Below are 230,686 nucleotides of genomic sequence, written 5' to 3' on the forward strand. Positions count from 1 at the left end.
CGGGCTTTCACTCAGGAAAATGTCTCCGAATGGGGTATGCCCACTGTCGCTTGGTCTGGACAACATCACATAGTTATCCTTGATTTTGCGCGGGAACAATACGCCATTACGGTTGAACGGCAGCATTGGATTTTCGAGGCGGACAAATGTTTTGAAGTCGTCCGTCTTCGCTAGGCCCAGTGCTGCGCCGTAAAAATCGGTACACCAGATGATGTAATACGTGTCTTCGACTTTGACCAGACGCGGGTCATACGCATAGTTCGGCATGAACGGATCGCCATTTTCATCTACAAATGCAATGCGTTCCTCTTCAATTGTCCACTCCAGACCATCTTCGCTTGCACCCATGTGCAGATGCGGACGGCCATTAACGGTTTCGGCGCGGAACACCCCAATGAACTTTCCTTCATAGGGAATGACGGCACTGTTGAAAATACGGGCAACGCCTTTGACCGGGTTACGCGGAACCACGGGGTTCGCCGAGTGTCTCCATACCGGGCCTTCTACTCCCTCCGGTTTGGCTTCCCACGGCATATTCGGCAAAGCGTCCCCAACAATGTGTACGTTTTTCGTTTCAGCAACTGACATTTTTCATTTCTCCCTTCGGTTAGGCTTTATGAAATGAACATTTAAACTTACACTAGGCCACTTTGATGACAGAACAACCTTCCGATCGCCGTTATTCCCTGATTTTTTTGATCCCCTTATGAAAGGGAAAAATCCGGTTATAAATGCGAGCACTCCGTTTCTCCAGCTTTTTTCTGTCCTCTTCGTTCTCGTGCATTCTCATTGCATTTCATAAAACCTTTCGTTGTTTCATTCATTTAACTGAGCCTTGCGCGAAGCCATTGTAGATGTATTTCTGTAACAACAGAAAGATGATCATGGTTGGAATAATGGCGATCATGATGCCGGCGCTGATGACCTCCCACTGGGATCCAAACGGTCCCTTGAATTTGAACAAGGCGGTGGATATGACCTGTAGATCGGTCTTTGGCATGTACAGGAACGGTGTGTAGAAGTCGTTATAGATGTTCACACCCTTCACGATAATGACCGTTACAATGGCCGGTTTCAGCAGTGGCAGAATGATTTTCCAGTAGATCGTGAAGTACGAAGCGCCATCCAGCATGGCGGATTCATCCAGCGCACTTGAGATGGAGCCAAGGAACTGCAGGAAGATATAAACCGCGATGATATCTGTACCCAGGTACATCACGATGGCCGCCCAGCGTGTGTTGAACAGGTCGAGCGCGTTGATAATCTGGAATGTGGCGACCTGCGTCGTAACACTTGGAATCAGGGTAGCGAGCAGGAATGCCGCGACCATGATTTTCTTGCCTTTGAATTTGAACCGATCCAGCACATACGCAATCATGGAACCGGTTAAGGTCGCCCCTATAATGGAGATGACCAGGATAATAATTGTATTTTTGAAACCGACCAGCATGTTTCCATCCACAAAGGCCTTTGCATAGTTGGCAAAGTTCAGCCAGTTGGCTGGTGGGGCAAGCGGGCTGCTGGTGGCGTATTCCGCATTCGTTTTGAGAGATGCAAACAGGATGACCACGATCGGTAACAGTGCGATAAACGCTGCAAGAATAAGGGAAGCATATTTAACCACACTCGCAAGGGTATATTTGAGTTGTGTCACGTTTATTCCTCCCCTTTCATGGTGACGCGCTGCACGAGCGTAACGAGAATAACGATCATGAGCAGCACCACAGCCATGGCAGATGCCAGTCCCAGCTTGCCATATTTAAACGCCAAGTGAACCGTTTGGATTACAAATGTCATACTGCCGTTGGAACCATCGGTCATGATATATGGAATATCGAACGCACTAATTGCGCCGCTAATCGCCAAGATCAGGTTAAGCTGCAGGATACGCGTTATACTCGGCAGGATGATATGGCGGAATTGCTGCCAGCGGTTGGCCCCGTCAATATCCGATGCTTCATATACATCCTTCGGAATGGAGGAGATCGCACCCAGGAAAATGATAAAGTTGAAGCCCATGTATCTCCATACCGATGCACCTGCAAGAGACACATTGATAATATTCGGATTACCGAGCCAGAGCTGCGTGTATTGTCCTAGTCCTACAGCATGCATGAGCATATCGAGTGTACCGTCCGGTTTGAAGAAAAAGAGGAAGATAAAACCGATGGCTACACCATTCAGCAAATAAGGGAAGAACAATATGCCTTTGAAGAAGTTTTTGCCTCGGACTTTGAAACTCAGAATCGTGGCAAAGTAGAGCGCCAAGCCCATCTGTACGAACGTAGCCACAAAGTAGTACAAGCTGACAATGAATACTTTGAAGTATTCGGGATCACTAAAGATGCGCGTATAGTTCTCAAACCCAACATAATCGAACCTTTTGCTGTATCCATTCCAATCGGTGAAACTGTATTTGAACATGTTGATGACCGGTAAGTATGCAAACGTGAACAGCAACGCCAGCGGAATAATTGAGAAGGCACAGATGATAAATATGCGTTGCGCTGAATAACCCCAATTCGAAACCTTTAAGTACTTCATGCTCTCCACACCTCCAAGCGGTTCACCCGCCTATATATCGAAAGACTCCCGTCCAATGGAATTCCTGCGGAATAACTGCCAGGGGAAGAGCATGGGCATCCCGCTTTCAAATCCCACATGCTCCATACTCCACTCATAAATGGATTCCTATTCCCCGCAGTCCATTCATCGCCTGATCCACTCACGTTATTCTCATTATTTCGTGAGTTCTGCCCGTGCTTTGACCCACTTGTCGTTCAGGTCCTTCATGATGTCGTCATACGATTCCTTGCGGTTACCGATACCTGCTTCGATAATGCGTTTCTTGAAGTCAGGCTGCCAGAGGCCGATTTCACCTTCGTTATCGATCTTATCAACGAGACCTTCCTGGCCTTCTTTGGCAGGTGTAAGTGTGGAGAATTTCACATCTTTATATTGATCCAAAATGGGTGGCAATTCAGCATTCTTGTCTGCATCCATACCGCCGCCTTGTTCAACTGCGTAGTTCGACTTCGCCAGGAACCAGTCAATCCAGGCTTTCGCAGCAGGTTTGTTCTCGCTGTTCACGTTCATGCCGATGTTATAGTCCGCGGAGAGCGGAACCACAACTTCACTTGCATTCGTAGGGAAAGGAAGGAATCCGATGTCGTCCGGTGTATCCGTCATCCCTTGGATCTGTGTGATGGCCCAAGAGCCAAGTGCCATCGTGGCAATTTTGCCTTTGGCAAGATCAGCCTTGGAGCTTTCCCAGTCGGTTGTCGTTGGATCTTTCTCAATCAGACCGTTCTTGGCTGCATCATAGAGCACTTTGTACAGTTCATAGTGCGGCTGACCAGGCACAAAGTTTTCATCCGTATTCGGTTGGTCCACATTAACGTAATCTACGCTACCTGCAACTGTTGGCAGGTCCGATTCCCATTGGGTAAGAGCCCAGCCGGATGCATAGTTGGTGTAGAGCGGAACTGCGTCAGTATTGTCTTTGACCAATTGAAGCGCAGCCTGGAATTGCTCCGGTGTTTTTGGCAATTCGGTAACGCCTGCGTCTTTGAAGACTTGTTTGTTATAAATAATGCCGGAGAACGTGATGACCGTAGGGATACCGTATACCTGACCATCCACCATACGTTCTTCAATGGCGGTGTATTTGTCTTTCAATTCATCGTACGTGCCAAGCGGCTCGAAAAAATCCGGGATATCCGCGATCGGAACGCTGGTCGGGATCATCAGGACATCACCGTAATCCTTGGTGCTCATACGGATTTTCACTTGGCCTTCATAGTCGGCCAGTGCCTGAAAGTTTACTTTGACATCCGGGTATTCCTTATTGAACTCAGCAGCGTAATCTTTGAATACGGTATCAACAATATCTGTACGTTGTGTAAGGACGGTAATTTCACCCTTGATATCTGCCGGATCTGTACTGATCTCCTCCCCTGCCTGCGAAGATCCACCTCCGGATGAACATGCAGCAAGTAGTGAAGTGATGAGTAGCATCGTCAGCAACATCATCCAACCTTTGTTTTTTCTCAATTGTTTCGACCCCTCTCTTAAGTTAATTAAGTTATCGTTAAGGTTACAAAATGAATTCTATTATGGTAACGCTTACCTGTCAATTAAATTATTTATAACTTAACAAGAAAAATTGCGATGCATTTCGTTGACATCTGTTTTTCAGAGCACTAATATTGTTTAGTAAAGTTACCGTTAACTTAATGAAATGTGATTGATGTAACATTCTGAAGGAGTGCTCACTTATGAATACAAAAACAACCGAACGTCAATCTGAGATTAAGACGCAGTGGGAGAAGCAGATTTTACCCTTCTGGTCCAACCTTAAAGATACAACCCACGGTGGATTCTACGGCTGGGTTGGCAATGATCTTCAGGTGAATCCACAGGCCCCCAAAGGCGGGATCGCCACGGCACGGCAATTATGGTCTTTTGCAGCAGCCTATCGGGTTACCGGAAACGAAAGATGGCGCGATCACGCGGAGCACGCCTATCGTTTTCTCGCTGACCATGTGATGGATACCGAATATGGCGGCATGTACTGGATGGTAGATTACACAGGGGAAGCACTGGATACGAGCAAACATGTGTATACACAATCATTCGGCGTGTATTCACTCAGTGAGTACTACCGTGCTACCGGGGATGCTTCTGCATTGGAACTTGCGAAAACGCTTTTTGCTCTAATCGAGGACAAAGGTCTGGATGCCAAACTACCTGCGTACAAGGAACAATTTGATCGCACATGGAACGAACAGCCCAATGAAATGCTGAGCGAAAACGGGGTAATTGCGGATTACACAATGAATACGCATATCCATGTGTTAGAGGCCTACACCACGCTCTATCGCGTGTGGCCGGATCAACAAGTGAAGGCGGCACTGGAACGCCTGCTCGGAATTCTATATGAACGGGTGTATGACCAAGACACCAAGTTTCTCGGGGTATTTTTCAACAAACAGTGGGAGTCCATCATTGATCTGCGCTCGTTCGGACATGACATTGAAGCCAGCTGGCTGATCGACGAAACACTGAAAGTGCTGGGACTGGAACAACATCCGGAGTATGCGGCGATGGTAACGGATATTGCCTATAACATCTCCAACGTGGCCGTAAATGCGGATGGTTCACTGTTAAATGAACAAGAAGGTGAACATATCGATGAGAAGCGCATTTGGTGGGTTCAGGCGGAGGCGATGGTTGGCTTCTATAATGCGTATCAGCGTACAGGTGATCCACTGTTTCTGGAGAGAGTGGAACGCTTGTGGACCTATATCCAAGAAAACATCATTGATCAGCGCGCTGGTGGGGAATGGTACTGGTCGGTTGATGGGAACGGAACACCGGACCAGAGCGAAATTGCCGGACCGTGGAAATGCCCTTATCACAATAGCAGATTCTGTATTGAACTAATCGAGAGGATGGGATCAGAATGATACACCCGAAATACAAGGAGTTATTGGAGAAACAGGAGCAGCTGCTTACTCGCCCTAATGAGATCAATTCTTCCTTCTACAACGGCATATATGATCGGTACCAATATCCGGTTATCACTCGCCATCATGTACCGCTGCATTGGAGATTCGATCTGGATGAGGCGACGAACCCGCATTTTATGGAACGCCTGGGCATTAACGCAACGCTGAATCCGGGAGCCATCTATTTCAATGGCAAATACATCATGGTCATCCGTACGGAAGGATTGGATCGTAAATCAATCTTTGCGCTCGCCGAGAGCGACAATGGAATTGATGGGTTCCGTTTCACGGGTAAACCATTGGTCTGGGATGATATCGATGCAGATGAAACCAATCAGTATGATATGCGCCTCGTTCAACATGAAGATGGCTGGATCTATGGCATCTATTGCTCGGAACGCAAAGACCCAGAGGCTCCTGCATTTGATACATCCAGCGCAGTGGCACAGGCAGGACTGGTTCGTACACGCGATCTCATAAGCTGGGAACGGTTGCCCAACATCACAACGAATTCCCCTCAACAGCGCAATGTCGTTTTGCACCCGGAATTCGTGGATGGAAAATACGCCTTCTATACCCGTCCACAAGACGGATTCATCTCAACAGGCAGTGGCGGCGGAATCGCCTTTGGTCTGTGTGAGGATATCTTGAACCCTGTCATTCATGAAGAGACAATTATCGACGAACGGAAATATCATACGGTCTATGAGGTGAAAAACGGTCAGGGCCCTGCTCCGCTCAAGACGGATCGTGGCTGGATTCACATTGCTCACGGAGTTCGGAACACTGCGGCAGGCCTGCGTTACGTGTTATACACATTCGCAACGGATCTGAATGATCCGGCACGTATTATTGCCAAGCCGGGCGGCCATTTCATTGCCCCTTATGACGACGAGCGCGTAGGCGATGTATCCAATGTTATTTTCTGCAACGGTGCTGTGGTCAATGAAAAAGAAGAAGTCTTTATCTATTACGCATCCAGCGATACCCGCTGTCATGTAGCAACAACGACTCTGGAGAAACTGGTCGATTATACGTTCAATACACCGGCTGATCCATATCGTTCCTTGGACTGTGCCAGCCAGCGGGGTCAGCTGATTGAACAGAACGAGAAGCTTTTACAGAAACAATTAACGTAACATCGGTAAAACGTCCTCTCAGGGAAACCTGCAATGTGCTGAAAATTAGCGAAACAACAGCTAGAATGGCTTTATTCCAAGTGGGTAACGATGTATACTGATATGGATTGTTATTATGTTGGAAGAAAGTGTTCATCATAGTGACAGCACATTGTGCCTATACCGGCTTGAAGGAGGCGACCATACTGAAGAACAATATCACCATGCGGGATATCGCCGACAGGCTCGGGGTCAGCAGTGTGACCGTCTCGAAAGCATTGAATGATAAAGATGGCGTGAGTGGCGAATTAAAGGAAAAAATTAAAGTGCTTGCTGTTGAAATGGGTTATCGGTATAATGCCGCTGCCCGTTCCATGAAGGAAGGCTTAACCCATAATATTGGCGTTATTATCCCGGAGCGTTTTACCGGGCCTACACAGTCGTTCTATGTACGCGTGTTCCAGCGCATTACCAAACATCTGGAGGAACAGGGCTACTACGGCATTCTGCATATTCTGAATGTGGAGGATGAGGAAGAATTAACACTGCCCAAGCTGTACAGCGACAACAAGGTGGATGGTTTCATCGTGCTCGGACAGATCAGCAAAGAGTATATTGAACTGGTACGATCGATGGAAGTTCCCAAAATGTTTCTCGACTTCTACGATGAACATTCGGATATCGATTCCGTCGTCACCGATAACTTCTACGCTGCCTATGAGCTGACGAACTATTTGGTTCAGCAGGGCCATCGTAACATTGCTTATGTGGGGAACCTGTATTCCACGAGCAGCATCCAGGATCGATTCCTCGGGTACTACAAATCCTTGCTGGAACATCGCTTGCCGATGAATCCGGAACTGGTTCTGAATGATCGGGATGAACGGGGTACGTTTATTGAGATTGATCTGCCGGAACAGCTGCCAACGGCTTTTGTATGCAACTGTGATCAGGTCGCTCATCTGCTCGTTCAAAAACTGACTTCCATGGATATTCAGGTCCCTGGCCAATGCTCTGTTGTTGGTTTTGATAATGATATCTATGCCATGCTCTCTGATCCCAAGCTGACAACCGTTGAAGTGGATGTGGAACAGATGGCGCGTACGGCAGTTCAGTCCATGCTCAAAAAGATCGACAACCCGAACCGCAGTTTCGGCCGTGTACACGTGAAAGGTAATATCATTTATCGTGAATCAGTGAGTTCTACGTCTGCCTCATCAGACTCTTTGGATGTCTGAACTATAGAATTAAATAAACGAACACAGATGACTGGCCTCTATCTTACTGGCCAGTCTTTTCTTGATGCATTGGGACTTAAGGACGGCGACGATCTGTTGAATCCATCAAAAATGTAGTCGTTCTCCAAATCGAGAGGATGAGGATCAGCTCATACACATTGGTTAAAGTCCCGGTTTCCACTGGCAGGGAAATTAACTGTCCTACAAACAACAATGCAGTTCCAACAAACAGCCAAACCCATTTATGTTTGAAAAGAACGATCAGGCTAACCACTAAGAGTACAATCCCAACGATGATCACCATCATCGGCGGACCTCCATGACCTTCTGCCATATATCTCAGTACTCCATGCTCTTCTATAACCTTAAGATTTTTAACCTCCGATAAAGTAAAGCCTACAATCTGGTAGATAACCAGACCTAATGTGATCAGCCATGCTGCCACACTCGATATCCTTCTATTTGCAAACTTGGCACCTGAGCTACGCAAAATATGATAGCTAACAAGAACAAGGGTAGGGGTAGCGAAGGCATGTAGCCAAAATCGAAGGTTACTAAGAACGATTAACAATTCCCCTTCCCCTATCAAATTACCTAGAGCAATAATTCCATTATCATATGCCAAGCTGAACGCTACGAATAGCTGAAAACTGGAATACGCGAGCCATTGCTTCCTCTGGGTCAAATCGACGGCCATCCGAACAACAAGTATCAAATAAACAAGAGTAAGTACGGAGTATATCCATACATCCAAGCTGCTTCACCATCCTTATTGGTCAATTCTAGTAATTATATTTACCGGTAAGTAAAATTACAAGAGTAACTCGTTTAAATGGATAATTTGTCATAAATTAGTCACATAGGTAATGAAGATGAATAAAGATTTACACGTTCACCCGGAATACCAAAACATGCTGTAGATGAGACGCCCTTACAAGGAATCATTCTTCAAACGGCCGCCAAACTGTATCTGGAGCTAAATTATATAAAAAGAGCACCCCCGGCTATCGTAGCTGCAGGAGTACTCTTTTCCTTGTATAAAGAAAGTAAAAGCAATAGGTTACTCTGATGTCTACTCGATTTGTTCAGACTTAAATCACATCATCGTCTAATAACTTGTCTTCAACCAATTGTCCTTGGACCAAGTCAGTTTACCTGAGCCGGCGCCATTGGAAGCCGTGAGGCGTGCATTCAGCGTGGATGGATCATCCGTAGTGTAGCTGTATGGGAGTGTCGAGAAGCCGTTCCAGGAGAATGACTTTACCACAGCCGGGATTGGCGCCAACGGGCTGCCAGACGTATCACTGCTTCCACGGAATGAGCTGCCATCCAAAGAATACATAGTATCGGTCACTCTGATTTTACCAGTATACGTTGGATCTGACGGATCGGTCTGGTTGTTGCGAACAGGGTACAGCACGTCCTTAATGACTGATTTTTCAACCAAGACGGCCCCACTCTCCGTAGAGATTGCCCCATTACCAATAATATCGAACTTATAGCCTTTGGATGCAATCGCTGTTGCCATCGCCGTTGTAATTTTGGCTTTAGCCGCACGTGCACCTGTCGAATCCATCACGATGTTATACGCATGTGCGTTGCCTCCACGAAGGCGTGGCATCCGGTCCTGAATATCTTTGTACAAGTTATGGTGCAGCGTCATGGACAGGTTGGCATTAGCCGACTCCAAGCTGGTCGAACCAACCAGATGTCCTTTCTTTTGCGGTCCAGAGATCGCGATAATATCGGCTTTGCTGAGACCTACAGCACTGCTACGCAGGTAGTTGTACATGGGATAGGAAGCCTTATTTGCTTCCAATTCGTTAATCTGCTGGGTAACCCAGCTGTTCGAGCTGCCGTCATCCCCTTTGAAGAGGGACCAGGAGATGGTCACGCCGCTGGTTCCTTTTTTCGAATCGACGAGTCCATCATAGGCTTTATTAAATGTGCAGTGATCAATCCATACGTTGCTGTTCTCCTCAAGGGTAATGTAATCCCAATCGTTCTTGTCGTAATCACCTTTGGTGGATTCATCCCATTCCCATAACTCATCAAATTCCAGGTTACGGATGATGACATTCGAGCTTCGTTTCACACTGATCGCAGCGTGTTTGATTTTGGAGCCATTGGCGGAGAAAATCGTGAGTCCATTGAAACCGTCAATCGTGAGCTTGCTGACACCTGTCTGCTTCAATACGGGATGCGTCAACGCATCATTATGCTTGGCAAAAGGAGAAGTCTGCGCTGCGCTCGGAATTTCATTCCATCCCAGATTCAGATCGTTCATGATCTCAACGACTTTGACACCGGAGTTCTTTTTCAGAGCCAGTGCCAGATCAGTCGCATTATACACTTTCTTATACGTGGCTGTGTTCGATTCGCTGATGATACCGCCGCCCGTGTTCCCTTGGGAGAAGCCTGTAAGATTGTAGTCTGCGTTACCCGCTGCCTGCACACTTGCCGGTCCGGACAATAATGTTAGCCCCAATGTTAGAGCCAAGGCTGCGCTGCACCAGCTTCGAAATGTAGTTTTCATAGAATTCATTCCTCCCGAAATATGATGATTACATTCGTCCATCGCTGCCATGCCATGTTACGAAGGACATGATCTCAATGTAAATGTTGTAAGCGATTACAACAATGATCCCTATCTCACATTCAGGCAGGAAATGCCGATGTAGTAAGGATTTGTACTGTAACCAACCTTGAATCGTACGGAGTTAACTTGGGAAGTAAGGTTTTAGAGATATATCGCGGCAGCAAGAAGATGTCGGATAAAATGAAACCAAAAAAGCAGGACTGCATCTGCTGCAGACCTGCTCGATTTTACTTTTTGATGGAACGTGTCCAGAAGCCGCCATGGAACTGTTTGGGCTCTACGGTAATGACAAATGCTTTGGGGTCCAGATCGAGAATCGTCTGATAGAGCAATTTCTGGTTTTTACGTTTCGCCAGAATCTCCATCACAAGCCGATCTCCATCACGTCCGCTGCCCACCCATGCTGTGACGCCGTACCCTTTATCCCGGAGGGCATTCGCGACGTTGCCACCCATCTGGTTACAGATTACTTTAACGGTAACGTAACCGAGTGCAATCTTTTCTTCAATCCAGGCTCCGAGCAACACACCAAGTCCGTAACCCACCGCGTAGACGATTAAGGCAGAAGGCTGAGTCAGATACTTGAGTACCAGATTCAGACCGAGCACATAGATCACAATCTCACCCATGCTGATGAGTGCCGCGATATATTTCTGTCCTTTGAGTGTCAGAATCATCCGGAGTGTATAAGCCGATACGTATACAATCTGGATCAAAAAGATAAATACCAATATTTTAAACAATCGTAATCCCTCTTTCCTGGCCTTCACATCGAAATTGGCCCTTTGCTGCATATACTCGACGATTTCGTTTCATCTATACTTCCTGTACGTTCGCTCTATCTCCATCATTGGACGTTATACCCTCATTCTAAACGGTTGGATGTCAATTCGTAGCATTTTCTGCTCTTCGGCATACCGGAACTGCCATTATAGAACCGTTTGTACCGATTATCAACCCGGCGGAGGTCCCAGGGTCGAAAACAGGGGTCTGTGAATATGCTGTATCATCATTAAGCCGAGCACGATCGCCACAGGATAACGGGTCAGAACCAGGATGGATGGGTCAAAACAAAAAGGGGGTACCGTCATGCAGCTATGGCAGGAGATGGAGCGGGAAGGCATGGAGGAACTCATTTTTTGCCATGATGCAGATAGCGGATTGAGGGCAGTCATTGCCATTCACAGCACGGCTCTTGGACCTGCGCTGGGCGGATGTCGCTACTGGACGTATGCGTCCGAGGAAGCGGCTGTTCGGGATGCCGTGAAGCTTGCCAAAGGCATGACGTACAAAAATGTAATCTCCGGACTGCCGTATGGCGGCGGAAAAGTGGTCATATGGAATGTGCCTTTTGTGAAAGATGCGGCACCGGATGATGGTAGTTGCGGGTCTGTTAGTGGTGAGCAGGTCGCTGGAAATCTAGGGGTAGAGCAACTAAAAGGCGCCGCCACGGAAAGGGAAGTCGTCGCCGATCAGGGTGCTGATCGTATAGATATAAGCCTGGATACGGACGTATCCAAGCGGGCGCAGCGCTTTCGCGCACTGGGTCGTTGTCTGGAGCGGCTGAACGGCCGGTACGTGACCGGTCTTGATCTGGGTACCACGGCGACAGACATGGACCAGATCCGATTGGAGACCGCACATGTGACGGACACCACAGGTTCGCTTGGGGCGCAGGATGACTTCACCGCCGAGATGACCGCCTACGGCGTACACATCGGCATTGTGACCTCGCTGCGCCAGCAAGGCATTGCATCTTTGCAGGGCATTCCCGTTGCCGTCCAGGGACTGGGCAAGGTCGGGTATGCCCTGTGCCGTTACCTGCATGCAGCCGGGGCACGGCTCATTGTGGCAGACGTTGTACCGGATCGTGTACAACGTGCCCTTGTGCAGTTCAGCGGCGCCATCTCGGCCGATCCGGCCCATATTCACGCCGCTGACTGCAAGGTGTTCGCCCCCTGTGCCCTAGGGGGCGTACTGACCCCGGCAACGGTGGAGGAGCTGCGCTGCTCCATTGTTGCCGGGGCGGCCAACAACCAGCTGAGTGAACGACAGCTGGTTGCAGGCCGCATGCAGGCGCGCGGCATCCTGTACGCGCCTGATTATGTGCTCAACGCAGGCGGAATCATCTCCACCGCCTACGAGCTGGAAGGCGCCGGGCCTGACCTGATCCGCCAAAAGGTGGCGGGGATTGCAGGCACGCTGAGTAAGGTATACGCAGAAGCTGCGCAATCTGCGATCTCCACAGCCGATGCAGCCGATCGACTGGCGGAATCCCTCCTCCGATCAGGCCATAAAAAATAGGTCGCCCCACTCTGCCACCTAAGTATCTTCATACCGCCAATACCTCCTCCGCCACGCTATTGGTTCAAAGTTATAATATAACCGGAACTCATCATGGGCTTCACTGCATTCCAACGGATTCCGAAGTATCGAAAGAGAACCCCCACTGCTTTGCTCCATGCTAATGAACCTGATACACGTTATTTGCCCCTTTTAGCATGGATCTAAAATCTAACGAATCTCAGACACGTTATTGTGCCTGGATTAGTCCTTTTTCGGGCTAAATAGCTACTTTTTCGAAGGATAGCGTTCCTGAGGTTCGTTAGAATTTATATTTCAGATTTTGACGCTGAATAGGTTGTCTCAGGTTCGTTAGCGCTGCGGCGAAGATTCTATGGGATAGTATCTATGGGGTAGGATTACTTATCAAAAGAGCTAACCTCGACATCAGCGTCTAAGTTAGCTCTTTTACCCTCTCTTATCGTTTAGCGCTCTTACTCTACTACTCTATTCTCAAACGGCAACCGACCTCTTACCCGGTGCCTTCTTCTCCGGATACAGCAGCGTCCATAGCAACACATTCGCTACAATCAGTAGCGCACCATATATCCATACGCCCCCCGACACGGAACGGAAAAAGACATGGACTCCCCATAGCATGGCAAGCACAGGGAGGGCGGCAAATACATACCAGCCATCACTTTGCTGCGCTACACTGAAGGATTGAGAAAACGGCGGCTTACGCAGCAATAACTTGCCTGCCAGTGGGACAAGCGCGGTCGCCGTCAACAAAATTATCGCAATATCCGGCAGTATTCGTAATCCAAATGTCCAGGTAAACAGAATGGCATTTGCCAGAAATACAGGCAGGAACATGTTGCACAAGAACGCCTTCAGAGCGCCTTTGTATAACGCGCTATCGTTCGCCATCGGTGCAGCGCGAAAGGTCCAGAACGCCTTATATTGTCCCGAAAATTTCAGCATGACTACTACCGTTACAACCAGCATCAGTACGATGTAAAAGGTGTATACGAATGAACTTTGCCTAAATTCCGCCCAGGTAGAAGATTGCAATTCGGTAAACCAAAATACATAAGGTAAGACAAATGATAAACCAAGCGATGGATACACCTTCAGCTTGAATTCCCGTTCATTTCGCATCATGCTGGCTGACAGACGGAAGCAAGCCTGCTCCTCTCTGGAACGACTGACCACCTTCGAGATCAACCGATCCCATCTTCCGCGTCTGCGTCCAGAGGACTGACCCGAATGTGCCATTTTTTCCAAATACAATTCAAAGGAAGGCATAAGCTTCACATAGACGATCATACTCACCACCGGAACCAAGACTGCAAGGGCTGTGAACGTGTAGATCCACACATTACCGCCCCCTGCAAATAACCATTCATAGGCGGCCGCATACCATAAAGGAGGCAACAGCAACTGCCACCATGCCGGAGTAAATACCATACCAAAATCAATAATGCTGAACGAACGGATGACCAGCTGATAACCGATTGCAATCCCCACGGAAAGCAGAATCTGTACCATGTTAATCATATCCTTCAGCTTCTCACCATCCAGAAACTTCATCATGAACAGATAGATCAGAGACGTTGTCACCAGAATCAGCATATTGATCAGAATCAGTTCTACAAGGAAAATCAGAAAGAATCCGATCCCATGCGTCACCAACGCGGCAATTAGCGGTATACCGGTTAATGAACCCGTCAGCAATAGCAGATAAACGCCCGCATGTATGGCTCGGGCCATACCTACCGTTCGTCCATTAACGGGCTTGGTCATAATAATATTACGGTCCCGAATGTCCAGCAGCACGGAGGAAAAATCCGAGATCATGGACGTCATGATCATAAACATTAATATGCCGAACACAAGTCCCATCTGAAGCATGAAATGCCCCGTATCCCAGACAATGAAGGGAACCATCATCAGTCCCATTAATCCATACAACCATAGGGAACGAAGAAACTGATTACCTTCCTTGCGCTCTTTTTTCCCTGAATTGTTGGACAAAATGGTAGGTACTCTGCGTTGATCCATCTGGAATTTCACCCGCAAAATCAGGCGAAGCACATCATAATCCGCTCCTGTTCTGGCGATGATCGGACGAAAGCGATCCAGAATCTTGAGCGTGCGGAAGTCGGAGGACTCCTCCATATCAGTACACCTCCTGCACAATCGATACAAAACGCTCCGCAATGGCTTTGTGCTCATTGAAGCCTGTCAATTGATTGAATACTTCCTCCAGCGTCCCTTCCATGGACTGCTGTTGGAGCTGCTTGAACGTACCGTCTGCCACCACGCGTCCTTCAGCGATCAGTACAATTCGACTGCTGATCTTCTCCACCACATCCATGATGTGGGACGAATAGAAGATCGTTGTGCCTTTGGCTGATAACTGTGACAAAATCTCTTTGACCACCATCACACTATTGGCATCCAATCCGCTAAGCGGTTCATCCAGAAACAGCAGATCCGGGTCATGCAGCAGCGCAGAGATTAGTAGCACTTTCTGACGCATGCCTTTGGAGAAGGAGGCAATGCGGGAATGATATGATTTTTCGAGTCCAAAACAATCCATCAGCAGCTTGGCTTTATAATCCGCATCTTCATAGGACATCCCGTACAACTCTCCCGTAAAGGTCAGATACTCCGCAGGCGTTAATTGTTCGTACAATTCCGCCACCTCCGGAACATAGCCGATTCTACGTTTATACTCTACATCACCATTTGCGATATCCTCTCCAAAGATTCGCACCGTACCTGTATATCCTTCAACCAGCCCGAGTAAAATCTTGACCGTCGTACTTTTGCCAGCCCCATTCGGACCAATATATCCAATCATCTCACCACGATTCACTTCCAGATCGATGCCGTTCAGCACATAACGTCCGTTGTATCTCATACGCAAGCTTTCAATTGATAGCACTTGTTGTTCACTCACTTCGTTATCCAGCTCCTGTCTCTATCTTTTTCTACAATTCTACTAGTTTACCACAGATTGGGATGGTAATGATCGGAAATAGGTCACGATATGAGCCATCAGCTGGATATCCCCATTCGAGTAAGTGCATCACGTAACAAGCGTGAACACATCACAAAGCCCCTGTCCTACCTTATGGTAAGAGACAAGGGCTTCCACTTTATGATGAACCTTATTTTATAATATTTAAATTGTCTTATTGCACCTTAACAATCTGAAAATGCTGATTCGTGCCGCCATTATCCGTCCACTGGATGGCCGCAGCCCCATCTGCTAGGGATTGACTGGAGATGTCCAAGACCTTACCTGTACTGCGGTTCTTCAATTTATAATAACCACCACCTACACTGACGAGCTGCCACTGCTGGCTGGCCCAGCCACCATCATTCCACTGTTCAATGACAGCCCCATCGGTCGTGGCACCATTCTCTACACCGATTAACTTAGCGCTGGAACGGTTGATGATTTTGACATAGCCGCCACCCGCATCGGTAATCTGCCACTGTTGACTTGTCATCCCCCCATCTGCTCGCTGCTCCAGATCTGCACCGTTGGCGGAAGAACCCCCGATGACATTTAGCAACTTGTTACTTTTACGGCTAATCAGTTGATATGAAGCATTCGGGTCCCATACATCTGGTGTACTTACTCCAGTTACGGTCCCTGTTGCTGTATCAATCGTAATACTGCTTGCCCAATTCATTGCCAGACTGGTTGCACTTGGGAACGAAAGTGGCAACCAGACATACTTGGAATCCTGCACCGGTCCGCTCCATGCACCAGCCCAGCGATCACCCATGTAGAGATAGGATGTGGTCTGTGAACCTTCTACTGGAACAACATAGGTGGATTGAGAACCATACGTTGTGCTGTCTCCAAAGTTGCTGAGGCCGCTCCATGTGCCTGTAATGCTGGTGGCTGTGGCATATTTGGCCTGATTCGGATTCCAGCCGGTCGCACCTGAGGTAATCAGGAAGTAGACGCCGTCTTTTTTGAATAGAGCAGGCGCTTCACGATATTGTCCAGGCCACAGCGTTGTGACTAGGGATTCCACACCCAAGAAATCCGGGGTCAGCTTATATATATTCAGATCAGCATTCACTCGGGTCGCAGAGATCAGATAAGCCGTTCCGTTATCGTTGTACACCGTCATATCTCTGGAATCATACCCAAGTGGACGATAACTGCCCACATACGTGTAATTACCATCAACCGTATTCGAAGTAGCTACGGCCACTCGGGCCTCGCCATAATCCAGACCATTCTCTTTATGCATCCACAGCACATATTTGCCAGTCGAACTGTTATAGATGACTTTGGGGCGTTCAATGTTGGAGATATTGAGCTCGGTAGCCGAGCTGCTGGTCAGCACATCATTGCGATACTCCCAGTTCTTCAGATCCGATGAACGATACACGGATACCGCCTTGAATGTTCCATTCGGATTGCGGTTCTCCCCAAACCAGTAATAATATCCATTCGCCTTGATCATCCCGCCCCCATGAGCATGGACGACATTGCCATTGGTATCCTTGAACTGTATCCCGTTCGTTACACTGAGCGGAGCAGCTGAAGCATTCGGTCCGGGTGCGAGCAGCAGACCTATTGATTGCAGCGCCAAAACCAAAGCAAGCAGATAACTTAAGCGGCGGGTAAAGCGACGTGAGTGTGTATTCTTTTTCAACCATCCATCGTTCATAGCCATATCGTAATGCACCTCCATGTTTTTTGTGAAGCGCTTACATAAAATAAAATCGATATGTCTTATCTGCCTCCGATCGATGATGCATTTCAGCATTAGAATTCCGGGCAATACTGGCTGGGCGTTCACCTCCCTGATTCCGATTGTATCCGCCACGTTCCTGCTCGCATAGTGAACAATCCGGCGGAAGATGTACAATTTTATACTCCGCTCTCTCGATCAACAGCAAAAAGACGCTTCCCCCGAAGCGTCCTCTGCTATACCTGCCCTGCCCCTCCATGATGTAACGATCTCTAGCTGTGTGCGGCTGTTCATAGGCAGGTTTTTATATGATGTTTTATCGGCGTATACTCGCCCTTATTGCTTAATCTTGGTCGTCAAAATCCTGGTCGAACGATAACACTTTACCTGTGTTGGCATCGATATCTACATCTGCTTCACCTTGAGCGGTTCTCAGCTCGATCTCATACACATAGCGACCATCATCATGATCCAGCTCGACTTTGGTTACTTTACCACCCGTAACTTGTTTCAATGCAATATTGGAAGCTTGGGATGCCGTCAATTTGACCTGCTTGGAAGCAGAGTTATTAGACGTATTGCCTGTTACAGTACCTTTATAATCATCGTCATCATCGTAGTCTTCATCATTCACGACTGCCAGGATTTTGCCTGTGTAGGCATCCAGACGAACAACAACATCATTGGTTCCTTTTCTGTCGATCTCAATTTCATAGAACGTTTGGCCGTTTCTGCGCTCCAGATCCACGTCATCCACTTTACCATCGGCTGCTTTCAACGCTAGCGCTTTCGCTTGGGATGCATTCAGCATTTTGCCTGTGCTGTTCTGATTCTGTGTTGCAGATTGTGTTGTTGACGTTGGTGTAGTTTGCACCGCTTGTCCGTTCACATTCCCGCTAGCCGCTACGGCTGATCCACCAAGTAATACCGCTGCTGACAAGCTACCAATCCAAAGTTTATGTTTGTTCATCATCATCATTCATCTCCTCGTTGTTGTTGTTGTTTTCGTTCTCGTCTACATTTATAGAATAACCTGCAGGAATGAGAGATCAGCGAGAGTTAGATTAGAATTTGATGAGAAAATGAAGAGAAGGCTCATTTAATGAGTGTTCATTATGTATGTAATCTAAAAGAAATGAAAAAGATGACCCCTACATTAGGAATCATCTATCCAACAAGGTGTAACTCTATATTCAATGGATTCCTGTACAAATGTTAATCATCGTCCTCATCCCAAGTCACGGAACGAATCGCTCCCGAGATGGCATTTACCTGCACAATGGCCTCCCGGCCATCTTCCAGATCAATTTCAACCAGATAATACGGATTCCCGCTGTTGGTTCCACGCAGTTCGATGTCGTCCACTTCCCCAGGGACCTCTGCAAGTGCCTTCTGCTTCGCTTGTTTCTCGCTTAGAAACTGAGGCTTGGGATCTTCCTTTGTCGGCTCAGTTGTCGGCACTGCTATTGTTTTGGAAGATATCGTCTCTCCGGTATATGGATCAATCGTGAGTTCTTCACGGCTGTTATCTTTAGCCTTTACTACCGCGGTGTATACCGGACTTCCTTGCTGCTCCACAAGTTCTAGCGAGACCAGTTGGTCATCCGTTTGTTGTTTTAACAACGCCGTCTTGATCTGCTCGCGGCTCCATAACGTCTTCTCTTCCGCTTGCGGGTTGGACTCCAGCCGTTTGATGGAATTCACAGTAGCCGTAACGGCATCCACTTGCACGTCATATAGGCCGGTCTCCGAACGGAGCTGCATGATATACGTCCCGTCCTTCAACGTGGAGTTCACAATCTCACCTGGATATTGATCAAGCACCGATTGTGCTGCCGCATCTGCCGTAAGTTCCACACCAGTCGATTGCCACGGCTTCCACCAAGCAACAGCTGCCACAATCAGCACAACGAGAAGCCCTGAACCCCACCAAAGTGATCTTCGCGATTTCGCCCATCCACTGTTCACCTGTTCATGCCGTTTCATCTCCGGTGGTCGCTGCTCATGCTCTGTCATCACGTTTCCCCCTTATAGCTCTCCCCATAGCCCGAGTTCATGTGTTATATATTCGGTCTGAGTTTAGTTCCGATGGTTACTACATAAATTGAACTAATCTTTTACACAGTAACGGAGAGGACAGAAAAAACCTGAAAAAGCGAAGCATTCGCCTTTATCCCCGGATTTTCCCCTTGAGAAAATGGAATCGAAAAATCTGGGGATAACAGCGATTGGAAGGTTGTTCTGTCATCGTAGTGTCAGTGTGAACAATCTTTAGTTCAGTTTATATAGTATATAAGAGAAGAATGAGAATTTCATGAGAGCGGCCCGTTCTGAACCGATAAAGGCAAAATAATCGAAGCCTCGGTGCCTTCACCCTCGGTGCTGGTCAGTTCGATCCGTGCTCCAACTGCTCCTGCAAGCTCTTTGGCGAGTGACAACCCCAGACCTGAACCGCTTGCGCCTAGGCTACGTGTTCTGGCCGGATCAACCCGGTAGAATCGGTCAAATACCTTCTCCAGCTCGTCCTCCCGCATACCAATCCCGGTATCCACAATCCGAATACGACACTCTTGCCCCTTGGCTTCCAGCCTGACTTCAATGGCATCCTCACTATACTTCCGGGCATTATCCAGCAAAATAAACAAAAGCTGCTTCAGCTTGCTCTCATCGCTTATTGCCCAGATTGGACCTGGATCTTCACACCGGACTTCACGGTGATAGGCTTCGCGAAACGCACGTGTGGAGTCTGTAGCCAGTCTCGTGATATCCACACGCGCCAACTGCACATTCCACTGCTCTGGCTGCTTCGCAAGCAGTAACAGTTGCTCGGTCATCTCTCGCATGCGAACCGATTCGGACAGAATCGCCTCCACCGCTTCATCGAATACCTCGGGCCGTTCTTTTCCTCGCCGCTGTAGCAGACTGGCATAGCTTTCAATAATGGTCAGCGGTGTTTTGAGCTCATGAGATGCATCGGATACGAACCGTTCCTGTCGTTCAAAGTTGGATTCGAGCAGATCCATCATCCGGTTGAACGTCTGCCCCATCGTTTTCAGTTCATCCTTCGATCCTTCCTCCAGTGGAAGTCGCTTGAATTGGCCGCTGGACTGAATGTCACTCATCGTGCGTGTCATCTGCTGGATGGGCTTGGTCATCCGATTCGCCAGAATTCGGCTGGAGATAATGGCTGGAATGAGAGCAATAATCGTGACCGCCACAAGCACGGTACGAAGTACAGACAGACGATTCTCCGTCTCTGCAATGCTCTCGGTGACCTGCACATTCACTACCTCGCCATCAGGCCAGATGACCGGGACCGAAACCCATACATAACCAATCTGTTCGACTTGGGTATACTCTGACTTCTTCTCACTTTCGTACTTATAGGGCAGCTTGCTCAGCTGCTCGGAAGCTGCTGTTGTTGTCACCGGGGAACTGGTGCCGTCTTCATTGACGATCCGAAGCATGCCGTTCACAGGCGCATAGGCCCGCAATAAGTCGTCCGGTGGAATGGAGCCGGCAGACTGACGTACTCCTTTGACAATAGACTCGGCCTCTGCTTCCACCCGATTAACCTCGTTATCAATCGACATCCGCTCAAACACGATATAGACCGACAGATTCACCGCGATTAACAGCACAGCAAATAATACAGACGAATATCCGTAGATTTTACTACGCAAGCTCATGACTGTTCCTTCAGGACGTATCCTACGCCCCGTACAGTATGTATTAAGGGTGGTGTGAATCCGTTATCCACCTTTTTGCGCACATAACGAATATACACATCCACCACATTGGTATCTCCATAATAATCGTATCCCCACACGGCCTGCACAATCTGATCACGACTGAGCACCTGACGTTGATTCTGAAGCAAATACACGAGCAGGTCGAACTCACGTGGAGTAAGCTCAATGGCCACACCATCTCGGGATACCTCTCGCGTTCCTTCATTCAGTCTCAACCCCGCAGCCGTCAACCAGCCCGCCTCAGCTTCAGCCTGATGCCCAGAAGAGTCATTCCCCATATCAGCAGGTGTAGACGAAGAAGCGGAAGAAACAACAGACGCCACTGCACTAAGCCGTAAAGCCGCCCGAACTCGGGCAAGTAGCTCTTCAATCTGGAACGGCTTGGTGATGTAATCATTAGCTCCGAGGTCCAGGCCGGATACTTTGTCTTCCACGGAATCTTTGGCGGTGAGCATAATGATCGGAACCGTAGCATCTTTGGCCCGAACTCGCCGTAACACTTCAATTCCACTCAGACCAGGCAACATCACATCAAGCAAAATCAGATCCCATTGTCCTTCTGCATACTTCTCCAATCCTTCTGTTCCACTACCAGCCTTGCCCACCTGATATCCCTCATACTGTAATTCCAGTTCAAGCAGACGTGCTATTTTGGGCTCATCCTCTATGACCAGCACGGCTTCGTTCATGCAGCGCTCCCCCTCATCCCCATCAATTCATTCTCCCGTTATCTTACAATAACATCTATAGTTTGCCCAAGGCATCTTCAACCGGTTGCTCCCCGGCAATCAGATCAAAGGCCATCCGGTACGTCTTCTCCTCCTGCAAGGAAGCCACAATGACACGGGCCACATCTTCACGCGGAATGCTTCCCGGCTTCAGATCTGTTCCAACTGCAATCTTGCCCGTACCCGGTTCATTCTTCAGACCACCTGGGCGAATAATCGTGTAATTCAGATCACTTGCAAACAGTGCACGATCCGCGTAATGCTTCGCCACGTAATAAGGCTTGATGGACTCTGACCATTTCTCCCGTTGATCTGCGCCATACGCACTGACCAGAATATATCTGGAGATACCTTGCTGCTCTGCGGCTTCCATCGTCTTCACTGCACCGTCGAGATCAATAAGCAGTGTTTTGTCCTGACCGGTAGATCCGCCAGAACCCGCCGTAAACACAATCGCATTATGGTCCTTCATTGCCTCAGCCAAGTCCTCCACACTGCCCTCCAGATCACCGATTACCACATTGGCACCGAGTTCCTTAAGCGTGTCCACCTGCTCCGGTTTGCGGATCATAGCCGTTACTTTATGTTTGCCTTCCTGTACCAGCTGCTCCACCACAAACTTACCGATTTGCCCATTTGCTCCTATAACTAATACGTTCATACGTCATTTCTCCTCTCAGTTGAACGGATGGCTTGATGCTGCTAACCGTTCCTTTTATTTAGAGATGCTCATCCTATAATTTAAACGAAAGCCGGCGCTTCTAAGCGCCGGCTTCCAGGTTCATGTCCATTCAGTACATCTATGAAATGTGAAATATTCCGTTACCCCATTAATATACCATATACCTTATGTGGTTTATACGCGGCCTCGCATAGAACACTTAAACGGACCCTTATCACATTAAAATATCTGTAATTCTTTAAAGGTCACAACAAAAAAGGACGCCCAAAAGGGCGCCCTTGAATGGCATTAAGGAGGATTAGTGAGCCAGTGCAAACAAACCGTGAATGTGAGCCAGGTAACGGATGTTACTTGCTTCTTTCATCATGGTTGCAGGCAGACCTTTCAGACGAGTCTGGTTGCCACCGATCATGCCGACAGCATCTTTACGACCCAGACTTCCCAGCGTACCGGAGAATACTGGTGTGAAGGATTCCATTGCGCCACCTTTGAACATTACGCCCAAGTTGTGACCAATGGTTTCACCCATTTGCCAAGCCAGTTGTGCTGTTGGAGGGTATGGACGAGCGCCTTCGCTAGGGAAGACCACTGCGCTGTCACCAGCAACAAACACATCTTTGTGAGAAGTGGATTGCAGAACTTCCGTCACTTTCGCACGGCCACGATCCACTTCAATTCCGCTGTTAGCAACAACCGCGTTGCCTTGTACGCCACCTGTCCATACGAGTGTGCTCGTAGGGATGGAGCTGCCGTCTTTCAGCAGAACTTCGTTTTCTTTCATCTCAGTAATCGCTACGCCAACGATGAAGTTAACGCCACGTTTCTCAAGACTCGATTTAGCACGTTCAACCAGTTCTGGCGGGAATCCAGCCAGGATGGAAGGACCTGCTTCAACAGTGTACAGGGAGATATCGTTGAAATCGATACCTTTCTCTTTACATGCAGCTGGAAGAAGATCAACGAATTCGCCGACAAGTTCAATACCTGTCAAGCCGCCGCCACCAATAACAAACGTTGCATCTGCTTTGTTGCCGGACTGTTTGTAAGCATCCAGACGTGCATCAACGTGTGCACGAATGCGGTTTGCATCACTAACCGATTTGAGCGTGAAGCTGTACTCTTGCAATCCCGGAATTCCGAAGTAAGCTGTTTCGCTACCCAGGGCAACAACGAGTGCATCGTAAGAGTATGTGGAGCCGCTGGTCATCAGAACTTTCTTCTCGTCCGGCTTGATTGTATCCACCGTATCGATTTTCAAGTTCACGTTTTTGCCACGCAGCAATTTTTCGAGTGGAAGAGCAACTGCTTGTTCAGCAATGCTTCCCGCTGCAAGACGGTGCAGTTCCGTGATAATTTGGTGTGTAGGGTAACGGTTCACGACAGTAATTGTCGCTTCTTCAGGGGACAAGTATTGACGCGCAGTCAGCGCAGTCAACAGACCGCCGTATCCTCCACCCAAGATCAAAATTTGCTTCGACATATCCATCCTCCGTTCTTCTAAGTCTTAACGTTTCGGTTGTTGACGCTCGTTCAGAATGCTCAGGAAAGATTGAGCAAAACGAAGCGATTGTTGTACGTTTGGATCTTTAAGCATTTTCAGCATAGCGAACAAGCCAACTGAAGTTTGCTCTGTTTGTGCACGATCATTGGCTTCGATGGCAGCCGAAGCTACACCTTTAGCTTTGTCTACAACAGGCTTAGCGAACTCGCCCATTGCGCTCATTGTGTCGCTGATCAGAACTTTGTCTGTTGCTACACTTTGTGCGAAGTCATAAGCTTTCGTCATAGCAGTAACCATTTCAGCCAGTTTAGGCAAGTTCTCCACCAGAACGGTTAAAGACTCCTGTACCTCAGGCTTCATCAGTTGATCCAGTACATCCAAGGACTGGCGTTGAGAAACGTCGGCACCTTCTGTAACCGGCACCTCTTGTTGAGTAGGCGATTGTGACATAAGAGAAAGTCCTCCTTTACTTTGGGATAGAAGTCCGCGACTTTCATGATGCCTGTCAAGCAGAGCCGAACCACAAAATACATTGAATACAACTAAATGTACCAAATTTCACACAATAGGGTGAGCGTAGCTCAGGGCCACTCCCACATCATGCATTGTATCTTGGATCTATTGCGGACAACATGTGTTGACGCACAAAACGACAAGCAGGCCGAAACCGAACTCTATACCCTTATATTACACCTCTTACACATGAACATGAAAAAGAAATTTTTTACACTTGTGAAGATATTGTGAACATTGTAACAAAATCGATTTTTTTGTCAACCCATGAAGGCAGGCTAATGCCGCCGATCCTCCTGTCCAAGATCCGTATTCCTACCACATGTGGTATTAAGACAAGATCACATATGACCAGATGTGCGATATGTACACAAGGAAGGATTCGTTTATCCAACTGTTCAGGAATTGTTTTCCAATATCACGATAATCATGCAACGAAATTGGTCACTGTCGTTATTATGCAGCGTTGGGCTCAGCCTTATTCCATCATTGAGACATCTTTTCTGTTTTCAAGTATGAACCTCTTGCGTCACGATTGCAAAAAAGACAGAAAGAAGGCCTGACGGATCGTCCTGCCTCCTGATATATGTTTTCACGGTTTGCCCGATCTAATCGTTACAATTAGGTCACACCATAACTATTTCCGGGGAATACCGATCCATTTCTTCAAGCAACTCTTTTATTGCAACGATGGCAGCTCGCTCCAATTCCTCCACCTGCAAAAGTATCGAGATAGCCTGATCGGCATGAAGCTTCTCATTAGGCAGTCCTCCATCTGGAAAAGGAAATAATTCCGAGAGTGTATTTAACTTTTGAGACATGTGTCGATATAACTCTTCCGCCCGAAGACAGAATGGAATCAAGCTGGAATAGCAGGTAGTCGAAGCCCACTTTAGAGAAAGTTCTTTGAAAAACTCACTTGCATAACGTCTTGCATCCCACAAAACCGCAATGTTATAGGCGTGACCGTTCGCTTCTACCCGTCTATATTCTATGGCTTCTCTCCAGACGGCATAGGCAGCCACACCACTGACTGTGTTCGGCAAGGTATACGGGTCCTCCCCACGATAATGAGCCAAAACAGCTGTCAGTGCCGCGTGCAAGTTCATTTCTCGTATCATGCCATCTGATTCCGCTGCCAGTACAAATACTTCCTGATTCACACCCCGGCCTACATGATCATAGGGAATTGTTCCTGATTTAATGAAATCGGTACCGTATAAGGTCCGGGCTGCATCATCATAGCCATAGATCAACCCGAATTCGGGAATATTCAGGTCCCACACGACGGCCGGAATTCCCCGATGAATGGAGTAACGTATCAGGGAGAGGGCCTGAACAAGCCTTGGATTAAGCAACCTTTTCCCCTTCGCTTTCTCCTCTAGCATCGAAGGATCGACCAGATTGGCATTGAGTCCTGCTTCGCTCGCCAAAGCCTCAACCGCATGGGAACGATAACCCATATGTTGCAATCCTCTGGTAAGCACCTCTTTGAAGTTATAGGCGGTAGGTCCAGCGATATGTATGTCCAGAGGCAGGATGGTCAGACGAAAAGAAAGTCCACTCATCCCCATAACCATGGGGAGGGACGGAGATGGACCGATATAGCCTAACATGTCGTGAATGGATGCTGCTGCAGAGTTCCAGGTTTGGGGAGCCCGAAACGAAAGGGGTTCCTCCAGAGTCACTCGATTTTGCCCGAGTGAATTCCACTCTGCCAGCATTTCATCTACAGATAAATGAATATGAAGCTGAGACACTTTTTTACGTGAACGGGACAGAATTTGATACACATTGGCACTTGTCAGATTGAATTTGTTGGCCATTTCTTGAGGTGATAGCTGCTCCATCCAATATGATGTGAAAACCTGTTGTTCTCTTTCATTCAGACAACCCAACAGCCTGTGAAGATTGTTCCTCATTTCCTGCTGAGCAACAGCTTGATACGGATCATAGCCTGTCTCCTGTGATCTCCGATCGGTGTCATTCAAAAGATGATTCAGCGTCATGTCGAGCGAGTCTTGTTCACTCCATGAGGCATCATCGGCTCCAAATGCAAGGAACGAAGAAAAATGTTGTTCCCGCTGCTGCTCTTGGCGTTGCATATGTGAATACGCCTGATTACGCACAATGCGCTGCATCCAGGCCATAAAACGGTCAGCATTCTGAAGCTGTCTCATATGAATGAATGCACGAATAAGCCCATCCTGTAAAATGTCTTCTGCGAGATAAGAATCATGTGTAAGTGCTCGCACATAACGGAACAATTGCCCGCGGTAACGGTGAATCAGCTCACCAAAAGCCTCTGTATCCCCGGTTTGGGCTTGCATGATAAGCGCAATGTCCGACTCCTGTTGCCGATTCTCGAATGTCTCATCTTCCCCTGGTCTGATATGGCGATTGTCAGCTAATTCATCCATGTGTATCCCCCTTCTCATAACCTCGCTTCACTTCCATTGCTCCAGCTTCAAAATAGCAGCTTCGATCATAGCTTCCGTCTCCGCGAGTGCCACCATGATTGTGGCAGCAGCCTCCCAGCTCCGGGAGACAAGGCGGGACTGGCATTCTCCGAATTGGCGGGATTGTGCGTATTTCAAAGCGGAAAGGTCAGGATGGATTGTTTTAAAAAACAAACCATAATCATGGGCACGACGCGCGCCTACTGGCAGAGCAAAATACACATAATGAGCCCACTCATTACCATCGATTGCTCCAGCACGAACCTGTTCCGCCTTATGCAGAATGGCTGAAGCTCCGGTTCGTCCTTCCTGTGCAGCAATATCATGGGTCTGTTCTGTAAGGGCTGATTTGAACCAAGTAAAAGTCCGGCGGTTAATCTCCTCCAGATCAGGATGTTCAATGCGTTCAGGACTCCACCATCGTCGATACACACCGCTACTCCATGGGAATTCAGACTTCCATGCTTCCTCAAGTTTATCGAGTGTCAGGAAGACATTCGGAAAGCCAGCCGGGTCATGCAGGCATATTTCATCGCCCCTCATATTGAGCGCCACTACATAATGATCGCAACCATCCAGATTGGGAGAGTTGGGATTGTAGACGAGTTTGCCCATATCCAGCGGCCCCATCATCACAGGGCCCTGCTTCAAAGCCTCTTTTAGCTCATCTACAGGCATCTCTGTACCCGGTGCTTGCACACTTTCATGTACAATAAATCCCAGAATGCTCATCGCCTTGCTGATGGCCAGATCAGGACTGGAGGTACAGTTATCAAAAAAAAGTAAATCTTCCTGCGTTCGAAAGGCCCCTAGTGAAAAGCCACCGATGGTTTCAAGCAGACCGGGATCTATCTTTTCTCCAATGGACGACAGCAGCATTGAAGCTGAATTGGCGTAGCAATACGCACCATTTCCAATATAATTGCTCATATCATAACATCCTCTCATTCCTTTATTGGAGCACGCGATTAAGCAATGCCTATACTTATACTGACTCTTCATACAGATCATTTCTGACAGAATATCCTGAATAAATTTCTGGCCGCCATGAAATAGTGAACGTTTAGAATTCGAACATCCCGGTTAATAAGGACTACACCAGACAACGAAGGAGATGTTCGATATGAGTAATTCAACTAGCGATAAGATCAAAGCAGGCGTAAACAAGGCCAAAGGCGAAGTGAAGGATCAGATCGGTAATGCAACCAACAACAGATCCCTTCAGGCTGAGGGTAAGAAAGACAAAGCCAAAGGTGCTGTACAGGATAAAATTGCCGACATCAAAAAAGATCACTAGATCCTCTTGATGGAAGGTCAACAGCACGATCATTTCGTGCAATAGATCGTTATAAACTAGCCTAACCGTCCATGTTCGGAGGAAAACTGAACATGAGACGGAGGCGCAAAAAAGCCAAGGAAGGTGTTACTCAATACACCCTTCCCTGGTTTTTTTTGCGTATATTAAATTACTGGAACCAGACATCTTGCCATATCGATAATTTGCGTTTATCGTGTTTTAGGTTTAGATATACCTAGCATGACCTTGAGATGGTACATGTTTTATCATTTTACATATTTTTGTTCAACCTTGTGTTTCGCGGGTAATTTTTAGAAGAGGTGATGTGAGATGAATGAACGGACAAAGAACATAGAGACGTTATTTCTTCAGGATAACGGTGTAATTCCCAATCATCCGACCCTGCCTGTGCTCTTGTATAAGAACGTATGGACAGAAGAGGCCCTTCATGCAGAATCGCTGTTGAACCGTAATGGATGGGGAAATAGCTGGTTGAATGGTGTGTTCAATTATCATCATTATCACAGCAATGCTCATGAGGCTCTTGCTGTGGTGAGTGGATTCGTGAAACTGATTTTAGGCGGAGAACATGGTCAGAAAGTTTACCTTCAAACCGGCGACATTGTCGTGCTTCCCGCTGGAACAGGGCATAAACGTCTGGAGTCCAGCGCTGACTTTCGTATTGCCGGTGCCTATCCGGGCGGCATGAGTTACAACACACGCACAGGTGAAGAGGACGGTCGTACCAAGGCTCTTCAGGAAATCCGAAAGGTTCCGATCCCGGATACCGATCCGGTCTATGGGCAGCACGGACCGCTAATGGAAATCTGGAATGGGAAGAAATCATAACAGATATGAAGATAGTAAAAAAGCATGTTATTGAACTATGCTCAAATGAAGTCGGTCCAGTACTTAACGAGAAACAAATAGACTGTTCCCCGTACAAGTAGGAGTTACTCATCGGGAACAGTCTATTTAAGTGTTAAATCTGAACAGCTGGTAACAGAGACACTTCGTGATCATATTCCTGTCTGTGCAAGGAACTGCTCAAATCTTCCGTCTTAGTTCAAACTTTGCGATCTCGTCGCTTGTTTTTCTATCTGTGCGTTTCAGCCTTAGTCCCTTTCAGCGCTCGGCAAGCCGAATACTGTAATACCTCATTGCAAGTGGCTTTCCATCCATCTCAAGTTGGCCTTGCAGCACCAGTTGTCGTAGACGGTACTCCACGAACGCATCACTTATATGCTGGCTACTTGTACCAATCACTTCACCCACAATACGAGCTGATCGGATAAACTTGCCTGGCTCCCAGTTCGGTGTCAGTTCCCTCACCTTCTGCATAATGTACTCGTCCAAAGCATCTTCAGTTAAGCTCCGAATCACGCCATTCCCCATCATACGTAATAGCCCAGGCTGTACCGAAAGTTCCAGCCAATCCTGTTCCAGCTGGAGGCGTTCTTGCTTGGACAATGGCTCTTGCTCAGAGCAAACGTGCCACATCGCCAGAAGCTTTTCCGGAAGAATCTCGCCTGTGTGGAGCACATCGTATTGAACGTCAGGTCTATCAAATAATTGCTGATATAAGCCACTCGTCTCGATAAGATATATGGGACTCTCGCTGTTCCGCAATAAATACATGGCGTAGAGCAGTCCCGTCTTCTCCCGTGCATTATTCGCATACCAGATAATGATCGACGTCTTGGAATCAAAGGACTGAATTGTGGCGTTGAGCTCAAATAAGGATTCCAGTTCAAGCATGGCATATGCCTCACGGTCATTGAGACACACCCGTTCGGTCAGCCAGAGATGCCTGCGTTGCAAGTCTGCACGCCGGGTCAGATCACCTAACGGCCCTACCGCATAATTATCATCTATAGAGAAAAAACTCCGCTTTTCCTGATCCGGCAATGTACTCATTCCCATTTTCAGACTACTTAGAGGTGATTCTCCAAACGTAATATGAATTTCATTTGGCTTGTCGACCTCGGCAAGAGCTTGTTGTTCCAGACGCCTCAGATCAAAAGGGGTATCCATATTCCGAAACAGTGACTGTACCGCTTCCGCAAAATCCACCTTTTGGCCTTGCTCTTCCTGCCGCTTGACCACGTGTGCTGATTTCATATAGAGCACACGCAGTACTGAACGAAGTTCATCTTCACTCATACGATTTATCGTTCGGCTGAATGCATAGATATTATCATTCATGTTGGGTCCTCCTTCCATCTAACGGAATTACTGACATCCTATATCTGCGTACTGATCATTTTTTATGAGGAAATCGATTTTCCAGCGGGTTGATTCAGATCATTCAGCTCTTCGCCATCTGACGATGATCGGGTAAAATGTCGCTCCAGTTTGCGGCTTGCCCACAGGGATACCGCAATAAACAGCAATACGCCTACCCAACGTACAGGGTGCTCCAGAAATTGTTCCACATTGGAACCGATATACGTAACAGAGAAGATCATAATTGCTTTACCACAGCCCACCGCAAGCAGGAAGGATAACAAGCGCATTCGCGCGATACCTGCTGCCACATTAATAATGACAAACGGACCTACCGGGAAGATACTCAGCAGGAAAACATAACCGAACGCGTTCCTCCGAATCCATACCATACTACGCTGCACACGGGGTTTGCGTGCCCATCGTTCCACAAAAGCGGATTTCCCGATCTCCCGTACGATCAGAAATGTAACGGTGCAACCAAGGACCATGCCGATCCATGAATATAAAAACCCTGCCCACAGACCGTATACCGCACCGTTCACACCCACTATTAATAGCGTTGGAAGTGGCGGCACAAATGATTTCATAAACGTAAGCAAAATTCCCGGTAACGGGCCCAGGGAGCGAAACTTCTCCAGCCAGAAACGAATATTTTCTTCCGTAATATAGGACATAATGTCCAATGCTGCCGGGGTCATCTGCATCCATCCAATCTATACAGTCTACGTTCTCAGGTTTGATGTTCACTATACATTTCATCATTCATATGGATGATGAAGCTTCTTTAGCAACTCCCTCCCAGTATAACGTACATCTTCGATGAACACCGTTGTCAATTTGAAGAAATTATTGCACACGAACTGACTTCCACTCCAATCAAAATTAAATCAAAAAAGCACACCTCGACCTCTTATGGTCTTGGTGTGCTCTTCATATCGAAACCCCGATCCTTCTTTGGGGGTATTTATCCTTCTTCCAGCTGCGCTTCTTCCTGCATTGCCAGTTCAATCAGTTCTGCCTGATGGGCAGCATTCCACTCAGGAATACCTGAGTTCATGAACTCTTCGGCATCCATAGCTGCTTTGGACTGGTTGCACAGATTACAGGCGCAGACACAGTTAAGCGGGGTGGTATGTCCACCTTTGGCACGCGGTAGCAGATGGTCAATCGTATCTCCATACGATCCACAGAAGTAACAGGTGTAGTGATCCCGGGTCAGAATATACCGCTTGAAATCCTTGTTGCTGAACAATCGGCGAATTGTGTACCGATTGACCACCACAGCTGCTTTTTCCTTGACCAGCGTAACCGCAAGCTCCATGTCCACTTCCTGATGCCAACGACGCCCCTTGTCCGTCTTGCCGCGCATCCGCACCATGCCTTGCCGGTTGGTCCGGAGCGAAGCCGGATCTTCCGGGTCAATGGCTACCGGGGCCGCCGGCGTCTGACGGCGAGGACGGCCGTCCATGCCAGCTGCGTGACTGCGGCTGGCATGCGCGGGTCGCTGCCCGGATGTACCGCGGGCAGCGTCTTCGCCGTTCGCCTTGGGCGCACGCTCCTTGCGCGCCTGGCGCGGCTTGGACCCTGGCGAGCCAGGCTGGCGCACGGGCGCAGGAGGCCCTGCCTCCGCAGCAGCCCCCGGCGCTTGCCCAGGCTCGCGCCTGGTGGCGGCAGGCTGTGCCTCCGCCGCCGAAGGTGCAGCGACCGTGGTGGCATCGCCACGGTCGCTCAGGGCCGGCGCATGGGCCTCAGCAGCTATGCTGCGGGCCTGCCCTGCGCCGGGCGCGAGCGCGGCAGCACGCTTGCGGCGCCGCTTGCGCTTGCGTTTGGCTGCGGTCGGTTGATCCGCAGCCATGGGCTCTGCTGCCGGGCCTTGCGGCGCAGCTGGCAGCAGAGCTTGGGCCGCCGCAGTCTGCTCGGCGGCCTGCACTGCAGCGGCTGCTCGTGCGCCAGCCCGCTGCGCAGTGCCCTTTTTATTCGCAGAAGCATGGGCCTGCGAATGCTCTTCCCCACGCCAGCGCTCGCCTGGCTGTGGCTCAGCTGGTTCAATCAATACCTCATCTGCCGAGCCCTCATGCTCTAAGCTCGGTTTCGCTTGCTCATTGCCTGTCAGTCCATCTGAACGCTTACTCTTCCTCCGTCTTCTCCGCTTCTTCCGCTTACCCGAAGAAGAGACTAAGGTAGTCACCAAGTCAGCATGTTCATCGTCATTCGCAGACGTCGAGCCTACTGACGATTGAGACACCAGATGTCTGTCTGAAGACGACTCGGTAGCAGATCCCTGCTCTACGCCATGAGAGTTCCGACCGCCTTCATTTTCCACAGAGGCAAACGGTCCCACAGTAACATCATGCGTCTCCAAGCCATTCCGCTGACGTTCGATCTGTTCATTCGTTTGACGGTTCACGCTTGAACTGATTTCATGATCAGCCTGTCCACCAAGCTGTCGACAGCTACGGCAGGCTCCCCGTCTGGCTCCGGGACCTGCCCGCTTTCCGGTTCTGCGCCGGAATTCGGACATAGGTCGCTGTTGTCCGCAATACATACATGTCTTGGTCAGTCGCGCTTCTTGTTCCGTCTTTCCTTGCCGGAAAGGGGCTGGACCCGTCTCCATGTTGTCACCTCGGTTCCGTATGAATCCGGTTTCTTTCTATTGTATCACATCTGCTCGCGAACACCCTCATGGCCAAAGGCCTGATAATCTTTCGAATTGTACTCCTGATTCTGTTCATTGCATTCGTGAAGAATGTGTTCCACATATTCCAATATATCTTGCATCGGTCTCCCGCATTTTTCGCATGTTGTCATTATTTTCACCTTAATCCTGTCATTCATAATGTATTATCGTTCCGCCTTATGATTACCCCTCGTACATATAAAAGAAACACTCGTTCCCCACTTCTCGCATATCTGCATACATAAAAAAACCGCTTCCTGCTCTCCCCTAAGGTCGACCAAGAAACGGTTTATTATTCCTATATTGGGAATACATCTTAACGAACATCCAATTGCCCCGAGTTCTGTTGTGGTGCCAGACGTGGTTTCGGTTTTGGCAGATTGCCGAAGATCACCCATGCATATGGAACGAACCTTGCCGTCAATCCAACGACGATCCACGAAGCGATCAGAGCTACACCAAATCCTCCGGCATACCACAGATGCACTAACCAAGACACTCCTGTTTGCGGCGGATAATTCCGATACACCAGCAGGAAGAATGGATGAATCAGATAGATACCAAAGGACAGTGCCCCAAGCCGATTCAGCGGCTTAACGATCAGAGACGGCCCTTTGCGGTAGAGCAGATAGGCAATCTGGATGAGTACGAGCGCACAAGCAAAGGTATGCACATTCCAGAAGAATTCATACCACAGCGTGTTATACGTTGCGATCTTCAGACGCAGCTGATAATAGATGTACACATGACCCAGTCCAGCAATGATCCACACCGCCCAGAGCAGAATCCATGAAGCTATGCGCCCTTTAGTGGCATTGGCCCGACTGATGACGAACCATTGCTTGATTTTAGGGAAATACACCCCGATGAATGCCCCCAGCATGAAATAGGAAAAGTAAGAGAACGCCCAGCTTCCCTTATTAGGGACCTGGAATCCATATTTATTACTTACGATAAATGTCCATTGAATCAATAATCCAATCGGTACAGACCATTTGACCACGGAAGGATACTTTTTGAGCAGCCATAACACCAAGGGGAATAACAGATAGAATTGCATGTTAATAAACACAAAGTACAGATGCGTATATGCCTTACCCGTAAACAATTTCGTAATGAAACTTACAGCCGATTCGCCAAACGGTCGGCCCTGGTAATGCGTGAAATGCAGAATAACAAAATACATCAATGAGAACAGGAAATACGGAAGCAAAATATACACAAATCTTTTTTTGTAAAAATTACTTACGAGTTTCTTGTCCAGTGGACGAGAATAATAGTTATAGAACAGCACGAAACTGCTCATAAAAATAAAGGTTGGCGTACCATATTTCATAAAGATATTAATAAAATTGTACAGCCAGTAATAGCCCGAACCGGTCATGTCCACCGTCGCGTAAGAAGTGGAATGCACGCATAGTACGCCGATAATCGCCATGGCACGTACCAGATTCAGCTCCGGAATTCGCTCTCTTTTCAGTGTTTCACTCATGTTCACGTTTCTCCTTCATGTGTTCGTCAATATGTCAGATATGACTTAATACAATAAAAGCTCTCTATCTATTAAAAGCCATAATGCTTAAGATGGGTAGTCCATTTTCTTAACAATTCCTAAATTTTCATCATATTTCACACTATTTTCATGTCTATATATGTAAAAAAGACCGCGAGTACGCGGTCTTTGGGAACATCCTGATTTCAACCAAATGATTGTTGGTTCAACCGGATGAGATTGGTATATTTGGGTGTGGACACGAACCAGCCCCTGACGGATTCTACTTCTGGCGACTTGCCAGAATCTGTTTATACACCTCAATCGCCGCCTGTCTCGATGCCTTCAGATCGACAATGGCATCCTTGCGCGGCTGATGGATGTCCTTGCTATGCAGATCCTTCAGCTCAGGCAACCACTTCCGAATATAATCGCCCTGCGGATCATATTTCTCGGATTGAGTCACTGGATTGTTCACGCGAAAATACGGAGCTGCATTCTCGCCGAGCGAAGCACACCATAGCCAATTACCACGATTCTGAATGTTATCATAGTCACGCAACTTGCGCCTGAAATAGGCTTCACCCAAGGTGAACGGGCATTGCAGGTTTTTGGTGAGAAACATCGCCGTGAGAATCCGCAGCCGGTTCGGCATATGTCCGGTTTCGTTCAGTTCCGTCATCGCTGCATCAATAATCGGAATACCTGTCTCCGCCTTGCACCAACGTTCGAAATGACCATCATGCAGAGCCGAGAGATCGTACACCTTTTCATATGTAAAATAGTGACTCTCATAGACCGCTCGATACAGGTAGAAGTCGCGGAAGCACAACTGTCTGATCCATTCCCCAGCCTCGGCTGTGCGATTCGCTGCATCATACATTTTGCGGATAGACACTGCTCCCACCGCAACATATGAGCTAAGATGACTCGGCTCGTAAGCCTCATATTCGTCCCGATGCTCACCATATTCAGCAATTCGATCCGATAAGAATTGATCCAGCAGCAGATGCGGGTCCTCTTCATCCGAGCCACTGGACTCCAGCATCTCCGGAGGTACCTGCATCGCATCCGGCCATTCAATCTGTCGATCACTCACCTTCAACTCTGCAACCGTTGTTGCCGAGGGAGGGTTAGGATGTTCATTCATGAATTCCACCCACCGCCGGTGGAAAGCTGCAAATACTTTATAAGGCTCCGACTTGCCTGTAAAATTAGCAAATCCATTCAGATCCATCAGCAAATGATCCGTCAGTTGCGTGAACGAAACCTCATGCGCCTCCGTGACTTTGCGTATGCCCCTATCCCGCTCGATTGCATATGGTGTCATGTCCCGGTGGACCACAATCTCGTCAATCTCGCCTTTGAATTCGTTCAGGATGAAATCAACCACTTCAGCTGGTTTGCCGTAAGCAACATGTAGTTTTCGTTTGGCTTCAAGATACTGCCTGCCTAGCCCCGCTGCATGCTTCCTAAAATTCACACCACTGTGTTCCTTCTCTCGGCCTTGCCGCAGGAGAAATGCATCATAGATGAGAACATGCACACTCTCTTCTTCGTGTTCCCGCAAATAATCGAATGCAGCCAGATCATCGGTACGCAGATCTTTGCGGTGTATGAATAACTTCATGCCTCACCTTCCTATCTGAAATTAAGGTTATTTGTCCGTCAGGTTCTGATATAACCTGCTTGTTTCGGGCTCCGGCTCATGTCCCAGATCTTCGTCCAGGGTTAATGTAAATGAATGATATAAACGAAGTATGCCTTGTTGATCATCTATGGATGCATACACTTCCATCATGAGTCGACAGATTTCTTCCGAATAAGGTTCCCGTTCCTGCAATATCGTTAATTGCTCAATCGCTTCCCTACCCCGACCATGCATCATGTCCCATCTCGCAATATCCATAACCAGCCCTGTATACTTGCGTCTGAGTTCCCTTGCTTTGGCCTGCGCCCAATGATAATCATGCTCTTCCAGATAATCGGCACGATAGAGTGGGATCATATGTCTCAGGTCATCAACATTGTCTGATGTAATGACGTTGTAGACCATGGCTTTTTCGAATTGTTCCACATCACTCACCAGATTGCCTGATAACAGACGATAGCGGTTCATATTGTACTCCAGCTTGCCTGTCATGTTCCATTCCTTAAGCAGCTTTCGAATCTGGTACACGGAAGTATGTAGATGGGTTAGTCCCTTCTCCTGGGAAACATCACCCCACAGCTTATCCAGCAGAATCTCTTTGCTTACCCACTCTTCCCTGTGATGAAACAAAAAAGCAAACAATTCCTGCGATTTGGTTGTACGCCACTTATGCTTCTTAGCACCCTGATCCAGAGTTCTATAGATATCCAGATGTTTGAACGTAAGCAGCCCCGGCACTTCGGTGTCCAACTCCACAGATACAGATTCCGATTCCTGCACCTCGGCGGTGGCTGCAACTTGGGAATGATGCGACATGATGCCCGCAATCCGATCAATGGTTTTGGCTAATCGTGTGGAGCTTACCGGTTTCAGTACATAATCCAGTGCATGCAGCTCGAATGCCTCTACCGCATGATCGGCGTAAGCTGTCACAAAGATAATACGAATACTCTGATCCAATTGCTGTATATATTCAGCCGCTTCCAGGCCATTCATCTCCGGCATTCCGATGTCCAAAAATACAACATCCACACGTTCGTTTGCCAGAAAATGAAGACCATCGCGCGCTGTTGAAAAACATTGCACGGGTGTAATTCGTCCGTCCGTTTGAAGAAGGCGCTCCAGATGAAGCTGCGCCGGCTTCTCGTCATCAATCACAATGGCTCTCACCGTTCATTTAGCCTCCTGCCATGAAAGATTCAATAGGAATACCGTTTTTATCGGCATCCGCTTATTAGTCTGTTAACCATAATTGCTCAACTCGGCACATTATTTGGAATAATTCACCTTTTGCACAGGGATACGGAATCGGATCTGCGTACCTTGACCCACATGGCTATGAATCTCCAGTCCCTGACCATAGAGAGACATCAGGCGACGGTTTATATTTTGCAACCCGACACCTCCCGGACCTTCAGTTCGTCCAGACTTCACCTGAGCCATACGCTCAGGGGGGATACCGACGCCATCATCCTGAACCTGGACGACCACATGCTCGCTCTCTTTGAAAACTCTAAGATGAACTGTCCCGCCTGCTGCCCGCTCCATTACGCCATGGCGAATGGCATTCTCCACAAGCGGTTGGATGCTGAGAGGCGGCAGATACAGATGCACATCCGGTTCCACCTCATACTCGACCACCAGTCTTTCCTCAAATCTGGCCTGTTCCAGATGCACATAAGACTCCACCAATTCCAGTTCTTTGGTCAAAGGAACAAGCTGTTCCCTGTTCTGGAAGTCAAAGCTTCCACGCAGGTAATGACTCAATTCAATCAGCAGATCGGTTGCTTTGTCCGGATTCACTGCACAGGTCGCGATAATGACATTGAGTGCATTGTATAGAAAGTGCGGCTTGATCTGTGCCTGTAAAAAGGCCATCTCGGTCCGAATAGCCTCCTGCACAGAACTCCGCATCTCAATTAACGTCCGAACCCGGGCACGCAATTCACCGGCATCCACCGGTTTGCTCAGGAAGTCATTGGCCCCCGCCTGGAACCCATGCTTGATATCCTCAGGCAACCCACGGGCGGTCAGCATCAAAATCGGCAGCTCTGACAAGGAACTGTGCTCGCGCAGCTTGCGACATAACTCAAGCCCAGACATTTTGGGCATCATCCAGTCCGTAATGACAAGATCGATCGACGGGAATTGTTCACGGAGTTTTAATGCAGTGAGTCCGCTGTCCGCTGCGATTACACGGTAACGTTCCGTGGACAACAGATTCAACAATACCTGTCGATTCACGGGGTCATCGTCTACAATCAGAATTGTATGTTCTCCTTCCGAAAGATCATCCGGCTCATCCGATTCTCTTGTCACAAGCTCTTTAGCTCCTGTCCCCTGTGCGGCCACATAACGGGCGGCAACTGGTTTCGAATGAGCTTGCAGCAGCGGCAATTTGATAACGGGCAGGGTGAAATGAAAGGTAGAACCTTGCCCCGGCTCCGATTCTACCCAGATCTCGCCTCCGCCAAGCTCGACGAGTTTCCGAGTAATACTCAGACCGAGCCCGGTTCCATCATTCACTCGCTCCATTGTCCCGTTACTCTGCTCATAGGCTTGGAAGATATCCTCTTGTTTGTCCAAGGCGATGCCTACCCCCGTATCTGCGACCGATACCCTCACCCGATCCCCATCGACACTGGCGTACAGCCGAATCTCACCCTGCTCAGTGTACTTATAGGCGTTACCCAACAGGTTATACAGAATCTGCCTGAGGCGATCTTCGTCAGCCTCTACGAGCGGCAATGACTGGGGCCATTGCTGAATCAGTAAAACTGGCTTGTCCTCGAACGTGAAACCCGAGACTTCAACTACAGTACGGGCAACCGATTCCAGATCGACAGCTACCCGTTTCAACTCGATCTCACTATTTTTCAGTTTGGAAAAATCCAAAATGTCGTTAACCAACAGCGACAGCCGCTTACCGGTTGCTGTAATCATGGACAGATTCTTGGCTTGCTTGGGTGTGACCGCTCCGGCCGCACCTTCCAGCATGGATTGAGCAATATTAATGATGCCGTGCAGGGGGGTTCGCAGCTCATGAGACGTATTCGCCATGAACTCGTCCTTGAGACTGTCAATGGCGAGCAAACGCTCCGATAGAGCTTCCACGTCACGGAATGATTGTGCGAAGCGGATTGCGGTCACAATCATCTGGGCTAATACAAATAATAAAAGTTCAATCAGCGCAAAGAACGCTGTATCTACGGCAGTGAACGCACCGAGCGTGTGCAATACAACAACCATGAGTATGCTCATCATGCTCACCAGTGCAAAGTGACTATCATTCGGTCGTCCTTTTAACCAATAGAACATCGCTCGCAGCGTATAGAACATGACAACAAGCGAGATCAGTAACATGGGAAGCTCAAAAGACGAGAATAGGGTCGGAGGGAGCGTTAGGCCCACAATGGTCTGGGCAATGATTAGCACTACAGCAAGACGAACAAACCACTGATGAACCGCCCCTGGTACACGAGCATCCATATATCGAAGCAAAAAGTAATAAGCAAAGGCTGAACTAAGAAGCTGAATCCGAAGCATCTCATTGTTAGTCAGGAACGGTACAAACGTTCCCAGTAACTTCTCCCCATGGGTCAAAGCGTAAAGTGCACCGGAAAGACTGAATAATCCAAGATAATGCAGTTCCTTCTCACTACGCCGCAACCGAAACAGTAGCAGGAAGAAGGCGGCGGGCAAGATAAAGCCGAACAAAGTCATCAGATCCTTGAGCCAATCCTGTTGCTGGCTTTTCAGAATACTATGCTCGTCTCCAAACAAAATGGGCGCCACAATGCCCCCAGACGAATAACTATAATTCGATACTTGAATGATAATGTCAGCCGTATTGCTCTCAATGGACGTGAATCCCGTAAAGGGCAGATTTAATTGCACATCCGTATCCGGGGTCATTCCCGGCAGTCCTTTGCCGCCAATCTCTTTACCATCGATAAATACCCGGTGGGCCATACGTATATTCTGCGTGCGGATGCCGTAATCGTTTTTCATCGTTCGGGCTGTAAGCTGGACTTGCAGATGGTAGGTTCCGTACCCATGTGCTTGCCCCAAAGATTTGTTCCATCGGGCCGGAACTTGAGTGCCTGACGAAGGCGGCAATGGCTTGCGACCGGATACACTTGCTTCAATATCTGCCGGACTGAGCAACTGCCCAGGGTAGAAATCCCAGACACCCTTTAGAGACGCTGGACCCTTGCGATCAAAGTCCCACTGGGTCAGGTCAATTCTTCCATCCGCAGCCTGGGGGTTACTCCGCTCACTAATTAACGTCTTGGCAATCCAGCCCAGTGGAACAATGACAATGCATATGAAACTTATGGTCAGCATAATCCAGTGTTTTCTCATCTATGTATTCCTTCCATCCACAATGGCGGGAGACGTCTAATTTTGTCGATTTATCACTATAATTCATGTTACACGTTTCTGGTGCTCACGGAAATAGTTTCCGTATCATAATCGGTCAACTTCGTTATAATTTGAAGGATTTCTATCTGTTTCCGCTAGATCTTGGTACACCAAGGAACCCCAGGCCGAATTTCACCGGAATGAACGGGCGAAATGGCCTGAGGTTGATTGAATGAAGATTTATTTAACAGCTTGGGCAAGCTTCTGGACGATTCCGGCCCATCCCTGTTCCATACGTTCGCGTACGATGGCGTGAGCCTGTCCAAATTCAGTCAGTTTATCCGCATCCCAACCGCTAGCGGAAGAACTTCCGTCACCTGACAAGGTGATTGACCGAATGGGCCTGCTTCCAATATAAAGTCGTGACCCTCCACGGGTTCCAGATTGCCTGGCATGAACCAGTTTTTCAGTCCTTGCTCCGTTGAGACCATCTCCCACACCTTCTCTACAGGTGCATGAAGCAATAGTTCCTCACGGATATCCGGCAATGCACTTGATGAACTTGATGATGAATCCATTCGTATCACCTCCTTACACATTTCATTTCGTATAACTATCCGAATAGAAGTTGACCTCCGCTTTATCCCCACCCTATAATTGGAACATATTACATAAAAGGTGCGTGATTCCTATGATAGTCTGCTCTGAAAAATCCAATTCCAACCGTTGCCGGAAGGGATAATCCTGCTCACTTCCCTTCCACGTTTTCATTTTAATACTTTTACATGTGGGGGATACCTATACCATGTCATTCAGTTATTACGGTCCATTATGCACCGCCGTTTATGATCTAACGAAACCCGTGGGACACTCCTTGGGAGGAGACATTGAATTCTATCGCCGTTATCTTCAGGGCTGCAAAGGACGCATCCTTGAAGCCATGTCGGGATCAGGCCGAGTGCTCATTCCTTTGCTTGAAGCAGGCTTGAAGGTGGATGGACTTGATTATTCAACGGATATGATTGACTCTTGCCGTTCTCGTTGTATGGATCGAGCATTACCCATGCCTGAGCTGTTCGTTGCCGATCTGGAGAAGCTTGACCTTCCATATCGATACGAGGCAATTATCATTCCCGGAGGTTCTTTGCTCCTCATTCAAGATAGAGAGGCATCCATTAACGCATTGCGTAATCTATTTCAACATTTGGAACCTGGAGGCAGGCTCGTATTTGATCTGTTTCTGCCCGATGTGACACAGCCCTCTTCGGTAGAAACATCAACCGTTTCATTACCTGACGGCGATACGATCACAGTAGAAGCAAAAACCATTGAAGTGAACCTTCTACACCAATACAAAGTGAGTCTGATCCGCTATGAACAATGGCATCAGGGCGCTCTTGTCGCTACAGAGATGCAACAACTCACCTTGCGTTGGTACGGCGTAGAAGAGCTACGTCTAATTCTCGAACACATTGGGTTCTCCGACATCAAAGTATATGCAGACTTTAACCCGGATCAACCACCTACACAGTCGAATCAAAAATTCGTCTATGAAGCGACTCGAAGAACGTAGTCATCGATAATTTAGTCTACATGCTTCTCATCAAAGATAAGGCCACAGCATGAGGTTTAACCATGCTGTGGCCTTTTTTACTATATAAAATTTGCACTAACATTAACACAAGAACGAAGAGGACAGAAATAACTTGAAGAAGCGACGCTACAAGCTTTCTGCAAGAAAGCTACATCGAAAGCATACACTTCGCCTGTATCCTCAGATCGGAAGGTTATTCTGTCATCGGAGTGGTAAGTGTAACTGTTAGTCCAAATTAGTATCCACGAGAATATTGCTCCGCAATGGCGGCTTTATCCTTGCTGACGCCCAGTTCCAGAGCCGCATGATTCGCCCAGTACGGATCACGTAACATGCCTCTGCCAACCGCAACCAGATCCGCATCGCCGTTGCCAATAACTGCTTGAGCCAGTGCTGCATCCTCCAGCATACCCACTGCGATTACAGGAACGTTCAATTCTTCACGGAAACGACGGGCAAATGGCACCTGGTAACCCGGATAGTTCCCCGGTTTCCGTTGTCCGGAAGGTCCTTCGCCGCCTGAGCTGATATGGAACATGTCCACGCCTGCGTTTTGGTAGGCACGTGAGATAGTAATCGTATGCTCAATGTCGTATCCACCATCTGCGTATTCTACAGCCGAAATTCGCAGAATCAGCGGCATATCTGCTGGCATTTCTTTTTTCACTGCACGAATAACTTCAACGCCGAAACGGGACAGATCCTGCCCATACACATCCTCGCGATGGTTCATCAGCGGAGAGTGGAACTGGTGAATGAGGTATCCATGTGCGCCGTGCAACTCAATGGCATCCACGCCAGCTTGTACCGCGCGGCGAACGCCGTCTGCGAACTTCTGCACCATAGCTTCTACCTCTTCTGTACTTAACGCACGAGGCTCCTTGTACTTTTCTCCTGGGAATGTAACCACCGATGGGGCAACAGGCTGCGGAGCATCCTCTGCTTTTCGTCCCGCATGTGCGATCTGAATAGCTACTTTGGAGCCGTAAGCATGAATTCCATCGACAAGTTTGGTGAAGGCAGGTACATGCTCGTCTGACCATATCCCCAAGTCGTTATCGGTAATGCGTCCATCCGGATCGACATCCGTCATCTCGATTACAATCAACCCAGTTCCTCCAACCGCACGGCTCACATAGTGAACCTGATGCCAATCGTTCGGAATGCCGTCCTTCGCGGTCACGGAATATTGGCACATCGGCGCCATCACGACACGGTTATTTAATTGCAAACTTTTGAATTGATAGGGTGAAAATAATTGCTCCGTCATTTATACTGCATCTCCTGTTCCTTGATCATGATATATATGAAGCCTTAATTATTGTCCAAATCCGAAAACAGTTTCCCATTCTTGCCGTAGTTGTCCTTCTCCAGATCCTCAATGAAAATAAAGACCTTGCTCGGATCAACATCCAATGTCTCACAAGCTACCTGGGTCATACGTTCAACCAACTGACGTTTCTGCTCAGTCGTCTTGCCTTCCAGTACCTTAACGGTGATAAATGGCATGTCTTGAACACATCCTTTCTTCATCATTTATTATGAACCTGACGTATGGAAACACAAGTACGTACATTTTTGTGCCTTGGTACCCTTTTTGATACCTAGTCATCCTTATATTTCGGTTCTGCCCCATTCTGGAAATGACTGCAAAACATGATATGATAACCATAGAGATGTACAATAATTACTATAACCAATTTACATAAGTTGTGACTAACGGTTACACGATAACGGAGAGGGCAGAAATAACCTGTAGAAGCGGAGCTAAAAGCTTTCTGCAAGAAAGCTACTTCGAAAGCATACACTTCGCCTAAAAGTTTTCTGAAAGAAAGCTGCATCGAAAGCATACGCTATCCTCAGATTTTCACCTTTGTAAAAGTGGATCAAAAAATCTGGGGATAACAGCGATCAGAAGGTTATTCTGGCCTCGTAGTGGATCAGTGTAAAACAAGTAGCTCAACTTATATACTACTCAAGCTAGGGAGAGATTATAGATGAAAGATATATTAATTCAAAGACTGAGTACTTATGTTCAGATGGATACCCAATCCGATGAAAATAGCGAGACCTGCCCTTCCACACCCGGCCAACTGGCCTTGGGCAAACTGCTCGTTGAAGAATGTAACTCCATTGGTCTGCAAGATGTGACTATGGATGATAACGGTTATGTCATGGCTACACTGCCATCCAATACCGACAAAGATGTTCCCGTGATCGGTTTCCTGGCTCACCTCGATACAGCGACCGACTTTACAGGCAAAAATGTTAAACCGCAGGTTATCGATAACTATGACGGTGCTGACATTGTGCTGAACTCGGAACTGGATGTTGTGCTGTCCAACAAAGATTTCCCGGAACTGCACGAGTATAAAGGCCATACACTGATCACAACCGATGGTACAACCTTACTTGGTGCAGACAATAAGGCAGGCATTGCCGAGATCATGACGGCGATGGCCTATCTGATTGAGCACCCGGAAGTGAAACACGGTAAGATTCGGGTTGCTTTTACCCCGGATGAAGAGATTGGCCGTGGACCACACAAATTCGACGTAGCTGCTTTTGGAGCCAAATATGCGTACACCGTCGACGGTGGACCGCTTGGTGAGCTGGAATACGAGAGCTTTAACGCAGCTGCCGCTAAAATTACCGTACGAGGCACCAATGTGCATCCCGGAACAGCGAAGGATAAAATGGTGAACTCTCTGAAAATTGCGATGGAATTGAACCGACGCCTGCCTGTGGAGGAAGCTCCTGAATTCACGGACGGTTATGATGGTTTCTATCATCTGTTGTCTCTGGAGGGTGACGTTGAGTTAACGAAGATGAGCTACATCATTCGTGATTTCGACCGGGAGAAGTTTGAAGAGCGCAAAACGAATCTGCTCCATATCGTGAATGAACTGAAGACTAAATACGGAGAAAAAAGCATTACCGTTGAATTGAATGACCAGTACTATAACATGCGTGAGAAAATCGAACCGGTACGCCAGATCGTCGACATTGCCCATGAAGCCATGACCCGTCTGGACATCGAACCGGTTATTCGCCCCATCCGAGGAGGAACCGACGGTTCACAGCTATCCTATATGGGCATGCCGACGCCGAACATCTTCACTGGTGGTGAGAACTACCATGGCAAATTTGAGTATGTATCGGTAGACAATATGGTGAAGGCAACCCGTGTCATTGTAGAGATCGCTCAATTGTTTGAGCAGCACGGAGATATTTAATCTGCTTGACGCGCGGTGTAAAAGAGCACCCTCTGGTATTTTCCCGAGGGTGCTCTTTGTGGTCTTTACTTTTAAAAGATATCACTCATAGATATTGCCTCCCGCGATGGAACGCAACTGTTCCAGATCACAGATCACGAGCTTTCGCTGCACTTTGCGAATAATATTTCGATCACACAGATCGTGAACGACCCTGTTCAGATGTCTGTAACTGGTCCCCAACATATCCGCCAGCTCGGTCAGCTTGGAGGTCTGAATCTCTTCGGAAGAGGACTCATCCTGATCCATGGTGGACAACAGGTAGCTGGCAAATCGGCTCTCTACCGGATATAACATATTCAGACTCGACAGGTTGGAGAAGGTGTACAATTTGTGCGTAACTTGGCTGAGCATGAAGTGGAGGAATTTAGGGTTCTCTGCATACGTATTCTGGAGAGCGCGATAGCTGATACCAAGCAGCAGGCTTTTGCTCACAGATTCTACCGTATTCTTGGCCTCCTTGCCATTAACCAGCTCCAGATCACCCACGAGCGCTAGTGGTGTACTGAAACGAAGCAAAAGAGACTTACCGTTAGGCAGGGTGATATAGATCTTAAGCTTACCCTGTACGAGAAAATACAATCGCTCAGGCTGCTCGCCTTTGGCACATATCAACTCACCCTTGGCAGCTTCCAGCAGCCGTAACTCAGCGAGTGCAGACTCGTCCAGCACCAGATCTAGCCCATTCTCACGTACGAGTTGACGCATTCGCCCAAAGTCCATGATTTCTTTCATTCCGACTTCCCCTCCGTTGCCATATATAACGTACACAAAAGGACATATGTCCCATTATTGATATAGATCCGTACAAATATCTTGATATAAAAATAGTTACAACTAGCACTTATATCCAATAAATCATTTCACATGGAAAATATTTAAAAATTTAATCATAAAATGTTCATTCTTTCATGCAAAACACCGTTCACGAAAAGCCATTTCCATCCGATGAAAGATAGAGCATTCCATAGATCGTAAAAATAATTTATTCAGATATTGAAAGGATGAGCATATTCAATGAACGTTGTAGATGCACTGCTTAAAGTACTGCCTTATATCAGTCAGATTCTTAGAGAACCGGCCAGTTTGACTGTTTATGATCATGAAAAAGTATTAGATGTCATTATGACAGATAAATTTGATCTTGGTTTTGAAAAGGGAATGCCTCTCTTGGATTCGTTCCAAAACTTTGCCGTTTTGAAAAACGGAAGAGAAGCTACCCTCTCCACTCTCTCCAAAGAGGTTTTTGGTATTGAGCTGGATACGCTGAACATTCCGATCTTTGATGATCAGCAAAAAGTCGTTGCCGTTTTCTGTGTGTCTTATGACCAATCTAATCAGAATCAACTTGAAGATATTATACAAGAAAACCAAGCCATCAATGGTAATCTGGTTGATATGGTGCAACACGTTGCTGCTCATGCCGAAGAATTGCAGGCGACCAGTGAGCAGATCCTGCAAAACACACGACTCGCTGTTCAGAACTCTTCTCAAATCAACAAGGTAGCCGGGTTCATTCGCGAAATTTCCGAACAAACCAACTTGCTTGGCCTTAACGCCGCTATTGAAGCTGCGCGCGTTGGTGAAGCTGGTGCCGGATTCGGTGTGGTTGCATCTGAAGTACGCAAGCTCTCTGTGGATGCCAAACAAGCTACAAGTGATATCGATACCAGTCTGAGAGATGTACAACAGGTGATCAAACAGATGGAAGTTGAGGTTTCCCAGATTGCAGCCTCTTCGCAAGAACAAGCGACGCTTGTATCTTCCTTCACAGATGTCATCGAGAAGCTCAATGACACGGGCGAGCGTATGAAAGCTTTGTCTGAACAACTGATCAGCTATTCGATCAAAAGCTAAAACTTAACGTGTGTCCAGATCGCCGATTCATATCGGTGGTTATTCCGGTGACACATCTAATATGTATTAAACAGGACTTGGGTTGCCCATAATGGACAATCCAAGTCCTGTTTATGATGTCCGTTTGGTTATCATTAACCAAATTCGCCTATAAACTTAATTTGCTACATGTACTGATTTGTCCCCAATCACTTCTTCTTCCGACTCCCAGCACTCCACTTCACCCGGAATATGAATGCGGTCCCGCGTAAAGATCGGGTCACGTCCTTCGGCTTTCTGTTTCTTGTAGTCTTTCAGTGCTTCAAACGTCACCTTGGACAGCATCAGAATCGCAATCAGGTTCACCACCACCATGAGCCCCATGAACAGGTCCGCCAAATCCCATACCAGCTGTACTTTAGCTACCGCACCGAACACCACCATCGCGATAACGCAAATACGGTATACCCACAGCCAAACTTTATTGGATTTGATAAACTCAATATTGGTTTCCCCATAGTAATAATTTCCGATTAGCGTACTGAAGGCAAACAGGAACACCATGACCGCCAGGAATCCCGATGCCCATGGACCAATATGTACACTTAAAGCAGCCTGAGTCAATTCAATGCCACCCAGATTGGAACCTTTGTACACCCCGGATAGCAAAATAATCATGGCTGTGCTTGTACATATAACTAACGTATCTGTCAGCACACCAAACGCCTGAATAAGTCCCTGTTTCACCGGATGTGTTGTGTCCGCTGTAGCAGCGGCATTCGGGGCACTACCCATGCCCGCCTCATTGGAGAACAATCCTCGTTTCACACCGTTCATCAGCGCAGCACCCAACGTTCCGCCTGCCACCTGCTCGATGCCGAAGGCATTTTTGACGATTAACGCAATCATGGCCGGAAGCTGGGTAATGTTAGCCAGCACCACAAAAGCCGCTACCCCAATGTACAATACGGCAAGCACCACGACGATGTACTCCGATGCTTTTGCAATCCGTTTGACACCGCCCATAATAATTCCTGCAAATACCACGGCCATAATGATACCCACCGTTAACCGATCCGTACCGAATGAGTTTTCGAATGCGACGGTAATGGTGTTGGACTGCACCGCATTAAATACCAAACCGAATGAAAGCGTAATGAGAATGGCAAATAAAATCCCCATCCAGCGTTTCCCCAGCCCACGCTCCATATAATACGCCGGACCCCCACGGAATCCGCCCTTATCCTTCACTTTATAGATCTGAGCCAGCGTGCTCTCCACAAAACTGGAGGCAGAACCAATAATCGCAATAACCCACATCCAGAATACAGCCCCAGGTCCCCCCAGTGCGATAGCTAGTGCAATACCGGTAATATTGCCTGTGCCTACGCGGGCTGCCATACTGATACAGAATGCCTGAAATGGTGAGATTTTGCCTGGTTCCTTACTTTTCGGCTCTCGAAGCACCTTCACCATATCTCCAATCATGCGGAATTGCATGAATCGGGTCTTGGTGGTGAAGTATATACCACATACTACCAATAGTATAATTAACACTTTGGACCATAGAAAATCATTGAAAATGACGACAATATCTTGTATTGTTTGCTCCATCGGTATGCCCCTTTTATATGGTGTATTTCAAGTACAGAGATGGGTCACATGAAAAGTTTGTACCATTCTGCACAACACTAGCCCCAGACTTTGGGATGTTACTTATACTACAAGCGCATCTACGAAAATCGACAAATACCTACATGCAATCTCTACAATTATTTTAAAAATGGGCGTTGATCGCCCAATCATTGTCATTTAACCTAACATGTCAGGTTCTATGCAAGAGGGAAAGGAGATGACTGATTTGCGTTATTTTATCGTGGATGATGATCCTGGCGTTCGTTCCATGTTGATGGATATTATTGAGGATGAAGGACTTGGCGATATTGCCGGGGAAGCTGAGGACGGAGCACACATTCACGCAGAACTGTTGGAATTGCATAAGGTGGATGTACTGCTGATTGATCTGCTGATGCCACAACGGGACGGGATTCAGACTGTGCGGGCACTTGAAGGAAGGTTCGAGGGCAAGATCGTCATGATCTCCCAGATCGAGTCGAAAAATATGATCGGCGAAGCCTATTCACTAGGCATTGAATATTACATTACGAAGCCGATTAATCGGTTGGAAATTCTGTCTGTTCTGCGGCTGGTGGGCGAGAGGTTACGGATGCAGCAATCCATCGCAGATATTCAGCGGACATTGCAGGGGTTGTCCGGTTTGCATCCTAACGAGCGCACTGCGGCTCCGGTTCCGGACAAAACGATTACTACAGCAGGACATTTCCTGCTGTCCGAGATGGGCATGATCGGCGAAGCCGGAAGCAGAGATCTGCTGGACATGCTCGAATATCTAGAGCAGGTAGAGACAGATGAGCATAAGCTGTCGCCCTATACGTTCCCATCCCTCAAAGACATCTTTCAGAACGTAGCGGTACGCAAGCTGGGAGAGAACGCCTCTCTGGCAGAGGTTAACAAGGAGATCAAGGCATCGGAACAACGTGTCCGCAGAGCCATTTTCCAGACACTCAGCCATGTGGTTTCACTGGGGTTAACGGATTATACACATCCCAAGTTCGAGAACTATGCATCCAAATTTTTCGACTTTACCGAAATTCGCAAGAAAATGCTGGAGCTGCAAAACAACGTGGAGCCTTCCTTGTCCCAGACACGCATTAATACGAAAAAGTTCGTACAGGTGTTATATTTGGAAGCCAAACGATTGCTGCATTAAGCGAGATGCATGATGGAGACGTCGCAAAAACAAACAGGCATGAATATTACGCCGGATGGCACTTCCTTCTTAACTGAGGCTGTCCATTTCGGCGATATTCATGCCCGTCTGTATGATCAAACGCTACGATCTATTTCTTCGTTCCGTATATAAAATTAATATCCATTCGGGCTCAGGACCGTGAATGGTTTCGGCTAATTCGGTTATACTCATTAATTAATTCGTCCAATGCCATAGACTGCCGAATCACATCGGGATGTCCAAGACCACCCTTGTTATGCTCTACCAGCATATGAAGGTTATGTCTGGCCTTTTCTATTTTATTTTTCAAATCCAAACTCATAACCATGACCCCTGATACCTCCTTATTCTGTGAACCATTTTAGTTTTTTCTGTCAATCTATAGGTGGATTAACATATGGCATAGGGGACAAGGATGTTTTGTATTCTTCTCCAAATTTTGATAAAGATTATTCTATCACACAAGAGCTCATCCGAAAATGACTGATTTAACGCTATTTTAGTGGGTAACCAAGGGGTGGATTCTCTCGTTGGAGCTCATCAATCACAGCCAGAACGGATTGTGTCGTTATTGTGTATATTGAAAACGCAAAAAGTCTATTGACTCAAAAGGTAATAAAATCCCTTTCCATAACGGGACCATTCAGGTACAATAGGGCGATGTGTGTGTCCGGACCCGGCGGATACAAATGATGTAATTTAGAGGACGGCCAACGACGGCCATGGATCCTGATTTGATATTATTGGAGGCTTATCATCACCATGCAGACCGATTCACAGACTAAAGTCAAAATTGTTAATGCCGATCCCAGCGCAATGGGATTATTTGGGTTGGCGATTGTAACCCTGGTTGCTTCATCCCAGAAGCTTGGCATTACAGAAGGACTTAGCTACGCTATTCCTTGGGCGATCTTCCTTGGCGCATTTGCCCAGTTATTCGCATGCATTCAAGATTCCAAACGCAACAATACCTTTGGTACAACAGCTTTCGGTGCGTACGCATTCTTCTGGTTCGCTATGGCTGCCAACTGGATGATCAAAATGGGCGTATTCGGTTCCACGCTTGCTGAACAGGCCGATGGCAAGCAGCTCGGATTTGCTTTTGCCGGATACCTGGTATTTACCCTGTTCATGACAATCGGTGCTATTGAAGCGAATAAAGTATTGCTTATCATCTTCATTCTGATCGACTTCCTGTTCCTTGGTTTGACCTTTGACGCTTTCGGCGTAGCTCCTCACATTTTCCACACCATTGCAGCATATGCTGAACTGGCAATCGGAATTGTGTCCCTGTATGGTACAGGCGCTTCGGTACTGAACGCTCACTTCGGTTATGCGTTCTTGCCGATCGGCAAACCGTCCGGCATCTTCAAACCCAAGGCTTAATATACAGCAGTAAACCGCCCGCGCGCCGGTCCGCGCCTGGCGGTTTTTTTGCACTCTGACTTCATTTGAATATGTATCTGACCGACACCTATACTAGGGATAATAGATCATAAATAGACCCTGCAACACGTTAAATGTCACAGCAGCCATACTGTAAGGAGGAAAAAGCATGAGAGAGATACCGAAACCTACGGAGATGGATCAGGTGGAGAAAAAGTACGTACGCGAAACGCGTTGTTTCAAGACGGCACGGGTGTTCCCAACCGATGTCAATAATCATAATACCCTGTTCGGCGGCAAACTGATGTCCTACATCGATGATATTGCATCCATCGCCGCCTCCAAGTTATGCCGGGTCAATACCGTAACGGCTTCAACCGACTCGGTCGACTTCTTGTACCCTATTAACCCGACGGATTCGGTTACACTTGAATCGTTCGCGTCCTGGACAGGACGAAGTTCCATGGAGATTTTTGTGAAGGTGATTCGCGAGGATCTGAAGACCGGAGAGAAGAAAATTGCGGCGACCGCATTTCTGACCTTTGTGGCTCTGGATGAAAATAATCGCAAACTGATCGTACCCCGCATTATCCCGGAGACGGAAGAAGAGAAGAAACTATACGAGACCGCTCCGGATCGGGCGGCCATGCGGAAACAACGGCGGGAAGAGAGCAAGAAATTTGCTGACTTCCTAACCGTTACTTATCCTTGGGAATAAGAACACGCTAAAATAATCACAATGTTGTATAAAAGGTTATCTGGACGATGCCGGATAGATGGATACTGCTCTGCTATCCGGCAGTTCGCCACCCATGGAGACACACCATTGCTGATAGATGCGATACGCTGAACCACTCTCCAGCAACCCCTGACAAGTGTATATGCCCTCTTCGATGGAATTAACACGCCCCGCTGCGTACAAGCGGAACCCCCCATTTAACAATACCTGATTCACAAAAGCAATATGACCATCGCCGCTTAACACACTTTCCGCCACTTCAAGCTGCTTCGCAGCCGTCCAGACCAGTTCCGGCACAGGCATATCCAACTCATAGGCTGCAGGATCAACCAGCTCCAACTTCATATCGCCATCTTCCACGGCGTATACGCGGGTTGGCCGATCAATATACAGATCCTCAGACCCTTCCATTCCCTGTACCACATAAGCACGGCGATAGTTAAACCGGGTGAGCAGCTTCGCGATCCGATCCAGAAAAGTATTATGAAACACACCGAACACCAGATACGGTGAATGATTATAATCAATGAGTTTCTCTGCCGTATTAAATACCGTGCGGAAACCCAGCTCTTCCCGTAACGGACGAAGCTTGCGAAGAGGCTCGCACCATTCTTCGGAGGATACATACATGACACCGGAACGCACTGCAGCACCCCGGGCATCTTCCCGATCCATTTTACGTGTATCAATTCCCGCTTCCTTTAACAGAACCGGCAGCGTAACTCCCCACTTGGGTGGTAAAGGATCACTCCCGTGTAAAGTCACCGGCAACCCGGCCGCCGCGAGTACAAATGCAACCGGAAACGTAGCCATGAACGACTTTGTACGTCCGTCATAGGGACCAGCGCAGTCCAATCCGTCCTGAAATACCGAGAAACGTTCCGCACTGTTACGGCAAGCATGAACAAAGGCTTCCAGTTCCTCGACGTTTTCCATTTTCATTCGTTCAGCCATTAGAAACGCAGCTGTCTGGGCAGGGGAAACCTCCTGTTTCAGGATTTTCTCTGCTACGGTCAGTGCTTCTGTATAATTCAGATCACGCGAGCCTCGTTTCCCACGTCCGACCTCTCGGAGTATCTGAGACATATCCATGGAGAATCCTCCTTCCGATTAAGACTGGAGCAGTTGATGGGCCTTCACAATCGCTGTGGCTACATCGACCATCCGTTTGCGTTCATCCATCGCTTTCTTGCGTAATAGGTCATAGGCCTCGGCCTCGGAGATCTGCTTCAGATCACTAAGGATAGCTTTCGCCATATCAATCCACTTCCGATCCTCCAGCCTGGATTGCAACTGCTTCCGTTCCTGCTCCCACTGTTTGCGTTCCATATAGCGCCTGGCTGCAAAGTGAAGAGTCCAGTGGATCTCGGGCCCGGTCATGGATGGGGTAAGTATTCCATCAAGTGAGGTTTCGACCTCGCAGGATTCTGCGGAGGAAGAGGCTGTATCTGGCGCGCACCACCAGAGCAGCGGGGTATCCGATTTCCCCTTTCCCAGGCAGTTCCCCCAGTATTCCACATCAGTCAGGGATAGGTGCAGAATGGATGCTTCCGCCTCACGAGCCAACTTCAGCGCTTCCGTTTCACTACCTGCCACCTGCACATGGTACCCGTTTGCTCCCAGCAGCCTCTCCGGTGTCAGAGGGATTGCATCGGATGAGGTAGCTATAATTGGTTGTACTCGGATGACCAATAAAGATCGCATGATGGATCAATCCCTCCCTATTACGTATAGTCAGAGTCCATAACATTTAAGGCGTTAATACATGAAAGCAATAAATGTGTTATATTACCTAACAAAAAGAAGATTGTAACGATTTCGCGTCTTGATTTTAAATTTCAAATCATCTTTTCATGTCTCATCATCCTGCAATAAAGAAGGACAAAGCACCATACGTGGCACCTTTTCTACAGTGTTTATCGTATCTGGTATGCCAACTTCATCTAAATCCTTCATTCATATGAAGATATACTCGTAAAACTTCGTCGTCCATTCGATATTCCAATAAACTCATGTAAACATAATTAACTTTAAATTTCAAATACTTTTTTATGTTAACTATATTGACATGAGTGGATGGATCTTTTATAGTTAAGCCATAACAACTCCATATTTGAATCGATCACAGTTACAACGGCGTAGCTGGTTGAAACGGCAATGAAGCCTGTTTTGCAATCTCGGAGCAAGGGATGCGTATGTATATGCGCAGTCCTCCGAGGCATAACAGGCTTTTTCGATTTTAGAGACAAGGTTTTGAGGCAGTTTGCAGAATGGACCTAAGGGGGCTAATCATAATGAGTACAACGAAAAAACTGGTGCTGGTCGGTAATGGCATGGCGGGAATCCGCACAATTGAACATATCCTTAAGCTTGCTCCGCATGCTTATGAAATTACAGTCTTTGGCGCAGAGCCGCATCCCAACTACAACCGGATCATGCTATCCTCTGTACTGGCTGGCGGAACATCCATCGAAGATATCGTAATCAATGAGTGGAGCTGGTACGAAGATAACGGCATTCGGGTGTATCCGGGTGACCCGGTCGTTCAGATCGATGCCGAGCGCAAGGAAGTTGTATCTCAGAATGGTGTACGTGCATCCTATGATGAGCTGATTATGGCAACGGGTTCACAGGCGTTCATCCTCCCACTTCCCGGTGCGAATAAGGAAGGCGTTATCGGCTTCCGTGATATTAAAGACTGCGAGACCATGATGCAAGCATCGCAAAAGTATCGCAAAGCTGCCGTCATTGGGGGCGGATTGCTTGGACTGGAAGCAGCGCGGGGGCTGCTCAATCTGGGCATGGACGTCACTGTCATTCATATTAACGGACATCTGATGGACCGGAATCTGGATCTCCCGGCAGGCCTGATGCTCCAGCGGGAGCTTGAAGAGCAGGGCATGAAGTTCCTTTTGAACAAACATACCGAAGAAATCACAGGGAAACAGCGGGTGAAAGCCATTCGTTTTACCGATCAAACGGTACTTGAAGCAGATCTGGTTGTCATGGCTGTCGGGATTCGTCCTCAGATTGAACTGGCTCGTAATACCGGCCTCGATGTGAATCGAGGTGTCATTGTAGATGATTATATGCATACCAGTATTCCTGGTATCTCTGCTGTCGGTGAATGTGCAGAACACCGCGGTATTGCCTACGGACTGGTTGCTCCATTATATGAACAAGGTATGGTGCTCGCGAAAAGTCTCGCTGGAGCTGCAACCGAGGGATATGAAGGTTCAGTCACTTCTACCAAGCTAAAAGTATCTGGTGTGGACGTATTCTCTGCCGGACAATTCAAAGACGCTGCGGACACTCGCAGCATTCGTATTCAGGATGATGTTGATGGTGTTTACAAAAAGATGGTGATCAAAGACGGACAGCTGATTGGAGCTGTATTGTTCGGAGATACCACAGACGGCGCTTCTCTATTTTCCCTCATTAAGAGTGGTGAGAACATCAGCGGTCGTGAGAAAGAAATTTTGCTCGGTGTGCCTTCCGGTGGTTCAGGCTCAGGTCCATCTGTCGCAGAGCGCATGGCAAGTATGCCAGATGACGAGATCGTCTGCGGTTGTAACGGTGTTACCAAATCTTCCATTGGAGATGCTGTACTGAACAAAGGCTGTAATACGCTCGGTGCAATCAAGTCCTGTACCAAAGCTTCCGCTTCTTGCGGTGGATGCAAACCGATTATCGAAAACCTGCTCACGTATTACGCAGGTGATAATGTAGGCGAACAGACCAAAGAAGGCATCTGTGGCTGCACATCCTATGATCGGGATGAAATCGTTGCACAGATCAAGGAAATGGGACTTAAAAACGTTAAAGAAGTTATGAATGTTCTTGGGTGGAATGAACCGGAAGGCTGCTCCAAGTGTCGTCCTTCCCTCAATTATTATCTCGGCATGATCTGGCCGGCTGAATACACAGACGAGCGTGTATCCAAATTCACCAATGAACGTTATCACGCCAACATCCAGAAGGACGGTACCTATTCCGTTATTCCACGGATCTATGGTGGTGTCACTTCCCCGGCGGAATTGATCAAGATTGCGACTGTCGCGGAGAAATACGATGTGCCATTAGTGAAATTCACGGGTGGACAACGACTCGATCTGCTTGGTGTACAGAAGGAGAACCTGCCGAAGATCTGGGAGGAACTCGATATGCCTTCCGGTTTCGGTTATGGCAAGGCGCTTCGTACGGTGAAGACTTGTGTAGGTAATACGTTCTGCCGATTCGGCACACAAGATTCCATTGAGATGGGTATTCGTCTGGAGAAAAAACTCGACAAGATGGTGGCTCCGGCCAAAGTGAAACTCGCTGTCTCTGGATGTCCGCGGAACTGTGCTGAAGCGACTATCAAGGATCTGGGTGTTGTCGCAATCGATGGTGCTTGGGAGATTCATGTTGGCGGTAACGCCGGAGTCAAGGTCCGTGCAGCCGAGCTACTCTGTACGGTGAAGACCGATGCCGAAGTGGAAGAGTGGACTTATTCTTACCTGCAATATTATAGAGAGAACGCAAAATGGAATGAGAGAACAGCGGCATGGATTGAACGGGTAGGTCTGGATCATGTTAAGGAAGCATTGGCCGATCGGGATGTACGTCTCGCTCTGGTTGAACGTCTGGAAGTTACACTGGGTCATACGGTTGATCCTTGGAAAGAAATCATTGAAGATGAGAAATTGCGCAAAAACTTCACCCCACTGTCCGGTGCCGAGCCGGTAACCCACTAGAAGAGGAGGAACAGCGATGAACAAATTCCGGATTGGACACCTAGCGGATATTGATGAAAAGGGAGCACGGACCTTCCTGGTACAGGATACCGAAATTGCAGTCTTCAAGCTGAGCGACGGAAGTCTGCACGCCGTCGAGAATCGCTGCCCTCACAAGGGCGGCAAGCTGTCGGAAGGTATGGTATGCGGGACAGCGGTTCATTGTCCTTTGCATGATTGGAAGATTGATCTGCGTAACGGTAGGGTACACGAGCCAGATGAAGGCTGCTTGAATACCTACAAAACCGAAGTGGACGGCAGTAGCGGAGAAATCTACATCACAATTGCGGGTTAAAGGCTAGAGATACCCTGACATCAAGGAGGCGTGCGCTATGGATTTTGTTAAACCTGCAGAAGTGCTGCAATCGATGGTCGAAGCTGGTGAGAGCAAAGCCAGAATGAACCGGGTACAGATGTTGATCCGCAGTTTTCTGGCAGGGGCTATTCTCGCCTTTGCAACTACACTGGCATATACCGCTGTATCTCAAACTTCCGTTGGTTTGGCAGGTGCACTGATATTCCCGGCGGGATTCGTCATTATTATTCTGCTGGGTCTTGAATTGGTGACAGGAAGCTTTGCGATGCTTCCACTCGCAGTGATGAAACGCAGAATCACATGGATGGATATGCTTCGAAATTATTTCTGGGTGATCATCGGTCATCTGCTCGGATGTGCATTCTATGCTCTCTTATACGGCCTGATCATCACGAAGATGGGTACGGATATGAGCAACCCTCTAATTCAAACGCTGATCCAGACCAGTGAAGCCAAAACATTGGGGTATCAGCATCTGGGCGGAGCAGGTATTGTTCTGGTCATTATCAAGGCCATTTTATGTAACTGGATGGTCACACTCGGGGCAGTGATGGCGATGACCTCCACTTCTACACTGGGTAAAATCGTAGCGATGTGGTTGCCCATTACGATATTCTTCGCCCAAGGTTTTGAACATGCTGTGGTGAACATGTTCGTCATCCCGGCAGGTATGATGCTCGGTGCACAGGTTAGTATCGCTGACTGGTGGCTGTGGAATCAGATTCCGGTGTTGGTAGGTAACCTCATTGGCGGAGCTGTATTTACAGGCTTCGGTCTGTATGCTGCCCACCACTGGGGAAACCCAGTGAAGCTCTCGTCCAAACTGGCAACGATTCCGGGTGGCCGTTCAGGATTGGCAAGTTCCGATGTTGCACCCAAGTTGGGGACACGATCATGAGCCGGGGCCTGGTTAGTATTGTTGGCGCTGGCCCTGGAGATCCGGATCTGATTACGGTAAAAGCTCTGAAACGCATTCAGTCCGCAGATGTCATTATGTATGATCGGCTTGTGAATGATCAATTGCTCGCTGAGACTCATGAAGGAGCACTCCGCATCTACTGCGGAAAGGCACCAGGCCTTCACTCCATGAGTCAGGAGATGATTGGACGGATGCTTGCTGCGCATGCAGCAGAAGGCAAACAAGTCGTAAGACTCAAGGGTGGCGATCCGTTCATCTTTGGCCGTGGTGGTGAAGAAGCGCTTGTGCTGGCGGAAGCAGGGATTGCATTTGAAATCATTCCCGGCATCACTTCGGCTGTAGGGACATCCGCTTCCTCCCTTATTCCGTTAACTCATCGCGGGATTGCTTCTTCCTTCGCATGTGTCACGGGAACCGGCAGCGACGGAAGTGTATCTTCGGTCCGCTGGGACTTGCTCGCCCATAGTGTAGATACGCTGGTCATCTACATGGGTATTAGCCAACTGCCCCAGATTCAACATGAATTGCTTCACCATGGCAAAAGTGGAAGTACACCCGCAGCTTTAATCGAACGGGGAACCACTTCGGAGGAACGTATTATTACCGGCACATTAGCCGAACTCCACTCCCTCGCCAAGTCGCATCAAGTGAATAATCCCGCTTTAATTATGGTCGGAGAGTCGGTCCTGATCCGCGAACAGTTGCTTCAGATGCAACAGGCCGCGAACGCCTCCATGACCGGATAATCCGGTACACTAATCCAACAGCATACGTTCATGAATAGTCCGACCCTTCTGCCCTGGTTCAATCAGCAGACGGGTCGGTTTGATGTTAATAAGCGCTGTAAGCTGTTCTCCCATATAATGCGCAGAATACTTGAATCCAATCTCCGCCCAATGCATAATCACTCCCACCGTAGCAGATACCAGATAACTTAACATGATGTCGTAATTAATGGTTTGCTCACTATCTTCGGTCACCAATACAAAATCCTCGGTTAAGTACGTTCTAAACATATTGCATAGTCGGGAACCCATATCGGAATGCATCGTCATTAATGCACGGAAAATATCCTGATGGGCCTCAATATATTCAAATACAGGCATCGTGGATGGCAGCAATGCAGTCATATCCACTTCTTTGAGCTGTGCATACGGTTCTGCGTAAGCTTGCCCCACTCCCTGCATGAAATCATCCAGAATGAACTGCAACAACTCCGGTTTGCCGGGAAAATGTAAATAGAAGGTTCCGCGGTTGTAATCCGCCCGCTCCGTAATATCCCGAATGGTTAAAGCGTCTGCACCCTTCTCCAATATCAAAGAAACCGCCGCAGCGATGATGGCATCCTGCGTTCTTCGTGCTCTCCGGTCCTGAGGATGTTCAATGATCAACATTTTCGCCTCCTTTGTTCATTATTGTAAACTAAATGAACACCGCTTACATCACTGTCCGATAGCTGACATATGCGCTGTCAATGATTATTGTCACATAGCTATGTATATCTTAACATTGAGACAGGAAAGATAGACGACAGGTTAAAACTTTTTTTAAGAAATACCTGCCAATAATGAATAAGGAGCGAGTATATCATGAGTACATCGTATACACATACAGCCGTTATTACAGGAGCAGCCGGAGGCATTGGTAAAGAATTGGCACGCCGCCTCGCCGAGCGTAAAATCAATCTGGTACTGGTCGACTTGAATGAAGAAGCCATCCAGCAGACGATCACGGATCTGAACCTCGACAAAGAGCACGTAATTGCCGTAAAAGCGAACGTATCTCAGGAAGCAGACGTGAAAAACTATGTGCAAAAAGCACTGGATGCATTTGGCCGAATCGATTATTTTGCCAACAACGCCGGGATTGAAGGTCCAACAGGACTGATCGAAGACCTGAGTGTTGAAGCACTGGATACGGTCTATAACGTCAACATTCGCGGGGTATTCCTGGGTCTGCAAAATGTCATTCCAGTGATGAAAAAACAAAAATCCGGTGCGATTCTAAACACCTCTTCCCTTGCGGGTCTGATGGGCGCACCTGCCGTATCTCCATATATTATGTCCAAACATGCCGTGGTTGGTCTCACACGTACCGCTGCGAATGAACTGGCACCTTACAATATCCGGGTTAACGCTGTATTGCCAGGCACAATTAATACCCGTATGATGCGTCAGATCGAAGCAAACTCCGGTAACGTGGAAGATTACCAGTCTGCTACGGTATCTGCCATTCCAATGGGCCGTTACGGTGAACCAGAAGAAGTCGCTGCCGTGATGAACTTCCTGTTGTCCGAAGAAGCATCCTATGTAACAGCTTCCCTCTACACCGTAGATGGCGGTATGATGGGTCAATAAGAAGCTGTAAACTGTAGGATTGATAGGGATGACCTAAATATCTTACCTTACAGCGATGCCCAATAGGGATGAAATGTAGGGCAAACAGATGAGTGATGCGATGAGGTTGTCCGATAGGTCGGCACTCTTAGAGCCGTACCCATAGCGCGAACCGACAAAGTGATCCAATATAGTGGCCCAGTACGATAGAACTCAATTTCTATCCTTAGATAAGTTATACCGACAGGTGTTCCCAAAGGGATGCATGATCGCTACAATCTAAAAAAGGCCTCAACACCACAGTATTGTGGAGTTGAGGTCTTTTTTACAGTACAACACTTGCCATGTATTAGGCTGCATCTATGAGATTTCACTTTTGTAACAGCCATTTAACGTCTCGTTGCACCTTGTGGTTACTCTAACGAACCTAGGGCACCTTATATCGGCTAATAGAGCTTATTTCCCTAACTAACGAATCTCAGACACGCTAATTCCGCAGAAATGTTGCAATTGCACCGAAAAGTCCTAATATTCAGAGAATAACGCTTCTCAGATTCGTTAAATTCTCAACCGAGCGAGAAATACCCGAATAGCGCGTATCAAGTTCGTTAGATTTTGCCCGGACCACAGAAATGCTTGGTCGCAGGACTGAACATCATCCCACACCGATAACCATGCAACTCAGCCGCCGATCATCGATACGAAGCTCATTAAACCTCACGCCACAGTCCATGCTCCAGGTCCACGCCGAACTTAATCTACGTACCCTGCGTGACCCTTGTCCATCAAGTAGTCCATCTCAGCATCCAGGATGCTTTCCACGGTCAACTCATCCAGCTTCACATCTTTGCGACTAAGGATGTAGTCCGCCAGATCATCGCCATCAATATCAACATCGTTGCCTTTGGCATTCTCATGCGCCTTGTTGATGTACGCTTGCTCATGCTTCAGCACAAGAGCGATATTCGCCTGGCTTGCCTTCGTTTTATCTGCAATATATTGCATCATTTCTTGTTCATTAATTGCGTTTGCTTCTGCCACGTTCAGTTCATCTCCTTGATTCATACATACTGTTGCCATTGTAGCATAGGTTAACCCATTACAGGCAGAACTTATGCCTGACGAGCGATTATAGAGCGGTAGCGAAGGTTAGTGTTGAGCCAGCGTATCACTCCACCCCTAAGACAACCGCACGTAAAATGTAGCGCCCTCTCCGACCACGCTTCGAGCATACACCTCTCCTTTGTGCTGATCCACGATGGAACGAGCAATCGCGAGGCCCAGACCATGCCCACCATGTTTGCGGGCTCTTGAAGAATCGGTACGATAGAATCGATCGAAGATCCGATCCAGATGTTCCGGCGCAATGCCGTCACCTGTATTGGACACCGCCAGCATAACATCATTATTCTGTCTTTGGAGCGTAACGTTTACGGACCCTTTGGGACCGGAATACTTCACAGCATTATCCAGCAGAATCAGAATGACCTGTTTGATCTGTTCACTGTTCCCATGAACCGTAAGATTCGGCTCAATGTTGTAATCGAGGGAGATGTTTTTCTCAAATATAACGGCCTCCATCGGCAAAATAATACTCTCTACCGCATCACTCATATTAAACTTCGCATGAATCATCGTAGAGCGTGAGTCGTCCATCTGTGTCAGATAGAGCAGATCATTCGTAAGTCCCGTCATGCGCTCGGTTTCCGACTTGATATAGTGAAGCCACTTCGCCTGGTTCGCTATCGTATCCTCCTGATTGGCCAGAAGTACGTCGGCATTCGTATTAATGATCGCCAGAGGTGTCTTCAGCTCATGAGAAGCATCTCCGATGAATTGTTTTTGCTTCTCAAACGCTTCTCTGACTGGCGCAATGGAGCGATTGGCAAAATAACGGCTCAAGAAGTAGATCACAATCAGCATAACTAATCCGACAACTGCAAAGGTATAGATCAAATTCGTAAGAATACCTTGTTGCGCCGTCACATCAATGAATACGATCATATGCCCATCACCGCTCGGGTCAACCACATAGGCCCAGTCCGTTCCATCTAGCGCAAATTGCCCCGTCTGCCGTTCTGAATCACCAACTTTATTCTGGTCAACCTTTTGCAACGCCTCGGTGTAGAACGTATCTTCCATATCGAATCGGGAATGCGTATCCGTAATCTTCCACTGGTCATCCGTCTTGATCATAAACGAAACGGAACGTGCCGGTGGTGAGTTGGGATCCCCTCCCGGTCCTCCATTATTACCACCCATGGCATCGGAGGGCAGCGACTCTGAACCTGTACTTGAACTTGAACCTGAACCAGAGCCTGTCCCCATCCCCCCATCTTCCCCACGCGGCATCTTGGATGAATTATAAGGACTGTGGTAGAAATCAGAAACCTTGTACAGCTCCATGCTGGTCTCACGTTGCACATTCTGGTACGTAATCGTATAGATCGTCGCAAATGCCACCAACATCATAATGGAGATGGACACCAGATTCACGATCAGGAACCGATTTCGAAGTTTCTTGAACATCAGGACGTCACCTCAAGTACATATCCCACACCCCGAATTGTGTTAATGCGGACGGCAGAGTTCAGGAAGGTTAATTTTTTGCGCAAAAACGAGATGTACACTTCCACATTGTTATACTCCACTTCCGAATCAAATCCCCATAACTTCTCAATAATCTGCTCTTTGGAGGTAATCGCCTGTTTGCGGGCAATCAACAGCTCCAGCAGTTCATTCTCCTTCAGATTTAGCTTGATCTCCTTACCTTGAACGCTTAGCTTCAACTGGGTTGTATTCAGCTCAATGTCGCCAAATTTCAGTCCATCCTCGGGAACCACTTCTCCCTTCCGTCGTAAGGCTGCTCGAATCCGTGCCAGCAATTCCTCCGTGGCGAAGGGCTTGGCGATATAATCATCGGCGCCATAATCGAGGCCTGTGACTTTGTCCGATAGTTCACCTTTCGCAGTAAGCAGAATGACAGGCGTATGATTGCCTTCACTGCGAAGTTTCTTCAGGACGGTGATCCCGTCCATCTCCGGCATCATGATGTCGAGTAGTAACAGGTCGTAGATGCCGCTCTGCGCATAATCCAATCCTGATCTGCCGTCGTGGACCATATCCACGGAGTAGTTGTTTTTTTTCAAAATCTGCGATACAGCCTCTGCCAAATGAACCTCATCTTCCGCAATTAATATTCTCATGCTCTATTCATTCCTCTGCTTGAATTATTCGTCTTCATTAAACTCTTTATGATATCACCTATTCTACCAATTAAACCTTGAATCAATCTTAATTCATTTTGTGCGTGCGAACTATTATAGGAAGTAAAAAAATGTTAACGCAATGTAAAACCATTTAAGATTCATTCAAGGTTGGGGCTCTAAGATACAGACATGGAAGCAATACACGATGCAACAAAACATACAACCCATCAACGAAAGGACTGAGTCCCACATGGCTATTGAAGTATTCAACCGATATGAGAGCAAGTACCTTCTGACGGATGAGCAGTACGCACACTTCTATAATGATCTGCTGAAATACATGGAGCTGGATGCCTACAACAAGAAACATGAGTATTACTCCATCAGCAACCTGTACTTCGACACTCCGCAGGATTCACTGATTCGCGCCAGTCTCTCCAAACCGAAATACAAGGAGAAGCTGAGACTGCGGGCTTATGGAATACCTGAAGAGAATGCCAAAGTGTATCTGGAGATCAAAAAGAAAGTATTCGGCCTGGTGAACAAGCGCAGAACCGCCTTGAAGCTGGATGAAGCCTACGAATTCGTTCGTTCGGGACAGGCGCCGGAGCTGGCGGATTACATGAATAAACAAGTTGTCGAAGAGATCAAATATTTCCTTAGATTATACGATCTTGAACCAAAAGTGTATCTGGCGTATGAACGCAAGGCGCTCTTCGACAAGAACAGCCGGGATCTCCGCATTACCTTTGACACCAACATTCGCAGCCGCAGATACGATCTAAAGCTGGAACAGGGAGATTACGGTGAACCGCTGGTGAAGGATGGTCGATGGCTGATGGAAGTGAAAGCCGAGAAAACCGTTCCGCTGTGGCTGTCGCAACTGCTCTGTGAGCATGGTCTCTACCGTACCGGATTCTCCAAATACGGCAATGAGTACAGACATCTCGCGAGAACAACGAACCTGAATTACCAGACGGAACGCATTCTTGTGCCAGGTACCGATTTCAACCCATCCATAGAACAAGATAAAACGATTATAGAAAGAGAGAGTGTCCTATATGCTTGATTCACTGTTCAGCTCAGCCCTAACCGATACCAACCTGACGTTTAACAACGCAGTCATCACCATTGGTCTTGCCATCATTCTGGGATTGGTCATCAGCCTTACCTACATGAAGACTAACCAAAGCACATACTCCCAAAGCTTCACGTTAACGATGGTCGTCCTGCCCGTCATAGTTGCCATCATCATCCTGCTCATCGGCAGCAACATCGCACGAGCTTTCAGCTTGGCAGGTGCCTTCTCGATCATCCGATTCCGCAGTGCCCCTGGTGATCCAAAAGACATTGCTTACGTATTGTTCACGATGGCTTCCGGTCTTGCCTGCGGTGTAGGTGCTTTTGGATACGCGGTGCTGTTCACCATTATCCTGTGTGTACTGATGTTTGTTCTGAGTCGCTTCAACTTCGGCGGCAAGAAAAGTCAGCTGAAAACGCTGAAAGTCACCATCCCTGAAAACTTGAGCTATGAAGAAGCCCTTAATGAAGTGTTCCATAAATTCAACGTACCTTTTGATCTGAAAAAAATCAGAACCACCGAACTCGGCAGCCTGTATGAGCTGGTCTACAGTGTAACCATTCACGAAAGTGTTAGCCAAAAGGAATTCCTCGATGCGATCCGCACACGGAACGGCAACCTGGATATCTCGTTAACCATGAGTCCAACAACGGAATATTAATTTTTAATTCGAAGGGAACGATCTAATATGAAGAAGAACATGATAACAGGTAGCAAACTTTGGTCCATCGCCATGATTACCAGCCTACTCGCAGCATGCAGTTCGCCAGCAACCACAAGCACAACGGCCAATGCCGCAACCTCAACGACAGGAACAACCAAAACGGTATCTGTCAGCGAGCAAACTTCTGTAAAATACGCAGATCTGGTCTCTCTGGATGCTGACGATACCAATATTAGCTGGAGTGAAGCAGATTCCACAACGATTAAACTGAACGGAACAACTGCAACGGTGACCGGTTCGGGCGCCAAAGCAGCCAACGGCTCAGTAACCATCTCCGAAGCAGGCACTTATGTACTTAGCGGAGAGCTAACGGATGGCCAGATCGTGGTTAACGTTGCCGATAAGGGTACTGTGCATCTCGTATTAAACGGAGCAACCATTCATGATAACGACAGTGCAGCGATCTACATTCAGAAGGCTGGTAAAGCGGTGATTACACTCGAAAAAGGAACCAAGAATACCGTATCCGATGGTAAAACATATGTGTACGCCGACGCTACGACAGACGAGCCGGATGCTGCGATCTTCAGCAAAGCGGATCTTACGTTCAACGGTGCAGGTCAGTTGACCGTCACAGGTAACTATAATGAAGGTATTACGAGCAAGGATGATCTGAAAATCATTAGTGGTAGCATCAGCGTCAAAGCAGCCGATGACGGGATCAAAGGTAAAGATATGGTCGCCATTCAAGCGGGCACCATTACCATTGAAGCCAAAGGTGACGGTATTAAATCAACTAATGACACAGATACCACCAAAGGTTACGTTGCTATCGCAGGAGGTACCTTCGATATCCAAAGTGGCAATGATGGTATTCAGGCTGAAACTGCACTCGTTACGGATGGCGGCACATACAACATTGTAACGGGCGGCGGTAGCGCCAATGCACCAGCTAAAGTAGAAGAAGGTCCGTTTGGCGGCGGTGGCGGTGGATGGGGTGGCGGCACACCACCAACCGATATGGGAACACCACCGGATGGCGAACCTCCTGCAGACATGCCAGAGATGCCTACTAACAGCGGTACGAATGCAGGGGCTAATACGAACGGCGCAGCGGCATCCAACTCTGCCAACACAACAACAACAACAACGGATAACAATGCCGATGCGGACACAGCAACAACAGCAACCGAGTCCACAAGTGCCAAAGCACTCAAGGCAGGTACAGATCTTACGGTTAATGGTGGTACGTATACCATTGATTCCATGGATGATTCCTTGCACAGCAACAATAACGTGACAGTCAATGACGGAACATTCAACATTGAATCCGGTGATGATGGCATTCATGCCGATCAGGCCCTGACGATTAACGGCGGAACCATCAAGATTGCGAAGAGCTATGAAGGACTTGAAGGTGCAATCATCACCCTGAACGATGGGGATGTAGATGTAACGGCATCCGATGATGGCGTAAATGCTGCAGGTGGCGAGACGGAAACAGCTGCGAATATAGCGGCAAGTACAGATAGCGCTACTACAGCAACCGATGCAACTACGACATCTAACATCTCTGTAACCGAAACGACAGGTAAAACATCAACTACCGATCAGGCATCCCAGGGTACAACTGCTACTCAGCAAGGACGTGGGCCGGGCGGTATGGGAGCAGCAGCGAGCAATAACGAGTTCCACATTAACGGCGGTACACTCACCGTGAACGCAGGTGGTGACGGACTGGATTCCAATGGTTCCATCAACATGACTGGCGGAACGGTTATTGTGAACGGACCGACGGATAACGGTAACGGAGCATTGGATTATGACGGTACATTTGAAATCAGCGGTGGATACCTCGTGGCTGCCGGAAGCTCTGGTATGGCACAAGGAACATCCGATGCGTCTACGCAAAATACCATTGTGATGACATTCCCTGCAACGCAAAAAGCTGGAACACTTGTACATGTACAAGACAGCGAAGGTAATAACATTCTGACATTCGCTCCGGCAAAAGAGTATCAAACCGTAGTTGTCAGCTCCCCGGATCTGAAAAAAGATGGCTCCTATGTGATCTACTCCGGTGGTACGTCTACAGGTAAAACAGTGGATGGACTCTACACAGACGGTACCTACAGTGGCGGAACTCAAGTGGTTGCATTCCAATCGACCAGTAATGTGACTTGGGTGAATGAATCGGGTGTAACCACAGCCAATACAGGTATGGGCGGTCCTGGTGGCGGTGGACAAGGCGGATTCGGAGGCGGCAGAAACAGATCGCAATCCGGTACAACATCCGGCAGCACAGGCACTACCGATTCTGCAAAATAATCATGATTTGTAGTTAAGTGTATAATTAGAAGCACTAGATCCCGAAATCACGATAACAGTGAATTCGGGACCTAGTGCTTTCATTTTTCAGGAAGAACAGGAGTAACTGTTCATGCGTTCCTTTTATTTGTAAGATACAAACTAGGAATTAGAATAATTACGAGAATAACGCTGGATAATAGAAATCCGGCATGGTACCCCTTCAACTCATTTATGACCGTTGGTTGCAACCCTTGTATGACCGTTGCAACCACCGTCGCGATAATAGCTGAGCCAAAGCTTGAACCAAGATTCTCAATCATATTAATGCCCACACTCGCTTCAGGGAGCTGTGTGCTATCAAGCCCAGTGTATGCTTCACTTGTTAACGGCAGACTAATCCCTCCAATACTCGCACCACGAATGAACAATATAACGGAAATCCAGATCATACTTGTTTTATCAGAGATGAAAATAAGCGGAATTGAACCAATGAGAGAAAGAAATAAACTGACGATCACTACATATTTGGGTCCAATTTTATCAATCATTTTTCCAAGTAAAGGCCGAGTAACAAGCATCCCAACCCCTTGGGGGATAAGAGCAACTGCTGTTTCAATCGCCGTAAAATGGCGAAAGTTTTGAAAGAATAGCGGGAGGATTAACATCGGGCCCATAAGAGCAATATTTGCCATAAACAAGCCGGCACTTGAAGCAGCAAAACTTTTATAAGTAAACAAACTCATGGGCAGGACCGTTTGATTCTTGCGAATGAGATTATAAGCCATATATATGACAGCCAAACCCACACCAATACCCACCCATAAGATCGTTTCATTATTGTTAAACGTAGCATGTTCCGCAGCTCTCGTTATCCCGTAGATTAAAGCCCCGCTCATGGAAGACAAATTAATAATGCCAAACAGATCAAGCTTATTCTCTTTGTTGAAAGGTTCAAAGTCAGGAATTGTTTTCATCATTACTGGCGCAGCGATCAACACGATGAACACGTTAATGAAGAAAATCCATTGCCAGGATGCCCCCTGAACGATGAATCCTCCAAGGACTGGACCCAGAATAGGGCCGAAGATCATAGGCGTACTTACGATGGCCATCACTTTTCCCAAGTGATCTTTCCCTGCCGTTTTCACCAAGAGGGTAAACATGAGGGTCGTAATCACCCCTGCGCTGAACCCTTGAAGTAAACGAAAGAAGATAAAACTCGAAATGTTCCAGCTAACACCTACTAAAATAGAAATCACTCCAAATAGGATAACAGCACCAATGAAAATCTTCTTGCTATTAAACTTGTTCATAAGCCAACCGGAGATGGGAACTGCCATGGCAAGAGCCAGAACATATCCTGTAATGGCCCATTGAATAATATTTAAGGTTGTATTGAAATCATGTGTTAATTGATCTATGGCAATATTCACCATGGTAGAGTCAAGCATAGGTGCAATGGCTCCAAGAGCTATAGCCCAGGCTGCAATGAGCACCTCTTTGGGTAATTCAGTGGTTTTGACGTTTTCTTTAGTCATATGTGTCTCCTCTTTGTATTATTGTTTCCTTTTCAACAAAAAATGTAACTCTTTTTTGTTTCCTTGTCAATAATAATTATTCAAATAAAAAAGCAACCTACCCTCGATTAGAGTAGGTTGCTTTTTGTATTCCCCTTCCATTACACACATCTATCTAAATGTCCAAACCCTGTTTCTTTATCTCTGCGTCCAAATGTTTGCTGTATTTCTCCATAAACCTGAGCATTCCATCTAATTGCGCTTCGGTTACCTGCTCAAACACAGCCTGATCCCGCTTTTGAAATTCTTGGTGAAGTTCCTCGTGAATACCGAATACAACAGTCCCTTTCTCGGCCAGTCTGAAATAGACTTCTTTCTTGTTCTCCGGCTTCTGGTAGACTTCGATCAATTTTTTTTCGATAAGTTTCTTCGTCAATTTACTTATGGCACCCTTGGTCATATACAGCGACTCTGCAAGCTTTGTCACATTGGGATCGATATTCTTTCCAATATATTCAATGCAATGAACTTCGGAAGACTTATAACCACGAAGACTGGCTTCCATCTTCGACTTGTTAATCCAGACCAGTTTATTAAATAATTCTCTGAAATGATCAGTCACTTGTTCTTGTTTATTCATAGCTATATACACCCCACGTGAGTTATAACATGCATTGAACGAAAGCAGAAACATGAGGGTCTCATTCCTCCGGTTTCTCCTGTCTCCAATCATAAGCTTCTTCATCAAAAAGCATACACATACACCTTGGTACGCAGGGCATCCCGGCATGTTATTGTGCGTAGCGGTTCCTTGCCCGGCAGGGCAAAACAGACGCTAATCACCCTGGCACCCGGCGGAAGCTCCCGACTGAACTTGTCCAGAAGTCGGGTCATCGCTCCCGGAAACAGATAACAGATCACACAATCCGCATGTTCATAGGAACTGATGTAGATATCCCCGCGCATGAAGCGCAGTCTGCCCTTGAGAGAGTGCTGTTTCCCCTTGGCTCGACGTAAGCGAACACTGAGATAAGCAATTATCTGGGAAGACCATAAGGGGATTCTCGAATTCTCAATCCCGGTCAGCCGTTTACCAGGACAATGCCTTACAATATCCAGTCCCAGCGTGCCCCACCCGGAACCCGCTTCAAGCACATCGCCGTACCCCGGAATACGGTTTACCTCTTGAATGACCACCTGCCTGACGCGGCCGGATGTAGGCATCGGGGAAATCCCGTTTTTCCAACTGACAAGTACGATGGATATGACACATATCAATGTCACCACAGCAATCAGCCATGGAATTAGATGAACGATGAACATAGCATCATCCCTTTGTCATCACGCATTCATTCGGGCACATGAGACTTCATGTATACCCCTTTTTTGTACACAGACTTAATCGTAAAATGTACACCCAGCTTGCGATTCGTCCGGTAGATAAGCGAGTTAATCTCGTCGATCCCTACCGCTTCACTCTCCAGCATACTACGCTCTGGCCACACCTGAGCCACAATTTGTTCCCTTGTCACAAAGTGGTCCAGTTGACTATACAGCAGCTTGAACAGCTGATACTCCTTCTTGGACAGCGGAATCTCCACTTCACCGATCTGTACGGTTTGCAGGTGATCCTGTAAACGCACACCCTCACCCAACAGATCCGACAGACGATATTCCCTTGTCTCTCCAAGGTCACCTTCCGTGCGAAGCTGGATCAGGCCATTGACCAACGTCAGGCTGTCTCCCTCGCCAAACGGATATTTCTCATAAGGAACGAGGCGCTGCCCGTTCAGTTCGGTTCCATTTTTGCTATCTAGATCCTCGATCCATAGCTGTTGCTGTACATCATAATGAATGCGGCAATGCCGCTTCGATATCATCTGATTATAAACAGACAAGTCCAATTCACTTCCGCCTGTGTAACGTCCCACCGTAATGGAGCGACCTTGGCTTACATAAGCGAACGAGCCGTCACTTTCCTGTCCTGGCGTACGAATGACGATTTTTGCCGTCTCCCGCATATTATTCTCCCACCTTCAACGATCACTCGATCTCTATAAGAGGTTGTTCAAAAAGCCCATCTTCTCGGTACTGAAAACCGGTCTTTTTGAACACGTACTATACACATTTCGTTAATAATAATGATAAATTCATCAGATTTGCTCCATTGTTTGCCCCGCTATAGTTCAATATAGTGGTATACAGGAACGATTTATGTTTGGTTCTACTCACTCTACTATACCAGACGTTGTGCTTTTTTTCTCATGACGACCGGATGTCTACTTTAGTCCATTCAACAAGAGAGGTACCTTCCAATGAACAAAAAAAACATTTTCATATACGTGCTGCTCGCCTTCGCCTTGTCCATGACATTAACCGTGCTCTCCCGTATGAACGATGATGGCGGAGAATCACTGAAAGGCACATCGGCTACCGAAATTTCATGGTTACAAATGAAGATCCAGCCCTAGTCTACTCTATTATAACGTGATCTCCGCACAAAACGTTTCACGAATGTCATATTAGGCTGAGCCATAGACTCACATCAATAAGGCCCCAGATTGCTGTTCACAGCAGCCCGGAGCCTCATTTTAATCCAAAGAATCTATATTACACGATAGATCGTCTATGCGTTTGAACAACACAGATAACGACTTATTTGCCTAATCGAAGCGAAGTCGACAGTGGACACCCCCACAAACACTCAGGTCAACGCCGCTTCTTTCTCACGTCGAATTTCCTCCACACATACACGATAAGAGCTACAGGGCCAGCAAGCCATAACAGTTGCCAAAGCATGATTTTCAGGTCAAATCCCACTTCGAATCCCTCCCCATATAATCGCAAATGCTACTTCTATCGTTCGTATCCAAGTTAGTCTTGTTCTTCCTCAGGCACATTAGGTTCATCGCCAAGCTTCGCTGTCTCTCTGGACTGTATTTCCTCCATCCGGCTGGACACCTTCTGATACAGGTAAGAGATCCCAAGCAAAAGTACGCCGAAGCTGAAATAGGCAAAGATTTTGCTGCCCGAGGTAAGCATTCCCACATCATAGAACACCATCTTCCCCGTGGCAAACAACGTTAGGCCAAGGCCCAAACGCCGAATCATCACATATTTTCTACGGAATCCATAGGCAATATAGAGAATCGCCAGCAGCAGATAGATCAGGCTGAACATCAGCCCCACATCACCCCAATGGAACTGGATCGTCAGGAAGACGGTGATGACCCCTAGCAGATATACTCCTGCGATAACCGGGTACCATTCAATGCTCTTGAACTGCCCACGGATGCCTGCAATCAGCAGATCCCTTCCTGCAAAGAATACCCCTACATTAAAGATTATTAGCACCAGCAAACCAACAATTTCTGCCGCCGTATGCTGCTGAACTTCCGGCTGAAGCGCCGGCATGGTTAAGGTGACAGCCAGTGCAATACAGCAACCAATGGCATGCAGGAAGGTGGTATACCCCTGTACGTATCGATCATGCAGCAGCTTCACCTTGCTCAGTCCATAGGCCAATGCAATTGTGAGCGCTGCAAACATGAGCAACTTGTAGAACATGTATAACAGGAACGTCCCATCGGCAGCTCTGGTATACAATTCATTCGACTCATACAGCACGTATAACCACAGATTCGCAAGTGTCACATACTTGAATCCGTTCAGGAAACCCAGCTCCAGTGCGCTGTAATTGAATCTCTCCCTGGAAGATGAGTTGCTGTGAACTGCCCAAGCATAATACAGTGTAATAAGCACAGTTCCCAGCGTGATGCTGGAGTATTTTAACATAAAATAAGAACGTTCCCCGATGAAGAATAACGCCAGCAGGTCATAGTACACGAAAGTGAATAGACATAGGAGCACAATGCCCCATCCGGCACGTTCCACCGATTTGAGCCGTTTCAGATGTCCAAGCGTAACCAGCAGAACACCCTCGATCAACCAGCCCATTGATAACCACTTGGCCCCGAACTGGAACGGAATAATCAGAATGGCGAACGTCAGGGAAGTGACATAAAAGAGTAATATCGTCTGTTTCTCCTGAGCCATATTGCGCTGGACGAATCGTGCGAGGCCCAGATACACCACGCAGAAGATCAACGCCAGCAAGCCCTGAGCATCATTCCACTCCGCCACATCAAATAACACGTATAACATCAGACAGCTAATGCTCGTATTCATAGCGAGTAGAGCGAAATCCCACCAGGTTAACTTCATCCGGTGTTTGAATGGATATGCCAGCGTAATGCCCAGATATAATGCAAACGTCACTATGGAATACAACATGCCAATCTTCTCACTTGGCGACAGCCATAAGAGGATGAGCATAGACGGTGTATTAAATAGGAAACTGATATAGTGCACCACCGGCCACCGTTTGCCAAACGAAATGAAAACAATAATGCCGTTTAAGAGCAGCAGATAGATCATAGCTACATAGACAGCAGGGCCTTCAAGCCCGAACGAGAACATGTAGGAGAATAACGGAAGATACCCGCCCACCAAACCTAGTGAACAGATGGTCTTCGACTGGTATCTCAAGGACAACAATACGGAGATTGCCGATACCAATACAGACAAGCCAAGTCCCGTATATAACCCGATGATATGCAGTAAGAAGTAACTATAGAAGATGGAGCCGAACAACACGGAGATCCCACCGCCGAGCAGCCCCATTGCAAACGTCTGCCTTTTGCGGCGGAATAGCCACTCTCCTCCAGCAAGCATTAGCGCACCTAGCAGGAAAAAGGCTCCGCTCTTCATCTCGTCATTAAACCAGGTCGAGTACGAGTATTGGAACGCTGCTCCAACCCCCAGAATGAGGAGCAGGATGGCAACCTTGTTGATCCAGCTAAGTCCAATCTTCATCTCCATGCGATTCTGCTTGATCCGGCGCTGAATGGTCTCTTCGCTCAAGCCCTCCTCCGCCATCTGCTCATATCCACGTTCCATGTGCCCACGCAGAGCCTCTTCTCTCTCCCGGACGGCTCGTCTGTGCGATTCAATGCGCTCATTTACCTCTGCCGCAAGGTAAGCAATCCTCTCCTTCACCTCGTGAGAATCCTCTTGCAACTCCTGTGCGGCCTGGTTGTACAGCGCGTTTAGATTGGACTTGGTTCGATGTTCATGGAATGCAATTCGATCATTATGTACCGCTGTTTTCCCTTGAAAATACGTCTCCATCTTCTCCCGGGATACCCGGATCAGATTCAGCTTCTCGTCCAGCATCTGTTCGGATAACGCCATGCGAAGACGTGCATTCTCTTCTTCCATCTTGCGCGAGCGAAGTTCAAGCTGTTGCAGCTTGAGCTTGTGGGCTTCGTACTGTTCCTGCAATTGTTCATTCTTAACGATCAGGTCATCGGACTCGTATTCCTGGAGCAGGGCGTTATACTCCTTCGCCAGTTGCTTCTGCTGCTCCTGAACCTGCCCAAGCCGTTCCTTAAACTCCTTCATGAGTTTCCTCCGTTGGTTGATGTTTAATCTTTTCCCTATATTTTACTATATGTATGCCATAAAAAGAGGTTTAAACATTAGATATATCTGTACAATATTCCATCTGTAGGATTTCAAACGCAAAAAAGCCGGGAAGCAACTACTTCTCCCGACTTATATTCATATGAGCTTTGCACAAGAATCGATGCTTATGCTGCATCAGGTGTATCTGCCTGGTCCGCTGACTCCGGTTCAATAATCTCGGTCGCATCAGGGTTCAGCCAACTGGCGATCATGCCACGCACATATTGCAGATCGTCCTCCGACAGATCGTAGAACCATACGCCACTGCGCGTCGCACCTTCCCCCTTCAGCATGTAGTTGCTGATTGTTGGTGCACTGTCTTTCATATATAAGGACTCGGCAAACTTCACGATGAAGTCCGAAGTCATGTTGGTTGTAAAATTCGATCCGGCAATCTGAATCACATCCGGGATCTTGGTCAGATTTTTGACCTCCAGCGCACGATTCATGAAGGCACTTAAGAAAATCCGGTGACGCATCGTCCGATTAAAATCGGAATCTTCCCGGTAACGCACATAACCAAGCGCTTCTTCGCCGCTATAGATCGGTTTGTTCGCTTCAACGAACAGCTTCTCATGCGCTTTTGATTTGTTCTCAATGTTCTTTTTGATCGGCAGTTCAACACCGCCCACCGCATCAACAATATCCTTGAGCCCGTTAAAATTAATCGCAGCATAGAAATCCACTTTGTTCCCCAGCAAATTCTCCACCGTATCCATCGCCATCTTGGCTTCACCGTGGGCATAAGCTGAATTGATCTTCGACTTCACATCCCGGCCGACGATTTCGGTATAGGAATCACGTGGAATGGACAGCAGCAGCACTTTATTGTCTTCTGGACGCACGACGGAATAGATGATGGTATCCGAACGGCTTGGTTCGTTATCGCGTTGGTCAATACCAAGCAACAACAGTGAGAATGGGTCCGTATGTTCTACAACAGGGGCATCCTTATTGCCAGCTGGTTTAAAGGAGTCATCCAAGGCTTCCTTCACCGTACCTGAGGCGAACATGTTAAAGGCAAACACGACGAGTTGCTTTTGATAGATAAATCCGAGTCCTCCCAACACAAGCAGCACACTTAGGGTGATGATCAATGGCTTCATCCATTTCTTCTTCGGTTTCTTCGGCTTCCGTCTTGTTAAATGTGCGGCACTGTTTTCCATCATATCTCCTTTAATAACGGGTTCTTAGAATCATTTAACTATATTAATAACACGTTTTCAATAGATTACGTTATAATCTGCATTACATAAATGTACATAAAGGGAGCGATGAATGATGGAATATCGACGTTTGGGCAATAGTGGTCTGCGTGTGTCGGCACTGGGGCTCGGTACCAATGCGTTTGGCAAACGCGCGGATGAAGCAACTTCTACCCGCATTATTCATGCAGCGATGGATCAGGGTATTAACTTTATCGATACCGCCAATATCTACGCAGGTACGGAATCGGAACGTATCATTGGACAGGCTCTCACAGGTCGACGGGAAAACGCGGTGCTTGCTACCAAAGCCGGCTTGCCCCGGCATGATGGTCCTCATGGGCGGGGTTCCTCCCGCTACCATTTGCAACAAGAGCTGGAACATAGCCTGCGGCGTCTGCAAACGGATTATGTGGATCTGTACCAGATCCATACCTTTGATCCGCATACACCGCTGGATGAGACACTACGCACACTGGACGATATGGTCACTTCCGGCAAAGTTCGTTACATCGGAGCCTCCAACTACGCAGCCTGGGAGCTGATGAAAGCTCTGGGGATCAGTGAACAGAAAGGTTATGTGCGCTACATCTCTACCCAAACCAGCTACTCTCTGGCAGACCGTACACCTGAGCTCGAACTGGTTCCGATGTGTCTCGATCAGGGGGTAGGCATTATCCCCTATTTCCCACTAGCAGGCGGTATTCTGACAGGTAAATATAACGGACAGACCCGTGTGCCTTCTGGTTCCAGAGCAGACACCGATCCGTCCTTCAACCGTTTCCTGCTGGAGCATAATATCCAACTAAGTGAACAAGTGAGCGCTAAAGCTGCCTCTTATGGCTGCTCCCCAAGTGTGCTGTCGCTCGCATGGCTACTGACACGTCCAGCTGTATCCACAGTGATTGTGGGCGCTACACGCACCGAACAGCTGGAACATAATATGGCTAGTCTGGACATGTCACTGCCCGATGAGCTGTTGGCCGATCTGGATCAGATCAGTGACTCTTTCCGTCGCCGCGAGCCGTTTGCATCCTATCGAATCGATTAAAACAACTGAAATAAACCTCCTGACGGATAAAGTCAGGAGGTCTATTTGTATTTTGTAGCAACGCTATAATTATTAGTAATTAGAAAAACTTCCAGTTCCACTACATTATGTAGTTTAATAAAATAAAAAAATTATATTATGGATTAGCCCTCTGTTTTTTGGCGAAGAAACTCCTGCATGATCTCCAAATACTCTCCCTTACGATCATCCAAAGTTTCGAAGAATGCCTTGTCCGATTCCTCAACAAGATGAATTCCCTCCACAGCCAATCGGGTTCCTTCTTCCGTTGTTGTGATAATATTGGCACGCGTATCCGTCTGATGACGAGCGCGGGTAATTAATCCTCTCTTTTCAAGCGCACGCAGAACCTGAGAAGTCACGTTAACATCCACCTTGGCAAACTGAGCAATCTGAACCTGAGTTACTCCTTTGCCTTCCTCATCGTGTTCATTGAGCCATAAACAGGCGTGCAACAATACAAATTGGGGCTGTGTTAGTTCGAGTGGCTCCAACACCCGACGTACTTCCTTTTGCCACATCGCTGTAACCTGCCATAGCAGGTATCCCGGGCTTTCTTGTGCGTTTTTATACTGTGAGCTTGTCATTTCATACCTCCATGATGTGCGACCTTGTGCAACAGAATATGTATCCATCAGACATTACAGTAAGTCCGTTATTCATATAACGATGATGGAAACACATCCGTTGCAACTCTGTGTGTTCTTCTGCAAAAATATTTAGCGCGTAGGAATGAACTGCTTCACCCATTGTCCGAATCCTTGCGGATTGCGGCTCTGTATAAGAATGGTTCCTTCTCCCCGGAACCGACATACCAATCCTTCTCCACTTGTAACACTGGATAACCAGCCCTGTGAAGCTTTCTCAATGCGGTAATCTACATAATGAGGCCATGCCACCAAATGGGCGTTATCCACGATCATTTCTTCACCTGCGGCCAGATTGATCGCATGGATTGCACCATAGGAAGACAAAAATACGGTTCCACGCCCACTAATCTCAATAATAAAGAAACCCTCTCCCGAAAAGAGACCTTTCTTCAGGTTTTGCATTTTGGTATTCACCTGAATGCCTTCAGTTCCTGCCAGAAATCCGTCTTTCTGCACATAGAGTGAATAGGAACCGTCCAATTCAACGGCTTCCACATCCCCCATGCTTGAAGGCGAGAGTAGAATCTCTGCTGATCCACCAGCAGCCGTCAGTTCCTGAAAGAAGAACTTCTCCCCGCTCAGCATCCGACCGAACCCGGCAAACATCCCACCTTCTGCTGAACCCTTCAGTTCAACCGTCGGAGTCATGGATACCATCGCACCACTCTCGGCCTTGAACCGCTCTCCCCGCTGCAAATGTACTTTAAGCATCGCAAAAGCACCATCATATAGAATCTCATAGTTCACGGTTGCACCAGCTCCCTATTGTCTGAGTTAAAATCATTGAGCCCATTGTCCTCCAGCACTGCTGATTTATCTCCGTATTCCTTTACAATATGCTGATCTCCCCAATTACAGAGCGCATTGAGAATTGGTTCCAAACTGCGGCCATAATCACTCAATTCGTACTCCACTTTGGGAGGGACCTGATTATATACAATCCGGTTCACGATCCCGTCGTTCTCAAGCTCCCTCAGTTGCTGTGTTAACATTTTCTGTGTAATTGCGGGCATAATACGCTTGAGATCACTGGTTCGCTTTTTCCCATGTGTCAGGTGACAGAGAATGACGCATTTCCATTTGCCACCGATCACCTCAAGGGTAGCTTCAACCGAGATGTTATATTTTTTTCGAACCATAACTTGCTTCCTCCCTGATGAATTGGATTACTTCCGTCGCATGCTGTATAGGCACCAAAAAGTACGTAGGGTACTAAAAAGTACGTACTATTCAATCTATACCGAATAACTCATAATAGCATTTGCCGGTACGTAAATCTACATTCTGGGGAGTTGAGCAAGAAATGTTACAAGATTCAAAACGCAGCACGTGGGCACTGCTAGCGTTGGCCATTAGTGCGTTCGCGATCGGTACCACAGAGTTTATCAGCGTCGGGCTACTGCCCCTCATTGCGGATGATCTCGGCATTTCCGTAACTACAGCGGGACTGACCGTTACTTTATATGCCTTAGGTGTTACCTTTGGGGCTCCTGTTCTGACCTCACTGACGTCTACCGTATCACGCAAAACACTACTGCTTGCCATCATGGTTGTTTTCATTGCGGGTAACACGATGGCTGCACTATCGACGGGAATCACCATGTTGCTCATTGCACGAGTGGTATCCGCTCTGGCTCACGGCGTATTCATGTCCATCGGTTCGACTATTGCAGCCGATCTGGTACCTGCCAATCGCAGGGCGAGTGCCATTGCCATCATGTTCTCCGGTCTAACCATTGCCACAGTAACCGGTGTACCTCTCGGTACACTCATCGGTCAACATTGGGGTTGGCGCGCTGCCTTTATCCTGATTGTTGTGGTTGGCCTCGTTGCGATGATCGGGAACCTGATACTTGTGCCATCCACGTTGAAGCGAGGAGCACGAACGGCATTTCGGGATCAGCTAAAGCTGGTTACAGGTGGGCGCTTACTGCTTGCTTTTGCCATTACTGCTGTTGGGTACGGAGGAACATTTGTTGTCTTTACGTATCTGTCCCCGTTGTTGCATGATATCAGCGGCTATTCCGAGAAAACGGTAGCGTTCATTCTATTGTTGTACGGAATCGCCATTGCAGTCGGTAATATCATCGGCGGCAGAGCAGCCAATCGCAACCCGCTCAAGGCGCTCTTCTACATGTTCATCATTCAGACCATCATTCTGGGCATCATGTACTTTACGGTCCCATTCAAGTTGGCAGCATTGCTCACCATTATGGGCATGGGATTGCTGGCCTTCATGAATGTGCCTGGTCTTCAGATGTATGTTGTAACCTTGGCTGAACGATATGCACCACAGGCCAAGGATGTAGCCTCAGCCTTCAACATCGCAGCATTTAATGCAGGCATTGCCATAGGTGCCTATCTGGGTGGCGTGATCAATGACTCCATCGGGTTGATTCACACGACATGGGTCGGCGCTTTGATGGTTCTCATAGCCGTCATCCTGACTGCATGGGCTAAAATGCTGGAAAGCAAGGCTCAACAAGTACCAGCCGCCTAAATGGTGGAGAAAACTTCGTTCTAAGTTTCATTCCGACCAGGGGCGTAGCCTTTTGTATATCGGTTCCGGTCAATGAAGGGAACCGGTTTCAAATCGTATTTTACTATACTATATACGTTGAGCCCTATTTGATCTAGTATGATTTGATTTTGTATGATGAAATAACGGCAATTCAGCTTGAAATGACTGATTTTTACACATTTGAAGGAGGAACTCTCATGACAACAGCTCAAACCGCACAACATTTACAATCTACAGTCACTTTGCATAACGGTGTTCATATGCCTTGGTTTGGACTTGGCGTATTTAAGGTAGAAGAAGGGTCTGAATTGATTGAAGCCGTGAAAAATGCGATTAAACATGGCTACCGCAGCATCGACACTGCCGCAATATACGGCAATGAAGCTGGCGTGGGACAAGCCATTGCCGAAGCTTTGAAAGAAAACAACCTGAAACGTGAAGAACTGTTCGTGACATCGAAAGTATGGAATGCAGACCTCGGATATGAGGAGACACTTGCCGCATTTGATACCACATTGAACAAACTGGGACTGGAATACCTCGATCTGTATCTAATTCACTGGCCTAAGGCAGGCAAATACACCGCAGCTTGGAAAGCGATCGAGGAGCTGTATGCAGCCGGCCGCATTAAGGCTATTGGCGTGAGCAACTTCCAGATTCATCATCTCGAAGACCTGATGCAGGATGCCAAAGTGAAGCCGATGATCAATCAGGTGGAATACCACCCTCGCCTGACTCAGCTTGAGCTTAAGGCCTTCTGTGAAAAGCACGGTATTCAGCTTGAAGCTTGGTCACCTCTAATGCAGGGTCAGTTACTGGACAATCCAGTGCTTACGAAGATTGCTTCAGCCAAAGGCAAATCGGTTGCACAAGTAATCCTGCGTTGGGATCTGCAAAATGGAGTCATTACCATTCCGAAGTCGACCAAAGAACCGCGGATTATCGAGAACTCTTCCATCTTCGACTTTGAACTTTCAAATGAAGAGATGGATCAGATCAACGCTCTGAACGAAAATGTACGCGTTGGACCTGATCCAGATAATTTCGATTTCTAATAGATAGCCTTTTTGGAGGCTGCTTTGTTTGTCATTGACATAGCATAGCGAAAACCACCGGTCCAGAAGCCGGTGGTTTTTTGTTATATTCTCTTCACTGTAGCCAAGACCCGTTAACACTGCAGGCTTCAATTTAAATTGTTGTAATTCATATTTTAACTATTGGACCTGCCACAATGAAGGAACATTGGATGGTTCCCACCCAGACAAGGATGTGTGGGATTGCAAGCATTTATACGTCTTGCCGCTATACGTCACCAGCTGTCCAACAGTATAGGCTGTATTGGCCTGCCAGGCGGAAACGCCCGGATTCGTCGTTCCTGCGGTTGTTTTCACGGTCACCGCATTGCTCGCAGCAGAACCATTCCCCGCCGCATCCTTTGCTTTTACCGTAAATGTATACGAGGTATCCGCTGCAAGTCCGCTGATCGTTGCGGTTGTTCCGGTCACGGATGTCGCCAGAGCTGTTCCATTGTACACGTCATAACCCGTTACACCCACGTTATCCGTGGATGCCGCCCAGCTCAGCGTTATGCTGGATGCCGTTTGCGCTGTCGATGCCAGGTTCGTCGGTGCAGTTGGCGCCTGCGTATCTCCACCCGGCTGAGCTGTCGTGCTTACAGTTACAGCATTACTGGCTGCAGACAGATTACCTGCCGCATCCTTTGCTTTAATCGTGAAGGTATAAGAAGTACCCGCGGACAGTCCGCTGATTGTTGCAGTCGTTCCGTTGACGGAGGTTGTAAGACTGGCACCATTGTACACGTTATAACCGGTAACACCCACATTATCTGTTGAAGCATTCCAAGCCAGCGTCACGGAGGTAGCTGTCACACCTGTCGAACGGGCATTACCGGGTACGCTTGGCGCCGTCGTATCTGCTGGAGGCACTGTACCTCCGGTAGGCAGATCGGCTTTCAGTTTATTTTGAAGTGTTTTGTTCCGGTCACCGCTAAGCTCCCAGAACATCGCGCCGCCGAGTCCCTTGCTCTTGATATAAGCGGTTTTATATCCAACAGACTCCGCATCATCATAGCTAATAAATCGCTTGTTGGTCGCATTATAGAGATATGGCACCTTGGCCGTGTCATTCCAGTAACGCGTGTACCCGTTTTTGTTAATGTAATTGGCCTCCAGATCGTAGAAATCAAAGGAGCCTGCTTCCCATGTTCCCACGGAAGAACCACCCGTGCATGTCTGATACTGGCCGCTATTTGCCTGTGCGCATCCATCCCAGCCACGTCCATAGAACGGCACACCAAGCACAAGTTTAGCGGCTGGTACGCCTGCATTCAGATGCCCTTGCGCTCCCGCAGCTACATTAAATGTATTGGCATCTGGCACACCAGCAGCTGAAGCGGCAGGATCGTAGTTCAACGGCGCGTTATGCGCGCTGACTTTTTGCCAAGCCCCGTTAAAATCGTAAGTCATAATGTTAATCCAATCGACGATGGCTGCTATATTGGCAAGCTCCGTATTGGCCGCATAGGTCGCAGATGCACCGCTTGCAATCGTAAGCAGATACTTCTTGCCGTCCACAGCTCCTGCTGCATCCAGCTTTTCACGGATTTTGCTCAGGAGAAGAGTATAGTTCTGCTTATCTTCAGGGCGTTTGCTGTTACCGTCGAGACCGCCTGATACCGGGTACTCCCAGTCCAGATCGACCCCGTCAAAATTGTATTTTCGCAGGAAGTCCACGGCAGAGTTCGCAAAGACCTCTCGCGTTGCAGCCGTCGCGGCTACATCGGAGAAGCGATTGGACCACGTCCATCCTCCCACGGAGATGATTGTCTTCAGATTAGGATTGATTTGTTTTAGCTTGTTCAGCTGATTGATGTTGCCTGCGATGGGCTGATCCCACGTATCCCCTGCAAATGTCTTACCTGTGTCGATCCAAGGATCGCCAAGCACGATCGTTCCGTTGGGTACATTAATCGTCTGGCTTTTTTCATTCTGACAGGTCCATGTCACAGGATTTGGCCCCGAAGGGTCCGGATTTCCATGAATGCCGTTCCAGCAAATATCTGCAAAAGCATAGTTGATATGCGTCACTTTGTTCGGATCGATATCGGTTACATTGTAATTTCTCCCGTACGCGGCCCAGGACGGGTAATAACCAACAATTTTATACGCATCTGCTGCTTCTGCCGTAGCAGGTTGGAGTGTAAATGAAGGGACAATAACCGATAAGAGCAGGGACAGACCCAGGAAAAACGTTGCGGTTTTCTTCAAAATAGTGTGTTTATTTACATTTGGCATTTAGTACACAACCTCCTTTGTTGTTTGCGTGCTAAAACCATTCAGGAATGAACGATGTGCATTTGAGAACTGGTTGTTTGTATATGCATCCCAGTTGATGGACCAGGTCATAATCCCCTTAAGGCCCACATAACCTGCAGGTTGGCGAAGGGTATAGGAACCGCCGTATGATACGCCTTTGATCAAATAATTCAATGCCTTTTGCAGCTCGGCTGGTGTCGTATAACCACCTCCGGCAGCCTGCTGGGAAGCCGGTACACCGATTGCAATCTGGTCCGGTCGCAAGGGACTGAAGAATGGCCCCGTGCTTCCGCCTACATGAAAGCCTTGAAGCAGCATTTCAGCCATGGCAACATGGAAATCAGCTGTCCCTTGGGCGTAGGAGCGCCCATCCAGCCCCACCATAGAGCCCGTGTTATAGTGCTGTACATGAAGCAGGCTCAGGTCATTACGCAAGGCATGGATGACTGGCAGGTATGCTCCCCAAGGGCCGCCATAGCTCAGATATCCGCCCTGTACATAGGCCGTCTCCGGTGCTGCCGTCAGAATGAAGTTAGTACCAAAATGAGATTTAACTGCTTTTACGCCATTGATGAGATTAACGATCTTCGGTGTCGTCGGGCTACGGAAATCGGTATCTCCTGCATTCAGAGACAGGGAGCTTCCTTCCAGATCGATATCAAGACCATTGAAACCATAGGTGGAAATAATCGATTTTAACGATTCTTCAAACTGTTGTCTCTTGGTCGCATCGATGAGCTCAATGGTGCCATTGGCTCCCCCCATGGAAAGCAGCACTTTTTTTCCTTGGCTTTGAAGGTAGGCAATATCGGATTTGAAATCGGCTACCGTCGCATTATACGGAGTAAAAGCAAGCGTTCCACTACCATGTGAAATCGGTTCGGCAAAGGAGACATTAATGACGTCATAGGCTGTTGATACGTTACGAAGTCTGATATTGGTAGAGCCATTGTCAAAGTTGTGCCAGTAGCCGATCAGCCATTTGCTGCCGGTTGGCCCGGGATTAGAAGATCCGTTGGAAGTCGTTACATTGAGGGAGGTGCTCGCAGCGGATGTATTGCCTGCGGCATCTTTTGCTTTTACCGTAAAAGCATAAGTCGTGCCAGCTGTCAGTCCCGTGACTACAGCCGTTGTTGCTGAGGTGCTTGTCACGAGAACACCGTTTCGATACACCTCATATCCCGCTACGCCCACGTTATCCGTGGATGCATTCCAGGAAAGACTCACGGAGGTGTCCGTGATGGAGGATGAAGTCAGACCCGCAGGAACAGAAGGTGGTGCCGTATCTGGCGTTGGCGTTTCCCCTCCCGAACCATCCCCGACGTATTTCCACAACGCGGGCACAACAGAGGGCTCCCATCCGGTAAACGCCGTGTGGGCCTGAATACACTCATAATCTTTATTTTGATATGTTACTAGATCTCCTTTCTTGTATGCGGTGCCTGCCTGCCACAGGGCAGCGGCATCAGCTCTTGGTGCAAACCACGAAATAATCAGAAGAAATGCCAAAGCGAATGTAATGACCGGGCGGAATTGAACAGCTTTATTCAAGCAAAATCCCTCCTGTACTAGGTTATTTTCACCTTGCAAACAATGCTTCACTGGTATACTTACATGTCATCCGCGATCGATTCGAGTCTTATTAAACCGTCTACGTTAAGTCCCTCTTCACTCCCTTCCCTTTCCAGAATGGACCTTCCCTCTCGTTCTCTTTTTTAATAAATACCATCCAAATTTTACAGGGAATTTACAGATCCTCACCCTGTATTTAATCAGTAAAATGCAAATCAGATAAGGGATAAATTATTTCTATAGGGGGCGAAAAATGTAAGATACCGCACAAAAAAGGCTCTCTACCAAGTCTTTAAGAGACTTGAAAGAGAGCCTTTCATCTTTGATTTTGCACAGTAGAAAACATGACTTCCCGCCGTTTAGCCCTTCTCCTCACCGAAAGGTTGCCACCCGTCTACACCGGACAGAATAAGAGGTATCGCGTATTCGGCCGCTTCCTGATCACTTAGTGTTTTTGCCCAGGGAACCCGTACCATCGCATTTCCGGCCCCAGGTCCGGCACTGTTATATTCGGCGTACTGAACGGTCTGCTCCGCATCTGCCTTGTTCCAATTATGCCAGCCCTCCTGTTTCACATGAGCACCGATCCAACAATTCAAGAAACAGACTTTGGCATGATTACGCCATGGCCTGCCGAGGTATACCGACTGGGGAGGTGCATTGCTGGTGAGATCACAATCGATAAATACATACCCATAACGTACATCCTCGGGTGTAGATGCTGCGGTAATCCAGCCGTTCACTTCGCCATTCGCAATCGCCGTATCGGACAAACGGTTCTTGGCAAAGATCTCACAACCCTTGAACACTGCCGTAGCCGAGCCAAAAATAAAATCGATGTCGCCCTCAATGTAGCAGTGCTCATAATATTGACGCAGCTTACGCCGCTCCGCCCCATCTCGCGGCCCGCCAAAGTAGCTGCGATCCAGCGGCTGCTCAGGCAGTGGTCCCGTAAAGATCGTATCCTGATGGCCGATAAAGCGACAACTGCGGAACGCTGCCCGATCTCCATCCACGTACACAGCCAAAGCCTGACCTACTACCTTGCCCGGCCCGGCTGAGTTAACGAAGGATATTTGCTCCGCTGTAAAATCGTCTGCTCCGATGAAAGCTGTGTAGGAATGAAAGGTATGATATTGCGACCCATCCGGGAACTTCTTGAGCGCATAATCATCATATGTAATGATCGTATGCTCCGCCCCCTCACCGATCAGATGAATCATAGGTTTCTCAATATCCAGCTTCTCGTAATATATGCCTGCCTTAATTCGGATCGTGAAGCTTTCGGTTCCGTGGTCCGGAGCGGCATCGATTGCTGCCTGTATGGTAGCATAATCACCCGTCCCATCCGGAGAAACGGTATAATATCGCGTCATTTTATCCAGATCTATATTCGGTGATACCTGCTTGCTCATGGCAATCGCTCCATTTCCAACGCAGCCAGCAATAGCGGAGCCATGCCCATAAAGGAATCGCTTACAATTGCTTCGCTCACATAGTAGCTGTAAGATCCGTCCCGGTCCAGACTCAGTCCTGCCCCATGGCAGATTCCATTCAGTTTCAATCCGTCAGTGGTTTCTTCCACCAATCTGGAAGTGAGTCCGTTCCAGCCTTTTTCTGCTGCCTCTCTGAAATGTGGCTCCAGATAGCGCAACCGCACACCCTTCGCGAGTGCATACACGAACATACTAGAGCCGGAAGCTTCCAGATAATTTCCTTTGCGGAAACCCTGATCGAGTACCTGGAACCATAACCCGCTCTCCTGCTCCTGCACGCGTACCAAAGCGTGGCACATCCGTTCGAAGATACCAATGATGGTTCCGCGCTTTGGATGATTCACGGGGAAATGCTCCACGCTGTCTACAATTGCCATGGCATACCAGCCCATCGCACGACTCCAGAAATGTGCGGAGCATCCGGTCAACGCATCGGCCCAGACCTGTTCTTTGGATTCATCCCAGCCATGATAAAGCAGTCCGGTCCGCGGATCACGGGTCTGGCGTTCGATCAGCAAGATCTGATGAGCTACCTCATCCCATAATTCCGGACGATTGAACTGCTTCGCATACTGAGCCAGAAAAGGGGATGACATATACAATCCGTCCAGCCACATCTGGAAAGGATAGATCTTTTTGTGCCAAAAGCCGCCTTCGGATGTTCTGGGCTGTCCTGCAAGTTGCGCCGCCAGTAGATGTGCGGCTTCCGCGTAACGCTGGTCTTCGGTAGTATCCATCAATCCAAACAGGTTTTTGCCCTGATTGATCTGATCCAGGTTGTATTCTTCAAGTGAATACGTCGCAATGGAACCATCTTGCTGCACATACATATCCATATGTCTCTTCATAAAAGCGATATACTCGTCCTTACCGTACTGTTTCCCCGTTTGCGCCATTGCCATTAGTGTCATACCCTGAACATAAGCCCATCGTTCAGAAGGAAACGCATGATACCCGTCCCCATCACATTGCTGGATAATCGTCTCTGCTATTCGCTCAGACCAGGATAATTGCGTCTGTACTTGCATAACGGACACCTCCTTGAATGTTGTACCATCCTTAACGTGCACATGTGCGTCTAATCATTCTTGTTTTTCGTTACTGACACTTTGCCGTTGAATTGCGATGATTCAGCTTCGGCTGAATGACTACCGGATAGTCCACCTGTTCATCACGGATCAAAGATACAATCAGCTCTGCGGCCTGCGCAGCCAGTTCATCCAGCGGTGGTCCGATCGTTGTCAGTGCGACCTCAGCGTATTGCATATCTGGCAGATCATCGTAACCGATTAATGAGATGTCCCCGGGGACGCTGTAACCTGCTTCAAGCAAAGCCCGCAGCGCTCCCCGGGTCACCAAGTTGTTCAATCCGATAAAAGCCGTGGGCGACTCCGGGCCAAATGTATGATGACGTATGGCAAAATATCCATCCTCCCAAGAGGAGTGTGCTGGCAGTACATGGTCTTCGTTGAACATCAGGCCTGTGCGCTGCATAGCCTCCCTGTATCCTTCCAGTTTGATATTTTGCGAGTTGCCAATAAAACCGATTCGGGTATGACCCAGTGATTGCAGGTGCTCAACTGCTTTGAATATGCCCTCTTTGCGATCAATCTTAATGTATGGAGAGTTCGGCGTCTCATCTGTACCCAGCACGAAACATGGCATGTTGAGCGTGGCAAACTTTTTCCAAAATACATCCCGATTGTCCAAGGCATAGTCCCACAGGATACAACCGTCCACGCGAAGCTGGCTGAAGACATCCACCCCGTCATCGGCGACGACCAGAATCATCTGGTATCCCCGTTTCTTCAGTTCTGCGTGCAGACTGCCGGATATGTTCGAGAACAACGGATTACTCAGCTCATCCAGCACAAAACCGATGATATTGCTTCTGCCTGTGGAGAGCTGACGAGCCAACATGTTTTTCCGATACTGGTGTTTCTCCGCAACGGCGAGCACCTTCTGTTTCGTCGCCGGTTTGATCCGCGGATCATCGTTAAGGGCCTTGGATACCGTGCTATAGCTCACCCCCGCCAATTTGGCAATGTCTTTAATGGTTATCAAAATCAATCAACACCCTTCATACCATGGGAAACTTATTGCTGTGCAGCTTTATATCGATCATACTGCGCCTGTCTGCCTGCAATAACCTGCTCAATATTCATCTTTTTCAATGTTTCAATATAACCGTCGAACTGATCCAGACTGGCATCTCCACTAATAAACTTGAAGTTCATCTCTTCCACATAGGTCGTGATGTCAGGCATCGCCATACTCTCTACACTCGCCTCATCCGGAAGCGCGTAGACAAACGGGAATGGTTCACGGATGTAAGGCTCCAGTTCCTTGTCGAGCTTGGCATGCCATTCGGCTACGACAGAATCAGCAGAGTCGGTGGATTGAATATTAGGCAGATTAACCGGTCCGATGCCGAGCTTCTGAATGTATTCATTGTCTTTGCCTTTGTCCGTGAAGGTCTTCACGCCGTTCTCTTCCGTATACGTATCATCCTTGATACCCCATGTATAATACGTCTGTGCTTCCTCACTTACGGCATAGTCCAGGAAACGGAAAGCAAGCTCCGGATTTTTGCTGTCACGTGTAATGCCAAAGATACCACTTACCGGTGTACGTCCTACATAGAACTGATCGCCATGCGGTCCTTTTAGTGGCAAGATGCCTTTGAAGATGGGCTCTGCCGGATCATAATCCTTGAAGAGCGGGCTGTAGACCATCGACATGTACCAGCTAAAATTAAACGTCGCTCCCGTCACATCCTGAGAGATGCGCGAGGTCACCTGATCACTTGTCGTACTGGCATAATCCACACCAAGCAGGCCTTCTTTGTACAGTCCGTTTAAATAGGTGAGATATTCCTTATAGGCAGGCTCATAATAGCTGAAATGTACCTTGCCCTGATCGTCTGCATAGAATTGATTGGACAGATCAAGTCCAAACGCCGGGCCAAAGGCCATCGACACAAATTTCGATTCCATGGACAGCGGAATTTCATCAGCCTGCCCGTTGCCATTCGGGTCATCCGTCTTGAATTTGCGCAGCATCGCCGTGAACTCATCCAGTGTAGTCGGTTCGTTCAATCCCAGCTGCTTCAGCCAGCGCTGATTGATCATAAACACTGGCATATAGTTTCGGGTGAGCGTCTGCTGCGGGATATAATACATTTTACCATCTGGCGTCGTTAAACTGGCTTTAACCGAAGGGGACTTTTCATATATTTTTTTGAGATTCACACCGTACTTATCCACCAGTTCGTTAATCGGTATAAATAGACCACTATTGATGTATTTCATGAGCTGATCCTGATCCGGCAGATACACGATATCTGGCAATCCCGAACCCGCAGCCAGCCTCGGATTCACAGCATCCGCGTAGTTCTGCGGCGGAATGAGATCCCAATCGACCTCAACACCAGCATTGCTCTCGATTTTCTTCACAATGGCAGCGGTAGATAGATCCACATTGGTCGTCCATGCGTTGGTTCCGAGAACAGACAACTTGGCATTCGGCTGATCGGTTACAGGACCTGCACCAGTGTAATTAAATGCTGGTTCCGAGCTAGTTGGGGTACTTCCCGCATCAGTCCCCGCCCCTGTTCCACCGCTACAACCCGCAAGGCTTATTGCCAGTATCGCTGCCATTACACTTTTTCTTCCTGCCCCTTTAAATCTCATCCATCATTCCTCCTTAGGTATGAACAATCCTGAACAACCTTGGTCAATCCTGATGCTCGGGTAAAAAAGGCTATCCTTTCACGGCTCCGAGGGTGATTCCCTTAACGAAGTACCGTTGGATAAACGGGTAGATCGTAACAATCGGCAGAATGCTGACCACAATGGATACATAACGAACCTGAAGGGAGGAGACCGCCAGTGCACCCGAAGTCATCGTGCCTCCCATCTTCTGCATCACTTCCGGCGAAGCCATGATCAGTACTCTTCGCAGGAACATCTGTAGGGGCTGCATATCCTGTTTGCCCAGATATAGTAGGGCCGAGAAGAAATTGTTCCAGTGGAATACCGCATAGTACAGGGTAAGTACAGCCAGTGTTGGCTTAATGATCGGAATCGCCAGACGGTACAGCATCGTCAGCTCGTTGGCCCCGTCTATACTGGCACTCTCGAAGATCTCATTGGGAATGCCTTCAAAAGCCGAACGGCAGATCATGACGTTAAACGTAATGACCAGCACAGGCAGCACCATCACCCAGCGGGTATTGTATAGCCCCAGTGAGGTAATGAGCATATAGACCGGAATGAGTCCCCCCGAGAAATACATCGTGAAGGCGATAAAAAAATTCAGTTTTCTACGCAGAAAAAATTGCTGTCTTGATAACGGAAAGGCGGCGAGGCATGTTGCCACGATGTTCAACAGTGTGCCAACCACGGTGTACCAGACGGTGTTGTAGAAAGATACCCACAACTCCTTGTATTGCAGGACCATTTGATAACCTGACAGGGTGAACCCGACAGGCCACAGCACGACTTTTTGTTTGTCGATGGCATCCACTGAGCTGAATGAAATACTGATCACGTACAGGAAGGGATACAACGTAATCACGACCGCCAGTATGGTCAGCAGGTAGACACATCCGTAGAACAACCGATCACTACTCGATTTTTGCATACAGGTTCTCCTTTGGGTTCGATTATGGTGTTACCAGAGTGACATCTTGGTCAGGCGTCGGGTCATGGAATTGGCTGCAAAGACAAGCACAAATGTGATAATGGAGTTGAACAAACCCACTGCTGTGGCGAAGCCGTAGTTCTGTCCCTCAATCCCCATCCGGTAGACGTAGGTCGACAATACATCGGCAGTTTCGTAAGTAGCTCCGTTGTAGAGCAAATATACTTTCTCAAAGCCTACGCTCATAATGCCGCCAAGCGACAGGAGCAGGAGGATGACGATCGTTGGTTTGATGCTGGGAAGGGTCAGGTGCCAGAGCTCCTGAAACTTGTTGACCCCGTCAATTTTGCCGGAATCGTACATTTCGGGATCAATGCCCATAATGGCTGCAATGTAGATGATGGAGCTGAAGCCGAAGCTCTGCCAGATGTCGGAACTGGTGAAGATGGTCCGAAACCAGCCAGCCTCCATCATGAAGTTCACTTTGTCCATGCCGAGCTTGGCGATCAGCGTGTTCACAATGCCGTCTGTTGGTGACAGGAAATTGATAATCATGCCGGCTACAACGACGGTGGAAATGAAGTGGGGAAGATACGTAACGGTCTGGGCAAATCGCTTGAATGTCCGGTTCTTGATCTCCACGATGCAGACAGCGAATAAAATCGGAATGGAGAAACCGAACAAGAGCGGTAGAAATGCGAGCAAAAATGTGTTGCGTAGCAGTCGCCAGAAGTAAATGGAATTCACGAACTGCTCAAACCATCGAAGACCCACCCATTCCCCGCTGAACATGCCCTGCCCCGGCAGAAAATTGCGAAATGCTAACAGCACACCAGGCATCGGGAGGTACATGAAAATGAGGTAATACAGAAAGATAGGCGAAAACATCAGCAACAGATACTTATCCCGTCTGATCAGGCTGAACAGCGTGGACATGCGTTTCTTCACCTTGAGCCACTCCCCTTCGCTTTATAATTACAACGTTTGAATTTTTAGACGAGCATATCCTACATAATTGGTATATGGATTATAATTGTCCTTATATCAATTCTATTAACATTGATAAAATGCTATTTTCCTATCATTCTCGCTAGAACTGATGCACTTCTTCCGATGGTTAAAGTATAATTACAACGTTGTAATTTTAACCTAAATGTATACGCTTACATAAACTTTTTCCCATCTTAGCAAAGTCTACTTCGTTTGGCAACAACAAAAATCAGTGTCATGCTGTAACGTTCTGAATACAGTCCCGCATACGCGAGACTGCCCATTGAAATCTACACCTGATTCCGATATTCCATCGGTGTCATCACATACACTCGCTGAAAGGCTCTGTAAAACTGACTGACGCTGGAAAATCCCAGCTCATAACTGATTGTGGTTACTGAATCAGTCGTAAGGCGGAGCCTCCTGGACGCTTCTTCTACGCGCAAATTCAGCAGATATTGATACGGTGTTGATCCCGTAAGAGCCTTGAAAGAGCGCATAAAATGGTATCGACTCTGATGCGCAACCATCGCCATCGAATCAATATCCATGGGGCCTGTGTAGGCACTGTGAATGTACTCCAGCACTCTGCGGAGATGAGGATCAATGAATGTACCGGTATCTACAGTTCCTATTCCTTTTTCCTGCCCCGTCAACATCCGTCTTAGATACGTCTCGATCGCCAATTCTGTTTCTTGTACTCGCAGCAAGTCGGGCACGTCATCTAACAAAATGGAATTCCAGCTTCGAAATAGACTGCTAATCTCAGCAGGATCGAAAGTCTGGGTAGGCCGAAACTCAGCTCGTCCCCCACTGAACTCCGCGCCTTCGTAGCTGCCTAATGGCGGTTTACGGAACTTGATCACAATGACCGCCGAATCCGAACCTATTTCAAAATAATGCTCCATCTGAGGATGGGCAATAATCCCCATGCCTGCTTTCAAAGGGTATGCGTGCTGTTCCTGTACCAGATGACATTGTCCTCTGACCGGCAGCGTTAGCTGATACCAGTCATCATGTACATGTGGCTCATTCGCGAATCCTCCGGTAGCTTTCCATAATTCCAACCCATTTAGCGTCATGTTTAATTCCATCGTTTGCTCACCTGCTGACATTATAGCAAATCGTGCTCACTTTCCAAGCACTTTTCACAAAGACATGATCTGCCCCCATCTTTTATCATAGAAAAAAATAATTCGAGGTGATCTCCCATGACTCAGGCCACTTTAAGCAAAATGCAAATCAACTCCTCCGCCAATTGGGCACTCGCCGGAGTCAGCTTCGCCCATCTGCTGAATGATGCGATGCAGACAGTTGTTCCGTCTGCATTCCCGCTATTCCAGCAGACCATGCAACTCAGTTTCGCCCAGATGGGCTGGATTGCCTTCACCCTGAATATTACCGCATCCGTCCTTCAGCCACTGGTCGGTTATATGTCAGATCGCAGGCCAATGCCGATCCTGCTTCCCGGTGGTATGTTATTCTCCCTGATCGGTGTTCTCGGTTTAGCCTTGTCATCCGAGTTATGGATGCTGCTTGTTTCGGCAGCATTGATTGGCATAGGCTCATCCATCCTCCACCCCGAATCCTCACGTGTGGCCCATATGGCAGCCGGACGTGGACGCGGAATGGCGCAGTCAATCTTCCAGGTGGGAGGCAACACAGGGCAGGCCATTGCTCCATTGCTGGTCGCCTTCATCCTGCTGCCACATGGGCAGCGTAGTTTTCTATGGCTGATGGGCTTTGCCCTGATCGGCATCTTTATTCAGTCTTTTGTCAGTCGTTGGTACAGAGACAAGCTTGCCGAGAATCGCATTCGTCAGCAGCAGCCTCTAAAATCAAGCGGCGCAGAACCAGTGACACAGCCTGTGAGCAGGGGATTCATCGCTTTTACAATGGGAATTCTCATCCTGCTGTTATTCTCCAAATTCGTATATATTGCTGGCATGACCGGGTATTACGCTTTCTATTACGCCGATGCATATCAACTGCCTCTCTCTCAGGCACAGATCTGTCTATTTGTTCTGCAATTTGCAGGCATGGTCGGAACTTTGCTCGGTGGTCCGCTCGCTGACCGCTATGGACGTAAACCAATGATCTGGTTCTCCATTGCAGGCACTGCACCATTTTCACTGTTGCTACCTTATGCAGGACCCACCCTGTCCATGGTGTTGTGCGGAATGATTGGACTAATCCTGATGTCCGGCTTCAGCGTCATCATTGTCTATGCACAGGAATTGCTTCCTCGTCATATTGGAACGGTATCCGGATTGTTTTTTGGCCTGTCGTTTGGCATGGCTGGACTGGGCTCGGTTGTGTTAGGTTCCTTAATTGACGTGACCAACATTGCGTTTGTTATCAAGTTATGTTCGTTTTTGCCACTGCTTGGTGTATGTGCTGTATTTCTGCGCAAGGACCAACCAAGAACAGCGTGATGACCGTTGAAACCTCTTTCGTTTTGTGGCTACAATACACCTAGGACAATTGAGGATAACAGAAGGAAGGAATAACGCATGATTATTGATGTACAGCATGTCACGTGGAAAAGGGGACCTCTTACCCTGCTGAACGATGTCAACTGGCAGGTTAACGACGGCGAACACTGGGCGTTGCTTGGCCTGAATGGCTCCGGCAAAACAACACTCCTGAACATGATCACCGGGTATCTGTGGCCGACCGAAGGCAAAATTTCCGTGCTAGGCCATGAATATGGCGATGTGGATCTGAGAGAGCTTCGCAAATCCATTGGCTGGGTCAGTTCATCTCTGCAAGAGAAATTGTACGGCACAGATCGCACACAGTATGTGGTGATCAGCGGTAAACATGCCACCATTGGCTTATATGACAAGCTATCGGATGCTGATCTGGATCAGGCACAGGAATTGATGCAAACGCTGGGCTGTCAGCACCTGTGGGACCGGGAATATCGCACCTGTTCTCAAGGCGAGAAACAGAAGCTTCTCATTGCCCGAGCACTCATGGCCAATCCGCGCGTACTCATTCTGGACGAGCCTTGTAATGGACTGGATCTGTTCTCAAGAGAGCGGCTGCTGGACAGCATCCGTGAATTATCACAGCGTCCAGATACTCCATCACTCATCTATGTCACTCATCATACCGAGGAAATATTGCCTGTGTTTAGTCACAGCCTCCTGCTTCGCCGAGGTGAAATAGTCAATAGTGGATTAACTAGCGAGCTGATGAACACCGAAGCGCTGAGTAACTTCTTCGAGGCACCCGTGGAAGTTGATCGGCACGGAGAACGTGTCTATGTTAGAGCTGCGGTGGATTCATAATCGCGGGGTTATGCACAGCAAACGTAAAATAGGTGCAGAAACATAACAGTAAAAGCCCAATATCTTATCCACATGTGGATAGATTTTGGGCTTTTTACTGCTATATCTAGTGTTATCCACCGTTTTCTGTGTAGAACTTTCTACTTTTTGAGTATAACTTAGCATTATCTATCTATATTCTTTTCAACGATCTATTTCCGGGCAGCCAAGAACAGAAACAATGGAATACGCTGCCTGCGCAGATAGGTTTCCTCGTTTACAAAATGAGCACGTTGTGGTGCTGACTCACGTAAATGTTCAACACGGAACCCCGCCCGTTGCAATGCCATATAGTATGATTCAATGGAACGATGCATCTTTTTCACAGAACCGCCAAGCCACTGCTGCTCACGGAATCCTTCCACAAAATACTGATCAACCACCCAATTCGTTCGAGTCCCAGAGGGTTGCAGCGTGGACGTGATCACAGGGTGTTCTACCGAGAATACAAATGTCCCGTTTTCTTTCAACGTATCGTATATGTTGCGGAACAGGCTCTCCACATCTTCAATATAGTGAACAGCCAGTCTAGATATCACCAGATCATACACTCCGGTCGGGTAGGTCCACTCTTCCATGAACGCTTGCTCAATCCGGGCATTCAATCCTTTTACTGATTGGTTAGCTGCCTGAATCATATTCACAGAACCCTCAATCCCCGTATACGTCGCACCTTCGTGCTCCCCACTCAGCAATTCTGCGGCGAACCTTGCATCTCCACAACCGAGATCCAGTATATTCTTGCCAGCAACGTCACCAATCAACTCCAGCATCACCGGCTTCTCCAATGTATCATTGGCGTTCTCCTGCCACTTGCGACGTTCCATATACTTCTCGAAATTCGCTTCATTATCGTAAAAGTCCGATCCTCTGCCCTTCATTGCATAACCCCCATTTCTGTTAAGCATGCTCCTACTTACAGCCTGTAAGAGTATACAGAATATGGATGTGCCTGGCTATAACAAAAAGGCTGTTGCTTGAAATTATCCAGCAAACAGCCTCTCTGCCTTACTCTTATACGCTTATCGTTGCTTAGCCAAAACGTTGCGTCTTGTACCACTTGCTCTCGCGTTTCCGAATCTTGTCCATCAACAGCGAGTAGAATGCCTTGATCGAGATCAGAATGAACAGCTGTGCATACGTGAAGTAGGACACGCAGGCGTAGATAAAATTACGGGTATTGCTCTGTCCAATATCTGCGGCAAGTGCCAGATTGATCTGTAACACGTAAATAAAGTACATGAGTGCCCAACCAATGACCAGGAACACATAAGCATCGCCAGCAAACTGGAACGGTGAACTTACCTCCGGTTTAAATATAGCAATGACTCGATAAACCAGATTCACGAGGAATATAATGTCCGATACAATGATCGCGAGCATGAACCAGAAATAACTGACGGCATAATAGATGACCAGCAACTTATTACGCCAACTGGAGCGGTTAAACAGATTATGGATGTTATCCAGTACGACCTGGTAGTTCCCCTTGGCCCAGCGTTCACGCTGTTTCATGTATACACTCAGCTGTTCCGGCTCCTGCTGATAGGCTTCTGCTTGCGGCGCAAGCGCCACAAACTGTCCTCGATTCAAAATCTCGAACGACAACGCGGTATCTTCTGTAATGGCTTTAACATCCCAGCCACCAATTTCGCGGATCAGCTCGGTTTTGATAATGTAATTGGTTCCTGGAATAGAACCAAGCTGGAACAATTCCCACAGACCTGTGTGATACACCCGTTGGGAAGTAATGATTTCCAGATTGATGCATTTGGAGAGAAAATTCTGACCTCTGTTGCGTGCTTTGTTTCTACCAAAAACAACGCCATATTGTTCAGGGTTTTCAAGCGATTTTTGCGCCAAAAACATTAGTGAATTCCGCTCAGGTGCGGCATCTGCATCGAAGATACAGATCCAATCGCCCGTTGCTAGCTCCAGTCCGTCATTTAATGCTCCAGACTTGCCGCCTGTTCCCTTCCGCTCCATTACTGTCACATTACGATGCACATAACTGGTCTGACTAAGGAATGATCTCAGTTTCACTGCTGTATCATCTGTGCAGTTATCCGCGATAACGATGACCTGAACCTTATCCTCCGGATAATTCAGTCGCAGGATGTGCTCTACCGTCGCTACAATGACCAGACCCTCGTTGTGTGCAGGAACCATGACAGTGACTGTCGGATAATGATCCATATTGTCAGGGATCTGAATCCCTTTTTTGTCCTGTTTATTAATAAAACGAATCGCACCCGCCATAATAACTATCGACTCAAATACGGCAATCCAGATGCTGAAGATCGATAATATTAAAATAAAATCAGCCACTTACCTTCCTCCGATCATACTTGCGAATAACTTTCGATCGAAAACGAAGGGTTGCAATCGTTAACCAAATCGTAAATACCGCGAATAAACAACTGACGGCGATACAGATCGGGATGAACCAGGACATATAGTCCACAGCGTCTCTCTCCTTCCCGTTATATATATTCACCGATGAGATCAGTCTCTGTGTTTCGTTCAAGGGCAGCAATAACTGCGTCTATGTCCTCATACTTGCTGAATTGCTCTTTCTGGAATACCAGAGCACCGGATCTGATCACCGTCTGCAGCTCATTTCCCTTTTTATCAATCATGTGAAGATCCATTATCGCTTTTTTGATCCGCTCTGTAAGAACGGGAAGATATTCCACATTCGCCATCGGACATAGGATGACAAAACGCCCACGATCCACGAAAAATTTATAATCCTCATATCGAATCTGCTTCTGAATCGTATTCGAAATTTCAAGCAGGAACTGTGCATACCGGACAGAGCCAAGAGATTCCATCACCAGTGGCAAAAATTCAATCTTGAACATGGCAATGCTGAATCCATACTTTTCGGAGTACCGACGAGCAAGGTTACTGTGTTTAATTAACGTATCTGCCAGAGCATCTTTATTACCAAGTGTGGTATCCAGATCGATTTCGGGGTTAAGATCCTGCATATCCTGAAGACGTTCCACTACACGTGCACTGCGCAGCAGGCTTGCCTTGATGAACGCGGCCACAGCAACGTTGGCCGGGATGAGTAACCACCAGGAGAACACGAGCACATTCGCATCAGCGTATGTAACAAGCCACACAAAATAGGAGACCAGGTATACAAAGCCCGCCACGACGGATACGCCAACAGGCAGCAAAAGACCAAATACCAATACACCCAGCGACACGATACTAAAAATCACATCCCCTGTAGTGTAGCTCTGATCCATGTACACTTTAAGATAAATTAATAGTTGCTGCATTACGGCTAGTCCAATTAAAAGGGCATATCCCCATACCATACGGCGGGTAGGTACTTTATTTCTCATAGTTCCTTCTCTCCGTTGAATTTTTAGAACGCTTGTTCAAACTCACTTCTCATAATTTACAACAATTTACGACATGATTAGACAAAACTATGCTAACACATCGAACAGTTCATAAAATGACAAAATCATCACTTTTTAATATTTTTCTGTAAATTAATTTCTCCCAATAAAGGAAATAGATTATCAAACAGATGTGTGTTGCCGTCAAATACATACCCACCTGGATAACGAGAGTCCTGACCTCGCAACGTACTCATATGGTTATACAGCTGTTTTGCCCATTTTGGATCACCTGAACGAACAGCGAGCAAGATGGCGAGGCCATATACCGATGAAGATTCATAAGATACCGCAGGTGTGCGCGATTCTCGCTTATACTGTCCGGGTAGCTGGTACCGAAAGTTGAATTCTTTTTTCAAAAAAGCAATAAGCTTGTCCGGTTTGCGGTCGGTCACCGTTAGATGATTTGCCAAGATCAACTGGTCGATCAGATTTACCGTATCATCATACGTATATTCTTTACGAACCACATTGAAGGTCTTCGGGTAGAACAGGCCATCATCAGGCATCTTCTTCAGCAACGCTTCGTACCTCGCATAGGTTCCCGGTTCCACCATTTGATGTTTTTCCATCGCTTGCAGTGCAGGCAGATCAACATAGACCAGGCTTAGTGTGTCCGTTGAATGTCCACCTGCAAAATCGTAGAAATCCACCAAATATCCTTGCTGCTGAGTCGACTGTGTTAAAGCGCGAGAAATGGCTGCTGCCGTAGCCAACTTTGCCTCTCTCCCTTGCTCCCACTGATCTGCTGCCTCCAATAAGGCACCTATAATACGAAGATCATCGCCAAGTGCATTGGTCGTCACATGGGATTCACCCTTGGCATCCAGCTTCCAGGCGATATACGGGTCTGGGGGCGTGAGAAAATAAGTCGTCAGTTGCTCGTAGCTCTGCTCAAACATAGCCTGATCATCACTCGCTACGGCATACTGCATCCACAGACCGAGTGACTCCGACAGTGCCTCTCTACCCGCAACGATATCTGCTTCCTCCGAAGCTGCATCCTGTAAGTAGGTAGCCAGTGTCCCGTTAGGGTTGGTCATATTCTTTTCGATAAAAGAAACCGTTGGGGATACTTCGCTCATCAGGAAACGCTCCCTTAACAACATCACGCTGGCTGCGGTAATAATGATCAGCATTAGGACCAGCCACGTTCGTTTTTTTCGAAATATGATCTTCACGCCATTCCTCCTGCACGTATACGACTGTGAACCCCTAACTCCTCTGCTCAAGGACTGAGACATATCTAAAGTTCGCATTTATTCGAGGTTATCCATATAGGGCCGTCGTCCACCCTTTTTGACAAATTTCCAGTCCACTTCAATGTTATGGCGCATCCGTCTGAGAAGATGAATAGCGGTCTCGATCTCTTCCTCCGTCAGACCATCCAGCGTCACCTGATCTGAATGCACGCCTTCTTTACGAATAAATTCCCATGCTTCAAGCCCAGCTTCGGTGGGATACAACACTTTATTCTTCTTATTACCCATTGCTGGCTGTTTGATAATGAACCCATCCGATTCGAGTTTGCTAATGGCTCTGGCCGCAGTCGTGCGATCTACTTTGATCAGTTCAGCGAGCTGATTCGGAATAATGCCCGGATTCTCACAGATTCGATACAGATATAGATATTGTCCACGGGACAGGTTCAAATGCTGAAACTCAACATTACTGATTGAATCCAAACAGCGGGCAATCATGCCAATCTCACGCAACACTTCTTTTTTCTCAGTCAACACATTCACGCCCCTATTAAATTGTTGCATTCGCAACATAATTGATGGTATAACTACAGATGAATTGGTTTTAATTTTAAACATATAGCTCAAACCGTATACATGGAACGAAAATCGTTCCACCTTCCTGTTATGTACCAGTTTATCACGTCAGGATAACATTACGATCACCCAAAGGAGAAACATTCATGAATACAACCATTGTTGAAGTTAATAACCAGGAATTGCTTGATGCCTGCTTCGCAATTCGCACAGCTATTTTCGTTGAGGAACAAGGCGTACCCGCTGCGGATGAATTTGATGCGTATGATACATTAGACGCTGAAGCACGCCACATTTTACTCTACGTGGACGGTGTACCTGCCGCTTCCTCCAGGCTGCGTGTGGTGGAACAGGTCGCCAAATTGGAACGAATCTGTGTCATGCTCGATTACCGCAAACACGGCCTGGGCCGTGTGCTGATCGACAAGCTGGAGCAGATGGCTCTCGCTCAGGGACTTGAGAAGGCCAAGCTACACGCACAGGTACAAGCTTCCGGCTTCTACGAACGCCTCGGATATGAACCCGCGTCGGAAGTATTTATGGAAGACGGCATTCCCCATCTGCTGATGATCAAAAAGCTAAAATAATGACACCCCAAAAACGCCTCTGTCATCACTTCTCAGTGATATACAGAGGCGTTTTGTATTCAGCAACGCATTTGTGATCCAACAACGGTAAATGGCATGTACAGAGTACAGGCACTGATTATAGCAACCACGCATCCTACTTATCTGCCAGCCCCGCGTTGTGTCTTATCCCAGTGCCAGACGGTCTGGCTCGGATTCGACAGCGTTGTTCTTCATTTGTTTACTGCGCAACTGTCCGCAGGCGGCGTCGATATCGGTACCATGCTCCATACGTACAGTGGAGTTGATGTTGTTCTTTTTGAGCGTATCATAGAAGCCCAGAATCGATTCTTCTGTACTCCGTTGATACTGACTATGTTCATCCACCGGGTTGTATGGGATCAGATTCACACTGACCATACTTCTGCGACTGGACAACAGTTCAGCCAGCTCCGCGGCATGCTCACGCTGATCGTTAACATCACGTAGCAGGATGTATTCAAACATGATGCGTTTGTTCGTCGTAGCCAGATAATAATCCACGGCATCCATCAATTGCTCAATCGGGAAAGCCCGGTTGATCTTCATGATGTGTGTACGCAGTTCATTATTAGGTGCATGCAGAGAGATCGCCAGATTAACCTGCAAACTGCTGTCTGCAAATTCCTTGATCTTGTCCGGAAGGCCACTTGTGGATACGGTAATCCGTTTCGCTGCAAGTGCCAGTCCTTTGCGATCCTTAATGACTTCAATAAAATTACTCATGTGCTGGAAGTTATCAAACGGTTCACCAATACCCATCACAACCACGTTCGTTACCCGCTCTTCTTGACCTGCTGCATCCAGATGGCGCTGTACGTGCATAATCTGTTCCACAATCTCTCCAGCGGTCAGGTCACGGCTCTTCTTGATCAGACCGCTCGCACAGAAGCTACAACCAATATTACAGCCGACTTGTGTGGTCACACATACGGTAAGTCCGTATTTTTGCCGCATCAATACTGTTTCAATCAGGTTGCCGTCCTGCATCCGAAGCAGAAATTTCACGGTACCATCTGCCGATTCCTGCTTCACATGTTCGCTCAGCGAGTTCATGGTGAAATGCTCGGAGAGAACGTCCAGACATTCCTGACGGACATCGGACATCGCAGGAAAATCGTGTACACGCTCTTGATATAACCATTCCCAGATCCGGGATGCACGGGATTTCTTCTGCCCATGCTCCGGCAGCCAGGAACGTAATTGCTCTAATGTTAATCCATATATGGATGATTTGTTCATTGTATAATCCTCTTTTCGCAAAAAAGCATATGGCTTATCGGTCCTACCCAAAAAACCTCTACTCCGTATTGTCCCAAAATTGGCGAGGGAAAACAAGGGCTTTTGCATTTCTTCCAAGAGGTTTTATCCATGGTAAATCTGCACAACAGACAACATTTATGCCTATTTGGTCTTCACTTCTAGAAGTGAATGATACCGGATGTGTGCAGTAGAACCAGCAGAACCAGGATTGGTGCCACGTAACGCAGCATGAACAACCACACCCGGAACCATCCGGAACGCAGGCCGGAAGCTTCCGCAGCCGTTTTCCAGAAGTATCCAGCAAAAATCGTCACAAGCAGTCCACCGACAGGCAGCAAGATGTTGGACGCCATAAAGTCCATCCAGTCGAATACACTCTTCGACCCAATCGTCCATTCAGGCAGCAACCCGAGCGATAATACGGAAGGAAGTCCCACGATGAACACCGCGAGTGAAATCACCCATACCGAACGATTGCGGCTCCATGACAAACGTTCCATGAAATATTTCACCGGTACTTCCAGCAAGGATACTGCCGACGTCAATGCCGCGATAGCCAGCAGGATAAAGAACAATCCCGCAAACAGGAATCCAAGCGGCATGGCCGAGAAAGCAGCCGGAAGTGCGATGAAAATCAATGATGGCCCCTGGTCAGGTGCAATACCGAACGAGAAGGTCGTTGGGAAGATAATCAGACCCGCAATGAGCGCATAGATCAGGTCACCCGCACCGACGGCAACAGTTGCCGCACCGAGGGATTGATTTTTATCCACATACGAACCGTAGGTTACAAGAATACCCATCCCGAGTGACAGGGAGAAGAAGGCATGTCCGAGCGCTACCAATGCGGATTCGGTTGTCAGCTGCGAGAAGTCTGGGTTCAGGAAAAAGGATACACCCGCTCCCGCACCTGGCAAGGTAACTGCACGAATCATCAGGATAATGAGCAGTACCAACATCGCTGGAATCAGTACCTTGTTGAACTTCTCGATTCCGTTAGATACGCCTTTGGCAACAATCCAGCCTGTGATCAGAACCGAAACCAGCTGCCACACGATTGGCATATAGCCACCTACGAAGGAATTGAACTGTCCGGCATAGTCCGGATTGTTAAACAATGTTCCACTGAAGGAAGTCACTGCATATTGCAATGTCCAACCCGCAATAATGACATAAAAGGACAGGATGATAAACGGCGTCAATACTTGCAGCAATCCGGCTGCGAGCCAACCTTTATGTCCACCAGCTTTGATAAAAGCTGTAGCTGCACTGCCTCTGCCACTGCGACCAATCGCAAGTTCAGCGAGAAGAACTGGCAGACCAATCAGCAGTAAACACACAATGAAGAGCAGGAAAAACGCCGCTCCTCCGTTCTCACCCGTAATGTACGGGAATTTCCACATGTTGCCCAGACCAACGGAACTACCAATGGCGGCAAGAATGAAGCCTGCTTGGGAGAACCGTTCCCCTTTGCCAGCGTTGTCTTGATCCAGATTAGGCTTACTAAAATTCATCGTATCTACTCCATCACTTTAAAGTTTTCCCGTAATTATATACTACTCCACGTGTCAGGTCATTCGAAAATCGAAATTTGTCGAAATGTTATTTATTTACATAAATATACACACGAAAAACTTCACCCCATAAGTTTCCCTAGAAACAGTATGTGATAAAGTCCAGATGTCCAACCGTATGAAGTTAAAATGAAGTAAACCATCCGTAAATTCAAGCTCAATACAATAAAAAAGAGGTGTCCCCTTAGCCACTTTCATGACTACGGAGCACCCCGTCTTTTATTAAACTTTGATTTGAAGCAACTCATATTTGATAACGCCCATCGGAGCATTGACATGAATGACGCTGCCCACTTCTTTGCCCATCAATTCCTTGCCTAGCGGGCTCTCGTACGAAATTTTATTATCCGCAACATCGGCCTCGGCAGGGCCAACCACTTTATATTCAATCTTCTCGGCGAACTCAATGTCATTAAGCAACACCGTCGATCCAATGCTCACTTTGTTGGAGTCTATATTATCTGAAGAGATGACTCTTGCTTTTGTCAGCATCTTCTCCAAGATCAAAATTCGAGTCTCCATAAAGGCCTGATCATCTTTGGCTGAATGATACTCACTATTTTCCTTCAGGTCACCGTAACTGATCGCGAGTTTCAGACGCTCAGCCAGTTCCTTACGCTTCACCGTCTTTAATTCCCTCAGTTCGTCCTCCAGCTTTTCCAAGCCTTCCTGTGTCAAAATCACTTCATCATTAGCCATTTTTCCATCTCCTAATCCTGCTATCTATCTATATTCTAACCTATATCCACTCCAAAGGGTTAGCATACCCCAGAAAAAGAAATAGCTCATCCATATATTGTATTTCAATGACATCAAAAGAATGTTTATCTCTTGAGATGATTTTCAAGGCTACGCTCCATAATTGTACCGTTACAATCTGCTCAACTGATGATGTCGTTTTCGCCCGTTCACTTTTACAATGAACTCAGGGCAGCAGAAGTTTATATCCATTACCTGCGGCCCACTATATGACGTGAGGTGATCTGGATGAGTGAGCTATTAAATACAGCTGAAATACAGGCCTATCTAAAACGGATCGGCATTGTTGCTATAAAGAAACCCACACTGGAATTCTTATTTGAACTCCAGCGAGCACATGTGCAATATCTATCGTGGCAAACGGTCGATATTTTTGCAGGTCGTCCTGCGGGAATCGGTCTTCAAGAGTCGATCCAACTTATATTACAGGGCCGTAGCGGCTACTGCTTTCATCTAAATGGTGCATTTAGTGTTCTTCTCCGCTCGCTGGGTTATACGGTTGATTGGCATCGTGGCGGGGTACAGCCCCATGGAGAACAACCACGAGTGAACTCGTTCCACCTCGGTCTATCTGTCCTTTTACCGGATGCTGACCCGACAGTTGAGCGCTGGATTGTAGATGTAGGCTTGGGCGGAATGCCCTTCGAACCTCTGCCACTTCGTTATGGAACCTATGGTTCAGCACCATTCACGTATCAATTGATGCCTTCATCTGTTGCTGCTGGGGGATGGCGGCTTGAATACGAGCCAAATGGGCCAAGTAAGGGTGTGGACTATGCTCCTGAAGCAGTCACTAGCCTGGAAGAATTCATTCCCAAACATGAATTCTACAGTAGAGCTGCCGAATCACCTTGGCATAACGTATTTTTGCTTCGTCAGCGGGATGAGAAACGCAGTAATGGACTACGTGGATGTATCCTTCAGACGCATGATATCGAAGGAATCCAGAAAACTCAGATCCAGACGTATGCCGAGTGGCGAGACGTGTTAACTGGAATATTCCATGAACCGTTGGTGAATTACAGTGAACTGGAATGCCAAGACATGTGGGATCGAATACAGGCTGCTCATACAGAATGGAAACGAGCACAAGAAGCATGATGATGAAGAGGCATAACCTAGAACCCTAACATTAAAAGCGAGACAACTGGCTTGCTTATCAGGGGCATCCGTATAGTGATGATTTGGGAGGAAGTTGAGGGGTGCGTTCCATATAAAGGAAAGTTATTGATGCTCGCCGAATATGTCCTCAGGTGATAAATGATGATAACTATTCGTGTGCTTCAAGTTCCAGAAGTATTGCCCGAGGCGTACTGGAACCAATTTCTATCGCAAGTTTCTGCCGAGCGACGTGCTCAGGCTTCGCGCTTTGTGCGTCAGGCTGACGCGTATCGTTCCGTGCTGGGAGAGATATTGACTCGTGTGACTCTAAGCAAGTTAACCGGCCTGAGGCCTGCTGATCTTTCTTTTAACCGTAATTCCTACGGCAAACCTGCACTCAGCCATCATTCCAGTGTGCAATTCAACGTCTCCCATTCTGGCGATTGGATTGCTCTGATCTCTGGGGGTACAGATGAACTCGGCGTGGATGTGGAGAAAATAGCACCGATTGACATGCAGATTGCAGAGCGTTTCTTCTCTCCAACTGAAAGCCAGTTCCTGGCTGCAAAGCCCGCCGAGATGCAGCGGGAAACCTTCTACCGCCTATGGACGCTGAAGGAAAGCTATATCAAGGCTGTCGGCATGGGCCTCTCCATGCCACTGGATTCCTTCGCCATCCTTCCCGATGAGGGAGGGGTTTGGCATTGTGAGCAGGCTGGGGACTATCGCTTTCACAGTCAGCGACTGGATGATCAGCATATACTGGCAGCCTGTTCGGCTGGGGGAGAGCTTCCGAGCAAGCCGGAAATCATAACCTTGGAGGATCTGTACACGGAGTTGGTCTAGTTTGCGGCTGGTTGGGGCTTAATTGGGGTTATCGTGGATTGGGGTTTGGGGGTAGGGTTGTGGTTGAGTTCGAGCTCGGCTCTAACGAATCTGATACACCTTATTAGCTAAAATTGCACGACTTTCGTACTCTAAGGAATCCTACACACGTTATTTCCTCCAATATGCTCTATTTCGCGTTGTTATTACTGAATTCTGCACCACTAAGGTGTCTGAGGTTCGTTAGGTTTCCCTGCACACTAAAAATCCTCTAATAAGAGGTTTGAGATTCGTTAGAGCTGTGAATATGATGAAGGAGAGGTCATTAACCCTCCTTCATTTTTTACTTTTTATCAAAAAGAGAATATATCTCATAGGAAACCATAATTTTCAAAAAAAAAGATTAACATCCTGTCCAGTTAATGGTACTATAGGACCAAAAGGAAGAAGAATAGGTAATAATGATCAGGTATTTATGACTAGATTCACACTACATACTTGTTAATACTCGATTCTCTCTCCGATTCATTATTTTAGAAGGAAGTGGACAGATGCATATCTTTTTGCAAAACAGTGCAGGTGTAACCAAGAACGTAAAAGTAGGTTTCAGCTGGACAACATTATTTTTCGGCTTTTTCCCTGCGTTGTTCCGTGGTGATTTGAAATGGGCTGCCATCATGTTCTTGATCTCCGTAGCCGTTGGTATTTTCACTGCTGGAGTAGGAGCTTGGATTAGTGGAATCGTATTCTCTTTCGTTTACAACAAAATCTACATTAAAGAGTTACTCGAAAAAGGATATCGTCCTTCCAATGCTGAAGCTCAAGCGGTTCTGGAGAGTAATCAGATTATTGCTCGAGCAGCATAAAATCATAACCATAAAAATGAACGAACATAGCAATTATATGATTTTAGATTTCCCTTGTAGATTTACCAACTAGCAATCATGTTGAATAAACAGCAAAAATCCCTGGCGAATCCGTCAGGGATTTTTGCTGTTTATTCAGATAATAAGCTTATCTTTTCGATTGCACAGTCGATTTCTGCACCAAAGATGGAGACTTTTTGAGTCTTCGAAAGAGACCCTGACCACTAGATTTCCGTATCGTGGCTGCCGCATCGGCATCACGAATTTTCAGAGCAAACCATAGCCCGATGAGTAGAAATGCAGCTGCCCCCAGCAAAGCCAAGCGATACGCCAGCATATTCGGCTCCATCGTGCCTGTCGCAGTCACCGTTGTTGTACCCACACCTGCCAGAACAGCAGAGAGTAAAGCCATGCCGATGGCTGATCCCAGACGATTCTGCACCGTGAACCAGGTGGAAGCTCGTCCCATGGATGCAGGCGGAATCTGGGCGAAGGCAGCAATCTGCACTGCTCCTACCGTCTGTCCCAAGAAAATTCCTACGCCGAATAATAATGAACGGATGAACCATGGATTCGTATCCACTGTGATCTGACTAAGGGTAATGAATATGACTGCCGTACAGATCAAACCCATCGAGATCAGCTTCCGCGGGCCCAGCCGTGGATAAGTCCACGGGACAAGCTGAGAAGCAATCATCAGTCCTATCGCTTCCGGGAATGTCGTTAGCCCGGTTTCCAGCGCAGAGGCCTGTAGTACATTTTGGTACATTAACGGAAACACATACAGCATACCCAGCAGCCCGGCGGCTCCACATACGGATACCAAGCCTGTATAGCGGAACAGTCGGTGCTTTAGCAAACGTAGATCAAGCAACGGCTGCTTTGCGCGCAGCTCCACCACGACGAGCAACGTCAGCAGCAGAATGCCTGCGAAGCCCGCTCCCATAATAAGCGGTGACGTCCATCCTCGCAGCGGTCCCTGACTGAGCGCATACATCGTCAGTGCGAGTCCCGGCGCAGATAATAACCAACCCGGCAGATCCAGTCGACCAGCTCCCTGTTCTCTGTGTTCCTTCAGATACAGCATGCCGAAGATCACGGCTGGAATGCCGACGGGCAGATTCACATAGAAAATCCAGCGCCACGACAGCTGATCCACAATCAATCCGCTCACAATCGGCCCGAGAGCTGGCGCGAGTGCAATCGGCAGTACTAACATGCGAGATACCTTGGCACGTTCCTGTGGAGGAAAGGTTCGAAACAGCATCGCCATCCCTACAGGTGTAAGCAGACCACCCCCTGCCCCCTGCAAAATACGGAAAAATGTCAATGTGCCTAGATGATCAGCCGTTGCACAAAGTGCAGAGGACACTGTAAACAGTGTCAGCGCCGACAGGAAAACCCGTTTCGTGCCCCATCGATCACCAAGCCATCCGGCGACAGGCAGAAATACAGCCAAACTCACCAAATACCCCACATTCAAGGTACCCGCAGCAGCCGGGGGAACCCCCAGTTCTTCACTAATGGTTCGTAGCGCTACGTTCAATACTGTTGCATCCATGGCAACCATGAACATCGCCAGAACATACACAATGCTCACAATTGCCTTTGGATTCAGACGAAACCTCATCTGCCAACCTCATGAATCATGCCCGGCATCCCCGTTTCATCACAGAGACTCAGTGGCTTCAGGTCAGTCCATTGCTCCGCAATGTAATCCAGGCATACACGTCGTTTGGCCTTCCCCAGCATCTGGGTCCAACCTGCCGGTACCGGAATGGATGCAGGCCACAGCGAATACTGTCCTTCATCATTCATTAACACCAGATAATTGCTGTCTTCATATTCAAAAGGGTTGCTCATCAGCTTATCCTCCTATTTGTGTTGAATGTTGCGCTTCTTGTTCAGCATCTCCAGCCGGACGGACAGGGTACGACAGATTTCCTCCAATGGACCCGGCTGACAGAGGTCTTTGTGACGACAAGCAATATCATGACGTTCCAATTGCCCTCCAATGTATGCATTCCACATCTCCGGTTCGATCGGATCGAACCAGTCAGGAATTATGGTTGATCGGAAGAAAATCAGGTCACCTTCGAATCGGGATGGCGTGTACGCCCCCAAGATCCGGACAGAATTTTCATAGGTTTTCCGCAGCTTCATGATCGTCTCTTCATCCAAACTGGCCAACGCACTGCCTTCACTACGAAGGATACGCATCGCTGTTGCCATATCCAGCGGCCCATCCCCAATACTGTCCGGATCATATCCACCGAGTGCAAGCAATGCCGTTAACGCCTCTTCCTCATCCGGTTCGCCGCGAATAGGCAAATAATGACTCGGATATGCATCCAGCATAGCGAGAAACTCTACTTCTTCTCCTTCGGACTGAAGCTGCACGGCCATCGCCTGAGCCACGTTGCCGCCCAGTGACCAGCCGAGCAAACGATACGGGCCTTCGGGCTGCACAGACCGGATGTGACGGATGTAATCTGCCGTCATATCCTCCAGTGTCGAAGGAAGCACCTCGTACTCTGCGATACCCCTTGCCTGCAAACCGTATAGCGGATACTCCATACCCAGATGTTTCATCAATCCGGCATAACACCAACTAAGTCCTCCGGCCGGATGCACACAGAATACGGGCAGATGCTGACCATGCGTCCGGAGCGGTAGCAACACTTGCAGTGAGCTTTTCCCGGAATCTGCATCCATCTCCAATCGCTCGGCCAGTCCAGCCACTGTGGCGGTTTCGAACAAAATGCCGATGCCTGGCTCCTTGCCCATCGCTTCACGAATTCGACTCATCAGGCGGACCGCAAGCAGCGAATGACCGCCCAGTTCGAAGAAGCTGTCATCAATACTCACACTTCGCAATCCCAATACTTCGGCAAACAGATCACAGAGAATCTGCTCCTGTGGATTGCGCGGTGCTCGGCCATCAGCCGATAATTGCATCTCTGGTGCAGGCAATGCCTTGCGATCCAGCTTGCCATTCGGCGTAAGTGGCAGGATCTCCATCACAACAACCGCAGATGGAACCATATAATCCGGCAAGCTCGCTCCCGCATGTCGGCGTAACGAAGCCGTTTCCAGTTCTGCTTCACTGTCCGGTACAGGAACAATATAAGCGACAAGACGCTTATCCCCTGGCTGGTCTTCACGAACAATAACAGCAGCCTGAGCCACACCCGAATGTTTTGCCAATACAGCCTCAATCTCGCCAAGCTCAATACGGAACCCGCGGATTTTCACCTGCTGGTCGGCTCGTCCAAGATAATCAAGCGAACCATCGTGCAGGCGCTTTGCCAAGTCTCCCGTACGGTACATTCGTGTACCCGGTGCACCATATGGATCGGCGACGAATCGCTCTGCCGTGAGATCTGGCCTTCCCCAATAGCCACGAGCCAGACCCGCTCCCGCCACATACATCTCTCCGGTTACACCTGTTGGCACGGGCTTCAGATGATCATCCAGCACATAGACACGCAGGTCTGGAATAGCGCATCCAATCCAACTGCTTGCGCCTTCTGCTGCGCTGCCTGTGTGAAGCTCTTTGTAGCTGACATGGACCGTTGTTTCCGTAATACCATACATATTGATGAGTCTTGGGGCGTCATCCGCATGGCGTTCATACCAGTCATCCAACCGTCCCAGCTCCAATGCCTCGCCTCCAAAGACCACATAGCGGAGCGCAAGCTGCTGTCCCCAGACCGGATTTTCCCTATCGGCCTGCATCAGTTGGTAGAACGCAGATGGCGTCTGGTTCAGTACGGTTACTTTTTGCTCGGCGAGCAGCTGCAGGAACGCTCCAGGTGATCGGCTAATCTCATGGGGAACAACAACCAAGCTGCCTCCATACAACAGAGGGCCCCAGATTTCCCACACAGAGAAGTCAAATGCATAGGAATGGAACAACGTCCACACATCGCTCTCGTCAAAATGGAACCAGTGCTGCGTTGCATCCAATAACCGGATGACATTCGCATGTGGAATCACGACACCTTTGGGTTTCCCTGTTGAACCCGAGGTATAGATCATATAAGCCGGACTCAGCGGAGTTACCCGTCCGTTCCGTTCATGGTCTGTCGGGTTTCGCTCATCCATGGATTCCAATTGCCGCAAAGTATGCAGATCGTCCAAGTTAATACATTTAATGTTTTCAACTTGCGGTAGCAGGGCATACACCTCTGTACTTGTAATCATCACTTTCGGCGCTGCGTCCGTCAGCATATGCGTTAAACGGTCTGCCGGATAGTGCGGGTCCAGTGGCAGATAGGCAGCACCCGTTTTGAGTACAGCAAGAATGGCTACGACCATCTCTACCGAACGAGGTAAGGCTAATGCCACCATCTGTTCCGGCCCGGCACCTTCTGCGATCAATAGTCTCGCCAGTCGATTAGCCCGTGCATTTATCTCCCTGTAAGTCACACGAACATCCTCACAATGGAGAGCTACCGAACCTGCGTAAGCGGCTGCCTGCACTTCAAAACGCTCGGCTATGGTCAGCTGCGGACCTTCGTCCGGTGTAGATGTCCACTCCTTTTCAAGCTGGGCATGCTCTGACGGTGTAACCAGGTCAAATCTGCTGATACGTTCATCCATCTGCTGTACAGCATCCTCAAGCACCTGCATCAACCGAACCACCAATTCTGCGGCAGTCGATTCACGGTAGAGATCTGCACTATACTCCAATACACCTTCAATTCCAGCCGGAAGTCCGTTCTGCTCCCGTTTCTCCGTCAGTTCAAGCGTAAGGTCGAATTTGGATGAACCTACACTGTGGATGCGAGTCTCTGCTTCAACACCTGGCAGGTCAAGACGAACATCTGGTGTATTTTGCAGCACCAGCATCACCTGAAAGAGCGGATGTTTGGAACGGGATCGGGGCGGATTCAGCACTTCGACCAGCCGTTCAAACGGTAAATCCTGATGTTCATAGGCAGCAAGATCTGCCTCCCGCACGCGGGCCAACAGCTCTCGGAAGGTCGGATCGCCCGAAGTGTCCGTACGCAGGACAAGCGTATTGATGAACATCCCCACGACATCATCGAGCGCATCGTCACTCCGTCCGGCAATCGGTGTGCCTATCGCAATGTCTGTCCCTGCACCCATTCGGGTGAGCAACACAGATAACGCTGAATGCAGGAGCATGAATAGACTGACTTTATGCTCACGGGCAACTGTCGCAAGCTGTTCATGCAGACGTTGACTGATCGCAAATGGCACCGTCCCGCCTCGGTAACTGGATACCACTGGACGGGCATAGTCGGCCGGGAACGTGACTTGTTCTGGCAAGCCTGCGAGCCGATCAGTCCAGAATGCTAACTGCCTCGCGATCAGACTGTCCTGCCGCTTCTCATCCCCAAGCAGGCTCTCCTGCCACACCGCATAATCTGCATACTGAATGCGTAGCGGCTCCCAAGCCGGAGCAGACCCACGCAGACGAGCAGTATAAGCCTCCGACAAATCCCGGATAAGCCGTGATAAGGACCAACCATCCCCTGCAATGTGGTGAATCAGCACCAGCAATGTATGTTCGTCCGCATCCGTATGGAACAATTCCGCACGGATGCCCGGTTCAGTACTAAGCTCGAAGCTGTAACGCGACGCTTCTGCCAGCAGCTCGGGCAGCTTCTCAGCCGAAGCCCGGGTGAGCTTCATATTCACTGTTACATCTGCTGCACGGAGGATATGCTGGCTCGCCGAACCCAGATCTGGCGGATACAATGTGCGAAGTGTCTCGTGACGGGCAACAATATCCTGCAGAGCGTTTCGGAGAGCGTCCACATCCAGCTTCCCGGTCAAACGGGCAACCAACGGAATATTGTAGGTGGGATTAGCACCCTCTAAGCAATAGAGGAACCATAACCGTCGCTGGGCAAAGGAAAGCGGAATCTCACCCGCACGCGGAACAGGCTGAATAACGGGTCTGACGGACTTCGCCTGATCCAGCTTCCGGGCAAGCCCTGCTGCTGTCGGTGATTCAAACACACTGCCGATGTTCAGTTCGGCCCCGAATACATCACGTACTCTGGCTGTAATTCGCCCGGCCAGCAGGGAATGTCCACCCAGTTCGAAGAAATCATCATCAATGCCTACCCGAGCCACACCCAGAATCTCGACAAACAGGCTGCAAAGAATCTCCTCCTGCGGTGTACGTGCCTCCCTCCCGTTTGCATTAGATGCCAAAGCAGGCACAGGAAGCCGTTTGCGGTCGATTTTTTTGTTCGGTGTCAGCGGCATCTCTGGAAGTAGCATAAAGGCAGAGGGCACCATATAATCCGGTAACGCATCAGCTACGTGTGCTCTGATATCAGCCAGACCCATGTCAGCTTGATGATCTTCCGCATCAGCCACGATATATGCCGCTAACCGCTGGTTCCCAGGTTGGTCTTCGCGTGCCATGACCGTAACCTGTGTTACACCCGGATATCTGGAGATAACTGACTCAATCTCCCCCAGTTCAATGCGGAAGCCCCTAATTTTGATCTGATGATCTGCCCGTCCCAAATAATCGATGGAACCGTCCGGCAACCATTTGGCCAAGTCTCCTGTCCGGTACATTCGACTGCCCGGTTGTCCAAAGGGACTCGGGACAAAACGTTCTGCGGTCAGATCAGGTCTGCCCAAATATCCCCGTGCAAGTCCCTCTCCCGCGATATACAATTCCCCTGCTACGCCCGGGGGGACAGGCTGCATACTCTGATCCAGAACATAGAGCTGTGTGTTACGAACCGGACCACCAATGGATGGTTTGCCTGTATGTTCATTCCCCAGCGATGCAGCTGTAGAATAGATGGTTGTCTCCGTTGGCCCGTATTGATTATTGACCTGACAGCCCAACGCCTCCAGCGAAAGCTTCAGTTCTTCGGATAAGGCCTCTCCTCCGGTAATCACCGTTAGCCCGTCAAACCTTCCCGGACGGCTCGTCACCAGAGACTGCCATAACGTTGGCGTAGCCTGCATGATTGTTGTCTCTTGCTCTCTCATCTTCCCGGCCAGTGCTACCGGATCAAGAATCGTTTCCTTTTGCGCGATATCCAGTCTTGCTCCAGTCGTCAGTGGCAGGAAGATTTCCAGTACGGAGATGTCAAAAGCAATCGTGGTCACCGACAGCCAGCGATCCTGCGGACCGATCTGCAGTCTTGTCTTCATATCTTCAAGCAGGTTGGCTAATCCCAAATGAGTTACAGCTACACCCTTCGGCTTACCGGTAGAACCGGAAGTATAGATCAGATATGCAGGGTTGAGCAGAGAAGCCGTGCCTGGCAGATCATCACCTTCGGGATTGCTTCCAGACTGACTGTTCACTGCCTGTATCCTATCCGGTTCATCCATGACCAGAATCGGTACACTGGACGTCTGCGGAATATGAGAGAAGTTGTTCATAACTGTCACCACACAAGCAGGCTTGGTATCCTCCAGCATGTAGATCAGGCGCTCTTCGGGATAATCAGGGTCAAGCGGCAGATAGGCTGCTCCTGTTTTGTGAGCAGCTACAATCGCAATGACCACGTCCAGTGAACGAGGCATCGCAATGCCAACCACCTGCTCCGGTCCTGCTCCGTAAGTCTGTATCAGTTCATGTGCCAGTTGATTCGCACGTTCGTTCAGCTCTGCGTAGGTCAGCGATGTCCCTTCGAATGTCACTGCGGTTGCAAGAGGTGTACGCCGAACCTGATGTTCAAATAGCGCTGCCGAATTCCACTCAGCGATGGCATGATGCGTCTGATTCCATCCTTCCAGCACTTGTTCGCGTTCGGCAGGAAGCAGGATGTCTATCTGTCCAACCGATATGTCTTCTGTCCCTTCTGACATCAGGCATTGCAGGATTTGCACATAGCGAAGCTGATGATCACGCAATTCCGAGTCCACATAGATCGAAGGGTTCGCATCAAAAGCAATACTCAGTCCATGACCATGTCCCTGGTCCACAATATGAATCGACAGATCATCCACCGCACCCGTGGACAGATTATGGATCATGCCGCATGCGCCCGCAAAATTCAACTCATGATGGAAGGGCATCACATTGATCATCGGTCCAAACAGACGCCGATTCTCTCCCAAGAGCTTGAGATCACGCCTTAGATCCTGGTGCCGATATCGCTGGTGTTTGCGTACAGCCCGAATCTCCTTCACGATCTGTCCCATCAAATCAGACAGATTCATCTGCGAATCCAGATACAGGCGGAGCGGAAGCACATTCATGACCATGCCTGGAACACGTAGCGATGCTGAGCCTAATCGGCACATCACCGGCAAGGCCAGAACAACATCGGCTGCCCCTGTCATCCGGTGCACATAGATCGCTGTTGCCGCTACACACAGATCCGGCCAAGTCGCACCGAATCTACCCGCTGCTGCTTGCAATTGCTCCCGTTGTGAAGGCGTGAGCACCGTACTCTGCCGCAGAAACTCGGTTGATGTACGTGGAGCACGTTCACCCAGACTGACCACATCCGGTGCGTCCGCGAATCGGTCGATCCAGAACTGCTGATCCTGCTCTCGGTTGGTGGAGGATGAGTAAGCTTCATCTTCTTCGAGAACGGAAGTCAGTGATCCAAATGTTGCCGTAACCTGTGCCTGTGCTGCGCCCTCTCCCTGAATGCTTGCAGAGTACAAGCTGGCAACCCTGCGTGTGATCAGGGATACGCCGTACCCATCAATCGCAATATGGTGAATGCGTTGGTACCAGTAATAGCGATCCTCACTCACCCGGAACAGAGCTTCTGTGAAGAGTGGACCCATTGCCAGATCAACAGGCCGTGCCAGATCTTGCTTCATCCAGTCGAGCGCAGCCGTATGAGGATCCGCCTGATCACGCACATCCATGACATGGAATGTCCAATCATTCATATTGGTGCGCAGAGACTGCCACGGGCCTTGCTCATTTTCGCCATATACCATATTCAGCGATTCGGCCTCCATCACGGTCTGGCGTACACTTTCTTCGAATCGCCCCGCATGGATCTGACCGTCAATAACCACGTACTCGGCCGTGTTGTACATCGGGTTGTCCGGATTCAACTGTTGGGCATACCAGATGCCAGACTGTGCAGAAGATAAAGGCCAAGCTGTGTTCCGACGATGCGACATCTGCACCGCCCCGCTCAAAAGTAGTCTCCGTTCGGCAGTACTTTCGGTTGGGCATTATCCAGGAGCCCAGCCCAAGCTGCCAATGTAGGCTGCTCCGCCAGATCAACAAAGGTAACTTCTGCGCCTTCCGCGCGAAAACGTTCAGCCAGACTCATCATGCGAATGGAATCCATTCCCCAGTTCTGAATCAGATCATCATGCTCCCCAATTGAATCGGGCTGCTCCTGTAGCAGATCGGCAATCTGAGCCCGTAATGCTGCCAGCCTTGCCTGATCAACGCCTTCTCTTGCTTCCACGACATGCCCAGTCTCCACGGTGGATGCTGATTTCTGCTGTGCCTCCGATGTAGCTGTACCTCCAGTTCTGGTTGCGGCTGACGCATTCAGTAGCGTAATCGAACGTTCGGTCGTTAGTGTTACCGCACATCGTTCTGACGCGTACGTCAGTGCCATGCGATGTTTCTCCGCCGAAAAATCTGCAACCGCATCGGCAACGAGAAACGCCTGAATGTCTCGCATAAATGCCTCACTTGACGTCATCAGACATCCGATATGCGCATATATGCCGCAGACAATCAATTGATCCCGGCCCTGCCGCTCCATCAGTTCAAGCAGTTCCGTCTTTTGGAAGGCGCTGTAGCGCCATTTGGTCATGAAGGTGTCCTGTGGAGCGGGTGCGAGCGATTCAACAATTTCTTTTTGAACAGGCCCGCCATCGATCCCCGCTCCCCAGAAATCCAACTGTAATCCGCGCTGCTCCGGTGTCTGTCCGCCCGGTTGTGCCGAGTAGACCACGGGAATCCCAAGCTCATGACACGTTGAACGAAGTTGTGCAATATGATCAATTAGTTCGACCACCGGGGATGCTCCCGCCGTAAATGCATTCATAAAATAGTTCTGCATATCGTGGATCAAGAGTACTGCACGCTTCGCATCCGGTGTCCAGGCTACCTTGTTGACCGGAAGCTCCGACGCTACAGGCATTGCATATGGTTGAATCACTGGAAGTGCCATGAATATCCCTCTTTTCAGCTATATTTATCAGATCATGTTCAGCCATATCAGTTGAACTAAAGAATGTTTACACTTGCCACTCCGATGACAGAATAACCTTCCGATCGCTGTTATCCCCAGATTTTTTGATTCAATTTTACAAAGGTGAAAATCCGGTGATAAAGGCGCACGCTTCGCTTCTTCAGGATATTTCTGCCCTCTACGTTCTTGTGTAAATGGTTAGTTCAACTGATAAAATGTAACGTTATCTGTTAGTAATTCTTATTTAGATACAGGTTGCTCGATGGTCAACATTTCCCGTAGTGCTTTTTTGCTGACCTTGCCCACTTGTGTCTTCGGAAAAGCATCTACCAGCTCAATCCGATCCGGGATTTTATAACTGGCCAGGCCCCGATTGCGTAGAAAAGATTTGATTTCCGCCACCGCCAGAGCTTCGCCGCTTGGCACGATAAAGGCACAAGAGCGTTCGCCCAGATACTCATCCGGCATGGAGACCAAAGCTGCATCATGCACACCGGGATGGGCCAGCAGATGATTTTCCACTTCCTCGGCAGCCACCTTATCCCCACCACGATTAATCTGATCCTTCGCCCGTCCTTCGACAACGAGATATCCGTCAGCCGTCAGACTCGCAATATCGCCTGTGCGATAGAAACCTTCCGTAGTAAACGATCTGGCGTTATGTTCCTCGGCTTTGTAATAACCACGAATGGTATAGGGCCCGCGTGTCAGCAGGTGTCCGGCTTGTCCCTGCTCCACTTCAACATCTTCGTCATCCACAATCCGCACCTCGTCATAGGGAGACATCGGTTTCCCTTGTGTGTGGGTAATGACATGCTCCGAATCGTCGAGGCGTGTGTAGTTAACCAGTCCTTCGGCCATGCCAAACACCTGTTGTAATGTACAGCCAAGGACCGGTTTGACGCGTGACGCCACCTCTACACTGAATTTGGCTCCCCCCACTTGAAGCACCTGGAGCGACGGAAGTTTAGTTCCACGGGCAGCCGCTGCATTGAGCCAGACGAGAGCCAGTGGCGGCACCAGAGCGGTGATCGTTACCTGATGGCGCATAATCAGTGGAAAGGCTTCATCCGGGCTCGATCCCCGTGACAACACAATCGTGCCACCTGCGTACAACGTGCCCAGAATGCCAGGTGAGCTCATTGGATAGTTATGTGCTACAGGTAGTGCAGCCAGATAGACGCTTTCGGGACTGAGACCACACACCTCGACACTTCTTCGTAAGCTGTAAATGTAGTCATCATGGGTACGTGGGATCATCTTGGACAACCCGGTGCTTCCGCCCGACAACTGTAGAAAAGTAACATCCGAAGACGTCGGTTCATCCGGCAGTGTGACAGGTTCTGTATAAACATCTTCCAATGCTGTAAACGGACCGGCCTCTCCCGCCACGAAAATATGCCGAAGTCCCGGAACCTCTGCCTGTACCTCCTCTGCCAACGTGCGATAATCAAATCCTCCATCCTGATCCGGAATCAGATAGGCTACGGCCTCGGAGAAACGAGCGAAATATGTGATTTCACTCTTTCGGTGCAAAGGAAGAGCGAATACAGGCAGCGCACCGATGCGGAATAAAGCAAAACATGCTTCAACAAACGCCGTAATATTGGGCAGCTGAATAATAACCCGGTCATACTGCCGTATGCCTTTGGCATATAAACCGGAAGCCAATCGATCCACCCGTTCATCCAGTTCTGAATAAGTGAATTGGTCTTCACCGCTAATAATGGCTACCCGATTGCCATATAGATCTGCACGCTGCCGAAGCATCTCTCCAAACGTAATCCCTTCCCAGCAACCCTCCTGCCGATAACGCTCTGCAACCTCCTCAGGCCAAGCCTGATATCCTGACAGCATTGCTCATTCCTCCTTCTGACTGGACACAGTCGAATCCAAACCCATCGCGAGCAGCATCGTTCTGAACTTGGCAGCCGTCTCTGCCAGCTCAGCTTCTGCCGTAGAACCTGCTACAATGCCCGCTCCAGCGAACAATTTCACAGCTGTGCCTTCCACTTCAGCACATCGGATCGTTACGGCCCACTCGCCGTCGCCCTCACTGTCGCACCAGCCCACCATTCCCGTAAATAATCCCCGGTCGAACGGCTCCTGTTGCTTAATCGCTGCCCGCGCAGCCTGTACAGGCGTTCCACAGATGGCGGGTGTGGGATGAAGAGCCAAAGCCAGCTCCAGTGACGTTGTGGCCGCGTCCGCCAGCTCTCCGTGGATTTCAGTGGATAAATGCCACATTGTGCGCGTCTGAATCAGCGAAGGTTCTGCTGGAACGGATAGTTGTCGGCATAATGGGCGCAGCGCCTCCGCAACTGCCTCAATGACCACGGCATGTTCATGCCGATCCTTGGCTGAAGCCAGCAGTGCCTCTGCACGGCGGCGATCTTCCGCTGGATCATCACTCCGGGCAGCAGAGCCTGCCATTGGGTTGGCGCGTACTTTTGACCCTTTGCGGGTAACTAATAGTTCCGGGCTTGCTCCGATGAAGGTGCGACTCGTTTTATTATCAAATTGTTCATCTATTTTTGAATGTTGTTTATTCGTTGTTATAGTACTTTTCAACTGAGTTATACCCCTCATGGGTACAGCAAATGTATATCCATGTGTGTTGTCCCTGAACAGATTACGCAGTAATTGATGTGTGTCCACGATCGTCTGTGAAGTCACCTCAAGCGTACGGGATAACACGACTTTATGGAGATCCCCATGGTTCAGGTGAACCAATACGTTGTCTACACTTTGCTCATACACTGTGCCCGCAGGTTCCTCAACGACCTCACAACCTACGGCTGCTGGCTGCTTCTGAATTAATGCTCGTGTTTCCGAGGGTAGCGGTTCAGCCCACTGCACCGTCTCTGGTACATATAGCTCAGCAGAATCGTCTAGCGGATCAAACGGGATGGCGCCAACCACCATCGGGTTCGATTGACCAGCTTGCTCGGCCTTGTCCATAAGCTGTTGAATACCATCTATATAAAGATGTTTCTCTTCCTTATGTTTATGTTCAATTACATCAGCAGAATCGCTGGGATCTAATTGAATTGCGTGCTCCGCATGTAGCGGAGACCAACGAATCCGTTCTCCTTGCGCGAGCAAGGTATGTTGCGGTGAAGACCAGAAAAAGGACGTCCCCTCCCGATATTGCTCCAGAAGGTGTATGGCGGAAGTGGCAGTAACCGTACCCGCTTTTGACATGATTCATCATCTCCTTATCTCTTGATTCAGGCACCGAGCGTGGCGCCTCCATCCACACACAGATCATGCATCGTAACATGTCTGGCTTGATCCGATACCAGGTAGACCACCGCGTCCGCGATATCCTCTGGCAATGCCATCCTGTTGAGCGGAATGCCCAAACGGAAGGTATGCGGTGAGCCTGCAATGACTGCCTCTGCGCCTTGCTCATCCTGCCACATAGCTCGCTGCATTGGCGTGTCCGTTGAGCCTGGAGAGACAATGTTGCAGCGAATATGCCGATCCGCGTATTCCAGAGCCAGACATTTGGTGAAGATGGTCGAGGCTGCTTTGGAAGCCGCATAGGCAGACATGTGCATTCGCGGAACACCCGCAGCATTCGAACCAACGGTAACCACCGCACCCGTCTGGCGTTCAGCCATATTTCTCACAACCGCACGCGACATGTAAAATACACCATGTGTGTTCACATCAAATGTCTTCGTCCATTCTTCATCTGTCAGCTCACTGACTGCCCCTGTGTGCAGTACACCCGCAGCATTCACCAAAATGCCAATGGGACCTACGGTCTCTTCGATCTGTTGAACGGTATCCTCAACCGCTTGACGATGCGATATATCAGCAATGCAGGCTGTTGCCTGTTGGCCCTGATTGCGCAGATTGGTAACCAGCTGATTCAGCGCATCTTCCTGTCGATCCACCAGAGCAACGATAGCGCCATGCTGTGCAAGCAATCTCGCCACCGCTTCACCGATCCCTTGCGCAGCACCGGTGACCACGGCCACTTTTCCAGCTATTCCTGTGTAGCTCACCTCGTGTACCTCCCTTACTGCCTTATAGCTATGTTCTCCCCTGTTGGAGCGATGTGTTAGCCTGGTTCTATCCAGTTGAGTGTGATCATCCGTAAATCCGAAACATGGCTGTCCCTTTGGCTCCTGCCGCATACTGATCCCTGAGTCACATGATTATCGTCTGAAAAAAACATCCCTCATTCCAACCTTCTATGACTCCGGACTACAGGCAAAACGCATCGTGCGACTAATCAAAAAAGGCAATACGGAGACATGGTTCTCTTCTTCGAACTCGGTGTAGGCGATATCCAGTCCTGGCTGATTTAATGCAGATAAACGTTCCGTAAGACTTGATGCCTTATCATTGTTACGGGCCGGGTGTGTCTTCTCCTGTTCTCCCATACCAATCCACACCTTGACGTTCACCGGATGCTGTTCCAGCCTTGCGACGAATTCCTGTTCCTCCGCCTGCATGACCTTCTGATTCCAGTGCAGCGAGGGACTTCCCGCAATGTAATATCGAAAAGCCTCTGGCTTCGTGAACAACGCATGGATCACGAACAACCCACCAAGCGAATGACCAAATATAGCCTGTCTATCTCGATCAATCCGAAACTGCTTCTCCATATCCGGCTTCAGTTCTTCTTCAATAAACCGCAAGAACTCATCCGCCCCTCCTTGTTCCGGAAGAGGTGTACCATCGGATTTTTGGGTATATTCCGTTGTGGCCTTTGGAGTAAAGTCATAGTATCGGTGAGGGGAAAAGGGGCCCGCGATCGGGTACCCAATGCCTACGACAATGGCCGGGACTGCTCCTGTCTTCTCCGGTCTGCGTCCCTGCACACGAACAGCTTCCACCATCGTGCCGAATACGGAATTGGCATCCAGCAGGTAGATTACCGGGTAACCGGACGGGGGCGGAGGTTCAGCAGGCTTGAATACCATGATCTGATAGGCATGGTGGCCTGAGCGTGATTTCATGGTCCATTGTTCGGCATGTGGAATCTGAACGGTACTGCGTGCGATATGCTCAAGGTTGCCTGGAGCGGTTGGGTTGGGCTGAAACGTCATTACGGATGGGTCCTCCTCGTTGTTCTGCTTATATAAGTTGAATACTGAACTACATTCTGTATATGAGATTGATTCTCATTACCAATTATAAAAGAGTCAATCCGGCTGTCCCATGGACGATATCCAGAAATCATTTTGATTATCTCCATATTTCCATATTTTTGTAATATAATGTTCACCTTCTATTCTTAAAAAAAGCTCCCTCACGGTGCACCGGAAACGCTGGACTAACATCCGGTTCCCGGCACTCCAAAGGGAGCTGCACTATTCCAATTATTGTGTTAACGCTTTGAGCGTATCATCGATGACATGACCGTATGCGATCAGTCCACCACCCAGCCACGGAGCTGGCTCGACAGCGTACACATGACCTGCTTTTACCGCCGGCATACTGTTCCATACGTTGGTTTCGGTCATTTCCTTCATGCTGCCTGGACCTTGTTCCACGGTGAAAATAAAGTCGGCATCAATCTCAGGTAAAACCTCGGTGGATACAATGGCGCTGTTTTCCGACTCGACCAATTTAGGCTTACCTAGTCCCAGTTGTTCATATACGACATAACCACTGAAATAGTTACCACCCATCATACTTATGCCACGTGGGGCGAAACGGATAATGGCTGCTTTTTTGCCTTCGGCTACTTTCGCCAATTCCGCTTTGGCTGACTCAACCTTGGCATGGTAGGTTTCAATGGCTTTTTCGGCTTCAGCCGTTTTGCCCAACAGATCACCAATGATCTGCAAAGACTTCTCTACATCACCCGAAGCATTCGTAAATACGTAGGTCGGTGCGATTTTGGAATAACTCTCGTATACCCCATTCTCAGCATATTGGGCCGTATGCAAGATAATAAAATCAGGATTATACGACATCAGTGCTTCTGGCGAAGGCAATCCACTGGAGAAATCAAGGGTAGGCACATCACTGAGCTGATCCTGGAGATAGACATGCCCTTTCGTACCACTCGCCCACTGGGCTACCGGCTTAACACCAAGGGTTAACAGGGAATCTTCCAGATATGGTGCAAATACCCGCTCTGTACTGGCTGGAACATTTACATCATGTCCCAAGTCATCTTTTACGGTGCGTTCACCCGTCGTTTCTTCCGCTTGCTCTTCTTGCACAACCGTCTCGGTTAAAGCCGGGGTTGAAGTTTCCGTTGCGGGCTGCTCCTCTTGGGCTGCTCCTGTATTCTCGGATGCTGCACCACAGGCAGACAACAGCCCTGTAACTAACATCAGCAAGATCAGGGCTGAGAGCCGGGCACTGCGGAATTGGCTACCAACGGAACGTTGTCCGATGTTTTTGATATGGTGAAACATGTGTGATATCCCCCTTGATAAACATTCTCATTTAGATACAAGGATTATATGTCACGTCGCCTGGGAATCACCATGGACGTTATCCAGATATATGTTTGGACAATATCCCGTGAAGATCAGTAGAGCTTCATCCAGCATACGCATCACGCCTACAGCCGAATAATCAAACCAAGGATCACCTGTGATCAGATGGACCTGGTACTGACGAATGGCCTTGAGCTGCCGCCATGTAACTGAATGCTGCAAGCTGAGCCAATACGCGCGTGAAGCAGCTTCGGGACACACCATAACGAGAATGCGATCAGGGTTCATTGCAGCGAGCTGCTCCAGCGTTAACGGATTATTGGCACTGAGATCCGAGTAAGTGTCCAGTTGCAGCGCTCCATACAACACTTCTTCAATACCCGGATTGCTATAAAGGTAGAGATTCTGACCGTAGATCCGTACAACGATTACTTTCTCCCGACCCACTTCCCGCTGTACCGATTCCCGCGCCTTCTCTGCTCGCTGGTTGTACATGTGTATCCATTGCTCCGCCTGTTCCTCCCGCTCCAGAAATAATCCAATCATGCGTAGCTGTGTTCGCCAATCCGAATGATGTTTAGGGACAAAACAACAAGGTGCAATCTCGGCCAGTTTGGCCTGATCCTGTTCACTAATCTGATCTGTGCCCACGATGGCATCAGGGCGAATATGAACCAACCGTTCCACATTGGCCTCAAACCGCCAACTCGTGTACGGGTCCGTTAATTTCAGATGGGACTGGATCTCTGAACGATGTGCATTATAATAATACGCGGTCCATTTGGGATCGATAGGTGCAGCTACGGGAATGACATTGAGCGCCAGAAGCTGTCCAATCACACTGGAGGAGCAGGTGGCAATCCGTTTTCTGGCGTTTTTCGCATAATCCGAAGGAGATACGCCGACTTCCTTTTTAAATTTACGGCTAAAGTAGTACTCATCACTATATCCCACTCTCAGGGCAATATCGCGAAGTTTGTTTGTGGATTCCTTCAAGTATCGCTTGGCGCGGTTAATGCGCAGATCCGTAAGATATTCCATTGCACTCTGTCCATACGTTTTCTTGAACAGATCCACGAAATATTTTGGACTGATCCCCGCTTCCGAAGCGAGATCTGCAATCGATAGAGGTTGGTCGTAATGTTTGTCCATGTATATTTTAACGTTGGCAAGATCCGTCTTGGGACTGCGGCCGGGAACAGGCTGGTGCGCAGCAATCTGCGAATCATTTTCCAGTAACATGAGGCCACTCCTTTCGATCTGCTTGATCGGTATGATATGTAGCTAAAGGTAGAGAGAACTATCGGGCAACTTGTGCAATATTTAAACGAAAATGATAATCATTATCAATAAAATACCATAACCATTTCCAGACCGTCAATCCAAATATGGTAAAATGTACACACCAAAATCCATACTTTCCCCTCTACTACTGTTCGCGAAGTTGCTTATAAACTACCTCCAAATATACCAAAAAAGCCAACGACGTGAGTATCACGCGTTAGCTTTAATGAAGTTCATACTCTGATGATGACGTTAAAAGCAGGACTAGTCCCGGCTCCGCAATTTGCCAAGCAGACGGATAATTTCAATGTACAACCATACCAGCGTCACCATCAATCCAAAGGCACCGTACCACTCCATGTACTTGGGCGCACCACGTTCAGCACCACCCTCGATGAAGTCGAAATCCAAGACCAGATTGAGCGCAGCAACAATAACGATAACGACCGAAATACCGATGCCGATCAAGCTATTATCATGCAGATAAGGAATCGAAATGCCGAAGAAACCCAGTACAAAGCTCAACAGATACATGATCATGATACCGCCAGTTGCAGCAACAACGCCCAACTTGAAGTTCTCCGTAGCTTTGATCACTCTGGTTTTGTATGCCATCAGCAGGGCGATGAATACAGCCATGGTCAACAGGGCCGCCTGCAAGGTAATTCCGTTATACAGGGACTCATAGGTTGCGGAGAGCGCTCCAAGGAACAGGCCTTCTGCCACGGCATAGACGGGTACTAGATACGGTGCCGCTACTGGTTTGAACGAAATCACAAGTGCCAGAATGAAACCAACGATCAATCCACCATAAGCGAGCGGCATCACTTGTTGTCCGTTAAAGAACATCATCCATGTTGCAAACGCACTGCCCAGCAGGATCACCAGCGTAATAAACGCTTTGTTCACCGTGCCGTTGATCGTCATGTAATTCTGATATCGATCTTCTCCGTATCCTTTGTTTTCAAACGTGCTGTCTTTAAGTGTAGGGTTACCGCTACGACCGATCAACACAATCACCTCTTCATATGTATTTGATATATCTGTAATGCTACGTTCTGTGATACTTAGCTGAAACTCTGGCATTTCTACATTTCCAATTCTACAGACTACTCCATGGTGTTCGTATTCAAAAAGATCGGGATGGTGCCAAGCGAAGTGGGATGCAATCCTGCGATCACATCCTTCTCCACAGGCATAGTACTTAGGACATATGTCCCGAAAATTCATGTTCATTGTGTTTTATATGCAATTTATTTGTACAAGACTTTATCTAAATTGTATTTCGCACGCATCGTGTTAATGATATAGGTCTCGTAAATTTCACGATCTACCGGATCTTCAACCAGGCATACTTCAATCTTCGTTACTTCCTCGCGGTGATTCTTGATTGGTGATACGGTATCTTCAAAATGCTTTTTGATACGGGGTCTTAATTTTCGTGCTTTCCCGACAAATAACAACTCTCCAGCGGCATTGTAAAACATGAAAATTCCGCCTAGTTCCCGGGTAATCAGGTGAAAATCAGTAAATCCATAAATGTGGCTAAGCTGTGGATCAGCCTGCTTCGTGATGGTTACATTCGGTGTTGGCACGGTAATATTAATCAATAGGCTCACTTCCTCATTATCTATAGGTCTACATCCTATCACATATTATAAACGGACACCATTTCATTCTATATGAAGTACAATTCACGCAATTTTCGCTATTACGACAAATATTTCAAAAAAAAGGTTAACTTCCCTGATTCAAAGTGGTACTATAGGGGTATGAGGAAGAAATTGGGCACTAAGACATATGTCTTTATATCTACCTTCGTCTATTGTACCCTATGATTGATCATCTTTTTCATACTGATTTTTGTTACGTGATCACGACAAGAGTACAGTTAGCAAGAACCTTAGCTTATAGATTGTGGATTCATCCTCTATTCGACCTTGCAGCAAGCAAACGTAGAAAGACCTAGATTCATGATTTCACTGTAGATTTTAAGTATCACCTAGAAAGCCTGCAATTATAGCCGTACAGAAGTTAAATAGACACACGTAGAAGGTCAGATAGCTATCGATCCTAGAGAGATAAGTCATGCAATGCAACTGTAGAAAGTCATAGCATCAGAACTATAGAAAATGGATCAAGTTTTACCACGGGTCCTGGCATATTGCCAGGGCTTTTTTGCGTTTACGCGAACCACCAACCACTCCCGCAGGGAAACAGAGGTATCGTGGTTCTTTCTGCTGGGTTTATAATATGGCAAGATACCAGTAGAGGGAGTGATGGGATGTATTCCGATCTGCAACTGACGGAGGACCGCCCTGTATATATACAAGTCAAAGATTATATGAAGCGATTGATGCTCAAAGGTGGCCTGCAGGCCAAACAAAAGCTGCCCTCGACCCGTGAACTCAGCACACTTATGAAAGTTAGCCGAAGTACGGTCCTGCTCGCTTATGCCGAGCTTGAAGATGAAGGTCTGATCTATGCAGTCAAAGGAAAGGGCAATTACGTCAGTGCCTCCATCGAAACTCCTGAGGCAACAGCAAGCTGGGAACTGGACTGGACAACGGAGGTAAGCGAGTATGCGATTCAGGCAGAGCAGTACGATCTGATGAAGCATGGCTCCGGAGCAGAGCGTGGCGAGATATCTTTTACCAGCATAGCACCTGATGAGAAGTTGTTCGATCTGCACAACGTGAAACGGGCTTTTCTAGATCGCATGTCACTTGAAGGCGAAGTACTGCTGAATTACGGATATGCGCAAGGATACAGACCGCTGATGAAGTATTTACTACGATATATGGAGAACAAAGGCGTCGATCTCCGTGGGAAGGATATTCTAATCACCAACGGATTCACGGAAGGTTTCGATCTGGTGCTTGGGGCTTTACGCAAAAAAAGCGGCAAAGCGCTCTGTGAGAATCCAACGCACCACACGGCGATTAAGAATCTAAAATTGCACCAGTTTCACCTGACCGGTGTAAATATGGAGCCGGATGGCCTGGACTTAAAGCAACTGGAACATGAGCTTGAGGCAAGTCCATATGATCTGGCTTATCTCGTGCCCTCCTATCACAATCCAACCGGAATTGTGACGTCCCCTGCGAAACGGGCGGAGATTATCCGGTTGATGAACCAGTACCAGGTACCGATCATTGAGGACGGGTTCAACGAAGAATTGCGCTATTCCGGTTCGCATGTCTCTCCCCTAATCGCCAGCATGGGCAAAGGGAACGGACTGGTGTATCTGGGCAGCTTCTCCAAAGTGCTATTTCCGGGCCTGCGAGTTGGTTGGGTTATTGCGGATGCGGCCCTGATTGACTATCTGGAGAGTATGAAACGGGCGCGCAGCATTCATACCTCGACGCTGGATCAATCGTTATTGTATCAATATCTGAGCAACGGTAATTTCGAGAAATACTTGAAACGAGCCCGCACGGAATATAAGCGAAAATATGAACTGGTTGTGCGATGCCTGAAGCAGCATCTGCCGATGTGCCGGATCTCCGGTGAGGGCGGTCTGCACCTGTTCGTGCAGTTCCCGTCCGAATACAGGACTCGTGAACTGCTCGCGGCTTGTAAGGTGAAAGGTGTAACGTTCACACCTGGAGATACCTTTTATCTGGAACCCGGTCAGGGCGTAAACACGATGCGTCTCGGTTTCTCCAGAGTCAGCGATGAGCATATACGTAAGGGTATTCGGATCATTGGCGAGACAGCAGCTCAAATGAGATAAGGAGGATTTCACATGAAGGTTGGCGTGATTATGGGCGGTACATCTTCAGAGCGGGATATTTCCCTGCTCACCGGACAGGAGATGATTGCGAATCTGAATAGAGACAAATACGAGGTTGTGCCCATTGAGCTGAATACCAAGCGGGATCTGATCGACAAATCGGCCGGGATCGATGTGGCACTGCTTGCCCTGCATGGCAAATACGGCGAAGATGGTACCGTTCAGGGTACACTGGAATCCCTGGGCATTCCCTACACAGGTTGTGGCGTGCTTGCAAGCAGTGTATGCATGGATAAAGACATGTCCAAACAGCTCATGCAACATGAGGGTGTGCTTACCGGAGAATGGCTGCGGGTGAACCATATGGAGGAACTGTCCTCAATTGCTGTTCAACAATTAACGTACCCTGTGGTGGTCAAACCCAATTCAGGCGGTTCCAGCATTGGTACCCAGGTCGTGAAGGAGGCTACCGCCCTGCCCGCTGCTGTGGAGGCTGCCCTCGCCTGGGATGATACGGTCATGATTGAACAGTATATCGAAGGTGAGGAGATTACCTGTGCCATTCTGGATGGTAAAATGCTGCCGGTGATCTCCATTCGTTCGAACGCTGAGTTTTTTGACTATGCTTCCAAATATGATGACCACGGAGCCGATGAGCAGGTTGTGCAATTGCCTACGGACCTTCACCAACGCGTCGAAGCAGCCGCATTGGCCTGCTATCAGGTACTCAAATGCAGCGTCTATGCGCGCGTGGATATGATGATTCGGGAAGGCATGCCTTATGTGCTTGAGGTGAACACACTGCCAGGACTTACCCGTAACAGTCTGCTGCCCAAAAGTGCAGCTGCTGCAGGTATTTCTTTTGCAGAGCTACTGGACACCATTATTGAACTTTCGTTGAAGGAAAGACCCAAGGAGGATACACAATTATGAGCCTGGATGTGACGATTAGACATAGCTCCACTACCGATCTGCAAGATATGGTCATTCTGATGGATCAACTCGGTTACCCAACCACATTCGCGGAGAAGGAGGAGCGCTATACCCATATCTCTGCGGACCCAAACTTCACTACACTGGTGGCTGAAGCACGCGGACGCGTCGTTGGACTGATTGGATTACAGACGTCTTATCTGTATGAAAAGAACGGAAGACACTGCCGTATCATGGCATTGGTTGTGCATGACCAGTTCAGGGGCTCAGGCATCGGCCGTCAGCTCATTCTGGAAGCCGAGCAATGGGCCGCCACGCATGAAGTGGACTCCCTCTCCCTGAACAGTGGCAATCGCCCGGAACGCGAAGCCGCACATGAATTCTATCGCCAAATGGGCTTTACAGCCGGGAGTACCGGGTTTAGCAAAAAGCCTCAGATTCTACAGCACAATTAACCTGCGGATAAGTTATCTTGAATATCACATCAAAAAGAACGCCCCACTCAGCACATTGGCCAGTTAAGGGCGTTCTTCAGTATATCTATGTCGGGTCTTTGTACTTTACTTGTTATTTCAAGAAATTAAGGACGCTCAATGTAAATCCAGCCTGTTTCTTGTTCTTTATCTACAGTAGCTCCAAGGGATTCAGCCATAAAGCGCAGCGGCACATACGTCTTGCCGTCCTTGCCTACATAAGCGGATTCCACCATCGTCACTTCTTTACCAGCAACGGTTGCCTTCTTGGAACCTACAGTCAGGACAATCTCATCACCAGTGATGTCGTCAATGACAACGATTCGGTTCGAGCCTTTGGTCCATTTCACTTCAGCATCCAATTCTTCAGACACGTAGCGAAGGGGAACAAATGTTGTATTCTTAACGGTGATCGCTCCAGCGTATTCATCATCCGGGAAGAGCACTACACTTTTACTCGTGATTCCAGCTTCATCTTTCAGCAATTGATATGCCAGAGAATTGGAATCGAAATTGCGCAGCATCTGTCCAGGCGTGATATCCTCCTTCATCAGATCCATAACGCCGCCCGATACATCTACTTCATCGACTGCAACTGTACCACCGATATTCCACTGTTCACTGTCCCCACTTACGGTTACGGAGTTCAGCGGCAGATCTTCGGAAGCAGGCAGCGCCACTTTCAGTTCAAATTTTTGCTTGCGAACATCCAGCTTGCTATCGAGATAGAAGTCCAATTTCAGTTTGGTTTCTGTGCCAAATACTGTTTTGAATTCAGGAGTCTCATTCAACAGGTTATTCAGCTCCTGATCATAGTTGACCAGCATGCTGTCCAACCCCACTTTGATGATCGCATACAATGACGCAACGGCTTCATCTTTCGATTCAGGAACGATGGAATTCAACGTTTCATCTCCCCCGCCTTCAACCTCATTCACAGCTTCCAATACAGGGTAGAACACATCATACAGATCGCCAATCAGATCTTTCAGTCCTTGCTCATCCTTCGAAATACTCGTCAGGAATGGTTTCACCATGGCAAGCATCTCTTCACCACTAACTTCCAAATGCAGCTTGGAGAGGCTAAGTGCTTCGCCATTCACGGATTCCTGTACGGGTGTCACGGAAATGTTCTTCGGATTGGACAGATGTTTCAGGACAAAAGAGAACAGTTTCGGGGAAAGTTCCTCGAGTTGCTTCTCCAGAGCTTTCGTATCTACCATCGGAAGCGCTTGTGCATCTTGGAGCGTATCCAGAGATATGTACAGCGGTTTCTGGGCTCCGTCCAGATCAATGACCAATTGGGACTCATTCATGGACAGGTGGAAAGGTAGCTTCGTTCCCTCCATGCTGAATGTACCTTTGATCGATGCTGTCTTGGCATCTTTCATTTTGGCTTGATCAATATCCAGGGATATGGAGTTAATAAGTTCAATCATTTCAAGGTCTTTCTCTGTCGCAAATTCCGTAGCCGGTTCTATGTTTATATTCATGGATTGTCTGGATTCACCGGACTTGATACTCGCGCCATTTGCCATGGCTTTGCCAACATCTACTCCACCCACAGCCTGACATCCTGTAAGAACAACCATTAATAATACAAGTGGCACTGCCATCCATTGGACTAACTTTCGATTCGTAATATGATCTCCTCCTTAGAAAAATATGGTTCATTCCCATTATGAAGGTACAGGTAATTCTTGTAAACGGATACGCAAAAAATAAACCAAAAGGCCGGAACATGTCCGACCTCTGGTCTATCTATATTTCAGCATATCGTAAGTTTCGATAAAACATCCTGCTTCATTATGCAATGCTGGCAGTTATTCTTGTTCCTTACCTTCTGCCTGATCTTCATCCGTTTCTTCATCTTCCGCAGTTACGGGAGTCTCGAATTGATCCGGTTCGTCCTCTTGAATCGCTTTGTTCTCTTCGTTCTGATCCTGTGTCATATCGCATTCCCTCTCTTCTACCGGATTGTCATGTCATTAAGGCCTGAGCCTTGTGTCTATCAATAACCCGAATAGGCGCAGTTCAAACCTGCCTCAGCGTCGGCCAACCATTTTCCATCATCATTTCAGTGCTCATTTAAAAAACATAAAAGACGATCCCGTTTCCACTTTCAGCCGTTGCCTGAAATAAAGCCTGGATATCATCCACGGTCTGAACGATCTCCTGAAATGTCTCTTCTGCATCCCAATCTTCCATGACTGGATATACACCCTCAGCGATCATCTGGTCCAGACTATACCGCTGCTTTAATTCTTCCGGCGTGATCTGCTCCAGTGCCATGTAGGCCTCCAGCACCTGCTCGTTACTAAGCAAAAATAGATCCATGTCCGAATAGTTTCCCACGTATTGCTCACCTGCGAGAGGCACAACATATCCCAGAGGAGGCTCCCCCTGTACCAGATTACCATTCAGCGTAAATTGAAGCATCTGCCACGTTTTATCAATATCCAGATCCACTGCACAATCATGCACACTAACCTCGCCTGACTTGATAGATTCCATGAGCTCCTTCGTGACCACAAGATATCTGCCGGACATCCCCATAACGTACCCCTCCTGTGTAATTCGTTCTGTTGTTCCCCATTAACCGTGCATATTGGATCAGAATCGGGGTAATCCCTATCAAGGAGGGCGTATACATGAAAAAATTTGATTACAGCCTCAATTATGAAGAGCTAGATCTGCGCAAACATCCTGAGCTGTACACCGTAGGCCGGGGAGAACAGGGTGTTCTGATGGTAGAGCCGTACAAAGGCGAGATTCTGCCACACTGGCAGTTCAAGACACCCGAGATTGCGACAGAGTCATCGGAGAAGATCTATGAGCTATTTTTGGAATATAAGAAAAAGGGAGATTTCGTGGGGATGGATATGGCTCGCAAATTTCTCCAGATGGGTTATACACGGGCCAGACGGTATACGAATCACAAAGGAGGACGCAAATATTCGAAGGAGGATGGCTCGATCTTGCCCTATCAGAATGATAAGGTGAAGGCAGAAGCTGCGGCCATATTCAAAGCGCAATGGGAGATCGCCAAGACCGATCCGGACTATGTACAGATGAAGAAGGAGCATCGGGAAAAGTACGAGTCTGATGAGGCGTAGAAAAACGGAGGAACCGTAATATAGACTCACCGATTGGATCTGTCATCTACTCGTTGACTTATGGAAACATTTGTATCAGAATCTAACTTGTTACTTTGTAATATCTATTCATGAGATTGAAGAAAAGAGGCAATCGGAATATGACAGATCCCATCATTCATTTAAGCACCGGCCAAAATACCACTATTCATGAATCGGGCCAGATTCACGTAACGATTCAAAGTACTTCAGCACCTTCTGCTCTGGATGCAAGCTGTTTTATGGTTAACGAAAGGGGACAAGTTCCCTCCGACGATTATTTTGTGTTTTATAATCAGAATGTTGATCCCCACCACAGCGTTGTTCTCCAACATGCCGAGGACCTCAAGTCATCCTTCGTGCTGGATACCAGAAAATTACGACAGGCTCCTGTAGAAAAATGTGTTTTCACCGCTACGATTGACTCAGGAGGTACTTTTGCAGATGTTCAGAAATGCCAAGCAATTGTAAGAGCAGGTTCACAACAAATTACATATGAGATTACGCAAGCTACTTCGGAAACAGCACTTATTTTTATTGAAATTTATAAGCATGGTGACGGATTCAAGGTTCGCGCCATCGGACGAGGTTTCTTTGGAGGTTTGCAGCCCCTTGCTGAGTCGTTTGGAGTCGAAATTGAGAGTCAGAGCGAAGCCAAGTCTGAAATTGCCGCGTCTACAGAGTCCAAAGTACCAACAGCCGAGCCGATGAAACGCCCTAGTCCTGCAAAAAAGAAAAAACCTAAACCACTGAAATTGACCAAAATAGATCTGCTTAAACGTAAAGTCACCTTATCTCTAGAAAAGAAAAAAGTTGATCCTTTACAGGCACGTGTAGCCGTTGTTTTCGATGCATCAGGCTCAATGTTCAATTTATACCGCAAAGGCATAGTGCAAGAAGCCTTTGAACGTATATTGGCCATTGCCGCAGCGTTTGACGACAATGGCGAGTTGGATGTCTGGTTCTTTGCGGATGATTTTATGCGTGCGCCAAGTGTAACAGCCGAGGATTACAAAGATTACATTGTTCGCACGTATGTTCTTGGACGTAAGGGCTTTGGAAACAATGAACCCAAGGTAATGGAAGATGTTATTCGTAAGTATACGGAAGAGGAACCGAATGCAAATATCCCAACCTACATTATCTTTTTTAGCGATGGAGGCGTAGATAAAGAACGTAAAATTACACAGCTTATTACCGAAAGCTCTCACAAAAACCTGTTCTGGCAGTTTGTTGGCCTGGGACGGTCCTATTATGGAGTGTTAGAGAAGTTGGATGACATGCCTGGACGCTTCATAGATAACGCCAACTTTTTTGCCTTGGACGATTTCTCCAAGATTAGTGATGAAGAGCTATATGATCGCCTTCTGAATGAATTTCCAGGCTGGATTAAAGAAGCACGAGCCAAAGGTATTCTGACCTAAAACTTCCGATTGCATAATCCACGATATCCAATTGAACGAATTCTCGTTTCATTAAAAGACGTTGCCAGTGAATACCTCGCTGACAGCGTTTTTCTTTTTAATTTACCACTTTTTCTGGTTTAACACCCTCGGAACGTGGACGGAGCATACTTCCTACGATTCGCAACATGGACTTGCGTGGTATGAGGCGGGTGAACTGTGCTGTCCAATAATTCCTGGCCCCTGGCACAGCATAAGATTTGCCTGACTCCAGTGCCCTCATGGCTACGGCCACGACATGCTCAGGTGTATCACGTTTGCCCACCGAGGCTTCATCAGCACCCACTACATCAAAGAACGAAGTCTCGGTTGAGCCTGGGCATAGTGCCAAAAACTGAACGCCACGCTTCCTGTTTTCTTCATATAACGCCTCTGTAAAAGAAAGTACAAATGCCTTCGTTGCTCCATACACAGCCATATACGGATCAGGTTGAAAGGCAGCCGTCGACGATACATTAATGACAGCACCATTTTTCTTCTGCAACATGCCTGGCAAGAAAAGATGTGTCATGTTCGTCAAGGCGAGCACGTTCAACATGATCTCCTCCTGCTGCCGGGAGCCATCCAATTGTTCAAAACATCCATGGGTAGCAAATCCCGCATTGTTAATTAAAATATCGATGTGTATTCCCCGATTCTGACATTCCTCATATACGTTCTGAGGTGCCTCTACCTCGGAGAGATCCGATACGATTACCTCAGCCCTTACTTGATATGTACGTTCTATACGTTCTGCCAATTGATTCAGTTTGGACTCTGTTCTAGCCACCAGCACGATATTTTTACCCTTGGAAGCCATTTCGAGTGCAAAAATTTCCCCAATACCTGAAGAAGCACCTGTAATAAGTACCCATTGATGCTGTTCCTTTATCATCTCTCATCCATCCTCTGTATATGATTTGAACACTTGTTTTCATAAGGAAACATTGTTTCTTTATAGAATCATCGTAACCAAAACCCATGACGCTGTCAAATGCATTTGTTAAAGTTGGATCTAGAACGTTTTGCTCACTTACTAAACTCGGATTAAATTGACGTTATCCGGCGTAAAACAGTAGAATGACCATAAGAAAAAAATATATCGACGTAGTTTCTGTTCAACAACAATACGGTTACGAGGATGAAATCAATGAAGGATCTTAATTCGGGTTCCACGGAATCTGCACATACAGTAACAACCTTTCAGGAAGCCAGACTCCAGCACTCGGATAATTTGCGGCAAAATATTGTGCATGCTGCTGCTGCTTTACTGCAAGAGCATGGACCAGAAGCCGTCACGGTACGCCGGGTAGCTGAACGCATGGAGTGCTCCACCAAAATCATATATAATCTCTTCGGTAAAAAAGAAGGGTTAGCCAAACATTTATATTTAGAGGGATGCTCCCTTATGGCCCAGTATTTTGAAGCTATCCCCCGGCAGGAATCATTCGAACAGTATTTCCGTGATCTGGCCCACGTTTATTGGGACTTTGGCATTTCTCAATCCAGCTTCTATCAGCTGATGTTTGGAGGATCTTTTTCCGAGTTCAAACCGGATGGAGAGACTTTGCAGGGAACTGCGACTGCACTGAAGCAAGTATCTGCCTTGGTGAAGATCGCCATTGAACAGGGAATGCTTCAGGTGCAAGATCCCCTGCTTGCGGTTCGGATGATCTGGGCTCCCTTACACGGTGTTATTCATCTGTATTTGGGAGGCCATATTGAGAGCGAAGAAGCTGCCAAAACCCTCTATGATCATACGTTGTCCATGGTTATACACTCCCTTGTGAGTACATCTGCGAATGGGTAAGCATTAAATCTGTGTTGTTTTAGATACTTTTAGAAGATAAACAAAAAGGAGCATGCCCCATTGGCGTAATACGCCTAGGGCATGCTCCTTTATTTGGTTGACTCTATCTAGTTCCGTAACGGTTTCAGTCGATTAACGTGCCTCTTCGTTCTCAGCTTCCCAACGTGCAATTTCTTTACGCACGATTGGTGCGACTTCTTTACCAAGCAGTTCGATCGCTCTCATAACCTCATTGTGCGGCATTGTGCCGAGTGGGGTGTGTAACATGAAGCGTGTAATCCCAACTTCTTTGCGCAGATAAATAATTTTCTGAGCTACCGTCTCCACATCACCTACATACAATGCACCTTCCAGGCTCCGCGCCGCATCAAATGTCGCACGGCTGTAGTGTCCCCATCCACGTTCACGGCCTAGTATGTTCATAACCGCTTGCGCTGGCGGGAAGAATTTCTCCACAGCTTCGTCTGTTGTATCGGCAATGAAGCCGTGAGAGTGAGAAGCAACGGTCAGCTTAGAAGCATCATGTCCCGCATGTGCAGCTGCTTTCTTGTACAGTTCCACCAGTGGTGCGAATTGTACCGGACGGCCACCGATAATGGCAAGCACCAGTGGCAAACCGAGTAGCCCTGCACGAACGACGGATTCCTGATTACCGCCACTGCCAACCCATACCGGAAGTTTCTCCTGTACCGGGCGCGGGTAGATGCCCAGATTGTTAAAGGAAGGGCGATGTTTGCCTTCCCAGGTTACTTTTTCCGAATCACGCAGCTTGAGCAGCAAATCCAGTTTCTCGTCGAATAACTCGTCATAGTCGTTCAGATCGTAGCCAAACAATGGGAACGATTCAATAAATGATCCCCGCCCTGCCATAATCTCTGCACGCCCGTTCGAAATGCCGTCCAGTGTCGCAAAATCCTGATATACCCGTACCGGATCATGCGATGACAGCACCGTTACCGCACTCGTCAGGCGAATATTCTTGGTCTGCGAAGCTGCGGCCGCCAGAATGACTGCTGGTGATGAAGCCGCATAGTCAGCACGATGATGTTCTCCCACGCCATATACATCCAGACCCACCTGATCTGCCAAAACAATCTCTTCAACGACATCGCGAATGCGCTGTGCATGACTGATAAGTTCTCCTGTTTTTACATCCGGGTTCGTCTCCACAAATGTACTAATTCCGATTTCCATTGTCTGTTCCTCCCTGGTATGAAGCGATCCGTTGTTCATCTAACCTATTGTAAGTAGATCACCTTTTGTTATGTATCTTAATATTGAACTATTTTGATGAAAAACACAAGTACCCTCTGTTTCCAGAGGGCACTTTTATGATTATTTTCTATAAATTATGGCTTGATCAAATTCCATAAATCTCTGAAATTTTCATCGAGGACCTCTCATGCCAACATATCGTTCTCTTGCCACAACTTCTGGACGTGAAGTGTGAAAAAAGCAGTATTCCCTTCTGGGATCTTCCTGATGCAATTCACCATAACGTTTTAGTGCCTTCGTAGAATCATCAAATGAATCAATCACTGCCATCTCTTCAATATAACGCTGGCCTTCTCTAGAATGCGCCTTGGTTGCTTCAAAAACGACCCATTCATTAGGGAATCGCTCCTGAACTTCCTTCCATTGCATAGTGACACCTCCAGACCATTAGATAGAAATATTATATCATGTACAAACAGCATTCCATGGGCTGAAATTTTCTAAATTATATACATTTTCTAGAGCATTGCCTGTAAATCTATTATTTCTTCCTCCCGATGTACAGCAGATGCGACGAGATCCCCAATATGGAAGGGTCCTTAGCAGCATCTATCATATATCGAATGAGTTCTTCGTACTCGCCACGCTCTTTCCAATATTGCTGCTGCTCTTCGGTAAGCATGGCTCTAAGGCTGGATGAACCAATCAAATCGACGGTTTCGAAGTTCTGCTGTTCCATGAAGGGCGTAACGTCCTGAATATTAAAATAATAAGCTCCCGTAAATCGTCCCTGATCCTGATGATCGAATATACCCTTTTCCACAAAAGATCGGATGGCTACCATGTTATCATTCGGCTTCCAGTTCTGCGGGGATTGCAGCGAATTGATACTCATGCGCATTCGGCTTTGCATCGCTACAAACACTACGCCTCCTGGCTTGGTTACACGATACAACTCTCTTACAGCAGCCACACGCTCCTCGACAGTCTGCAGATGATATAACGGGCCCAGCATGAGGGATGCATCATATGTCTCGTCAGCAATACCGGAGAGCGAAGTGGCATCGAGAACATGAAATCCATCGAATTGTTGTGTCAAACCAAACTCCTGAGCCTTTTCCCGTGCAGTATCCACGGAGGACGGTGTCAGATCAGATAAAGTGAGTTGGTACCCCAGCTTCGCCAGTTCCATGGCATACTTTCCCGGTCCTGCGCCATTATCCAGAATACAACCAGTAGCGGGGAGATGCTCCCTGATGTAATGCATGTTAATGATGAACTCAATCGGTTCCCGCTCCAGTCTCCCCCACTCATCAAACCCGGAATAATATTCAATAATGTGATCTCTCTTCATTGCTCTGACACCTGCCTTTTCTTATATGAAGACTACTCATCCATGTTCAAAAAAATTAAATTCCAACCAGTATATATCTACTAAATATTTCCTGTCAAACAAAAAACGTTCAATTCCCATTGGATGCGGAACTGAACGTTTCTCGAAATTATATCTTTTTCACAAACTCAGACTTCAACTTCATCGCACCCAAGCTGTCGATCTTGCAATCAATATCATGATCCCCATCAATCAGGCGGATATTCTTCACCTTGGTGCCCTGTTTGACCACAAGGGAGCTACCTTTTACCTTCAGATCTTTAATGACCGTAACGGTATCGCCATCACTTAGCACATTTCCGTTGGCATCACGGATTACTTTTGTATCCTCTGCGTTCTCATTGTCTGCTTCCAAAGACCATTCATGCGCACACTCTGGGCAGACCAGCAGGTTACCATCCTCGTACGTGTACTCAGAATTACATTTCGGGCAGTTAGGCAAATTAGACATATGTATTAAACTCTCCATTCTACGATTGGCTTTCCCGCAAGTATACGGGATTTCGGCGGTATGTTCCATACGCTTGGTCACTGCATGAATGGATTTAAACCATTCTGGCTGCCTATTGCCTCGTCATTCTCCCGTTTCCGACTACGCGAGATACCTGTGCGCAGCAAGCCGCTGACACGATCTACTACAATCTGGTTCCATTCACCTTTGTCAAAGACATCATGAAAGAAACACCCATTGTATGGTCTCAGCCTTCCAGCTATCTCAGCATGATTCAGGGCAGAGCCTTTCTGCAAGTTCTATTTAACGTCCTGCTTCTCATGCCGCTGGGTGTATATATTCGTTATTTTTTTCAAAAGAGATCGTTTTGGAAATACGCCCTGCTTGGCGGATTCGGGCTTTCTTTATTCTTCGAGATCACACAAATCACCGGATTCTACGGGTATTATAATTGTCCTTACCGCCTTTTCGATGTAGATGATCTGTTGTTGAATACGTCAGGAACCGTACTTGGATTTGTCACAGCTCCCATCCTGCTTGCTTTATTCCCATCACGTGCAAGCATTCAGGAAAAGAGCGAACAGATTGTGGAGCAAAACCGTGTGTATACTATGCCTCAATTGCTCGCACTGATGATCGATGGAGTCATTGTTGTTTTCATTTCGAATATAATCTCCATCTTTACAGCTTCTGATGTGATCAGTGATGCCCTGAATACATCCATTGCTATGGTCATTGTGCTGTTCTTCATCCCTTGGGTACGAAATGGGGTAACTCCAGGTTCGGCCATCTTGCGCTTCCGCTATGTGGATCGTCAGACCGGCACACCTACCAGTGAATCGTTATTCAAAAGATTTGTCGCACTCTATGTTCCATGGCTTCTATTTACGATCGCTCGCTTGGTCAACGATTATGCTTTTTCCGGTCATCCGGATGTCATGCTTGAGCCCTATCGCGCATGGATCTCTGTGGGAATGTTTGGTCTATCTGTGCTGATCTCCTTCATCTTGTTCATCCATATCGTAATTGTCCTGTTCTCCCGTGGAAAACGTTCCTTCTACTTCGATGAGGTGTCCCGCATTCGGGCCTCTCGTAAATAGTTAACATGTCTGCTGTGCATCCGTAACCGGAATTAGAAAAATGCGACTTCCACTTATAAAGAGTGGAAGTCGCATTTGTTTATAATTATAGCCTTATAGCTAGTTATGCATTGCATGGATGCAGCAGCACATTCGGACTACAGCCCCAGTAACTCACGTTTGGATGCCTCAGGATCATGTACAACTTCAATCTCATGGTCGAAGATCAATGTCGCGCGATCCTGCTCATAAGCAGGCCAGTCCACCCCTGCAGTCTCTGGTTTACCGTTCTTGGCAAACGAAATCCAAGCATCCTGTACTTTGAGCGCCAGTTCCGCTGCGGCCTCATCCGGCTCGGCATTCATATATTTCAATGCAGGTAGTGTATTGAAGACAAAGTACATCTCAATGCTGTGAACCGATTTATGAAGTAGCGGATGCTCTGGCATCACCCAATCGAAACGATACATCCACACTCGTGCATGTTGCTGCTGTGCAGCCGCATATTGTACCGAAGAACGCCAGAAATATAGATCGGTCATGACCTGCGCCTGACCATCTGCCGTTTTGGGATAGCTATCTGCAATAGCCGCACGATTCTCCAGATCCGGCGTCATAAAGTCAACGGCTTGTACCATATCGATCTCTGGTGAATACGGAATATGTGGCTGGATGAATAGCGAACCTTCATGCAACGTTGTGCCGATTAGCAAAGGAATATCCTGCGCCGCACCCTCGATTACTGCCTGAATCGGCGTCTGAGGCAGAGTTACTCCATCCAGTACAGGCTGGAATAACAAGGCCATCCCTGCACCGCTCTGCTGTTTGATCGTTTCTGCGGCTGCAATGATTTGCTCTCCCGGAATGGTCTTTAGCTTCTGGAGATTATCTGGCTCTATGCCAAGAATCTTCAGCATGCCATCGCGCACAGCAGATGCTTGTTCTGCTGGCATGAACTGCGAAGCTCCACTTTGCATAATGACACGTTGGAACAGTCCCTTGGAGGCAGGCATAGCCATCAACGCTGCGATACTCATGCTGCCTGCCGATTCTCCGAATAACGTCACTTGGTTTGCATCACCGCCAAAAGCAGAGATGTTATCTTTCACCCATTGCAGCGCAGCTAGCTGATCCAGCAGACCGACATTCGTTGCAAAGGAGTCACCTAGCGGTGCCATATGCATGAACCCGAGTGGTCCAAGTCGGTAGTTGATCGTCACGACGATTAAGTCACCTCGAATGGCCAACTGTGCACCATCATATACAGGGAAACTTCCGGAGCCGGCTACAAAGGAACCACCGTGAATCCACACCATAACCGGTAGTGGTGCAGCCCCCTTTTCCTCAGGTGCCCAGATGTTCAGATATAGACTATCTTCTGATTCATTCAGGGTTCCTGTCACACCTTCTGGTTGATGGTTTCGTGGCTGTATATTCTCAGGTCCAAATTGAGTGGCCTGTCTTATTCCCTCCCATGACTCGGGTTGAACCGGAGCCTGGAAACGCAACTCACCTACTGGGGGTTTAGCATAGGGTATACCCTTCCATACGCTTGCACCATGCAAAAGCTCGCCTTGAACAGTACCGTACTTCGTTGCAACTTGAAGTTCTCTCATGCCGCTTCTACTTCCTCTCCATGAATAGGTTAGACTAACGATTACGCGTATCGCATGCGTATCACTTTGAGTATAAATCGTAGGTGTACCCATCTACAACTTTACCCAAACTTATGGGTATAGCTACGTTTCACGTGGAACTTTTATAGAAGTATTATAGAGTTTAACTTGTCCCTAGCCAGCGAATCTTTCTACCTAAAAATTTACTAATTAGTAGGTAATTTGACTTAAAAAAAATTTTACCATATAGTTAATAATTTATTAACTAATGATTAAGGATGAGCAATATGAATTTAATTAAAAATCACCAACTGGTAATTCCACAAAATTGGAGTTCAAAATCTTCTTTCTCTCGAAAACAATGGCTAGATTGGCAAGCAGACTATACAGCAAATATAGCTACAGAACTTAAAATGCAAATTTCTCATAGCGAATTGAAAGAGAGAATATACCTAAATAAAAAAATATTAGACCTTTTTAAATTTAAAGTAGGTATGTTACAGGGACAACTTTTTTATTCACATCTCTTTTTTCTAGCGGATTCAGAAGGAATTATACTGGATATTATCGGAGAAGAATCTCTCCATAATGGACTTAGACCATTAGTCGTTAAGTTAGGAAGTTCAATGGCAATGGAATCAGGAGGGGTTAATGCAATTTCTATTGCTTTAGAAACTGAAGAAAATATATTTCTTAAAGGTGACGAACATCAACTGGAGCCTTTCAAAGAATGGCTATGTCTCTGCTGTCCAATTAAAGTACACGGGAAAACTATAGCCTTTCTTAACTTCTCTCGTTCAACGCCATTTGTTTACGATAGTATATTTGCTCTAGTCTCCTCCATTGTTTCTTATATTGAATTCGAACTAGAAAAGGATTTGAATGATCAGAATCGAATACAAGCATTATTTATTACATACAGTTTTACCACTAGAGAACGTGAGGTTGCTACTCTTTGGTTACAGAATAAGGGAGCATTATATATAAGTGAGAAACTAGGGATCACTGAGGGAACAGTTAGAAATTTTGTGAAGAAAATCTATACGAAATGTAAGGTAAATAACCGAGGAAGTTTTATGCAAAAATTTTATCAATATGACGGGACACGAACTAATTAAACTACTGCGAAAGTCCCGTCTAATTTTTCATTTCTAGTATTAAGTTATTAATTTCAGAAAGATAATGCTTAAATGTAAAACCAGAACCGAGACTGTGATAATCCAAAAAAGTAAAAGTGGTTGATTTAAAAAGCCATCACGGATTGCTTGTACAACCATTATGAGTGTCAAGACAATTAGCGCTATCAACAACAATTTTGTTGCTACAGATTCTGATGTCAGCATCGTCAAAATATACCCTACTGATGTAACAATTAGAGCTAATCTATATTCCTTCAACCAATGACCTCCCTTGTAACGATATACCTATGGGGAAAGCGACATTTACTGCCGCTCCCCTTTTGCTATTGTTAACTATCCAAAGATATATAATGCTGCACCAGTTGCACCGCCAATAATAGCTCCGCCAATGGTTCCACCCACTACTGTGACAGGTAATGCAGGATTAGGGATTCTGCCTACTGCATTACCTATTCCGGCACCAGTAGCTGCATAACCCAAGGTTTGACTAACCAGTCCTCCCCAGTAACCTCCACCACTAATATCAAACAGTTCATCCATATCTACTGCTTCAAAAGCTTGGTTATTAATAGTTAGTTCATTCATTAATACTACCTCCATTTTCTTATAAACATCCAATCTATTATATGTAAGCTATTAACGCTTTTTAGATTGGTATATATCAACTGCCACTGCAACAGAACCTACTAGCAGTCCAGCCATTCCACCAATAACAATGCCACCAGCAGTACCCGGACCTGGAACTGTAGCTGTACCAATAGCAGCTCCTGTAGCAGCTCCTCCTACTATACTTCCAACTAGATCATTCACAATCCCGCCGCCGTTCACATCCATAATTTCCATTTGTGATAAATCCTTAAAATCATTCATTTCTTCACCTCCTTAAGTTGTACATGTAACTTAATCCATTAATAAACATATTTAAATATCTAACACTAGATATTTAAATATGTTTATCTTCTTAGTTATAATTGGAGTGTTCTACTTAAAAACTTTATCTAAAAAATCCATGCACTAAGGGGGCTTACTATAATGAGAGATATAGAATTGCATGCACCAGCTAATCTTTTTAGAGGTTTAGAAGCAGTCGGAGGAATGCTACTAATTACGAATGAAAAACTCCAATTTAATCCACATTCAGTAAATTTCCAAAGAAATCCATTAGAGATAAGAGTTGAAGATATAGCATATATAAAAAAACGTTTGACATGGTTTTTTATCCCTACTGGTATATTAATAAAATTGAAATCTGGTAGAGAATATAAGCTTGTTATGTGGGACCGAGATAGAATAATCGGTAGAGTCAATGAAGCAATAAAGTTATCATCGTCGTAAATCTGACCCTATAGTTTAGTATTTCAGTAATATACATTTATTAAAAACACGATTTACATATGACTCTGGAGGTCAGCATGTTTCTACTCAAAAGATACACAAATCAAAAACAATATGACCAAAAAGATTGTGGTGCAGCATGCTTAGCAACGATATCCCGTCATCATGGTCTGAAAATACCACTCACTCGTATACGTGAAATTGCGGGCACTGACAAACAGGGAACCAATGCACTAGGTATCATAAAAGCAGCAGAACAAATGGGCTTCTCAGCAAAAGGAGTCAAAGGAAACCCAGAAGCTTTCTTCAGTGACTTCCCACTCCCTTGTATCGCTCATGTAGTTATCGATCAGAAGCTTCTCCATTATGTAGTTATACATAAAATCACAAAGAAAAAAGTAGTTATAGCTGACCCAGCAAAAGGAATTGTGAAGTATAGTCCTGAAGAGTTTTTTAAAATTTGGACTGGCATCCTTATTTTTATGGTTCCAACCGCACAATTTCAGAAGAAAGATGAAACACAAGGTGCTTTATCACGGTTCTTCACCCTATTACTCCCACAGAAACGCATGTTGCTTGGGATCTTTTTTGCGTCATTAATATATACGGCTCTAGGAATACTGGGTGCATTTTACTTCAAGTTCTTACTTGATTCTATTGTCCCTTATAGGTTAGAGCAGACCTTGCAATGGATTTCAATTGGTGTCATTGTTCTAACATTATTGCAGACATTATTAAATGCTTTTAGAAGTCACTTACTATTGTATTTAAGTCAGAAGCTCGATATCTCTTTAATTCTTGGATATTACTACCATGTTTTGAGATTACCTCTCTCCTTTTTCGAGACCCGTAAAACAGGCGAGATCATCTCACGACTTCTGGACGCATCCAAGGTTAGAGACGCAATATCCAGTGCTGCTCTAACCATTATGATCGATTCTCTGATGGTTGTTGCAGGAGGAATCATCTTATATACTCAGAACTCCTTCCTTTTTGGTATAACGGCAATTATGGTACCACTATATGCGCTAATTGTTTGGGGATTTCATCGTACATTTGAACGGCAAAACCGTGAACAGATGGAACAGAATGCAGAGCTTACTTCGTATATTGTAGAATCAGTCAACGGCATTGAGACTCTTAAAGCTTATCAGGCTGAAAGAGAAGCCAATCTGGAAACTGAAAAGAAATTTATTAAATTACTACGTACTCTTTTCAGGTTTGGGTACTCCAACAATCTTCAGGCTACTTTAAAAGGAACTCTTCAAGGCGTCGGCGGAATTGTTATCCTTTGGATTGGAGCTAACGAAGTCTTAAAGGGACAATTAACGATGGGACAACTGATTACGTTCAATGCTTTACTTGCATACTTTATAAATCCTATTTTAAACCTGATCAACCTACAATCTTCACTACAGACGGCTGTTGTTGCCGCAGACCGGTTAACTGAAATTATGGATTTGGAACCTGAAAAAAAAGAGTCAGATGAAAACAATATTAAACCATCATCACTGAAGGGATCCATTGACTTCCAAGATGTGCATTTCCGTTATGGAACAAGACAATCCATCCTGAATGGTGTATCTCTACATGTTGACAGAGGAGAAAAAGTTGCGCTTGTAGGGGAGAGCGGTTCTGGTAAGACGACCCTAGTTAAACTATTACTTCGTTTCTATGAGGCGGAAAAGGGAGAACTGTTGATTTCTGAAAATAATATAAAAGACATATCTATCGATTCGCTTCGACAGAAAATAAGTTATATCCCACAACAAACGTTTTTCTTCAGCGGTACGATTAGAGATAACCTTGCTATGGGAGCTACATCTGAGATTCAAATGGATGAAATCATTGAGGCAACTAAGCAAGCAAGTGCTCATGATTTTATTAATCAATTGCCTATGCGTTATCAGACAAATCTTGAGGAGAACGCATCCAACCTGTCAGGAGGCCAGCGTCAACGACTGGCTTTAGCGCGTGCGTTAATTACCAAACCTGACATTCTGATTCTGGATGAGGCAACCAGTAATCTGGACACCACCACGGAAAAAGCCGTATCGGATACGATACATAGCCTAGATGATATGACGATGATCATTATTGCTCACCGCTTAAGTACGGTTATGCGTTGTGATCGTATCTTTGTAATGGACAAAGGTACAGTAGTAGAAGCTGGAACACATGATCAATTGTTACAACAGCGAGGGAGATATTATGAGCTTTGGAAAGATCAGTTACCCGGAATAGATACGGAAACTAGACAAGAAGAGAGTAGTACTCTGCCTAAGTTGGAACACACGGGGGCGATGGTATGAGTCTTAAACTTCTGAATCCTGAAGAGTTGATAGATAGCAGAGAAATGCTAGAAAAGAAATCACCTGCATTTATTAGCTGGTTTCTTATATTACTTACGTTAATATTAGTCATTGCTTTTATCTGGAGCTGGAAAGCTCAGATTGATGTAGTTGTTAAAGCTCCCGGAGTAGTGAAACCTAATGAGAAGATATCCAAAATTGTTAATAAGGCTACAGGAAGTGTTTCAAAAATATATGTACAACAGGGACAACGAGTTCAGGCTGGTGATAAGCTATTTTCTATTCAGACAGGAACTCTTAAAAGCGATAAAACTCGTTTGCAAAATGATTACAAAGAAGCAGAGCAAAGGTTGGCTGGACTTGAACAACTCTCTACAGCACTTTCTTCAGGTAATGGGACGATAAATTCGAATAATACAGCAAGCGCTCTGCTGGGCAATGATAATCCAGTACAAAACAAGTTAGAATTGGATATTTCCAAAACGATTGCTGATCAGGTTGAAACGGATAAAACCATTGCAAATAAACGTCTCCTGCTCAAAAGTCTTAATTACGGAAGAAATTATTTAACCTCTGGTTCCGTGGAATATGAACGATATGAGAACTATAGCCTAAAGGTATCTCAGAATACATTGGCTGAAACACAAATTCAGGAAGAGTACAAACGAGCGATCTTTAACAGTGATGAACTCACCACTACTGCGGCTATAGAAAAACTAAAAACGAACAAGCTACAAATGGAAACTAATCAAAGTGAATTTCGATACACAATACAGTCCGAGTTAGAAGTTGCACTGAAACAAAAACAAACGCTGAAAAAACAAGAATCTGACTTGTACGTTCAGTTGCAGGATAGCATTGATGAGTTGCGAAAACGGAAAAAGGAACTCCATAGCCAAATTAATACAATTCGTTCCAATCTGGATAATTATACGACCACAGCACCTACCTCAGGAGTTATCAATACCATAAATGAAGTAGGTGAAGGACAGCTTATTCAGGAAGGATTGCAAGTCATGGATGTCGTTCCCGTAAATAATACGATCTATTCCATTCAAATTGCTATGAATCACCAAGATATTGGAAGAATACATGAAGGAGATCCTGTGCGTTTTCATTTTGCCGCCTTCCCCTTAGAGGAGTACGGTTCTGTCCTTGGCAAAATAGAATCCATTAGTAGCGATGCTTTAGTAAACCCTCAAGATGGTTCCACTTATTACGTGGTGGAGGCCTCTCTTGAATCAATCCAACTAAAAGATGCCCTTGGTCAGCAGGAACAGATCAAATCAGGTATGCAAACGGAAGCTCATATTATAACGGAGCAGAAGTCAGCACTACAATGGCTCTTAGAGAAAATGGATTTTTGGACTAAATAACTTAATAAAAGGGCCGCCCTTCTGAGCGACTCATCAGGACTATCGAGAATATCTCGATAGTCTTATTTACTTATTCAACTAATATCTGTATTTAACTATCCTTCTACAGGATAACTTACCGTAAACTCAGCACCCTCGATCCATTCGCCCGTAACAAAGTCCCGCCCCTTCACAACCACTCGATCCTTATAAATCTCCACATGAAGCCCTTCACTGCCCTCCAGATGTTCATCCTGATCCGTCCAGAGATAACCTACAGACGACGCATTGAACATCGTTGGCATGTGGCCTGCACCATCGAACATTGTATGCTGTGCCTCCAATTGCCAATGGGTATGGCCCGAGAAGAGGATCGCTTGCGGGTATTTGGACAGAACGGCCTTGAGTTCCGCATCCTGATTCACACCATACCATCCCTGTTCCTTCAGCGATCCTGCTACCCTATCCATAAGCGGCTGGTGCAAGAACAGGAAGATGGGATGATCTAGTGTGGCACGCTCAGACAATTTCGACTCTAGCCACTCCAATTGTTCGGCCGACATATCGCAATCCTTCGGATGAGGTTGCTCGGTGCCCAGGAATATATAATGATACCCATCGATCCAATGATCGTGGTAAGAGCCCCTCATGCCGGTTGTCCCTTCAAAATCACTTAATCGACGCTGCCATAACCCGGCGACTGTAATTGATGCAGCTTCGTCTGAGATATCTTGGCCTTCCTGCTCCAAAGGTGCAGCAGACAACGTATAGGTTCCGCCGGATAGCTGCTCAATCAGTGCTGCTGATTCAGCAGCGGTTTGTTTTTTGACCAGCTCCATATCTGTTTCCTGCTCCAACAACTCGGCTACTTCATGCTCTTTCATCTCAAGCAAAACGATCGGAGGATCTTGCCATACTACAGCTCCAATATCATGATTACCTACCGTGTACCGGATGTCCGGCAAGCTCTCCGCGTGTTGCTTCCATATGCGTTGCAACTCACGATATTCGCTCGGCAGCCCCCGATCCGTCACATCGCCCACATGCATGATTCCGCTACTGCCCTCACTGAACGTAGCTATGTCGGCTAACGCTTGCTCCAGATGTCGGTTATGGATGTGGTCTGCCTCGTCCCGTACATGTGTATCTGTAATGACTTGGAAGGTAGCAAGAGGTTGCTCAGAGATATGTTTATTTTCCATCAAGAATCACTCCATTTCAGTCCAATAATGCCAATCAGAATAAAACCAATCCATACCATCGACGTGAGCCGCAGACGTTCACCGAAATAGTAATGCCCTACGACGCCAATGAGCGTAATGCCCACCCCAGACCAGATCGCATAGGCTACAGCCAGCGGCATATACTTCACTGCAAAATTCAGAAACGTAAAACTTGCGCCATAACATACAAACATCATAATCGAAGGCCATAACCGTGAGAATCCATCCGATACTTTTAGCAAAATAGTAGCACTCAGCTCCAGCCCGATGGCCAGAGCCAACAGAACCCAGCCCAAGTAAGCGTGACTGTTCGTCATCGGCCAAGCCCACCATTCAGCAATTCATGGAACGATTGAATCGTTCTATCCGCCAAGCGGATTTTTCCCGGTTCTCCAATCCCAATCCTGTACCCCGCACCAGCAGTTCGTGCCATCTCCATATCTCCGTCCGTATCTCCAATAACCACCGTATGCTTTACAGATACACCTAACCGTTCACAAGCAAGTATAAGCATATCGGGAAAAGGTTTCCCCCGCTCCACCAGATCTGTACCAATCACCACGTCAAAGAAGGAATCCAGCCCCATCCACTGCAAGTGCTTGACTGCACTAGGTGTATCATCTGCCGTCACGACACCCATAACCACGTCTTCGGTACGGCACTGTTCAAGGAATTCTTGAACTCCCGGTAACGGATGTGCCGGACGATGCTGCTCCATCTCTTCCTCCGCTCGCGCCAAACACTCCCGGACGATAATCTTAGCTTCCGCCCAGCTGAGACCCGCACGATATCCATGCCACGTCAGCACGGCATACACTTCATCCATGGTTCCCATCGCAAGTGGGCCCCGCACATCATACCCATTCATTCGACCCTGGTCATCGTGGAAAGTTCCCCAGATCTGCGGAAGTTCATCTGTGTTAATACGAAGTCCCCGGGTCGCCAACTGGTCTCTGAAGTCGTTCAACACACAATCGGTCCAGAACCCCCACATGCCCGTAAAATCAAGTAATGTTCCATCCTTATCGAACAAAACAGCTTCAATCGGATTCGGTAATCCGTCCATATACGTCTCATCTTGCATTGGTTAAACTCCTTGTCTGCGATCTTGTATAAACGGAAAGGACGGTACAGCATGTACCGCCCCTTTCGCTTGATTCACTTGCCTGTATACGTTTCTTATTTCGTTATACGATCCAGTTCTTTCTGCGCTTTCTCCTTCGCTTCCTTCAGCGCCTGTTCAGCAGGCATATTATTGATTTGTACTTTATCAGCTGCATCTTTCAATGCATCGTTGATTTTGCCACCTGTTGGATCCTGGAATGGAGCCGAAGCGTGAGCTGCTTGTTGCAGTGGTACAGTGATCTGTGGATTTTCCTCACTGAATTTCATGAACTCTGGATCTTGTTGAGCCGATTGACGTACTGCAATATATCCAGTGTTCATGGACCATGAAGCTGTGTTGGACGTCTCAGAGAAATACGTAAACCATTTATAAGCAGCTTGTTGTTGCTCTGGACTCGCTGCTGCCGGAATACCTGCCAAAATGGCATTTGCTACCGGTTTACCTTCACCAATGCCTTCCCAACCTGGTTGTTGCATCGCAGCGACTACGCTAAAGTCCAAGTCACCTTGGTCACCACTAGATCCGGTGTAACCTGCTGCTTTGTTTTTCATCACATTATCAATCGTTTTGTACCAATATTCCCAACCTTGACCACCATACTCGATGCCCATGATTTTGTCTTCGTTAATCCATTTACGGAACAGGTCCCATGTCTCGATCCACTCTGGGGAGTCAATCATGACGGTTTTGCCATCGTCGCTAAGAATCTGACCACCCTTACCCAATACGGCATCAATCATGTTGTCTTTACCCCACATCGGTTGCCAGCCAGAGAAGGTTGTCTTGCCATTCTCTTGTTTACTCATCTTCGCTGCTGCTTCAGCCAACGCTTCCCATGTTGTCAGACTCGCTGGATCGATTCCGTTCTCTTTTAACGTATCCATGCGGTAATACATGATTTGGGTCGTTCCATACATAGGTAGGAAGTATTGCTTACCATCCACTTCCCCTTGGTTCAGGAACGTTTGAATGAAATCGTCTTTCTTAAAATTCGGGTCTGCCGCGATCATCTCATCCATCGGTGCATAGTATCCTTTGCGCGCCCAGTCTATGTTAGCACTCAGTACAGCGGCCGGAACCTTCTTGGAAGCAATCGCTGCTTGCAGCTTCTGTTCCGTCTCCGTGTAATCTGCTTGTACAATTCCCTTCACAACGACTTCGTTCTGGGAGGCATTGAACGCATCAATCGTTTTTTTCATGTTATCGCCCAGATTACCACCCAGACCATACCAGAATTCAATCTCCACCGGATCTTTCGCCTGAGCTTCGGTTCCACTGGCAGCAGCCGTCGTGCTTGATTCTGCAGGTGCTTGTGTTCCACAAGCCGTCAGTAGCGCAAAGCTGGTCGCGAGTACCAGCGACATGCCACCCTTCCAGTTCAACCTCAATCTCTTTTTCCATGTCATGCTTGCCTGACTCCAATTCATTGTCGTTCCTCCCGTTTTAGGTGAAATGTTAGTTTGCATAAATTGAACTAAGAAATATTTACACTAGCCACTCCAATGACAGAACAACCTTCCGATCGCTGTTATCCCCAGATTTTTTTGATTCCTTTTTATAAAGGTGAAATCCGGGGATAAAGGCGAGCGCTTCGCTTCTTCAGATTATTTCTGTCCTCTCCGTTTTGTGTAAATGTTTATTTCAATTTATATAGTAGGGTAGTTAATATCAGTTCTTGTTCACACCAGCCGTGATATTCACGCTCTGCATGATGGTCTTCTGGGTGAACAGGAAGAGAATAAGTAGTGGTGCGATAGTGAAGGCACTCGCAGCCATAATCTGTGGCCAAGCCAGTCCATATGCCCCACCTTCTACAAAGAAGCTGCGCAGACCAGCCGATACCAGCTGCAGATCAGGGTCTTTGGTGATGAGCATAGGCCAGAAATAATTGTTGTACTGTTCAATAAATGTAATCAGAACCATCACGGCGAAGCTCGAGCGAACAAGCGGCGTGATAATTGTCCAGAGAATCCGGAAGTGAGATGCACCGTCCAGCTGTCCGGCTTCCACTAATTCATGAGATACCTGCATGAACGCCTGCCGGATCAGGAAGATTGAGAACACGCTGACACAGTTGGATACAATTAAGCCTGTGTAGGAATCCAACAGGTTAAGTTCGCTAAGCACCAGGTAACTAGGCAGATACACGGCTGTACTCGGTATCATATAACCCACCAGAATCAGGGATGTCAGTACACCTTTGAGACGGAATTTCATATGTGTCAGGGCGTACGCCATCATACTGGAGTTGACGATCTGAAATAGACAGATGGCTAATGCTACCCCGGTACTGTTCAGGATGTAACGGGCAAATGGTGCCGCATTCCAGGCGTCTACATAGTTGCTCCACAGGAATGTCTCCGGCCAGAAGGTCGGCGGGAACTGCCAGATCTCATCATTGGTTTTGAATCCGCTAATGACCATCCAATAGAAGGGAAAGGCTGTACCCAGCGCGATAACGGCTAACAGGAGGTAGCGGATCATTTTACTTATTTTAAAATTGGTATGTGACACGTTCTGCAACTCCTTGCGCTTCATCCGTTTAGACTTTTTGTTGGGCAATGTCATTGTCATTAGTAGTGCACCAGACGTCTGCCAAGCAGGAAGGATACTCCCGAGAGCAACACGCAGATCAGAATAATCACAACGGCAATGGACGAAGCTTCACCTACGTTAAAGGATTCGAATGCAGACTGGTAATACATGTACAGCAACGTTCTCGTTGATCCCGCCGGTCCGCCCTGCGTCATGACATTAATCTGGTCATAAGCTTGCAAGGACTGGATTGTAAGAATAATCGAGAGAAAGAATGTCGTTGGTGAGATCAGTGGCAGTGTGATACTTCTGAACTTGTCCCAACGGTTTGCCCCATCGATTGAAGCTGCTTCGAGTAGATCGGACGGTAGATTTCGTAGTGCAACCAGATAAAATACCATCGCCCACCCAATTGACTTCCAAAGAGTAACGATCAGAACGGCAACCAATGCCCAGTCTGCGTCACGCAACCAGCCAATCGGAGATACACCAGCCCAGCCCAGCATGAGATTAGCAAGTCCCACTTCGGGCTCGAAGATCCAGGACCACGCAATGGACACCGCAACTGTCGGGGTGACCCAAGGTGAGAAGAGCAATGTCCGGAAGATGCCGGATGATTTGATTTTGCTATTCATGAGCATCGCAAGTGCCAATCCGCCCACAATGGTTGGAATTACACTCCCCAGTCCGAATAACAAGGTGACTTTCAGTGATCGATAGAATTCAGAGTTCGTCAGCAGATAACTGTAATTGTCCAATCCAACGAACAACTTGTCCGGGCTCATGAAGTCCCAATCGGTGAAACTGAGATAAACGATATATCCCAGAGGTCCCAGCCAGAAGATCAGCAATGGGATTAGAGCTGGCAGCGTGAATAGAACCGCTTCAGACTCCCTCCATAGTTTTAAACGCAAATCCCCCACTCCTTACTGTCCAATTTTTCTTTAATGATTGGGAATTTTTGATTATAATCAACTCTATATTTCTTCTGTACAAAATTGATTGTACACTCGTATTGAAAATTCTAATTCCGGGTTATGTTAAAATTGGAGCAAGTCATGTAAAATATGAGGCAGCTAGTGGGAACGCTATCATAAACCAGAGGTGACATTGTGGGAAAAGAAACTGCCGGGAACCCGAATCATTCTTCGTTATCCGATCGGCATGCGCTGAGGGAGCGAGTCATTGAGGCCATCGCTAATACGATGGATCTGTATGGAGTTAATCATACGTTTGGCAAATTATACGGCATCATGTATTTTGAAGATCGACCGATGACACTTGAAGAGATGAAGACCTCGATGAATATGAGCAAGAGCAACATGAGCTATGCGGTTCGTTCGCTTACGGAGTCACAGATGATCTATAAACTGGAGGAAAAGAAGGACCGTCAGGATCAGTATCTGGCTGAGACCGACTTTTATCGTACATTTCAGAATTTCTTCGGGGCCAAGCTCCAACGGGAAGTGGATGTCATGTTAGAAGGCATTCGTGAAGTCATCCCTGACCTATCGGTCATGATCCTTTCGGAACATACTTCTTCCGATGATCGAGATGATGCACTGCGTGATCTGCACAAACTCCAACATGCGGAGCAGTATTACGTCTGGCTACAAGGATTCGTGGATCAATTGCGGGACGGTAAATTTTACGAAAATGCTTCGCATACACCCAATAAAGATTAGTACACTACATGGTGGAATAACGCCGCTATGATTCGTGTGTTGAGTCACACTAAACGCAAAAAGGAGCTGTCCCTAGCCAATGTATGGCTTTTGGAACAGCTCTTTTTTATTCTATCTATTATACTGTCATATCCTATCCATTATTAGGGGTTCTCTTTTCCATATGCTACTGCGTTAATGACCCCTTTATCATCTTGAAAATATTACTTTTGCGCTGCAGCTTCGATATCTGCATATGCCCAGTGTGTTGCTGGTACATCGATGAACGATGTTGTTGCTGCACCAGTTAACGGTGTACGGTTAAACAGTACATTCAACACTTTCACCGCTTCAGCACGCGTCAACTTGCTATCCGGTTTGAACGTACCATCGTTATAACCAACCATCAGGCCAGCGGATTGCACATAAGCAACGGCTTCTGCTGCCCACAGGTCTGCGGATACGTCTGTGAAGGACACTGCTGTAACTGTCGTCGTTGCTGTGTTTGCTTGCTGATCTTGCATCCAGCGATAGGCAATGGTAGCCATTTGAGCACGGGTGATCGAACCTTCTGGTGCAAATTGGGTGTTGCTCATGCCGTTCATAATACCAGCAGATTGAGCTTTTTGAATCTCACCCGTTGCCCAGTGTTTTGCAGATACATCCTTGTAGCTCACCCCATTAGTAGAACCTGTTGCCGCTTCAGTTGAAAGATTGCGAGCCAGCATTGCCGCCATTTGTGCACGTGTTACGAATGCATCCGGACGGAAGTCAGCACCAAAACCTTGGATGTAAGGTTGATGTGTACCTTGTGAAGCTTTCAGTCCATCCACAACAACGAGGGTGAATGTACTGAATTTCGTTACGGTAAACTCAATGCCTTCGCTATTATCAGCGAGTGTTACCAGTTTGCCTTGAATCAATTCTTTTGTGCCGTCACTGTGTTCGATATAGATTGCCAGGTTGTCCAATGCTTGCTGACGAGCAGCCGGATCGGTTGGCAGACTACCACGAAGTGGCAACGTAAGTGTCACTTCTCGGCTCTGCATATTCGTGTCGATCTCTACCGGACGAGCCAGCACACGCACATTGGTATTCGGAGCAATCTGTTGAATCAACTGCTCTTTCTTCGCACGCTCTTCGACTTCCTGGCGCTGGGATTCCTGTTTCAGTGGAACCACACGGAAGTACAAGTCTTGATCAAATCCAGCGATGGAATTCGTCGGAACGGAAATCACTACATTTTCAGTGGAAATCTCCAGCTTGAGTGAGCCATCATTCAGTTCTTTTACCGCTGCCTTAGGCACTTCAATACGTGTCTCGGACACGGCATCTTTGGTGTCTGGGATAACAATGCGTGCGGTGTTCATGTTCAATTGCTTCGCTTTTTCCACCGATTCCTTGGCAATTGCTTCGGTCATTTTCACCAAATCTTTGATTGTGCCGTTGGTTTCGGTTGTACGTGTGATTGGTGTCTTGGTCAGATTGGTGCCGTTAGCTCCATTGACATCTACCACGATCTGTTGCTGATTCGTGGTTGGTGCAGGGGTAGATGTTACAGGCGTAGTCGTAGACGCTCCGCCACCTGTGTTTCCACCCGGGTTAGGTGTTGGTGTATTTGATGTGAACGTAAGTGTTGTCCATTTCCATATCGGTGTATTGCCTTTGGCTCTTACACGAACCACAATTTTTTGGTTGCCTTCAAATCGATCTGTTTCACTAAATTTATTCCAAGTCGCCCCATTATCTTTGGAGTATTCCATCGTTTCATCTGCACCGATAACCACATTGGCTGTATCATCAGCAGTCACATTAGGCGCTGGGGGAGCAAAGAACAAGTCAAATGCTCTTTGAATATCTTTAATTTTTTCATATCCTCCAACAGGTCGTTCACTAAGCATCCACTCTGCGAGTTGTTGCTGTTCCGCATTCGTTGATAATGTTACTATCTGGTCAAACTTCAGAGGAGATTCCTGAAGACTTAATCCTGGATTGTTGGCTAAAAGTATTTGGTACTGCATTTGAAGCATTTGGTACAAATTCAAGTTATTTAATATCTCACTCGCTGTCTCTGCTTGGTTAATTGAAGGAAATTCTTCAGATAGCGTAAACATTAAACCTACAGCCGATTCAGTGTCCGTTGCAACAGAAGTGAACTTCGCAATATAAGCAATTAACTGCTGATCCGCCTGATTAGCTTTCAGATAAAAATCTGCTGCTTTCTTGAACTGTTCAAACTCTTCCTCAGAGAACAGATTAGCACCTTTTACAATGACCTGATCGTAAATGTTATTTAATGCAGAAGCCATATCTCGGTAATCTAACCGATACCCCAAAAGGATATTGATACTTATATCTACAATAAATTGAACCTGATCTTCATTGTAAGATCCCGATCTCGGAGTCATTTGGACTAATGTAGCAGCAACTGTCTTTTGTTCTTGATCTGTTAGCTCACTAAACGCTCCAGGTTGATTGAGCAGATCTGTATTTTTTAATATGGATAACACTGTAACTTTATCCTTGATATCTATCGCTGCGTTCAGCTGCTTCAGCGATTGCTTCTCAGGAGTGCCAAAGAACTCATCAAATGCTTCCTGCGCGACTTTATATGTTAAATAGCCATTACCCGGCTTTTTCAACAGCATCCAGTCAGCCAGCTTCTCCATTTCAGTCATGTTGGAGGAAATGCTTTTCATTTTACTAAAATCAAGCGGGAATGTACCAACGAGGGTCTCTTTATCTGTGCCTTTAAACGCCTCTGCTTGTTCTTGAAGCTGATATAATTCCGTTAGCGCATTAATCATTTCACTCTGTGTTGAGACATTCGTAAAATTGGTAATTTGGCTCGATGCCATAGAAAGATTCATAACTGATTCTTCAAGGAATGGATTATTAGCAATTCGCTGTAGTTTAATTTTGAATGCCAGCACGTTCTGTTCCAAATCAGAAGCCAGAAAATATCGATCTAACATCGGTTTAATCATATTCAGATATTCAGAACTAACCGATGCTGCAAAAGTAAGAGTTTTGTCGTAATAAGTAGTCAATCTCTCTTGGACATCGGACAACTCATTTGCTTTCATTACTGAAATACCTTGTTGAATATAATCTAACAAAAATTGAACCTCACTGTTACTCTCATACCCATTAGCAGGCTCATTCATATGTCCCGCTAAGGTTACCAGTGCATTTTGCTCTTCCAGAGGTAGAGATTCAAACTCCGGCGTCGTAGTGATGAAATTTTCATTTTTGAACAGTTCAGTTATTTTAGCTGCATCAAAATTTTGACCAATAGAGTTATTGAACTCACCCAGTGGTGTAGTGAACTCAATGGATTGCATCTGATAAGCAAAATCCGAGTAACGATCCTGAACAATTACGTTAAAATAGTAGGTTTCACCTTCTGTTAAGTTGGTAACTATTCTTGAAAATGATCCATCTGTAGACTCTGAACCAGAAATCCAATTGCCATAAGAATGATCTACTGTGCTATTGTTGATTTCGTTCGCGTCCGTAAGATCAGAGTTTTTGGAAAAGAAAACCCTATAATTTAATTCATATGATGCAGTATTATCGGATTGAGCATATTCCCATTTAACCTCTACCGAATTATCGTCCACACCCTTCACCGTGATTAAACCATTATTACCGGGTACCGGATACGATGCTCCTGCACTAACCTTTCCTGCTGGTGCAAGCCATGGAGCCACCAACACCAAAATAAGCAACATGCTCATTATTTTTCTGTACTGCATTTTTATTTTTCCTCCCTAATCTCGCTTGTTAAATATAGGTATATTGTAGTACACAACTCTGAACGGATTCTGAACATTAGAGCAAATAAAAGGTATTAGTACCACTTATAGATATAAAATTTGTGAAAAAATCTCATTTTCTTCGTCATTATTCAACATTTTTATTTTGAGATATACTATCTTAGACCTATAAATGCATAACACGAGATTCAAACAAAATTAGAATATACTCCTCTGAATTTCAGTAGAACAAAAGAAGACCACCTATTCTTGGGTGGCCTTCTTTTGTTCTACCATATTAGCTTGCTCGGAACTAAAAACTACGAGCTTTTTGTCTCTTGATCTTGCACTGATATTACTTCTGCGCAGCAGCTTCGATATCTGCATATGCCCAGTGTGTTGCTGGTACATCGTTGAACGTTGGCGTAACTGCACCAGTGAGTGGTTCGCGGTTAAACAATACATTCAATACTTTCACTGCTTCCGCACGCGTCAGCTTACTGTCCGGTTTGAATGTACCATCGTTGTAACCAACCATCAGGCCAGCGGATTGCACGTATGCAATGGCTTCTGCTGCCCACAGGTCTGCGGATACATCTGTGAAGGAAACTGCTGTACCATTTACGGTTGTAGTACCCGCCTGTTGCTGCTGCATCCAGCGGTATGCAATCATCGCCATTTGAGCACAGGTGATCGAACCTTCCGGCGCAAATTGAGTCGCGCTCATGCCGTTCATGATGCCTGCGGATTGAGCCTTTTGAATCTCACTTGTTGCCCAGTGTGTTGCAGATATATCCTTGTAGCTCACGCTATCCGCGGAACCTGCTGCCACTTCAGTTGGAAGATTGCGAGCCAGCATCGCTGCCATTTGTGCACGTGTTACGAATGCATCTGGACGGAAATCTGCACCGAAACCTTGGATGTACGGCTGGTGTTTACTTTGTGAAGCTTTCAGTCCATCCACAACAACGAGAGTGAACGTACTGAATTTCGTTACGGTAAATTCGATGCCTTCGCTGTTATCTGCCAGTTGCACCAGTTTGCCTTGAATCAATTCTTTTGTTCCGTCACTGTGTTCGATGTAGATCGCCAGGTTGTCCAAAGCCTGCTGACGAGCAGCCGGATCGGTTGGCAAGCTGTCACGTAGTGGCAAAGTCAACGTCACTTCGCGACTCTGCATATTCGTGTCGATCTCTACCGGACGAGCCAGTACACGAACATTGGTATTCGGAGCAATCTGTTGAATCAACTGCTCTTTCTTTGCACGTTCTTCCACTTCTTTGCGCTCCGATTCCTGTTTCAGTGGAACTACACGGAAGTACAAATCTTGGTCAAATCCAGCGATGGAATTCGTCGGAACAGAGATGATCGCATTCTCTGTAGAAATCTCCAGCTTGAGTGAACCATCATTCAGTGCTTTTACCGCTGCTTTAGGCAGTTCAATACGTGTCTCGGACACGGCATCTTTGGTGTCTGGAATGACAATGCGTGCTGTATTCATGTTTAATTGCTTCGCTTTTTCCACCGATTCCTTGGCAATCGCTTCGGTCATTTTCACCAAATCTTTGATCGTGCCGTTGGTTTCGGTTGTACGGGTGATCGGTGTCTTGGTCAAGTTGGTACCATTTGCCCCATTAACGTCAACCACGATCTGTTCTTGTTTCGTTGTTGGTGCAGGGGTAGACGTTACTGGTGTGGTCGTGGACGATCCACCACCAGTGTTTCCACCCGGGTTAGGCGTTGAGCCATTACCGTTATCAGTGTTGCTATCACCGTTCTGTGTAAAGACAATCTTTATCGCGCGTCCTGGCAGTTCATCACTAACTGCTTTATGACGAACCCATACCGTTTTATTACCACTAAAGTCCGTTTTCTGAATAGAGGCAACGTCAATCCAATGCAGTTTGTCGTCAAAGGAGATTTCCATCGTGCTGTCCAAGCCCGTTATGGTGTTATTGATGTCATTCCCCTTCACATTCGGAGCCGTAAAGAATCGGTTAAATACATACTGTAGATTCCCAACAGTCTCGTAGCTGTCTTGTTCAGTAAGCATCCACTCTGTCAGTTCCTTTTGATCTTCGGAACTGAGTTCTGCCCTTTTGGATACATCAAGGGCGCCTGTAAGATCAAATTCGTATTTCTCGAAGAAAGGTTCCGCGTTAATCTGAACGTTCATAGCATCTTCGAGCCATTGATTCATTGGAATCAACTTGGTAGCTTTATCAATAGACTGATACGATTCAGTGAAAAGATATAGCACAATCATAGGTTCCACAATATCTCCTTGATAATAGCCTTCCAACTTTTCGTAGGCTATTGAATACAAGAATCTATAAGCAAAAACATTTTTATCTATTTCATTGGTACGTTTCAAGTAATCTTTACCATAAGTGCTAAATTCATTTGCTTGTTGATCATTAAAGTAATTTGATGCATCTTTCAATTTCTGAGCAAATGCATCCAGTGTATTTTCAAGAGCAGTAAGTTCATTCTGCTCCCATAGAGATTGTACCAAGACACCAAGCTCAATCATATATTGAACCTGACCTTTATTCTTAAAATCTCCTTCTGCATATCGGATGAGGAATCCTGCAATGAAATTTTTGACCTGCGGGGTTAGAGCACCGTAGCCATTAGGCAGAGTAATACCCAGATCTGGATTCTCCATAGCTACACGCATAGCGGCTCTATCACCATTAGTTTTTGCAGTATTTAAGACAGTCAATGGATCGCTTTCGTTATCATCAGGGAAAAATTTATTAAATGCAGTCTGAATTTCTTCAAAACTTGCATATCCACCAAGTGGTCTCTCATTAAGCATATGTTCTGCTAATTGTTCCCGTTCTTCGTTTATCAAACTACCCCATTTGCTGATTTCCAGAGGAAATACTCTAAGTGAATTTTCTTGATTTTCTTCATCGCCATTGTATGATTCAATACCTGTCTGAATATCGTACATATCTTGTAGAACGTCTTCCATATCACCAAGTGTTTCAACCTTATTGATAAAAGGGGTATTATTCACTAGCCTCTCTTTGTATTCCAAAATTTTTCTGATAGAAGGATTGTTTGCGAGCTTCCCCTCATATAAGAAAGTGGTCATACTTCGTTCAATTGATGAAGAGTTAAGATATAGGTCCATTTTTTCATAATAATCAACTTCTTCACCAGGGGACTGTGCCAAAGTTTGATAATATTTATCAAGTACTTCTAATGAGTCTGGTCCTCCAATCTTGCGAGGAAGTTCGAGTGCTTGTAGAGCCAACTGTACTAAATATTGAACTTGTTCCTTATTCTCATATCCGTTAATTGTTGGCGGTGATAAATATAGCAAATAATCTACAATATCATCCTGATCCTCTTCAGATAACAATTTGAAATCAGGATCGGCTATGAAGTTTTTATTGCCAAGTAATTCAATTAGTTCAGGTTTGAGATCTATCTGTGAATTCTGATCCTTCGTTTGTATAATTTCGTTAAATTGCTCCAACAAGGCTGAACTATTGGGTTCGAAAAAAGCATCAAACGTAGTTTGAACTTCAGATACCGTTTCATAACCGTTCTGCGGCTTATGATCAATCATCCATTGTGCAAGTTCTTCTCTCTTTTGATTATTGTCTTCAATGGCCTCCATCTTCTCCATCTGAACTGGAAAAGGCTCCATAGTACTGGTCATTCGGTTGTGTTTCATCATGGAGTCAAGTGCTACTTTCATACTTGATACATCACTAAGAGTATTAATTGGTCGATAATCATCGATTAATGTTTTCATCAAAGTAAGCTGTGAACCATAAGGTACAGAATCTTGTGATCTGTTTAGGAAAGCCCCAAACATAGCAATATTCATAAACATTGGCTTATCGGCACCACTCAACATGTTAAAGGCAACGCTTGCCTCAACCATTGACTGAGCTTCGTCATAAGGTAGAAAACCTCCCGCCTGACTATACAATCCATATATCTCATCCAAAAGATACTGTGCATTATTCGAATTCATCACTTTAGGCATTTTTAACAAGTTATATAGAAGTGCAAAAACATACTCAACTTGGTTTTGATTCTCATAATCTATTTCACGTGGTAGCAAAAGAATTATTCCTCGAGCCAGTTCTTTCTTTTGCTCATCATTCAGCAGGTTATAGGTGGTGGAGATATCCGTGATATCTATTAAACTGCCGCTCTCCAACATACCCCGAACTTCTGGAATGGCTGCTTCAATATCCATATCTGAACTTCTGATTTGGTTAAGTTGGTCCAATGGAGTAAACGGGTCAGCACTTGCAACCCCACCCACGCTAACCACCTGTAATAACAAAACCGCAACTAAAAGGCAGCTTATCAGCTTTCTGTAATTCATGTAATTGATCCTCCCTATCTCATGTTTTTTACACACAAATCCATTACCTCTAATACGTAAGGCCTATTGTATTGCACTGCGATAAACAGAATCTAAACAAAAAAGAGCAAATAAAAGGAAAAAGATCCACCCTGTAGTACAAAAATAGGATAGATCTCAACTTTTTTCGTCATATTTCATCATTTTATTTTAAAAAAATATTCTTTTGGACCTATATAACTCCACTTCTTAAATCAAGGTGTACCCGCCATCCACATACAACGTACTGCCCGTCGTGAACGTATTCGTCATCAGATACGTAACTGTATGTGCAATTTCTTCATTGTGGCCAACCCGCTTGAGCAGGGACAGCTTCTCATAATCTTTAAAATGATCGCCGCGTGGCGTGCCTTCCTGCCCTTCCCGCCAGATGGTCCCGGGGGATACGACATTCACACGAACCGGTGCTAATTCCACCGCGAGTGCTTTACCCAGACTCTCAATTGCACCGTTACATGCAGCATAGGAAGCACCACCATCCAGTGGTCGCTGGCTGAATCCACCAGACATCAACGTGATCGAACCGGAAGCCAAAAGATGCGGTGCAGCGTATTTAGCAGCAAAGTATTGAGGCCAGAACTTGCCTTTGAAACAACTCTCTGCCGTCTCCCGATCCGATGTCAGTGGTCCCCGGGTGTAGGCAGCACCGGGCGTGAACAGATGATCGAACGTGCCGATTCGGGCAAAAAACGCTTCGAGTTGCTGTTCATCCTGATTGTCCAATATATGAACTTCAACCACCGCTTCCCCATGCTCGCCTTTGCCTCGAACCTTCCCAATCTGTTCCCTCACTTCCTCCAGTCTGGACGCTGATCTGCCTGCTATAATCACATCCGCACCTACCTCTGCTGCCTGAATTGCCGTAGCCAGTCCGATGCCTGAGCTCCCGCCAATAACAACGACCCGTTTATTCTCCAATGTATAGTGACTCATCTATGATCATCCTCTCATCTCCGGTTATATAAGTGCATGTGCTCTCACGTTGTGTTCATTATTCATGAAATGAAGAACGTTGAATAGTACGCATTTACATCGTACCTAGTACGAATATTCGTACTATTGGAGCAGCTCACCACGGTTTTCCCCCATTTTTTCATAGAGACGATCGAGCAGAGATCACGAAAATCCGGTATGATGGAGATACATATAGACATATAAACTGAGGTGATTACTATGGATTTACAAGAACCCAGGTTACAGGGAGTATTAACAACGCTGGAGACCATTAATGGGAAGTGGAAACCCCTTATCTTGTTTATTTTATTGAAGGAAGGTACGAAACGATTTGGTGAACTACGACGCATGATTCCTGATGTAGCCCAAGGTACGTTAACGAAACAACTGCGCGAGCTGGAGCAGGATCAAATTATTGTGCGCACGCTTTATGGGGATGTTCCACCGAAGGTGGAATACAGCTTGTCCGAACACGGACAGACGATCGGTACGTTATTGGACGGCATGTGTGGTTGGGGTAAAGAACATCTGAGCTACCTAAATAGCACATAAGGCGCCATTACGGACAAGGGTAACACGAGCGAAGCGACTTGAATAACAACTATAAAATGAAATGCTACAGCAAGGTATCAGGTATCCAACAATCCAGCCATTCCAAGAACACCTTTATCCTGACCGCCCTGCTTGTGTAAGCATTACCATTCCTCTATAATTTCGTTCAGATGCACAATATGGATATCGGGCGGAATGATCATCAGAGAAGATATGCATTTAGCACGATGAGATGGAAGGGGAGGAGCTTCGTTGTTGCAGCTTTCGGAAAAACAGGCACAGGATATTGTCGATAAAATGATGCAGGACATCCCCTACAACATCAACATTATGAATGAACACGGCATTATTATGGGGAGCGGGCAGAAGGAACGTGTGGGCACGATTCATCAGGGTGCTGTCCGCGCGTTAACGACAGGAAGCATGATTGAAGTCTGGCAGGATGGCATACTTGAGAAAATGGGGACCAACGAACCGATTCTAATCAATCAGCAGCATGTCGGAGTCATTGGCATATCCGGTCATCCGGATGAAGTTCGACCTTTCTGCAACATCGTGCGTACTACCGTGTCTCTCTTGATCGAACAGCGTAATAAATTGGAAAGTATGGCGCATGAAGCTTCACGTAAAAAAGCCTTTATCGAACGACTGCTGAATCAATCGGGTTCCTACTCACAAAAGGTCAAAAAGGAAGCCCTGCAATATCGTATCGATTTGCAGTTGCCAACCGTTCTTCTATATGTCCGTTTCCCCGGGAAATCCATCGCGGCTGACACTGAGATCAACCGAATATTGCTCCAAGTTCCCTCATTCTCTGTTGAAGGTGATGGCGACACACAGATCATCCTGATCCAGAATGAAGCAGACGTTGATCCGATGATCCAGCGTTTGAGACAGGTCACTCCCGAAGCATTCATCGCGGTCAGCCGAAAAGAAGCCAATATCGCCACCGGGTATGAACAGGCCCGGTCTGTGATGAACATTCTACTGGCACTTCAACCAGACTCACCGATCATTCGGTATGAGGATGTCCCCTTTCTGGTACGATTCAGTGCGGCTGATCTAACACCTCATGCCAATATCGTTAGCAAACTTGAGGATACAGCTGACCTGCTGAATACGTTGCGCAGTTTTATCCATCATAACGGCAGCATGACCACGACAGCGGACCATCTCAATATTCATCGCAATACCCTTCAATATCGGCTCAAACGCATACAGACCCTGACGGGCAAAGACCCGCGTAATTGGCTCGAGCTCATCGAGCTTACCCACGGATTACTCGCGTTCTATCAGTAGCGTCAGAACAGCTTCGAGAATAGCAAAAGACGAGACACAGATCACCTGATTTCAGGCATACCCGTATCCCGTCTTTTTCACATCTCATTCCAATACGTCGGATTTATGCAAAATACTCACCTAAGATAGTAGGCCCAGTTTCAGCACCCGGGCAATATTCTCGGTTGTACGCTCCACATTCTCCGGGCCTTCTCGCAATAGTCGCTCCAGATCTGCTGCCCCAGGCACAATACCAAATATGGCATCAATGCCTTCCCCGTACAGGGTTTCAATCCCTTCGCCCACGTAGCCTGCAATGGCAATTACAGGTTTACCCGCTTCCTTGGCTGCACGAGCAACGCCATAGGGGGTCTTGCCAAATTTCGTTTGAAAGTCGATACCGCCTTCGCCCGTAAATACGACATCCGCAGCAATTAATTTTTCACGCAACTCAGTGTATTCAATGACAATTTCAACACCTTTACGCAACACTGCCTGTGTAAAAATCAAAAGTCCCGCACCCAGTCCGCCAGCCGCTCCGGCACCGGGTATATCACGGATATCTTTGTGCAGCTGCTGCTTTACCACGTCTGCATAATGGGACAGGTTCGCATCCAGTTGCTCAACCATCTCTGGGGTAGCTCCTTTTTGCGGCCCAAACACCCTTGATGCACCATGCTCCCCACAGAGCGGATTGGTCACATCACAGGCCACAATGAACTCCACTTCCTGCAAACGCTCATCCAGACCCGACACATCAATCTGAGTCAGTTGATCCAAAGCCCCGCCACCCCGCGCAATCGGCTGACCCTGTTCATCCAAAAACTTCGCACCAAGTGCTTCAGCCATGCCCGCACCACCATCATTAGTCGCACTGCCACCTATGCCGATGATGATTTTGCGTATGCCACGGTCCAGACACGCTCGAATCAACTCGCCCGTTCCATAGGTTGTCGTCCGTAGCGGATCTCGGGTTTCTTTGGTTACCAGATGTATGCCACTGGCCGATGCCATCTCGATGGCCGCCGTTGTTCCGTCACCCAGAATGCCATACTGGGCAGTCACCGTCTGACCTAATGGCCCGCTCACCTCTTGCTGGTGAAGGGAACCGCCGGAAGCATCCACAAGGGACTGCACCGTACCTTCCCCACCATCCGCCATGGGTACATGAATATAACCTGCCGTCGGATATATTTTACGCAATCCTTTTTCCATCGCGATACATACTTCTTTCGCTGTCATGCTTTCTTTGAACGAATCCGGTGCCAAAACAAATGTCTTCTCTGTAATATCTCCAGTTTCTCTCATCTCTCTCACTCCATCCGTTAGATTAAAGAATTAAAGAATAAATCCGTACAGTAACGTTGCTACAATAGCCATCGTGCCACCTACAATCGCTTCATATGGAATAACGCCCATCCGCTGCCGGATCGTCATCTTCATGCTGTCAGCCGACACGTGGAAGTAATTGCCCTGTGGCAAGGAATCGATAACGGTTGCCCCGGTGTGCACCATCACGGCAGCTGCGAGCGGTGCTGTTCCCATGTTCAAAATGGCATCACCGAAGGAGCCTGTTGCCAGAATAACCCCCGTTGACGTTGAAGCTGTCGCTGCCGCCATCAGAATCCCCGCAATCGGTGCGAGGAAGGTACCGGATATTCCCGATGCTTCAATCAGACCTACCACTTGACCTGACAGATCTGAAGCAGAGATAAGTCCTGCTATCCCACCTGCACCCACCAGAATGAGCACGGTTGCTGTCATTTTATTTAATCCTGCGGTGGAGTATTTCACGATGTTTCTGCCTTGTCCCATTGCTAACATACCGATGATGCCTGCAATCGGCAGGATATACATCGCATCCACTTTAAAAGTAGACAATGCTTCAATGCCCGCAATAGAGCCGATTGGATTGATCATCAACAGAATGATCGCAACCAATGGGGCAACAATGGCTTTGCCAAGTGGCGGATACTTCGATGTATCTACATCGCCCTGTTCTGCTTCCTGATCAGTAACCATTACACCCTTGTTCTTGAGCATTGAAGCTACAATTACAGTTACAATCAAGCCGCAGATCGCTGGAATAACGCCTGCCAGCATAACATTGCTCAGATCCAGATCAAATCCTCGCGCTGCTGCAATGGTATTGGGATTCGGGGAGATAATATTCCCCGCCTTGCCCCCACCCGATAAGGCCAGCAGCAGGGCCAATTTGGATATGCCCATTTTATTACCTACAGACAAGGCAATCGGTGCAACGATCAGCACAGCCACTGGGATAAATACCCCAACGGCGGTGATGATCATCGTGGCCAGTGCCAGCGCCAGAATGGCTTTACTTCCGCCAAATTTACGTACAATCGCCTGCGCTATCGTCTCCGCGGCTCCCGATTCCATCATCACACCCGCAAGCACCCCGGCAGCCAGTACGCGGAGTACGGTTCCCATGACACTTTGTGTGCCATCCACCAGTATATTTACGGTCTCTTCCAGGTTAGCGCCGCCAATTAAAGCGCCTACAATTGCACCCAGAAATAAAGAATAGACAGGATTCAGCTTTCTCAAAATCAAAATGATGGCAATAGCCAGTCCTGCCAGCGCGCCGATCCAGCTAATTGTTAATGGTTCCATTGTCAATTGCCCCCCATGCACTTGTTGAACACGCTTTCATTATAGTTGCTGGAGGCGAGAATAAATATTGATGAAAGGACGAAATTCATTGTGCATATGCACAATGAACTTCATCACCCTAGAGGAGAACACGATTTTCCATGATATTTTTCATGCTGATATGGGATTTCGAGGGTCCCAGCTTCACTAGTGAATCCTGAAACTCGGCAAGCTCTGCAATGGACGCCGTCTGTACCTTGATCAGATAGTTATACTCACCGCTAATCCGATAGACGTCCGTGACTTCGATAGCCCGTTCACAGAACTGGACCAAGTCGTCGCAATGCTCTGTTTTGAGCAAAATAAATGTTGTGGTGCCACGGTTCAATTGAGCTAGATTGTAGATCGTCGAATATCCCGTTATCACACCTCTCTCCTCCAGTTTCAGGATTCTTTCCTTTACCGAAGGCTGGGACATGTTAATTTCTTTGCTAATCTGTGCAACCGGCATACGTGCATGATGTTGCAGCAAGCGCATAATCTGCTGATCAATCTCATCTATCATGTGTTCCATTGGTAAGACCTCCGAGTTGTCGCCTTATTTAATAAGGTTTTCCTGATAAATTAGCTAAGAATGTATTGATTTTATCTCATTATATCCTTTGATATCATATGGTTCCAACGCGATATTGTCCCTATACTTTAGAATACAATCTGAAGAGGGAGCGATGAATGTGAGTGTTATAGGACTTGCACATGTGGCTATTCAGGCCCGAAATTATAAAGATACCCTGGCGTTTTACACAAAAGTATTAGGATTCAAGGTCGGTCACTCTTGGAGTTTGCCTTCCTTCCACATTACGGAGGCATGTATGCTGATCTCTCCGGATCAACGCACCTGCATTGAGGTGTTTGACCCCAAAGCCGTCATTCCCGCCGAGGGTGAACCTGCCACCTCTCCTGAAGAGGTCCGGCACGGCGCACTATTACATTTCGCCTTTTACGTGCATGATGTAGAAGACATCTATCAGCGAGCGCTCGCCCATGGAGCCAAGGCCTATGTTGAACCGGATTGGATATCGCTTGGCGAACCTGCACTTCGGGTTAGAAATGCACTCGTCCACAGTCCGAATGGTGAAGTGATCGAATTCCTTGAAGAAGTTAATTTCGACCGATCCTCATCCTCACCATCATCTATATGAAGTACACAAACAGCCTGTTGCCTCTTCATCCGTGGCAGCAGGCTGTTTGATGATTAGAAGAAGTGGAGTTCCATCAATAATTTCTAAGTCCAACATGTAACCCCTCATCCGTAATACTTTATGTCCATTTTCTTCAATACTTTTGAATTGAAGCTTCCAAACTACCCGTAACTTACTTTTATCATTCTATTTTCAAATCTTCCCATCCACTTTCACTCTTTTTTTCGTATGTTATAAAACCCTCAGACGAATATTTGTTTTTAATTATCTCAATAACATCTGACTTACTATAATTCTTTTTCACATCAATCTCGTCTTGTGAAAATAACACAAATAAAGAGCTAGATATATCTTTATTCGACAAATAAAAACCCAATAGTTCATTGTATTCAGAGCTAAAAAACAAGCAAACATACTCTATTTTGAATATTATATTTTCTTTGTGTTCAATTAATCTTTCGTAATTAGCAAATAAATTAAAATCATCCAAGTCATAAATTCTATTCGATGAGAAATGCGGATTCATGCCTCTTATATATATACCTATAAAATCACCATCTTCTGTTTCAAGGAAAATAACATGATCTAATCTCTCATAATTGTCCTCATCATGCAGATAAATAATGTTAGAAATTTTTTTATGTTCAAAAAAATAACTCATCTTTTTTATGAAAGATAAAATATAACTATTCATACTCAACCTCTCTTTATATTGAAATCTAATATTGATTTCAATTATTTGTTATTGGTTGAATTTACTTGAGGCCAGATAGAAAGTGAGGAGAAGAGAGCTCACAGCACATGCACCTACCCTATTCCTGCTCTGCATTCCCCAGCGTATACTCGCTTAGCTTCCCTTCATAGACCAATTGCAATCGTTCACTCTGGCGAAAATCATCCGGTGTCACCAGTGCTGGCAGCTTGTTCCACAACTTGATGCCTGAACGCTGTAGAATCTCGGCTACAAATTGGGAGCAGAAATAGGAGTTGCTGAACTCCACCGGCTCCTTGAGCGTAATGCCGATCACGCCGAGCAGATTGTACATATATTTCTGGCGGCTGCGGATGAAGATGTGCAGCACGCGTTTCATCTTTTCCACTTCACGATCCGTCACTTGAAGCTCATATATGACACATGTCGTATTGGGATACTTGCTGTATGTACCTGTCTGGATATCTTCCTTCACAAACCCGCCGTTCAGCGGATTGCTCGGATGCTTGCGGCCGAAGCTGTACAACTCCGTTAATTCCCGGTCAAATGAGATCGATGCGTGATTATATGGCGCTCGGGTGTAACTCTGAATAACCTTGGTAAACAGCGTTCCTGTATTTGTAAGCAAGATATAGATGGAGCGTTCATCTGTCATAGCAAAATTTCCCCTTATCAAGTTGGCACTATTCCTTCATAATAACATAGGTACCCTATAATGGAATCTTACTTTGAATAAGCAGGTGATCGGTACGTGAGCAGTTCACTCTTTACACTAACGCTAATCTTCACAGCTTTACTTGTGATACATATCGTGTACAAAGTTATTGCAAAGCTTCAGCCAAGCAAAGACTATTCAGGCATCGGCCAAAAAATCAAAACCTGGTGGGGCATGTTCGTGATCTTCTGCCTCGCCACCCTTTTTAACCCCATCGTGTCCCTCATCTCCCTCATGGTGCTTGCATTCTTCTCTCTCAAAGAATACTTCTCCATGATTCGCAGTACACGCAAAGCCGACCGCAGGCTGTTCCTATGGGCGTATCTGGCAATTCCGGTTCAGTTCTACTGGATCTACATTGGATGGTATGGCATGTTTATCGTGTTTATTCCACTATATGTGTTTCTGGTACTTCCCTTGCCACGCCTGATTAACAAAGGTACGGTCGGTTTCCTGCGCAGTGTCAGCTCCACTCAATGGGGACTAATGCTGATGGTGTTCGGGCTGAGCCACCTGGCCTATTTCCCGTTCGCCACACCGGAGTACGGCTCTAAGCTGGTACTATTCCTGGTCGTGTTGACACAGCTTAACGATGTGGTGCATTATCTGGTCTCGCTCTATTTGGGCAAACGAAAAGTGGTGCCCACCGCCAATCCTTTTGTCACCTGGGAAGGGTTCGTGTGTGCATTTATTGTAACGACAGCAACGTCTTATTTTATCCATCCCTACCTGACGCCATTCGATTGGAAATTCTCGCTGTTCATCGGGGTGCTGATCAGTCTGGCTGGATTCTTCGGCAGTCTGACGGTGTCCGTACTGAAGCGCGATCTGTTGATCGGGGATGACAACAAGTTCGATTCGCTCAAAAAAAGCTACCTGAGCCGGGTCGACAGCCTGACTTACACCTCTCCGGTTATGTTCCACGTGGTCCGTTATTTCTTTGACTTTATGTAGCGACAGATAAATCAGCGATCTTGTAATTAGGTATGTCAAAAAAAGCAGCCCAAGTGGCTGCTTTTCCTGTTCAATAGGCTTCTGACAGAACCTAATCATATGCCTGTTACTTCAACGTAATTTCTTTTTCGGACAGGATTTCGTTCCCCTCATCATTCGTGAACACAAACGTGGCTTTACCGCGCTCGCCCTTCATCTCATCCGAATAAATAAATCCGGAGAATTGTCCATTGCCGCTAAAGTAAAACCCCTCTTCACCATTTCCACCATGTTCAATGGCTTCCTGAAGCGAATTCACAATCGTCACCGTGTTAGACGTCCATCTCATCTCCGTTAGTGCATAGCCCTTCGGAACCTGTTTAATTCCAAAATCAAAGCTATTGCCCTCCATCGGTTTCTCTGACTGGTCGATAACGATATCAATCTGCTCCGACGGTTCAGTGGATTCCGATTGCGCGGTAGGCTTTCCCTCTTCACCACTGGCACTGCCTTGGTCATTGTTATTCTTCGCATCCGCATTAGGAACAGAGCTTTCTCCAGCTTCCTCTATGGGTTGCTTCGATTGCGGATAGGCATGCTCCTGAACGGATTCGTTATTATTTTTGGCACCACAGGCACTGACTAATAACGAAATACAGAGCACAGACATGCAAAGTGCCGATTTCTTTATATTCATGTTCATCATCTCATTCTCCCTTCATTCATCTACAGCACGCATCTCCAACACACCACTTACTAATCACTACACCATATCGTCCCTCATGAAGCTCCATTATATGTAAATGATTGATAAATTCAGTATGCGAATGTACCTCAATGAATAAAGTAAGAACTCTGTTAATGACGTCATGCACTGTTTATTTTATCGATCGAACCCTGGTAAGATTAAAACTTGTCCAATTCGAATGGAGTTATGCTCCAGTTCATTTACTTTTTTGACCGCTTCTATATATACACGCGTATCCATCTGCTGAGGTTTATGCGCCAAAGAAATACTCCACAGCGTATCTCCCTGAGATACAACGACCTGGTCCCCTGATAACAACTGTTCATCGCCGGCAAATACGGTGAATACAGCACTGCATCCTATGATTATAATTAGGGCTATGATGATCATCTTCGAAAGCCAGTTTGGCATCTTTACACGCTGCATGAATTGCTTTTTGACATACATGGTGCGAGACTCGGACGTTTTTGTATAAACGGGTTCATAAATACTTTTGTACGTGGAATATCTCATTCTAGTCGACCTCCAAACTTTCGTTCCGCTAATCTTTAGTTTTTAGTTTTTTCATGATTACCTATGTATTTTTCCTATAACAATGAACCGTCAATAATCATCTTTTTTTACCAAATAGGCATCTTTGCCTAAATCTCTCTACTTGGATAGGTCTATATTACCAGTTCACTCTAAACAAATTCTGAACAAAACAAATTCCTTCTCCAATCAAATTCAACATATCGAATATTCATGCCTGATTTTCGGCGATGCTTGCTGTAACACTTTTCTATAATGGGATAAAGATTAAGATTCTAACGAGGTAAGGACGTGCCCCATGATTTCTGATGATCTAAAGGAACAATATTACGAGGCGCTTGTGGCCAAGAATTCGGAATACGAAGGTTTATTCTATGTTGGGGTCCGAACCACAGGTGTGTTCTGTCGTCCCACATGCCCGGCGCGGAAGCCTAAATTCGAAAACTGTGAATTCTATGAGACGGCTCAGCAGGCACTTCTGGCTTCGTATCGCCCTTGCCAGCGCTGTCGCCCGTTATCTCATCCCAATCAAGTATCGGATGTCGTTCGCATATTGGTGGAAGCTGTGGAGAAACAACCGGAGAAACGATGGAAAGAGCAGGATTTCAAGGCCCTCTCCATCGATGAGTCCACGGCGCGCCGACAATTCAAAAAGCGGTTCGGCATGACCTTTGTCGAATATGCCCGTGCCCGCCGCATGGGACTCGCCCTGAAAAACATTCGCTCCGGCCGCACCGTGATTGATAGCCAACTATCTACCGGATATGAGTCAAGCAGCGGCTTCCGCGATGCCTTTTCACGGATCATGGGTGCCGCCCCTACACAAGTTGATGAAGGACATATCCTGAAAGCGTCCTGGATTGACACCCGCCTTGGCCCGATGATGGCCATTGCCGATGACGAGGCTCTATATTTACTGGAATTTGTGGACCGAAGAGGCTTGGAGCGCGAGGTTGAGCGTCTGCGCAAACGAACCAAATCGGCTATTGTTCCCGGTACTACGGCTCCCATACAGTCCATTGAGCGAGAATTAAACGAGTATTTTCAGGGCGAAAGGACAGCATTCGACACACCGTTGTTCTGTTTAGGAACACCATTTCAAAAACGTGTGTGGGACGAGCTCATAGCCATTCCGGCAGGGGAGACAAGGTCGTATCAGGATATTGCGAATGCACTGGGAAAACCAACTGCGTGTCGAGCCGTGGCACAGGCGAATGGGGCCAATCAGCTTGCGATTGTGATCCCATGTCACCGAGTAATCAATGCCAGTGGTGAACTGGGCGGATACGGCGGGGGATTAACTCGCAAAAACTGGCTTTTGACTCACGAGAAACAGGAACAGGGTAGCTGAAAAACGGAATGAATTAATGGAGTACGCATCAAATGTCAAAACGAATACATGATATAACAAAGGAGAGTCAACATAATATGAGTACCTTAGAAGAAAAAGCTGCGTTGTTCCAACAATACCATGTGAAGGGAAAACCACTTGTTCTGGTCAATGTATGGGATGCCGGAAGTGCGGAAGCCATTCAATCCGCTGGAGCAACGGCCATCGCAACCGGAAGCTGGTCCGTTGCTGCGGCCCATGGTGAGCAAGATGGGGAAGCCCTGTCATTCCATCTGGTACTTGCCAATCTCGCACGGATTACAGGGAGTGTGGATCTGCCTGTAACGATCGATATAGAGGGAGGGTATGGGAGGTTGGTGTCAGAAGTGAAGCAAAATATCCTGCAAGTCATCGATCATGGTGCTGTAGGAGTCAACATTGAAGATCAACTTCCCGCTGGCTTAGGATTGTACACGGTGGAGGAGCAATGCCCGAGGCTGTCCGCCGCCCGGGAAGCTGCGGAGCAGGCAGGCATACCGTTGTTCATTAACGCCCGCACAGATATTTTTCTGCAACATACACCTGAACACCATAACCAATCTCTCCTAGAGGAAGCACTTATACGTTCGAACCATTATGCAGAGGCAGGAGCCAGCGGTCTGTTCGTACCGGGTTTGCAGGATCACCAACTGATTCAAGAATTGTGTGAGCGTTCGCCGCTGCCAATTAACGTCATGGTTACGTCTTCTGAACCTTCACCAAAACAACTTGCTGCACTGGGTGTAGCACGCGTAAGCTATGGACCTTATCCTTATCTGCAAGCTATGGAACACCTGAAAGAACTGGGGAGAAGTATTTTATCGAGAAATTAACCGGAGGGCATGTTATAATCACCTCTATTGAACATTTACAGGAGGCAATTATGCTTAACGTGGAACAAAAGCTTGAAGTGCTACAATCTTATCCCCAATTGCAACGCAAAGATGTTTCTCTCGGTCGTGTTAATTTCCACTACGAAGAAAGTGCGTATGATAAAAAGATTGTTGCTCTCCATATCCATTCTAACGGTAACGGTTATATCTATGCAGGGTTACTGCCCAACGTTGAGACCGATGCCAAAGGATTCGTCAATATTCGTGATTACTCCGAAGCAGATCTGCGCACATTGTTAGATGAAACGATCCAAGCGATGTCTCACAATCCCAACGCAGTTGAATTCGAAGAGCCAGCACAAGTAAAAGCTGCTGCTCCTGCATTGGCTACAACCTCTACGGGTGGCGGAACATGGATCGATGAAGATGGACATACGCTCACTTTAAAATATGAAGATGACATGTGGTACGTGTATTCCGGTGTTAATCTGGATATGGCTTTCGAAACGCGTGGCGAAGCTGGCGAGTATCTCAAAGAGGAAGGCTTCAAACCACAGGCTCAGGCTTAACGCATACACATTAGTTTGGATTGCACAAAGATTGTTAAAGGTATATTCAGCGATTTAGGATGATACCAAAAACACGAGGCGTGTTCACACCTCGTGTTTTTCTGATTACAGTGGAGTTTCATTCCTCCGTTATCGTGTAAATGATTAGTTCAACTTATAAAGATTTTTTTATAACCGTTTCCTGTCAGTCTTTTTTGGATTTCATGGTAAGCGGCGCGTTCTTCATCATCGGGTACGTAGACAGAAGTAGCGCACCACCAATACACCCCAGAACGGTGAACAATGTCATGCGATTGATCCTAGCAATCCACAACGTAAACTCACCAAGATCGCCCAATGTAATGATCAGCGTAATGACCAAGCCTACCCCAAAGAACATAATGAAGAAGTTACGCATCCCCAATCGCATCCAACAAACCGTTGGGAAGACAGAGATTCCCAGTACGAGAAAGCCACACATCAGATCGATCCAAAGGTAGGATAAGAAATGATATTTGCTTGAATACAACATGCCCGGTTGATAAAGGGTTACGTCAACAATTCCTTTTTCCTGAAGCAGGTGTATGAGGAAGTACGCCACATGCAGAATGATCATGGTGCCCGCAACCATCCATACCGAATTCATATAGAAGGATTTCATGAATTGAATTCGTGTACTGCCCATTCCAATCGCAACCGGAAACAGTGTAATAATTCCCCCGATTGCAAACGTACATATCCCTCCGTACATGGGACCAAACAGTTGCGTAGCATACGAGACATCAAATATGAAGCCAATGGCCAAATATACAACGGCGAGCATTAGAGCGATGGATGAAAATATGCCCAGATACAAACGCATATCATCGCGAATCAGTCGGTTCGTACCTTTTACTGCGTTCATGGTTTAACCCCCTCTTGATTACGGGTCCTGTTAACCAAATAATCTTGTAATGTCGCCTTCTCAATGGAAAGCCCCTGCGCATGAGCAATATCCTTCCACATTTTCGAGTAGGGCTCATCAATCATCACTTTCAATGTCGATCCCATCTGGGAAGATTCGATAACTTTAACATCTGCTGTGACTTGATTAATATCGTCAATTCTCCCTGTTAGAAGAACTCCTTTTTCGCGCATCTCTTCCATCGGCTGATTTAACATCACCTCTCCAGCTTGCAAAACGATAAGGGACTCACATAAGGGCTGAATCTCCTCAATATGATGGCTGGATATCAGGATCAGACGCGGGTTATCTTCATAACTTTCCAGTAGGGCATTGTAGAAAAATTTACGCTTCTCCGCATCGAGTCCATTACTAGGTTCATCTAGAATGGTTATCTTTGCATTACTGGCAAGACCCAATATAATCTGGGCGGCAGTCTTCATGCCTTTCGAAAATTTAATGATCTTCTTCTTGGCCGGTAGTTCGAACACATCGATTAAACGTTCCGCCAAATCCTGATTCCACTGCGGATGAAAATATTGTCCCATTTGAACCATATCACTAACCGTCCAGTTTTTCCCCAAGGGATGATTCTCCTGGATGTAGCACAGATACTCTTGGGCTGCCAGATTATTATAGGGGTCTTGACCCATGATCTGGACGGTTCCACTGTCCGGGCGGTTATGCCCTGCAAGTAAACTCATCAGTGTTGTTTTCCCCGCTCCATTTCTTCCCCAGATCGCACTAATGATCGGTTCACTCTCATGTAGCGTAACCTGGTTCAGAACGGGCGTCTTCTGGTAGCTGTAGTTAACCTGCTCCATATGAATCATAAGTCACTCTCCTTATCCTTCTTGCCGCGAATCAGATCAATAATCATGTCTTCATTCATGTGAATCCGTCTGGCTTCTTCCAGTAAAGGCTTGATGTATTCTTCATAAAAATCCTGCTTCCGTTCAACAAGCAATGCTTCTCTTGCTCCCTTCGCAACAAACATTCCAACACCTCGCTGTTTGTATATAATCCCCTTGTCTACGAGCTCCTGCAGTCCTTTGCGGGCTGTAGCCGGATTGATATTGTAGAAGCGTGACAGCTCGTTGGTTGAGGGAACCTGTTCTTCCACCTTCAATCTGCCCTCCACAATATCGTCCATAATCATCGTGGCAATCTGATGAAAAATAGGCTGAGATTCATCCAAAGTCGATTTCATGTGCTTCCAACTTTCATACGTATTCATTAATCAGTTAGTCGGTTAGTTACTCATGTAACTAACTATAGTATACAAAAACGCAAATGTAAATAGGCGAACCTAATTTATCATTTTCCCCACCTTGGCTCTGTTGTATTGATTAATCAGACCGTCCAGGACTACGGATTGCTGGATCACTTCAGGATGAAGCAGACTGCCGTACTCCATATGCATGCGATATAACAACTGTCTGGCATCTTCGATCCTTGATATCAAATCCAGGCGATCCATAGTATCCCTCCTTTTTGTCATATTTTAGTGTATTATGCCAATCAAAAGCGCGTGTAAGATACGACATACTTATTCTTCCACTTCAATACACAAAAAAAAGAACGCCTCTGAGGTAAATCAGAAGCGTCCATTGGTTCAGGCTTATGTCCCCAAACCGTGATCATTCGTTCGGTAGATTGAAGGGTCTGGACTTCCCACAGTCGGGGCAGGTCCAGTAACAGGGGCTACGATGCTCACCACTATACTACATGTAACTATCAGCAAAGCCAGCTTTCTCTTCATTGAGTTTCTGCACCTCACCAATCAAGATTTTGTATTGCTTTATAGCTGTGTCAGACGCATAGTCCCTATATTGTTCAAACAATCCGACACCTCTAAGCATACCTCGTCCATCGCTAATTTCAATAGAAAATCTCAAGCTATGGAGGACAAAATCTAATCCCTCTGCAAACCTGTCTTTTTTAAGATAATATGTTCCTAATCCGGCCAAAAGACGAACATATCGATCATCGGTAACCTGCTTGCTTACTTTCCCAATCCGATTGCTCTGTTCCTGATAAGTGAAGTAAGACTCATACTGCTCAAGTACATGATCAATATTCATATCATAGCGGTTAGCCGCCGTTACAATATCACATAGCGCTGGGAAAATCTCATTTTCCTTCGTCGAGATATAGACAAGATAATCAGGTAATACCTCAAACTGTCCGGCCATTAATTGATATATATAACGGTTACCCTCAGCCCATTCCTGAAATTGATGAATGACCACTTTTTCCTCAGGTTCAGGTTCTTTCACCCAACTGTAATCGGTGTACAATGCAACATACTTCAATGCCATTTCATAGTTGTTCAAGTGGAAATGGGCACTTCCGGATGCTAAGTAAGCATACATAATATAAAAAACGATAGGTCGTTTAGTCTCTTCTTGTTTCCTTCGGCCATTCATCTCATAATGGATGGTTGCTTTCACTTTCAGCTTTTCAGATAGCTCCTGAACTTTGCTCCATCTGTGGAGTGATGCAAAAGCATTAATCAGTTCATTAAGTGCATCCAACTGGTAGCGTTCATCCAGCCGATCCACATAATATTCAAACCGGGCTGCGATAATCAGATTCCGCTGCTGGTCATTCGTCAGTCCCAACCTGAACAGTCGATATTGACAGAGTGCAAGCCGCTCGGAATGTTGCATTTTCTCGCTTTCGGCGATGTTTTCATATAGAAGAATGGCCGGTTTGAATTTACCCGCTTGGTAGAATTCTTCAGCCACTTCAAATAACAAAGGAATATAGGATAGATTATCCATCATCAGACGAATAACCTCTTCAATACAGTTCAACTTGTCCAACTCGGCACAACGTTGAAGGAAAGGTCCCAGTCTTCGCCAGTCCGGGGTTGCGTGCACAAAACACTCATCTATGTATAACTCATAGAAGTAACCCTCTTCCAATCTCATGGCGGAAGTAATACGATCCAACTGCTGCATGGCAATAGGCCGATTTTTATTCAAAATATTGCTCAGCGTACCCGAATTAATCCCTGATGTCTCTGAAAAATGACTAATGGACATCTGTTCACGCTTCAGATAACTTTCCAAATGATCGCGTATCGTGGTTGTCGGCTCCAAACGAACACCACCCTCCAAAATAAAAAACCATAAACAGGATTATCGGTATGCAAAAGTAATTATATGTAATTAGAAAGTAGCGGTCAATATAATAAATTCAACTAATTTGTATTACTACCATTTTAATCCTTTAATTATAACAAAGTTCTCTATCTTTATTTTATATCGGAAACTCACCCGACATCAAACCTGAAAACAGACAAAAAACACGAGCCATCTACAGGCTCGTGTTCTCAACTGACTCAGCAGTCAGTATGCTCACTTTAACTTGGATTTAAGGCAGTATATTGCCTGCCGCACGGTAAATTTCATACCACTCTGGACGAGTGAGATGAACATCTCCCGCTTTCACACAGTCTTGCAGACGCTCAATATTCATCGTGCCTGTCACTGGCTGCATTTGTGCAGGATGACGAAGCAACCACGCGATCGCAATCGTTGTATTGCTCACGTTATACTTCGCAGCAATCTCGTCGATCTTCGCATTCAATTCCGGGAACTTGTCGCTACCCAGGAATACACCTTCGAAGAATCCGTACTGGAACGGAGACCATGGCTGAATCGTGATATCATGCAGACGACAATAATCAAGGATACTGCCGTCACGGTTAACCGCAGCGTCGTTCTCCATGTTCACGTTGATTCCACTGTCAATCATCGTGGTATTGGTAATACTCATCTGCAACTGGTTGGCTACCAGTGGCTGTTTCACGTATTTTTTCAACAATTCGATCTGGTTCGGATTTTGGTTGGACACCCCGAAGTGACGTACTTTGCCTTCGCGCTCCAATTGATCAAAGGCTTCAGCCACTTCCTCAGGCTCAACCAAAGTATCTGGACGGTGCAGAAGCAGAACATCAAGATATTCCGTTTTCAGACGTTGCAGGATACCATCCACCGAATTCAGGATGTGCTCTTTGGAGAAATCAAACATGCCTTTGCGGATACCGCATTTGGATTGAAGAATCATATTTTCACGAACTTGGGGATTCATCTGCACCGCTTCGGCGAAGATCTCCTCACATGTTCCTGTACCATAAATGTCGGCATGGTCAAAGAAATTCGCACCAACCTCCATTGCAGAACGAACAAATTGTTCGGCTTCCTTGCCGTCTAGTGAATTAATCCGCATGCAGCCCACAGCCACTACAGGTACTTCTAGTGCGCTGCTACCCAATTTAATGGTTCTCAAGATGTTTTCCCTCCATATTCGAATATTATCGTGTATCTTAACTTTGATTGTGACACAGATCTGCAATCGGTTTCAATAGATTTATCCTACAATTATATGGAGAAATGATAGGTTCTGAGTCTCCACCTATCATTACACAGGAATGAGTTATACGTTTTCCGGTACGATAACCTCAATATACCTTGGCAGGACAGTGATATGAATCGGAAGGCCAGGGCCCTCCTCACCATCTACATTGGTGCGAATGGCTTCAGATGAGCGAACATGAACTTCTTTGGCCATAAAATAATCCACATCCTTATGGTCTTTCAGACTACCAAACAACAGGGAAGTGCCCAAGGTCAGGCTGTTGAACACACTGATGTTACGAACAACAAAACAATGAATCAGACCATCGTCCACCGCAGCATCCGGTGACAACTTCTCGAATCCTCCGACCGAATTCGTCAGCGCCGCCAGAAAAAGAGGAGATTCCCCTTCCCAAATCTGGCCGTCATATTCAATAGTCAGTTGATTGGCTGGTGTATTCACCAGGTCTTTCAAGCCTTCTTTCAGATATGCGAATGATCCCAGCTTCGACTTCTCTTCCGAAGATACGGAGAATAGGGCTTCTGCCAAAGACCCTGCAGCCACCACATTGGCAAACAGGCGATCATTGATTTTCCCCAGGTCCACAATATGAGTCTGATCCGAACGTAACTGCCTAATGGCTTCCTCCGGGTCAAGCGAGATATTCAGCGCACGTGCAAAATCATTCACCGTACCCAGAGGTACGACTCCCAATCGAGGGCGATGGTCCTGATCCATCATGCCGTTAATCGTCTCATGCAGCGTACCATCGCCTCCGATGGAAATGACCAGATCACAGCCGTCCTTACAGGCGTTCAGGCAGTAGTTGGTCGCATCGCCTTCTCCGGCTGTCTCGTTAACAACCACCTCATACTGCTGTGACTCCAGAATTTCTCTGACTTGGGACACATACTGCTCGGCCTCTTCCTTACCTGACGATGGATTGCTAATGATCATGGCTTGGCGCATACTCACATCTTCCCCTCCAAATTGGCATCTTTACTTCATCTATACCCGTTTTAAGGGTGGGTTGAATAGGGTCTTCGAGAGATGTGCAATTTTTTTTGATAAACATGTCTATGAAGAGTGCAGAGCAGGGTTTGTTTCATATAGAATAGAAGTAGAAGGAATAGCCATTACGAAATCTCTTGTTCCTTTTTCCCGTTGACGGGTTAATAACTATAGATGTGCTTTTAGCGGAACCTGTATATGTTAAACTGTTCCATTTACACTGAACACTCCGTGGGCAATATAACCTTACGATTACTACTGTTCGGAGTATTTTATATTTTTATATCAACGGAATCGGAGGGAATGCATGCAATGAAAAGAATGACTCTACTATTTCTAGTATTCATCCTGAGTCTCGGGGCATCGGGGCAAGCCATGGCTTACACGACTACGGACTTGGGCGAGGGAATCATTGAGGATCCTCTACTTGAAGACGGACTGAAGCTGATCCTGAACAAACCTCTGGATGTTCCACTGACTTCATCTGATCTGGAGCAGCTTGAAGTGGTAGATCTGAGCAATGCAGGTATTCAAAGCCTGTCGGGTCTGGAATATGCAACCAACCTGACTCACCTCCGATTATACGGAAATGAGATTGAGGATCTCACACCGCTGGAGCACCTGACCCAGCTTCGCGAGATTGATGTTCGCAACAACTATATTACATCCATACACGCACTTGCTGAATTGAAAGACTTGGGACGACTGTATATCAGCAACAATTCCATATCTTCCATAGAGGTTGTACGTGGGTTCACCCGATTACATACGTTCCACGCCAGTGGTAACCAGATTGCCAGTCTTGCGGCCCTCACGGATGCGGATGCACTGAAGTGGCTTGAGATCTCCAACAATACGATTAGTGATCTGACACCGCTCATGGGTAAAACGCGGCTCCAACAACTCAATGTGGCAAATAACCAGATTCAGACACTGGATGTACTGGCTGAACTGCCAAATACGCTGCGGAATCTGAATGTGGCAGGCAATCAAATCACGGATCTGACACCACTGGAGCACATGACACGGCTGCGGACACTTGATATCTCTGGTAACCAAGTACAGCAACTCAAGGGGCTTGAGGGACTGACTGGGCTAACGGAGCTGAATGCAGAATCCAATCAGATCTACGATCTGGAACCTTTACGTGAGCATTCCAACCTGGACGTATTGAAATTATCCAACAACCGGGTATGGGATTTGACACCGATTGAGGGTTTTACGTTTACCCGCGATCAGTCAGCGACGAATGCTATACAGGATATCTCGGCGTCCACCTCGTTATCATCCGGTATTCAGACGTCTATCTCCGAAGTTGAGCCTGCTGGACTCACGGTGCAGAACAACTATCTGGATGTCGCGAGCGGCAGTCATACGATGCAGCTTCTGAACCGGATGAATGTGCGGGAGCAGAAACGAACGCCGCAGGGCAGCTTTCAGCGTCTAATCGAAGGGTCCACCACTGCCTATGTAGGTGATCGTGCTTACGCACTGGATGCTGCACCTTTTATCGATGAAGGCCGGACCTATGTGCCTCTGCGCTTTGTCTCGGAGCAGTTGAACGCCAGTGTGAACTGGAACAGCGGTACGCGCGAAGCTGTGATCACACAGAATGACAAGACCATCCGCTGGAGCGTGGGCAACAAACAAGTTGTCGTGAATGATGCGCTTGCGATCAATGATGCTCCTCTTCTAATGAAAAATGGTAAAGCATTTGTTCCGGTTCGCTTTATTTCGGAGCAATTCAATACCTCTGTTGGTTACATCGGAAGCAGCAAAACGATTCTGATTTTCGAAAATAAACAGCTTGGTGAAAGTGTACAGCCTTAAGAAAAATACAGCGAAAGTCCCCGTCTGAACAATCAGCGGGGATTTTTGTTGCGCTATGACAGTTGTGCTTCGACATTGGATAATGGTATATGGGTTGCGGCAATTACAAGCCATTACATTATATGATCTGTCTGTACGGACATGAACTCGTGATACTCCATCTTGGATTAGGGTAAATTCCACACGGTTTAGCACATCTTCTTTTGCAGTGGAAGTTGTTATACTGAACGTAATATATATGACAACTGAGGTTCAAGCGAGGAGGAAATTCACATGACATTCACGCTCACTGGTTATTCCACAACCCAAGACAACCCGTGGAGAGAGCTATCTTTTGTACCGACTAATGAAAGCGCTAACCTAAAACTCACGGGTGAACAGCACCAGCTTGTGGAAGGGTTTGGTGGCTGTTTCAACGAGCTTGGTTATATGGCTCTAGCCCACTTAAACGAGGAGCAGCGCCATGAGGTGTTCCATTCCCTCTTCCATCCGGAAGGTGAGCATAAGTTTAACATCTGTCGCCTGCCCATCGGCGCAAGTGATTATGCGGAGCAGTGGTATAGCCACAACGAGGTGGACGGCGACGTGGCCATGGAACACTTTTCGATCGAACGTGATTTCAAGTATCTGATCCCTTACATCAAGGAAGCTCTAAGTTATAACCCGAACCTGCAATTCTTCGCCTCGCCATGGAGTCCGCCAACGTGGATGAAGTCACCTAAAGCCTATAACTATGGCACGCTTCGTTGGGAGAAAGATATTCTGGAGGCCTACGCCCTGTACTTCGTGAAATTCGTACAGTCTTACCGTGACGCAGGCATTACCATCCATCAGGTGCATGTGCAGAACGAAGTCATTGCAGATCAGAAATTCCCTTCTTGCATGTGGACAGGTGAGCAACTCCGTGAGTTCATCGCCGATTATCTGGGCCCGGCTTTTGACAAGCACGGTCTGGATACGGAAATCTGGCTGGGAACGATCAACGCCCCTGATCCATGGGAAGAATTGATCAAGAAAAAAACAAACGACTTCGACGAGTACGCCGGGCTTGTACTGAGTGACCCGAAGGCCTACTCCTATATCAAAGGTGTTGGATATCAATGGGCAGGCAAAAATGCGATTCAACGTACCTCGGCAAGTTATCCGGAGTTACGTTATATTCAAACCGAGAACGAATGCGGTGATGGCAACAACTCATGGAACTACGCCAAATATGTATATAACCTCTACCAGCATTACTTCAGCAACGGAGTGAACGCGTACATCTACTGGAACATGGTTCTGGAACCCAAAGGCCGCAGCACATGGGGCTGGGAACAGAACTCCATGATTACGATAGATCCGGACAATAAGGAAGTTACTCGGAACCCTGAGTATTATGTGATGAAGCACTTCGCACATCATATTGTTCCTGGTGCTCGAAGAGTCGGCCTGTCTGGCGCCTGGAGCGGTAAATCCGTCGCTTTCCGCAACCCGGATAACAGTCTTGTGATTGTCATCAACAATCCATTCCAGGACCGTCGTGACCTGTATCTAACGCTTGAAGAAGGACAGACCCTTCACATTGAGCTGGAAGCCGATTCGTTCAACAGCATGATTATTCAACCGAAATAATAACTCTACACATCGTTAAAAAGCGTCGATATCAATAGCGTCAGGCCCAAGAATTCCCCGGGCCGGCGCTATTTTTCATGGGCCATACCATGCTTATTGTTACCATTAATACTCCTGTAAAACGCAAGCCGAAGACGACTTAAAGATAAGACGTTTCACTTTTTATATTTACAAATCTATAAATCTAGATATAATGTAATCCAGAGAACTTACTTTCATGTCCATCATATTATAGGAGGCAAGGCAGGCTCATTTTAGCATATTATATCTACTTTTCTGTATATTTAAATTCATTGGAGGTACGCTTTACATGAAATCACAACAGGTCAACCCGCTCCTTATCCTGATTCTGGCACTAGGTGTATTCGGAATCATTACAACAGAAATGGGTATTGTGGGGGTACTTCCTCAGGTTGCCCATAAATTCGGTATCACGGCTGCACAGGCAGGTTGGCTGGTCAGTATATTTGCGCTGGTCGTAGCCATTGCGGGTCCCTTTCTCACCTTGCTGGCGTCCGGGATCAATCGCAAAATCATTCTGTTAGCGGCTGTGCTGATGTTTGCCATCTCGAACGTCGTATATGCCTTCGCTACAACCTTTGATACCATGCTGATCTTCCGTATCATTCCCGCGCTATTCCATCCCGTCTTCTTTTCCGTTGCCCTGGTCACCAGTGCCCAGCTCGTTCCAGCAGAGAAAAGTAGCCAGGCCGTCGCCAAAGTATTTACCGGAGTTACCGCAGGCTTTGCCTTTGGCGTGCCGCTGACATCGTATCTTGCGGAACGTTTATCTCTCGAAATCGCCTTCCTGTTTGGTGCGATGGTCAGCATGGTCGCTTTGATCGGCATATGGATCTGGTTACCCTCGATACCCGTGAAGGAAAAGATGTCCTATGGCACGCAGCTGGGCATTCTGCGCAAACCTGGATTATGGCTGAATGTTGCCGCAGTCATTTTTATATTCGCCGCCATGTTCTCCGTGTATAGCTATTTCGCAGAGTATCTTGGACAGGTCACCCAAATGAGCGGATCATGGATCAGCGTCATGCTCACCGTCTTCGGTGTTGTCATGATCATCGGAAATTTGGGGTTTGGACAGTTTCTGCGTAAGAGCGTGGTCCGTACTGTTCTCATGTTCCCCCTGCTCTATATAGCAGCTTACGCTCTCGTCTATTGGGCCGGTCCTCACTTCATGTGGATGGTTATTGTAGTCATCATCTGGGCATCCGTGCATTCGGGAGGATTAATTGTAAGCCAAACCTGGTTAACCGCTGAAGCGCAGGACGCGCCTGAATTCGGTAACAGCTTGTATGTATCCTTTTCCAACCTCGGTATTACCTTGGGTACTGCTATCGGCGGATGGTTCATCTCAAACCTGGGAATACATCAATTGATCTGGAGCGGAATGATATTTGCGCTGATCGCTTTGGTCTTGATATGGATTAAAATTAAATGCTTCAACCGCGCAGCAGCCTAGGGTAAACAGATGCTCAGGAATGGGACATTTGGCGATCCAGTATTAATTTCATCTGGGTATCCAGCTGGTAAGGCATAGATATGGGATCGGTAACAGCAAATTCCGTATACTCGGTCATATACACCTGATTTTGCCTCACTGCGGGCATTTCCTGCCACCAAACGCTGTTCGATATACGTTGATACCGCTCCGAATCCAGCACCGTCAGGAACAAGTGGTCACCTGCATAGGATGTAACTTGCTCCTCTGAGATCATGAGATAAGCCTGACGGTCAATTAATTCCTTCTGAACCCGCTCTGGTGCCTGAAGTCCAAGGCCATCATACAGATTGTAGGCTCCCCTACACCAATAGTTGCCGAACACATAGATCGAATCGTCGCGTATTTCCATCACGGAGAACGTATCTGTACTCTTAATCACACCCTTTAACCGGGATTTCAGGCGCTGTGTTTTGCGTTCATATTGCTTCATTACCTTCTCCGCCTCTGGCCCCTTACCGAATACCTCTCCAAGTTTCTGTAACAATATGAATGGCTTGTGGTCGTTCTGTGAGAAGATATATGTCGGCGCGATTGGTGATAACGTATCGTATTCCTCCTGATTTCCAACGAGAATCATCTCAGGCTGCAAATAGGAAATCTCCTGTGGGTCCAGCGGTACGCTGTTAACCTTGTGGAAACTCGCACTTAACGGAGTTAGGTAATGCTCATTGGACAGATTTTTGGCAACCGCCGCCGGGCGTATTCCAAGGGCAAGCAGATGACCGAGACAACTCATCACACAGATGTTAGACGAGCTCTGCCGGTGGTTAAGAATGAACTGACCTGGGGAGATTCCTTCCATCTGTTTAAAGCGTCGATTGAAATAGTACTCATCCCGATATCCCACCAGCGTGGCCACCTCTTTCATACGTCCTCCGCGTAAAAGCAGATGTTTGGCATGTTCCATCCGCAGCGTTGTCATATAATCCGATAGATTCGTTCCTGTGAGTTGCCTGAACCAATGGGTAAATCTGCGCTTGCTAATTCTGGCCTGTGCCGCCAGATCCTGCACGGTAATTTCCTCATTGTAGCGGCCCTTTAGCTGCGAAATGATCTCGGATATATTCGCTCTCGTGTGCTCACTGGAGACTTCTCCTTCGTACTCATGGGTATCTTTGAGCACCATACTCATTAATCTCTGAAACTGGGTGTGAATGCCGACTCGTTGTTTGCGATCCTGTACCATACGACGGTTTTCAATTCCCCTGATCCGCTGCAATATGGATCGAAATCCCGCCGTGTCCATCTCACGGGTCTCGACGAGGGCCGGGAACATTGTGCGCTCCGAATCATGCAAGGTAAAGGCGACTAACCACGCGGATAACAACGTCTCTTCGTTTATTCGAATCTCTACCGTGTGTCCTGCATTCATAACAAGGGGAACCCCATATTGCAGCTCATGTATCTTACCATCGCAGATAAGCAGACCCTCCCCCTCCTCCACCACAATCATGATCTCGGTTGTTAGTGTTTGTGGTGGAATGTCATCGTTAGGTGATAAATGCTGTAGAGCCAACCCGTGAAGTTCGTAATAAATGCTGGGAACACCGTACCGGGTTTTGAGATGAGTCAGATCCACAATCAACTCTCCTTTTCGTGATAACCATTATCAATTAGAGCCATCATAACTCAACTCTTCCTCGGTTATCAATGGCTGAAACCTGCCCACAACCAGCCTATTAATGCAAAAAAAACGTCCTAATCTTCCATTGAATGCATTCTTGAACGGCATTACACTTGATTTATTGATAATGATTATCAGTAAATGCTTAATCATACAGGGGGATATTCATGAGACACAAAATGTCGAGACTCACCACGTTGCTCACTTTATGTTTAGTGGTATTGGTTGCAACAGCTTGTGGTAAAACAGCTGATACAGCCAGCAACACAGCGGCGCAGAACACCAGTCAAACGACCACCCAATCCGAGGAAAAAGGAACCCAGATGGCGACCGACGCTTATGGTAATCAGGTGGAGATTCCCATAGCGCCCAAACGCATCGTATACACCGACAACACGGTTGGAGATCTGTTGATTTTCGGGATCAAGCCTGTAGGTGTAGTACAACAAGGCTTGCAATACGCGACGTATAAAGACGAACTGAAAGATGTTGCAGATATCGGCTGGCCGCCAAGTCCCGAGAAGATTGTGGAACTTCAGCCCGATCTGATTATTACCTCAACTCCAGACCAAAAGCAGAATGAAACCCTCTCCAAGATTGCACCGGTGATCCTGACCAATGAATGGGACCCTATGCCTGTTCGGATCAATCGTCTGGGTGAATGGCTTGGCAACAAGCAAGTACCCGAAGAATTCCTTGCACGGCATAATGCGGAGATTGTGAAGATGTGGAACGACTTACAGCAAGACGGCACCATTGTGAAGGACGAGACGGCATCCGTATTCCAATACATGATCGGCCAGAAACGATTAAGTGTGTATACGACCAGTTACCTGCCCGGTTTCGTCTATAACGAAGATGGATTTAAGCCAACCGCAGCGATTCAGAAAATGATTGATAACCCGGATGACTATGGCTATGCCGATATTTCCATTGAACAGCTGCCCGAAATTGCAGGGGACCGGATATTCATTGTGTATTACAGTGACGAAGAACTGAAGGAAGTCGAGAACATGACCAAAGGTCCTGTATGGAACCAACTGCCCGCTATCAAAGCCGGTAAAGTATACTTCGTAAATGGCGGTCTCGGAATATCGACAGATCCACTAGCGAGGGAAGAACTGATCAAACAACTGCCGATCATGCTCAAAAAATAAAGGGATTGCACCCAACCAATTATGGAGGTAAGCGATGACAGATTCACTTGAACTGTATGATGTGACCATCATCGGCGGAGGACCCGCCGGGTTGTACACAGCATTTTATAGCGGCATGAGAGAACTGAAGACCAAGGTTATCGAAGCACAGCATGAACTAGGCGGAAGAGTCCTGACGTATCCTGAGAAAATGATATGGGATGTCGGGGCTATGCCTCCAATTCGTGGGGAACAGCTCATTGCACAGTTAATTGGACAAGCTCGTACATTCGATCCGACGATTGTTCTCGGTCAGCGGATTGTCGGCATGGAGCGTCAGGAAGATGGAGCCATTCTACTGACCGCTGATCAAGGCGAGCAACATCTGACCAAGACCGTAATTCTGGCTATTGGGTACGGAGAGCGCCAGAACGTCAAGCTTGAGATCGAAGGGGCAGATCGCTTCGAAGTAACCAACCTGCACTACACGGTTCAGGAACTGGAACGTTTCCGCAACCAGCGAGTATTGATCTCAGGTGGAGGTGATTCCGCTGTAGATTGGGCCAATGAGTTACAACCCATTGCCAGTAGCGTAACGATCGTTCATCGACGTGATCACTTTGGCGGTCTGGAGCGCAGTGTTACGATGATGAAGAACTCCTCCGTTCAAGTTCTTACACCCTATACTATAGAAGCGCTCCACAGCAGTGATGGGACACAAATTAATCGTGTCTCACTCGTCCATACCGAGACATCAGAGCGAGATCAGCTGGAGGTCGATGCGGTTATCGTCAATCACGGTATGAAGTGCAACTATGGTACCATCCGGGAATGGGGACTGAATCTGGGTGAATGGAACCTGGAGGTGGAAGCAGATATGACGACCAACCTTCCCGGCGTATATGCCGCAGGTGATTTTGTCTCCTATGATAGTAAAGTTGAATTACTCGCAGGCACCTTCACTAGTGGTATTCTTGCATTGAACAGTGCCAAGCGTTATATACAACCCGATGCTTCTCCAATGGCTTATGTCTCCTCACACAATGAGCTGTTCAAAGAGAAAAACAGCGCCTTGGGTGTGGTTGAGGATGAAGTTTAAAACATTTAACACATAGAAACAACCTTCTGCACACCAAATAGCGCCACATTCCCATGCTTAACATGCGGAACATGGCGCTATTTGGTGTTATATGATTACGGGATTTACAAGAGATGCTCAGACTCGTCAAAACGCAAGCTTAAGGATTGTTCGCCAGATAGTTTCTCAGCCATTGCATAGCTGGACGTTCTGTACCGTTGCTATTAACCAGATGTGAACCATTTACCCACGTTTGCCCTTGATTGTAGCCCCACAGCGTCACGCCTTTAACGGCAGAATGCTTCCAAAGCACAGGGAATTTTTGTTGGTAACGCTGCAATTGCGTATTATCATCACCCGTCATATCCAACTCGGATACATAGATTGGTAGCCCCGTAGCTGCGAGTTTGTTCAGGACTGTATTCATCGTATTTACGGAGACATTATCCATATTAAAGTGATGCGCTTGAATACCAATGCCATCGACCAGGCCTCTGTTTTTCAAAAGGTTAATGATCTGGATATATTGGTCTGCTTTAGCCGGATCACCGATAATGCCATATTCATTGATCAGCAATTTGGCGTTCGGGAAAGCTTGTCTTGCCTGCTCGAATGACCAGATTACCCAATCCCAGCCTGTAGCTCCATCCCCACCAATCGCATTGCGATAAGAAGGCTTGGCATGCAGCGGTTCATTGACGACATCCACAAACGCTGCCTTGGAATACCGTTGTCCTGCTGCCTTAATCCATTGTACTACTTCGGCTTTCTGATCTGCGGCTGAAAGATTGTTAATCCAATTTGGCTGCTGGCTCCCCCATACGAGGGTATGAAACTTGAACGGAAATCCGTTGTTGTTAGCATAGTTGTAAGCCATATCTGCCTGAGACCAGTTCATCACATTTCGCGTGCCTTCCACAGCATCCCACTTGGTTGAATTCTCCGGGGTCACCTGATTCCAGTAAGGACTGAAATTAGAGGGTACACTACTTGCGATGATGTTCCCCAGGAATTTGCTACCTTTCGCTAAACCCGCACTCACACTACCAACCGCAACAGAAGCAGCGAGAATCCCTACCAATGCCAATGAGCCGACTGTCTTGAACCATTTGGACTTGATCAATGTATGTCCTCCTTCGTTTCAAATAGTTTGTTAAGCGCTTACAATTACCATTTTAATGGATAATTATGGTTTTAGAAACCTGACAAATTATAGTATTTTATATCAATAATAGAGACAGATATTATATTTCCATCCATTTATCTGCTCAAATCCTACATGATTGTTACATTGGAGTTTACATTCCCCAAATGTTTATCTAGTATGAATTGATACATATCTTTACATACACTAGATAACAAGGGAGATTACAACATGCGTAAAATTTCAACGAAACGTTTCGCCGGATGGCCTTTATCGTTCCTCTTATGTGCCTCCATTTTGTTCGCCCCTTTTGCTTCTACTCCGGTTCAAGCTGCTGAGGCAGACAAGGAAACCAAGATCACGTTGCTGGGTACATCGGATATTCATGGTCGATTCATGCCGTGGGACTATGCTCTGGACGGCCCAAACCCAACCGGAAGCATGACACAGCTATACACCATTGTGAAAAAAGTGCGTGCGGAGAATCCCAACACGATCCTGCTGGATGCAGGAGATATGATTCAGGATAACTCGGCTGAGTTGTTCAATGATCAACCTCAATCTCCCATGATGGTTGCAATGAACGAAATGAAATATGACGCATGGGTTATGGGTAACCATGAGTTTAACTTTGGACTGGACGTACTGGAGAAGATCTCCTCCCAATTCAATGGACAGCCTCTCGTGGGTAACATTTTCAAAGAAAACGGCGACCGCTACATGCCTGCCTATACGATTATTGAGAAAGACGGCATCAAAGTCGGTGTTATTGGAATGAACACACCTATGATTACCGAGTTCGAGAAAGGTACGGATCACCTGGACGGCATCATCGTCAAAGATCCTGTGGAAGAGACCAAGAAGGCCATTGCTGAGCTGAAAGGCAAAGTCGATGTCATGGTTGGACTCATGCATATGGGATTGGACAACGAGAACGGTAATCCGGGAACCGGAGTGACGGATATCGCCAATGCCAACCCGGAGCTGGCTGCCATTTTTGCCGGACACATGCATACTTTGATTGAATCCCAAACGGTTAACGGCGTACTGATCTCCGAACCGAATAAATATGGCTCACATATTTCACGAATCGATCTGACATTTGAAAAAGACGGCGACAAAGTCGTGCTGAAAAGCACGGAAGCTCAAGCACTCGCTGTAAAAGCAGCAGACGGAACGTATGAAGTCTCCGATCCTGCGCTGGAAGAGACATTACACCCGTTCCACGAGTTCGCTCGTGCCGATGCCAACATCGAAGTAGCTGAACTGAAAGGAACAAACCTGGTGCCTGCCGATGAGATTAAGGGTATTCCTGCGGTGCAGATCCAGGAAACACCTTTGTCTGACTTTTTCACCGAAGTCATGCTTCATTACAGTGATGCCGACGTGGTCGCGCACCAGATTGATAACGACAAGGCCAAGCTGGATGTAGGCCCGATCAAGAAAAAGGATATTGCGTTCAACTACCAATATACCTTCGGTGAAGTAACCGTGTATGAAGTGACCGGACGCGATCTGATGGATTATATGGAGTGGTCTGCGGGGTACTTCAACTCCACACGCCCGGGTGATGTGACCATCAGTTTTGATACGAAACGACGTGCTTCCAAATACAGCACTGATGATTTCTTCGGTGGCGTGACGTATGAGATTGACCTGACCAAGCCATACGGCAGTCGTATTACAAATCTCAAGTACAGCAATGGGTCAGTGGTCAAAGAAGACGATACGCTGAAGCTCGGTATGAACGCTTACCGGATGGAAGCCCTGATTGCCAAAGGCGGCGCCATGGAAGGTCGTAAGTTCAAGCAACTATGGTCCTCCAAGGATGCCTCGGCATTTGGTGAGATTCAAGGTACGATTCGCAACCTGTCCATCGCCTATCTGAAAGATGTCATGAAGGGTGTCTACGAACCGAAGATTCAGCACAACTGGAAAATCACCGGCGTAGACCTGACTGCACCGGAGCGTGCAGATGTAGTGGAGTTAATTAACGATGGCATCATGTCTGTGCCAACAACAGAAGATGGCAAGTACACCAACATTGCCTCCATTAACATTTTGGATGCGGTGACTCAGGAAGAGATTGATACGCTATCTGCCAAAGCAGGTGTGAATGTAGCACAATTCGCAGGCGTGAAAACCAAGGGAGCGTTCTATCAACAGCTGAACAAAGCTCGCAAAGCAGTAGGCAGTGGTGAGGAAGAAACTACACCTGAGAAGCCTACGACACCAACAGTACCAAAACCAGCACCGACTCCAGGCACATCGAAACCTGGTAAACCATCAACACCAAGCACGGGTAAACCAGGAACTGTCACCAAAGGCAAACAAGCCAAGGTTACTGCGACTTACCTGAACGTACGCGCTGGCGCTTCATCCAAAGCCAAAGTTGTTGCTGCGGTACCAAAAGGCACCGTACTTGAGGTAATCAGTACAGACAAGTATGGTTGGGTAAAAGTGAAGCTGGATGGACGTGTAGCATTCGTATACGGGAAATATGTGAGTATTTTGAAATAGGTACAATCGTTACGTACTAAGCTTCATGAAAAAGAAAAAGGGCGATACTCCCATGGAACTCATGGTCGGGATCGCCCTTTGTTATATTAAACGAATGGTTATGCGTATGGCCCTTCCTCTACTGCTCTAGGGGAATGAAGTCATTTAGCCTTGTGGCAGGTTCTTAATTTTATCCATAAAAGCGTCCAGCTGTATGCCATTCGTTTGTTCCGTAAAATCGCGCAATTCCTCTGATTCCCCCTCGTAGGCAGCAAGTACATAGTCACCATCAACAATATAATACGTACCGTAGCGAGTGAACGAATATCCTCCCAACTGTTCCTCGGCCGTCCCCTTTTTGACTACAGCGATAATCTTCATACCTGGTTTAAGTTCAGGCTCCACACCTGCGAAGTCAGCGTTGTAAAATAAAAAAGTGTCCTCAGCTACATCATCCCCTGTTACCACTTCATGTACCTTCACCCCATAGGAGATAAATTCAGGTTGGTAGGGTGTCATTCCATTCGCCCTGTCCTTATCAGCCATCTTTCGTTCAGGCGTGCCCGGTTCAGTCCTCAGCTCCACTCGAAAACTCGGCAACACCTTCACGACTTCCGCCTCAACGACCCCATCCCCAAACGCCATGATTTCATTGAAGCTCACTTCCCTCATATTAATCGTCGCGGGGACGCCAGTGGATAGTGGATATTGCTCGCGGAGTTCATTCATTCGATCAGAGGATAACTTGCTGCCTGCGGCATTAAACGACTCGGAAAAAGGGGACGAGCACCCGGTTAGACTCACCATAGTCAGTACGATACTTAACAACCAACATGTCATCTTGACTCGCGGCATACCTTATCCCCCTTTTCCTGATAAAAAATAAAACACAGACATCCATGTCTGTGCAGTCCATTAAAATTCAGTTGTACTTACTCCGGCTGGGTAATGCGTAGTACATAAATGTACCACTATTATAAAAATTCTTTCATGGCTAGCGACATACGTGTAATAAACCATTGATTATCCTATAGCTTTTTCTTGCGGATACCCATATGCTACCATATCTCATTTTCCAGTTCCAGCCTGAATGGGGTAGGCGATACATTTCGTTTCACGTGGAACGCTTTGATACACTTACGAAAACAATTTATACACTCGAAGCATTTACTCCGTTAGCCTGCCTTCATATAGAGTATAATGAAGAGGTATACGATAAATGTACGGTGCAATAATTGTACAAAAACTAACGCAAAAGAGGTAAACGATGAGCGAGCAACAATTTAAAGATTATGGACTTGGTGATGAGATCGTAAAAGCACTGGACAGTCTGGGCTATGAGACACCAACCGAGGTTCAAACTAAAGTTATTCCTGTAGCACTGGAGAATCAGGATCTTGTGGTCAAATCACAGACAGGTAGTGGTAAAACAGCTGCCTACGGCATTCCGCTCTGCGAGCTGGTGGATTGGAATGAGAATAAGCCACAGGCTCTGATTCTTACACCAACCCGGGAACTGGCTTTGCAGGTTAACGAAGATATTACGAATATCGGCCGCTTTAAGCGTATTAAAGCAACCGCACTATATGGACAGTCCCCTTTTCATATCCAAAAAGCCGAGTTAAAACAAAGAACCCATGTGGCTGTTGGTACGCCAGGTCGGGTACTGGATCATATCGAACGTGGCACGCTGCCACTGGAACGGATCGCCTATCTCGTTATTGACGAGGCGGATGAGATGCTGAATATGGGCTTTATCGAGACGGTACAAGCGATCATTCAGAAACTGCCGCAGGAGCGAGTAACGATGTTGTTCTCTGCTACCTTCCCTGAAGATGTAGCCAAGCTGTCACGCAAATACATGAACAAACCGGTAGAGATCGAGATCAAGGCAAGTGGACTGACAACAGCCACGATTGAACATGCTGTGATTAACGTACCAGAGGTGAACAAAACCGCGCTGCTTCAGGACTTGTTCATTGTGGAAAATCCAGATAGCTGCATTGTGTTCTGCCGTACGCAGGAGAATGTGGACAAACTGTTCCGGGTCATGGCTGACCTTGACTACCCAGCAGATCGTATCCATGGTGGTATGGAGCAGGATGAGCGGATCGAAGTGATGAACGCATTCCGACGGGGACAATTCCGTTATCTGATCGCGACGGATGTAGCTGCACGTGGTATTGATATCACGAATATTACTCATGTCATCAACTACGATATTCCTTTGGAAAAAGAGGGATATGTTCACCGCACAGGCCGTACGGGTCGCGCAGGCAAAACAGGTAAAGCCATTACGTTGATTACACCGAAAGATGGCCGACGTCTGGCGGAGATTGAATCCTATATCGGATTCCAAATCCCTGTCGTGAAAGCACCTTCCGAAGATGCTGTAGATCGCCGCAGAGAAGATTTTGAGAAGCGATTGAAGATTGTGCCTGAACGCAAAAAGGACAAGCGTGAACAGTTGAACCAACAGATCATGAAGCTGAACTTCAACGGTGGCAAGAAGAAGAAACTTCGTGCTGTTGACTTTGTAGGTACCATCGCCAAGCTCGAAGGGGTAACCGCAGACGACATCGGGATTATTACGATTCTGGATAATGTGACGGATGTGGAGATCCTGAACGGCAAAGGCCCACTCGTAGTAGAGCTTATGCAGAATACAACGATCAAAAAGATGCAGCTCAAGGTTCGTAAAGGCCATAAATAGATTGAGAACTTGCGTAGAATCATAGGGATAAATTGGATTTAATTTCCTATATCTATCGCTATGCCCTCATATACGCTTTAAAAAAAGACAAGCAGACCTGACAACATGATGTTATGACAGGTCTGCTTGTTAGGCATGCCAACATCGCCCCTCTCTTCATTCCGCCTTCCTCTCGAACCCGTTTGTTTATCTTCTATCTCCAGAGAATATCCATTGCGTTCCACGTAGGTCTTAACACCAAATCTCCACCTGTCTGCTATGAGGGTTATCCTACACCATCACTTTCTAACAAGGAGTAAAAATTATCGCGGTCTTCATCATCGAATTTGCCAAGCGCCCGTACCTTAATAAATTCATGTCCACCAAACATGTCGATTTCCTCGCCGCAATTATTGTAGAGTGCGATCATATGTCCATCCCGATTCAGCTCCATATACCCGTAACAAGTTGCCTCTGGCGCTTCGCCGTTTAAGAGTAAAAATCTGATTTTATCCACGCTGTTCATGCAGATCTCCTTTCCTTATTTCTTATTAATGTTAAGAATATTTTACGTAACACCAGATGAATTGGAAAAAGCGATTTCACCCTGCATACCGGGATATACATTTCTATTTAGCAAGCATGAGGGGGGAACACTCGCTAAATCGTTCATTCTCACATTATCTCTTGACGTGATGCGATTTTGGGATTATTATAACGTGCCGGTTTATCAACAAGATAAATCAAATAAAAGGCTGACTTTTCGAGTGTGTTGGCACCGAATCATCAGCCTGTTGTGCAGATCATGAAAGATAAAGAATAATTTTATGTTATTGGTGATAAGAAATGGATGACTATAACAACGATAAAGTATGACATGATGCTAGACTAAGATCTCCGAGTAGGAGAGCTTGTTCGTTTCACCTTCGAGATGGTACTAGTGGCTGTACCACAAGTAAAAGCATTTTCTATAAAGACTGGGGTTTTTACCTCTTCTTTTTCCGCACTGTACCGCCTTCCACCGTATACCGGAATAGCGCATCTTCGGCACCCCCGATATCATCCGTAACCTGAAACGTCGCTGCATCTCCAGACTTATATACACTTCCCGTCACAAAGCTGAACACCACATGGTCATCTTTGCCCCAATATTGATTCAGCATGACAAATGTGCTGCCGCTCACGCCCTTTACCGTGCGTTTGCCATTGGCATTATATAGACCATTCTGGTCCATTGCCCAACTCTGGGGATCGGCATCGAATAGATGTGTAAAGCTAGCTTGATCAATATGTTTATTCGGTTTACCCCACAGATACACTTGATCAGCATCCACTGCCCAGCTCCCGGAAGGTGTTATTAACTCAAACGTTGCTGCGTCTGCCCCCTTAATGATCTGAAGCACGTCGTCAGGATGTCCGAAAGGCTGACTTGTCCGAACAACCTCGGCACGATACACATGGTGTTGATCCTTGGAAAGTCCAAGATGCTCCGTCCTGGAAAACACTTCAAACTGCCGGGCATCTGCCTCGCCGACACGATATCCGTTGTAATACACATGATTGCCATCACGACCGAAAGGTCCACCTAGCGGTTGGAACGTATCCGGGTCTGCTCTCTTTACAGTACGCCACTGAAAATAAACCCGTTCCCGGTCCCGTGCAAACTGCTCATCCAGTGGTTCAAAGGTAGATCTATCTGCTCCACGAACAAGGTTGAATACACCTTTCGCTTCTCGACGATACGTACCGCCCCATTCTGTTCTATAAAAAATGGATGACTGCGTCTCAACCCAATTGCCTTTGAGCAGCGTAGCACCTTCTGCACTGTGGGCATAATGATCATGCCACCAGCCAGGTACGTCGGGATGATGTTCTTGCAGCCATGCCCTCACCTCATCCTTTTCCCCATTCGCATAACGAAGAGAACTGGACATATGGAACAAATGGTCTTTATCGGTGCAATAGTCATGATGAGCAATTACAGCATTCGTATCTATATCCTCAAATAGATGAAAATGCGTGCTGCTCTTCACATATAAATAATGTTGGTCCTGAGCAAAGTAGGGCGTATCCGGCAACAGCCGAAAGCTTTCCGGATCGGAGTCAGGCACGACCTGATCTTCCAGATATACGTACTGAGAGTCGCAGCAGTAATCTTCATCAATCACACGAAAAGCTCCCGTATCCCGGCTGAACAAACTCGCCTTGTTCTTGCGAGCATTGAACCACCATATTCCCTGACGATCACGCAAATAGGCAAAGGTCAGCCACCCCTTTTGATAAGTGGAGATGACTTCAAAATCCTGAGCGGTAATGCCTCCCTTAATCGGAGTGCTGGTACCATCTTCTTCATTGCGCAATCTCACTTGAAGGTCTTCATCTACAATAAACTTGTCCATGACGGTTCACCCTCCAACCCTGTTGTGGAAATCAATCTCTCCTCATTTTAGCGCGTGTACCTGATTCTCTCCACATCATCGCACATGATATTTCAGCACAATTCCTCCGCTCTCACCGCTCAGCCCCGTTGAAATGCCGGTTTGTTCAGCAATGGATGGATTGTTCACTTGAAAAAGTGTATAGCCCAACTAAAATATAAATGAAAGAATCAATTTCATAATACCTTTACTTTAGTGCGTTATGAAATTAATTTGAAAGCGCTATATTTTAGTTGATATCTCTCGGGAGGTGTATGTAATGGGTAACAGGAAAGCGGTTTGGTTTCTGGTCTTCGCACTCACGTTCACCCTGTTTGGACTTCATCCTGAACGGACAAGCGCAGCAAGTGTCACGATAACCAATGGTACCGATTGGCTTGATACCGCAGGCAACCCCATTCATGCGAACAGCGGCAACATTCTGCAGGTAGGCTCGACGTATTATCTGTACGGTGAACATGCGGTAGGTGGCAGGTTCGACAGCGTGAACGTCTACACCTCCACCGATCTGAAGAACTGGACTTTCAGCAATTCCATCCTGACGAAAGATTCCGCAACCGAGCTGGCCTCCAGTAAGATCGAACGCCCCAAAGTCATCTATAACGCCTCCACCAACCAGTATGTGCTCTGGGCACACTATGAGAACGGTACGGACTACAACCTTGGGCGTGTAGCGGTCGCAACAAGCAATACCCCGAATGGCAAATTCACCTATGAGGGCAGCTTCCGCCCGCTCAATTATGAATCCCGTGACATGACGGTCTTTGTTGATACAGATGGCACAGGTTATCTGGTTACTGCTTCACGCAAAAATGGCGGTGCCAATGATACGATGGCTATTTTTAAAATGAATGCAAGTTACACCGGAATACAATCCTTCGAGGGCTGGCTGTTCGAGAACGCCTACCGTGAAGCGCCTGCTGTTGTGAAAAAAGGAAACCGTTACTACCTCTTCACCTCTCAAGCCGCTGGCTGGTATCCGAATCAGGGCGCTTATGCTACAGCAACTTCCATGACGGGTCCATGGACTGCGCTTACGCCATATGGCAATCCATCTGCCTTCGGTTCGCAGATTCATGATATTGCCACGATTACAGGCAGCAACACCACATCCTACATCTACATGGCGGATCGCTGGAATCCGATGAACCTCGGAGAGCACAAACATATCTGGCTGCCACTAACCTTGAATGATTCGAACGGAACAGCATCACTGGAATGGTATACCACATGGAATATCGATGCAGTAACAGGTGTAGTAACACCGCCTGCTCTCGTCAATCATGCACAAGGCAAAACAGCTGCCGCCAGCTCCACAGCCTCCGGTTCGTCTGCATCCAACGTCAATGATGGCAACTACCAGACTTCATGGGTGGCTTCCTCCAATAGCTGGCCTGCCTGGTGGCAGGTGGACTTCGGCGCACCGAAGACGATCACCGAGATCGACACGTCCTGGTTTATGTATAAAGGTTCCGAAGGATACTACAAATACAAAATTGAAATTAGCAACGACGGAGTTAATTACTCCACCTTGGATCGCACCAATAATCTGACCTATGGCTTCACCACGGATGCCGTGCATTTCACTGCCCGTTATGTACGGATCAATATGGTGAACGCCGTCTTGTGGAATAATCCTGGGAACTGGTACACCCCAACCCTGCACGAGGTGAAAATGTTGGGCCCTGCAACACCTGAAGCCACAGGTTACAGCCGGTTCAGTTCACACAACGTTCCGGATCGATACATCCGTCATGCCAATTACACCGCTCGCGTGGATGCCAACGTCTCTCCTGTTCTGGATTCACAGTTCCGCGTCGTACCGGGCCTTGCCAGCTCCACGGGAATTTCACTGGAGTCCATCAACTTCCCAGGCTACTTCTTGAAGCGCAACACCAGCAATAAAATTGTACTTGAAGTTTATGCCGACACCTCCGCCTATAAGGGAGATGCTACGTTCCTAAGCAGTCCTGGTTGGGCTGACAGCACCAAAGTATCCCTTCAATCGTATAGTCAGCCCGGCTATTACATCCGACATTATGATTACGTGTTACAGCTCGATGCCATCAACGCATCCAGCAGCTCGACGGTGAAGAGTGACGCCACGTTTGGGCGAACCAATTTCTAAGCAAATGAATTGGAGATGAGGATTTAGACACCTACATCTACAATTTAAATTTCAGAGAAAGGCCGCTTTTTCAGGAGTCACAACTGAAGAAGCGGTTCTTTCTGCTGCACTATTTTAGATATAGATGATGTAACCCTATCTCAGACTGAAAATATAGATTTAATTAGCGCGTAATCGCCAGCCAGCTCTCCATGGATATTTTATAACGACCGGCAGATGCCTCTTCATTCACCCGTAAGTGCTCTACTTTCCCAAGAACCAGATGATCGCTGCATCGACTCCACCAACGAAGCCGGAACCATATTGATGACAAATTCCCCCGTCTCTCGAATATTGAGGAGCGTGTCCTTCAAAATAACTTGGATGGAACATAATAAGCGTCAAAAGTTTGGTTCGAACCGCAGACTTGCCAGCTTGCACATTCCAGTTACATTGTGCTTTCCGACGCTTTTCCCTCGCCTTGCTAACGCAAAAAAAGAGCCTGCTCCCTTCGGAGTAGACTCTTCTTTTACTTTTTGATTAACATCCTACACTATTGCAACTTATGTTTCCTCACAACTATTTTTCCTGAAACTTCCTCTCTATAAATCATATACAGGTTACCGTCTTTACCCCTAGCGAAACTCAAAGTGAGCGGACTAGCTATGGAAAAACCTTCTTCGCCAACTTTAATCCACGCACCTTCGTACTTCACTACGGTTGCCAGTTTCTCATTTGATCGATCATCATAAGAAACATAAGGAACACCGTAGTCGTCAACAGCGAGTCTTAACCTTCTATAATCGGACGAAGGTACCTTGCCTTCACCGACCTTTTCCCAATCGGTACCGTTGTAGCTCGTCAGAACCCAAGAGCCAAGCGTTGAGTGAAGGACATAGGGCACGCCATCCTTATCGACTGCAAATTCTGCTGGTTCCACAAGAGCTCTTACTTCTACGAGACCCAAGTTGCCGATATGCTCCCAAGCTTCATTCTCATATTTTGAAACTGTGATACGTGAACCTCGTCCGTTTGTAGCAGGATTCCCTCTATCGATAAATTCGAACATATCGTTCATTACATATGGGATATTGTTTCTATCAAATTGGATAACTGGATTAAGCGCCTTCTCGCCAAGACTATCGCCGCCAGTTACGGAAACCCAACTATTCCCTTCGTATTTAACCACTCTCATTTCATACTTATCGCCGCTAATTAAATGATTATAAACCAGATAAAGCACGTTATTTTGGTCAAATGCAATATTTGAACCTTCCCCCGGAAGAGATCCGTTGCGGGCAATATCTTCCCACTCCGTGCCGTTATACTTCTGCACATATACGCCTTCGCCGCTGGACGAAGTCTGGTAAAGATTGTCCTCATTGTCAAAGACAAACCGCGTATAGCCCAAGTTGTTACCCGTGCCTTGGTAGATGTTCTTCCACACGCCTCCTTCATATTTGTCCAGGCGCAGGTCATTCGATCGATAAGAAGCATACACCGTACCCTCACTGTCGGTTAACACTTGATAAGCTGTAGTGCCTTCTAACAAACCACCTACGTTGAACCACGGTGTCACTGTCCATTTTGCGTACAAGGTAAGGGATGCCGTCACTTCCGTGTCGAAATCATAAGCTTGCGTTCCGGCAAGGTCGCTGTACCAACCATCGAACTTATAACCCTCCCATGTTGGCGTAGGCGGTACTATCGCTTTGCCGCCGGGGCTTACCATTTGGTTCTCTACATCTGACCCGCCATTGCTATCGAAGCTCACCGTGAGCTTGTTGGATGTCCACTTCGCGTATAATGTTAAGTTATTCGTCACTGGTGTAGTGAAGCTGTAAGCCTCGATTAGACCTGCATCACTGTACCAGTCGCTGAAAATAAACCCTTCCTTTGTTGGAGCGGCTGGCTGTGTAGCTGTTCCGTCGTATTCCACCGTCTGGTCATCAACCACCGAACCTTCATTGCTGTCAAAGGTCACTGTATAGATTGCTATCCATTTTGCGTACAACGTGAGGTTTGTCGTCACCGATGCTGTGAAGCTGTAAGCTTGCGTACCGGCAAGGTCGCTGTACCAACCGCTGAACACATAGCCTTCGCGTATCGGTGCGGCAGGTTCTATAACCGTATCGCCCTCGTTCACGGACTGGCTGCTCACCAATGATCCGCTACTACTGTTGAAGCTCACCGTGTAGCTGTTGAGCGTCCACTTCGCATACAACGTAAGATCTCCCATCACACCTTCCGTAAAGCCGTAGGCTATACTCAATCCATTATCGCTGTACCAACCGTCAAACGTATATCCAGCAAGCGTCGGCGTTGTCGGAACGGTAGCCACGGCACCTTCATTTACCGTCTGAGCTTCTACTGCTGATCCGCCTTTACTCTCGAAACTCACGTTATAGGTATTCGGCACGTAAATCGTCCATTTTGCATACAACATAAGATCTCCCGTCACCACCGCTGTGGTGAAGTTGTAAGGGGTCGTCAGGTCGCTATCTATATACCAGCCACTGAACACGTAGCCCTCCAACGTCGGTGCCGTCGGTGCCATCGCTTTAGCACCTTCGTTCACTGCCTGAGCCTCAACAGTCGTTCCGCCGTTACTCTCGAAGCTCACCGTATAGCGAAGCAGCCACTTCGCATACAACGTAAGATCGCCTGTCACCGGTGCCGCAAAATCATAGAGAGTCGTCAGATCGCTACCGTTGTACCAACCGCCAAATACATAGCCTTCCTTCATCGGTTCATCCGGTGTGTTGACCAAACTGCCATACCCCACCGTCTGGCTATCCACTTCTTCGGCTCCACCATTGCTGTTAAAGCTTACCGTATAAGCGTTCGTCGTCCACTGTGCGGTGAACGTCATACTTTCCTCAGGCATGGTCGTTGGAGGAGTTGGTGACCATCCCGTGAAGACATGCCCCTGCCAGATCGGTGTGCCCAGATAGAGCTGCGTCGTCGCTCCAAATGGAACTTCTACAACTTTGGTCTCTTGGCCGGAACCATTGTAATCGACCGTCAATGTATGAGCATCACGCTTATAATACAGCTTCAGAACCGTTTTTCCATTGCCGGTTATCTGACTTGTTAACACCGTTCCAGGAATATTTTCATCCAGTTTAAACCCAGCATAGGACCTTGGAGTTATATTCGTCAGATTGGCTTCCATATCGGTAGCTCCGCGATACGTTTCCGTATCAGCCACCGTATAGGTGTCACTCGCCATATTCTGCTTCAAATACACGACTTGGTAAGGCGTATCTTCTTTGGCTATCCATATTGCGGTATACTCCGTATTCGAAGTCGGCATGGTGCTTGGCGCCTCCGGCGACCAACCGGCAAACGTATAACCCGGTCTTGTCGGCACCGGTATACGACCCGCAATATTTCTGCCGGACGGTTCGGTTACGGTGCTGCGCGGAGAGCCCAGATAGCCCAAATTGAATGCGATAGTCGGACTCGTTGGATAATACTCGACCCTTACGATCGTCGATCCGTCCCCCTTGATCGTGCGTCCATACATTTCTCCGTTCGCATAACCTTGGTCCTTGTATCGTTCAGAGTTGATGCGAATCTCCGTATCAGTCGTTCCGGTCAACCGTTCCGTATAATCCGGCGAAGTCGAAATCGACTTTCTTGTATTCGGGTCTATCAAATAATGCTGCACCGTATACGGCGTATCCGGATTCGCTGTCCAGTGCGCATACAGTTGGTAATCATCCTTAGGCATACGGCTCGGAATCGTTACCTTTGTTCCCCCTGTAGCTGCCGTATACCATCCGTCAAATGTATAGCCCGGATAGACCGGAGTAGGCACATTAACCGCTGCATTGTAAACAAATGGAAGAACCTGAGTCGCGTTGCCGTTTCGTGGATCCAACTGGAGGATATATTCGCCCTCCGTGACGCGCCATGTCAACGGTATCGTGCGCTTGAGCGTACGAGGCGTGAACGAAAGCGGTGATCCTTTCCAAGTGATGACCAGATTACCCTTACTTACCGGAAGGCTGGTATTCACTACCTCGACCTTATTGGTACCCAAGTTATACCTGAAATTTGCATTGTCCACGTAAATATTGAATCTTGAAGCATCAAACGCTTGAGTACCGGTATCGCCTGTCTTCAAATCGAACATACTCATCGAGAGCATCGACTGCGGTACTTCAAGGGATGCCGCAACGCCTGCCAGACCAAGCAAGAGATTCTTATCCTGCGGATAAGCGAAGTCGGAGACGTTGTATTGTTCCCCAATCGTATACAACGGCCACTCTTCATCGACCAGTTCTACTCCGGTCGAGAGCGCTCCATCGCCTAATTGAGCGCCGAGTTCGACCTCCAAATAGATGCCGATCTCGACGAACAGGGCGCCTAAAGACTTCGTGGTCTTCACCCCGCTAATATTTTTCAGCTGATAGTAGAAGTAACCCCATAGATTGATATACACGCCGGGTTCTACGGCAAGTCCGATACTATTCAATTTGACACTGCCAAGCCCCGCTTTTACCTCCATATGAATACCGGCCCGTAATCCAAGCGTTCCCATAACATAGAAGGTAAACTGGTAATCGCCGTCTCCCGGCAGACTGACCGTATTGCTTGAGCCTCTGAAACTCAACACACGCAAGGTCACTGAGTAGCGCTTCGCCATCTTGTAGTAGAAATCTGCACCCATCGTTAAGTTAACCTGAGCACTGACTACAAACTCTGCTTCAAATTTGACTTCTACAATTCCGTAAGCCACGCGTACACTTTTTTCAAAGAGCTCTTTCTTGATTAAAGGAACCCATTCCGTATCTTGCTCCAACATCTCTTGGTACTGTTCTTTCAATTCCTCCGTATCCACAGAGGTACCTTGTACACCATCCATAGATGCTTTGATCTGTGTGGCGATGTCCTGTACCTGACCTAACCTGCCGGCTTTTTTCTCTACGGCCCAGTTATTTAGTGCAGCCTGCAACTTATCTGGTTCGATGAGCGCCATCTCTGCTGTAATATTAAGTCCGGTATAGCTGTAGGCATCCAGATTCGCAGTGATTACATAATCGTCGATGCTATACCAGTAAGGGATTCCCCACTTTTTCAGCCAATGCCCCTGCATATCACCATTAATGCCGAGATCCAGACTCATCTCCTGAACAAATGTACTGGTCATATGGATAACGAGATTGCTGTCTTCATTGATATCAACAACGATATCGGCACCGACTTGCAGTGTAGCACTGACGCCAGAACTTCGGCCGTTAATGTTCTTCAGCTTCGTCCCGAGTGAAGCAGCAACAGTCAGATTCTCCACGCTCACCCGGCTACTTTTGCCCGAAGCCAGAGAAGACTGAGCCTTGATCTGCTGGATTTCTTTCAAATCCTTGATATCCTTCGTTTCCATAGCTAGATCGGATAGATAATCTGCGGCTTGATCGACGAATCCACTGTCTCTCGCTTGCTGCTCGATCTGCTCTTCAAGCTCCGCGATCTGCTCTTTCGATAACAGATCTTCGCCGTCAATGGCTTGCTTCTGATAGATGTTGAAGACATTCTCAATATCTTCAATCGTGGCATCAGTATATTCGATGACGTCCATCTCAGCTTCAGGCGTAATCGAAGTGATACGTCCGTACCCAACGGTCTCAAAACCTGTTTCGGCGCCGAATTCACCTGTATAGAACCCGATAAAATCACCCACATCCACCGTGGTTAACTCATCCAAGCCGAAAGGCTCATACATGCTGTCGCTGTAGTTCATCTGGGTATGCTCAACTGTGATGGAGTTGTTATTCGGTTCTCCATCTGTGTCTGCTTCCACACTCACCGGCAGAACATCCGGCTTGAGCAACACTTGCTTGATATCCGCATGATCGTAGGTATAGGTGCTTCCGTCTACCGCCGTAATCTGGACATAGGCCACATCACCGTCGTCAGCGCCGGTGGTTTCTAACGTGCGTTGATCGGGACTAACCCCTTGATAGATGGCGACTGTATTGCCGACTTGAATCACGGTGCTGCCGGAATACTCGAACGTTCCACTGCTCGCATTCGCTTCGGCAAGCGCATCTTCGCTACCGCCCACCGTCGTGGTAACTACTGGAATCGATGGTGAACCCACAGCTGCGTCATCCAGCATCATATTCGTTACGTCCGTAAACCGAAGGTAGATTATGTTCGGGTTCAGCGGAATGTCCAGAACCTCTTGCTTAGCGACACTAAAAACGTAAATGCTCGTTGTCGCATCCTGACCTTGGAAGGACAGGTTATCGCTATTCAACGTCAGTTGATACGTATTACCTTCGACGAATTTTCCGTTTTCGGCTGCAGACGCTACCGTGAAGGCCCCGTTCCCGCCAGTGACGGTAATACCTGCGAAGTCGGGATTCGCCGTGTCTGTGAACGTCATACCCGCTTGGACCTCAGATACTGTCAGATTGCCTGATGCATCGTGTACTGCAATCGTGAAGTCCGGTGCCACATCCAGCACCGAATAGCTTGGTGTGCTCTGTACGGCATTATCTATGCTATCTGTATACTTCGCATACAACTTCGTATCCGCACTTATCGCACTATCCTCTGCAAAAATGAGCGAGAAATCGCTGTCTGTAAACCATCCTTGGAAAATGTACCCTTCTTTTATTGGAGTCGGCAGGTTATTTAAGACCTGGCCTTTTCGTACCGTCTGCGCAACAATCGCCGTGCCTCCGTTGCTCTCAAACGTGAGCGTATACGCAGTGGAACCCGTGCCCGGGTTACCCCCGTTATCACCAGGAGTTCCGCCACCATTGTTACCGCCGGGTGTCGGCGTTGTTGTCACCGGAGTTGTTGGTGTTGGTGTCGGATCAGGCGTCACCGGCGTTTGATTCTGATTTTTCCACGCCTCTACAACCGCGTTGTTTCGCATGAAGAGAACTGCCGCTTCCGCGCGAGTCGCTTGCGCACGCGGGTTGAAGTTACCCTTTTCGTCCCCGGTGAACACACCGGCTTGCCACAGTTTGACGACCGCGTCAGCCGCCCAAGGCGATACATCCGCGAGATCGCCCGGCTCTGTCGTGACCGGACTCTCAGTCTGATAAGGGATCTGTTCGCTTTCGAAATATCGCAACGTCATCGTTGCCATTTGTTCTCGTGATACGGTAGCATCCGGCGAATATTTCCGATCCCCCGTGCCATCGGTAATTCCCTTCTTAACCGCCCATTCGACATATGGCGCATACCAGCTGCCCGCCTGTACATCGGCAAAGCTCGAAGTGGAGTACGCCCCTGTATCCACCCCGGCCATCCGTCCGAGTGCCGTCACATACATGGCACGTGTCATGGTCCCCTTAGGAGAGAAGCTACTCGCGTTCGTTCCGCTGAATATGCCCTTCTCCTGCACATGGACGACTGCATCATAGAACCAGTCGGTCGGATTCACATCCTGGAATCCACTGGATGTGGTTACTTTGGTCTGCAGCATCGGCAGTTCAGCCGCTGCTGCAGATTGCGCCGGTAATATAGGCACGGCAGACACTATTAAGCTGATCACCAGCATCCACATCAGGATCTGCCGGCTCAACCTCCAACCCTGTCTTGTTACTTTCTTCACATTCATTCATCCCTTCTATGTATAAAACTAAGAACGACAGACTTGTATGCACTCTACATGCTATCTCATGGTCTCGCTGTCTAACTGAGCTGCGGCGTTTATCACATTCGGGACGCCAACATAATTTTGAACATCCAGAAGAGCTTTCGACTGCTTCAAGGTACGACACTTCCAGTTATACTTGAAACCGCAGAATCTGCGGGTATTGCGTGAATCTACAGATGAAAGTCGTTCACCCGCCTATCTTAACCATCGAATTATGTCGTTTTTCATTCCATACTTTATCATGCTAGACAGGCCACTGGTGGATTACAAAGAAAACTTTAAGTTTGAACATTAAAAAATAGCGGCGCAGGGATTCAGCTCCCTTACGCCGCTATTTTTTAATCAATTTTATCTTCGGGTTGGTTTTTCCAACCTTAACCGCTATCTACTTTTTGATTAATACCTGCACTATTGCAGCTTATGTTTCATCACAACTATTTTTTGTAATGTTGCATCTCTAAACACCATATAAAGGTTTCTATCTTTACCCATAGCTAAATTCAAATTAAAAGCTGTAGCTGCGTTGAGCTCCGCTTCTTCACCCACTTGAATCCAACGGCTCTCGTACTTCACTACCTTTGGTCGATTCTCGTTTGTACGATCTTGATAAGAAACATAAGGTACGCCATATTGGTCAATAATGAGTCCTAGCTTATAATAATCGGACGTCGGTTGGCTGCCCTCGCCGACCCTTTCCCAATCTGTCCCGTTATATTTCATCAGAACCCAAGTGGAAGGCGTTGAGTGGAGGACATAAGGTAGGCCATCCGGGTCGATTTCAAAAATTGGTGCCTCTACAAGTACTTTTACTTCCACTAGACCCAAGTCGCCACTACGCTCCCAAGCTCCATTATTATATTTAAAAATCGCTATACGCTTACCTCTTCCATTTCTAGTGGGATCACCCCTGTCTATTACTTCGGACACAGAGCTCATTACATATGGGATATTGTTTTTGTCAAATCTGATGACTGGGTCTAACGTCTCCCCACCGAATCTCTCACCACCGGTTAAAGGAACCCAACGATTTTCTTCATATTTCATCACCGTCATTTGATTTGCATTAGTATAAACCAAGTGAAGAACGTTGTTAAGGTCAAACGCAATGCTTGATTCTCCCCTTGGAAGAGACCCATCTTGAGCAATATTTTCCCAGGTTTCGCCATTATATCTCTGCACATATATACCTTCAACTCCGGAAGAAGTCCGGTAAAGAGTATCCTGATTATCCAGGGCAAACTTTGTGTATGTGTAGTACCGATAGGGAACCTCTCCAACGTAAGTGTCTTCCCACGTGCCTCCTTCGTAGATGTTCTTCCATACCCCTCCTTCATATTTCTCCAAGTACAGACGATTAGAACGCTCATAAGAAGCGTAAGTCGTACCGTCGCTGTCGGCAAAAACTTGACGAGTCGTACTACCTTCTATTGGACTACCTACATTGAACCATGGTGTCATCGTCCATTTGGCGTACAGACTGAGGTTTGCCGTCACCTCTGTATCGAAGTCATAGGCTTGCGTTCCTTCAAGATCGCTGTACCAACCGTCGAACTTATAACCCTCCCATATTGGTGTAGGTGGTGCTATCGCTTTGCCACCAGGACTCACCAACTGGCTCTCTACGTCTGAGCCACCGTTGCTATCGAAGCTCACTGTATGTTTGTTAGATATCCATTTTGCATATAACAAGAGGTCAGCCGTAACTGATGTCGCGAAGTTATAAGTCTCACTTAGAGCTGCATCAATGTACCAACCGCTGAATATATATCCGTCCTTTGTCGGAACAGCGGGAGCCACAGCTTGTCCGTCATATTCTACGGTCTGGGCATCCACGCTCGAACCTTCGTTGCTCTCAAAGGTTACCGTATAGATTACTGTCCATTTGGCGTACAACATGTGGCTCGCCGTCACCGATGTCGTGAAGTCATAAGCTTCGTTCAGACCGATGTCACTGTACCAACCACCGAACACATAACCGTCACGTATTGGGGCAGCAGGTTCCGTAGCCGTATCGCCGTCACTCACGGACTGGCTGCTCACCAATGATCCACCGTTGCTGCTAAAACTTACCGTATAGCTGTTTCTTGTCCACTTCGCGTAGAGCATTATATTTTCCATAACTCCTGCTGTGAAACCATAAGCAGTCGTCAAGTCTATATCGCTGTACCAACCACTGAAGGTGTAGCCTTCCCGGATAGGAACGCCCGGAGCGGAAGCCACAGCGCCTTCGTTCACTGTTTTGGCATCTACGATCGACCCACCATTACTTTCAAAAGTTACCGTATAGGTATTCGGTACATAAACCGTCCACTTTGCGTACAACGTAAGATTCGTCGTCACCACTACCGTTGTGAAGTCGTAAGGAGTTATCAGCTCAATATCACTGTACCAACCGCTGAATACGTAACCTTCGCGCTCCGGAGCGACCGGAGCTTCAGCTTTAGACCCTTCGTTCACCATCTGGCTCGTGACTACTGATCCTTCGTTGCTCTCGAAGCTCACCGTATAGCGTAACAGCCACTTCGCGTACAACGTAAGGTCACCCGTTACCGGTGCCGTAAAGTCGTAGAGAGTTGTCAGATCGCTGCTAGTATACCAACCGCCAAATACATAGCCTTCATTCGTCGGTTCAATCGGTGTGCTAACCAAGTTGCCGTATCCCACCGTCTGGTTCTCAACTTCTTCCGCTCCGCCATTACTGTTGAATTTCACCGTGTAAGCGTTCGTGGTCCATTGCGCGGTGAACGTCATACTTTCCTCAGGCATGGTCGTCGGAGGAGTCGGTGACCATCCCGCGAAGACATGTCCCTGCCAGATCGGTGTACCTAGATATAGCTGCGTCGTAGCGCCAAACGGAACTTCAATAACTTTGGTCGCCTGACCAGAACCGTTGTAATTGACCGTCAAGGTATGGGCATCGCGCTTGTAGTACAGTTTCAACACTGTTTTTCCATTGCCCGTTATTTGGCTTGTTAACACCGTTCCCGGAACATTTTCATCGAATTTAAACCCAGCATAGGATCTAGGGGTTATATTCGTCAGATTAGCTTCCGTATCGGTAGCTCCGCGATACGTTTCCGTATCTGCCACCGTATAGGTGTCACTCGCCATATTCTGCTTCAAGTACACGACTTGGTAAGGCGTATCTTCTTTGGCAGCCCATATAGCGGTGTACTCAGTATCCGAAGTCGGCATGGTGCTTGGCACTTCCGGTGACCAGCCGGCAAAAGTATAACCCGTTCTAGTCGGTGTCGGGATACGACCCGCAATATTTCTGCCAGCCGGTTCGGTTATCGTGCTGCGAGGAGCGCCTGGATAACCTAGATTGAAAGCGACGGTATGACTCGCCGGGTAATACTCGATTCTTACAACCGTCGATCCGTTTCCTTTGATGATTCGTCCGACGGATTCTCCATTCGCATAACCTTGGCTCTTGAATCGGTCAGAATTGATGCGAATCTCCGTGTCGGTCGTCCCAGTCAATAGCTCTGTATACGCAGGTAAAGCCGAAGTCGCTTTCCTTGTATCCGGGTCTATCAAATAATGCTCCACTGTATATGGCGTATTGTGGTTTACCTTCCAATGCGCATACAGTTCGTAGTCATCCTTAGGCATGCGGCTTGGAATCGTTACCTTTGTTCCCCCTGTAGCTGCCGTATACCATCCATCAAATGTATAGCCCGGATAGACCGGAGTAGGTACATTAACCGCTGCATTATAAACATAAGGCAGAACCTGAGTCACACCACCGTTGCCTGGGTGCAACTGGAAGATATATTCACCTTCTGTGACTCGCCACGTCAACGGAATTGTGCGCTTAAGCGGATCAGATGTGAATGAAAGCGGCGCCCCCTTCCAAGTAATCACCAAGCTACCCTTACTTACTAGACGACTGGTGTCCACCACTTTAATCTTCCCGTCAGCCTCGTTATACTTGAAATTCGCATTGTCCACTTGAACATCAAACTTCGTGGCTTCATACACTTGGGTATCGGTATCGCCTGTCTTCAAATCAAACATGCTCATCGTGAGCCACAACTCCGGCACAGTGATGGATGACGCGGAGCCTGCTAAGGTAAACCCAAGTGATTCATCCTGTGCATAGGCGAAGTCGTAGACGTTATGCTGTTCCCCAATTGTATACAGCGGCCACTCTTCATCGACCAGCTCTACGCCGCCGGAAAGCCCGCCATCACCTAATTGAGCGCCGAGTTCGACCTCCAAATAGATGCCAATCTCGACGAACAGGGCACCTAAAGACTTCGTGGTCTTCACCCCGCTAATATTTTTCAATTGATAATAAAAGTAGCCCCACAGATTCACATACACACCGGGTTCTACAGCAAGCCCGATACTATTCAACTTGACGCTTCCAATCCCCGCTTTGACCTCCATATGAATACCAGCTCGTAAACCGATCGTCCCCATCACATAGAAGGTAAATTGGTAATCTCCGTCTCCCGGCAAGCTGACCGTATTGCTCGAACCACTGAAACTCAATACGCGCAAGCTAACCGAGTAGCGCTTGGCCATCTTATAGTAGAAATCTGCCCCCACCGTCAGGTTCACCTGGGCGCTGACCACAAACTCCGCTTCAAATTTGACTTCCACAATACCTAAAGCCACACGTACGCTCTTTTCAAAGAGTTCTTTCTTGATTAACGGAACCCACTCCGTGTCTTGCTCCAACATCTCTTGATACTTTTCCTTCAACGATTCCGCATCTACCGCAGTATCCTGCACACCCGCCATTACCGCTTTTATCTGTGTCGCAATGTCCTGAACCTTTCCCAACCTGCCAGCGTTCTTCTCGCCCAGCCAGTCATTCAGTGCATCATTTAACTTATCGTGTTCAACAAGAGCTATCTCTGCCGTGATGTTCATTCCGGTATAGCTATAAGCATCCAGATTCGCCGTAATTACATAATCATCAATGCTGTACCAGTAAGGAATCCCCCACTTTTTCAGCCAGTGCCCTTTCATATCCCCATTGATACCGAGGTCCAGGCTCATCTCCTGAACGAATGTACCCGTCATATGGATGACAAGATCGCTGTCTTCATTGATATTGACAACAATATCGGCACCCACTTGTAATGTAGCGCTTACGCCTGAGGTCCGGCCGTCAATATTCTTCAGCCTCGTGCCGATTGAAGCAACAACGGTCAGTTTCTCCACACTTACCCGGCTGCCTTTACCGGATGCTAGGGAGGACTGAGCCTTGATCTCCTGAATTTCCTTCGTCTCCATGGCGATGTCAGACAGATAATCCGCGGCTTCGTTGACGAATCCGCTGTCTCTCGCTTGCTGCTCAATTTGCTCTTCGAGCTGTGCAATCTGTTCTTCCGACAACAGATCGTCGCCGTCAATTGCTTGCTTCTGATAGATGTTGAAGGCATTTTCAATATCTTCAATGGTGGCATCTTCATACGTAATTACGTCCATCTCCGCCTTGGGCTTAATCGACGTAATGCGTCCATAACCGGTTACCTTAGAACCTTCTTCGGCGAATTCACCTTCATAGAACCCGATAAAGTCTCCCACATCGACCGTGGTCAGTTCATCCAAACCAAAGGGCTCGTACAAGCCGTCGCTGTAGTTCATCGCGGTATGATCGACCGTGATGGAGTGGTTACTGGGATCTCCATCCGTATCTGCCTCTACGCTCACCGGTAGCACATCTGGCTTGAGCAACACTTGTTTGGCATCTGCGTGATCATAGGTATAGATGCTATCATCTACCGACGTGATCTGGACATAGGCCACATCACCATCTTCTTCACCAGTTGTTTCGACTGTGCGCAGTTCGGGACTAACTCCCTCATAGATGGCTACGGTATCACCAACTTGAATCACCGTGCCAGTGCTTCCGGTGTACTTGAACGTTCCACTACTCGCATTCACTTCGGCGAGTGCATTTTCGCCGCCTACCGTCGTCGTAACGACTGAAATCGCGGGCGAATCGACATCTGCTCCATTGATCACCATTTCCGTGACATCCGTGAACGGAATGTAGATCATGTTCGGATTGAGTGGAACATTCATGACTTCTTGTTTAGCAACGCTAAATACATAAATACTTGTCGTCGCGTCTTGGCCTTGGAAGGACAAGCTGTCATCGGTCAACGTAAGTTGATATGTGTTACCTTCAACGAACTTGCCGTTTTCGGCTGCTGACGATACCGTGAAAACTCCGTTCCCGCCAGAGACGGTAACCCCTTCGAATTCGGGATTCGCCGTATCCACGAAGGTCATCCCCTCTTTGACCTGGGATTCCGTTAGACTGCCCGATGAATCCTGCACCTTAATGGTGAAGTTCGGCGCGACATCCAGTACCGAATAGCTTGGTACGCTCTGTACGGCACGATCTATGCTATCCGTATACTTTGCATACAACTTTGTATCCGCGTTCAGGGTGCTCCCGCTTGCGAAGATGAGTGAAAGATCACTATCCGCAAACCACCCTTGGAATATATATCCTTCTTTTGTTGGAGCAGGTAGATTATTTAGCACCTGGCCTTTCCGCACCTTCTGTGCAGTGACTGGCGTACCTCCGTTGCTCTCGAAGGTGAGTGTGTATGTAGCCTCACCGGTGTTACCTCCTCCGCTGCCTCCAGACGTTCCGCCGCCACTATTACCACCTGCTGATGGCGTTGGCGTTGGTGTCGGTGTTGGTGTTGGCGTAACCGGCGTTTGATTCTGATTTTTCCACGCCTCTACAACCGCGTTGTTGCGCATGAAGAGAACCGCTGCTTCCGCGCGAGTCGCTTGCGCACGTGGATTGAAGTTCCCCTTTTCATCCCCGGTGAACACACCGGCTTGCCACAGCTTGATGACCGCGTCAGTCGCCCAAGGCGATACATCCCCGAGATCGCCCGGCTCTGTCTTGACCGGATTCACGGTCTGATAAGGGATCTGTTCGCTTTCGAAATACCGCAACGTCATTGTCGCCATTTGCTCCCGAGATACGGTAGCATCCGGCGAATATTTCCGATCCCCCGTGCCATCGGTAATTCCCTTCTTAACCGCCCATTCGACATATGGCGCATACCAGCTGCCCGCCTGTACATCGGCAAAGCTCGAAGTGGAGTACGCCCCGGCATCGACTCCGGCCATCCGTCCAAGTGCCGTTACATACATGGCACGTGTCATTGTCCCCTTAGGAGAGAAGCTTCTCGCGTTTGTTCCGCTGAATATGCCCTTCTCCTGCACATGGACGACTGCATCATAGAACCAGTCGGTGGGACTCACATCCTGGAATCCAGTGGATGTGGTTACTTTTGTCATCTGCATCGGCAGTTCAGCCGCTACTGCCGATTGCGCTGGTAATAGGGGCACGGCAGAAACTACTAAGCTGATCACCAGCATCCACATCAGGAACTGCCGGCTCACCTTCCATCCCTGTCTTACTTTCTTCACTTTCATTCATCCCTTCTATGTATAGATCAAACTAAAAAAGATCGTCCAAAATTGGTTTCTAATCAAGCTAATCAACAAAGCCAGTACGATAATGCCAACTTTACAGATTGAATTCGTTCACCGACCTTTCTGATCAGTCGCAGTCGAATTTTGACACCGACACAGCAAATTATGTCGTTTTTTCTTCCGTATTTTATCATGCGAGATAGGGGCGCTTGTGAATTATAAAGAAAACTTTAAGTAAGCAACTACTCGCAAGTGAGAACATCAATGACATCAAAAAATAGGGGCGTAGGGAAGGTAACTCCCACACCACTATTTTTCATGAATTCTTTATCGACTATAACGAACTGCTCTTCCCCCAACGCAGTCTTTGAGGAAGTGAAAAAACACTAATATGCCTCTTGGGTTTCAATGAGATAAAAGGCTCCTGGTGATTCTTCGCCACATTGTGGGCGATATGCCTGAAGCGAAGTCCACTTTCAAACTCGGGATTAAGCGCAATCGGGATGCCCTTATGTACGGAACGTATAATTTCTACATCGGCATGGATCACGCCAATCACACCGATATTGAGAATATCGATCATATCCTGCATCTTTACCGTTGCCGAACGGGCTTCCTGTCCGTCGGCCATATTAATGATGAGCTGTGGCGGAGCTGGAATCATATCTTCTAATAATCCGATTACGCGATCCGCGTCCTGAAGCGATGTACGATGAGGCGTAGTAACGACAATAGCCTCATCTGCTGCCAAAGCCGCATTCCAGAATCCATTTTCAATGCCTGCGGGCGAATCGATCAGCACATAATCATAGTTCTGGGCTATTTGCTGCACAACCTCGCCAAAAACTTGCGGATCATCGTGATGCAACGTGTCGTTACTACAGGAGATAAAGGACAAGGCACTGATTCGCTTATCTTTGACGATCACTTGATGTAAAGCACATCGACCCGTCAGAAAATCGGAAATATGATACCTTACCCTATTGCTCAGACCAAGCGGAATATCCAGATTTCTCAATCCAAAATCAGCATCGATCAGGCAAACGCTGCTCCCCGATAAGGCAAGGGCAGTCCCGAGATTAGCTGTGACCGTTGTCTTGCCAACTCCACCTTTCCCTGATGTGATACATATAACTCGTGCCATCGGAGCCACTTCCTTCTTTAATTACTAATGCGGGGCAGCATGACAACATTTCCTCACGTATTATCGTTTGATCCGGCTTGAATGAACGTCCTCTTAGCTAATAGTCAGTTACAATTTGATGAAATATGTCGTTATATCGACCAATGTGATTTTATCATGGTGGATTAACCTATTTGAGAAACCTAAAGAAAACTTTAAATCCGTGCGTATTGGATCGTTTAAGCTTTCTTAGAGACGGCACATCATTGTGACGAGGATGGAAGATCGCAGACTTGTGTTGAGGAATTCAATATCTTAAGTCGATTACGAAACTAGTGAAAAAAACAAAAAATGGGCCAATAGCGTCAAGTACTACCCTAACGCCATTCTCCCATTTATAATAGATTACCCACCTTACTGCTATGTTCATGCTCGTGATGCACTTGTAGCAACCAGCATATACCCGCTCCCCCGAACCGTAATGATTCGCTCAGGATCGGCAGGGTTGGACTCGATTTTTTTGCGTAAATTACTGATATGTACAGCAACCGTTCTCGTATCCTCCAGACTTTCCATTCCCCAGATGATTTGAAACAACGTATCGACACTGACGACACGATTCACGTTTTGTGCCATATAGGACAGCAGACTGAACTCTTTTTTCGATAAATAGATAGGTTTACTCCCCGTGTTGACGGACTGCGTGTAGAAATCCAGTGTCAAACCCGGTAACTCCAGCAGTTGTTCCCTTCTACCCGTCGACACTCTTCGAAGGTGAGCCTTGATCTTGGCCATGAGCACTCCCGGACTGAACGGCTTGGTCACATAATCGTCCCCGCCATAGGATAATGCGCTAATTTTTATTTCGTCTTCCTCTTGACTGCTCAGAAACACAATCGGCGCACTGGTGAGATTACGCGCATTCCTGCACCAGTCAATACCGTTTTCATTAGCCAGCAATATATCCAGTATAATTAAATCCGGCTCAAACGATGCAAGCAGCTCCATCGCTTCTGACCCGCTATGACTGCAGGTGGAGACAAATCCCTCCCTATCACAATACACCTGCACAATCTCGCATATATGAGGATCATCATCAACGATCATGATTTTGTGCGTGTCCATCTCATCACCCCTTTCCTTCAATCACCGTACAAGGAAACGTTACATAGAATGTCGCCCCCATCTTGCCGTCGCTCTCCGCTCGAACCATGCCTCCGTGCGCTTGTACGATTTCCCTGCAAATTGCCAGCCCCAGTCCACTGCCCTCTATGCCCATTCCCGGCCGATCATATCTGTAATTACGTTCGAAGATTTGCTCAAGCTGATCCGGAGGAATCCCCATGCCAGAATCCTGTATGCTAATGACTGCATGGGGAGCATGATTCATCACTTCCACAACTAGTGCAATACGCACCAGTCCCCCGCTGGAGGTGAACTTCATGGCGTTGGATACTAGATTAAATAAGGCCTGTTCTACTCTTTTCGCATCCATCTCGACAACAAGCGCATTAGATCGTCTATCCTCGGTATCTCCGATATCCAGTATGAAGTCTAATCCTGCATCGCGCACTACCAACTCATATTGTTCAAAAAAACGATGCAAGAAAGGAATCATCTGAACCTGCTCCATTCGGTACGAGACTTGTCCGGTCTCCAAATGAGACAAGAAGGACAACTCCTCGATCATACGGTTAATCCTTATCGTGTTCTCCCGGATGTACTTCAGATATTGCTCATTGCGTTCCGGCTTGACCCTGTCCTGTATAGCTTCTACATATCCAAGCATGCTGGACAACGGCATACGCAGATCATGCGTAATATAAGCAAGTAGCTTCTTCCTCCCTTGCTCGGAGTGAAGCAGTCGGTCATACGAGGTTTGGAGATCATCATGCACTGTAGATAAGGCCTGTGTTCGCTCCTGAACGGTCTGTTCCAGATTCATATTCATTTCAATCAGCTTGTCATTAACGTCCTGTAATTCACGTGTAATTCTCTCTTCGTTCGATGCCGTCCTCGTAGATCGCGAAGACAGTAAAATCAGCTGCGCGATCGTAAATATCAATAAGCCAAGCGGAGATGTATTTCCAACTAGCGACCATCCGTTAAAATACAAAAAATCGTTGACAACCGTGACCAAAGTAACCACCGACACCAGCAGGAAGATCAACGCTCCCTCCATTCGTCGCACGGCTGCCTGAACCAGTCCGATCATCAAATAAATCATATGTAGAACTACCATCACACCGATTACCAGCAAAAATTTTGTATATATAATTGCAGGGGTTACCACTACAAGGATACAGAATGCACCAGTTACGATCCGGGTGCCAAGACGAAACCATCGCGACACATAATTCGGAAAAATACAATCAAAATACATGGTGATGATATAACCGCTGAGGCAAAGAATCAGATATTCGATCTTGAACTGCAATTCCCAAGGAAAATGAGGCAACCATTGTGTAAAGATAAGCTCACCGTTGAACAAGGATCGAATACCAAGCAGTACAGTAAACAGGCCAAAATATAACGGAGCTCTATCCTTACTTCGCAGCATGAACAACAGCAGATTATACAAACCGATCACTAGCAAACTTGCCGTGATGAACATATCCCTGGCAAGATTCAGATTGGTCTTGGTCGTTAGTACGTCACTGCCACCCAGCTCGATATCCTTGGTAATGCCGCCCCGATGATGTTGGAAGTTGGAGACTTGCATGACCAGCTCTAACGTGTCGCTTTTAGGCTGAAAATACACCAGCTTTGTTTCCAGTTGCGGGGTCATGCTGTGCTTGTCCTGACCAACCTCACCAACTTCTGCCAGTAGCTCGCCATTGACCCATAATTTGTACGCATTAAAAATGCTAGGCAGCCGCAGAGCAAGCATCTCATCTCGATCCTGTTCGCTTAGATGAACGACCAGTCCAAAGGTTGCATAGCCTGTACCGCTCAGCCGCTGATCTTCTAACGGGTAGCCTAGCCAGGAGCTTGGAATGTTAATCCAGTGGTCCTGATTTCCTTCACTTGCTGAACGAACCCGCATATCCTCAGGCGACAGCAGTTCTTGCCAATAGAACGCCCACTTTCCTGTTAATTTTTGCGGATTCGTACTAAGTTGAGCCTGCGTTAAATCCAGAATACCTTCTTCACTTCGGAGCCCAGGAGAGTCCGACGAAGAGAGGACGACGTAGCCTGTAACCAAACCAATAACAGCAGCAATGATATACAACCAAACCTTACGAGAACCGACTCGGAGAATCTCCCTCATGATGAACCCAACCCCATTCTACAAGAGCGCAATAAGTAAGTTGATCATCCAAATAATATCATCATTGCAGGAGAATGTACCCTGCAAATTTCTAGCAGGTGTCGATAGCTAACATCGCGATGAGACCCTTTTGACGACGCGCGCTTAGCTGGGTACGCCACCACAAAAAAAAGTACGCACTTTGATGTGCGCACTGATATGAAGGAGCTTATTCGCAATGGATAATTCGAGCACAATCGCCATGTGCCAGAATCACAGATGACTCATGCATTATAGTGAATTATTGATGATGTCCGCGAATGCGTCCCTATTGTACGTGTCATCCTGAATGCGCCATTCTCCCTGATCTTGCAAAAAGGTGATATCGCCCGATATCGGAATAGACTTGAACTCCTTGCCGTTCTCGTCTGTAAACTTCAGATCGAGCGTGTATTCCACAAGAATCCAGTCGCTCTTGCTATCTTTGATCTTGGTTTGTATATTTTCAGGATGCAGTTTCGCTTGTTCAATATGTGCAACCTGAAGAAGCAAGAGAATATATCCATTAGCCATATAAGCCTCATAATTTCTGGAGGTCAGGAATGGCTTCATGGTCTCGCCTTTGGCCTGTAACCCTTGCATCTCTAGCATATCATCATAGTCCTTACCATCCACCGTGAGTTCTGTTGTCTTATAATCCAGCGACATTTCAAGCGCTTGTAGCTGCTCCTCTACTGTCGCCTTTTGATCACTCACATCAATCGGCTGTTCCGTTACTGATGGAGTGACGGATTCAGTGCTTTCCGCTGGTTCAGATGAAGTACATCCCATCAACATGGCGGCTGAAAGAAATAATGTACCCATCACATAAGCCAACTTGCGCATGGTTAAATCGATCCCTTTCTCGTCTGTATTACTCTCAATTATCCCTTCAATAGGATATAATGTCCAGTTATTGGACACATCTGAACAGTCATCCAGTGAATTACATCCATTGGGTGTCATCTGCATCATAGAATGTGTTATAGTCATCGGGAAGTAAACCGAATCTCAAGAAGGATAGCACCTGCGAGGCCAATAACTGCGTGTTTCCTTCAACAATGAAGGTGTGAAAGCTATGTCAACTTATCAAGTCGTCCCCATGATCTATAACTCCAAGGAACAGATTGATGCTATTATTTTGCTCGAACAACAATGTAAACAACTGGATTCCACCCATCTAAAGGCAGACCTTGACCATATCAGCAAAAAAGACGGAGACCATGCGCTCCTCTGTTATCGCGACGGTACATTGGTAGGACTCCTCAGTTGGTATGCATCTGACACCGTAACCGGAAATATTAATGCCATCGTACACCCGCAATTTCGTCGCCAAGGTGTGTTCAGCAGCCTGTTGAAACGGGCCATCCTAGACATGAAGCCACAGGGGATCAACCAACTCAGCTATCGTGTTCCTCAGGGCTTATCTCCGGGTGTTCATACTGCTCAATCTCTTGGAGCCGTCTATGATCGTGCCGAGTATTCGATGCAACTTGTAAATGAAGCGCTTGAGGCTGTAGAACCGCCTGAACTAACGTTGTCCGTGGCAAAAGACGAAGATATGGATTTTATGGTCACTTGTTCATCCCTAGCCTTCGGAGATTTAGAGGACTGGACACGCAATTATTTCAAGCAAACGAATGAACCCAGCCGAGTCACCTATATTGCATGCCAGCATCAACAGCCTGTTGGGCTGGTACGGGTCAACTCCATTAATGTGACAACCGCATTTATTCATAACTTCTGTATCTTGCCTGCTTATCAGGGACAGAAACTGGGGCGTACTGCGCTTAGCATCCTGGTTGATCTCCTAAGGAAACAAAGTTATACAGATATTCGCCTGTCTGTGGTTACCGAGAACGAACGTGCTTTGAATCTGTACCGCAGTGTTGGTTTTGAAGTGAATTCGGAGTATCACTATTTCAGTGGTAGTTTGAATCACTAGTCCTGCTTCGTGCAAATGCGGCACCTATGTACTTTGTAATGTGTAAGCCAAAAAGCCACATTCGATTGCTCGAACGTGGCTTCTATAGTTTCATCCCTTTTTGCAATATACAATTTTCTTGATGCTATCGACGGATAAACAGTATTGCTCTGCAAGCTGATCGATGGTTGTTCCCGCAGCGAATAGCTGGCGGATCTCGTCGTTCCGCTCCCGGACAATCCTTCTGCCACCCGAATTCTCGCCCCACTTCTTACGGGCATCCTTGGGCCTCGGAATATAGATCAAGCCACCGGGGATATAACGCTGTATTTCTTTGAGCAATTCTTCCGGGAAGATTGTATCCGCATTAATATATTTCACGTTGCTCCACTCCTTAAAAGTTAAAATCTTTAAGGCAGCAGAGTCGTACAATGAACGCATTAGATATGCACTATAGGTATGGCGGAAAAGAATTTCAAGCTCTATGCAAACAACCGCCGTTGTTCATCGCATGGACTCTGCATAGAGCGGGTCGTTAAACTTATTATGAATCGAATCATGGTAGCCCCCCATTCAATCGTTAAATCTGTAATAAACCCCTGTTAATTCTTCTGATACGCTCCATAGCTTGTTTGAAATGTTAGCATCATATAATTTTTCGATGATCTTAGCGCTCTTGGGGTAGCCCTTAGTGCCGCCCATACCGTTAGGAGCAATATATTCTCCTCCCGTAATTGTCGGATCTGTTGTAGCATACAAGGTAGGCAATGCCCCCATATGTGCAGGTTGACTAATAATTTTCAAAAGACTCCGCATGAATATATTGGTCTGTTTCCCCGAACCGAAGGAAAATAGATTGGTATGCGAAATTCCTGGATGAGCGGCGATACTCATAGAATCAATATGGGCGGAATTAAACTTATTCTGCAGTTCTCTCGCAAACATCAGATTGGCTAGCTTGCTTTGACTGTAGAACTTCATGGGAGTATATCCTTTGGATCCATCTAAATTATTAAAATCAATTGCGCCATTACCCGCTGCCAAACTGCTTACAGTAACTACTCTCGATTGCGGAGTAGAAATCAATCGAGGCAATAGCAGACCCGTAAGCGCAAAATGACCTAGATGATTACTACCAAACTGCAATTCAAAACCATCCTTCGTCAACTGGAATGGAGGATTCATAATTCCTGCATTATTAACGAGAATGGATAAGGAATCGTATTGCTCAAGAAAAGCGGCTGCGAACTTACGGATACTAGCTAAATCGCTAAGGTCGAGCTGCATAACGATTACCTCTCCAGCTACATGCACAGACGACTTTATTTTATTAGCTGCATTTTCACCTTTTTCCAGATTACGAACTGCAAGGATAACTTTTGCGCCTTTTTCAGCTAACGCTAATGCCGTTTCATACCCTAACCCGCCGTTCGAACCTGTCACAATCACTACTTTATCGGATACAGTCGGGATGCTGTCTTTAGTCCAAACTTCGCTCATTTGTCTACACACCTTTCCTATCTCTTCCTTGATACCCTAATATTCAGCGTTTGAAGGCCTTCATCCCACACCATACTGGCTTAAACTCCGTTCCAGCATCCCTCTAACCTGCTGTTGCAGTTCGAGCGGAGACACCACCTTCACTTCCGGCCCATAGGAGAGTAACTTTCGCGCTGTAAAAGAGAACTCCTCGGGCGGAACAAGTCCGCGCCACTCATGGCCTTCAACCGACTTAAACAACACATCTGACGCAGCAATCCTTGCTCCAAATTCCGTGAATTGCAATACCACTTCTACGCTTACTCTGTCTTCTTTGGCAGCTAGCCATGCCTTCAGACTCGGAACAGATTCATCTACGGATTCCATAACAGCCAACTGCTGCATGCGATCCACTCGATACAACAATACGCGGTCCTTATTTCCGGCTGGCATGTACCAATGTCCCTGCTCATAGTAGATGCCATAGGGAAAGACCTGGACTTTTTTACGACCACTACGGGCATGATACATAAACTCGACTTCTCTCTTTTCTACCGCCGCACCCAATATCTCGGTTGTTAAAGGCTCGGCATGCCCACCAGGGTGCTGGACAAAGGTGATATGCTCTCTCATTCGCATAATCAGATCCTGTACATCTTCGGGCAAAGTAGAGAAATACTGCTCAGCCAGATGTTCACGCATTGACCCATATGGAAAATCCGGGACTTCCTGTAGATATTCTAGCATCATAAACAACCCTAATGCCTCCTGCTGTGTCAGTTGAAGAGGTGGCAAAATCCGATTGGGTAACACCCGGTATCCACCGTTCACGCCAACTTCTGTATACAAAGGAAAACCCAGCGTCTGCAATGCATCCAGATCTCGCTGAATCGTACGAACCGATACGTCGAACCTTTCTGCCAGTTCTCGGGCAGTGAACTTCTGTCTGGAATCCATCAGGCGCATGATCGCCAGCTTCCGATGATTCATGAATTCAACATCCTAACTACGTCAATTTTTGTCATAGTTAAAGTGTATCATACATTTTAGAAGGGAGCGATGAACATGTCTGATAACAAAACAATTTTGTACATTGCTATGAGTTTGGATGGATATATCGCAAGACTGGACGGTTCGGTGGATTGGTTGTTCGATGTGGAGGGTGACGGAGGAGATAACGGATATGCTGCTTTTTATGAAACGATCGGTAGCGTCGTTATGGGACGTTATACGTATGAAGAGGTGCTCACACTATCTGAAGAATTCTCTTATGCGGATCGCCCAACGTATGTGCTTTCCCGCTCGGAACAGCCGTCCGCTCCGCATGTACAGTTTACAACCGAGACGGTAGATACGCTCATTCCCCGATTAAAACAAACTTCTGATGGAGACGTGTGGATTGTGGGTGGCGGCATATTGGTTCAAGCTGTGTTAGCCAAAAAATTACTGGATGAGATTGAAGTCGCCATCATTCCCAAAATTCTTGGTGAAGGCATCCCCTTATTCCCGGCAGGCACGGTGCCAAGTCAATTCAAAATGATCCGAACCCAGACGCTCGGACAGATCATTTCAATTCGTTATGAGGTTCAAAACAGCGGCACAGCGGACACACCTCCGAATATCTAATTAAGCAGAAAAGGGAAAGACCATTCTTATCATGAAAGAGTGGTCTTTCCATTACCATGTATCAAGTTATCCTATCAATCCTCGTATATATTCCGCTAACACATCTGCCGTCCTACGGTGAGATAATTCGCCTGGGTGGGTGCGCGCCCCTACCGTTTCTTCGGTAGTATCCGGAAGTTGGATGATCGAGACCTTACGGTCCCCTGTCCCCTTCATAAACGCATCAACCGCACGGTAGATAGCTGGCATCATGGGAAAACCAAGCATGCCATAAGCCCATACGAGATGTGCAGCCGGATTGTTTTTCCGAAGTTTGGACAGGAACTGTTCCACCGCTTTCTCAAAAGCAGCCAGATCTTCTTCATGATACGTACCATCTTCGTTCAAATGCTGCTTGTACACCTTGCCCGTGTCGGGGTCTTTCCACTCAGGTGACTGGAACGCACCTCCATCATTGCTGCCCAGGTTCACGACCACCACATCCGGCTGCCACGAACCAAAATCATGCTGATCTCCTGCGCCTAACGCTTCGTTACGTTCACCGGTAAGCAGGCCACAGACCTGTTCGTAATAATCGGGAATGTTCCCCTTCGGATTATTATCCCAACTTGTCAGCACACCCCAGCCACTTTGCGAGATGACCCGGTATTCTGCATTCAATGCCTCTGCTGTCATAAACGTATAATTATGTATGGCGCTGAACCACATCGGAATCCAATCTTCCTCTGTTTTAGCACCAATCGCACCTTCACCAGATGTAATACTGTCACCGATAAACTCGACCTTGTAGGGTTTTTCCTGCACAGGCAGGAACGTTCCATCCGATTTCACGGCATGAATCTGCATGGAACAACCTGGGTCGCCACTCATCGCTTGAACATCCTTAACGATCCGTACATTCTTCACCACATCCGCGTTCATGCCCCGGAATACACAGATCCAGTACCTTCCCGCCGTTAACATCTGCCGGCTCACCGGAACACCGTTGATCAGAATGCTAATCCATGATTCATATATATCATATTCAGACTCCACCTCAACCCAAAGTTCGGAGCTCTGCACATTGAGTTCGACTGCACTCCCCGTCCAAAATAACGTCAGCGGCGATAACTCTCCAGTTGTTCTGCCATGCACCTTGAGATAAGGCAGTTCCGTTAAGTCATAGATCTTTAACCTGGTATTCGCTTGTACGCTCATCCTTCATTCCCCCTCAACGATTCATAAAAAGTAGTTATTAAGCGCTTTCCTTTGTATCGATAACATGTTCGTCGTGCTACATCTATCTTATTATGTATTACGCACAGCACCAAAAATCCCCTGCAAGCGAGTCGTGCTCAAGTCCATCATATCAGATGTGCTTGATGCATCGTCCGCCCATAGGGGATTTTTCTCATTCATTTTTTTATCCAGTATCGTTATAAAACCTTACCCAGAAACGCCTTGGTCCGGTCATGCTGGGTATTCTGAAAGAGCTCTTCTGGCGTGCCTTCCTCCACAATATATCCGCCGTCCATAAAGATCACCCGATCCGCCACCTCACGGGCGAAGCCCATCTCATGCGTAACGACAATCATCGTAATTCCCTCGTGAGCGAGGTCTTTCATGACTTGCAGCACTTCTCCAACCATCTCCGGGTCAAGTGCAGACGTAGGCTCATCGAACAGCATCACACTCGGGTTCATGGCGAGTGCACGTGCGATGGCTACACGCTGTTGTTGTCCACCTGACAACTGCTCGGGATACGCATCCCTCTTCTGCGATAGCCCGACCTTGCCCAGCAGCTCCATTGATTTTTTCTCATTCTCGGCCTTACTCAGTTTCTTGATATGCTTCGGTGCGAGCATGATATTCTCCAGCACAGTTAGATGGGGAAAAAGGTTGAATTGTTGGAACACCATGCCCACATTGGTTCTCAGCTGATCAATATCCGTCTTGGGTGAAGTGACCTCGACACCACCGATCGTCACCTTTCCAGACGTCACATCCTCCAGCAGATTAAGGCAGCGTAAGAAGGTACTTTTACCAGACCCGGAAGGTCCGATGACGCATACGACTTCTTTCTCCTGAATCGTTGTGGAGATATCCTTCAGCACCTCATTGGCACCAAACTGCTTTTTTAGATTCTGTACGGTAATCATCGGATCGCATACCTCCTTTCAATGAATCGGGAAGCCCGGGACAACAGAACAATGATGATCAGGTAGAATATACCCACCACACCCCAGATTTCGAATGCCCGGAAGTTGGAGGAAATAATAATTTCCCCGCTTTGTGTCAATTCTGCGATACCTATCGCCGATAGCAGCGATGTATCTTTGATCGTAATAATGAACTGGTTTACAAAGGTAGGAATCATGCGCCGGGTTGCCTGAGGTAACACGACCAGCCTCATCGTTTGGAAACGAGTTAAGCCCAAGGAGCGCGCCGCCTCATGCTGCCCATTGCTAATCGAATTAATCCCTGCGCGGAAAATCTCCGAGATGTAAGCTCCTGCATTCAAACTAATTGCAATAATGCCTGCGGTCATCGCCGGAATCCGCATATCAAGGAACACTGGCAGCCCGAAGTAGATGAAATATACCTGCACCAGAAGGGGTGTGCCACGGATGATATCCACGTAAAGTGTGGCTACCAGCCGCAACAATCGATTCAAAGAGGTGCTCATCAGACCTGAGATCAATCCGATCACCATCGCAATGATGAGCGAGATCACGACTAGCTTCAACGTAACCACTGTACCCTCTAACAGAAGAGGCAGTGCGTCTATTATGACTTGCAAGGAGGAGTCCATCCGTACCACATTCCCTTCTATTTAGCCGTTGTTCCCAGATAGTTGCCGACAATCTCGTCGTACTTTCCGTTTTCCTGCAATTTCTTCAGTCCATCATTGATCTTCTTCTGTAACTCCGCATCGCCTTTGGCAACAGCAATCCCGTAGAAGTCACCGTTCAACCGGTCTCCAACGATCTTGAGCTTGGCGTTCGGGTCGATGGCAATCTTATAGGAGATGACCGGGAAATCCTCCAACGTAGCATCTGCGTTTTTGTTCGCGACTTCCTGATACATCGATGGGCTGTCATCAAAATATTTCACGGTTGCCCCGTAGGTTTTCGCATATTCATCT

The 230,686-nt window shown here is 47.1% G+C and carries 190 protein-coding genes (2 of these 190 only partly in view); 59 read left to right on the plus strand and 131 right to left on the minus strand.

The window, feature by feature from the left end:
• The 4 genes from OM416_RS15650 to OM416_RS15665 form a co-directional block, all read right to left on the minus strand.
• Positions 1 to 588, minus strand: partial view of a glycoside hydrolase family 130 protein gene (locus OM416_RS15650; RefSeq protein WP_264930896.1) — the 5' portion only. The gene continues 450 nt to the left of window position 1, outside the view; only the first 588 of its 1,038 coding nucleotides appear in the window; it begins with the start codon at positions 586 to 588; its stop codon lies off the left edge, out of view.
• A 232-nt stretch (positions 589 to 820) separates the two neighbouring features.
• A complete protein-coding gene (locus OM416_RS15655) occupies positions 821 to 1,654 on the minus strand; it encodes a carbohydrate ABC transporter permease (RefSeq protein ID WP_169479960.1) in 834 nt (277 codons plus the stop codon).
• Between the two features lie 2 nt (positions 1,655 to 1,656).
• On the minus strand, positions 1,657 to 2,544 hold the full coding sequence (locus OM416_RS15660; protein WP_062836746.1) for a carbohydrate ABC transporter permease: 888 nt from the start codon (positions 2,542 to 2,544) through the stop codon (positions 1,657 to 1,659).
• A 195-nt stretch (positions 2,545 to 2,739) separates the two neighbouring features.
• Positions 2,740 to 4,053 carry an ABC transporter substrate-binding protein gene (locus OM416_RS15665; RefSeq protein WP_036606600.1) on the minus strand — a complete coding sequence of 438 codons (1,314 nt, stop codon included), beginning with the start codon at positions 4,051 to 4,053 and terminating at the stop codon, positions 2,740 to 2,742.
• 224 nt (positions 4,054 to 4,277) lie between these two features.
• Between OM416_RS15665 and OM416_RS15670 the strand changes: the two genes are divergently transcribed.
• The 3 genes from OM416_RS15670 to OM416_RS15680 all read left to right on the plus strand — a co-directional run bounded on the left by OM416_RS15670 (position 4,278) and on the right by OM416_RS15680 (position 7,866).
• The gene (locus OM416_RS15670; protein ID WP_264930897.1) at positions 4,278 to 5,468 is read left to right on the plus strand and encodes an AGE family epimerase/isomerase; all 1,191 of its coding nucleotides are present in this window, start codon (positions 4,278 to 4,280) and stop codon (positions 5,466 to 5,468) included.
• Complete coding sequence (locus OM416_RS15675; protein ID WP_264930898.1) at positions 5,465 to 6,649, plus strand: glycosidase; 1,185 nt, start codon at positions 5,465 to 5,467, stop codon at positions 6,647 to 6,649. The genes OM416_RS15670 and OM416_RS15675 overlap by 4 nt, the downstream gene beginning before the upstream one ends.
• 140 nt (positions 6,650 to 6,789) lie before the next feature.
• Positions 6,790 to 7,866 (plus strand): substrate-binding domain-containing protein, encoded by a 1,077-nt coding sequence (locus OM416_RS15680; protein ID WP_264930900.1) that lies wholly within the window; start codon positions 6,790 to 6,792, stop codon positions 7,864 to 7,866.
• Between the two features lie 76 nt (positions 7,867 to 7,942).
• Here OM416_RS15680 and OM416_RS15685 read toward each other — a convergent pair whose 3' ends face one another.
• The 3 genes from OM416_RS15685 to OM416_RS15695 all read right to left on the minus strand — a co-directional run bounded on the left by OM416_RS15685 (position 7,943) and on the right by OM416_RS15695 (position 11,208).
• Positions 7,943 to 8,620, minus strand: coding sequence for a hypothetical protein (locus tag OM416_RS15685; protein ID WP_264930903.1), 678 nt, complete (start codon positions 8,618 to 8,620; stop codon positions 7,943 to 7,945).
• 354 nt (positions 8,621 to 8,974) lie between these two features.
• Positions 8,975 to 10,402, minus strand: coding sequence for a hypothetical protein (locus OM416_RS15690; RefSeq protein WP_264930905.1), 1,428 nt, complete (start codon positions 10,400 to 10,402; stop codon positions 8,975 to 8,977).
• 290 nt (positions 10,403 to 10,692) lie between these two features.
• Entirely contained in the window at positions 10,693 to 11,208 is a 516-nt protein-coding gene (locus tag OM416_RS15695; protein WP_062836740.1) for a DUF2179 domain-containing protein, read from the minus strand.
• Between the two features lie 346 nt (positions 11,209 to 11,554).
• Between OM416_RS15695 and OM416_RS31815 the strand changes: the two genes are divergently transcribed.
• Positions 11,555 to 12,769, plus strand: coding sequence for a Glu/Leu/Phe/Val dehydrogenase family protein (locus tag OM416_RS31815; RefSeq protein WP_319951913.1), 1,215 nt, complete (start codon positions 11,555 to 11,557; stop codon positions 12,767 to 12,769).
• Between the two features lie 492 nt (positions 12,770 to 13,261).
• Here OM416_RS31815 and OM416_RS15710 read toward each other — a convergent pair whose 3' ends face one another.
• From OM416_RS15710 to OM416_RS15770, 13 genes are all read right to left on the minus strand, one after another.
• Entirely contained in the window at positions 13,262 to 14,929 is a 1,668-nt protein-coding gene (locus tag OM416_RS15710; protein ID WP_264930907.1) for a hypothetical protein, read from the minus strand.
• Between the two features lies 1 nt (position 14,930).
• The gene (locus OM416_RS15715; protein ID WP_264930909.1) at positions 14,931 to 15,716 is read right to left on the minus strand and encodes an ABC transporter ATP-binding protein; all 786 of its coding nucleotides are present in this window, start codon (positions 15,714 to 15,716) and stop codon (positions 14,931 to 14,933) included.
• Between the two features lie 235 nt (positions 15,717 to 15,951).
• Positions 15,952 to 17,460: an RICIN domain-containing protein gene (locus tag OM416_RS15720; protein ID WP_264930911.1), complete on the minus strand. Its 1,509-nt coding sequence runs from the start codon at positions 17,458 to 17,460 to the stop codon at positions 15,952 to 15,954.
• Between the two features lie 34 nt (positions 17,461 to 17,494).
• Positions 17,495 to 17,686 (minus strand): hypothetical protein, encoded by a 192-nt coding sequence (locus OM416_RS15725; protein ID WP_264930913.1) that lies wholly within the window; start codon positions 17,684 to 17,686, stop codon positions 17,495 to 17,497.
• A gap of 135 nt (positions 17,687 to 17,821) precedes the next feature.
• The gene (locus OM416_RS15730; RefSeq protein ID WP_264930915.1) at positions 17,822 to 18,451 is read right to left on the minus strand and encodes a PepSY domain-containing protein; all 630 of its coding nucleotides are present in this window, start codon (positions 18,449 to 18,451) and stop codon (positions 17,822 to 17,824) included.
• Positions 18,452 to 18,693: 242 nt separating this feature from the next.
• Positions 18,694 to 19,494, minus strand: a complete 801-nt coding sequence (locus tag OM416_RS15735) for a PepSY domain-containing protein (protein WP_264930917.1) — start codon at positions 19,492 to 19,494, stop codon at positions 18,694 to 18,696.
• A gap of 296 nt (positions 19,495 to 19,790) precedes the next feature.
• Positions 19,791 to 21,167 (minus strand): HAMP domain-containing histidine kinase, encoded by a 1,377-nt coding sequence (locus OM416_RS15740; RefSeq protein WP_264930919.1) that lies wholly within the window; start codon positions 21,165 to 21,167, stop codon positions 19,791 to 19,793.
• Positions 21,164 to 21,919, minus strand: coding sequence for a response regulator transcription factor (locus tag OM416_RS15745; protein WP_264930921.1), 756 nt, complete (start codon positions 21,917 to 21,919; stop codon positions 21,164 to 21,166). The genes OM416_RS15740 and OM416_RS15745 overlap by 4 nt, the downstream gene beginning before the upstream one ends.
• A gap of 55 nt (positions 21,920 to 21,974) precedes the next feature.
• Positions 21,975 to 22,619 (minus strand): SDR family oxidoreductase, encoded by a 645-nt coding sequence (locus tag OM416_RS15750; protein ID WP_264930923.1) that lies wholly within the window; start codon positions 22,617 to 22,619, stop codon positions 21,975 to 21,977.
• A gap of 319 nt (positions 22,620 to 22,938) precedes the next feature.
• Positions 22,939 to 24,120 carry an NAD(P)/FAD-dependent oxidoreductase gene (locus OM416_RS15755; RefSeq protein ID WP_264930925.1) on the minus strand — a complete coding sequence of 394 codons (1,182 nt, stop codon included), beginning with the start codon at positions 24,118 to 24,120 and terminating at the stop codon, positions 22,939 to 22,941.
• 24 nt (positions 24,121 to 24,144) lie between these two features.
• Positions 24,145 to 24,591: a DUF1641 domain-containing protein gene (locus tag OM416_RS15760; protein ID WP_105406625.1), complete on the minus strand. Its 447-nt coding sequence runs from the start codon at positions 24,589 to 24,591 to the stop codon at positions 24,145 to 24,147.
• A 689-nt stretch (positions 24,592 to 25,280) separates the two neighbouring features.
• A complete protein-coding gene (locus OM416_RS15765; protein ID WP_264930930.1) occupies positions 25,281 to 27,074 on the minus strand; it encodes an RNA polymerase sigma factor in 1,794 nt (597 codons plus the stop codon).
• 27 nt (positions 27,075 to 27,101) lie between these two features.
• Complete coding sequence (locus OM416_RS15770) at positions 27,102 to 28,043, minus strand: hypothetical protein (protein WP_264930932.1); 942 nt, start codon at positions 28,041 to 28,043, stop codon at positions 27,102 to 27,104.
• Positions 28,044 to 28,236: 193 nt separating this feature from the next.
• Between OM416_RS15770 and OM416_RS15775 the strand changes: the two genes are divergently transcribed.
• Both OM416_RS15775 and OM416_RS15780 read left to right on the plus strand, forming a co-directional pair.
• Entirely contained in the window at positions 28,237 to 28,410 is a 174-nt protein-coding gene (locus OM416_RS15775) for a CsbD family protein (RefSeq protein WP_105600400.1), read from the plus strand.
• Between the two features lie 330 nt (positions 28,411 to 28,740).
• Positions 28,741 to 29,259: a cupin domain-containing protein gene (locus OM416_RS15780; RefSeq protein WP_264930936.1), complete on the plus strand. Its 519-nt coding sequence runs from the start codon at positions 28,741 to 28,743 to the stop codon at positions 29,257 to 29,259.
• 276 nt (positions 29,260 to 29,535) lie between these two features.
• Here the strand turns inward: OM416_RS15780 and OM416_RS15785 are convergent, their stop codons facing one another.
• The 8 genes from OM416_RS15785 to OM416_RS15820 all read right to left on the minus strand — a co-directional run bounded on the left by OM416_RS15785 (position 29,536) and on the right by OM416_RS15820 (position 41,402).
• Positions 29,536 to 30,615, minus strand: a complete 1,080-nt coding sequence (locus OM416_RS15785) for a DUF1835 domain-containing protein (protein ID WP_264930938.1) — start codon at positions 30,613 to 30,615, stop codon at positions 29,536 to 29,538.
• 62 nt (positions 30,616 to 30,677) lie between these two features.
• A complete protein-coding gene (locus tag OM416_RS15790; protein WP_082762941.1) occupies positions 30,678 to 31,337 on the minus strand; it encodes a TVP38/TMEM64 family protein in 660 nt (219 codons plus the stop codon).
• Positions 31,338 to 31,603: 266 nt separating this feature from the next.
• Entirely contained in the window at positions 31,604 to 33,253 is a 1,650-nt protein-coding gene (locus tag OM416_RS31925) for an HNH endonuclease (protein WP_413775795.1), read from the minus strand.
• Between the two features lie 379 nt (positions 33,254 to 33,632).
• A complete protein-coding gene (locus OM416_RS15800; RefSeq protein ID WP_264930941.1) occupies positions 33,633 to 34,808 on the minus strand; it encodes an acyltransferase in 1,176 nt (391 codons plus the stop codon).
• A gap of 283 nt (positions 34,809 to 35,091) precedes the next feature.
• On the minus strand, positions 35,092 to 36,438 hold the full coding sequence (locus OM416_RS15805) for a cryptochrome/photolyase family protein (RefSeq protein WP_264930943.1): 1,347 nt from the start codon (positions 36,436 to 36,438) through the stop codon (positions 35,092 to 35,094).
• 27 nt (positions 36,439 to 36,465) lie between these two features.
• Entirely contained in the window at positions 36,466 to 37,629 is a 1,164-nt protein-coding gene (locus OM416_RS15810) for a response regulator (protein WP_264930945.1), read from the minus strand.
• Between the two features lie 99 nt (positions 37,630 to 37,728).
• Positions 37,729 to 40,824, minus strand: coding sequence for an ATP-binding protein (locus tag OM416_RS15815; RefSeq protein ID WP_264930947.1), 3,096 nt, complete (start codon positions 40,822 to 40,824; stop codon positions 37,729 to 37,731).
• 332 nt (positions 40,825 to 41,156) lie between these two features.
• Positions 41,157 to 41,402: a hypothetical protein gene (locus OM416_RS15820; protein ID WP_413775796.1), complete on the minus strand. Its 246-nt coding sequence runs from the start codon at positions 41,400 to 41,402 to the stop codon at positions 41,157 to 41,159.
• 227 nt (positions 41,403 to 41,629) lie between these two features.
• Between OM416_RS15820 and OM416_RS15825 the strand changes: the two genes are divergently transcribed.
• Complete coding sequence (locus tag OM416_RS15825) at positions 41,630 to 42,397, plus strand: class I SAM-dependent methyltransferase (RefSeq protein WP_264930949.1); 768 nt, start codon at positions 41,630 to 41,632, stop codon at positions 42,395 to 42,397.
• Positions 42,398 to 42,653: 256 nt separating this feature from the next.
• Here OM416_RS15825 and OM416_RS15830 read toward each other — a convergent pair whose 3' ends face one another.
• Complete coding sequence (locus OM416_RS15830) at positions 42,654 to 43,688, minus strand: NADH:flavin oxidoreductase/NADH oxidase (RefSeq protein ID WP_264930951.1); 1,035 nt, start codon at positions 43,686 to 43,688, stop codon at positions 42,654 to 42,656.
• Positions 43,689 to 43,732: 44 nt separating this feature from the next.
• Positions 43,733 to 43,927, minus strand: a complete 195-nt coding sequence (locus OM416_RS15835; protein ID WP_264930953.1) for a tautomerase family protein — start codon at positions 43,925 to 43,927, stop codon at positions 43,733 to 43,735.
• A gap of 488 nt (positions 43,928 to 44,415) precedes the next feature.
• On the opposite strand from OM416_RS15835, the gene pepT reads away from it, so the two are divergent.
• Entirely contained in the window at positions 44,416 to 45,654 is a 1,239-nt protein-coding gene (gene pepT / locus OM416_RS15840; protein WP_264930955.1) for a peptidase T, read from the plus strand.
• Positions 45,655 to 45,735: 81 nt separating this feature from the next.
• Here the strand turns inward: pepT and OM416_RS15845 are convergent, their stop codons facing one another.
• The gene (locus tag OM416_RS15845) at positions 45,736 to 46,428 is read right to left on the minus strand and encodes a Crp/Fnr family transcriptional regulator (RefSeq protein WP_264930958.1); all 693 of its coding nucleotides are present in this window, start codon (positions 46,426 to 46,428) and stop codon (positions 45,736 to 45,738) included.
• Positions 46,429 to 46,710: 282 nt separating this feature from the next.
• Between OM416_RS15845 and OM416_RS31820 the strand changes: the two genes are divergently transcribed.
• Entirely contained in the window at positions 46,711 to 47,550 is an 840-nt protein-coding gene (locus OM416_RS31820; protein WP_319951914.1) for a methyl-accepting chemotaxis protein, read from the plus strand.
• A 156-nt stretch (positions 47,551 to 47,706) separates the two neighbouring features.
• Here OM416_RS31820 and OM416_RS15855 read toward each other — a convergent pair whose 3' ends face one another.
• The gene (locus OM416_RS15855; protein WP_264930959.1) at positions 47,707 to 49,143 is read right to left on the minus strand and encodes an alanine/glycine:cation symporter family protein; all 1,437 of its coding nucleotides are present in this window, start codon (positions 49,141 to 49,143) and stop codon (positions 47,707 to 47,709) included.
• Between the two features lie 247 nt (positions 49,144 to 49,390).
• Between OM416_RS15855 and OM416_RS15860 the strand changes: the two genes are divergently transcribed.
• Positions 49,391 to 50,320 carry a response regulator gene (locus tag OM416_RS15860; RefSeq protein ID WP_062836714.1) on the plus strand — a complete coding sequence of 310 codons (930 nt, stop codon included), beginning with the start codon at positions 49,391 to 49,393 and terminating at the stop codon, positions 50,318 to 50,320.
• Positions 50,321 to 50,492: 172 nt separating this feature from the next.
• Here OM416_RS15860 and OM416_RS15865 read toward each other — a convergent pair whose 3' ends face one another.
• Positions 50,493 to 50,669, minus strand: coding sequence for an aspartyl-phosphate phosphatase Spo0E family protein (locus tag OM416_RS15865; RefSeq protein WP_062836713.1), 177 nt, complete (start codon positions 50,667 to 50,669; stop codon positions 50,493 to 50,495).
• 434 nt (positions 50,670 to 51,103) lie between these two features.
• Between OM416_RS15865 and OM416_RS15870 the strand changes: the two genes are divergently transcribed.
• Positions 51,104 to 51,727, plus strand: a complete 624-nt coding sequence (locus OM416_RS15870; RefSeq protein WP_036671640.1) for an acetate uptake transporter — start codon at positions 51,104 to 51,106, stop codon at positions 51,725 to 51,727.
• 205 nt (positions 51,728 to 51,932) lie between these two features.
• Positions 51,933 to 52,445: an acyl-CoA thioesterase gene (locus tag OM416_RS15875; RefSeq protein ID WP_026081401.1), complete on the plus strand. Its 513-nt coding sequence runs from the start codon at positions 51,933 to 51,935 to the stop codon at positions 52,443 to 52,445.
• Between the two features lie 36 nt (positions 52,446 to 52,481).
• Here the strand turns inward: OM416_RS15875 and OM416_RS15880 are convergent, their stop codons facing one another.
• Entirely contained in the window at positions 52,482 to 53,558 is a 1,077-nt protein-coding gene (locus tag OM416_RS15880; protein WP_264930965.1) for an anthranilate phosphoribosyltransferase, read from the minus strand.
• 18 nt (positions 53,559 to 53,576) lie between these two features.
• The gene (locus OM416_RS15885; protein WP_264930967.1) at positions 53,577 to 54,170 is read right to left on the minus strand and encodes an ANTAR domain-containing response regulator; all 594 of its coding nucleotides are present in this window, start codon (positions 54,168 to 54,170) and stop codon (positions 53,577 to 53,579) included.
• A 590-nt stretch (positions 54,171 to 54,760) separates the two neighbouring features.
• On the opposite strand from OM416_RS15885, the gene nirB reads away from it, so the two are divergent.
• Genes nirB through cobA form a run of 4 tightly spaced genes read left to right on the plus strand, consistent with a single transcriptional unit; the run spans position 54,761 to position 59,222 of the window.
• Positions 54,761 to 57,202 (plus strand): nitrite reductase large subunit NirB, encoded by a 2,442-nt coding sequence (nirB, locus tag OM416_RS15890; RefSeq protein WP_264930969.1) that lies wholly within the window; start codon positions 54,761 to 54,763, stop codon positions 57,200 to 57,202.
• 16 nt (positions 57,203 to 57,218) lie between these two features.
• Positions 57,219 to 57,536 (plus strand): nitrite reductase small subunit NirD, encoded by a 318-nt coding sequence (nirD, locus tag OM416_RS15895; RefSeq protein WP_264930971.1) that lies wholly within the window; start codon positions 57,219 to 57,221, stop codon positions 57,534 to 57,536.
• A gap of 37 nt (positions 57,537 to 57,573) precedes the next feature.
• Positions 57,574 to 58,455, plus strand: coding sequence for a formate/nitrite transporter family protein (locus tag OM416_RS15900; RefSeq protein ID WP_264930973.1), 882 nt, complete (start codon positions 57,574 to 57,576; stop codon positions 58,453 to 58,455).
• Positions 58,452 to 59,222, plus strand: a complete 771-nt coding sequence (cobA, locus tag OM416_RS15905; protein WP_264930974.1) for a uroporphyrinogen-III C-methyltransferase — start codon at positions 58,452 to 58,454, stop codon at positions 59,220 to 59,222. Before OM416_RS15900 ends, cobA begins: the two co-directional genes overlap by 4 nt.
• 9 nt (positions 59,223 to 59,231) lie before the next feature.
• Here cobA and OM416_RS15910 read toward each other — a convergent pair whose 3' ends face one another.
• Complete coding sequence (locus OM416_RS15910) at positions 59,232 to 59,870, minus strand: TetR/AcrR family transcriptional regulator (RefSeq protein ID WP_264930975.1); 639 nt, start codon at positions 59,868 to 59,870, stop codon at positions 59,232 to 59,234.
• Positions 59,871 to 60,065: 195 nt separating this feature from the next.
• On the opposite strand from OM416_RS15910, the gene OM416_RS15915 reads away from it, so the two are divergent.
• Positions 60,066 to 60,833, plus strand: coding sequence for an SDR family NAD(P)-dependent oxidoreductase (locus tag OM416_RS15915; RefSeq protein ID WP_076332059.1), 768 nt, complete (start codon positions 60,066 to 60,068; stop codon positions 60,831 to 60,833).
• 732 nt (positions 60,834 to 61,565) lie between these two features.
• On the opposite strand, the gene OM416_RS15920 is transcribed toward OM416_RS15915, so the two are convergent.
• From OM416_RS15920 to OM416_RS15930, 3 genes are all read right to left on the minus strand, one after another.
• On the minus strand, positions 61,566 to 61,820 hold the full coding sequence (locus OM416_RS15920) for a hypothetical protein (RefSeq protein ID WP_124116914.1): 255 nt from the start codon (positions 61,818 to 61,820) through the stop codon (positions 61,566 to 61,568).
• A 171-nt stretch (positions 61,821 to 61,991) separates the two neighbouring features.
• On the minus strand, positions 61,992 to 63,341 hold the full coding sequence (locus OM416_RS15925) for a sensor histidine kinase (RefSeq protein WP_264930978.1): 1,350 nt from the start codon (positions 63,339 to 63,341) through the stop codon (positions 61,992 to 61,994).
• Positions 63,341 to 64,018: a response regulator transcription factor gene (locus OM416_RS15930; RefSeq protein WP_036612327.1), complete on the minus strand. Its 678-nt coding sequence runs from the start codon at positions 64,016 to 64,018 to the stop codon at positions 63,341 to 63,343. The genes OM416_RS15925 and OM416_RS15930 overlap by 1 nt, the downstream gene beginning before the upstream one ends.
• 253 nt (positions 64,019 to 64,271) lie before the next feature.
• Between OM416_RS15930 and OM416_RS15935 the strand changes: the two genes are divergently transcribed.
• The 3 genes from OM416_RS15935 to OM416_RS15945 are packed head-to-tail and all read left to right on the plus strand — an operon-like array spanning position 64,272 to position 68,094.
• Positions 64,272 to 65,090 (plus strand): polyphosphate polymerase domain-containing protein, encoded by an 819-nt coding sequence (locus tag OM416_RS15935; RefSeq protein ID WP_264930981.1) that lies wholly within the window; start codon positions 64,272 to 64,274, stop codon positions 65,088 to 65,090.
• Entirely contained in the window at positions 65,083 to 65,763 is a 681-nt protein-coding gene (locus OM416_RS15940; RefSeq protein WP_062836702.1) for a DUF4956 domain-containing protein, read from the plus strand. Before OM416_RS15935 ends, OM416_RS15940 begins: the two co-directional genes overlap by 8 nt.
• Before the next feature lie 27 nt (positions 65,764 to 65,790).
• Positions 65,791 to 68,094 carry a carbohydrate-binding domain-containing protein gene (locus OM416_RS15945; RefSeq protein WP_264930982.1) on the plus strand — a complete coding sequence of 768 codons (2,304 nt, stop codon included), beginning with the start codon at positions 65,791 to 65,793 and terminating at the stop codon, positions 68,092 to 68,094.
• A gap of 110 nt (positions 68,095 to 68,204) precedes the next feature.
• Here the strand turns inward: OM416_RS15945 and OM416_RS15950 are convergent, their stop codons facing one another.
• The 4 genes from OM416_RS15950 to OM416_RS15965 form a co-directional block, all read right to left on the minus strand.
• On the minus strand, positions 68,205 to 69,614 hold the full coding sequence (locus OM416_RS15950; protein WP_264930983.1) for an MDR family MFS transporter: 1,410 nt from the start codon (positions 69,612 to 69,614) through the stop codon (positions 68,205 to 68,207).
• A 154-nt stretch (positions 69,615 to 69,768) separates the two neighbouring features.
• Complete coding sequence (locus tag OM416_RS15955) at positions 69,769 to 70,233, minus strand: MarR family transcriptional regulator (RefSeq protein ID WP_264930984.1); 465 nt, start codon at positions 70,231 to 70,233, stop codon at positions 69,769 to 69,771.
• Positions 70,234 to 70,337: 104 nt separating this feature from the next.
• The gene (locus OM416_RS15960; RefSeq protein ID WP_264930986.1) at positions 70,338 to 70,916 is read right to left on the minus strand and encodes a class I SAM-dependent methyltransferase; all 579 of its coding nucleotides are present in this window, start codon (positions 70,914 to 70,916) and stop codon (positions 70,338 to 70,340) included.
• Positions 70,917 to 70,942: 26 nt separating this feature from the next.
• Positions 70,943 to 71,614 (minus strand): FHA domain-containing protein, encoded by a 672-nt coding sequence (locus OM416_RS15965; protein ID WP_264930988.1) that lies wholly within the window; start codon positions 71,612 to 71,614, stop codon positions 70,943 to 70,945.
• Between the two features lie 294 nt (positions 71,615 to 71,908).
• Here OM416_RS15965 and OM416_RS15970 point away from each other — a divergent pair, with 294 nt between their 5' ends.
• Positions 71,909 to 72,064, plus strand: a complete 156-nt coding sequence (locus OM416_RS15970; RefSeq protein WP_264930989.1) for a hypothetical protein — start codon at positions 71,909 to 71,911, stop codon at positions 72,062 to 72,064.
• Positions 72,065 to 72,467: 403 nt separating this feature from the next.
• Here the strand turns inward: OM416_RS15970 and OM416_RS15975 are convergent, their stop codons facing one another.
• Positions 72,468 to 75,056, minus strand: a complete 2,589-nt coding sequence (locus OM416_RS15975) for a DUF2339 domain-containing protein (RefSeq protein ID WP_264930990.1) — start codon at positions 75,054 to 75,056, stop codon at positions 72,468 to 72,470.
• 188 nt (positions 75,057 to 75,244) lie between these two features.
• Positions 75,245 to 76,288, minus strand: a complete 1,044-nt coding sequence (locus OM416_RS15980; RefSeq protein ID WP_319951915.1) for an LCP family protein — start codon at positions 76,286 to 76,288, stop codon at positions 75,245 to 75,247.
• Positions 76,289 to 76,400: 112 nt separating this feature from the next.
• Between OM416_RS15980 and OM416_RS15985 the strand changes: the two genes are divergently transcribed.
• Positions 76,401 to 77,375, plus strand: a complete 975-nt coding sequence (locus OM416_RS15985; RefSeq protein ID WP_264931500.1) for an aldo/keto reductase — start codon at positions 76,401 to 76,403, stop codon at positions 77,373 to 77,375.
• Between the two features lie 143 nt (positions 77,376 to 77,518).
• On the opposite strand, the gene OM416_RS15990 is transcribed toward OM416_RS15985, so the two are convergent.
• From OM416_RS15990 to OM416_RS16000, 3 genes are all read right to left on the minus strand, one after another.
• On the minus strand, positions 77,519 to 77,980 hold the full coding sequence (locus OM416_RS15990; protein WP_062836692.1) for a MarR family winged helix-turn-helix transcriptional regulator: 462 nt from the start codon (positions 77,978 to 77,980) through the stop codon (positions 77,519 to 77,521).
• A 132-nt stretch (positions 77,981 to 78,112) separates the two neighbouring features.
• Entirely contained in the window at positions 78,113 to 78,790 is a 678-nt protein-coding gene (locus OM416_RS15995) for a TIGR00266 family protein (protein ID WP_062836691.1), read from the minus strand.
• Positions 78,787 to 79,182, minus strand: a complete 396-nt coding sequence (locus OM416_RS16000; RefSeq protein WP_062836690.1) for a winged helix-turn-helix transcriptional regulator — start codon at positions 79,180 to 79,182, stop codon at positions 78,787 to 78,789. The genes OM416_RS15995 and OM416_RS16000 overlap by 4 nt, the downstream gene beginning before the upstream one ends.
• A gap of 164 nt (positions 79,183 to 79,346) precedes the next feature.
• On the opposite strand from OM416_RS16000, the gene OM416_RS16005 reads away from it, so the two are divergent.
• Together OM416_RS16005 and OM416_RS16010 are read left to right on the plus strand one after the other, a co-directional pair.
• A complete protein-coding gene (locus OM416_RS16005; protein WP_264930991.1) occupies positions 79,347 to 80,543 on the plus strand; it encodes an MFS transporter in 1,197 nt (398 codons plus the stop codon).
• 218 nt (positions 80,544 to 80,761) lie between these two features.
• Positions 80,762 to 81,619 (plus strand): aldo/keto reductase, encoded by an 858-nt coding sequence (locus OM416_RS16010; RefSeq protein ID WP_264930992.1) that lies wholly within the window; start codon positions 80,762 to 80,764, stop codon positions 81,617 to 81,619.
• Between the two features lie 159 nt (positions 81,620 to 81,778).
• Here OM416_RS16010 and OM416_RS16015 read toward each other — a convergent pair whose 3' ends face one another.
• From OM416_RS16015 to OM416_RS16055, 9 genes are all read right to left on the minus strand, one after another.
• Positions 81,779 to 83,878 carry a glycosyl hydrolase family 18 protein gene (locus OM416_RS16015; RefSeq protein WP_264930993.1) on the minus strand — a complete coding sequence of 700 codons (2,100 nt, stop codon included), beginning with the start codon at positions 83,876 to 83,878 and terminating at the stop codon, positions 81,779 to 81,781.
• The gene (locus tag OM416_RS16020) at positions 83,879 to 85,450 is read right to left on the minus strand and encodes a chitinase (RefSeq protein ID WP_413775797.1); all 1,572 of its coding nucleotides are present in this window, start codon (positions 85,448 to 85,450) and stop codon (positions 83,879 to 83,881) included.
• Between the two features lie 380 nt (positions 85,451 to 85,830).
• Entirely contained in the window at positions 85,831 to 86,886 is a 1,056-nt protein-coding gene (locus tag OM416_RS16025; RefSeq protein WP_264930994.1) for a pectinesterase family protein, read from the minus strand.
• Entirely contained in the window at positions 86,883 to 87,995 is a 1,113-nt protein-coding gene (locus OM416_RS16030) for a glycoside hydrolase family 105 protein (protein ID WP_264930995.1), read from the minus strand. The genes OM416_RS16025 and OM416_RS16030 overlap by 4 nt, the downstream gene beginning before the upstream one ends.
• Before the next feature lie 70 nt (positions 87,996 to 88,065).
• Positions 88,066 to 89,031 (minus strand): LacI family DNA-binding transcriptional regulator, encoded by a 966-nt coding sequence (locus tag OM416_RS16035; RefSeq protein WP_264930996.1) that lies wholly within the window; start codon positions 89,029 to 89,031, stop codon positions 88,066 to 88,068.
• Positions 89,032 to 89,063: 32 nt separating this feature from the next.
• The gene (locus OM416_RS16040) at positions 89,064 to 90,659 is read right to left on the minus strand and encodes an extracellular solute-binding protein (RefSeq protein ID WP_264930997.1); all 1,596 of its coding nucleotides are present in this window, start codon (positions 90,657 to 90,659) and stop codon (positions 89,064 to 89,066) included.
• A gap of 70 nt (positions 90,660 to 90,729) precedes the next feature.
• The gene (locus tag OM416_RS16045; protein WP_264930998.1) at positions 90,730 to 91,611 is read right to left on the minus strand and encodes a carbohydrate ABC transporter permease; all 882 of its coding nucleotides are present in this window, start codon (positions 91,609 to 91,611) and stop codon (positions 90,730 to 90,732) included.
• Between the two features lie 30 nt (positions 91,612 to 91,641).
• The gene (locus OM416_RS16050) at positions 91,642 to 92,547 is read right to left on the minus strand and encodes an ABC transporter permease (RefSeq protein WP_076332232.1); all 906 of its coding nucleotides are present in this window, start codon (positions 92,545 to 92,547) and stop codon (positions 91,642 to 91,644) included.
• 344 nt (positions 92,548 to 92,891) lie between these two features.
• A complete protein-coding gene (locus OM416_RS16055; RefSeq protein ID WP_264930999.1) occupies positions 92,892 to 93,695 on the minus strand; it encodes an AraC family transcriptional regulator in 804 nt (267 codons plus the stop codon).
• Between the two features lie 117 nt (positions 93,696 to 93,812).
• On the opposite strand from OM416_RS16055, the gene OM416_RS16060 reads away from it, so the two are divergent.
• Entirely contained in the window at positions 93,813 to 95,036 is a 1,224-nt protein-coding gene (locus OM416_RS16060) for an MFS transporter (protein ID WP_264931001.1), read from the plus strand.
• 78 nt (positions 95,037 to 95,114) lie between these two features.
• Entirely contained in the window at positions 95,115 to 95,897 is a 783-nt protein-coding gene (locus OM416_RS16065; RefSeq protein ID WP_264931003.1) for an ABC transporter ATP-binding protein, read from the plus strand.
• Positions 95,898 to 96,088: 191 nt separating this feature from the next.
• On the opposite strand, the gene OM416_RS16070 is transcribed toward OM416_RS16065, so the two are convergent.
• From OM416_RS16070 to OM416_RS16095, 6 genes are all read right to left on the minus strand, one after another.
• A complete protein-coding gene (locus tag OM416_RS16070) occupies positions 96,089 to 96,817 on the minus strand; it encodes a class I SAM-dependent methyltransferase (protein WP_264931004.1) in 729 nt (242 codons plus the stop codon).
• Positions 96,818 to 96,968: 151 nt separating this feature from the next.
• Entirely contained in the window at positions 96,969 to 98,264 is a 1,296-nt protein-coding gene (locus tag OM416_RS16075; RefSeq protein WP_264931005.1) for a glycosyltransferase family 2 protein, read from the minus strand.
• A complete protein-coding gene (locus OM416_RS16080; protein ID WP_175623731.1) occupies positions 98,257 to 98,400 on the minus strand; it encodes a hypothetical protein in 144 nt (47 codons plus the stop codon). Before OM416_RS16080 ends, OM416_RS16075 begins: the two co-directional genes overlap by 8 nt.
• Before the next feature lie 19 nt (positions 98,401 to 98,419).
• Positions 98,420 to 99,295 (minus strand): diguanylate cyclase domain-containing protein, encoded by an 876-nt coding sequence (locus OM416_RS16085; protein ID WP_264931008.1) that lies wholly within the window; start codon positions 99,293 to 99,295, stop codon positions 98,420 to 98,422.
• 128 nt (positions 99,296 to 99,423) lie between these two features.
• Positions 99,424 to 100,536, minus strand: a complete 1,113-nt coding sequence (locus OM416_RS16090) for a glycosyl hydrolase family 8 (protein WP_264931011.1) — start codon at positions 100,534 to 100,536, stop codon at positions 99,424 to 99,426.
• 78 nt (positions 100,537 to 100,614) lie between these two features.
• Positions 100,615 to 101,055: a MarR family winged helix-turn-helix transcriptional regulator gene (locus OM416_RS16095; RefSeq protein WP_248278100.1), complete on the minus strand. Its 441-nt coding sequence runs from the start codon at positions 101,053 to 101,055 to the stop codon at positions 100,615 to 100,617.
• A gap of 224 nt (positions 101,056 to 101,279) precedes the next feature.
• Here OM416_RS16095 and OM416_RS16100 point away from each other — a divergent pair, with 224 nt between their 5' ends.
• Positions 101,280 to 101,720 (plus strand): GNAT family N-acetyltransferase, encoded by a 441-nt coding sequence (locus tag OM416_RS16100; RefSeq protein ID WP_264931014.1) that lies wholly within the window; start codon positions 101,280 to 101,282, stop codon positions 101,718 to 101,720.
• Between the two features lie 165 nt (positions 101,721 to 101,885).
• Here the strand turns inward: OM416_RS16100 and rlmN are convergent, their stop codons facing one another.
• The 3 genes from rlmN to greA all read right to left on the minus strand — a co-directional run bounded on the left by rlmN (position 101,886) and on the right by greA (position 105,274).
• Complete coding sequence (gene rlmN, locus OM416_RS16105; RefSeq protein WP_145150462.1) at positions 101,886 to 102,980, minus strand: 23S rRNA (adenine(2503)-C(2))-methyltransferase RlmN; 1,095 nt, start codon at positions 102,978 to 102,980, stop codon at positions 101,886 to 101,888.
• A gap of 179 nt (positions 102,981 to 103,159) precedes the next feature.
• Positions 103,160 to 104,515, minus strand: a complete 1,356-nt coding sequence (locus OM416_RS16110) for a sodium-dependent transporter (RefSeq protein ID WP_264931019.1) — start codon at positions 104,513 to 104,515, stop codon at positions 103,160 to 103,162.
• Between the two features lie 282 nt (positions 104,516 to 104,797).
• A complete protein-coding gene (gene greA / locus OM416_RS16115) occupies positions 104,798 to 105,274 on the minus strand; it encodes a transcription elongation factor GreA (RefSeq protein WP_264931022.1) in 477 nt (158 codons plus the stop codon).
• Between the two features lie 288 nt (positions 105,275 to 105,562).
• Between greA and OM416_RS16120 the strand changes: the two genes are divergently transcribed.
• The 3 genes from OM416_RS16120 (at position 105,563) to OM416_RS16130 (ending at position 108,126) form a co-directional block, all read left to right on the plus strand.
• Positions 105,563 to 106,435, plus strand: coding sequence for an arylamine N-acetyltransferase family protein (locus OM416_RS16120; RefSeq protein WP_264931024.1), 873 nt, complete (start codon positions 105,563 to 105,565; stop codon positions 106,433 to 106,435).
• A gap of 159 nt (positions 106,436 to 106,594) precedes the next feature.
• Positions 106,595 to 107,281, plus strand: a complete 687-nt coding sequence (locus tag OM416_RS16125) for a 4'-phosphopantetheinyl transferase family protein (protein WP_264931026.1) — start codon at positions 106,595 to 106,597, stop codon at positions 107,279 to 107,281.
• 530 nt (positions 107,282 to 107,811) lie between these two features.
• Entirely contained in the window at positions 107,812 to 108,126 is a 315-nt protein-coding gene (locus OM416_RS16130) for a DUF2628 domain-containing protein (RefSeq protein WP_264931028.1), read from the plus strand.
• A 148-nt stretch (positions 108,127 to 108,274) separates the two neighbouring features.
• Here the strand turns inward: OM416_RS16130 and OM416_RS16135 are convergent, their stop codons facing one another.
• The 12 genes from OM416_RS16135 to OM416_RS16190 form a co-directional block, all read right to left on the minus strand.
• A complete protein-coding gene (locus OM416_RS16135; protein ID WP_264931030.1) occupies positions 108,275 to 109,756 on the minus strand; it encodes an MDR family MFS transporter in 1,482 nt (493 codons plus the stop codon).
• Positions 109,753 to 109,989: an MbtH family protein gene (locus OM416_RS16140; RefSeq protein WP_062836669.1), complete on the minus strand. Its 237-nt coding sequence runs from the start codon at positions 109,987 to 109,989 to the stop codon at positions 109,753 to 109,755. Before OM416_RS16140 ends, OM416_RS16135 begins: the two co-directional genes overlap by 4 nt.
• 12 nt (positions 109,990 to 110,001) lie before the next feature.
• Positions 110,002 to 117,228: an amino acid adenylation domain-containing protein gene (locus OM416_RS16145; protein WP_264931034.1), complete on the minus strand. Its 7,227-nt coding sequence runs from the start codon at positions 117,226 to 117,228 to the stop codon at positions 110,002 to 110,004.
• A gap of 14 nt (positions 117,229 to 117,242) precedes the next feature.
• Entirely contained in the window at positions 117,243 to 118,241 is a 999-nt protein-coding gene (locus tag OM416_RS16150) for an isochorismatase family protein (protein WP_264931038.1), read from the minus strand.
• A 261-nt stretch (positions 118,242 to 118,502) separates the two neighbouring features.
• Positions 118,503 to 120,119, minus strand: a complete 1,617-nt coding sequence (locus tag OM416_RS16155; RefSeq protein WP_264931041.1) for a (2,3-dihydroxybenzoyl)adenylate synthase — start codon at positions 120,117 to 120,119, stop codon at positions 118,503 to 118,505.
• 3 nt (positions 120,120 to 120,122) lie between these two features.
• Positions 120,123 to 121,466 (minus strand): isochorismate synthase DhbC, encoded by a 1,344-nt coding sequence (dhbC, locus tag OM416_RS16160; protein WP_264931043.1) that lies wholly within the window; start codon positions 121,464 to 121,466, stop codon positions 120,123 to 120,125.
• Positions 121,467 to 121,492: 26 nt separating this feature from the next.
• Positions 121,493 to 122,278 carry a 2,3-dihydro-2,3-dihydroxybenzoate dehydrogenase gene (locus tag OM416_RS16165; RefSeq protein WP_264931046.1) on the minus strand — a complete coding sequence of 262 codons (786 nt, stop codon included), beginning with the start codon at positions 122,276 to 122,278 and terminating at the stop codon, positions 121,493 to 121,495.
• A 189-nt stretch (positions 122,279 to 122,467) separates the two neighbouring features.
• On the minus strand, positions 122,468 to 123,328 hold the full coding sequence (locus tag OM416_RS16170; protein ID WP_264931048.1) for an alpha/beta hydrolase: 861 nt from the start codon (positions 123,326 to 123,328) through the stop codon (positions 122,468 to 122,470).
• A 273-nt stretch (positions 123,329 to 123,601) separates the two neighbouring features.
• Positions 123,602 to 124,651: an ABC transporter substrate-binding protein gene (locus tag OM416_RS16175; protein WP_264931052.1), complete on the minus strand. Its 1,050-nt coding sequence runs from the start codon at positions 124,649 to 124,651 to the stop codon at positions 123,602 to 123,604.
• Positions 124,652 to 124,702: 51 nt separating this feature from the next.
• Positions 124,703 to 125,917: an AraC family transcriptional regulator gene (locus OM416_RS16180; RefSeq protein WP_264931054.1), complete on the minus strand. Its 1,215-nt coding sequence runs from the start codon at positions 125,915 to 125,917 to the stop codon at positions 124,703 to 124,705.
• A 306-nt stretch (positions 125,918 to 126,223) separates the two neighbouring features.
• Positions 126,224 to 126,970, minus strand: coding sequence for a Bax inhibitor-1/YccA family protein (locus OM416_RS16185; protein WP_264931506.1), 747 nt, complete (start codon positions 126,968 to 126,970; stop codon positions 126,224 to 126,226).
• 242 nt (positions 126,971 to 127,212) lie between these two features.
• Complete coding sequence (locus tag OM416_RS16190; RefSeq protein WP_264931056.1) at positions 127,213 to 127,569, minus strand: nucleotide excision repair endonuclease; 357 nt, start codon at positions 127,567 to 127,569, stop codon at positions 127,213 to 127,215.
• Positions 127,570 to 128,243: 674 nt separating this feature from the next.
• On the opposite strand from OM416_RS16190, the gene OM416_RS16195 reads away from it, so the two are divergent.
• Genes OM416_RS16195 through OM416_RS16205 form a run of 3 tightly spaced genes read left to right on the plus strand, consistent with a single transcriptional unit; the run spans position 128,244 to position 131,083 of the window.
• Complete coding sequence (locus OM416_RS16195; protein WP_264931059.1) at positions 128,244 to 129,695, plus strand: PLP-dependent aminotransferase family protein; 1,452 nt, start codon at positions 128,244 to 128,246, stop codon at positions 129,693 to 129,695.
• A gap of 12 nt (positions 129,696 to 129,707) precedes the next feature.
• Positions 129,708 to 130,628, plus strand: a complete 921-nt coding sequence (locus tag OM416_RS16200) for a D-alanine--D-alanine ligase (RefSeq protein WP_264931062.1) — start codon at positions 129,708 to 129,710, stop codon at positions 130,626 to 130,628.
• Positions 130,625 to 131,083 (plus strand): GNAT family N-acetyltransferase, encoded by a 459-nt coding sequence (locus tag OM416_RS16205; protein ID WP_264931064.1) that lies wholly within the window; start codon positions 130,625 to 130,627, stop codon positions 131,081 to 131,083. The genes OM416_RS16200 and OM416_RS16205 overlap by 4 nt, the downstream gene beginning before the upstream one ends.
• A gap of 125 nt (positions 131,084 to 131,208) precedes the next feature.
• Here the strand turns inward: OM416_RS16205 and OM416_RS16210 are convergent, their stop codons facing one another.
• From OM416_RS16210 to OM416_RS16220, 3 genes are all read right to left on the minus strand, one after another.
• Positions 131,209 to 132,666 (minus strand): copper amine oxidase N-terminal domain-containing protein, encoded by a 1,458-nt coding sequence (locus tag OM416_RS16210; RefSeq protein ID WP_264931067.1) that lies wholly within the window; start codon positions 132,664 to 132,666, stop codon positions 131,209 to 131,211.
• Between the two features lie 258 nt (positions 132,667 to 132,924).
• On the minus strand, positions 132,925 to 133,053 hold the full coding sequence (locus OM416_RS16215) for a hypothetical protein (protein ID WP_264931069.1): 129 nt from the start codon (positions 133,051 to 133,053) through the stop codon (positions 132,925 to 132,927).
• Positions 133,054 to 133,189: 136 nt separating this feature from the next.
• On the minus strand, positions 133,190 to 133,657 hold the full coding sequence (locus OM416_RS16220) for a YfbM family protein (protein ID WP_264931071.1): 468 nt from the start codon (positions 133,655 to 133,657) through the stop codon (positions 133,190 to 133,192).
• Between the two features lie 95 nt (positions 133,658 to 133,752).
• On the opposite strand from OM416_RS16220, the gene OM416_RS16225 reads away from it, so the two are divergent.
• Both OM416_RS16225 and OM416_RS16230 read left to right on the plus strand, forming a co-directional pair.
• The gene (locus OM416_RS16225; protein ID WP_264931073.1) at positions 133,753 to 134,217 is read left to right on the plus strand and encodes a DUF4385 domain-containing protein; all 465 of its coding nucleotides are present in this window, start codon (positions 133,753 to 133,755) and stop codon (positions 134,215 to 134,217) included.
• 140 nt (positions 134,218 to 134,357) lie between these two features.
• Positions 134,358 to 135,659, plus strand: coding sequence for a VWA domain-containing protein (locus OM416_RS16230; RefSeq protein WP_264931078.1), 1,302 nt, complete (start codon positions 134,358 to 134,360; stop codon positions 135,657 to 135,659).
• Positions 135,660 to 135,756: 97 nt separating this feature from the next.
• Here the strand turns inward: OM416_RS16230 and OM416_RS16235 are convergent, their stop codons facing one another.
• The gene (locus OM416_RS16235; protein ID WP_264931084.1) at positions 135,757 to 136,572 is read right to left on the minus strand and encodes an SDR family NAD(P)-dependent oxidoreductase; all 816 of its coding nucleotides are present in this window, start codon (positions 136,570 to 136,572) and stop codon (positions 135,757 to 135,759) included.
• 255 nt (positions 136,573 to 136,827) lie between these two features.
• On the opposite strand from OM416_RS16235, the gene OM416_RS16240 reads away from it, so the two are divergent.
• Positions 136,828 to 137,487: a TetR/AcrR family transcriptional regulator gene (locus OM416_RS16240; protein ID WP_264931088.1), complete on the plus strand. Its 660-nt coding sequence runs from the start codon at positions 136,828 to 136,830 to the stop codon at positions 137,485 to 137,487.
• Between the two features lie 132 nt (positions 137,488 to 137,619).
• On the opposite strand, the gene OM416_RS16245 is transcribed toward OM416_RS16240, so the two are convergent.
• From OM416_RS16245 to OM416_RS16260, 4 genes are all read right to left on the minus strand, one after another.
• Positions 137,620 to 138,681 carry an LLM class flavin-dependent oxidoreductase gene (locus tag OM416_RS16245; RefSeq protein WP_264931090.1) on the minus strand — a complete coding sequence of 354 codons (1,062 nt, stop codon included), beginning with the start codon at positions 138,679 to 138,681 and terminating at the stop codon, positions 137,620 to 137,622.
• Between the two features lie 192 nt (positions 138,682 to 138,873).
• Positions 138,874 to 139,131, minus strand: coding sequence for a hypothetical protein (locus OM416_RS16250; RefSeq protein WP_047840923.1), 258 nt, complete (start codon positions 139,129 to 139,131; stop codon positions 138,874 to 138,876).
• 112 nt (positions 139,132 to 139,243) lie between these two features.
• Positions 139,244 to 140,056 (minus strand): class I SAM-dependent methyltransferase, encoded by an 813-nt coding sequence (locus tag OM416_RS16255; protein WP_264931101.1) that lies wholly within the window; start codon positions 140,054 to 140,056, stop codon positions 139,244 to 139,246.
• A 148-nt stretch (positions 140,057 to 140,204) separates the two neighbouring features.
• Positions 140,205 to 140,546: a zinc ribbon domain-containing protein YjdM gene (locus OM416_RS16260; protein WP_076213779.1), complete on the minus strand. Its 342-nt coding sequence runs from the start codon at positions 140,544 to 140,546 to the stop codon at positions 140,205 to 140,207.
• 125 nt (positions 140,547 to 140,671) lie between these two features.
• On the opposite strand from OM416_RS16260, the gene OM416_RS16265 reads away from it, so the two are divergent.
• A complete protein-coding gene (locus OM416_RS16265) occupies positions 140,672 to 141,646 on the plus strand; it encodes a VanZ family protein (protein ID WP_413775801.1) in 975 nt (324 codons plus the stop codon).
• 137 nt (positions 141,647 to 141,783) lie between these two features.
• On the opposite strand, the gene OM416_RS16270 is transcribed toward OM416_RS16265, so the two are convergent.
• The gene (locus tag OM416_RS16270) at positions 141,784 to 143,241 is read right to left on the minus strand and encodes a carboxylesterase/lipase family protein (protein ID WP_264931108.1); all 1,458 of its coding nucleotides are present in this window, start codon (positions 143,239 to 143,241) and stop codon (positions 141,784 to 141,786) included.
• Positions 143,242 to 143,528: 287 nt separating this feature from the next.
• Between OM416_RS16270 and OM416_RS16275 the strand changes: the two genes are divergently transcribed.
• Positions 143,529 to 144,359: a helix-turn-helix transcriptional regulator gene (locus OM416_RS16275; protein ID WP_264931110.1), complete on the plus strand. Its 831-nt coding sequence runs from the start codon at positions 143,529 to 143,531 to the stop codon at positions 144,357 to 144,359.
• A 354-nt stretch (positions 144,360 to 144,713) separates the two neighbouring features.
• Here OM416_RS16275 and OM416_RS16280 read toward each other — a convergent pair whose 3' ends face one another.
• Together OM416_RS16280 and OM416_RS16285 are read right to left on the minus strand one after the other, a co-directional pair.
• Entirely contained in the window at positions 144,714 to 144,965 is a 252-nt protein-coding gene (locus tag OM416_RS16280) for a Blp family class II bacteriocin (RefSeq protein ID WP_264931112.1), read from the minus strand.
• A gap of 51 nt (positions 144,966 to 145,016) precedes the next feature.
• Entirely contained in the window at positions 145,017 to 145,250 is a 234-nt protein-coding gene (locus OM416_RS16285) for a Blp family class II bacteriocin (protein WP_264931114.1), read from the minus strand.
• Between the two features lie 162 nt (positions 145,251 to 145,412).
• On the opposite strand from OM416_RS16285, the gene OM416_RS16290 reads away from it, so the two are divergent.
• The 3 genes from OM416_RS16290 (at position 145,413) to OM416_RS16300 (ending at position 149,403) form a co-directional block, all read left to right on the plus strand.
• A complete protein-coding gene (locus OM416_RS16290; protein ID WP_264931116.1) occupies positions 145,413 to 145,715 on the plus strand; it encodes a hypothetical protein in 303 nt (100 codons plus the stop codon).
• Between the two features lie 77 nt (positions 145,716 to 145,792).
• Positions 145,793 to 148,027, plus strand: a complete 2,235-nt coding sequence (locus OM416_RS16295; RefSeq protein ID WP_264931118.1) for a peptidase domain-containing ABC transporter — start codon at positions 145,793 to 145,795, stop codon at positions 148,025 to 148,027.
• Positions 148,024 to 149,403 (plus strand): HlyD family efflux transporter periplasmic adaptor subunit, encoded by a 1,380-nt coding sequence (locus OM416_RS16300; RefSeq protein ID WP_264931120.1) that lies wholly within the window; start codon positions 148,024 to 148,026, stop codon positions 149,401 to 149,403. The genes OM416_RS16295 and OM416_RS16300 overlap by 4 nt, the downstream gene beginning before the upstream one ends.
• A 95-nt stretch (positions 149,404 to 149,498) precedes the next feature.
• Here the strand turns inward: OM416_RS16300 and OM416_RS16305 are convergent, their stop codons facing one another.
• The 6 genes from OM416_RS16305 to OM416_RS16330 all read right to left on the minus strand — a co-directional run bounded on the left by OM416_RS16305 (position 149,499) and on the right by OM416_RS16330 (position 155,180).
• Complete coding sequence (locus OM416_RS16305; RefSeq protein ID WP_264931122.1) at positions 149,499 to 150,584, minus strand: metallophosphoesterase family protein; 1,086 nt, start codon at positions 150,582 to 150,584, stop codon at positions 149,499 to 149,501.
• On the minus strand, positions 150,584 to 150,922 hold the full coding sequence (locus OM416_RS16310) for a DMT family transporter (protein ID WP_062836644.1): 339 nt from the start codon (positions 150,920 to 150,922) through the stop codon (positions 150,584 to 150,586). The genes OM416_RS16305 and OM416_RS16310 overlap by 1 nt, the downstream gene beginning before the upstream one ends.
• Complete coding sequence (locus tag OM416_RS16315; RefSeq protein ID WP_264931125.1) at positions 150,919 to 151,689, minus strand: HAD family hydrolase; 771 nt, start codon at positions 151,687 to 151,689, stop codon at positions 150,919 to 150,921. Before OM416_RS16315 ends, OM416_RS16310 begins: the two co-directional genes overlap by 4 nt.
• Before the next feature lie 95 nt (positions 151,690 to 151,784).
• Positions 151,785 to 153,158 (minus strand): ABC transporter substrate-binding protein, encoded by a 1,374-nt coding sequence (locus OM416_RS16320; RefSeq protein ID WP_264931128.1) that lies wholly within the window; start codon positions 153,156 to 153,158, stop codon positions 151,785 to 151,787.
• Between the two features lie 241 nt (positions 153,159 to 153,399).
• A complete protein-coding gene (locus OM416_RS16325; protein ID WP_248278243.1) occupies positions 153,400 to 154,215 on the minus strand; it encodes a carbohydrate ABC transporter permease in 816 nt (271 codons plus the stop codon).
• Between the two features lie 89 nt (positions 154,216 to 154,304).
• A complete protein-coding gene (locus tag OM416_RS16330; RefSeq protein ID WP_145150545.1) occupies positions 154,305 to 155,180 on the minus strand; it encodes a carbohydrate ABC transporter permease in 876 nt (291 codons plus the stop codon).
• A gap of 198 nt (positions 155,181 to 155,378) precedes the next feature.
• On the opposite strand from OM416_RS16330, the gene OM416_RS16335 reads away from it, so the two are divergent.
• Positions 155,379 to 155,951: a GbsR/MarR family transcriptional regulator gene (locus OM416_RS16335; protein ID WP_264931131.1), complete on the plus strand. Its 573-nt coding sequence runs from the start codon at positions 155,379 to 155,381 to the stop codon at positions 155,949 to 155,951.
• A gap of 203 nt (positions 155,952 to 156,154) precedes the next feature.
• Here the strand turns inward: OM416_RS16335 and OM416_RS16340 are convergent, their stop codons facing one another.
• The 3 genes from OM416_RS16340 to OM416_RS16350 all read right to left on the minus strand — a co-directional run bounded on the left by OM416_RS16340 (position 156,155) and on the right by OM416_RS16350 (position 165,017).
• On the minus strand, positions 156,155 to 159,688 hold the full coding sequence (locus tag OM416_RS16340) for a DUF4073 domain-containing protein (RefSeq protein ID WP_264931133.1): 3,534 nt from the start codon (positions 159,686 to 159,688) through the stop codon (positions 156,155 to 156,157).
• Between the two features lie 355 nt (positions 159,689 to 160,043).
• Entirely contained in the window at positions 160,044 to 164,045 is a 4,002-nt protein-coding gene (locus OM416_RS16345; protein ID WP_264931135.1) for an S-layer homology domain-containing protein, read from the minus strand.
• A 228-nt stretch (positions 164,046 to 164,273) separates the two neighbouring features.
• A complete protein-coding gene (locus tag OM416_RS16350) occupies positions 164,274 to 165,017 on the minus strand; it encodes an SDR family oxidoreductase (RefSeq protein ID WP_264931137.1) in 744 nt (247 codons plus the stop codon).
• Positions 165,018 to 165,257: 240 nt separating this feature from the next.
• Here OM416_RS16350 and OM416_RS16355 point away from each other — a divergent pair, with 240 nt between their 5' ends.
• Positions 165,258 to 165,590, plus strand: a complete 333-nt coding sequence (locus tag OM416_RS16355; protein WP_264931139.1) for a winged helix-turn-helix transcriptional regulator — start codon at positions 165,258 to 165,260, stop codon at positions 165,588 to 165,590.
• Positions 165,591 to 165,842: 252 nt separating this feature from the next.
• Positions 165,843 to 166,889: a CdaR family transcriptional regulator gene (locus tag OM416_RS16360; RefSeq protein WP_264931141.1), complete on the plus strand. Its 1,047-nt coding sequence runs from the start codon at positions 165,843 to 165,845 to the stop codon at positions 166,887 to 166,889.
• A gap of 120 nt (positions 166,890 to 167,009) precedes the next feature.
• Here OM416_RS16360 and OM416_RS16365 read toward each other — a convergent pair whose 3' ends face one another.
• The 3 genes from OM416_RS16365 to OM416_RS16375 all read right to left on the minus strand — a co-directional run bounded on the left by OM416_RS16365 (position 167,010) and on the right by OM416_RS16375 (position 170,055).
• Positions 167,010 to 168,158: a glycerate kinase gene (locus tag OM416_RS16365; RefSeq protein WP_264931510.1), complete on the minus strand. Its 1,149-nt coding sequence runs from the start codon at positions 168,156 to 168,158 to the stop codon at positions 167,010 to 167,012.
• 48 nt (positions 168,159 to 168,206) lie between these two features.
• Positions 168,207 to 169,502 carry a GntP family permease gene (locus OM416_RS16370; RefSeq protein ID WP_145150568.1) on the minus strand — a complete coding sequence of 432 codons (1,296 nt, stop codon included), beginning with the start codon at positions 169,500 to 169,502 and terminating at the stop codon, positions 168,207 to 168,209.
• Between the two features lie 118 nt (positions 169,503 to 169,620).
• Positions 169,621 to 170,055, minus strand: coding sequence for an Lrp/AsnC family transcriptional regulator (locus OM416_RS16375; protein WP_264931144.1), 435 nt, complete (start codon positions 170,053 to 170,055; stop codon positions 169,621 to 169,623).
• Between the two features lie 160 nt (positions 170,056 to 170,215).
• Between OM416_RS16375 and OM416_RS16380 the strand changes: the two genes are divergently transcribed.
• Positions 170,216 to 170,683, plus strand: a complete 468-nt coding sequence (locus OM416_RS16380) for a VOC family protein (protein ID WP_264931146.1) — start codon at positions 170,216 to 170,218, stop codon at positions 170,681 to 170,683.
• Between the two features lie 181 nt (positions 170,684 to 170,864).
• Here OM416_RS16380 and OM416_RS16385 read toward each other — a convergent pair whose 3' ends face one another.
• Both OM416_RS16385 and OM416_RS16390 read right to left on the minus strand, forming a co-directional pair.
• Positions 170,865 to 171,377 (minus strand): hypothetical protein, encoded by a 513-nt coding sequence (locus OM416_RS16385; RefSeq protein WP_264931149.1) that lies wholly within the window; start codon positions 171,375 to 171,377, stop codon positions 170,865 to 170,867.
• Positions 171,378 to 171,495: 118 nt separating this feature from the next.
• On the minus strand, positions 171,496 to 172,050 hold the full coding sequence (locus OM416_RS16390; RefSeq protein ID WP_062836632.1) for a hypothetical protein: 555 nt from the start codon (positions 172,048 to 172,050) through the stop codon (positions 171,496 to 171,498).
• A gap of 96 nt (positions 172,051 to 172,146) precedes the next feature.
• On the opposite strand from OM416_RS16390, the gene OM416_RS16395 reads away from it, so the two are divergent.
• A complete protein-coding gene (locus OM416_RS16395) occupies positions 172,147 to 173,064 on the plus strand; it encodes a phosphatidate cytidylyltransferase (RefSeq protein WP_264931152.1) in 918 nt (305 codons plus the stop codon).
• Positions 173,065 to 173,170: 106 nt separating this feature from the next.
• Here OM416_RS16395 and OM416_RS16400 read toward each other — a convergent pair whose 3' ends face one another.
• Positions 173,171 to 173,740: a hypothetical protein gene (locus tag OM416_RS16400; RefSeq protein ID WP_264931154.1), complete on the minus strand. Its 570-nt coding sequence runs from the start codon at positions 173,738 to 173,740 to the stop codon at positions 173,171 to 173,173.
• A gap of 186 nt (positions 173,741 to 173,926) precedes the next feature.
• The gene (locus OM416_RS16405) at positions 173,927 to 174,304 is read right to left on the minus strand and encodes a LysM peptidoglycan-binding domain-containing protein (protein ID WP_264931156.1); all 378 of its coding nucleotides are present in this window, start codon (positions 174,302 to 174,304) and stop codon (positions 173,927 to 173,929) included.
• Between the two features lie 316 nt (positions 174,305 to 174,620).
• Between OM416_RS16405 and OM416_RS16410 the strand changes: the two genes are divergently transcribed.
• From OM416_RS16410 to OM416_RS16420, 3 genes are all read left to right on the plus strand, one after another.
• A complete protein-coding gene (locus OM416_RS16410) occupies positions 174,621 to 175,673 on the plus strand; it encodes a bifunctional transcriptional activator/DNA repair enzyme AdaA (protein WP_264931158.1) in 1,053 nt (350 codons plus the stop codon).
• Positions 175,674 to 175,750: 77 nt separating this feature from the next.
• Entirely contained in the window at positions 175,751 to 176,524 is a 774-nt protein-coding gene (locus OM416_RS16415; protein WP_264931160.1) for an isocitrate lyase/PEP mutase family protein, read from the plus strand.
• 50 nt (positions 176,525 to 176,574) lie between these two features.
• Positions 176,575 to 177,093, plus strand: a complete 519-nt coding sequence (locus OM416_RS16420; protein ID WP_264931162.1) for a hypothetical protein — start codon at positions 176,575 to 176,577, stop codon at positions 177,091 to 177,093.
• 184 nt (positions 177,094 to 177,277) lie between these two features.
• Here the strand turns inward: OM416_RS16420 and OM416_RS16425 are convergent, their stop codons facing one another.
• From OM416_RS16425 to OM416_RS16455, 7 genes are all read right to left on the minus strand, one after another.
• Positions 177,278 to 177,976, minus strand: coding sequence for a hypothetical protein (locus tag OM416_RS16425; protein WP_264931164.1), 699 nt, complete (start codon positions 177,974 to 177,976; stop codon positions 177,278 to 177,280).
• Complete coding sequence (locus OM416_RS16430) at positions 177,973 to 178,848, minus strand: ABC transporter ATP-binding protein (protein ID WP_264931166.1); 876 nt, start codon at positions 178,846 to 178,848, stop codon at positions 177,973 to 177,975. Before OM416_RS16430 ends, OM416_RS16425 begins: the two co-directional genes overlap by 4 nt.
• On the minus strand, positions 178,845 to 179,225 hold the full coding sequence (locus OM416_RS16435; RefSeq protein WP_062837083.1) for a GntR family transcriptional regulator: 381 nt from the start codon (positions 179,223 to 179,225) through the stop codon (positions 178,845 to 178,847). The genes OM416_RS16430 and OM416_RS16435 overlap by 4 nt, the downstream gene beginning before the upstream one ends.
• A gap of 99 nt (positions 179,226 to 179,324) precedes the next feature.
• Positions 179,325 to 179,495 (minus strand): aspartyl-phosphate phosphatase Spo0E family protein, encoded by a 171-nt coding sequence (locus OM416_RS16440; RefSeq protein WP_076332132.1) that lies wholly within the window; start codon positions 179,493 to 179,495, stop codon positions 179,325 to 179,327.
• 244 nt (positions 179,496 to 179,739) lie between these two features.
• Positions 179,740 to 181,122, minus strand: coding sequence for a hypothetical protein (locus OM416_RS16445; protein ID WP_062836623.1), 1,383 nt, complete (start codon positions 181,120 to 181,122; stop codon positions 179,740 to 179,742).
• A 274-nt stretch (positions 181,123 to 181,396) separates the two neighbouring features.
• Positions 181,397 to 182,314 (minus strand): aldo/keto reductase, encoded by a 918-nt coding sequence (locus tag OM416_RS16450; protein ID WP_264931172.1) that lies wholly within the window; start codon positions 182,312 to 182,314, stop codon positions 181,397 to 181,399.
• Positions 182,315 to 182,461: 147 nt separating this feature from the next.
• A complete protein-coding gene (locus OM416_RS16455) occupies positions 182,462 to 183,352 on the minus strand; it encodes a diacylglycerol/lipid kinase family protein (RefSeq protein WP_264931512.1) in 891 nt (296 codons plus the stop codon).
• Between the two features lie 354 nt (positions 183,353 to 183,706).
• On the opposite strand from OM416_RS16455, the gene OM416_RS16460 reads away from it, so the two are divergent.
• The 3 genes from OM416_RS16460 to OM416_RS16470 all read left to right on the plus strand — a co-directional run bounded on the left by OM416_RS16460 (position 183,707) and on the right by OM416_RS16470 (position 188,315).
• Entirely contained in the window at positions 183,707 to 185,224 is a 1,518-nt protein-coding gene (locus OM416_RS16460) for a leucine-rich repeat domain-containing protein (protein WP_264931175.1), read from the plus strand.
• A gap of 273 nt (positions 185,225 to 185,497) precedes the next feature.
• The gene (locus OM416_RS16465) at positions 185,498 to 186,838 is read left to right on the plus strand and encodes a glycoside hydrolase family 30 protein (RefSeq protein WP_264931177.1); all 1,341 of its coding nucleotides are present in this window, start codon (positions 185,498 to 185,500) and stop codon (positions 186,836 to 186,838) included.
• Positions 186,839 to 187,148: 310 nt separating this feature from the next.
• Positions 187,149 to 188,315: an MFS transporter gene (locus OM416_RS16470; protein ID WP_264931179.1), complete on the plus strand. Its 1,167-nt coding sequence runs from the start codon at positions 187,149 to 187,151 to the stop codon at positions 188,313 to 188,315.
• A gap of 13 nt (positions 188,316 to 188,328) precedes the next feature.
• Here the strand turns inward: OM416_RS16470 and OM416_RS16475 are convergent, their stop codons facing one another.
• The gene (locus tag OM416_RS16475) at positions 188,329 to 189,936 is read right to left on the minus strand and encodes a helix-turn-helix domain-containing protein (RefSeq protein WP_264931181.1); all 1,608 of its coding nucleotides are present in this window, start codon (positions 189,934 to 189,936) and stop codon (positions 188,329 to 188,331) included.
• Between the two features lie 212 nt (positions 189,937 to 190,148).
• On the opposite strand from OM416_RS16475, the gene OM416_RS16480 reads away from it, so the two are divergent.
• A complete protein-coding gene (locus tag OM416_RS16480; protein WP_264931183.1) occupies positions 190,149 to 191,138 on the plus strand; it encodes an ABC transporter substrate-binding protein in 990 nt (329 codons plus the stop codon).
• Positions 191,139 to 191,172: 34 nt separating this feature from the next.
• A complete protein-coding gene (locus OM416_RS16485; protein WP_264931185.1) occupies positions 191,173 to 192,216 on the plus strand; it encodes an NAD(P)/FAD-dependent oxidoreductase in 1,044 nt (347 codons plus the stop codon).
• Positions 192,217 to 192,355: 139 nt separating this feature from the next.
• Here the strand turns inward: OM416_RS16485 and OM416_RS16490 are convergent, their stop codons facing one another.
• On the minus strand, positions 192,356 to 193,318 hold the full coding sequence (locus tag OM416_RS16490; RefSeq protein ID WP_264931187.1) for an endo-1,4-beta-xylanase: 963 nt from the start codon (positions 193,316 to 193,318) through the stop codon (positions 192,356 to 192,358).
• Between the two features lie 417 nt (positions 193,319 to 193,735).
• On the opposite strand from OM416_RS16490, the gene OM416_RS16495 reads away from it, so the two are divergent.
• Positions 193,736 to 195,859, plus strand: coding sequence for a 5'-nucleotidase C-terminal domain-containing protein (locus tag OM416_RS16495; protein ID WP_413775802.1), 2,124 nt, complete (start codon positions 193,736 to 193,738; stop codon positions 195,857 to 195,859).
• A 144-nt stretch (positions 195,860 to 196,003) separates the two neighbouring features.
• Here OM416_RS16495 and OM416_RS16500 read toward each other — a convergent pair whose 3' ends face one another.
• Positions 196,004 to 196,693, minus strand: a complete 690-nt coding sequence (locus tag OM416_RS16500; protein WP_264931191.1) for a hypothetical protein — start codon at positions 196,691 to 196,693, stop codon at positions 196,004 to 196,006.
• A 412-nt stretch (positions 196,694 to 197,105) separates the two neighbouring features.
• Here OM416_RS16500 and OM416_RS16505 point away from each other — a divergent pair, with 412 nt between their 5' ends.
• On the plus strand, positions 197,106 to 198,551 hold the full coding sequence (locus tag OM416_RS16505; protein WP_264931193.1) for a DEAD/DEAH box helicase: 1,446 nt from the start codon (positions 197,106 to 197,108) through the stop codon (positions 198,549 to 198,551).
• Between the two features lie 265 nt (positions 198,552 to 198,816).
• On the opposite strand, the gene OM416_RS16510 is transcribed toward OM416_RS16505, so the two are convergent.
• Positions 198,817 to 199,056: a hypothetical protein gene (locus OM416_RS16510; RefSeq protein ID WP_264931195.1), complete on the minus strand. Its 240-nt coding sequence runs from the start codon at positions 199,054 to 199,056 to the stop codon at positions 198,817 to 198,819.
• Between the two features lie 460 nt (positions 199,057 to 199,516).
• The gene (locus tag OM416_RS16515; RefSeq protein ID WP_264931197.1) at positions 199,517 to 200,929 is read right to left on the minus strand and encodes a DKNYY domain-containing protein; all 1,413 of its coding nucleotides are present in this window, start codon (positions 200,927 to 200,929) and stop codon (positions 199,517 to 199,519) included.
• Between the two features lie 298 nt (positions 200,930 to 201,227).
• Between OM416_RS16515 and OM416_RS16520 the strand changes: the two genes are divergently transcribed.
• Positions 201,228 to 203,096 (plus strand): AbfB domain-containing protein, encoded by a 1,869-nt coding sequence (locus OM416_RS16520; RefSeq protein ID WP_264931200.1) that lies wholly within the window; start codon positions 201,228 to 201,230, stop codon positions 203,094 to 203,096.
• A 163-nt stretch (positions 203,097 to 203,259) separates the two neighbouring features.
• Here OM416_RS16520 and OM416_RS16525 read toward each other — a convergent pair whose 3' ends face one another.
• The 7 genes from OM416_RS16525 to OM416_RS16555 all read right to left on the minus strand — a co-directional run bounded on the left by OM416_RS16525 (position 203,260) and on the right by OM416_RS16555 (position 223,526).
• Positions 203,260 to 203,409, minus strand: coding sequence for a hypothetical protein (locus OM416_RS16525; RefSeq protein ID WP_264931202.1), 150 nt, complete (start codon positions 203,407 to 203,409; stop codon positions 203,260 to 203,262).
• Positions 203,410 to 203,628: 219 nt separating this feature from the next.
• Positions 203,629 to 210,651, minus strand: a complete 7,023-nt coding sequence (locus OM416_RS16530; protein WP_264931204.1) for an InlB B-repeat-containing protein — start codon at positions 210,649 to 210,651, stop codon at positions 203,629 to 203,631.
• A 453-nt stretch (positions 210,652 to 211,104) separates the two neighbouring features.
• Complete coding sequence (locus OM416_RS16535) at positions 211,105 to 218,121, minus strand: InlB B-repeat-containing protein (RefSeq protein ID WP_264931206.1); 7,017 nt, start codon at positions 218,119 to 218,121, stop codon at positions 211,105 to 211,107.
• Between the two features lie 334 nt (positions 218,122 to 218,455).
• Positions 218,456 to 219,265 carry a septum site-determining protein MinD gene (gene minD, locus OM416_RS16540; RefSeq protein WP_264931208.1) on the minus strand — a complete coding sequence of 270 codons (810 nt, stop codon included), beginning with the start codon at positions 219,263 to 219,265 and terminating at the stop codon, positions 218,456 to 218,458.
• A 405-nt stretch (positions 219,266 to 219,670) separates the two neighbouring features.
• A complete protein-coding gene (locus OM416_RS16545) occupies positions 219,671 to 220,369 on the minus strand; it encodes a response regulator transcription factor (RefSeq protein WP_264931210.1) in 699 nt (232 codons plus the stop codon).
• 4 nt (positions 220,370 to 220,373) lie between these two features.
• The gene (locus OM416_RS16550; RefSeq protein WP_264931212.1) at positions 220,374 to 222,515 is read right to left on the minus strand and encodes an ATP-binding protein; all 2,142 of its coding nucleotides are present in this window, start codon (positions 222,513 to 222,515) and stop codon (positions 220,374 to 220,376) included.
• 270 nt (positions 222,516 to 222,785) lie between these two features.
• Positions 222,786 to 223,526, minus strand: coding sequence for a hypothetical protein (locus OM416_RS16555; RefSeq protein WP_264931214.1), 741 nt, complete (start codon positions 223,524 to 223,526; stop codon positions 222,786 to 222,788).
• Between the two features lie 85 nt (positions 223,527 to 223,611).
• On the opposite strand from OM416_RS16555, the gene OM416_RS16560 reads away from it, so the two are divergent.
• Positions 223,612 to 224,478, plus strand: a complete 867-nt coding sequence (locus OM416_RS16560) for a GNAT family N-acetyltransferase (protein WP_264931216.1) — start codon at positions 223,612 to 223,614, stop codon at positions 224,476 to 224,478.
• Between the two features lie 90 nt (positions 224,479 to 224,568).
• Here the strand turns inward: OM416_RS16560 and OM416_RS16565 are convergent, their stop codons facing one another.
• The 3 genes from OM416_RS16565 to OM416_RS16575 form a co-directional block, all read right to left on the minus strand.
• A complete protein-coding gene (locus OM416_RS16565) occupies positions 224,569 to 224,838 on the minus strand; it encodes a CD3324 family protein (protein WP_264931218.1) in 270 nt (89 codons plus the stop codon).
• A 192-nt stretch (positions 224,839 to 225,030) separates the two neighbouring features.
• Positions 225,031 to 225,957, minus strand: coding sequence for an oxidoreductase (locus tag OM416_RS16570; protein WP_264931220.1), 927 nt, complete (start codon positions 225,955 to 225,957; stop codon positions 225,031 to 225,033).
• A 60-nt stretch (positions 225,958 to 226,017) separates the two neighbouring features.
• Positions 226,018 to 226,926, minus strand: coding sequence for a helix-turn-helix transcriptional regulator (locus OM416_RS16575; protein ID WP_264931222.1), 909 nt, complete (start codon positions 226,924 to 226,926; stop codon positions 226,018 to 226,020).
• 69 nt (positions 226,927 to 226,995) lie between these two features.
• On the opposite strand from OM416_RS16575, the gene OM416_RS16580 reads away from it, so the two are divergent.
• Positions 226,996 to 227,562, plus strand: coding sequence for a dihydrofolate reductase family protein (locus OM416_RS16580; RefSeq protein ID WP_264931224.1), 567 nt, complete (start codon positions 226,996 to 226,998; stop codon positions 227,560 to 227,562).
• Between the two features lie 66 nt (positions 227,563 to 227,628).
• Here the strand turns inward: OM416_RS16580 and OM416_RS16585 are convergent, their stop codons facing one another.
• The 4 genes from OM416_RS16585 to OM416_RS16600 all read right to left on the minus strand — a co-directional run.
• Positions 227,629 to 228,759 (minus strand): SGNH/GDSL hydrolase family protein, encoded by a 1,131-nt coding sequence (locus tag OM416_RS16585; RefSeq protein ID WP_264931226.1) that lies wholly within the window; start codon positions 228,757 to 228,759, stop codon positions 227,629 to 227,631.
• Positions 228,760 to 228,977: 218 nt separating this feature from the next.
• Positions 228,978 to 229,700, minus strand: a complete 723-nt coding sequence (locus OM416_RS16590) for an amino acid ABC transporter ATP-binding protein (RefSeq protein WP_264931228.1) — start codon at positions 229,698 to 229,700, stop codon at positions 228,978 to 228,980.
• Positions 229,697 to 230,353 (minus strand): amino acid ABC transporter permease, encoded by a 657-nt coding sequence (locus OM416_RS16595; RefSeq protein ID WP_074092820.1) that lies wholly within the window; start codon positions 230,351 to 230,353, stop codon positions 229,697 to 229,699. The genes OM416_RS16590 and OM416_RS16595 overlap by 4 nt, the downstream gene beginning before the upstream one ends.
• A gap of 17 nt (positions 230,354 to 230,370) precedes the next feature.
• A protein-coding gene (locus OM416_RS16600) for a transporter substrate-binding domain-containing protein (protein WP_264931231.1) crosses the window boundary here: on the minus strand, positions 230,371 to 230,686 show its final stretch. 482 nt of this gene lie beyond the right edge of the window; 316 of the gene's 798 nt are visible here — the last part of the coding sequence; its start codon lies beyond the right edge, outside the window — the gene reads right to left on this strand; its stop codon occupies positions 230,371 to 230,373.

This window comes from Paenibacillus sp. LS1, from assembly GCF_026013365.1.
Taxonomy (GTDB): domain Bacteria; phylum Bacillota; class Bacilli; order Paenibacillales; family Paenibacillaceae; genus Paenibacillus.

Coding starts and splice junctions, on each gene's coding strand:
- OM416_RS15790 (WP_082762941.1), bottom strand. CDS start 31,337: ATGACCCCGGCAGCATTGGACATTATGTCCTATATTACGGAAGAAAAT.
- OM416_RS16245 (WP_264931090.1), bottom strand. CDS start 138,681: ATGGAAATCGGAATTAGTACATTTGTGGAGACGAACCCGGATGTAAAA.
- OM416_RS16520 (WP_264931200.1), top strand. CDS start 201,228: ATGGGTAACAGGAAAGCGGTTTGGTTTCTGGTCTTCGCACTCACGTTC.
- OM416_RS31925 (WP_413775795.1), bottom strand. CDS start 33,253: ATGGAGACGGGTCCAGCCCCTTTCCGGCAAGGAAAGACGGAACAAGAA.
- OM416_RS16375 (WP_264931144.1), bottom strand. CDS start 170,055: ATGGAACACATGATAGATGAGATTGATCAGCAGATTATGCGCTTGCTG.
- OM416_RS16440 (WP_076332132.1), bottom strand. CDS start 179,495: ATGGATCGCCTGGATTTGATATCAAGGATCGAAGATGCCAGACAGTTG.
- OM416_RS15825 (WP_264930949.1), top strand. CDS start 41,630: ATGTCATTCAGTTATTACGGTCCATTATGCACCGCCGTTTATGATCTA.
- OM416_RS15885 (WP_264930967.1), bottom strand. CDS start 54,170: ATGCGATCTTTATTGGTCATCCGAGTACAACCAATTATAGCTACCTCA.
- OM416_RS16060 (WP_264931001.1), top strand. CDS start 93,813: ATGACTCAGGCCACTTTAAGCAAAATGCAAATCAACTCCTCCGCCAAT.
- OM416_RS16045 (WP_264930998.1), bottom strand. CDS start 91,611: ATGCAAAAATCGAGTAGTGATCGGTTGTTCTACGGATGTGTCTACCTG.
- OM416_RS15985 (WP_264931500.1), top strand. CDS start 76,401: ATGGAATATCGACGTTTGGGCAATAGTGGTCTGCGTGTGTCGGCACTG.
- OM416_RS16015 (WP_264930993.1), bottom strand. CDS start 83,878: ATGCCAAATGTAAATAAACACACTATTTTGAAGAAAACCGCAACGTTT.
- OM416_RS15920 (WP_124116914.1), bottom strand. CDS start 61,820: ATGATGCAATATATTGCAGATAAAACGAAGGCAAGCCAGGCGAATATC.
- OM416_RS16110 (WP_264931019.1), bottom strand. CDS start 104,515: ATGAATTTTAGTAAGCCTAATCTGGATCAAGACAACGCTGGCAAAGGG.
- OM416_RS15910 (WP_264930975.1), bottom strand. CDS start 59,870: ATGTTGATCATTGAACATCCTCAGGACCGGAGAGCACGAAGAACGCAG.
- OM416_RS15870 (WP_036671640.1), top strand. CDS start 51,104: ATGCAGACCGATTCACAGACTAAAGTCAAAATTGTTAATGCCGATCCC.
- OM416_RS16000 (WP_062836690.1), bottom strand. CDS start 79,182: ATGGTTCGAAAAAAATATAACATCTCGGTTGAAGCTACCCTTGAGGTG.
- OM416_RS16040 (WP_264930997.1), bottom strand. CDS start 90,659: ATGAGATTTAAAGGGGCAGGAAGAAAAAGTGTAATGGCAGCGATACTG.
- OM416_RS15780 (WP_264930936.1), top strand. CDS start 28,741: ATGAATGAACGGACAAAGAACATAGAGACGTTATTTCTTCAGGATAAC.
- OM416_RS15740 (WP_264930919.1), bottom strand. CDS start 21,167: ATGAGCTTGCGTAGTAAAATCTACGGATATTCGTCTGTATTATTTGCT.
- OM416_RS16425 (WP_264931164.1), bottom strand. CDS start 177,976: ATGAACGCAGTAAAAGGTACGAACCGACTGATTCGCGATGATATGCGT.
- OM416_RS16130 (WP_264931028.1), top strand. CDS start 107,812: ATGCATATCTTTTTGCAAAACAGTGCAGGTGTAACCAAGAACGTAAAA.
- OM416_RS15950 (WP_264930983.1), bottom strand. CDS start 69,614: ATGACTAAAGAAAACGTCAAAACCACTGAATTACCCAAAGAGGTGCTC.
- OM416_RS16145 (WP_264931034.1), bottom strand. CDS start 117,228: ATGTCGCATCGTCGGAACACAGCTTGGCCTTTATCTTCTGCACAGTCT.
- OM416_RS16500 (WP_264931191.1), bottom strand. CDS start 196,693: ATGCCGCGAGTCAAGATGACATGTTGGTTGTTAAGTATCGTACTGACT.
- OM416_RS15805 (WP_264930943.1), bottom strand. CDS start 36,438: ATGAAGTTATTCATACACCGCAAAGATCTGCGTACCGATGATCTGGCT.
- OM416_RS15915 (WP_076332059.1), top strand. CDS start 60,066: ATGAGTACATCGTATACACATACAGCCGTTATTACAGGAGCAGCCGGA.
- OM416_RS16575 (WP_264931222.1), bottom strand. CDS start 226,926: ATGAATCATCGGAAGCTGGCGATCATGCGCCTGATGGATTCCAGACAG.
- OM416_RS16400 (WP_264931154.1), bottom strand. CDS start 173,740: ATGAATATAAAGAAATCGGCACTTTGCATGTCTGTGCTCTGTATTTCG.
- OM416_RS31815 (WP_319951913.1), top strand. CDS start 11,555: ATGCAGCTATGGCAGGAGATGGAGCGGGAAGGCATGGAGGAACTCATT.
- OM416_RS16070 (WP_264931004.1), bottom strand. CDS start 96,817: ATGAAGGGCAGAGGATCGGACTTTTACGATAATGAAGCGAATTTCGAG.
- OM416_RS16215 (WP_264931069.1), bottom strand. CDS start 133,053: ATGACACAGGATCAGAACGAAGAGAACAAAGCGATTCAAGAGGACGAA.
- OM416_RS16510 (WP_264931195.1), bottom strand. CDS start 199,056: ATGAACAGCGTGGATAAAATCAGATTTTTACTCTTAAACGGCGAAGCG.
- OM416_RS16420 (WP_264931162.1), top strand. CDS start 176,575: ATGCTTAACGTGGAACAAAAGCTTGAAGTGCTACAATCTTATCCCCAA.
- nirD (WP_264930971.1), top strand. CDS start 57,219: ATGAACAAATTCCGGATTGGACACCTAGCGGATATTGATGAAAAGGGA.
- OM416_RS15970 (WP_264930989.1), top strand. CDS start 71,909: ATGAACAAAAAAAACATTTTCATATACGTGCTGCTCGCCTTCGCCTTG.
- OM416_RS16535 (WP_264931206.1), bottom strand. CDS start 218,121: ATGAAAGTGAAGAAAGTAAGACAGGGATGGAAGGTGAGCCGGCAGTTC.
- OM416_RS15845 (WP_264930958.1), bottom strand. CDS start 46,428: ATGAAAGAAATCATGGACTTTGGGCGAATGCGTCAACTCGTACGTGAG.
- OM416_RS16515 (WP_264931197.1), bottom strand. CDS start 200,929: ATGGACAAGTTTATTGTAGATGAAGACCTTCAAGTGAGATTGCGCAAT.
- OM416_RS16595 (WP_074092820.1), bottom strand. CDS start 230,353: ATGGACTCCTCCTTGCAAGTCATAATAGACGCACTGCCTCTTCTGTTA.
- OM416_RS16025 (WP_264930994.1), bottom strand. CDS start 86,886: ATGAGCAAGCAGGTATCACCGAATATAGATCTGGATAAAATGACGCGA.
- OM416_RS15855 (WP_264930959.1), bottom strand. CDS start 49,143: ATGGAGCAAACAATACAAGATATTGTCGTCATTTTCAATGATTTTCTA.
- OM416_RS15955 (WP_264930984.1), bottom strand. CDS start 70,233: ATGAATAAACAAGAACAAGTGACTGATCATTTCAGAGAATTATTTAAT.
- OM416_RS15710 (WP_264930907.1), bottom strand. CDS start 14,929: ATGGAGGAGTCCTCCGACTTCCGCACGCTCAAGATTCTGGATCGCTTT.
- OM416_RS16125 (WP_264931026.1), top strand. CDS start 106,595: ATGATGATAACTATTCGTGTGCTTCAAGTTCCAGAAGTATTGCCCGAG.
- OM416_RS16260 (WP_076213779.1), bottom strand. CDS start 140,546: ATGTCTAATTTGCCTAACTGCCCGAAATGTAATTCTGAGTACACGTAC.
- OM416_RS15880 (WP_264930965.1), bottom strand. CDS start 53,558: ATGGATATGTCTCAGATACTCCGAGAGGTCGGACGTGGGAAACGAGGC.
- OM416_RS16470 (WP_264931179.1), top strand. CDS start 187,149: ATGAAATCACAACAGGTCAACCCGCTCCTTATCCTGATTCTGGCACTA.
- OM416_RS15765 (WP_264930930.1), bottom strand. CDS start 27,074: ATGGATGAATTAGCTGACAATCGCCATATCAGACCAGGGGAAGATGAG.
- OM416_RS15835 (WP_264930953.1), bottom strand. CDS start 43,927: ATGCCATTTATCACCGTTAAGGTACTGGAAGGCAAGACGACTGAGCAG.
- OM416_RS16100 (WP_264931014.1), top strand. CDS start 101,280: ATGAATACAACCATTGTTGAAGTTAATAACCAGGAATTGCTTGATGCC.
- OM416_RS15720 (WP_264930911.1), bottom strand. CDS start 17,460: ATGGCTATGAACGATGGATGGTTGAAAAAGAATACACACTCACGTCGC.
- OM416_RS16545 (WP_264931210.1), bottom strand. CDS start 220,369: ATGGACACGCACAAAATCATGATCGTTGATGATGATCCTCATATATGC.
- OM416_RS15785 (WP_264930938.1), bottom strand. CDS start 30,615: ATGAATGATAATATCTATGCATTCAGCCGAACGATAAATCGTATGAGT.
- OM416_RS15735 (WP_264930917.1), bottom strand. CDS start 19,494: ATGACAGAGCATGAGCAGCGACCACCGGAGATGAAACGGCATGAACAG.
- OM416_RS16200 (WP_264931062.1), top strand. CDS start 129,708: ATGAAGGTTGGCGTGATTATGGGCGGTACATCTTCAGAGCGGGATATT.
- OM416_RS15935 (WP_264930981.1), top strand. CDS start 64,272: ATGGCTATTGAAGTATTCAACCGATATGAGAGCAAGTACCTTCTGACG.
- OM416_RS16485 (WP_264931185.1), top strand. CDS start 191,173: ATGACAGATTCACTTGAACTGTATGATGTGACCATCATCGGCGGAGGA.
- OM416_RS16345 (WP_264931135.1), bottom strand. CDS start 164,045: ATGAATTACAGAAAGCTGATAAGCTGCCTTTTAGTTGCGGTTTTGTTA.
- OM416_RS15675 (WP_264930898.1), top strand. CDS start 5,465: ATGATACACCCGAAATACAAGGAGTTATTGGAGAAACAGGAGCAGCTG.
- OM416_RS16290 (WP_264931116.1), top strand. CDS start 145,413: ATGAGAGATATAGAATTGCATGCACCAGCTAATCTTTTTAGAGGTTTA.
- OM416_RS16390 (WP_062836632.1), bottom strand. CDS start 172,050: ATGACAGATGAACGCTCCATCTATATCTTGCTTACAAATACAGGAACG.
- OM416_RS16480 (WP_264931183.1), top strand. CDS start 190,149: ATGAGACACAAAATGTCGAGACTCACCACGTTGCTCACTTTATGTTTA.
- nirB (WP_264930969.1), top strand. CDS start 54,761: ATGAGTACAACGAAAAAACTGGTGCTGGTCGGTAATGGCATGGCGGGA.
- OM416_RS16430 (WP_264931166.1), bottom strand. CDS start 178,848: ATGATTCATATGGAGCAGGTTAACTACAGCTACCAGAAGACGCCCGTT.
- OM416_RS16300 (WP_264931120.1), top strand. CDS start 148,024: ATGAGTCTTAAACTTCTGAATCCTGAAGAGTTGATAGATAGCAGAGAA.
- OM416_RS31820 (WP_319951914.1), top strand. CDS start 46,711: ATGAACGTTGTAGATGCACTGCTTAAAGTACTGCCTTATATCAGTCAG.
- OM416_RS15660 (WP_062836746.1), bottom strand. CDS start 2,544: ATGAAGTACTTAAAGGTTTCGAATTGGGGTTATTCAGCGCAACGCATA.
- OM416_RS16250 (WP_047840923.1), bottom strand. CDS start 139,131: ATGCAATGGAAGGAAGTTCAGGAGCGATTCCCTAATGAATGGGTCGTT.
- OM416_RS16580 (WP_264931224.1), top strand. CDS start 226,996: ATGAACATGTCTGATAACAAAACAATTTTGTACATTGCTATGAGTTTG.
- OM416_RS16135 (WP_264931030.1), bottom strand. CDS start 109,756: ATGAGGTTTCGTCTGAATCCAAAGGCAATTGTGAGCATTGTGTATGTT.
- OM416_RS16435 (WP_062837083.1), bottom strand. CDS start 179,225: ATGAAATCGACTTTGGATGAATCTCAGCCTATTTTTCATCAGATTGCC.
- OM416_RS16285 (WP_264931114.1), bottom strand. CDS start 145,250: ATGAATGATTTTAAGGATTTATCACAAATGGAAATTATGGATGTGAAC.
- OM416_RS15820 (WP_413775796.1), bottom strand. CDS start 41,402: ATGGATTCATCATCAAGTTCATCAAGTGCATTGCCGGATATCCGTGAG.
- OM416_RS16170 (WP_264931048.1), bottom strand. CDS start 123,328: ATGACGTTTCAGCCCAACCCAACCGCTCCAGGCAACCTTGAGCATATC.
- OM416_RS16120 (WP_264931024.1), top strand. CDS start 105,563: ATGAGTGAGCTATTAAATACAGCTGAAATACAGGCCTATCTAAAACGG.
- OM416_RS16180 (WP_264931054.1), bottom strand. CDS start 125,917: ATGTTACTGGAAAATGATTCGCAGATTGCTGCGCACCAGCCTGTTCCC.
- OM416_RS15865 (WP_062836713.1), bottom strand. CDS start 50,669: ATGGTTATGAGTTTGGATTTGAAAAATAAAATAGAAAAGGCCAGACAT.
- greA (WP_264931022.1), bottom strand. CDS start 105,274: ATGGCTAATGATGAAGTGATTTTGACACAGGAAGGCTTGGAAAAGCTG.
- pepT (WP_264930955.1), top strand. CDS start 44,416: ATGAAAGATATATTAATTCAAAGACTGAGTACTTATGTTCAGATGGAT.
- OM416_RS16270 (WP_264931108.1), bottom strand. CDS start 143,241: ATGAGAGAACTTCAAGTTGCAACGAAGTACGGTACTGTTCAAGGCGAG.
- OM416_RS16460 (WP_264931175.1), top strand. CDS start 183,707: ATGAAAAGAATGACTCTACTATTTCTAGTATTCATCCTGAGTCTCGGG.
- OM416_RS16305 (WP_264931122.1), bottom strand. CDS start 150,584: ATGGAAAATAAACATATCTCTGAGCAACCTCTTGCTACCTTCCAAGTC.
- OM416_RS16550 (WP_264931212.1), bottom strand. CDS start 222,515: ATGAGGGAGATTCTCCGAGTCGGTTCTCGTAAGGTTTGGTTGTATATC.
- OM416_RS16280 (WP_264931112.1), bottom strand. CDS start 144,965: ATGAATGAACTAACTATTAATAACCAAGCTTTTGAAGCAGTAGATATG.
- OM416_RS15930 (WP_036612327.1), bottom strand. CDS start 64,018: ATGAGAATATTAATTGCGGAAGATGAGGTTCATTTGGCAGAGGCTGTA.
- OM416_RS16415 (WP_264931160.1), top strand. CDS start 175,751: ATGAGTACCTTAGAAGAAAAAGCTGCGTTGTTCCAACAATACCATGTG.
- rlmN (WP_145150462.1), bottom strand. CDS start 102,980: ATGAACAAATCATCCATATATGGATTAACATTAGAGCAATTACGTTCC.
- minD (WP_264931208.1), bottom strand. CDS start 219,265: ATGGCACGAGTTATATGTATCACATCAGGGAAAGGTGGAGTTGGCAAG.
- OM416_RS16255 (WP_264931101.1), bottom strand. CDS start 140,056: ATGAAGAGAGATCACATTATTGAATATTATTCCGGGTTTGATGAGTGG.
- OM416_RS16140 (WP_062836669.1), bottom strand. CDS start 109,989: ATGAGCAACCCTTTTGAATATGAAGACAGCAATTATCTGGTGTTAATG.
- OM416_RS15690 (WP_264930905.1), bottom strand. CDS start 10,402: ATGAAAACTACATTTCGAAGCTGGTGCAGCGCAGCCTTGGCTCTAACA.
- OM416_RS16010 (WP_264930992.1), top strand. CDS start 80,762: ATGACAACAGCTCAAACCGCACAACATTTACAATCTACAGTCACTTTG.
- OM416_RS15745 (WP_264930921.1), bottom strand. CDS start 21,919: ATGAACGAAGCCGTGCTGGTCATAGAGGATGAGCCCAAAATAGCACGT.
- OM416_RS16225 (WP_264931073.1), top strand. CDS start 133,753: ATGAAAAAATTTGATTACAGCCTCAATTATGAAGAGCTAGATCTGCGC.
- OM416_RS16235 (WP_264931084.1), bottom strand. CDS start 136,572: ATGATAAAGGAACAGCATCAATGGGTACTTATTACAGGTGCTTCTTCA.
- OM416_RS16055 (WP_264930999.1), bottom strand. CDS start 93,695: ATGGAATTAAACATGACGCTAAATGGGTTGGAATTATGGAAAGCTACC.
- OM416_RS16275 (WP_264931110.1), top strand. CDS start 143,529: ATGAATTTAATTAAAAATCACCAACTGGTAATTCCACAAAATTGGAGT.
- OM416_RS16050 (WP_076332232.1), bottom strand. CDS start 92,547: ATGTCCACGCTGTTCAGCCTGATCAGACGGGATAAGTATCTGTTGCTG.
- OM416_RS16355 (WP_264931139.1), top strand. CDS start 165,258: ATGGATTTACAAGAACCCAGGTTACAGGGAGTATTAACAACGCTGGAG.
- OM416_RS16340 (WP_264931133.1), bottom strand. CDS start 159,688: ATGCAGTACAGAAAAATAATGAGCATGTTGCTTATTTTGGTGTTGGTG.
- OM416_RS16455 (WP_264931512.1), bottom strand. CDS start 183,352: ATGCGCCAAGCCATGATCATTAGCAATCCATCGTCAGGTAAGGAAGAG.
- OM416_RS16405 (WP_264931156.1), bottom strand. CDS start 174,304: ATGAGATATTCCACGTACAAAAGTATTTATGAACCCGTTTATACAAAA.
- OM416_RS15980 (WP_319951915.1), bottom strand. CDS start 76,288: ATGATGGAAAACAGTGCCGCACATTTAACAAGACGGAAGCCGAAGAAA.
- OM416_RS16505 (WP_264931193.1), top strand. CDS start 197,106: ATGAGCGAGCAACAATTTAAAGATTATGGACTTGGTGATGAGATCGTA.
- OM416_RS15770 (WP_264930932.1), bottom strand. CDS start 28,043: ATGAGCAATTATATTGGAAATGGTGCGTATTGCTACGCCAATTCAGCT.
- OM416_RS16410 (WP_264931158.1), top strand. CDS start 174,621: ATGATTTCTGATGATCTAAAGGAACAATATTACGAGGCGCTTGTGGCC.
- OM416_RS16240 (WP_264931088.1), top strand. CDS start 136,828: ATGAAGGATCTTAATTCGGGTTCCACGGAATCTGCACATACAGTAACA.
- OM416_RS16465 (WP_264931177.1), top strand. CDS start 185,498: ATGACATTCACGCTCACTGGTTATTCCACAACCCAAGACAACCCGTGG.
- OM416_RS16150 (WP_264931038.1), bottom strand. CDS start 118,241: ATGGCACTTCCAGTGATTCAACCATATGCAATGCCTGTAGCGTCGGAG.
- OM416_RS16590 (WP_264931228.1), bottom strand. CDS start 229,700: ATGATTACCGTACAGAATCTAAAAAAGCAGTTTGGTGCCAATGAGGTG.
- OM416_RS16325 (WP_248278243.1), bottom strand. CDS start 154,215: ATGATCCGCTACCTCCTGTTAGCCGTTATCGCGCTGGGTACAGCCTTT.
- OM416_RS16585 (WP_264931226.1), bottom strand. CDS start 228,759: ATGAGCGTACAAGCGAATACCAGGTTAAAGATCTATGACTTAACGGAA.
- OM416_RS15940 (WP_062836702.1), top strand. CDS start 65,083: ATGCTTGATTCACTGTTCAGCTCAGCCCTAACCGATACCAACCTGACG.
- OM416_RS16095 (WP_248278100.1), bottom strand. CDS start 101,055: ATGATTGCCCGCTGTTTGGATTCAATCAGTAATGTTGAGTTTCAGCAT.
- OM416_RS16385 (WP_264931149.1), bottom strand. CDS start 171,377: ATGAATAGTTATATTTTATCTTTCATAAAAAAGATGAGTTATTTTTTT.
- OM416_RS16310 (WP_062836644.1), bottom strand. CDS start 150,922: ATGACGAACAGTCACGCTTACTTGGGCTGGGTTCTGTTGGCTCTGGCC.
- OM416_RS16315 (WP_264931125.1), bottom strand. CDS start 151,689: ATGCAAGATGAGACGTATATGGACGGATTACCGAATCCGATTGAAGCT.
- OM416_RS16370 (WP_145150568.1), bottom strand. CDS start 169,502: ATGGAACCATTAACAATTAGCTGGATCGGCGCGCTGGCAGGACTGGCT.
- OM416_RS16570 (WP_264931220.1), bottom strand. CDS start 225,957: ATGAGCGAAGTTTGGACTAAAGACAGCATCCCGACTGTATCCGATAAA.
- OM416_RS15670 (WP_264930897.1), top strand. CDS start 4,278: ATGAATACAAAAACAACCGAACGTCAATCTGAGATTAAGACGCAGTGG.
- OM416_RS16205 (WP_264931064.1), top strand. CDS start 130,625: ATGAGCCTGGATGTGACGATTAGACATAGCTCCACTACCGATCTGCAA.
- OM416_RS15925 (WP_264930978.1), bottom strand. CDS start 63,341: ATGTTCAAGAAACTTCGAAATCGGTTCCTGATCGTGAATCTGGTGTCC.
- OM416_RS16560 (WP_264931216.1), top strand. CDS start 223,612: ATGTCAACTTATCAAGTCGTCCCCATGATCTATAACTCCAAGGAACAG.
- cobA (WP_264930974.1), top strand. CDS start 58,452: ATGAGCCGGGGCCTGGTTAGTATTGTTGGCGCTGGCCCTGGAGATCCG.
- OM416_RS16065 (WP_264931003.1), top strand. CDS start 95,115: ATGATTATTGATGTACAGCATGTCACGTGGAAAAGGGGACCTCTTACC.
- OM416_RS15815 (WP_264930947.1), bottom strand. CDS start 40,824: ATGAGAAAACACTGGATTATGCTGACCATAAGTTTCATATGCATTGTC.
- OM416_RS15965 (WP_264930988.1), bottom strand. CDS start 71,614: ATGCGGGAGACGGCAAAAATCGTCATTCGTACGCCAGGACAGGAAAGT.
- OM416_RS16230 (WP_264931078.1), top strand. CDS start 134,358: ATGACAGATCCCATCATTCATTTAAGCACCGGCCAAAATACCACTATT.
- OM416_RS15730 (WP_264930915.1), bottom strand. CDS start 18,451: ATGATGAACAAACATAAACTTTGGATTGGTAGCTTGTCAGCAGCGGTA.
- OM416_RS16195 (WP_264931059.1), top strand. CDS start 128,244: ATGTATTCCGATCTGCAACTGACGGAGGACCGCCCTGTATATATACAA.
- OM416_RS16495 (WP_413775802.1), top strand. CDS start 193,736: ATGCCGTGGGACTATGCTCTGGACGGCCCAAACCCAACCGGAAGCATG.
- OM416_RS15775 (WP_105600400.1), top strand. CDS start 28,237: ATGAGTAATTCAACTAGCGATAAGATCAAAGCAGGCGTAAACAAGGCC.
- OM416_RS16005 (WP_264930991.1), top strand. CDS start 79,347: ATGTTACAAGATTCAAAACGCAGCACGTGGGCACTGCTAGCGTTGGCC.
- OM416_RS15990 (WP_062836692.1), bottom strand. CDS start 77,980: ATGACAAGCTCACAGTATAAAAACGCACAAGAAAGCCCGGGATACCTG.
- OM416_RS15975 (WP_264930990.1), bottom strand. CDS start 75,056: ATGAAGGAGTTTAAGGAACGGCTTGGGCAGGTTCAGGAGCAGCAGAAG.
- OM416_RS16220 (WP_264931071.1), bottom strand. CDS start 133,657: ATGGGGATGTCCGGCAGATATCTTGTGGTCACGAAGGAGCTCATGGAA.
- OM416_RS16350 (WP_264931137.1), bottom strand. CDS start 165,017: ATGAGTCACTATACATTGGAGAATAAACGGGTCGTTGTTATTGGCGGG.
- OM416_RS15900 (WP_264930973.1), top strand. CDS start 57,574: ATGGATTTTGTTAAACCTGCAGAAGTGCTGCAATCGATGGTCGAAGCT.
- OM416_RS16175 (WP_264931052.1), bottom strand. CDS start 124,651: ATGTTTCACCATATCAAAAACATCGGACAACGTTCCGTTGGTAGCCAA.
- OM416_RS15945 (WP_264930982.1), top strand. CDS start 65,791: ATGAAGAAGAACATGATAACAGGTAGCAAACTTTGGTCCATCGCCATG.
- OM416_RS16030 (WP_264930995.1), bottom strand. CDS start 87,995: ATGCAAGTACAGACGCAATTATCCTGGTCTGAGCGAATAGCAGAGACG.
- OM416_RS15800 (WP_264930941.1), bottom strand. CDS start 34,808: ATGAGTGAAACACTGAAAAGAGAGCGAATTCCGGAGCTGAATCTGGTA.
- OM416_RS15830 (WP_264930951.1), bottom strand. CDS start 43,688: ATGACGGAGCAATTATTTTCACCCTATCAATTCAAAAGTTTGCAATTA.
- OM416_RS16155 (WP_264931041.1), bottom strand. CDS start 120,119: ATGCTGTCAGGATATCAGGCTTGGCCTGAGGAGGTTGCAGAGCGTTAT.
- OM416_RS15760 (WP_105406625.1), bottom strand. CDS start 24,591: ATGTCACAATCGCCTACTCAACAAGAGGTGCCGGTTACAGAAGGTGCC.
- OM416_RS15755 (WP_264930925.1), bottom strand. CDS start 24,120: ATGTCGAAGCAAATTTTGATCTTGGGTGGAGGATACGGCGGTCTGTTG.
- dhbC (WP_264931043.1), bottom strand. CDS start 121,466: ATGTCAAAAGCGGGTACGGTTACTGCCACTTCCGCCATACACCTTCTG.
- OM416_RS16555 (WP_264931214.1), bottom strand. CDS start 223,526: ATGACTATAACACATTCTATGATGCAGATGACACCCAATGGATGTAAT.
- OM416_RS16320 (WP_264931128.1), bottom strand. CDS start 153,158: ATGAATTGGAGTCAGGCAAGCATGACATGGAAAAAGAGATTGAGGTTG.
- OM416_RS16295 (WP_264931118.1), top strand. CDS start 145,793: ATGTTTCTACTCAAAAGATACACAAATCAAAAACAATATGACCAAAAA.
- OM416_RS15960 (WP_264930986.1), bottom strand. CDS start 70,916: ATGTTCATCGTTCATCTAATTCCATGGCTGATTGCTGTGGTGACATTG.
- OM416_RS15750 (WP_264930923.1), bottom strand. CDS start 22,619: ATGAACGTATTAGTTATAGGAGCAAATGGGCAAATCGGTAAGTTTGTG.
- OM416_RS16085 (WP_264931008.1), bottom strand. CDS start 99,295: ATGAGAAATAAAGTACCTACCCGCCGTATGGTATGGGGATATGCCCTT.